Genomic DNA, 228,511 nt, shown 5'->3' with positions numbered 1-228,511 from the left:
GAGCAGATCTCCCGCAGCCTGCCCGCCGGGGTCTCCGATCCGCACAGCGTCTACGTACGCGGCACCGACGGCACCGACATCACGGCCGGTTCGCTCACCGGCATGACACGGGCGCTCGCCAAGACGGAAGGGGTCGGCGAGGTGGGCAGGCCGGTGCTCAGCAAGGACCGCACGGCGGCACGCGTCGATCTGCTCCTGAGCGTCGAGTCCGACACGCAGCACGCCCGTGACCTGGTCTCGGGCCCCATCAGGGACACCGCGGCCAAGGCCGCGCCGCCGGGCACCGAGGCGTACGTCACGGGAACGGCCGCCGTCTTCGCCGACATCTCCACGGCGGTGGAGCACGACCTGCGCCTGGTGTTCCCGGTCGCGGCCCTGCTGATCGCCGTGATCCTCTTCCTGCTGCTGCGCTCCCTGCTCGCCCCCGTCGTCCTGATGATCGCCGTGGGCCTCGGGTTCCTCGCCACCCTGGGCGCGAGCACGCTGGTCTTCCAGCACGCCCTGGACCGGCCGGGCGTCTCCTTCACGCTGCCCCTGGTCCTCTTCCTCTTCGTCGTCGCCCTCGGCACCGACTACAACATCCTGATCACCGACCGGATCAAGGAGGAGATGGCCAAGCCGGTCGGGGCGCGGCACGCGGTGGCCGAAGCGGTGCGGCACACCGCGCCCGCCGTCGCCACGGCCGGCATCGTGCTCGCCGGTTCCTTCGCCGGTCTGGCCGCGAGCCCCGTCACCCTGGAACTCGGCTTCGCCACCGGCCTCGGGATCCTCCTCTCCTCGCTCGTGCTCTCCCTCGTCCTCGTGCCCGCGCTCGCCGCGCTCCTCGGCCGCGGCCTGTGGTGGCCGCGCAGGCAGGCCCGGACGACGCGGGACGACTACGGCATGCCGTCACCCCGAGCGACGCACGCCGACCCAGCGGTGGCGCACGCCAACACCGCTGCGACGCCAGCCTCTTGAGCTGCGCGCACGACGTGATCGACGCACACCGCGGAACAAGGCGCACCCGCGAACAAGGCGCACCCGCGAACAAGGCGCACCCCCGAACAACGCACACGCGAACAACGCACACCCCTTGAGCGACAAAGGACGTACATGAAGGCAACCACCACCACCCTGACCGCCCTGGGCCTCGCGCTGGCCGCCGCCGGGGCGACGGGATGCGCGACGAACGGCGGCTCCCCGGCGGGGGAGGACGGCTCCTCCGCGGCGCGGCGGACCACCGTCGTCTCCTCCTCCTCTGCCGAGCGGGCCCCCGCGATGAAGGGACTCGACCGCTTCTACCGGCAGCACCTCGACTGGGGACCCTGCAAGGACCCGTCGCTCGCCGAGAGCGGCACGCGGTGCGCGAAGGTCACCGTCCCGCTCGACTACGCGGCCCCCCAAGGCCCCACCGTCGCGCTGACCGTCTCCCGGGTGAAGGCCACCGGGCCCGCCCGGGAGCGGCGCGGCATCATCCAGACCAACCCCGGCGGACCCGGCGGCCACGGCCTCGACATGCCCGCGCGGCTGCGCGCCCACATGACCCCGAAGGTGGCAGCCGCCTACGACGTCATCGGCATGGACACCCGTGGCCTCGGCGAGAGTTCACCGCTCGACTGCGGTCTGAACGGCCTGTCCTGGATGCGCGGCACCGGCTTCGATCGCGCCGCGTTCGACCGGGTGGCGCGCAAGGCCGTCGACGACGCGCGCAAGTGCGACGCCGCGTACGGCGAGCGGCTGCGGCACTACTCCACGCGCAACATCGCCCGGGACGTGGACGTCGTGCGCGGCGCACTGGGCGAACGCAGGACGTCCTGGTTCGGCCAGTCGTACGGCACGTATCTCGGCGCGGTCTACACGCAGATGTTCCCCGGCCGGGTGGACCGGGTCGTGCTCGACAGCGCCATCGACCCCCGCGACTACGGCATCCGGATGACCCAGGCCATGGGCCCCGCCAACGAGGACGCCCTGGACGACCTGGCCCGCTGGGCCGCGCCGCGCGACGCGACGTACCACCTGGGCCGCACCCCGACCGCCGTGCGCGCCACCGTCGAAGGGCTGGTGAGGAAGGCGGCGGAGCGCCCGATCCGGATCGGCGGCGACCGGCTCGACGAGGAGACCCTGCCGTTCGTCCTCTACTTCCTGGGCACCGACGACCGCGACAACGCCGAGTACGCCGACACGCTGCGGCTCCTCGTCGACGCGGCGGCGGGCGAGCGGGTCGAGCCGTCGAAGAGCCTCGCGGGGCTGCTCGACGCCATGTTCCGCACCGGACCCGAGGAGACCGGCACCGGCCGGGACTACGCCCTCACCCTCGCCGTCCTGTGCGCGGACAACTCGATGCCCGGCGGTGACGGCGAGTGGTACCGCGAGGCCGTCGAGAAGGCCCGCCCGACCCAGCCGGTGTTCGGCCCCTTCCACAACGCGCCCATGCCGTGCGGCTGGTGGAAGCAGAAGTCGCCCGAACCGCTCACCAGGATCGGCAACTCCCTGCCGGTGCTCCAGTTGCAGGCCACCGGCGACACCCGCACCACCTACGAGCAGGGCCTCGGCATGCACAAGGCGATGCGCGGCTCCCGGCTGGTGACGGTGCCCGTGCGGACCCACGGCGTGTACGACTACCCCAACGCCTGCGCGCGCAAGGCCGTCGACGACTACCTGCTGAGCGGTGAACTGCCGAAGAAGGACCACACCTGCGCGCGTGACGAGCGGCGGAAGTAGCCCCCGCGTCAAGGGAGTCGGACGGCGCGAGGTCAGGGTCCGAAGCGCTCCCGCAGCAGCGCGGCCTCGGCGCTGTCCTCCGGCGCGGTCATGACGACCAGCTCCACCTGCTCCGGGCCGGGCAGCAGATAGCCGGTGTACGCGAGCGTCAGCGCGCCCGCCTCGGGGTGGTTGAGCCGCTTGTGGCCGGTGTTCGGGCCGCGCACCTCGTGCTCGTTCCAGGCGTCGTGGAACAACGCGCCGCCGTGCAGGGCGAGTTCGGCCAGCAGGGGCGCGTGGTCCGGGCGCCCGGCGAGGGCGTTGCGCAGGCGGTGGACATTGCCGCGCGCCACCGTCTCCCAGTCCGCGAACAGGTCGCGGGCCGCCGGGTCGCAGAGGGCGAACCACGCGAGGTTGCGGCGGTGCGGCGGCAGCGCGCCGAAGTCGGTCACGAGCCAGGCCGCCGCCTCGTTCCAGGCGAGGACGTCCCGCATCGGTCCGACCAGATAGGCGGGCCACACCGTCAGCCCGCGCAGCAGGTCGAGCGCCGTCCGGGGGACCTCGGGCACGGCGGGCGCGGTCGGCGGCTCGGCCCTGGCGGTGAGCCGGTGCAGATGGCGGCGGCCGTCCGCGTCCAGGCGCAGGGCGGTCGCCAGCGCGTCCAGGACCTCCGGCGACGGGCGCCGCTGACGGCCCTGTTCGAGGCGCGTGTAGTACTCCGGACTGATCCCGGCCAGCGTCGCGACCTCCGCCCGGCGCAGCCCCGTCAGACGCCGCCCCGCACCGCGCGCGAGACCGACGCACTCGGGGGTGAGCCGGGCCCGCCGGGTGCGCAGGAACCGGGCCAGCTCGGTCGGCGGGGCGGTCATGAGGGGAGTCTCCGGGGTGCCGTCATGGGTCCAGTGTCCGGCGTCGCGATCACCCGGGGCCACCCCTGGGGGTGGCCCCGGCAGGGCCACCCCCGCCGGGGAGCGCCCCCAGCGGTGTCTGGTGGCGGTCCGCCGCCGGGCGGAGGCTGCCGCCCATGAGCAACTCCGCGCCTCCACCCCGCACAGCCCTCCTCCCCCTGCTGGTCCTGAGTGCCGCCGCAGGCCTGGACGCCGGCAGCGTCGCCGTCCTGAACAGCGCGCTCCCGGCGATCGGCGGGGAGTTCGGGGCGCCGCCGCAGGCCCTGTCGTGGGCCGTCAGCGGATACGCCGTCGCCTTCGCCGGGCTGCTGCTCGCCGGGGGCGCCCTCGCCGACCGGTTCCCCCGGCGCCGGGTACTGGTCGCCGGACTGCTGACGCTGGCCGCGGGGACCGTACCCGCCCTCGCCGCCGGCGACTTCTGGCTGGTCGCGGCGGGCCGCGCGGTCCAGGGCGCGGGCGCCGCGATCACCCTTCCCGCGGCCACCGCCCTGGTCGCCGACCTCCATCCCGCGGGGCCCGCCCGCTCCCGGGCCCTCGGCGTGTTCGCCTCGGCGCAGGCGGGCAGTTACGGCGCGGGACTGGTCCTCGGCGGTGTCCTCACCGGGGTGGCGGGCTGGCGTCTCGTCTTCGCGGTGCAGGGTGCCGCGGCGCTGCTCACCGCGTACGCCGCGGTGCGCAGGCTGCCGGCCGGCGCACCGGACACCGGCCGCCGCATCGACGCCGTCGGTGGCTGCGCGCTGGTGGCGACGGTCGTCCTGGTCGTCCTCGGCGTCGACCTGATGGCCCACGGGGGCGGCGGTCGGCTCGTCGCGGCCGGTGCGCTGGCCGGTGCGGGGGCGGCCGGTGCGCTGTGGTGGCGGCGGGGCGGTGACGCGCTGCTCGACCGGACGCTGCTGCGGCTCGGCGCGGTGCGGACGTCGGCGCTCACCGCGGTGGCCTTCTACTTCTGCGTCAACGGCGCGCTCTTCTTCGTACCGCTGTATCTCCAGGACGTACGGGGGATGTCGCCGGCCGGGTCCGGGCTCGCGGTGCTGCCGGTGAGCGCCGCGGTGACCGCCACGGCGCTGGTCACCGGCCGGCTCCTGGAGCGGCTCGGGGGACGGGCGGTGCTCGCCGCCGGGCTGCTGCTGACCGGTGCCGGTGTCCTGCTCTGGTGCCTGACGAGCAGTCGGAGTCCGTACTGGTGGCCGGTGCTCGCGGGGCTCGTGGTGACCGGCGTGGGACAGGGCCTCGCCTATCCCGCGCTGACCGCGCTGGGCCTGCGGGACGTGCCGCGGGACCGGCAGGGCGCGGCCGCCGCGGTGACGGCCACCGCGCTGCAGATCGGCAGCGGACTGGGCCCCGCGGTCCTCGCCGGGGTGGCGTCCGCGGGCGCGACGGCGCTTTCGGGGCAGCACCTGGCCTTCGCGGCGGCGGCGGGCGCGGTGGCCGTGGCCGGGCTGGCGGTGGCGGCCGGGCGGGGGTCCGCCGCCGGGCCGGGGCCCGGCACCGGACAGGGCGGCGCGACCGGGCCGGGACCCGAGGCCCGGCCCGGTCGCACGACCGCGACGAAGTGACGGAGACGGAGTGGCGGCGGCGGAGTGCCGGCGACGGGGTGATCGTCGCGGAGTGCCGGCGACGGAGTGACCGTCGCGGAGTGACGGAGACGGAGTGAGTGAGACGGGGTGACGGAGGCGAAGTGAGTGAGACGGAGTGACGGAGACGGGATGGCGGCGACGAAGTGACCGTGCCGAAGTGGCGGCGGTGAAGTGACCGCGACGGAGTGGCTGCTACGAAGTGGTGACGACGGGGTGAGTGCGGCGAAGTGGCGGCGGCGGAGTGACGGCACCGAAGTGACGACCTCGAAGTGGTGACGGCGGAGTGACAGCACCGAAGTGACGACGGCGGAGTGACGACGGCGAAGTGACAGCACCGAAGTGACGACCTCGAAGTGGCGACGGCGAAGTGACGGCGACGGAGTGGCGACAGCGGAGTGACGACGGCGAAGTGACGGGGACGCGGTGGCGACGACGGAGTGCCCGTGCCCAAGTGACGGCGCCAAAGTGACCACATGGAAGTGACCGCGGCGAAGTGACGACGACGCAGTGACCGTGACAAAGCGCCCGTAGCGAAGTGCCCGGCGCGAACTGCCCAGCGCGAAGTGCCCAGAGCGGAGTGCCCAGAGCGGAGTGCCCAGCGCGAAGTGGCCGCGGCACAGTGACCGTGCCGTCGCGTCACACCGCGACCGACTCCTCCATCTCCTCTTCCCGCCCCTCCTCCCGGTCCCGGTCCCGCACCGCCGCGTGCCGTCCGGCCGGAGCGGGCGCGGCGCTCCGCCGCCCGCGCTCCCAGAGGCCCGCGACGGCGACGAGCAGCAGGCCGGCGACCAGCCACGCCGTCAGCGTCCAGACGTGCTGCCCCAGGTCGTGGCCGCCGAAGTAGAGGTGGCTGCGGATGCCCTCGACGAAGCCCGCGCCGTTCCAGAACGCGTGCAGCGAGCCGAAGAAGCCGTTCTGCAGCTCGGGCCGGAAGAGCCCGCCGGACGTCGTGAAGTTGAGCATCACGAAGAGCACCATCATCGCCAGCGTCGTCCAGCGCTTGAGGAACGTGTGCAGCCCCAGGCCGATGAACAGGACACCGGCCGAGTAGAGCCAGGACATCGCCCACACGCCCCACAGCCCCTGGTGCGCCAGGTGGAAGACCGGCCCCGCGAGTGCCGCGCCGATCAGGCTGACGGCGAGGGACACGCCCACGACGAGCCCGGCACGGGCCCGCATGCGCAGCCCGGCGCCCGCCGCGCCGAGCACCGCGACCGACGCGTACGAGCCGATGCTCACGGCGACGAGCAGGAAGAACAGACCCTGGCCCGTGGGGTCGTCGGAGACGGGCGGGGCCACGTCGGTGACCTGGAGCGGTGCGCCCTGCGCGGCCGCGACCGGCGTGAAGACCTTCTCCACGGCCATCGCGCTCATGTCGGAGCCCGCGGAGGCGACGATCAGCTCGGGCGACTTCGCGTCGGGCACGTAGGCACCGGCTATGTCGAGGGACCTGAGCGCGGCGGTGGCCTCGGCCCGCGTGGCGAGGCTCCTGACGTCCAGGGCGTCGCCCGCCTCGTCCTTGACGCCCTGCGCCAGAACCTGGCTCTGCGGTCCCGAACCGACGACGGCGACCGGCAGTTCGTGCGGCTCGGGCGTGACGAACGCGCCCATGTAGGCGAGGCCCATGCCCAGGCACATCAGCAGGGGCGTGACCAGGTGGACGAGGACGTGACGCAGCACGTCGCGCGGTCGGGGCGCGGGTTGCGCGGTGGCGGACATGGGGTCTCTCCGGATCGTTCTCGACAGCTGAGGGGCCTGCGGGGACGGCGGGCCGCCGCGGCCGGTCGGCAGATGGTTGGCATATACAACTCTTTACGGTGTTGTACTCTACAACCATTCGCGGAGAGGGAGAAATCGTGACCGATCGAGGCGGGTCCCCTTCCGGGGCCCGGGACGAGTCCATCGAGACCATTCAGCGGGAGATGACCGCGTTCGCCCGGCGGGCGCGCGCCACCGCCGCCCGGATGCACCCCGAACTCTCGCTCGTCTCCTTCACGTTGCTCAGCCACCTCGAGTACCAGGGCGGCTGCCGGGCCACGGATCTGGCGGCGCACTACACGCTCGACAAGTCGACGATCAGCCGGCAGGTGGGGTCGCTGGAGAAGGCCGGGCTCGTGGAGCGGCGGCTCGACCCGACCGATCACCGGGTGCATGTACTGCACCTCACGGACCGGGGTGTCGAGGTCCTCGCGCAGGTCGGCAAGGCCCGCAAGGTCGCGTTCGAGGACCGGCTCGCCGAGTGGAGCGGCCCCGATCTGGCGCGGTTCGCCGACTACCTGCTGCGCTACAACGAGTCCGCGCGGAGCGCCACCGGGGTCGAGTAGTCCGCCGGGGGCGAGGGGTGGGCCGGAGAGGTGGGCGGCAAAGATTGCACGATACGTATCGTCTCGCTTAGAGTCGTCACATGACCGCATCCCGGCCCGCCCACGTCGCCATGTTCTCGATCGCCGCCCACGGGCACGTCAACCCGAGTCTCGAAGTGATCCGCGAGCTCGTCGCCCGCGGCCACCGCGTCACCTACGCGATCCCGCACGCCTTCGTGGAGAAGGTCGCCGAGACCGGCGCCGAGCCCCGGCCCTACACCACGACGCTGCCCTTGCCCGACGCCGACCCGGAGGCGTGGGGCACCGAACTGATCGACAACATCGAGCCGTTCCTCACCGACGCGATCCAGGTCCTGCCGGAGCTGGCCCGCGCCTATGAGGGCGACGAGCCCGACATCGTCCTGCACGACATCACCTCCTATCCGGCGCGCGTCCTCGCCCGCCGCTGGGGCGTCCCCGAGATCTCGCTCTCGCCGAACCTGGTGGCCTGGGAGGGGTACGAGGAGGAGGTCGCCGAGCCGATGTACGCGGAGCTGAAGGCGAGCGAGCGCGGCCGGGCGTACTACGACCGCTTCACCGCCTGGCTCGCGGAGAACGGCATCACCCAGCACCCCGACCCCTTCGTCGGCCGGCCGCCGCGCTCGCTGGTGCTGATCCCCAGGGCGCTCCAGCCGAACGCCGACCGGGTCGACGGGTCCGTGCACACCTTCGTCGGCGCCTGCCAGGGCGACCGCGCCGCGCAGGGCGACTGGGAGCGGCCCGCGGACGCGGAGAAGGTGCTGCTCGTCTCGCTCGGCTCGGCCTTCACCAAGCAGCCCGACTTCTACCGGGCGTGCGTCGAGGCCTTCGGCGGCCTGCCCGGCTGGCACGTGGTGCTCCAGGTCGGCAGGCACGTCACCGCGGCCGACCTCGGGGACGTGCCCGCGAACGTGGAAGTGCGGGACTGGGTACCGCAGTTGGCGGTCCTGAAGAAGGCCGACGCGTTCATCACGCACGCCGGGGCGGGCGGCAGCCAGGAGGGGCTCGCCACCGCGACGCCGATGGTGGCCGTGCCGCAGGCCACCGACCAGTTCGGCAACGCCGACATGCTCCAGGGGCTCGGCGTCGCCCGGCACCTGCCCATGGCCGAGGTCACCGCGCGGACCTTGCGCGAGGCGGTCCTCACCCTGGTCGGGGACCCCGAGGTGGCCCGCAGGCTGGGGGAGATCCAGGCCTCGATGGCGGGGGAGGGCGGCACCCGGATGGCCGCCGATCTCATCGAGGAGGAGCTGGACAGGGCGCGGGCCGACCGGGCCCGACGTAACGCTCCGTGACGCGATTCGATAACGTCCCGGTCATTCGGTAACGCTCAGGTAACGCGGCACTGTGCTGGGAGGGCCATTGACTCGTCCCGAAGGGTTGACCGTTACCCCCGGTCAAAGGTTGCACGGGGCGGATCTTGTTCCTTGGGCGAACCCCTTCCTAGCGTGAGGTGAACTTTCGCCGAACGCCAGGAAGTTGACCCCCATGCGCCGAGACATACCGCCCCTCGCAGAGGTGCGCCGCATCACCCAGAAGAAGCGCGACGCGTGGTGGACCGTGTTGCTCGTCGACCCGGTCGCCACGCCGCTCGTGCGGCTCACCGCGATGCGTACGAGAATCACGCCCAACCAGATCACCTGGGGCGCGTTCCTCCTCGGCCTCGGCTCCGCCGCGTGCTTCGCGCTCGGCGAGTGGCGCTGGCTCGCCCTGGGCGCGGTGATCTACCACCTGAGCTTCATCCTCGACTGCATGGACGGCAAGGTCGCCCGGCTCACCGGGCAGGGCTCGGTCTTCGGTGCCTGGCTGGACTTCGTCTTCGACCGCATCCGCGTCATGGTGTGCGGCGTCGCGCTGATGGGCGGCCAGTACCACCGCACCGGCGACACCCTCTACATCTGGCTCGCGCTCGCCGTCGTCGCCCTCGACACCCTGCGCTACATCAACTCGCTGGAGATCTTCAAGATCCGCCACTCCATGCGCAAGCAGATCAAGGCGCGCATGCGGGCCGCCCGGCGCGCGCAGAACGAGGCGGAGCTCGCCTTCATGGAGGACCTGCTGCGGGAGAACCCCTCGGCGGACATCGAGCAGGACCTCCAGCGGGCCACGGACGAGGCCGACCGCGCCGTGCGGTCCGCCGAGGAGGCGGGTGCCGAGGGGACGGGCGCCGAGGGGCAGGCCGGTGCCGACGGGGAGACGGCACCGGCGCGCAAGGCGCAGGTGATCGACCTGCACCAGGAGTTCCGGCGGAAGTTCCCTGCCTACCTGCGGGTCCGGTCCTTCCTGCTGCGCCACCGCATCCGCGCGCACCTGGTGAGCGGAATCGAGTTCCAGATGGGCGTCTTCATGATCGGCCCGCTCTTCGACGTGGTGATGCCCGCGACGATCGTCTCCGGTGCGCTCCTTCTGGTGTTCGAACTCGCCATCATCTACAAGCTGTTGCTCTCGACGCGGGACTTCACGCGCACGATCGACTCCTTCGAGGAGCAGAAGATCGCCACCGCGGCCTAGCCGGACCGCGGCGCCGTCCGGCGCCGCACGGCCATCGAATTCACCGGGTTCGTCCCCGAACGCCGGGCGGACGGGAGCTCATCCCGTCCGCCCGGCGTTCGCGTGCAAGCCCGCCGCTGTTACCCGGAGTTGGGGGGTCTGTGACCCGGGATGTCCCGTTCCGTCGGCGCGGGGCCGATTTGTTATTACAGAACCTTGTTGAACAAGTCACAGCTGCATGTAGGTATTGATCTGCGCGCGTCAATCCGACAGGGTTTCGTCCCAACACCCGGAGATCTTCCGGACCTCAAGGGGTGCCGCAACGAACTTGTCGCCGCGGCGGGCCCTTGGGAAGACAGCTGAATACCCCCCACACATCCCCCCACAGACACCACGAGGAGACCCCTCTTCATGGCAACTCACAAGCGTGCCCGCACGATGAAGCTCACCGCCGCGATAGCCACCGCCGCCACCGCGGTCGGTGTCACCGTCTTCGCGACCTCCTTCGCCGGTGCGGCCACCCCCGCCGAGGGCAAGGTCTACGGCCTGGACGCCAAGGGCGCCGTCGCCGGCAGCTACATCGTGATGCTCGACGAGAAGGCCAGCAAGGACGCCAAGTCCGACCTCGCCAAGGAGTACGGCGGCGAGCTCAAGCGGAACTACTCCTCCGCGATCAACGGCTTCTCCGCCAAGGGCCTGAGCGAGACCGACGCCAAGCGTCTGGCCGCCGACCCGGCCGTCGGCAAGGTCGTCCAGTCGAAGAAGTTCAGCATCGACGCCACCCAGGACAACCCGCCGTCGTGGGGCCTGGACCGCATCGACCAGGCGGACACCGCCGGTGACAAGAAGTACACCTACCCCGACGCCGCGGGTGAGGGCGCCACCGCGTACGTCATCGACACCGGTGTCCGCGTCAGCCACAAGGACTTCGGCGGCCGCGCCACCTCCGGCTTCGACGCCGTGGACAACGACGACAACGCCGACGACGGCAACGGCCACGGCACCCACGTCGCCGGCACCATCGCCGGTGACGCGCACGGCGTCGCCAAGAAGGCCAAGATCGTCGCCGTCCGCGTCCTGGACGACCAGGGCTCGGGCACCACCGAGCAGGTCGTCGCGGGCATCGACTGGGTCACCAAGAACCACGAGGGCCCCTCCGTCGCCAACATGAGCCTCGGCGGCGGCGCGGACGAGGCGCTCGACGCGGCCGTCCAGAAGGCGATCGACTCGGGCGTCACCTTCGCGGTGGCCGCCGGCAACGAGTCGACCGACGCCTCCCAGGGCTCCCCGGCCCGCGTGAAGGACGCGATCACGGTCGCCTCCTCCACCAAGGACGACGAGCAGTCGGACTTCTCCAACTACGGCGACATCGTGGACATCTACGCCCCGGGCTCGGACATCACGTCCGACTGGAACACCGGTGACGACGCCACCAACACCATCTCCGGTACGTCGATGGCGACCCCGCACGTCGTGGGCGCCGCCGCCGTCTACGTCGCCGCCCACCCGGACGCCAAGCCCGCGGACGTCGCCAAGGCGCTGACCGACGGTGCGACCCCGGACAAGATCACCAACCCGAGCGAGGGCACGCCCAACAAGCTCCTGAAGGTCGTCGAGTAACCTCGCCGCCCCCTTGAGCCGCGGTCGTCGTGCCCACCCCCACGGGGCACGGCGACCGCTTTATCGTGTACGCATGGCGATCAAGACATACGCGGCGCTGCTGCGCGGCATCAACGTCGGCGGCCACAAGAAGGTGCCGATGGCCGAGCTGCGGGCGCTCCTGGAGGGGCTCGGCCTCGGCGGCGTACGGACGTATCTGCAGAGCGGCAACGCGGTCTTCACCGCCGACCGGGGCGGGGCGGACGCGCGCGCCGCGGAGGAGTCGCTGGCCACCGAGGTGGGGGCCGCGATCGAGGAGCGGTTCGGCTTCGCCGTGGACGTGCTGGTGCGCGACGGGGCGTATCTCGCGGCGGTCGCCGAGGCGTGCCCGTTCCCCGCGGCCGACCTGGAGCCCAAGCAGCTGCACGTCACCTACTTCTCCGCGCCCGTCGACGCGGACCGCTTCGCCTCCGTCGACCAAAAGGCCTTCCTGCCCGAGGAGTTCAGGCTCGGCGACCGCGTCCTGTATCTGTACGCCCCCGACGGCCTCGGCCGCTCCAAGCTCGGCGAACAGCTGTCGAGGCCCGCCCTGAACAAGGGCGTCGTCGCCACCAGCCGCAACTGGAACACCGTCACCCAGCTCGTGGAGATGACCCGTGGCTGACCGCACCCCCGCCGTCGAGGCCGCCATCGAGGGCGAGCTGCGCCTCCTGGACCCCGAGGTGCGCGCCTCGCCCGAGCTCTTCGGCGCACTGCTGCACCCCGAGTTCACCGAGTTCGGCGCCTCCGGCACCCGCTGGGACCGTGAGTCGATCGTGCGGGTCCTCACGGCGGGCCCCGAGCCCGGCGGGCGCCCCGTCACGACCCGTGGCATGCGGGGCGTCCAGCTCGCCGACGACCTGGTGCACCTGACCTTCGACACCGACAGCAACGGCCGCCGCGTCCACCGCAGTTCGCTGTGGCGGCGCACGGACGACGGCTGGCAGCTCTGGTTCCACCAGGGGACGCCGTTCACCGAGGGCTAGCCGCGACGGGGGGAGCCGCGGCGGGGGAGCGGGCCGATTGGCCCACCAGAGAGCCGTGTCAATGGCCCATTCTCCGTGCCACTTGCCTGGATAGTGTCGAGTCATGACGAAGCCGGACACCACCCCCGCGGCCCCCGCCGCCACCGCTCCGACCCGGGTCGACTTCTACTTCGACCCCGCCTGCCCCTTCGCCTGGATCACCTCGCGCTGGATCCTGGAGGTCGAGCGCCACCGCGACCTCGACCTCCGCTTCCACGTGATGAGCCTCTTCTTCCACAACGCCGGCAACGAACTCCCCGGCTGGTACCGCGACCTGGTCGACCGCTCGCTCGCCCTGACCCGGATCGCCGCGGCCGCCGCGGACCGGCTCGGCGAGGACGTCCTGCGCGACCTCTACACCGCCTTCGGCACGCGGATCCACCAGGAGAAGAACCAGGACTTCGCGGAGGTCGCCGCGCAGGCCCTGGCCGAGCTCGGGCTGCCGGGCGACCTCGCGGCGGCGGCGCACGACACGGCGTACGACGAGGTGCTGCGCCGCAGCCACGACGCCGGCAAGGACCCGGAGGCCGACGGCTACGTCGGTACGCCGACGCTCCACGTCGACGGCACCGTCTGGTTCGGCCCCGTGCTGCGCGCGATCCCGCGCGGCGAGGAGGCCGCCCGGATCTTCGACAGCTTCCGTGTCCTCGCGGGCCACCCGGACTTCTTCGAGCTCAAGCGCGCCCGCACGGGAGGCCTCGACTTCTCCTGAGCCCCGCCCGTCGGCCGCGTCAGCCGGCGTGCGGCGGGCCGGGGAGCCGCGAGGTGAGCTGGAGCGTGATCCTGCCGTTCTCCTCGGGCACCTCGCGCGTCTGCGTGAAGCCGAGGCGCTTGAGGACGGAGAGCGAGGGGGCGTTCTCGGAGTCGACGGTCGCGTGCACCTCGGCCAGGCCCAGGGCCTCGTGCCCGTACGAGGTGAGCAGCCCGGCCAGCTCCGTGCCGAGCCCCAGGCCCCAGCTCTCCCTGGTCAGGCCGTAGACGATCTCGTGCCCGTCGAGCCAGCGCTCCGGCGACGGCTTGATCTCGGCGTGCCCGACATAGCCCCCCTCGTACCGCACGGCCCACACGGGGAACCGCTCCTCCGCGTACACGAGACTGAAGATCCGCCCGAACAGCGCCCGGTCCTCCGCGGCACTCTGCATCCCGTCCCCGAACCAGCGCCCCACGGCCTCGTCCTGGAACAGCGCGACGAAGTCCGTCTCGTCGGCGGCTGTATAGGGCGCGAGACAGAGGCGTTCGGACCGCAGTTCGGGTGTCATCCGCGTGACGGTAAGGGGGCGGGGCCCGGCAGTGCAAGCGGTTTCGGCCACCTTGCGCGTCGCCCTCTCACCCCACCGTGCGCGGCAGCCCCATCGGGTTCGGGAACGGCAGGACGTCCGAGGCCAGGATGGAGCGGGCGGCCGGTTTCAGGGTGGTCAGGAGGGTGTCCGTCTCGGCGGTGGTCAGGGGGTGCAGCAGGCGGGAGGCGAGGCGGTCCGTGTCGTCCTCGATCAGCTCGCGTTCGGTGACGCCCAGGTCCGTGATGTGCCCCGCCGTGTCCAGCAGGCCGCGTCCGCACAGCCGGTCCACCGCGGCCGCCCACTCCTCCTCGGTCCAGCCCCGGTCCTGGCGGATCCCGCCCGGGTCGACGCGGCCGGTCGCGGCGGCCAGGACGAGGGCCTCCCGGGCGTCGAGGCCGTGGTCGGCGAGCGCCGCGACATGCGCGTCGCCGCGGAACTCGCGTACACAGGTGGCCAGTTGCCACAGCCGCTCGACCGGGTCGGTGCGGTCGGCGAGGTCGCGATTGGCGGCGAAGAGGGGACGGGCGAGCGCCGGGGCGTCCGCGACCACGGCCGCCAGCGGCACGTTCGCCTCGGCCGCCAGGGCCTCGACGTCCGGGACGAGGCGGCGCAGGGCGCTCGCCGAGAGGCGGGCGCGCTCCTCGACGACACGGGCCGGCGAGGCGTACTCCCAGGCCGACGGCAGGGCGCGCGCCACCATGCCCGGCGCGAAGACACCGAGCGCCGCCGCGGCGACGCCGGGGCCGACCCGGCCCATCGGCGCGGTGCGGGCGGCGAAGTACCCCATCCAGAAGCCCTTGAGTCCCACGGCCCTGCCGAGGCCGCGGCAGCGTTCCTCGAAGTAGGTCACCGCGTGCAGGGGTTCTGTCCGCAGCCACAGCGTGCGGGATCGGCTCGGGGTCATGAACCCACAAGCTAGGCCAGTGCGGGAATCCGCGCCAGAGGCGCAACGGGGCAGGTGCCAGGGGCAAGCGCCTCGTCGAAGCGCCGTACCAGCAACTGTGCCACCTCCGGCGCGGGACCGAGGACTTCGGCCAGTATGTCGGCGTCGGCGGCGCCCCGCGCGATCCGGTCGGGCAGGAAGCCGGGCGCCAGGACGTAGGGCGCGACGGCCACCCGGCGCACCCCGGGCACGGTGCGCAGCGCGCGCACCGCGTCCTCGGTGCGCGGCAGAGATGCGGAGGCGAACGCAGGCCGCACGGCGCACCAACCGGTACGCCGCCACTCCCGCGCGATTTCAGCGATCACTGCGATCGCCTCCGGGTCCGATGATCCCGCCGAGGCCAGCACGACCCCGGTCGAGGACTTGTCGGCGGGGCCGATGCCCGCCTCGTACAACCGCTGTTCCAGCGCGTCAAGGAGCAGCGGGGAAGGGCCGAGGACCGCCGCCTGCCGGATGCGCAGGGACGGCGGCGCGGCGCGCAGCACCGCCGGGATGTCCGCCTTCGCGTGGAAGGCGCGCGTCAGGAGCAGCGGCAGCGCCACCACGTCCCGTACGCCCTCCGCCGCGAGCCTCTCCAACACCCCTGACACCGTGGGGGAGTTGAAGTCGAGAAAGCCCGTCTCCACCCGCAGCCCCGGGCGCAGCGCCCGCACCCGGCCCACCAGCGCGTGCACGGTCGCGGCGTGCCGCGGATCGCGGCTGCCGTGGGCGATGACGAGGAGCACGGGACGGGGCCCGGCGGCATGTGACGGATGGCGCATGGGAGTTCAGCTCTTCACGAGGAGACCGCGGCTGCGCAGGACGCGCCGCTCCAGCGGACTGAAGATCAGCAGGTCGATGGCGATGCCGACGATCAGGATGAGGAAGATGGCCAGGAAGACCATGGACATGGAGCTGGCGTTGCGGCCGTTCTCCAGGAGCTGGCCGAGGCCCACGCCGAGGTCGGGCGAGGACGCGATGATCTCCGCGGCCATCAGCGAGCGCCAGGAGAACGCCCAGCCCTGCTTGAGGCCCGCGAGATAGCCGGGCAGCGCCGCGGGGAGCACGATGTGCCAGGTGTGCCGCAGCCCCGTCGCGCCGAGCGTGCGGCCCGCGCGCAGGAACAGCGGCGGCACCTGGTCGACGCCCGACACCAGGCCGTTGGCGATGGAGGGCACGGCGCCGAGCAGGATCACCGCGTACATCATCGAGTTGTTCAGGCCCAGCCAGATCACGGCCGGCGGCACCCAGGCCACCGAGGGCAGCGACTGGAGTCCGGACAGGATCGGGCCGATCGCCGCCCGTACGAAGCGCACCCGCGCCACGATCAGGCCGAGCGGCGTACCGATCGCCAGCGCGAAGAGGAAGCCGAGCAGACCGCGCGAGACCGACGTCCAGATGTAGTCCAGCAGGGTGCCCTGGCGCCACGCGGCGGACACCTCGTCCCACACCGCGGACGGCGAGGGCAGCTTCGTCGGGTCGTCGACGATCTTGAAGGAGACCAGCGCCTGCCACACCAGGAGGACCAGTACCACGGCGGTGAGCGGCGGCAGCACCTTCTGGACGAGCACCTGGCGCACGGGCGTGCGGGTGGGGCCCGCGCCGGACTCCAGCGCGTCGAGCCCCGCCTCCAGGCCCGCGAGGTCCTGCCCCTCCTTGGCCTCCTCGGCCTCCTCGACCGGGGCCGTCGTCTCAGTCCTTGCCATGGCGGCGGATCTCCCCACGCAGTTGTTCGGTGATCTCGACGGACAGCTCCGCGACGGCGGTGTCCTCGATGCGGCGCGGCTGCGGGATGTCGACCCGCCACTCGTGCGCCACCCGGCCCGGCCGCGACGACAGGAGCACGACGCGCTCGGCCAGGCGCACGGCCTCGCGGACGTTGTGCGTGACGAAGAGGACGGAGACGTTGGTCTCGCGCCAGATGCGGGTCAGCTCGTCGTGCAGCACGTCGCGCGTGATCGCGTCCAGCGCCGCGAACGGCTCGTCCATCAGCAGGAGCGGGCTGTCCTGGGCGAGGGCGCGGGCCATCGCCACGCGCTGGCGCATGCCGCCGGACAGCTCGTGCACCCGCTTGCGGTGGGCGCCCTGGAGCCGGACCAGTTCGAGCAGTTCCTCGGCCCGCGTGCGCCGCTCGGCCTTGGGGACGCCGCGCAGCTTCAGGGCGAGCTCGATGTTCTTGCCCGCGGTCAGCCACGGGAAGAGCGCGTGCTCCTGGAACATCAGGGCCGGGCGGCCGTCCGTCGTGATGGTGCCGTCGGAGGGCCTGTCGAGCCCGGCGACGAGGTTGAGCAGTGTCGACTTGCCACAGCCCGAGGCTCCCAGGAGGGTGACGAACTCGCCCGGCGCGACATCGAGCGTGATGTCGTCCAGGACGAGCTGGGGCCCGGCGGGACCGCCGAAGGACTTCGAGACGTGCTCGATCCGGGCGGCGGGCGCCGCCGCGTCACGGATGTCCTCCGCGGCCTTGGCGAGGGTGGTTGCCATGGTCGTCACCTCCTGGGAACTCGGCTGGGGATCGGGCTACTTGACGCCGAGGCCGGCGTCGTCGACCGGAGACTCGCCCGCGGCCTTCAGGACCTTGTTCAGCGGACGGAGGTCGTAGATGCCCTTGAGGTCGGGCTTCTCCAGGAGGCCGGCCTTGACCGCGTGGTCCGCCTCGGCGTCGAGCGTGGCGGCCAGCGGGTCGTTGGTCGTCTGGATGGACTTCCACGCCGGGTCGAGGACCTCGGCGGGCAGCGCCTTGCCGGAGTCGGCCTTCAGCCGGGCGTTCGCGGCCGCCTTCGCCTTGTCCGGGTTCTCCTTGATCCACGCGTTGGTCTTCACCGCGCCGCGCAGCACGGCCTCGACGACCTTCGGGTGCTCCTCCAGGAAGCTCTGCTTCACGATGATGTTCGTGATCACGAACTTCTTGTCCGGCCACAGGTCGGACTCGTCGATGAGGACCTTGCCGCCCTCGGCGACCAGCTTGGACGCGGTCGGCTCGGGCACCCAGGCGCCGTCGACGGAGCCGGACTTGTAGGCGTCCGGGGTGATCTTGTTGTCGGTGCGGACCACCGACACGTCGCCCTTGCCGCTCTGGGCGTCGACCTTCCAGCCCTTCTCGGCGATCCAGTTGAGGAAGGCCACGTCCTGGGTGTTGCCGAGCTGCGGCGTCGCGATCTTCTTGCCCTTGACGTCGGCCTCGGACTTGATCTTCTTCGGGTTCACCACGAGCTTCACGCCGCCGGAGGCCGAGCCGCCGATGATGCGCAGGTTCTTGCCCTGGGACTTGGTGTAGCCGTTGATGGCGGGCGACGGGCCGATCCAGCCGATGTCGATCGAGCCCGCGTTGAGCGCCTCGATCTCCGAGGGGCCTGCGTTGAACTGGGAGTACTTCGCCTCCGTGCCGCCCAGTTCCTTCTGGAACAGGCCTTCCTGGTTGCCGACCAGGGCGGTGGCGTGGGTGAGGTTCGGGAAGTACCCGATCTTCACGCTGTCGAGGCCCTCGATCTTCTTGGCGCCCGCCGCGACCTTGGACTTGTCGTCGTTCTTGTCCGCGTCGGAGCCGTAGCCGCAGGCGCCGAGCGCCAGGGCGAAGAGGGGCAGGGCCGCGAGGGCGGCGAGTCGGGTACGTCGTGCTGGCACGGGAGGCGGTCCTCTCGTTGGCCCGGTGCGCACGCGTCAGGGCGTGGCCGGGAGGTCGGCAGGTCTTCGTCTTCGCAGGGACACACCGCCGCACACGGGTACGGAGGTGCCCCCGCGGAAGGGGCGGGCTGGGGCGCGCAGGCAGTGCGCGTACGTCATCGCGCACATCGCGCGACCCCGCCCTGTCCGCTGCCGAGGGCGCCGCTGCCGATGCGGCCGCCCTCCTTCGCGAACGTCGCGAACACGTCTACGTAGGTCATGGTCAGAAGTCCCAGCCCTCGTCGTCCGCCGCAGGTCCGCTCTCCTCGGCGGCGGTGGCGAACGCGTCGCCCGCCATGCCCGCCGCGAGCGTCGTGCCGTCCGCCGGGTCGATCAGCAGGAAGGAGCCGGTGCGGCGCGAGTCGGCGTACGCGTCGAGCGCGAGCGGCTCGGCGGTGCGGACCTTCACGCGGCCGATGTCGTTGGCGACGAGCCGGCCGGGCTCCGGGTGCTGGGAGAGGTCGTCCAGGGTGAGCCGGGACGGGATCTCCTTCACGATCGCCTTGACCGTGCGGGTGGTGTGCTTGAGCAGCACCCGCTGGCCGACGGTCAGCGCGGTGTCGGCGACGTGGCAGACGGTCGCCTCGATGTCCTGCGTGGTCGGCGGGGTGTCCCCGCTCGGCACGATCAGGTCGCCGCGCGAGATGTCGATGTCGTCCTCCAGGAGGAGCGTGACGGACTGCGGCGTCCACGCCACGTCCACCGGCTCGCCCAGGAGGTCGATCCCGGAGATCTTCGAGGTCCGTCCGGCGGGCAGCACCGTCACGGACTCGCCGACCCGGAAGGTGCCGGCCGCGATCTGGCCCGCGTAGCCGCGGTAGTCGGGGTGCTCGGCGGTCTGCGGACGGATCACGTACTGCACCGGCAGGCGCGCGTGGCAGGAGGTCAGGTCGTGGCTGACCGGGACGGTCTCCAGGTGCTCAAGGACCGTCGCGCCGCCGTACCAGTCCATGTTCGAGGACGGCTCGACGACATTGTCACCGGCGAGCGCGGAGATCGGGATCGCGGTGATCTCCGGGACGCCCAGCTCGCTCGCGTACGCGGTGAACTCCTCGGCGATCCTCGCGAAGACCTTCTCGTCGTAGGCGACGAGGTCCATCTTGTTCACGGCGAGCACGACGTGCGGCACCCGCAGCAGCGCCGCGACGGCCGCGTGGCGGCGGGTCTGCTCGATGACGCCGTTGCGGGCGTCGACCAGGACGACCGCGAGGTCGGCGGTGGAGGCGCCGGTGACCATGTTCCGGGTGTACTGCACGTGCCCCGGGGTGTCGGCGAGGATGAACCGGCGGCGGGCCGTGGCGAAGTAACGGTACGCCACGTCGATCGTGATGCCCTGCTCGCGCTCGGCCCGCAGGCCGTCGGTGAGCAGCGCCAGGTCGGGCGCCTCGGCGCCGCGGCTGGCCGAGACGCGCTCCACGGCCTCCAGCTGGTCGGTGAGGACCGACTTGGAGTCGTGCAGCAGGCGCCCCACCAGCGTGGACTTGCCGTCGTCGACGGAACCGGCGGTGGCGAACCGCAGCAGGGTGGTGGCCGACAACTGCTCGGTGGAGAGCGGCTTGACCGGCTCAGTGGTGCTGTTGCTCATGGTTAGAAGTACCCCTCGCGCTTGCGGTCTTCCATCGCGGCCTCGGAGAGCTTGTCGTCGGCCCGGGTCGCGCCGCGCTCGGTGAGGCGGGACGCGGCGATCTCGGCGATGACGGCGTCCAGCGTCGTGGCGTCCGAGTCGACGGCGCCGGTGCAGGACATGTCGCCCACCGTGCGGTAGCGGATCAGCCGCTTCTCGACCTCCTCGCCCTCCTTGGGGCCGCCCCAGTCGCCCGCGGTCAGCCACATCCCGGAGCGCCGGAAGACGTCCCGCTCGTGCGCGAAGTAGATCTCGGGCAGCTCGATCCCCTCACGGGCGATGTACTGCCACACGTCCAGCTCGGTCCAGTTGGAGAGCGGGAAGACGCGGACGTGCTCGCCGGGCGCGTGCCGGCCGTTGTAGAGCTGCCACAGCTCGGGGCGCTGGCGGCGCGGGTCCCACTGGGAGAACTCGTCGCGCAGCGAGAACACCCGCTCCTTGGCGCGCGCCTTCTCCTCGTCGCGGCGCCCGCCGCCGAAGACCGCGTCGAACTTCTCGCTCTGGATCTTCTCGGTGAGCGGCACGGTCTGCAGCGGATTGCGCGTCCCGTCGGGCCGCTCGCGCAGCTTGCCCGCGTCGATGTACTCCTGCACGGAGGCGACGTGCAGCCGCAGCCCGTGCTCGGCGACGACCCGGTCGCGGTACTCGATGACCTCGGGGAAGTTGTGCCCGGTGTCGACGTGCAGCAGGGAGAAGGGGATCGCCGCGGGGGCGAAGGCCTTCAGCGCCAGGTGCAGCATGACGATCGAGTCCTTGCCGCCGGAGAAGAGGATCACCGGCCGCTCGAACTCGCCCGCCACCTCGCGGAAGATGTGCACCGCCTCGGACTCCAGGGCGTCCAGGTGGCTGAGCGAGTACGGGCTGTCGTCGCCCTCGCTGGTGCCCTCGTCGGTCACAGTGGCGACGGTCGTCATGAGAGACCCCTCTCGGTGAGCAGCGCCTTCAGGGCCGCCGCCGATTCCTGCACGGTCTGGTCCTGCGACTCGATGCGCAGATCGGGCGACTCGGGCGCCTCGTAGGGGTCGTCGACCCCGGTGAGCCCGGAGATCTCGCCCGCCGCCTGCTTGGCGTACAGGCCCTTCACATCGCGTACGGAGCAGACCTCGACCGGCGTGGCGACGTGCACCTCGAGGTACGCGGTGCCGCCCGTCTGGTGGCGCTTGCGCACCGCCTCGCGGCTGTCCGCGAACGGCGCGATCACCGGTACGAGCGCCAGCACGCCGTTGCGGGCGAGCAGTTCGGCGACGAAGCCGATCCGCTGCACGTTGGTGTGCCGGTCCTCGCGGCTGAAGCCGAGGCCCGCCGAGAGGAACTCGCGGATCTCGTCGCCGTCGAGCACCTCGACGCGGCGGCCCTCGGCGCGCAGCAGGCCCGCCAGTTCGTACGCGATGGTGGTCTTGCCGGCGCTGGGCAGGCCGGTGAGCCAGACGGTGGCTCCGGTGGTCACGTGGTTCTCCCGGGTGTCTTCCTGTGGCGCGGGCATCAGTGGATCCCGCACTCGGTCTTGGCGTTCCCGGCCCAGCGGCCCGCCCGTGCGTCCTCGCCCGCCAGGAGGCGGCGGGTGCAGGGGGCGCAGCCCACGGAGCCGTAGCCGTCCATCAGGAGCGGGTTGGTGAGGACGCCGTGCTCGGCGACGTACGCGTCGACGTCGTCCTGCGTCCAGCGGGCGATCGGCGACACCTTGACCTTGCGCCGCTTCTCGTCCCAGCCGACGACCGGGGTGTTCGCGCGGGTCGGCGACTCGTCGCGGCGCAGCCCGGTGGCCCAGGCGCGGTATCCGGTGAGCCCGTCCTCCAGCGGCTGCACCTTGCGCAGCTTGCAGCACAGGTCGGGGTCGCGGTCGTGCAGCTTCGGGCCGTACTGCGCGTCCTGCTCGGCGACGGTCTGACGCGGCGTCAAGGTGATGACGTTGACGTCCAGTACGGCCTCGACGGCGTCGCGGGTGCCGATGGTCTCGGGGAAGTGGTAGCCCGTGTCGAGGAAGACGACGTCCACGCCGGGCATGGCCCGCGAGGCGAGGTGGGCGACGACCGCGTCCTCCATGGAGGAGGTCACGCAGAACCGCGGGCCGAACGTCTCGGCGGCCCAGCGGAGGATCTCCAGGGGCGAGGAGTCCTCCAGGTCGCGGCCCGCCCGCTCCGCGAGCGCCTTCAACTCCTCGTCCGTGCGCTGTCCTTCGTCCTGAGTGGTCGTCATATCTCTTCCCTTCCACCGTCGGTGTGCCGAACCCCCCGGGCGAGCAGCCCGAGGAACTTCAGCTGGAAGGCTCGATTGCAGGCCGCGCATTCCCAGGCGCCGTGGCCGGTCTCATTCGGGCGCAGGTCCTCGTCGCCGCAGTAGGGGCAGTGGAACGGGGCGGCACGCTCGCTCACTTGAGGTCCTCCTCGGCGGCGCGGGCCACCCAGGTGGCGAACCGCTCGCCGCCCTCGCGCTGCGCCTGGAAGCGCCGGACGACCCGCTCGACGTAGTCGGGCAGCTCGGTCGCGGTGACCTTCAGGCCGCGGACCTTGCGGCCGAAGCCGGCGTCCAGACCGAGGGCGCCGCCCAGGTGTACCTGGTAGCCCTCGACCTGGTTGCCGTCGTCGTCCAGGACCAGCTGGCCCTTGAGGCCGATGTCGGCGACCTGGATGCGGGCGCAGGCGTTGGGGCAGCCGTTGATGTTGATGGTGAGCGGCTCGTCGAACTCCGGGAGGCGGCGCTCCAGTTCGTCGATGAGCGAGGCGCCGCGCGCCTTGGTCTCGACGATGGCGAGCTTGCAGAACTCGATGCCGGTGCAGGCCATGGTGCCGCGCCGGAAGGGGGAGGGGCTGACCCGCAGGTCCAGCGACTCCAGGCCCGAGACCAGCGACTCGACCTGCGACTCGTCGACGTCGAGCACGATCATCTTCTGCTCGGCGGTGGTGCGGACGCGGCCGGAGCCGTGCGCCTCGGCGACCTCGGCGATCTTCGTGAGGGTGGCGCCGTCCACGCGGCCGACGCGGGGCGCGAAGCCGACGTAGAAGCGGCCGTCCCGCTGCTTGTGGACGCCGAGGTGGTCGCGCCAGGTGCCGGCCGGCTGCTCGGGCGCGGGACCGTCGACGAGCCTGCGCTTGAGGTACTCGTCCTCCAGGATCTGCCGGAACTTCGCCGGGCCCCAGTCGGCGACGAGGAACTTCAGGCGGGCGCGGGTGCGCAGCCGGCGGTAGCCGTAGTCGCGGAAGATCCCGATGACGGCGCCGTACACGTCGGGCACCTCGTCGAGCGGCACCCAGGTGCCCAGGCGCACGCCCAGCTTGGGGTTGGTGGAGAGGCCGCCGCCGACCCACAGGTCGAAGCCGGGGCCGTGCTCGGGGTGGTGGACGCCGACGAACGCGACGTCGTTGATCTCGTGCGCGACGTCCAGCTGCGGCGAACCGGAGACGGCGGACTTGAACTTGCGCGGCAGGTTCGAGAAGTCGGGGTTGCCGATGAAGCGGCGCTGGATCTCCTCGATGGCGGGGGTGCCGTCGATGATCTCGTTCTCGGCGATGCCGGCGACCGGCGAGCCGAGGATGACGCGGGGCGTGTCGCCGCAGGCCTCGGTGGTGGAGAGTCCCACGGCCTCCAGGCGCCGCCAGATCTCGGGGACGTCCTCGACGCGGATCCAGTGGTACTGGATGTTCTGCCGGTCGGTGAGGTCGGCGGTGCCGCGCGCGAACTCCTGGGAGATCTCGCCGATGACGCGCAGCTGCTCGGTGGTCAGGCGCCCGCCGTCGATGCGGACCCGCAGCATGAAGTACTCGTCGTCCAGCTCCTCCGGCTCCAGGATCGCGGTCTTGCCGCCGTCGATCCCGGGCTTGCGCTGGGTGTAGAGGCCCCACCAGCGCATCCGCCCGCGCAGGTCGTTCGGGTCGATGGAGTCGAAGCCGCGCTTGGAGTAGATCGTCTCAATGCGTGTCCGCACATTGAGACCGTCGTCGTCCTTCTTGAACTGTTCGTTCCCGTTGAGCGGAGTGAAGTGCCCGGCGGCCCACTGACCTTCGCCGCGGTGACGGCTCGCCTTGCGGCGGGGCGTGGCTGGGGCGGGCTTCTCAGGCGTGGTGGGCATGGTTGTACGTCCTTCGGGGCAGCGGAAAAGCGGCTCTGACCTGCGGATATGGCACACGTCCGCGAAATGTGGGGACATGCGGGGGCGTGCGCGCGGCGCTGCGCAGGGAGGGAGGTGGGGAAGATCGTCGATCAGATGTGCGGCGGTGCTGAGTCGATCAGCAGGCCGGACACATGGCGCTGGACATGCGGCCGAGGTCGACGTGACGCCGACTCACCAAGGCAATTCCAGTGCGATCCATGCCGGAAGCGTGTCACGGGACTTTCGGCCCAGTCCAGCATTATCCAAAATGCGGACACCCTTGTCCCGTATCGTGGACAAGGGTGTCGTCGGTCACAGCGGGTCCGCGAGGGCTCCGCGGGCCCGGAACAGCGGGTCAGTCGCGGTCGGCCCCCGGCCACGGGCCCGGGTTCGGAACGTCCGCTTCCTGCTCGACCTTCGTGTCGAAGAGCGTGAAGCCGCGCCGCAGGTAGTTGTCCATGGCGTGCTCGCCGTCCTTGGAGCAGGTGTGCAGCCAGACCCGCTCGGTCGGCGCGAGACCCGGCCACCGCTCGGCCAGGTCCCAGGCGCGCGCGACGCCGTGCGAGAGGAGGTGGCCGCCGATGCGGCGCCCCCGGAAGGCGGGGAGCAGCCCGAAGTAGACGATCTCCACCACGCCCTCGGCCTGGTCGCCCCGCTCGCCGCGCGCCGCCAGCTCCACGTACCCAGCGGGCGTGCCCCTGTCGTAGGCGACCCAGGTCTCCACGCCCGGCCGGTCGAGCAGCTTCTGCCACTCGGCGTAGGTGAGGGCCAGGCGGTCCGTCCAGCGGATGTCCCCGCCGACGGACGCGTACAGGTACCGGCTGTACTCGGGGGAGGGGACCTCGGCGCGCACGATCCGTACGTCGCCGTCGGGCGCGGCGGCCGGGAGCAGATCGGTGCGGGCCGTCTGCTCCAGGGACCAGGTGGTGACAGTGATGCTCATGGGGCTCAGAGAATCACGGGCCGGGCCCCACCGCGCGGCCGGGTGCGAGGGCCTGCCCCGCAGGCGTGCGGAAACGTGTCCCCAGGGCGTGCGGAGACGTGTCCCGAAGGCGACGGGGCTCAAGGCTCCGCCACGCTCCTCGCCTCCCGCACCGTCGGTGCGTTCGAGTGGGGCAACAGGTCCACCGGGCGCTCCGGCAGCACCACCTCCACCTCGACGGCCTCCGGGAAGCGGTAGGGGCGGTGGGCGAGCAGTCCGCCCAAGTAGCGCCGCACGCGCGAGAGTTCGGCACGGACCGTCACCGTGCGCGCCGGGTCGCCGAACATCTCGTCGGCCAGGTCCGCGGCCGTGCGCCCGGTGCGGTGCGCGGAGAGGAGATAGAGCAGCTCGGCGTGGCGCGGGCTCAGCTCGTGCGTCCAGTCGCGGGCGCCGCCGAGCACCGCCAGCGTCCACCGGCGCGGACTGCTGACGTCCAGGACGAGCCGGGTCGCGGCGACCGGCTCGGGGCCGCGGCCCGGGTCCTCCAGGCGCAGCAGCCAGCCGCCCGGCAGCGGCTCCACCCGGCAGGAGCCCAGCGCGGGCAGCCAGGTGCGGCCCACGCCGAAGGACTTGGGCAGGGTCAGCCGGTCCGCCGGCGGCATGCCCGTCACCGCGGCGGTCCACCCGTGCACGTCCACCGCGAGCGCCCGCCCCTCCAGCCGGGCGAGCACCGGTGCCGCCACCGCGCGCAGCCGCTCCAGCGCCGAGACGTGCCGCTCCCGCAGCCGCGCCTCGGCGAGCTTGGCGACCGAGTCGACCAGGGCGAGCGTGGCGGGATGCATGGTCTGCAGCGGTCCGCTGACGTCGACCACGCCGAGCAGCCTGCCGTCGCGCGGATCGGTCACCGGGGCGCCCGTGCACGTCCACGGGTGATGGGTCTGCACGAAGTGCTCGGCCGAGAAGACCTGCACCGGCCTGCGCACCACCAGCGGTGTCCCTATGCCGTTCGTGCCGACGACGCTCTCGCCCCAGTCCGCGCCCGGTTCGAACCCCAGCGAGTCCGCCTTGCGCAGCACCGCGGAGCTGCCCTCGCGCCACAGCACCCGGCCGTCCGCGTCGCAGACGACCATGATGTGCTGCGCGGCGTCCGCCACCGAGACCAGGGCGTCGCGCAGGACCGGCAGTATGTCGAGCAGCGGCGAGGCGCGCCTGCGCTGCTCCAGCTCCTCCTCGTCCAGCAGCCGGGAGCGGAAGTCGTGGTCGGGATCGACCCCGCCGAGGATCATCCGCCCCCAGGAGTCGCCGATCACGGGCCGCGGCAGGACGCGCGGCCGCTGCCCGGACAGCGTCGCGTCGCGCACTCCCTTCAGGAGCCGCGCGGCGTGCGCGAGGTCCATGGCGGACATGCGCGCGAGATCGATCGTCGAGGGGGAGTTCATCACCACTGGGTCCTTTCCGGCCAGACCAGTGCGTTGGGGTACGTATTCATCGTGCCCCTTGGGTACGTCCATCGGTGCTGCTTCGAGGGAGGAATCGGCGGCCGGCCACCACGGTTTGCAACCTCGTGCAACCCTGGCGAACGGCTGTGCGGTGCCTGAATCTGGACACAACGCCGCCCGTGCGGTGTTCACGCTCCTCAAGGGGCCTGAAAGACGGGGGTGGTGCCGTGTCGGCGCAGCACCACCCCCGTGTCATCCCCGGACTCCGGGACCTTGTCGAGCGCGGGCCCTAGACCCCGGGAGCGGCCCGGTCCACCACGGCCGCCAGATCCAGGCTGTGCGGCAGCGTGCCGAAGGCCCCGCCCCAGTCCCCGCCGAGGCGCGAGGCGCAGAACGCGTCGGCCACCTGGGCCGGAGCGTGCCGCACGAGCAGCGACCCCTGGAGCACCAGCGCCATGCGCTCCACCACCCGCCGCGCCCGCCCCTCGATGCCGTCCAGGTCGGCGAGCTCGGTCAGCATCGACTTGATGGCGCCGTCCAGCCGGTGGTCGGCGCCGCGCGCCTTCCCGACCTCCTGGAGGAACGCGTTGAGGGCCATCGGCTCGCGTTGCAGCGCCCGCAGGACGTCCAGCGCCTGGACGTTGCCCGAGCCCTCCCAGATGGAGTTGAGCGGCGCCTCGCGCAGCAGCCGCGGCATGCCGGACTCCTCGACGTAGCCGTTGCCGCCCAGGCACTCCAGGGCCTCGCCGGCCAGCGGCGTGCACCGCTTGGTCACCCAGTACTTCGCGGCCGGCACCGCGAGCCGCAGGAACGCCCGCTCCTGCTCGCCCCCGTCGTCGTACGCCGCCGCCAGCCGCATCGCCAGCGTCGTGGCCGCCTCCGACTCCAGTGCCAGATCGGCCAGTACGTTGCGCATGAGCGGCTTGTCGACCAGCTTGCCGCCGAACGCCTCCCGGTACGTGGCGTGGTGCACCGCCTGCGCGACGGCCTGCCGCATCAGCGCCGCCGAGCCGAGCACGCAGTCGAGCCGGGTCGCCGCGACCATCTCGATGATGGTGCGCACCCCGCGCCCCTCCTCGCCGACCCGGCGCGCCCACGTCCCGTCGAACTCGACCTCGCTCGACGCGTTGGACCTGTTGCCCAGTTTGTCCTTGAGCCGCTGGAGGGCGAAGACGTTGCGCGAACCGTCCGCGAGGACGCGCGGCACCAGGAAGCACGTCAGCCCCGCGTCGGCCTGCGCGAGCACGAGGAAGGCGTCCGACATGGGCGCCGAGCAGAACCACTTGTGCCCGGTCAGTTCGTACGTCCCGTCCTCGGCGAGGGCCCGCGCGCGCGTCGTGTTGGCCCGCACGTCGCTGCCGCCCTGCTTCTCCGTCATGCCCATCCCGAACAGGGCGCCGGCCTTCCGGTCCGCCGGGCGCAGCCCCGCGTCGTACACGGTCGAGGTCAGGCGCGGCTCCCACTCGGCGGCCAGCTCCGGATCGGCACGCAGCGCGGGCACCGCGGCGTGCGTCATCGACACGGGACACCCGTGGCCCCCTTCGACCTGGGTCCACACCACGAACCCGGCGGCGCGCCGCACGTGCCCGCCCGGCCGCGACCAGGCGGCCGTCAGCCCCGCGGAGACCGCCTTGCCGAGCAGCCGGTGCCAGGACGGATGGAAGTCGACCTCGTCGATCCGGTGGCCATAACGGTCGTGCGTACGCAGAACGGGAGGATTCTCATTGGCCAGCACACCCCACTCCTGCGCCTGCGCGGAACCTGCCGTGCGGCCCAGCAGTGCGAGCTCCTCGCGGGCGGTGTCGAGGAGCGCGGGGTCAAGGTGCCGCGCCACGCCCTCCGCGAGAACGCGGTCGGACGTGAATACGTCATATCCCACCAGGGGCGGAGCCTGGTTGGTCACTGTGTGGGTGCTGGCTGCCATGCCGCTACGGTAAGGAGGTGCACCAGGCAAATGAAACACCCGAGCGGCCCTCCGGCCGCTGGAAACGGGCCCGCGCTCTGTACCGGAACGTCTCCAAGCGCAGGACCGCCTGGCTGCTGCTCAAGGACACCGTCAACTCATGCATGGAGTACCGCATCCTGGGGCTCGCGGCCGAGGCGGCGTTCTTCACGCTGCTGTCCGTTCCGCCGCTGCTCCTGAGCCTGATCGGGCTGCTCGCGTACGTCGACCGCTGGACGGGCGCGAACACGATCGCCAGCGTCGAGAACAACATCCTGGAGGCGTCCCGCACGGTCCTTTCCGACCGCGGTGTCAGCCAGATCGCGCAGCCGATACTGGAGGACGTGATGAAGGTCGGCCGCCCCGACGTCATCTCCATCGGCTTCCTGTTCGCCCTGTGGTCCGGCTCGCGCGCGGTCAACGTCTTCATCGACACCATCACCGTGATGTACGGCCTCGACGGCGTGCGCGGCATCGTCAAGACGCGGATCCTCGCCTTCGGCCTGTTCATCGTGGCCCTGCTGATCGGCTCGGTGGCGCTGCCGCTGATGGTGGCCGGGCCGGACGCGGTGGTGAAGCTGCTGCCGGGCTCCACGACGGTCGTCCAGATCCTCTACTGGCCGGTCGTCGTCATCCTCTCCGTGGTCTTCCTGACGACGCTCTACCACGTGTCCGTGCCGGTGCGGTCGCCGTGGGTCGAGGACATGCCGGGCGCGCTGATCGCGCTCGCCATGTGGGTGCTCGGCAGCTTCCTGCTCCGCATCTACCTCACCAGCACCGTGGAGGGCCCCACGATCTACGGCTCCCTGGCGGCGCCGGTCGCCGTGCTCCTGTGGATCGGCGTCTCGGCGTTCGCGGTCCTGGTCGGCGCGGCGGTCAACGCGGCGATCGACCGGGTCTGGCCGTCGGTCGCGACGGCGGCGGCCCGCGCCGCCAACGACCGCATCAGGGAGGCGCAGGCCGCGGAGGTCGTGGCCCGCGCGGCCGCCGCGCGCGAGGCGACGGCGGACCCGGACGACCCGGAGATGCCGTCCGAGTTCCCCGAGCGCTGGTCCCGCTTCCTGCCGCCGGACGACGTGACGTCGCGCCTGCGGACGCACGCGAAGAAGAACGGCACCGGGGCGGACACGCCCTCGGAGTAGCGGATACGCCCTCGGGGCACCTGGGACACCTTCGCGGCCGCGCCGGAATCTCCGGCGCGGCCGCGGCCGTTCCCCCGCCTCACGCCTTCCAGACACCCGCGTCGGCGCACTCGCGGGCGAAGTCCGAGAACTCCCTGGGCTCGCGGCCCAGGGCCTGGCGCACCCCGTCGGAGAGCATCGCGTTCCGTCCGTCCAGGTTCGTCTCGAACAGCTCGATCAGGAACTCCACCTCCCCGTCCGGCACCCCGAACTCCGTCAGCGCCGCCCCGTACTCCCGCGCCGACACCGGCACATAGGCGATCTCCCGCTCCGCCGCCCCGGCGATCTCCGCCACCGCCTGGCGGAACGACAGCAGCCGGGGCCCGGTGAGGTCGAGCGTGTGCCCCGCGAACCGCTCGCCACCGGTCAGCGCCGCGACGACCACGTCCGCGATGTCCCGCGTGTCGATGAACGGTTCGAGCACCTCCCCGGCGGGGAAGACCAGCTCCCCGCCCCGCAGCTCCGCCAGGAGCGGCCCCTCGCTGAGGTTCTGCGCGAACCAGCTCGCCCGCACCACCGTCCACTGGGCGCCCGAGTCCCGCACCGCCTGCTCCGTCGCGTGCGCCTGGTCCTCGCCCCGCGCGGAGAGCAGCGTGAGCCGCCGTACGTCGAGTTCGACGGCCAGCCGCGCGAACGCGCCGACCGTCTCGGCGGCGCCGGGCGCGCCGACGTCCGGGAGGTAGGCGAGGTGCGCCGCGTCGGCGCCCCGCAGGGCGTCCGCCCAGGTCGACCGGTCCGCCCAGTCGAACCGCACCGCGCCGGACCGCGAGGCCGAGCGCACCGTGAGCCCCGCCGCCTCGGCGGACTCCACGACCCTGCGGCCCACCCGGCCGGTCGCGCCCGTCACCAGGACGGTCATGTCCGTCGTGTTCGCGTCGCTCGTCGTGCTCGTCGTGCTCGTCGGGTTCATGTCGTTCGTCTTGTTCGTCTTGTTCGTCGTCATGCGTACAGTCAACTGCCCGGCGCCACAAGGAACCATCGCCCAGGAGCTCGCCCGCATAAGCGTGCGTCTACGCTTCCCGCATGGACGTACTCGCAGGTCTGCTGGAGGGCCCCCGCGCACGCGGCGCCTTCATGATCCGTGCGCTGTTCGACCCTCCCTGGTCCGTCCGCATCGCGGACGAGGCGCCGCTGTCGGTCATGGTCATGGTGCGCGGCACCGCGTGGATCGTCCCCGAGGACGGCGGACCCGCCCAGTGCATCCGCCCCGGCGACCTCGCCATCGCCCGCGGCCCCGACCACTACACCTGCGCCGGCGAACCCACCACCCCGCCCTTCGCCGAGATCCGGCCGGGCGAGCGCTGCGTGCCCCTGGACGGCGCCCCCGTGGCCCGCTACCGCGACCTGGGCGTCCGCGCCTGGGGCGAGTCGCGCGACGGCTCGGTGGAGATGCTGATCGGCACCTACCAGATGCGCGGCGAGCTCACCGGACGGCTCCTCGACGCGCTGCCGCCGCTGCTCGTGCTCCCCACCGAGGTGTGGGACTGCCCGCTGACGCCGCTGCTCGCCGACGAGATCAGCAAGGGCGAGCCGGGCCAGGACGTCGTCCTCGACCGCCTCCTCGACCTGCTCCTGATCGCCGCGCTGCGCGCCTGGTTCTCCCGCCCCGAGGCGGCGGCCCCGGCCTGGTACCGCGCGCTCGGCGACCCCGTCGTGGGCCGCGCCCTGCGGCTGCTCCAGGACGAACCGGCGCGCCCCTGGACGATCGCGGACCTCGCGGCGGAGGCGGGCCTGTCGCGGGCCGCGCTGGCCCGGCGGTTCACGGATCTCGTGGGGGAGCCCCCGATGACGTATCTGACGAACTGGCGGCTCGCGCTCGCCGCGGACCTGCTGCGCGACAGCGACCTGACGATCGGCGCGATCGCGGGCCGCGTCGGGTACGGCAGCGCGTTCGCGCTGTCCAGCGCCTTCAAGCGGGTGTACGGGGTCAGCCCGCAGGACCATCGCACGGGGGCGGCCGAGCGGGCCCCGGCGTAGCCTGGCGCACGTGGCGCACAAGAGCGGCGGCGGGCACGTCGACTACCGGGAGCGGCCGTCCCGGCTGACCGGCGCGGTCGTGTGGACCCGCGCGGCCACCGGCGCCCCCGGCGACACCCGTCCCGTGCTGCCCGACGGCTGCATGGACCTGCTGTGGAGCGAGGGCCGGCTGTTCGTCGCGGGCCCGGACACCCGTGCGCACGTCCCGGCGATCAGGGACACGGGCGGCCTCTTCGTCGGCCTGCGCTTCTACCCCGGCACCGCGCCCGCCTTCCTCGGCGTCCCCGCCCACGAGCTGCGCGACCGGCGCGTGGAGCTGGCCGACCTGTGGAGCGCGGCCGAGGCGCGCCGCCTCGCCGAGCGGGTGGACGGCGCGGGCGACCCCATGGCCGTCCTGGAGGCCGTCGCCCTGGAGCGGGCCGCCGCCGCGGGCCCGCCCGACCCGCTCCTCGCCCATGTCGTCCGGTCCCTGAACGCGGGCAGGTCGGTGGCCCGCACCGCGGCGGACGCCGGCGTCAACGCCCGGCTGCTGCACCGCCGTTCCCTGCCCGCGTTCGGGTACGGACCCAAGACGCTGGCCCGGGTGCTGCGGCTCCAGCGGGCCCTCGCGCTGGCCCGCGACGGGCTGCCGTACGCGGACACGGCCGCCGCCGCGGGCTTCGCCGACCAGGCCCATCTCGCCCGTGACGTCAAGGACCTGACGGGGCTTCCGCTGGGCGAGCTGCTCGGCAGGGAAGCCTCCGCCTAGGAGGCCGCCGACGGTGCGAAGAGGTCGACGCCGTTGCCGTCCGGGTCCCGCACGACGGCGTACCGCTGCCCCCAGGGCGCGTCGAACGGCTTGAGCTCGCTCCCGTACCCGGCGCCCACCAGGTCCTCGTACGTCGCGTCGACGCCCCCGGGCGTCGCGCAGTGGAAGGCGAGCCCGACGCGGCCCCCGCCGGAGGGCGGCGCGAAGCCGGGGTGGAAGGACCGGACGGTCTCCTCCGTGTCGAAGGCGATGCGCAGGCCGCCGGGGAGCGCGGCCTCGACGTGCGGCGCGCTCTCGGCCCCCTCGGGGAACTCCAGGCCGAGCCTGCGGTAGAAGGCGAGCGACGCGGCCAGGTCGGAGACGACGAGGCCGATCAGGTCGAAGCGTGGTGTGGGTGTGCTGGTCATGTCCGGCAGCGTAGGAGGCCCGTCCGCACCCGGTCTTGAAGGAATCGGACACCCTCGGCGCGGCTGTCCGGGCCGCCCGTTCCCCGCTACGGTGGACGGCATGGACTATCCCGGCGACATCCGGCTCGCGGCGGCCGTCGTGGCCCATCGAGGCCGCGTCCTGCTCGTGCGGCGCAGCGAGACCGAGCGGTTCCTGCCGCGGGTGTGGGGCGTGCCGTGCGGCAAGCTGGAGCCGGGCGAGAGTCCTCGCGAGGGTGTCCTGCGGGAGCTGACGGAGGAGACCGGACTGCGCGGCCAGGTGCTGCGCAAGGTCGGCGAGTCGTCCTTCCTCAGCACCTTCCAGGGCCACGAGGTGAAGAACTGGCAGGACAACTTCCTGGTCAGACCGCTCACCTTCGACGTGGCCCTGCCGCTGCCCGACCAGGAGCACCGCTGGCTCACCCCCGCCGACCTCGGCACGGTCGAGATCGACGACTACAACCGCGAGATCGTGCGCCAGGCGTTCGCCTAGCCTGCGACCAGCTCCGCGAGCGCTTCCAGCGCCGCCAGATACTCCCGTACGTCCAACGGCTTCTTCGTCACCGTCGAGCCCCCGGCCCCCGCTCCGGTGAACACGTCCGTGTAGCGCCGCCGGTCCGCCCCCGTCTCCAGGAACAGCGTGACCGTCGGCCCCCGCGAGGCGCACCACGCGCGATGCAGGACGTGCGGCGGCAGGGCGTAACCGCTGCCCGCCGCGTACCGCGCCGTCTGCGTCAGGCGCAGCCGCGCCCGCCCCGCCGGTTCCAGGCGCCAGTCGCCGTCCTCGCCCGCCAGGGACTCCCGGTACCAGGCCGCGGTGACGCCGCCGCCCGCGCCGGGGTCCACCGCCTCGTACAGCTCCATGCCGAGCGCGCCCCGCACCACGTGGGAGGCGAGCGGCGAGCGGTGGTTGTGGATGTCCTCGCGCGTGTCCGCGCCGGGGTGCCAGACGTGGGCGCGCAGCATGTGCCGCGGCCCGCCGTCGATCAGGAGCAGCTTGTCGAAGCCGAGGACGTGCCGGTAGGACAGGAGCGCGCGGCCCGAGGCGTCGCCGTACCCCTGCGCCAGCTCCCGCAGCAGGGGCAACAGCCTTTCGGGGGAGCCCAGTTCGTCGACGACCAAGCGGGCGGACCGCACCAGGTCGTCGACCGTCGGCCCGTCCAGGGCCCCTTCGAGGAGCCGCCCGGCGTCCTGGACGTGCCGACCACCCAAGGAACTTCTCCCCCCAGTTCACCGCGCACGCGCGCCGGGCCGGGGGTTCAGACACCCGGCTGATACATCCATACGGCATGTGCCCGCAGCGCCGAAAGCCCTTGGTAGGTCATCCACATCGGGTGGGCGAGTTCGTCGCCGGCCCACGTCCAGATGCCGTCGGCCTGCTGCGCCCACACCGAGGCCGCCGCGCCCGAAAGCAGCTCCTGCCAGACCTCGTCCAGGCCCTCCTCCGTCGCGGTGCGCCGGGCTCCGGGGGTGAGCAGGGCGCGTACCACCCAGGCCGCCGCGAAGTGCCGTACGGAGAGCACCTCGTGGCGCGAGGCGTCCACCGGATGCGGGCGGCGCACCGTCTCGCGGCCGCTCGCCAGGTCCGCGCAGCCGTCGTGCGCGGGCCCCGGGCAGGACAGCAGCCAGCGGATGCCGTCCTCACGGGTGGCGCGGGCGTTCGTGTCCTCGCCGAGCACGCGCGCCGCCCGGTCCAGGGCGACCACGGCCTGCGCGGTGTGCACGGGCGACGGGGCCGCGGTCCGGCCGCCGAGCGGCGCGAGCCGGGGACCCCAGCAGCGCCGGTGCCCGCGCGCCGGGTCGGTGACCGCGCCGTCGACGAGCGCGTTCCGCAGCCGCGGCAGCGCGGGCGAGTCCGGCGCGGCGCGCAGCAGCCCGCGCAGCACGGTGGTGACGACATGGGTCGTCTCCAGTCCCGCGGGCTCCAGTTCGTGGCGGAAGCGGTCGGCGCACTGCGCCGCCTCCGTCGCGAGCCGCACCGGGTCCGCGCCCGCCCGGGCCAGCGCGCCGAGCACCAGCGCCGTCACCTCCGGGCGGGGCACGGCGCCCTGGGAGCGCGCCGCCCAGCCGCCGTCGGGCAGCCGCAGCCGCCACAGCGTCTCGACGAGGTCCGTGGCCCGCAACCGCCCGTCCGGCACGCCGAGTTCGAGCACGATGTGCAGTCCGTAGGCGGTGCCGGTGGGCGTCGGCCGCTCCGGCTGGGGCAGTTCGTCCAGGGCGTGCGGCCAGCCGCTGAGCCGGCCCCGCAGCGGATCGTCGAAGACCGTCAGGCGCTCGGCGAGCGTGGCGTACGCGGCGCTCGACAGGCCCGGCAGCGGCCCGGGACCGGACCCGGCACCGCCGGCCTGCGGCGCCGTGCCCCGGCCGCGCGGCGCGGGGAGCCCGTCGGGGTCGTCCGCGGGCCCGCCGTCCACGGCGGCCCTGGCCCGGATCAGCGCGGCCGCCAGCCAGACGGCGAGCCCCGTCCCCAGGCCGCTGACCACGGCCAGCGCATAGCGGGCGGTGTCCCCGAACAGGCTGTCGGGCAGCAGCCCCACCAGGGCCTGGAAGACCGCGTATCCCACCGCGACCGGTCCGAAACGGGCCAGCCATGCCACGAGCCGCCCGGACGGCGGTCCGGGCGGTGCCCCGGGAGGCTCGGGCGGCCCCGCGGGCCCTGTGCCTCCACGCACGTGTGCTGTATGCATGAACTCCACTTACCCATCAGGCACGTGTGACGAAAGGGAGTGAGCGCCGTGTCCGGTACGGAATCGGCGGCGGACCTCACCGGCTGGCGCAGGTCGCCCTTCACGGCGGCCGGGCTCACCCATGATGTCCATGAGAAGGGGACAGGGCCAGGTGTCGTCCTGGTTCCCGAAGTGCCCGGACTGCACCCGGGGGTGCTGGCCCTGGGCGAGCACCTGGTGCGGCAGGGGTTCACCGTCGCGATCCCCTCGCCGTTCGGCGAACCGGGCCGCGAGATCTCCGCCGGCTACGCCCTCGGCACCCTCGCCCGGATCTGTGTCAGCGCCGAGTTCCGCGCCTTCGCCACCAACGCGCGCCGCCCCTTCGCCGATCACCTGCGCGCCCTCGCCCGGGAGCTGGCCTCGCGCACCCCGGGGCCCGGCGTGGGCGTCATCGGCATGTGCTTCACGGGCGGCTTCGCGCTGGCCGCCGCCGTGGACGACACCGTCCTCGCGGCGGTGCTCAGCCAGCCCACGCTGCCGCTCCCGGTGAGCGGCGCCCGCAAGGTCGACCCGGGCCTCTCGCGCGGCGAGTTCGACACGGTGGTGCGGCGCAGCAGGGACGACGGGCTGTGCGTGCTCGGCCTGCGCTTCAGCGAGGACAGGCTGGTCCCGCGGGACCGCTTCGAGACCCTGCGCCGCCACCTCGGGGACGCGTTCGACGTCATCGAGCTCGACTCGTCCCCGGGCAACGAGGCGGGCTTCGGCAAGGCGGCCCACTCCGTCCTCACGGAAGAGCTGCGCGAGGTGCCGGGCCACCCCGCCCACGCCGCGCGCGAGCGGGTGGTCCGCTTCCTGCGGGAGCGGCTCGCCTCCTAGCTCACCCGCCGGTGCGGGAGAAGGTGTGGCCGAACCGCCAGTGCGTGGCGGTCAGTTCGTACTGCGGGAGCACGCCGGGCCCGCAGGACTGGGAGCCGATGCCGTGCAGTGCGGTGTCGAGGGTGACCCAGACCGTGTCGCCGGGGAGCAGGTCGGTGCGGTGGGCGGCCGCGTCGAGCTGCTCGGTGGTCCAGCGGCGCGCGGTGAACGACGGGCCGTGGTCGCTGTCGATCCGCAGCCCGCCCACCTCCGCCCAGCGGACGTCCGGGCGCGCGCCGTTCTCCTGCGGGCGCACGTACGGGGTCTGGAGGGCGTCGACGTCCGCCTCCCACACGCCCGTCATCGCGGCCTGCGCGGTGTCGGGGTAGCCCTCGCCGGGGCCACCGCCGAACCACCGGACCGGTCCCGCCGCGCCGGGCAGCCCGAAGCGGATGCCGACCCGGGGCAGCGGCACCGTCCACGCGCCCTCCGGGGCCACGTCCACGCTCAGCAGGAGCCGGTCGCCGTCCGACTGCCAGCGGTACGTCACGCGCAGGCCCAGGTCGCTCGCCGCGGGCGCGACGCGGGTGCGTACGGTCAACGCCTCCTGGCCCAACTCCACGGTGTCGAGGCGGTGCTGGACGCGGTCCAGGCCGAGGCTCCGCCAGCGCGCGGCCACGGAGGGCTCGGGGCGCCACGGCATGCCGTTGTCGTTGTCGGTGGGCGCCCGCCACACGTCAAGGCGCAGGTCCTCGACCGCCAGGCCGCCGAAGGACTCCAGGGTGCCGTGGGCGTCGAAGACGGCGGGACCGAGCAGGATCCGCCCGCCCTCGCGCACCGGGGCCGTGCCGCCCGGCACCGGCAGGACCATGCCGGTCCCGACGGGCAGTTGGGCCCACGCCACCACGTGCCCGCGTGCCGCCCACGGCGTGTCCCGCGCCAGTACCGCCCGCACCGTCCACTGCGTCTCGGCGTCCCGGCCCCGCGCCGGCGCCGGCGGCAGCTTGACCTCGGCCGACTCGCCGGGTGCCACCGGCGGCACGGCCAGGGCGCCGTCGGCGACGCTCTCGCCGTCCACGTCGTACGACCACGTGAAGGCCAGGTGGGAGAGGTCCGCGAAGTCGTGCAGGTTGGTGATCCGCAGCGTGCCCGCGCGCCCGTCGCCCTCGACGCGGACCGGCTCGATCACCTTCTTGTACGCGACGAGGCCGGGGGACGGCGTCCGGTCGGGGAACAGCAGTCCGTCGCAGACGAAGTTCCCGTCGTGCGGCCGCTCGCCGAAGTCGCCGCCGTAGGCGTACCCGTACGCGGGGTGCGCGATGCCGTGGTCGATCCACTCCCAGATGAAGCCGCCCTGGAGCCGCTCGTACGTCTCGAAGAGCCGCTGGTACTCGCTGAGGCCACCGGGGCCGTTGCCCATCGCGTGGCCGTACTCGCAGAGGATGAAGGGGAGTGCGCGGCGGGACTCCGGTCCCTCGTCGGTGCCCCGGCCGATGCGCTCGACCTCGGCGTGGTCGGCGTACATGCGGGAATAGACGTCCGTGTCCTTGCACGACCTGTCGCCCTCGTAGTGGAGCGGGCGGCCGGGGTCCCGGGCGCGGATCCAGTCGGCCATGGCGGTCAGGCCGCGGCCCGTGCCGCACTCGTTGCCGAGCGACCACAGGACGACCGACGGGTGGTTCTTGTCGCGCTCGACCATGCGGGCCGCGCGGTCCAGCAGGGCGGGCGTCCAGCGGTCGTCGTCGACGGGGTTGCCGCGCCAGCCGACCGCGGTGAAGCCGTGGGTCTCCAGGTCGCACTCGTCGATCACCCACAGGCCCAGCTCGTCGCACAGGTCGAGGAAGGCGGGGTGCGGCGGATAGTGGCTGGCGCGGACGGCGTTGATGTTGTGCCGCTTCATCAGGAGCACGTCCGCGCGCATCGTCTCCGCGTCGAGCGCGCGGCCGGTCTCCGGGTGGAACTCGTGGCGGTTGACGCCCCGCAACAGGATCGGGCGGCCGTTGACCCGCAGCAGCCCGTCCTCGACGGCGACGGTGCGGAAGCCCACGCGCAGCGGGACCCGCTCGCCCGCCGTGGTCAGCACGCCGTCGTAGAGCCTCGGCGTCTCGGCGGTCCACGGCCGCACGGGCACGGTGACCTCCTCGCCGGTGGCGACGTCGACCCCCAACTCGGGTACGGTGACGCGCCCTTGGACCGCCGAGTCGACCCGCAGCGTGCCCGTGCCCGCCCGGTGGTCGTACGAGGAGTGGACGAAGAAGTCGGCCGCGCAGCCCTCGGGCCGGTGCAGCAGCGTCACGTCACGGAAGATGCCCGGCAGCCACCACTGGTCCTGGTCCTCCAGGTACGAGCCGGCCGACCACTGGTGGACGCGGACCGCGAGGACGTTGCCCTCGGGGCGCAGCAGCGGGCCGACCGCGAACTCGTGGGCGAGGCGCGAGCCCTTGAAGTCGCCGAGTTCCGTGCCGTTCAGCCAGACGCGCGCGCAGGACTCGACGCCGTCGAAGCGGAGCACGGCGGTGCCCTGCCGCGGCCAGTCGGCGGGCAGGTCGAAGACGCGCACGTGGTCGCCGGTGGGGTTCTCGGTCGGGACGCGCGGCGGGTCCACCGGGAACGGATAGAGCTGGTTGGTGTAGTGGGGCGTGCCGTGGCCCTGGAGCACCCAGTGGCCGGGGACGGCGATCTCGTCCCAGCCGGCGGTGTCGTGGCCGTCGGCGGCGAACGCGTCGTCCCGCGCGTCGGCGGTGGGGGAGAGGCGGAAGCGCCAGGGACCGTTGAGGGAGAGGGCGGCGGCGTCGGACGCCGCGTACCAGGATCGGGGCGGGAGGGAACCGGTGCCGGGGGATACGTCCTCGTGGTGGGGGAGGTCCATGTCCTCCATCAGACCGTGCCGGGGCGTCGGCTCACAATTGTTTCGGAGCGGGAGTCGTTGGACTCTTCGGGCATGGCTTGGACGCACCACGGGGTTCATGCGGATATCGCAGTGAGCGGCGGGCGGGGCGGTCGATATCGGCTGAACCGTAGCGTCCAGGGCGCGGTATCGGTAACTTCTCGCCCTGTGAATCAACGACCTCAGCCGACGGCGTCCGCCCCGCTGCCCGCCGCGCTCCCCGTCACCGACCGCACCCGCCACCGCCGTCTGCGCGAGAAGGGCAGCCTGGTCCGCGCCGACCTGGAGGCGGTGCTCGACGCGGGCTTCGTCTGCCACCTCGGCGTGGTCGTCGACGGTCACCCGATGGTCGTGCCCACCGTCTACGGCCGGGACGACACCCAACTCTTCCTGCACGGCTCCGTCGCCAGCCGCAGCCTGGCCGCCGACCCCGAGGCGCCGGTCTGCGTCACCGTCACCCACGTCGACGGACTCGTCCTCGCCCGCTCGGTCTTCGAGCACGGCGTCAGCTACCGCAGCGCGATGATCCACGGCGTCCCCCGCGTGGTGACCGACCCGGAGGAGAAACTGCGCGGCCTGCGCCTGCTCACCGAGCACGCGACGCCGGGGCAGTGGGACTACGCCCGCCGCCCCAGCCGCAAGGAACTCGCCGCGACGACCCTGCTCGCGCTCTCCCTGGCCGAGGCCTCGGTCAAGGTCTCGGCGGGACCGCCGGACGACGGCGAGGGACCGGACGCCGCACTCGGCGTCTGGGCCGGCAACCTCCCGCTGACCGCCACCTGGGGCGCGCCCGTGCCGGACCCGCTGCTGCCCCCGGACATCGCGCCGCCCCCGCACATCGCGGGGCGCGCCGGGACCCGGCAGGGGTGAGGGCCCCGGCAGCCCCGGCCGCGCGGGCCGGGCCGGTGCCCGGCCCCTTGTCCCGGTCCGGGCCATCTGCTTGACTCCGCCCGCCGAACGATCGCCGTACCACCTCCGTACGATCCGCGCACACGCCCGCCCGAACGCCACGCACGTCGCCGCCGGTGGAGGCCGCCATGGAGATCACCCGTAGACGCCTGTTGTCCGCCCTGTCGGCCGCCGGTCTCCTGGCGGTGCTTCCCGTGGGCCGCGCGGACGCGGCGACGGCCGCGGCGGACCGCGCCCGGCTGCTCGCCAACACCGTGGCCGTCTTCGCGGGCACCGAGGAGTCCAACGCCCGCCCGGAGACCGCCGCGAAGCTCGCCGCCGTCGACAAGGCGGCGCGGGCAGGGCTGAAGGCGATGGACGACGCGGGCCCGGGCGAGCTCTTCGCCGGTCTGGCGCTCGGCACCGACGAGGCCAACCTGAACACCGCCTACCGCAGGCTGTACGAGATCGCCCTCGCCACCCGCACCCCCGCGACCTCCTCCGACCTGTACGGCGACACGGCCGTGCAGCGCCGCGTGATCGACGGCCTGGTGTGGCTGCACGAGCGGTACTACGGCGACCAGTCCAAGGGCTACTACGGCAACTGGTTCCACTGGGAGATCGGGATACCCCAGCACATCAGCCGGACCCTCGTCCTGCTGCTCGACGAACTCGGCACCTACCGGCCCGAGTTGATCCGCACCTACGTCGCCTCCATGGACGCCTACCTGCGCAACGGCACCGACGGCGACGTGAACCTCGACTCGCGCTTCCACACCGGCGCCAACCTCGCCGACATCACCACCAACCGCATCCTTCAGGGCGCCGTCCTGGGCGAGGCGGGCGAGGCCCGGATCCGCAAGGCCCTCACCGACCAGCTGACGGTCTTCGTCACCATCGACCCGTACCACCTCAACCACGGTGTGACGGACGGCTATTACGCGGACGGCTCCTTCATCCAGCACGCCTCCGTCGCGTATACGGGCTCGTACGGCAAGGGCCTGCTGACCCGCGTCGTGCAGACCCTGAAGATCCTCGACGGCACCGGCTTCGCACACGGCCGGGAGCTGGTGCCGACCGTGCACGGCTGGGTGCGCGACGGATTCGCCCCGCTCATCTTCGAGGGCTGGATGATGGAGATCGTCAAGGGCCGGGCGGTGTCGCGCACGGACTCCGGCTACACGGACGTTGCGGTGGTCGTCGAGGCCGTCGTCGACCTCTCCTCGCTCGCGACGGGCGCCGACGCCACCGCGCTGAAGGGGTACGTCAAGCACATCAGGGCCACCTCGCGCGCCGCCCTCGACCCGGCCCGCTTCGTCTCCCCGGTCAGCGTCGTGCGCTACGCCGACATCGTCGCCGACCCTTCGGTGCCGGCCGCCGACCTCAACCCCGCCGCGCGCAGCGTCGCGTTCAACGCCATGGACAAGACGGTGCACCGCAGACCCGGCTACGCCTTCGCGCTGGCGCGCAGCTCGGACCGGATCAGCAAGTACGAGTACATGAGCGGCGAGAACCTCATGCCGTGGTTCCAGGGCGACGGCGCGCACTACCTCTATCTCGCGGGCCAGGACCAGACCCAGGCGTACGGCGTCGACTACTACACCACCGTCCCGCCGTACGGTCTCGCCGGCGTCACCGCGCCCGTCGAACAGCGCCGCACCGTACCGGAGTCGTACGGCAAGCCGTACTACGACAACCCCGGCCACCCGCTCAACTTCACGCCGTCGTCGGAGTCCCAGAACACGTACGTGTACTTCCCGCGCGGCACGAACCGGCATTCCGGCGGCGCCGTCCTCGGGGCGTACGGCGCGGTGGCCGCGGTGCAGTCCAGTGACGCGGCGTACCGCGACCGGGCCCTGCTGCCCGACGACTTCGTGGTGTACCGGAACGCGACGTCGACGAAGTCGTGGTTCCTGCTCGACGACGAGATCGTGGTGCTCGCCGCGGACGTCGGCGACGAGGCGGGGCGGGCCGTCACCACGACCGTCGACGCCCGCACCGCGGCCCCCGGGGACCGCACCTCGCTCACCGGCGCGCGCCGCGACGGCCGCCCCTGGACCGGCCCCGGCACCGCCGACCTGCGCTGGCTGCGCTACGCCAATGCCACGCAGGGCACCTCGGTGGGCTATGTCTTCCTCGACACCCCGAAGGTGCGGGTCACCCAGGAGCCGGTCACCCGCAGCCGCCGGGTCGTGCGCACCGCCAACCCGGACACCGCCGTGACCCGTTCGGTGCTCGGCGTCACGATCGACGGGGCCGCGGGGGCCCGGCCGGGCCGGTTCGCCTACGCGCTGGTGCCGAACGCCGGCGAGGACCAGCTGCGCGCCCACCGCCATGGGCCGCTGAAGGTCCTCGCCAACTCCCGCCGCCTGCAGGCCGTGACCCACACGGGCCTCGGCCTGACGGCGGCCAACACCTTCACCGCGGGCGCGCACGAGACGGCGGGCCTGCGCGTGGCAGGGCCCGCCTCCGTGCTCGTGCGGCGCGCCGGGGCGACCACGTCCGTCGCGGTGTCCGACCCGACCATGGACCGGGACACCGTCACGGTGCTGCTCCGCGGGCGCGCCCTGCGCACGGTCACCGCGGACCCGGAGGTCCGGGTGAGCCGAACCCCCGGCGGCACCCGTGTCGAGGTGAACACCCGCCACGCCTACGGCAGGAGCTTCACGGTCACGCTGCGGGGGTGAGCGCCGTGCGGGCAGGGCTCAGGATTCCTCGACGGTGATGGCCTGCACCGGGCACGCCCGGACCGCCTCGCCCACCATGGGGTCGCCGCCGCCGTCCGCACGGCCCGGCAGCACCTCGCTGATGCCGTCGTCGTCCTGGGTGAAGACGTTCGGCGCGGTGAGCGCGCACATGCCCGCTCCCACGCACAGGTCCTGATCGACGTGTATCGCTGTGATCGTCATGGTCAACTCTTACCAGGTGACCGGGAGTTCGAGCATCCCCTGCACGGTGTCCCCGGGTTTGAAGGGGATCTCCTGCGCGGGCACCGCCAGGCGCAGCCCCGGCAGCCGGGCGAACAGGGACGTCATGGCGATGTCCAGCTCGGCCCGCGCGAGGTTCTGGCCCAGGCACTGGTGGACGCCGAAGCCGAAGGCGAGGTGGTGGCGGTTCGCGCGGTGCCAGTCCAGCTCCTCCGGCTCCTCGTACGCCGTGCCGTCGCGGTTGATGAGGGACGTGGCGAAGATGATGCCGTCGTCGGCGCGGATGGTGCTGCCCTCGACCTCGATGTCGGCCCGTGCCACCCGCATCATCCCGTCCGCGATGGACAGGAAGCGCAGCAGTTCCTCGACGGCGGCGGGCATCAGGGGCGGTCCGCCGTCCGGTCCCGCCGCGGGGTCCGCCAGTGCGGCGCGCAGCTCGGCGAGGTGTTCGGGGTGCTGCAGGAGGGTGAACGTCCCGAGGGAGATCATGTTGGCCGTGGTCTCGTGGCCCGCGATCAGCAGGATCGTGGCCAGGCTGACCAGCTCCTTGCGGTCCACCGCGCCCGTCGCGAGCTGCTGGTGGATCAGCTCGTCGAGCAGCCCTTCGCCCGGCTCGCGCTCCTTTCGGGCGATCAACTCGTAGAAGTAGGAGTCGAGTTCGTCGCGTGCCGCCTGTGACGACTCGGCGGTGCCGCGCAGCATCCGCCGCGACTTCTCCTCGAAGAACTCGTGGTCGGCGTAGGGCACCCCGAGCAGGGCGCAGATCACCATGGAGGGGACGGGCAGCGCGAAGGCGCTCACCAGCTCGGCGGGCGGCCCCTGTTCGACCATGGCGTCCAGGAGCCGGTCGACGGTCTCCTGGATCCTCGGGCGCAGGGCCGCGATGCGCTTGACCGAGAAGCTGGGGATCAGCATCCGGCGCTGGGTGTTGTGCCGGGGGTCGTCGACGCCGATCAGGGCGACGTTCTTGTCACGGGCCCGTGCGAGCCGGTCGGTCGTGGAGGGGAAGCCGTCCTTGGCCCGGTCGGAGGAGAGCCGTGGGTCGGCGAGCAGCGTGCGGGCGGTGGTCTGCCCGGAGACCAGCCACACGGAGCGGCCGTCGAACAGCTTGACGCGGGACAGCGGCCGTTCTTCGCGCAGTGGCGCGTAGCCGGTCGGCGGGTGGTAGGGGCACGTCCGGTCCTGGGGGAAGGCGATGGGCTCCGTCGGCTGCATGGGCTCGGCCGCCTTCGTTGACTCCGTCATGGGTGTACCTCGCAAAGTGCAGTTCTTCCCTTGCCTGACCCCATTGGATGCCTAGGGCATCTAATTCGTCCACGACAAGACCGGCCAGATCGTCCACCGCGCGGATCTGTCCGGAATCACTCCCTCCACGCAACCTGCCTGCGTCTATGGCCCCTTGACCGCGTGTGGTAGCACTGCGGTCATGAAGGACAGGCCCGCACCGCGCTCCGGCTACCACCACGGCTCGCTCCCCGAGACGCTCGTCGCCGTGGCCCTGGAACTGCTCGACGAGGGCGGCCAGGGCGGGGTGACCGTGCGCGAGGTCGCGCGCCGCGCGGGGGTGTCGCCGGGGGCGCCCTTCCGTCACTTCGCCGACCGGCAGGCGCTCCTCGCGGCCGTCGCGGAGCGGATTCTGGCCGACTACGAGCAGTGGCAACTGGCCACCGTCGAGCGGGCGGAGGGCTCCGCGATGCGCGCCTTCGGGCTGGGCTTCGTGCGGTACGCGATCCGCCATCCGCACCGCTTCGATCTGGTCAGGCCCTGGGTGTTCGGCCCGCGCAGACCGCCCGGTCTGGACGCGCGCCTGGCCGCCATCGAGGAGGCCTTCACCGGGCTCATCGTCGCCGACCAGCGCGCGGGCGAGCTGCGGGCGGGGGATCCCGCCGTCGTCGGGCTCGCCGGCCAGGCGCTGGTCTACGGCCTCTCCCAGATGATCGTCGACGGATATCTGCCCCCGGAGCGGGCCGAGCGCCTGGCGGAGCAGGTCCTCGACACCTTCGGCATCGGGGTCGTCAACTCCGCCCGCCACCAGGGGCATTGACCCGCACCCGACCCCTTGACCCCCTGAATGGCGCACTGATGTAATCGCCGATTACATCAGCCGGGCGCGCCGCGGGAACGCCGACGCGTCACCACACGGGGGGCCGCATGTTCGCCAGACCGACACGGGGTTACACCACGGCGGCCGCGGAGGGGGACGTCGCCGTCCTGCTCATCGGCATGCGCGTCAACCACTTCTGGGCGGCCCACCACTGGGGCCCCGTGATGTTCGCGATGCTCCGCATGCTCCGTGACCTGCGCAAGGACCCGGGGCGCGGCCTGCTCGGCCACGTCCTGCTGACCGCGTCGCCGCGCACGTACTACGTGGTCCAGTACTGGGAGTCCAAGGAGCGGCTCTACGCCTATGCCCAGGCGCCCGACGCCTTCCACCACAAGGTCTGGGGCATCGCCAACCGCAAGGTGCGCGCCGGGAGGACCCGCGGCCACGTCGGCCTATGGCACGAGACGTACATCGCCCCCGAGGGCTCGTACGAGTCGATCTACTTCGACATGCCGCCCTTCGGGCTCGCGGGCGCCACCGGCGTCCTGCCCGTCGAGCGCCGGGGCCGCCGCGCCGCGGACCGCCTCGCCCACCGCTCCACCACGCCGACGGGGGCCTGAGCCGCGGGCCGTGCGAGGATCCGGGAGAACCCCGCGCGGTCACTGTGGAGGATGACGATGTTCGCGATACCCCTGGGCGACGGAGCCGAGCTCGGCCCGCTGGAGCCCTGGCAGGCCGAGGAGTTCCTCGCCCACATGGACCGCGGACGCGACTACATCGGCCGGTTCGTCGGCCTCCCCGACCTCACCGCCGACCTCGACGCCGCCCGCGCCTGGCTCGGGGTGTACGCCCGCAAGGCCGCCGCCGACACCGGCCGGCTGTACGGCATCCGGCTCGACGGCCGTCTCGTCGGCGGCGTCCTCCTGCGGGTCTTCGACACGGAGAGCGGAACCTGCGAGGCGGGCTGCTGGCTGGAACCGTCGGCCGCCGGGCGCGGCCTGGTCACCCGCGCCGTGCGCGTCGTCCTCGACTGGGCCGTCGAGGAGCGCGGCATGCACCGCGTGGAGTGGCTGGTGGCCTCGGAGAACACGCCCAGCATCAACGTGGCCGTGCGGCTCGGCATGAGCCGCGAGGGCGTCCGGCGCGAGGAGGACCCCTACCGGGGCGTGCGCCAGGACACCGAGGTCTGGGCGGTCCTCGCCCCCGAATGGCGTGCCGCCCGTGCGAAGGAGGCGGGCCGATGACGGACGGCACCGCGGGCGGCCCGGGCGACGAGGCCTACGCGAACCCGCGGCTCGCCGCGCTCTACGACCCACTCGACCCCGACCGGAGCGATCTCGACGCGTATCTCGCCATGGCGGAGGAGTTCGGCGCGCGCAGCGTGCTGGACATCGGCTGCGGGACCGGGGTGTTCGCGCTGCTGCTCGCCGGGCGCGGCATCGACGTCGTCGGCGTCGACCCGGCGCGGGCGTCCGTGGACGTGGCCCGCGCGAAGCCCGGCGGCGAACGGGTGCGCTGGCTGTGCGGCGACGCGACGGCGCTGCCGCCGCTGCGGGTCGACCTCGCGACCATGACGGCCAACGTCGCCCAGGCCGTCGCGGACCCAAAGGCGTGGCACGGCACCCTGCGGGGCGCCCGCGCGGCGCTGCGGCCGGGCGGGCGCCTGGTCTTCGAGACCCGGGACCCCGCGCGGCGCGCCTGGCACGAGTGGAACCGCGCCGCCACGCACGGCGTCACGGAGGTGCCCGGCGTCGGCGCGGTCGAGAGCTGGTGCGAGGTGACCGGGGTCGAGGGACCCCTGGTGTCGTTCCGCTGGACCTATGTCTTCGCCGCCGACGGCCAGGTGCTGACCTCGGACTCCACGCTCCGCTTCCGCGAGCGCGCGGAGGTCGAGGCCGACCTGGTCGCGCACGGGTACGTGGTGGAGGACGTCCGCGACGCGCCCGACCGGCCGGGCCGGGAGTTCGTGTTCGTGGCACGGCGCCCGCACCGGCCGGGGGCCTGAGGCAGGGCCACCCGCCCCCGGCGGCGCGTGGGGCGACCCTGCCTTCCCTCAGTCCGTGAGCCGCTCCAGGATGCGGTCCATGCCGCTGTTCCAGTTCTCCTCCAGCGCCGCGGCCGCCGCCTCCAGGTCTCCGCGCTGAAGACACAGCGCGATGCGCTCGTGCTCCTCGGCCGAGCGCTCCAGGACGTCCTGGTCGCCGAGCGCGACCCGTTCGTACCGGTGCATCGTGACCTTCAGGGACGTGATCAGCTGCATCAGGCGGCCGTTGGCGCAGCCCGACAGGAGCAGGTCGTGCCAGGCGTCGTCGTAGCGCTCTATCACGTCGTGGGGGGCCTGCGGGGCGGCGAAGGCCCGTGCCTCCGCGAGCAGCCGCGGGGCGATCCCTGCGAGGTGGGCGGGGTCGCTGGAGCGCAGCGCCAGCGTCTCCAGCGTGGCGACGATCGCCGTCAGGTCGCGGAACTCCTGGGCGCTCAGCGGGGTGAAGCGGAAGCCCTTGCCGCGCTCGCTGGTGATGACGCCCTCGCGCTCCAGCGTGATCAGTGCCTCGCGCAACGGCGTGCGGCTGACGCCGAGTTCGGCCGCCAGCTGCACTTCGTTGATCGTCTGGTCCGTCGCGATCGTGCTGGTGCCGAGGCGCCTGAGCAGTTCCTCCTTCACCTGCTCACGCAGCGGTCGGTTCTCGATTGGCATGTGCGGCGGCCCTCCCCTTCGGTTGCTCGATTATCCGCTGCCCGCTGGTCAGGCGGTACCGGCGCCGTCGACGGGGATGATCGCTCCGCTGATGAACGCGGATGCGTCGGATGCCAGGAACGCCACCGTCCGGGCGATGTCGCGGGGTTGTCCGATCCGCCCGAGCGGCCGGTCGGCCGCGTCCTCGTAGAACGCCTCCGCCCGTTCGCCCAGCTGCCGGGCCTCCTCCGCCAGCATGCCGGTGGCGGTGTCGCCGGGGCACACGCAGTTGACGCGGATGTTGTCAGGACCGTGGTCGATCGCCATGGCCCGGGTCATGTTGACCACCGCGCCCTTGGACGCGCAGTACGACACCGCACGGGCACCGCCCGAAATGCCCCAGCCCGAACCGGTGTTGACGATCGAGCCGCCGCCCTGCCCCGCCATGCCGGGGATGACCAGGCGGCTCATCAGCAGGATGGAGCGTACGTTCACCGCCATCACCAGGTCCCAGTCGTCCTCGGTGATCTCGCACACCGTGGAACGGCGGATGACGCCCGCGTTGTTGAACAGGATGTCCACGCCGCCGAGCCGGTCGTGCGCGGCGGCGACCACGGCCTCGCAGTCCGCGCGCCGCGACACGTCGCACCGCACGAACGTGCCCGAGGTGTCCTTCGCCGTCCGCTCGCCGCCGTCCGTGTCGATGTCGGCGATCACGACGCGGGCGCCCAGCTCGGCGAGGACCTGGGCCGTGGCGCGGCCGATGCCGGCACCGGCGCCGGTGACGATGGCGCGCTTGCCGTCGAGAGAGATCATCGTGGGCTCCTTTGCTCCTTGGTGTGTGACGGGGGCGGCGGCAGGGGTCAGCCGGACGCCGGATAGAGGGAGACGCGCCGGTGGCCGGTGAGGACGGGCAGGTATCCGGTCAACTCGGCGTCCAGGGCGGCGTCCGTGGTGTCCAGGAGCAGCGGACGGCCGCCGAGCGCGGCCAGCTTGTGCTCCGGGCACAGCACGAGCAGCCGCGCGCGGCCACCGGCGGCGCGGAGCACGCGCGGCGAGATCTGCTGGTTGCCCCGGCCGAGCAGGAAGCCCTGCCCGCCGATGGGGGAGAGCGCGATCCAGCAGGGCCCGCGCCCGATCCGCGCAAGGAGCTCCGCCTCGGCGGCCTCGCGCGCCATGACCTCGGCGCGCCCCTCGCGCAGGGCGAGCACGTCGACCCCGGCGAGCGAGGCGTCGGCGCCCAGCGCCCGTGCCACGGCGCGGGTGGTGCTCCCGGGGCCGAGCACGAGCAGCCCCTCGCCGACGCGGGCCGCGAGCTCCGTCGCGATGCCGCCCGAGGCCTCGGCGGTGGCGGCCGTGCTGCCGGTCTTGCGCTGCTGGACCCGGGCGGGCACGTCGGGCACGGAGAGCCAGCCGAACAGCCGCGAGGCCACGCGTCCCGCGATCAGCGCGGACTCGTCGCGGTCCATGACCTCGGCGTCCCGCAGCCGCACGCCGCCCCTGCCGTCCAGCCAGGCCGCCGCGACCTCGCCCGCCGCGCGCGGCCCGACCGCGAAGACGGCCGAGTGCATCTTGACGCCGGTCGGGACGCCGAGCACGGGACAGCGGGCCCCGCCGAGGGCACCGAGCACGTCGCGGGCGGTGCCGTCGCCGCCGGCGAAGAGGAGCAGGTCGATCCCGGAGGCGACGAGCGCGCGGACGGCGGTGGTGGTGTCGGCGGGGGTGGTCGGGACGGCGGTGGCCGGGCCGGGGGCCGCCGCGTGCCCGGCGCGGGTGGCGGTCGCCGCGTCCTGGCCGGTGGCGGCGGTGGTACGGATGGCGGTCGCCGCGCCCCCCGGCGCGGGCCGCTCCACCGCCCGCCGCGCCGCGACCCCCGCCACCGGAGGCCCCACGACCTCCACCGCGAGCCCCGCCGCCCGTACCGCGTCCGCCCCCATCGGCCCCGGCGCGGTCACGACCACGGGGGCGGCACCGGTGCGCAGGGCACGCAGCGCCTCCGCCGCGCGGGCGCCCGCCTGTGGCCGCGCCCCCAACTCAAGCGCCCGCAGCGCGCGTTCGGGCCCGTCCGTGCCGCCGAGGCCGACCCGGCCGCCGAGCCCGGCGACCGGGTTGACCACGAGGCCGACGCGGGGCCGCGTCACGGGGCCCCGCCGGGGACCGTGGACTCGCCGAGGATCTTCCGGCGGTAGGCCCGCCACGACACCGCCCAGGTCTTCGGGTCGTCCAGCGTCTCCGGGCGCACCCGGTGGACGGTGGAGCGGTGCGGCGCCGTGCGGACCGTCTCCGGGTCCTCGTACGCCTCGCGCGCGACCTCCGCGAGGATCGCCGCGTACTCGTCGAGGTCGGCCCGGCTGTAGGACTCGGTCGGCTCCAGGGTCATCGGCTCGGGCACCACGTACGGGTGGTGGCTGGTCCAGTAGTGGGTGCCGAAGTCGGCGGCGCGCAGGCCGATGTCCTCGGAGTGCACGCCGGTGTCCTCGTACAGCTTCTGCCAGCTGTACCGGACCTGTTCGACGCGCGGCCTGCCCTCGGCGTAGGGCACGGAGACCCCCGGTATCCGGCGGACCTTGTGGAGCAGGTAGTTGTTGTTGAGGACCGCCGTCTCGGCCGCGGCCCGCAGGCCCTCCGCGCCGAGCGACCGGATCCAGGCGTAGGCGCGCACCAGGTTCGGGACGACCCCGTGGAACGGCCGCATCTTGCCGACCGAGCGGGGCCGGTCGTGGTCCAGGAAGAGCCGCTCGCCGTCCGGTTCGACCGTGGGATACGGCAGGTACGGCGCGAGCTCCTCCGTGACCGCGCAGGCGCCCGCCGCCGGACCCCCGCACGCGTGCGGCGTCGAGAACGTCTTGTGCAGATTGAAGTGGCACAGGTCGAAGCCCGCGTCCCGGGCGCGGGTGATGCCGAGGATGCCGTTCGCGTTGGCCTGGTCGTACGCGCACAGGCCGCCCGCCGCGTGCACGATCCGCACGAACTCCTCGATGCGGGGGTTGTAGATGCCGGTGTCCTCCGGGTTGGTGATCAGCAGCGCGGCGGTGCGCGGTCCCACCGCGGCCTTGAGGGCCCCGATGTCGGGACAGCCGTCCGCGTCCGGGTGGAGCGTGATCACCTTGAACCCCGCGGTCTTGGCGCAGGCCGCGTTCGACGGGTGCGAGAAGAGCGTCGTGATGATCTCGTCGCGCTGCTCCAGCTCGCCGCGGTCCGCGAAGTAGGCGCGGATCATGGCGACGTTGGTGTAGATCGCGGCGGATCCCGCGGCGGGCTGGAGCGAGACCCGGTCCATGCCGGAGATCTCCGCGAGCAGGCGTTCCAGCTCGTGCAGGACGCGCAGCACGCCCTGGACGGTGTCCGCGTCCTGGAGCGGGTGGAGGTCGGCGACGCGCGGGTCGCGCACGAACCGGTCGTTGACCTTCGGGCTGTACTTCATCGTGCAGGTGCCCTGCCCGACGTCGATGTTCAGGTCGGCGCCCAGGTTCTCCTGCGAGAGCCTCAAGTAGTGCCGCAGGACCTGCTGCTGGGACAGCTCGGGCAGTGCGGGCGGGGTGGCGCGGCGCAGCGCCGCCGGGATCTCCGGTGCCGCGATCGACGGGTCGGGGGCGGGCACCAGGACGCCCCGCTCGCCGGGACCGCCCAGTTCGAAGACGAGCTTCTCGTCCCAGGAGGCCTGCCGGAACCGGCGCAGCGGCGGCTTCGGTGCGATCCGCGCGTCCTCGGCGGTCACCGACCCGGGCGCGTGCACGTGATGGTCCGTCACTTGACGATCTCCTCCAGGGTCGTGGCGAGCCGGTCGATGTCCGCCTTGGTGTGGACTTCCGTGACGCAGAAGGTGGCCTCGCGCGCCTCGTCGGACGCGTCGGCGCGGGCGCCGTCCGGCAGGCCGATGCCGGTCGGTACGCCGCCGAAGATGCCGTACTCCTTGAGGCGGGCGCGGACCTCGGCGGCCGTGCGGGAGCCCGAATAGCGGACGGTGAAGTCGGCGAAGTGCAGTCCGTCGCCGAACGGCACCTCCAGGCCGGGTACCTGGGCGAGGCGCCGACGGGCGTACGCGGTGAGCGCGAGGATCGTCTCCCCGATCTCGCGCATGCCCTGGGGTCCCATGAGGGCCAGGTACACCCCGGCGCCGATCCCGTGCAGCGCGGCCGCGGTGCCGACCCACTCCTTGCCCTCCTCGCGCCGCGCGAAGGAGGTCCGCTCGTACGCGACGTCGCCGAATCCGTACTCGCCCTCGACCTCGGTCGGCACCAGGCCGAACAGCCGGGACGGGAACTCGGCGACGAGGTGCGGCTCGTCGCGGGTGGCGATGAACCCGGCGTTGCCGCCGCCGAAGCTCTGGTGGATGCCGAGGGGCTGGATGTCCCCGCACGCGATGTCCGCGCCGTACGCGGACGGGGGAGCGAGCGCGCCGAGGGTGAGCGGATTGCAGCCGACCACGTACAACGCGCCTGCGGAGTGGGCGAGTTCGGCGAGTCCGGGAAGGTGCTCGTCGACGAGGCCGAGCGCCGAGGGGGACTCGGCGTAGAGGGCCGCCGCGTCGCCCGCGGCCAGCGCCTCGCGCACCGCGGCGAGGTCCGCGCCGCCGGTCTCCCGGTCCACGGGGACGACCGTCACCTCGTGGTCGGGGCGCACGTAGTCCCGTATCCGCGAGAGCTTGTCCGCGTCGAGCGCCGTCGCCACGACGAGACGGCGGCGGCCGGTGATCCTGCCCGCCATGCGCAGCGCGGTGCCGGCGGCCTGGAACCCGTCGTACACGGGGACGTTGACGACGTCCACGTCCAGCAGCTCGGCCATCATCGACTGGTACTCCCACAGGGCCTGGAAGCGCCCGTGGTCCTCGTACGGCTCGCCCGCGTACGCGGTGAGGAACTCGGAGCGGTCCACGACCTCGTCGACCACCGCGGGGACGTGGTGCCGGTAGCAGCCCGAGCCGAGGAAGCTCAGGGCCTGGTGGGTGCCGGTGTTGCGGGAGAGCAACTCGTCCATGTGGCGGACGAGTTCGGCCTCCGAGCGGAGCGGGGCCGGCAGGTCCAGGGGGCGGTGGAGGCGTATCGCCTCGGGGATGTCGGCGTAGAACTCCTCGACGCTCGACGCGCCGATCTCGTCGAGCATCGCCTGTCGGACGGCGGGCACCGCGTTCGGGATGTACGGGTGGGTCATGCCGCACCTTTCGCGTGCGCTGGAAGCGGGGAGCTGACGGCAGGGGGCTGAAAGCAGGAGGGCTGAAGGCAGAAGGCGGGAGGGAGGGGCGGCGGGGAGGCGGCGCGGGGCCGAGGAGTTCGAGCGACTTGTGCGCAGGGCTCTTGACGGCGGGTCCTGTCATTCAGTGTTCTGAATACAGAATTAGGCATTCAGTCCTCAGGAGGCAAGAGTGTCAACAAGACCACCCCGGCGGCGCGTTGTGGCCGCGGGACTCGCCGCCTCGGCATCCGCGCTGCTCGGCTCCTGCGCCATGGGCGGCGCGGGCGGGGCCGGCGGCGCCCCGCGCGAACTGGGCGGCGACGACGAGGACGGCCCCGGCGGGAAACGGGCCGCGCGGCTCACCGGCAAGATCACCGTCTGGTCCTGGGACGTGGCCGCCACCGCGATGAAACGGCTCCGGCGCCCCTTCGAGCGGCGCCACCCGGGCGTCACCGTCGACGTGGTCGACATCGGCTACGACAACGCCTACGACAAGATCACCGTGGGCCTGCGCGGCGGCACCGGACTCCCCGACGTCCTCACCGTCGAGGGCAGCTACCTGCCCCGCTACACCGCCAACTTCCCCACCGGGTTCTACGACGTGTCCCCGCTCGGCGCCCGCTACGGCGGCGACTTCGACCGCGCCGCCTGGCGCACCGTCACCGGCGGCCCCGGCCGCGAGAAGGTCTTCGGACTGCCGTGGGACATCGGTCCCTGCGCCCTGTACCACCGCACCGACCAGCTGCGCGCCGCCGGAGTGGACGCCGGCTCCCTGCGCACGTGGGGCGATTACGTCCGCGCCGGCGTCCGCATCAAGAAGGCCACCGGGCGCAAGCTGCTCGTCCACGACCCGACCGGCGCCGGGATCTTCCCCATGCTGCTCCAGCAGCAGGGCCAGTCGGCCTTCCTCGGCGGCCGCATCGCCCTGGAGACCCCGGCCGCCGTCCGGGCCCTGACCCTGCTGAAGCGCCTGGCCGACGCCGGACTCGTCGCCTACGAGAAGAACTGGGACGGCCTGGTCACCGCAACCAAGGAGGGCAAGGTCGCCACCGCCCCCAACGCCGCCTGGTGGACGGGCACCCTCACCGGTGAGATGCCGGAGCTGAGGGACAGGTTCGGCGTGGTGCCGCTGCCCGGCTTCACGGCCGACGGGGTGCGCACCTCGAACATCGGCGGCTCCACCCTCTGCATCCCGGCACAGGCCGAGAACCCGGACGCCGCCTGGGAGTTCATGCGCTTCCTGCTCACCAGCAAGCGCAACCAGGCCGCGATGCTCCGCCGCGAGGGGCTGTTCCCCGCCTATCTGCCCGCGCTCGACGACCCGTATCTGCACGAGCGGCAGGAGTACTTCGGCGGCCGGCGCGTCAACGCCGTGTTCGCCCGCCTCGCGCGGCACATCCCGCCCGTCGAGTACACCAAGGACGACGCCAAGCAGAAGGACGTCGTCATCTCCGCCGTCAACGGCGTGATGCTGCGCGGCGAGGACCCGCGCGCCGCCCTAGCCTCGGCCGCCGAGCGGCTCGCCGAGGCGACCGGCCGGAAGCGGGTGGCGTGAGCCGTGGTCGCCCTGGACTCCGCGAAGACCCCCGTCACGCCCGCCCGCGGGACCGGCACCGCACCCCGCCCCCGCCGCCGCCCCCGGCTGTCCGGCTGGCTGTTCGCCGGCCCCGCCGCCGCCCTGTTCGCCCTCTTCTTCGCCTATCCGCTCGGCGCGAGCCTGCTCCAGTCGTTCACCACCGAGGACGCCGGATCCGTGCGCTGGGTCGGCCTCGACCAGTACCGTCGGCTCCTGCACGACCCGGCGTTCGCCCAGTCGCTGCTCAACACCGGACTCGTCCTGCTCGTGCAGGTCCCGCTGATGATCGCCCTCGCGCTGGTCCTCGCCGCCCTCCTCAACCAGTCGTGGCTGCGCTTCCGCGGCACCTGGCGTGCCGTGCACTTCCTGCCCGCGGTCACCACGCTCGTCGCGTACGCCGTGGTCTTCCAGGTCCTGCTCAAGACCGACAACGGCCTGGTCAACCAGGCCCTCGGCGCCCTCGGCATGAGCCCGATCGACTGGCTCAACGACCCGACCTGGGCGCGCGTCTCCCTCATCCTGACCCTCACCTGGCGCTGGACCGGCTACAACGCCGTCATCCTGCTCGCCGGACTCCAGGCCATCGGCAGGGACCAGTACGAGGCCGCCGCCCTCGACGGCGCCTCCACCTTCACCACGTACACGCGCGTGATCCTGCCGCAGCTGCGGCCCGTCGTCCTGTTCTGCGTCGTCACCTCCACCATCGGCACCCTCCAGCTCTTCGACGAGAACTACGTCCTGACCCGGGGCGGCCCCGACGACGCCACCCTCACCCCCGTCGTCCACCTCTACCGCGTCGGCTTCCAGCAGTTCGACTTCGGCTACGCCGCCGCCATCGCCTGGGTGGTCGTCGCGCTCATCGCCGCGATCTCCGCGCTCCAGTACGTCGCCTTCGGAAGGGAGCGCCGCCGATGAGCAGCACCCCGGCCGCCACCACGGGCACCGGGCGGCCGGCCGCCGTCCCGCGGCCCCCGGGCAACGCCGTCGTCCGCGGCGCCGGACGGCTCGCCGCCCGCACCGTGCTCGCGCTGGGCGCCGTCGCCGGTCTCGTGCCGTTCCTGTGGATGGCGGTCGCCGCCACCCACTCCTCCGCCGACCTGTTCCGCTCGCCGCCGCCGTTCCTGCCCGGCGGACGGCTCCTGGACAACCTCGCCCGGCTCCAGGACACCATCGGCTTCGGCCGGGTCCTGCTCAACAGCTTCGGCATCGCCGTCGTGCAGACCGCGCTCAGCTCCCTCGTCTCCGCGATGTGCGGCTACGCCCTGGCCAAGCACCGCTTCCGGGGCCGGGGCCTGGTGCTCGCCGCCGTGCTCGCGACGATGATGATCCCCTTCCAGGTGCTGCTCGTCCCGCTCTTCCAGATGATGGCGAGCATCGGCTGGATCGACTCCTACCAGGCCGTGATCCTGCCGTTCCTGGCCAACTCCTTCGGCATCCTCCTGATGCGCCAGGGCTTCGTCGGCTTCCCCGACGAGCTCATCGAGTCGGCCCGCATCGACGGCTGCGGCGAGCTGCGCATCTTCTACCGCGTCGTGCTGCCGTGCGTGCGCCCGCAGCTCGGCGCGCTGGTGATCTTCACGTTCATGGCGGCCTGGAACAGCTTCATCTGGCCGCTGCTCATGCTCAACAGCGAGGACAAATACACCGTGCCCGTCGCCCTGAACACCCTCACCGGACTCTCCCGCGTCGACTACTCCGGCCTGATGCTCGGCTCCCTGCTCGCGACGCTCCCGCTGCTCGCGCTGTTCCTGCTGTTCCAGCGGCAGTTCGTGGCGGGCCTGCTCGGCGGGGCGGTGAAAGAATGAGCGACGGTGAAGGAACATTCGAACTCACGCGCGTGCCCGGCCTGTTGTACGGCGGTGACTACAACCCCGAGCAGTGGCCCGAGGAGACCTGGGCCGAGGACGCCGCCCTGATGCGGGAGGCCGGGGTCACCATGGTCACCGTCGGCGTCTTCTCCTGGGCCCGGCTCCAACCGGGCCCCGAGATCTGGGACTTCGACTGGCTCGACCGGCTCCTGGACCTGCTGCACGCCCACGGCATCGCCGTCGACCTCGCCACCGCGACCGCGTCCCCGCCCGCCTGGCTGGTGCGCGCCCACCCCGAGATCCTGCCCGTCACCGCCGACGGCGTCCGCCTCGAATTCGGCTCGCGCCAGCACTACTGCCCCTCGTCCCCGCACTACCGGCAGGCCGCCCTGCGCCTGACCCGCGCACTCGCCGAGCGCTACACGGACCACCCCGCGCTCGCCCTGTGGCACATCCACAACGAATACGGCGACCACGTCACCGCCTGCTACTGTCCCCGCTCGGCGACGCACTTCCGCGCCTGGCTGCGCGAGCGGTACGGCACCGTCGACGCCCTCAACCACGCCTGGGGGACGGCCTTCTGGTCCCAGCGCTACGGCACGTACGACGAGATAGAACCCCCGCGCACCGCCCCGGGGCCCGTCAACCCGACCCAGCTGCTCGACTGGCGCCGCTTCTGCTCCGACGCCCTGCTCGCCCTGCACCGCGCCGAGCGCGACGTCCTCGCCGAGGTGAGCCCCGGCACCCCCGCCACCACCAACTTCATGTCGATGCTCAAGGACCTCGACTACTGGCGCTGGGCCGAGCACGAGGACCTCGTCTCCGACGACGCCTACCCCGACCCCGCCGACCCGCGCGCCCACGTCACCGCCTCCCTGAACTACGACCTGATGCGCTCGCTCAAGCAGGGCAGACCCTGGCTCCTGATGGAACAGGCCCCCTCCGCGGTCAGCTGGCGGCCCGTCAACGTCCCCAAGAAGCCGGGCCTCCAGCGTCTGTGGTCGCTCCAGGCAGTGGCGCGGGGCGCCGACGGGATCATGTACTTCCAGTGGCGCGCCTCACGGGCCGGCGCCGAGAAGTACCACAGCGCCCTGCTCCCGCACCGCGGCACCGCCTCGCGCGGCTGGCGCGAGACCGTCCGCTTCGGCGCCGAACTGGGCAGGATCGCCGAGGTCGCGGGCAGCCGCGTCACCGCGTCCGTGGCCGTCGTCCTGGACTGGGAGTCCTGGTGGGCCCTGGAGTCCGACGACCACCCCTCCGCCCGCATGCGCTGGCCCGACCTGCTGCGCCCCTGGTACGCGGCGCTGCACGCGCGCGGCATCACCGTCGACTTCGTGCCGCCCCACGCCGACCCGACCGGCCGCCGCGTCGTCCTCGCGCCCTGCCTGCACCTGCTGCGCACCGAGGACGCACGGCGGCTCGCCGCGTACGTGCGCGACGGCGGTCACCTGGTCGTCGGGCCGTTCAGCGGTGTCGTCGACGAGCACGACCACATCCACGACGGGGGAGCGCCGGGCCCGCTGCGGGACGTGCTCGGCCTGTCCGTGGACGAGTTCTGGCCGGTGCCCGACGGCCAGGAGGTGCCCCTCGCCTCCGGCGGCCGGGCCGAGGTGTGGTCCGAGTGGATCGAACCGCACGGCGCCGAGACCCTCGACACGTATGCCGAAGGCCCGCTCGCCGGGCGGCCCGCGGTCACCCGCCACGCGTACGGCGCGGGCGTCGCCCGGTACGTCGGCTGCCATCTGCCCGGCCACCTCGCGGACGTCCTCGGCCCGGCGCTCGCGGAGGCGGGCGTCACGCCGTGCGCGCGGGTCCCCGACGGCGTCGAGGCCACCGTCCGCACCGGCCCCGACGCCTCCTATCTGTTCCTCCTCAACCACACGGACCGCCCCGTCGACGTCACGGCCGACGGCACGGACCTGCTCACCGGAGACCCGGTGCGCGGATCCGTGCGGCTCGCGCCGCTGGGCGCGGCCGTGGTCCGCACCCCCGACCCCCAGGGAGAAAGCCCCTCGTGACCAGACCCCGCACCCCCGCGCCGACGTCACCCCGCGCCGCGCTCCTCGCGGCCCTGCTGCTCGCGGGCAGCGCGGCCCTCGCGGCCCCACCCGCGGGCGCCACCGCGCGACCCGACCGCACGACCCCCTCCACCGCGTACGCCGACGTCCTCGACCTGCACGGCACACCGACCGCCGCCCTGCCCGGCGACGCCGACGGCAACAACCCCGTCAACGTCTTCGCCGACCGGGGCGCCTGGCACGCGTACGCCCTGCCCGAGCCCGGCGACCGCGCCGCGTACGGCGGATTCAGCGGCCCCCTCTACATCGCCCAGGAATATCCCTGGTGGCTGAGCGGGTCCTTCACCCGCATCCGGCTCACCGAGCACGGCCGCCCCCTCGACCTCGCCGCGGGCGGCGCGCCCCGCACGGCTTCCCTGCCCGGCCGGCTCGTCCAGTCCTACGACCTCGGCCGCGGCCTGCGCCTCACGCTGACGCTGCGGTTCGCGACCGACCGCAGCGCCTTCGTGCGCGCCGAGGTCCGCAACACCGGCGGGACCCGGCGCACCCTGGGCGCCGACTGGACGGGCAGCCTGCTGCGGCCCGAGAAGGCGCCGATGCGGGACGCGCCCTCACTGGCCGCGACCGCCACAGGTGTCGGTGTCGACTTCGCGAAGGTCCGCGAGACCTGGGACTACCTCACGGACGGCACCGAGCACTTCGAGGTCACCCACGCCGACCCCGTCCGCACCACGGTCGACGGCGACTCCTACCGCACCGCGACCACGGCGCCCGTCTCCCTCGCGCCCGGCGCCACGCACCGCTTCGACTGGACCGAGTCGTACACCTTCACCGCCGCCGAGCGCGCCCGCGAGACCCGGCGGGTCCGCGACGTCCTGGCCCGCCCGCACGCGTACGCCACGAAGGCCGACGCCCGCTGGCGCGGCTACGTCGCCGGCGTGACGCGCGGCGTGCCCGCCGACCGCCGCCGCACCGCCGTGAAGTCCCTGGCGACCTTGGTCACCAACTGGCGTTCGGCCGCCGGGCAGTTGAAGCACGACGGCATCACGCCGTCCATCTCGTACAAATGGTTCACCGGCGGGCTGTGGTCCTGGGACACCTGGAAGCAGGCCGTGGGCACCGCGCGCTTCGACCCGGCGCTCGCGCAGTCGCAGATCCGCGCCATGTTCGACTGGCAGATCACCGCGGACTCCCGGACCCGCCCGCAGGACGCGGGCATGATCCCCGACGCCGTCTTCTACAACGACCCCGCCCGCGACGGCGGCAACTGGAACGAGCGCAACTCCAAGCCGCCGCTGGCCGGTTGGTCCGTGTGGGAGGTGTACCGCCAGAGCGGCGACCGGGACTTCCTGCGCGAGATGTACCCGAAGCTCGCCGCCTACCAGGCCTGGTGGTACCGCAACCGCGACCACGACCGCGACGGCCTCGCCGAGTACGGCGCCACCGTCGACCCCGCCAACGACTCCGCCGAGGAGCGCCGCCTGGCCGCCGCCTGGGAGAGCGGCATGGACAACGCGCCCCGCTTCGACGCGGACCTCGGCACCTCCGTCGTCGCCAACCGCGCCGCCGACGGCACCCTGCTCGGCTACTCCCTCACCCAGGAGTCCGTCGACCTCAACGCCTATCTCGCCCAGGACCAGGGCTACTTGGCGCGCATCGCGAAGGCCCTCGGCAAGCACGCCGACGCCGCGCGCTGGCAGCGCAGGGCGGACGCCACCCATGCCGCCGTCCGCGCGACGATGTACGACGCCGGTGACGGCTGGTTCCACGACACCGACCTCGCCACCGGCGCCCGGCTCACGGCCCGGGGCCGCGGCATCGAGGGCGCGGTGCCGCTGTGGACGGGCACCGCGTCCCGGGAACAGGCGCGCGCGGTACGGGCGAAGCTCGTCGACCCGGCCGAGTTCGCGACGACGGTGCCGTTCCCGACCGTCGCCAGGTCCTCGCCGTACTTCGCTGCGACGCGGTACTGGCGCGGCCCGGTCTGGCTCGACCAGGCCCACTTCGCCCTCGGCGGGCTGCGCCGCTACGGCTACGACCACGACGCGGACGCCCTCACCGACCGGCTGCTCGCCCACGCGTCGGGCCTCAAGGGAAGGGCCCCGGTCATGGAGAACTACAACCCCCTGACCGGAGCCCCTCTCAACGCACCGAACTTCAGCTGGTCGGCGGCGCTCCTGCTGCCGCTGCTCGGCCGGCCGTGAGGCGGCCGCCGCCCGGCCTACGCGTCGCAGTTCCCCGCGGCGCACCTGTCGAGCCACGCGTCGAAGTCCGCGTCGTAGCGGTTTCCGATGGTGCTGGTCAGGAAGGTGCGGGCGGCGTCCCAGTCACCGACGCGGTAGTGGCCGAGCAGCGTGGCCACGTCCTGCGGGTGGGACTGGAGGAGGTAGCGCACCGCCAGGTAGCCCCACGGGTAGGTGCGGGTGGTGTTGGTGTTCTCGTAGGTGGTGTCGAAGAGCGTGCTGAGCCTGTACGTCTTCTTGCCCGCCTCGGAGATCGCGTTGTCGTACGTGACGCCCCGGTACGAGTAGGAGATGTACTCGGCGAAGCCCTCCACCCACATCACGGTCGGCGTCTTCATGTTCTCCGCGAAGTCGCCGTACATGTTGAAGCGGCCGTCGAGGTAGTGGGTGTACTCGTGGTTCAGGTTCCAGATCTGGAAGGAACCGTCCTGCTTGGGCTGCTCGTAGGCGATGAAGCGCGGCAGGTTGCCCTCCTGCGCGGGGTTGCCCTCCAGGTACATGCCGCCGTTGTTGGTGTCGATGCCGAAGATCACGCCGGCGTACGTCTGGTAGTCGTCGCTGGAGTTGAAGGCGACCACTTCGAGCTGGGTGTTCTTGTCGTCCTTGACGGGGCCGTTGTCCTTGGCCACGCCGTGGAAGAAGGCGTCCTGCTTGGCCAGGCTGTCGCAGGAGGACGCCAGTTCCTCGGCGGTCATCTGCTGCGCGGCGATCTTCAGGCTGTCGCTGCACGTGTGCTTGACGGTGAGCACGGCGTCGCGCACGCGGTTCGCCAGGTCGCAGGTGCCGTACTCGGCGCAGTTCGCCTTGTCGTAGGCGTCCGTCATCTCGGCCACGCCGACCCAGAGGCGGGCGGTGCGGCCGGTCATCTGGCTGCGGCCGAGGAGCTCCTTGGCCAGCGGGGCGACCGCCGGCTTGAGGTCCGCGTGCTGGAGGAAGCGGCCGAGCTCGCGCCCGGCGTTGTAGACGAGGTAGGACCGGTCGGTGCCGAGCAGGTCGTCGTGCTTGACGGCGAAGTCGCGCAGGATCGTGAGGTTGCTCTGGTCCGCCTTGACCGCGGTCAGGAACGCCGGGACCTGGTGGCCGCGGAAGTAGACCGTGAAGGTGCTGTTGACGGCCGCGACCATGCCCCAGAACTCGTCGTACGAGGCGTCGTAGTCGGTCAGCAGACGCTTGGTGACGCTCAGGTAGCGGTCGTTCTCCTGGGCGCTGTCGATCAGGATGACGGCCTCGTTGAGGATGTTGCCGTTGGCGTCGGTGACGTCGAAGGCGTGGGACGAGGCGTAGAAGGCGTCGAGGCCGCCTTGGATCGCGCTCTTCAGCGCGGGGCCGTACTCGCCGACCTGGTCCTCGTTGCCCCACTGCACGTAGTACCCGGCGCGCAGGTAGAGGACGACCTGTTCCGCCGAGGTGGTGTTGTCACCCGGGTAGGTGGCGGCGGTGTCGCGCAGCGCGTTCGCCACGGTGACCATCTGCTCCTCGCGGAAGAGGTCCCTGGCGTCCGTGCCGGTCACGGAGAACAGCGTGTTGACGCAGGTGGTCTCCGACTTCTTGATCTGCTCGACCAGGGCGGCCCCGGTCTTGGAGGTGAAGTCGGAGACCCGGCACTCCGCGGCGCCGCCCTTGGCCGCGCGCTTCCTCTCGGGCTCGGCCCGCAGCGGCGGCCGGTCCGACACGTCCTTGTCGGGCCGGGCCTGCCGGTCGGCCTCGGCGTTGGCCGCAGTGGGGGTGGCCGGCTGCGGAGCGGGGCGTGAATTCGCCTTGCGGGGCGCGGAGTCGGTGCCGGAGTCGGCCGCGGCGGCCGGTCCTCCCAGGGGCGTCAGCAGGGCGAGCCCCAGGCAGACGACCAGGGCTGTTATCAGCGAACGCGCGCGTGCGCCGAGTGTGGGGGGTCTGGAATTCAAGGTGGCCTCCTGGCCCGGTGGCGGCCGCGCATGACATGAGCACGGCCGGTATGTGACATGTACCATTGCACATGGTGGAAGGTTTGAGAAGGTGCTGTGCCGTTGGAAAAGGGGCTGTGGGGGCGGGAGTTGTCGGCCCGTCAGAAACCTTGCAGGCCACCGCAGTTGGCCGCTGCGACACCGGGCGTCCGGTGCCTCACCCGTCGGTGCCGGGGTGTCCGGTCAGCGAGGAGTCCTTGGCGCGGAACCGCACCAGAGGAGCCGTCGGATCCACGGATCGCTTCGAGCGGCCGGGCGGGAGCAGACAGAAGGCCAGGGTGATCCCGGACGGGCGGACGGGCACGCCGGGCGGCATGTCGGTGTACGCGTCGGCGTCCTCGGGGTCCAGGACCGGGTAGAGCAGGGCGATGCCCCGGCCGTCCGCTGGGCCGGAGCGGAGCGACCGGGCCGCGTCGCGGTGGCGCGGATCGCTGATGCGGCCGAAGTGCGGCCACCTGCGCCGGGCGCGTACGAACAAGGACAGTTCCGCGGATTCGAGCACCGTCCCGGCCCGCGACCGGGGCGAGGTGAGCTGGGGGGCGAGGAACAGCCAGTCCCGGATCTCCGCCCCCGCCGTGCCCGCGTACCGCAGACGGTCGAGGTGCCGCGCGAAGGTGCCCGGGTCGCACCACTCCAGCTCGCCGAGCACCTGGAGCAGCCGGGCGTGCGGGACGACGGTGCGGTACGCGGGGAAGGAGATGCCCCGCCGGTGTCCCTCGGCGGCCACGGAGACGGTGGAAACCGGACCCTTCAGGGTCTTGAGGACCGGGCGCCAGCGCTCCGTGTTGCGGCGCTTGGCCGCGGCCTCCGCGGGGTACCCCGACGGCTCGATCCAGGAATCCGGCGCCGCGGTCTCCACGAGCTCGGCGTTGTGCATCTTGCTGCGGCTGGTCGGCCGGAGCCAGGGCAGGAACTGGGCCACCAGAGGCGGCAATTGGGCCGGTGTGACCATCGGGCGGCCGTCCACCAGGGCGGCGTAGTCGCGGAGTTGGGACCGGAACTCCTCCTCGTCACGGCACATCGCCTCGAAGGCCTCGTAGAGATCGGGTTCCTTGCCCGTGGCACCGCGGCCCCGGCTGATGTAGAGGCGCACCAGATCGGCGTAGCCCGGGCGGAAGCCGAACCAGCGGCCCATCTGCATCAGCGTGTCCGCCTGCGACGCGGCCCGGCGGTAGTAGCTGACGGTGAGTCCCTCGACGGTGAAGCCGCGCGCGAGCTTGGCGCCCCCGACGAGGACCTTCCACACCGGACGCCGCTCGAAGTCCACGCCGACCGTCTCGACGTCCCGGTCGCTGTTCACGACGATCACCGGCTCGCCGTCACCGGCGATGCGGGCGCGCGCGGCAGCGACGTACGGGACCAGCTCGTCGAACGAGGAGGGGACCGCGAGACCCGCGGCGTGCTGGGCGGACACCGGCGCGAAGTCGCGTTCGTGGAGCGCGCGCAGACGGTCGACGTGTGCGGCCCCGGGCGCCCCGGCCCCGGCCTCGGCCCAGAGCCCGAGCAGGCGTTCCCGCAGCTCCCGGTGGTCGGCGACCCGCACGGACTCGTGGACCAGCATGGTGTGGTGGCGGTAGGCGGCCCCGGCCGGATCGACGGCCGCGCGGTAGAGCTTGAGGGCGCCGCTGAGGACGAACGCGTCCAGCGCCTCGCGCAGCGAGGAGCCGTCGTCGGCCTCCTCGCACAGGGGACGGACGTGGGCCATCTCCCGGGAGTTGGCGACCGTCCGCTGTTCGGGCGGCACGTCCGAGTCGATGTCGTGGAAGTCGCGCACCCCCATGTACCCGGCCGGGCGCGGCAGCGAGAGGACGAAGTCCTTCGGGAAGACGTCCTCGGAGTCGGACGGGTCGATGAGGACGTTCGCGAACGGCGTCGCCGTGTACGCCACGTACTGCGCACGCGGCAGCATGCCGAGCAGCCGCGAGATGAGCCCGTTGATGGCGCTGCGCTCGCGCCCCTCGCGCGGCGTCCAGCCGGGCAGCGTGTTGACCGAACCGTGGTCCGACTCGTCGTCCACGATCAGCACGGGGATCTCCGCCAGCTGCGGCCCGAGCCTGCGCAGGTCGCGGACCAGGGCGTCGAGCACGGACTTGTTCTTCTTGACCACCATCAGGCGGGCCGCCGTGCGGTGCAGGTTCGACGGGTGGTGGAGCGGCAGGGCGGGGTCCCTCCTCTCGAACTCCAGGGCCGTGATCCCCTGGCGCAGGGACTGGTAGTCGCTGTCCAGGGTCGTGAGCCTGAGGACGTCGAAGGCGCCGAGGCGGGAGGGCAGCCCGCCGTGGGACAGGAACCTTCCGGCGCGCCACTCCGGGTCCGCCGCGTACTCGCAGTCCTCCTCCGGGGCGTCGCGCAGGATGTTCTCGCGCCCCACCAGCTCCATGTCGATGCGCCGTTGCGTCTGGGCGCGGAGGAGGTTGAGGGTGCCGCTGAGGACGATGACCAGCCGGTAGCCGGCGTCGACGGCCTTGGCGATCACGCCGATGATGTTGGCGGTCTTGCCCGACTGGACGTACCCGACGACCAGGCCCTTGGACTGGTACGCGGTGGCGGAGGTCGGGTCCGCGAGCCGCGCGACCACCTGGGCGGCGCTCTCGGCGACCCCGGCCACCGCGGCGGTGCTCCACCCCCTGACCCGCGTCAGGTGGCCCTCGTAGGCGGACCAGTACCAGGGGTGGCCGGGCCGGTGCGCGGGCGTGTACCAGGGGGCCTGCTCGCCGCCGATGACGATCGGGCCCTCGGAGAAGGACATCGGGACGAGCTCCGTGAGCAGCCTGCGCGTCCCGGGCTCCAGGTCGAGGCAGTCGTACACCGCGATGCGGCGCTCGAAGGTACGGGCCGGGGTGTCCGTCCAGCGGGGCCGCTCGGCGTGGTCCCACCAGGTCAGCGCCTGCCGCCACGACGCGAGGAGCGGCGCCGCCGAGCCGCCCGCCCCCAGGTGGCCGCGGAAGGCGGACTCGCTCGTGCCCCGAACGGCGGCGCCCCGCGCGGACGGACGGTCCTCGGACCAGTAGTCGAGGGCCCGCACCAGCGACCTGGGGCCGGGGGCGCGCATGGCGTCCAGGGCCAGGGCGTGCATCGTGAACACGGCGTCGTCGGGGGAGACGGCGGTCGTGGGGGCGGCCCCGGCGACGGAGGAAGCGGCCGACGGCGCTCGGGACGCGCCCAGTCGGCGCCTCAGGTCGCGGATCTCCGACTCCTGTCGCTGGACCCGCGCCGTCAGCGTCCTGACCCGGCCCTGCGAACGGTCCGCGGTCTCCCGGGCCTTGCGGCCGTGGAGGTCCCGCAGGGCGGCGGCCTGCCGCGGGGCGAGGCGGTCACCTGCCAGCTCGACGGCCTTGGTGAGGAAGGACTCGGGCGGGAACTGCTCCCCGCTGAGATAGCGGCTGACCGTCGAGGGGTGCAGGGGGTGCCGCTTGGCGTACTCCCTGAGGGACATCCCCGTGACCTCGAACGCGGCGCGCAGGCCGACGGCCAGGTCCCGGTCGAGTGCGGGCAGATCCTGGCGCAACGGCTTGAGGTGTCCGCCCGCCCAGTGTTCTGACGGCACCAGACAGTCCTATCGGTTGCGCGGCCCCCGCGTGCCTGTTGCAGGGGATTCGGCAACAGGCCCCGCTGTTGCGCCGCAAGCCGGCAACGCGTTGCCACGGGCGCACCGGAGCCCCGCACGGGACGGTCGGTGCGCGGCCATGACCGTGGCCGCGCACCGGTATGCGCACCGCGCACGTGAGGAAGGCGAAGCGAACGATGGGAGAGCGTGAGAGGAAGCCGGCGGGAGAGCTGCTGCGGGAGGCCGCCCGCCGGCTGCGCCGACCGGCCCGTCGCACCTGGCTGTTGTTCGGGCGGTACGTGCTGAGGGGCGCGGCGACCGCCCTGGGCGCCACGGTGACGGGCTGGGCCGTGTGGTGGTGGGGCGGGCGCTGAGCGCCGGTCAGGGCGCGTGGGACGGGGGCCGGAAAAAAGGGTTGGTGCGGGGACGCCCCCGTCCCGTACGCTCGGCCGCGCAAGCCGTCGAGTACGGACGCACACGAGCGGTCACGTTCGTTGCGTACGTCTCGTGCGTCGTGTGCGTTGCATACGTCGCGTACGCCGCGTACGAGAAGACGTGCACCCAAAGGTCGGTGCGCGGACAAGAGATCCAGGAGGTGGCCTTCGGTGATTGCCGTCGAGCAGGGCGCTGCCCGCACTCAGGAATTCATTGCCACCCCTGTGGCCTCCGGCTGACCCACACCTGACTCTCCGCGCGCCGAGCGCGCGCCGCCGGGGCCACCCTCCGAAGGGTTCCCCTTGTCTTTCTCGTCTCTTCCGTTCTCTTCCCGCATGGGCTCCTCGCCCCTCCCGCACGCCCTGGCCCCCTATGGCTGGGACGAGGGCTGGGCGGCGGAGTTCGCGCCCTACGCCGAGCGGGGCCTCGTCCCCGGCCGGGTCGTCCGCGTGGACCGCGGCCAGTGCGACGTCGTCACCGCCGACGGCGTGGTGCGGGCCGACACCGAGTTCGTCACCCCGCGCGACCCGCTGAAGGTCCTGTGCACCGGTGACTGGGCCGCCGTCGACCCGGACGGCGGCGATCCCCGCTACGTACAGGCGTATCTGCCGCGTCGGTCGTCGTTCGTGCGCTCCACCTCGTCCAAGCGGTCCGAGGGGCAGATCCTCGCCGCCAACGTCGACCACTCGATCATCGCGGTGTCGCTCGCCGCGGAGCTCGACCTCGGCCGGATCGAGCGGTTCCTCGCGCTCGGCTGGGAGTCGGGCGGGCAGCCGGTGGTCGTGCTCACCAAGGCCGACCTCGTGCCGGACGCCGCCACGCTCGCGCACCTCGTCGAGGACGTCGAGACCGCGGCGCCCGGCGTGCAGGTCCTGGCGGTCAGCGCGGCGGCCGGGGAGGGCGTCGACGTCCTCGCCGCCGTCGTCTCCGGCGGTACGTCGGTGCTGCTCGGCCAGTCCGGCGCGGGCAAGTCGACGCTGGCCAACGCGCTCGCGGGCGCCGACATCATGGAGGTGCAGGCCATCCGTGACGTCGACGGCAAGGGCCGGCACACCACGACGACCCGCAACCTCCTGCTGCTGCCCGGCGGCGGGGTCCTCATCGACACCCCCGGGCTGCGGGGCGTCGGCCTGTGGGACGCCGAGACCGGCGTCGGCCAGGTCTTCTCCGAGATCGAGGAGCTGGCCGAGGGATGCAGGTTCCACGACTGCGCCCACATGGCGGAGCCGGGCTGCGCGGTGCTCGCCGCCGCCGAGGACGGCACGCTGCCCGAACGCCGCCTCGACAGCTACCGCAAGCTGATCCGCGAGAACCAGCGCATCGTCGCCAAGACGGACGCCCGGCTCCGCGCGGAGATCCGGCGCGAGTGGCGGCTGAAGGGCGCGGAGGGGCGCGCGGCGATGGAGGCCAAGCGGGGGCGCGTGCGCTGATCCCGGGCAGTGAGGTGTGTGGGGAACTGCGTGAGCGGCGCTGTGGTGGCGCGCGCAGTTCCCCGCTCCCTTGACGTGGCCCGTCACCTCGGTGTCCGAATCCCGCCAGCCCGTGCGTCCGCCGCGGCCCACAATGGGTGGCGTGATCGATGAAGAGACCAGGTACGAGGCCGTGCGCAGCAGGGACGCCCGCTTCGACGGGGAGTTCTTCTTCGCCGTCGAGACGACCGGCATCTACTGCCGTCCCAGCTGCCCCGCCGTCACCCCCAAGCGCCGGAACGTCCGCTACTACGCCACCGCGGCCGCCGCCCAGACCTCCGGCTTCCGCGCCTGCCGCCGCTGCCGGCCGGACGCCGTTCCGGGCTCCGCGGAGTGGAACGTACGCGCCGACGTGGTGGGCCGCGCCATGCGCATGATCGGCGACGGCGTCGTGGACCGCGAGGGCGTCCCGGGGCTCGCCGTGCGCCTCGGCTACAGCGCCCGGCAGGTGCAGCGCCAGCTCACCGCCGAACTGGGCGCGGGACCGGTCGCCCTGGCGCGGGCCCAGCGCGCGCACACCGCGCGGGTGCTGCTCCAGACGACCGACCTGCCGATCACGGAGATCGCGTTCGCGGCCGGATTCGCCAGCGTGCGGCAGTTCAACGACACGATCAGGGCGGTGTACGCGCTCACGCCGACCGCCCTGCGCGCCGCCGCCCCCAGGCGCGGCGCGGCCCGCGCGACACCGGCCGCGGGCATCCCACTGCGCCTGGCCCACCGCGGCCCCTACCAGTCCCGTGCCGTCTTCGACCTGCTCGCGCGGGAGGCGGTCGCCGGGATCGAGGAGGTCACCGGCGAGCGCGGCGCCCGCACCTACCGGCGCACGCTCCGACTGCCGTACGGGACGGGGATCGTGGCCGTCCAGGAGACGCACCCGGCGGGGAGCCCGACGACGGGAGGCGGCTCGCACAGCGAGGCCGTGCACCGCGGCGGCTGGCTCGACGCCCGCCTGCACCTGTCCGACCTGCGCGACCTCACCACGGCCGTGCAGCGCCTGCGCCGCCTCTTCGACCTGGACGCCGATCCGTACGCGGTGGACGAGCGGCTCGGCGCCGACCCCGGGCTCGCCCCGCTCGTGGCCGCCCGGCCGGGCCTGCGCTCGCCGGGGACCGCGGATCCCGAGGAGTTCGCGGTGCGCGCGCTGGTGGGCGGGGAGGCCGCGGAACGCCTGGTGGAACGGCACGGCAAGGCGCTGGACGCCGCGTGCGGCACCCTCACCCACGTCTTTCCCGCCCCCGCCGATCTGACCGGCGAGCCCGGCCCGCTCGGCACGCTGGCCACGGCGCTCGCGGACGGCTCGCTGCGCCTGGACGCGGGCGCGGACCGCGACGACGCCGAGACGGCACTCCGATCCCTGCCCGGCATGACCCCCCGAACCGCCGCGCTCATCAGAATGCGCGCCCTGGGCGACCCGGACGTCTCCCCACCCGACGAGCCGACCCCGGTCCTCGACGCGTGGCGCCCGTGGCGCTCGTACGCGGTGTGCCATCTCCGGGCGGCGACGCCCGAGTAGCCGAAGTCCGGCGGCGCCTCGTGGGGGACACCGCAGGCGCCCACGGCTGCTACTGGAACCCCCGGATCTCGGCCGGAATGGAATGGTCGCGGCTCACTGTCGAGTCCCCGACTCCCAGCGAAACGGAGAACGTGCCCTCCGCGCGCCTGGATGCGAGGGTGCGGCCCTTTTCCACCGGGAGCGTCAAGGTGGGCTGGGCGCGCCCGCCGTCAGCGGAGAAACCTCGGGTGACGTCGACCACGCGGAATGTCTTCGGGAACTCAAGATCTACGTTCACCGACTGCTTGGCCGGCAGCGCGATGCCGACGTCCACCGAGAACTCGAGGCTCCCGTCCACGCAGCCCTCGTCCAGCGATCCCGTGGTCGTGTAGGCGTACTCGTCCGATCCCTTGGCCGTCCCCTCCACTTTCTTACGTTTCGGGTCTTCGGTCCGCGTGACGTTGATGACGTCCGTGAATCGGTACGACGCGCCTTGGTCGTGGCATCCGTTGACTCCGGTCGTGGTGACGAAGTCGACGCGCAGGCCCAGGCGGTCGATGACGTACGGACTGGCCGCGTCATTGAGGACGGCCAGGGAAGTGCGGTATCCGGATTTCGACTGGGCCACCGAAATTCCCTGGATCCGCACGTCGTACCTGGCGTCGCTGAAGCCGAGCACGTGGTGGCGTACGGGCCTCCCGGTGCCGGGAGCGAGCGGCGTGACGGCCATGGCCGCGACGACCAAGAGGCAGGCCGCTGACGAGGCGATACGCCATCGCGCCCGCACGCGAAGGGATCCGTCGCCCGCGCGCCGGGTCCAGGTCAGTGCGGCACCGCCGAGGGCGGCGCAGCCGATCGCGGTCATCAGGGCGATCGCCGACGCCGGGCGCTGCTGTGAAGCGGCGACCACCACCCCGCCGTCCATGGTGCTTGTCGTTTCTCCTAAGGCAGCCGTCTTTTTCGTGACACGAGGGGAGAGGGAGGGCTCCCGGAAAGGGAAGTTCTCTTGTCCCGGCCTCAGCCCGACTCCAAGCCCCAGCTATGGATCCGGCGTGGATGGATGCGGATGATTTCCTCGCTGAAGTGGGGGCCCAGGTCGTGTGGGCCCGTGAGGAGTTCGGCCTCGCCTCTGATCTCGATGCCCCTCACCCGCCACGGGTCCAGGCTCACGATGTCGTCGACGACCAGGGACACCTTCGGGTGGGCCAGGAGGTTGCGCCATTTCTTCGTGGTCCCGAGGTGCCATGAAGGACACCATTAAGCCCGCAGGTCGACGACCTGCGGGCCCATTTCGCGGTGCTGGCGGGGTGAACTTGCCTACCTGCCGGTCCAGTTCTGCACCCACATGCCCTCGCGCACTATCCGCTGCAACTGGTCGACGAACTCCTCGACCGCCTGCGGGTGGACGTACTTGCGCGAGGCGAGCCACATGAACTCGCCCTCCCGCTCCACGCCGATGACTGCACGGTCACCGGGAAGGCTGTCACGCAACTCCATCCGGAACTCGGCCTTCGGATGGACCTCTCCCTCTTCGCCGCCCCCGAGTGACTTGCTCTCCGAGCCTTCGCCATGCGCCTGCACGCCTTCCTCGTCCGCCATCGCGCGCGCCTCCCTGTGCCAGTGCCCGCACACGGAACCGATCAGTAGTTCGAGCGCACGAGCGAGGTAGTCCCTTTGCGCCCCCCAGGCGGATCACCGACTGTGCCACACGGGTTCGGTTGTGACCAGAGTGCTTCACTCGGTAATGGAAAGTCGTACTAATCGTCGGAATTCCGGTCACCCTGAGTCCGCCTACGGGCAAAGGTTTCGGCGATCTCGGCGAGTTGCCGGCGCTCCGTGGCGTTCATCTCCTCAATGCGCGCCGCGAGGATGCGGGTGGAGCGGTCCCGGCTCCAGACCTCCCGCTTGTCCAAGCCGAGGAACTCGGCCGCGGCGGCCTCTTGCAGGACGGCCAGTGGGAGTTGCAGCCCTTCCTTGAGTGCCTGGATCTGGTGCAGCGACGGCGTGTCGATCGGCTTGCGGTTCTCGACCTTGCTCAGCCAGCCGAACTTGACCTGCGTGCCGCTTTCCGGGTCGATCGATCGCGCCTCCAGCTCGCGGAGGCTGATCCCCAGCTCGGCGCGCCGGTCTCGAACGAGGTCACTGAAGTCGGTCCGCTGCTCAGCCATGGCGGTCATCTTGCCTCTTAGCTCCCGTGTGTGACGGCTGATGTCTACGTTACGACGTTCTCGCGTCGGAGAAATCGCAGGTCAGTCGACGCAACCATTCACGCCCGACGACACAGTGTCTACGCACGCACCCCGTGTGCGCCATCCCTGCGGGGTGTGATGACCGAATCCAAGTGGGCGTGCGTTTCCGTAGACAGCACGTCTACCTCCATGTACTGTCGCTTTTGTTCACGGAAACGCACACCACGTCTACGGAGGTGAATACGTGCGCCCCCCGCAAAACCCCATGCAGCTCGTGAGCGCTGACCTCCTGTGTCAGCTCATGCACCGCACCGGCGATGGCCGCGACGTCAGCGTCCGAGAGCTCGCACGGGCCGCCGGATGCCACCCCAGCAAGATCGGCCACCTACGGACCGGAGAGCGTGAAACTGCCGAGGAGGACGAAGCCAAGGCAATTGCCAAACGGCTTGGAGTCGACCTTCTCGTCCTGTGGAGGCACACCGGACGCGCGAACCCCGCGCCGACCGAGCCGACGCACCTCGCCGCGGTGCCGGTATGAGCAGCGGGCCCACATTCGACCGTGCAGCCATCGAGCAGAGACTCGGTGCCGCAGCCGTCGAGGCCTCGCGCCGCAACGCCGCCGCAGCTCCTCCACTTCGCCCGGAGCAAGTCCTCTTCCTGCGGGCCCTGTTCGCCTCGGCGCAGCTCGTGCAGACGTCGGCCCCAGCTGCCTGATCCATCCCTGAATGCGCCGCAGGGGCCGCCCGACTGCCAGGCCCGGCGACCCCCACGACTACGGCGCCTCAACCACAAGAAATCGAGGTCACCGATGACCACATCCTTCCAGACCCCACCGCCGCCGACCTTCGCGGAACAGCAGGACGCCCGCGAGCGGAACGACTCCGCGTACCGGTCCACCGTCACCTTCAAGGAACTGCCCGACTCCGGACACGTCGCCCACAGGGCCACGCCGACCGACGTGCAGGTGACGGCCACGGACATCGACGTCCTGGCCGAGTGGCTGTACGTCACGGGCGGCCGGGTCACAACGGTCGACCTGCCGTCGGGCCAGACGGTGTGGACGCTGCACACGTCGACATGGTCGGACTCGCCGACGTTCCCGGTGGTGCCGGTGCATGTGTCGGTGGTGCTGGCGGTGGACGAGCCGGTCATGCAGGAGATCCGTGACGCGGTCGTCCCGTGGCAGTACGTCGTGGCGATTCAGACGGACGAGCGGCTGTGGATTCGGTTCAACGACCGCGACCGCGCGGTGTCCTGCGCGGCGAGCTACGGGCTGGGGCCCGAGTACGTGCGCACGGTCCTCGGCGGTGAGGCGTGAATTCCCAACGCGTGAACGCTGCGGCGACCGTGATCCTAGGCGCGCAGATGATGGACCGGACGTCTGCGGGTATCGCGCTCGCGCTGGAGTCGGCGCAGATGCTGATGTCGCCTGAGGTGGCTGCGGAGTTGGAGCGGCTGCGGGCTCGGGTCTCAGAGCTGGAGGCGCGGATCGCGACGGCGCTCGCCCCGCACGTGCAGTACGAGGACTCCGCGCACTGCCAGGCGGACGGCGAGCCGTGGCCGTGCCTGGTCACGACGGCGCTCACCGGGCCGGACCGGGTGCAGCGGTTGGCGGACAAGCTGACGGCGTTCTTCGCGCCCACGCAGGCGCTCCGCGAGCCGGTCGAGTGCAAGGGGTGTGGTGCCCCGCCGTCGCGGTGGTGCCCGGACTGCGCGGCCTGCGAGGCGGACTGCTACAGCCACCGGTCCCGTTCCTCGTGCGCGCACTCGCGGGCTCCGTGGGGTGAGGCGTGATGCCCGAGTCCAGCGACGCGCTCGCGTACGCGTCTCTCGCCGTCGGCACCGCGGGGTTCATCCGCTTTGGCTGGTGCCTGGTCTACCTGATCTGCGATGCCGACCACCTCGCCCCCGCGTGGGTGCAGCGTGCGGCCCTCACCACGGCGAACGCGGTCGACCGGGTCCGGCTCGCAGTCGTTCAGGCGCTCCTCTCTCTCCTTCTCCGTCTCTCCACCGTGAAAGGGGCCGTCCGATGAGCGACGACCGCACGCCCGTCGACGGGCCCTTCCGCATCGGCGTGGACGCCATCCCGACCGGGGTCGGCCTCGACGTCTCCCACTACCTCACCGCCGTGATCCTCGGCATCGCGCAGGCCGCCGACGAGGACGGTGAGCAACTCCTCGACGACCTGCGGGACATCGCCGCGCTGGCGCGCTCCGCCGCGGTGCAGGGCTCGGACTCGCACGCCGCGCATGAGCGTGACGAGGAGGTGGCCCGGCTCCTCGCGGAGGTCGCGGACGACGGGGTGATCCCGGTGTACGGCGATCAGGCCGCGCGGTTGCGGGATCGGCTCGCGGTGCTGACGGCTCCGCGTCCGGTGCCCGGTCAGCGAGGTGCGGCATGAGCACCCGCGCGCAATCCCCGACCGTGACCGTCGGGCAGAAGTACTCCCGCCGCGTGCCCGATCCGGCTCGGATCGTGACCGTCACTCAGGTATGGACCGCCCACGACGGGCACGAGAACGTCGCGTACGAATGGCGGGACGACAAGCCGGGCCTGTGCGGCAGCGCCTGCCCCCTCGACGTCTTCCTCCGCGAGTACCGGCTCGACGAGCAGCGCTCGGCTGTGGGTGAGCTCGCCGCGCTCGTGCGGGCCTGCCCGGTCGAGTGGCTGGATGCCACGTACGGGGCGGATGCCGAGCCCGGTGACATCGCCGTCGGCCTGTACGAGGCCGTGCGCGCCGAGCAGGCCGGGGAGAAGAGCAGCCGCGCCGCGGCCAACGCCACTCCCGACCCGGTCCGGGAGCGTCGCCTGGAGCAGCTCCTCGACGCGGTGCGTACCTGGCGCGGGCGCTGGACCACGGTCCGCGCCCAAGACCTCTACCGCCTCACCGGCGGCCCCACCGAACGGCACGTCGCCCGGCGTGACCTCGCCGAGCTGCACCGGCGCGGCCACCTGCGCAAGCACAGTTCGGACGGCGGCCAGCACTACACCCTCGCCACCCGGAAGGACGGCCGCTCATGAAGCACGCCGACCACTACGCCGCCGAGGCCGAGCGCCTCCTGAAGGCCGTCACGACCGACACCGGCGCGATCGTCATCGACGAGGGAACCGCCGAGGTTCTCGCCGCGGCGCAGGCCCACGCGACGCTCGCCCTCGCCGCCACACAGTCCGCGCCCGCGCCCGCCGTGCTTCTGGAGACCGAGCCCGCCGTCGCCTACGTCTACCGCGCCGCGTGGAACACGAGCCCGCTCGGCACGTACACCAACGCGGAAGCCGCGCGGATGCACTGCGAGGCCGATGCGATCAACCACAACCCAGAGTTCGGCTCGGGCCGCGTCTTCGACTGGCTCGGCGACGAGTCCGAGCCCGGCGACCCGTACGAGCTCGTCGTCGCAACACAGGGCGGACGGGGTGTGGAGAAGGAGACCGAGTACACCGTTACCCGCGTCGAGGTCGCCTCCGAGTACGACGCGGAGGCCGACCAGTGAGCCGCCATATCCGCGTCGACCACGCCCGCGCCGCCGCCCGGCTCCGCAAGCAGCCCCGCACGTGGCTGCCCGTCGGCGAGTACCGCAACCGCCAGTCGGCGTCGAGCACGACCACGATGATCCGCACCGCGTCCGCCCGCTCCGGCAGCTGGTACCAGCCCGCCGGATCCTTCGAGGCCCGCCAGGTCCCCACCGACGACGGCACCCGTGTGGAGGCGCGGTTCGTCGGAACCGAAGAACTCCTCCCGCCGCCCGCACGGGAGCGCCGGAAGGACGGGCGCCGTACGGGCCCGTCGGCCTCCAAGGGCGGTGCTGCCGAATGACGACGACCGCGCAGGCCGGGGCCACTGCCCCGGCCGCCGGCCGGAAGGTCACACCGACCGGCCGCCTCCTCCTCGACCACACCGCACCCCGCGACGTCTGGCTCGACGCCCGCCGCCGCGGCATCGGCTCCAGCGACCTGCCCGCCGTCATGACCCTGTCCGGCTTCAAGACGCCGCTGCACATCTTCCACGACAAGCTCGGCCGCCTCCCGCACGACGACAAGTTCAGCGACGCCGCGCACTTCGGCGTGCTCTTCGAGGAACCGCTCGCCCGGGACTGGGCGCGCCGCAACCGCACCGTCGTCGAGCCCGTCGGGATCATCGCCAACGACGACGAACCGTGGCAGATGTGCACCCTCGACCGGCTGTGCACCGAGTGCCCTCTCGACCGGCGCGTCCGCTCGCTGTGCGCGCTGGAGGTCAAGACCCGTAACGCGTTCGTCGCGAACCTCTGGCGCCAGGGCCCGCCCGACGACGTCCTCGCGCAGGTGTTGTGGCAGATCCTCGTCACCGGCCTCGACCACATCCACGTGGTGTGCCTGATCGGCGGCCAGGACTACCGGCAGTACACCGTGCGCCGCGAGGACCACGTGAAGCTGGTCGCCTACCTCAACGCTGAGGCCGGCCGTCTGTGGCACGAGCACATCGTGCCCGGCCGCGCGCCCGCCGTTTCCGGGGAAGAGCCGCCGGACGCGCTGATCGACCTGTACGACCGGCTGCACCCCGACCGGTCCGGTGTCGTGGTCCTCGACCGGGACGGCGACGCGCACGACGCGATGTGCGCGTACATCGAGGCCGTCGCCGCCGAGCGCAACGCGAAGGCCGCGAAGAAGACCGCGAAGGCCAAGCTCTTGGCGGCTCTCGGCCCGGCGCAGGCCGCCCTGTTCCAGGACCGCCCCTTCTTCTCCATCGAGCAGTCCTCGAAGAAGACGCCAGATCTGCCGCGTCTGGCCGAGGAGTTCCCCGAGGCCTACCGGGCGTGCGTGGCCGACGTGCCGCACGACCGGATCGCCATCCCCCAGTACGTGCGTGAGGAGTTCGCCGCATGACGTCCCTGACCGAGCGAGCAGAGCAGGCCGCCCACGGCGAGCAGCCCCAGACCCCCGACGCTCCGAAGTACGCGCCCCCGGCCCCGGCCGAGCCGCTGCCCGCCTACGACTACGAAGCGTCCGAGGACTACCCAGCCCCGGCCATGGTGCCCGTGCACCTCGCGTGGCTCCGCGTCCGCAACGACGTCCGCGCCGTCGCCAAGAGCGACCGGCACATCGAGAACGGAAAGCTCAAGTACCACTTCCGTGGCATCGAGGCGGCTCTCAACGCCTTCGGTCCGGCCACCCTGCGCCACGGCATCACCGCGCTCGCCGTCGACATCACGACGTCCTACCGCGACACCAAGTCGAGCCGGGGCAACCCGATGCGGGAGTGCACGGTCGTCGTCACGTGGCAGATCCTCGGTCCCAAGGGGGACAGTCTGCCGCTGCTGAAGTCGGCCGGTGAGTCCCTGGACTCGGGCGACAAGGGCACCGCGAAGGCGCAGTCCCTCGCGCTGCGGGCCCTGCTCTTCAACACGGGCATGATCCCGACCGGGGACCCCGAGCCCGAGGGACAGCACATCGAGCGGGGCGAGGCGCCGCAGCGGTCGGCCACCGACTACCGCGACGAGATCGTCAACCCGAAGACCACGCCCGGTCGCCTGGAGCAGATCGGCTACGAGCTCAGGGCCGCGCGGATGCTGCACGTGAAGGTCGCCAACGAGAGCGGCGACGAGGAGACCCTCGACGCGCTCGGCATGCGGCACTACAACGAGCGCACCGGCGGTGGCGCATGAAGCTCCGTGGGTTGTTCCGTCCCACCGGCCGCCACCGCTACGACGAGCCCGCCCCGCTCGCCGGCCTCGACGAGATCCCGCGCGACGGACTCCTCGGGCTCCTCGACGAGGGCCAGGTCGAGCAGTTGCTCGCCGACGGCGACATCGAGGCCAACGAGCAGGCCTTCTGCGGTGTCGAGCAGCGCACCACCTTTCACGCCTTGCACACCGACGCCTCCCGCACCTGCTGGACGTGCGGCACGACCACGGCAGGTGACCAGTGAACATCCGCGCCGACGTCGCCGAGCTGCTCCACGCCGGCCTCTCCGACAGCGCCATCGCACGCGAGCTCGGCGTGGACGCCGACAAGACCGTCCGCCGCACCCGCCTGGCCCTCGGACTGCCCAAGACCCGTCCGGGCCGAAAGCCCGCTGCCTCGCCGGAAGACCTGTTCTGGCGGCGCACGCAGCCCATCGACGGCGGACACCTGATCTGGACGGGCTACCGCGCACCCCGCGCTGACGGCGGCTGTCCGCTGGTCCGCCACGGCGGCCGGATCCACTCCGCGTACCGGATCGCGTTCGGTCTCCGCTACGGCCGCGAGCCCGAAGGGCACGTCACCCCGACGTGCGACGTGGACGGCTGCGTCGCCCCGGACCACACCCAGGACCGGCAGATCCGCGAGCGCACCAAGGCCACCTTCGACGCGATCTTCGGAGGTGAGTCGTGAGCGGCTCGCGCTACGCCCCCGACACGATCAGCAGCGCCCCCACCTGGCACCAGGACGCCGCCTGCGCCCGCGTCGATCCCGAGGCCATGTACCCCGAAGGCAAGGGCGCGCAGGCGGGAGAGCTGTACGCCAAGAGCTTCTGCCAACAGTGCCCGGTCATCCGCGAGTGCCTCGAAGACGCCATGCGCCTCGAAGGCCGTGCCGGACGCGACAACCGGTGGGGCATCCGCGCCGGACTCACCGGCAGCCAGCGCGCGGGCCTCTACCGCCGCAACCCCGGCCGGTGGGCCGCTCTCCGGGCGTCGCGGTGAGCGGCCGCCAGCGCCGCCGCGCACCGCCCGCCGAGTACGTCCCTGGCGCCCTCCTCGACTGGCGCGACTCCTCGCACTGGTCCTGGACCCCCAAGCCCTGCCGCTACTGCGGCCTCGACACCCACCTCCGCGACAGCAAGCGGTCCCCGGCGCACAAGACGTGTGCCGAGGCCGCCCTCGCCCGGCAGCACGCCGAGGCGGTCGACGCCTACCACGCCGAAGGACGCCTCTCATGACCAGCACCGCCCGCGCCATCACCGATCTCACCAAGCAGGACCTCGGCCACGTCGTCGCCGTGGAGCTCGGCGTCACCCACGCCGAGGGACGCGCCGCCGTCGAGGCCGTCCTCAACGCCATCACCCGCACCGTCGCCAGCGGCCACCAGGTCGCCGTGAGCAATTTCGCGACGTTCCGGCCCGTCTGGCAGCCCGCCCGCGACGGCTGGAACTTCCAGACCGGCCAGCCCATGACCGTGCCCGGCCGCCACCGGCTCCAGATCATCGTCAGCCCGCAGTTCCAGGACGCGGTCAAGGCGCAGGACCCGGCGGCCGCGCTCATCACGAAGCGCCCCCGCCCCACCAACTGATCACCCGATCGTTCCGCAGGAAGGCACCGCACATGGACCACGCGCCCGGCACCCGCCTCACCGGCGACGCCCGCACCACCGCCCAGACCAAGGCCACGGAGTTGTACCTCGCGGGCTGCACGATCCGCTCCGTCGCCGCGCAGATCGGCCGCTCCTACGGCACGGCCCGCGCCCTCCTCCTGGAGGCCGGCGTGCAGCTGCGGCCCACGGGCGGCGACACCCGCAAGGCGGCTCGCTGATGGGCTACTACCACTCCGCCTACTTCGCGTACGGCATCCACATCCCGATGAACAGCCAGGCCGCGGCATGGGCCGAGGCCGAGCGGATGGACGAAGCGCTCGCCACGGTCAAGGACCGCTGCCCGGACGTGGGGCACCTGTCCGCGGGCGACTACGACCGCGACCGGCTGTTCCTCGTCACCAAGTGCGACGAGGTCGCCCTCGGCGAGTACGGGCGCGCGAGCACCGCCACCGCCGAGCAGCGCGCGAACTGGGATCTCCAGCTCGTCAACGCCGTACAGGCCCTCGGATACGGCGAGAACACCGAGCTGGAGCCGCCCGGCTGGCTGTGTGTCCCCGATCTGAGCTGACCACTGGCCGGGGCGGGCGAGTGCCTGCCCCGGCCGCCGGATCTTGCCGCAACGGTTCCGCAACATCACTGAAAGAAGCCCGAGTTGAGCACTGAGGAGCAGGAGACCCGCGCGAGCGGCAGCGTGCCGCACGCGTACGGCAACGCGTTGGCATGGCGCTGGTCACGCGAGATGCCGACGGCACTCCGGCGCGGTTTCCTCACGCTCCTCTACGCCATGCGCGCCATGGCCAACGCCAACGGCGAGCTTCGCTTCCACGGCGACCGCAAGCCGATCCGTATCCAGGACATCGCCAAGGCGGCTTGCGTACGCGAGAAGGACGCCCGTCGATACCTGGAAGCCGCAACCCACGCCGGAGTGGTCGGCATCCGCGGCGAGCGGCGGCGTGGGGTGGCGACGCTCTACGTGCTTCTCCTGTCCCCGGCGCCGGACTGGACTGCTGCCGAGGCCCACCTCACGGCGACCGCAAGGAAGCCCGGGAAGGCATCGGCACCCTGGGTTGACACCGACGAAAGTTCGGGCCGCGGTGGCCCGAACCAGATCGGGCCACCGCGGCCCGAACCTACCGCGGGTACGGACGACGAAGTTCGGGCCACCGCGGCCCGATGGAGTTCGGGCCACCGCGGCCCGATTGGTTCGGGCCACCGCGGCCCGAACAACCCAGGGAGTACCCAAGAGATCTCCCAAGACCGGGCTGAGGCAGTTCCCCAACCTCAGGTAGATGGGGCTACCGACCTCAAAGACGATCACCAAGACCAACCACGAGCAGACCCGCCGAACGACTTCGTCCGCTGCGCCCGCTGCCGCAAACCAATGATCGCCCGCCCCGGCCGCACCACCCACACCCACTGCCCCGAACTCCGCCTCGTCGACACCCACCACCACGAGACAGGAGAAGCCGGATGAACAACCACTGCCCCCGCTGCGGCCACCACCGCCCCACCGGAACCCGCTGCCAGCCCTGCCGCAACCGACGCCAACGAGAAGCAAACGCCCGCACCGACCCCATCGCCATAGACACCACCGTCCACAACCGCAGAGCCACCCCCGGACTCCGCCCCCACGAACAACGCGCAGCCGCACGACAGTTCACCAACCTCGGCCTCTCCGCCGCCGAGATCGCCCGCATCCTCGCCGTCACCCCCCGCACCGTCCACCGCTGGCGCGCACGAGACCGCGAAAACACCAGCGCCTGACACCCACAGCCACGCCATCACCACCGCGCGCGGCACTCGGATACAGGCCAGGCCGCGCGCACCCAACGAATCCCGACCCCAACCAAGGAGCACCGATGTACCCGACCCTGTTCACCACCCCCGGCGTCCGCCAGTTCGCCGAGGAGGTCGACGCCGAACGCCAGCGGCAGATCACCAAGTTCGGCGACCAGCACCACCCCGACGGCACCGGCGCCGAGCACTACGTCGGCCTGGCCGACGAAGCCCGCAAGGACGTCGAGAGGTTCGTAGCCCAGCACAGCGGCCCCGAGTGGTCGCTGGTCCTGCTGGAGGAGGTCTACGAGGCCCTCGCCGAGTCCGACCCGGCCAAGCTGCGCGCCGAGCTGGTTCAGGTCGCTGCGTTGTGCGCGGCGTGGGTCGCCGACATCGACAGCCGCACGCCGTCCGCCGAGCAGCCCGCGGCGTGCGCGAAGTGCCGGACCCCGTTCGACCCGGCCGACACCCGGTTCGACGGCCGCGCGCAGCGCCGCGGGACCCCGTACTGCCGCTGGTGCGTGGACCGCTGCCGCGACAACGAGATCGCCGATCACCGCTGCGTGATCTGCGCGTGAGCAGCAGGACGGCGGCCCGTGTTGGAGCCACGGGCCGCCGCACCACCCACCACACCACACGGAGAACTCCGATGCCCACCCACGAGTACGACCCCGACCCCCACAGCAACGCCGGGAACTGCCGCTGCGGCCTCCACCTCGAATCCCACCGCCACCCGCACCCGTACACGCAGGCACGCCGCAGCAACGCGTGCGTCTGCGCACAGCCGCCCGGCGCGGCGATCCACACCGACGCCGCCACAGCGACTCCGAACCCGCAGTACCCCGAGCAGCCCGCCAACAGTGCGCGCGGCACTGATGCAGCCCGCGAGGCCGTGCGTCGGGCTCGTGGTGACGATGCCCCGCCCGCGACCTCGATCTCTTGGAGCTGACCATGACCGAGAAGCCGACCGGCCCCGCCTGCGGCAACAACCCGAACTACCCGCTCACCGACGGCGACCGCCAGGCCGTCGCCGACGCCCGCGCCTACCTCGCTGCCCGCGCCGGGCAGCACACCGACCCGCCCGAGACCGACGAGCAGCGCGCCGACCGCGAGGAAACCGAACGCGACCACGCCCGCGGCGATCACACGTACTGCGGCATCACCTGCGAGAGCGAGATGCCGACGGAGCACCTGCGCAACTTCGTGATCGCCAAGGGCTATCCGGGTACGGCGGGTGCGCTCGACGAGTTGCTCCGCCGGGCCCGCGCCGAGGCCGCCGCGCCTTCTGCGCCCGCCGACCAGGCCGCCGTCCTGCGGGACTTCCTGTGGCGCCTGGAGCAGTCCTCCGGAGACGCGGCTGCCGAGAAGCTGCTCGACGACAACCCCGAGCTGCGCCGCCTGGCCGACGAGGCGCAGCAGGCAGAGCCGCGCTGCACGTGCGCGGACGCTGGCCCTGAGTTCACCCCGATCGGCCACTACGCCGATTGCCCCGCCGCGCAGCACCGCGCAGACACGGAAGCCGACCGCGGCGCCCCGGAGCCATCGTGATCGACGCTCTCGACACGTTCCTCCGCGCGCTCGGCCTGTGGGTCGTCGTGGGCGCGGCGCTCGGCACGCTCGTCGTCCTCGGCGCAGCCGCCGTCGTCGCGTGGGCCTGGAGACGCCTCACACGGCGCCCTGTGCGCCCGTCCTGGGCCCGCGGGCGCCTCCGCGCCCGAATCCTCGCCCGCACCCGCCTCCGCGCCCCCAGCGCCCGCACGGCGCCTCGCAACCGGGAGACGGTATGACGCTCACCCTCTGCCTCACCCGCGACCACCTCGACGTCATCGCCCGACTCGCCGTCGGCCACAGCCACGACCGCATCGGCCGCGCCCTCGGCATCGCCGCCGTCACCGTCCGCGCCCGGATCCGCGCCGCCGCCCGCAGCGTCGGCATCACCGACGGCGACCTCGCACCCCAACTCGTCGACTACGCCGTCCTGCACGGCTACGTCGGCGCCCGCCGCCGCGCCCCCGCTCTGCCCCCGCAACCACTGCATCCCGAGCGTCAGGCCGTCCTCGACGCGCTCGCCCGCGGTCTGTCCGCCCGCGCGACCGCCACCGAACTCGGCATCCCGCTGCGCACGGTGAACACCCACCGAGGCCGCCTCTACGAACTCCTCCAGGTCCACACCGCGGCGCACGCCGTCGCCCGCGCCCGACTCCACGGCTACCTCAACGACCCGCCTCACACCCCGGAGTTCCCATGACCAGCCCCACCGACGAACTCCGCACCGCCGCCGAGAAGCTGCGGACCCTCGCCACCGCCGCGAGCACCGACAACGACGGCACACCCACTGCCCACTGGCACACCGCTCCCCTCTGGCCCGACAACGACGACGGAACCCGCTACCTCTTCGGCGACCACCTCACCCGCGACGACGGCCGCCGCATCTCGTGGCCACTCCTGCTCCGTGGTGGCAGGCAGCTTCACCAGTCGTACATGCACGGCCAACACGCCGACTACGCCGCCGCCATGGACCCCACCGTCGGCCTCGCCCTCGCCGACTGGCTCGACACGGCAGCGGAGCACTGTCGGTTGGGCTACGTCTGCTGCGACAACGGACCCTGCGACGAGATCGCCGCGCCCGCCCTCGCCGTCGCCCGCGCGATCAACGGGAGCCAGCCATGACCCGTCAACTCACCTACGCACACGCCCTCACCGCCACAGCCGTCCTTCTCTCCGTCGCCGGCATCTGGACCGGAGCCGTCACCACCTGGTGGATGTCCGTCTTCGGCCTGTACGGCGCCGCGTTCCTCGCCTACTGCGCCCGCCGGGAGTACGCCATCCACCGCCAGCAGCGGCTCGCTCTCCTCTTCGGCAAGGAGCACGAGACCGCCAGCACGCACTGCACCCAAGGGGGCGACCCGCAATGACCGATCGCCACACCGCCGACACGATCACCGACGACGAGCTCGACGCCCTGTACGCCCGCATTGAGCAGGCCGAGCGTCGCGCCGACATCGCCGACGACGCCACCGCGCGCACGAAGGAGCTCATGGCCCGCCGCACGGAGACGCTGCGGAAGCGAGCCGAAGACGCCGAGGCCGCCATCGAGCGCGTGCGCAAGCGCGCCGAACAATGGCAAGGCCCGATGCGCCCCGGCGAACGGAACTCCGCCGCCCAACAGCTCCTCGGGCTGCTCGCCGCGCCACCCAACCCAGCAGCGACCGACCCGGCCGAGGCCCGGAAGTCCGCCCGCATGTACGCCGCCCTGTACAGCAGCGCCGAGCAGACCGTTTCCCGCGTCATCACCCTCCACGAGCAGTGGACCAAAGCCGGGCCACCGCCCCTCGGCACGAGCCTGTCCCGCTGGTGGGACGCCCGGCTCCTCGAACTCCGCGACGCCATCCAGCCGCCCATCACCTGGCCTCGGAGGACCCCCGTGGATCAGAACCAGCGCCGCGCCCGCCAGGTCGCCATGCGTAAAGGCCAGCCCCTCCCGCACGACCGCACCCCCGCCGAAGGCGGGCAGCCCACCAGCTACTTCATCCAGTCCCGCCCCGCCCCAAGCCAGCCCTGGCAGCGGCCTTCCGGCGTCAGCGCCTCCTGGCGGTCGAAGGCCACCGCGTTGGACCGGCTCGCCGACCGCCGCAGGGCGCAGCCGGGCTGGGAACACCGGCTGATGGAGCGCATCGTCACCGTCACCGAGCAGCCCGCCACGGAGGAATGACCATGCCGCTCTTCCTCCTCGGCATCGTCCTCGGCGGCATCAGCGGAGGCGTCACCTACGGCCTCACCGCCGACGGTCAACTGGCCGCGATCATCGCCGTCATCGGCGCCGTCCTCACCTGGCTCGGCATCGCCACCCTGCTCATCGCCGACGACTGACACACGACGAAGGGGCGCGCCCACGATCTCCCCAGACCAGGCACGCCCCTCAGGTGCTGATCACCGTACCGCCCCACGCACCCCGGAGCCACGATGACCACCACCGCCACCCACCTCCGCACTGTCGCCATGCACTGGTCGGACTTGCACGAGGCAGCAGGCCAGCCCGCGCAGATCGGCGCGTTCGGTCTCGGCCTCAAGGGCTACCTCGCCCGCCTCGACGAACTCGACGCCGAGCAGCTGGAGCACGCCCGCCACCAGGCCGCGCACCTCCGCTCCCTGGAACGCTCCACCGACCAGCTCGGCGAACGCCCCGCCCCGGTACGTCTCGCCGTCCTCGACACGATGCGCGCCGTCGAGGCCGCCCTCGTCGACTGCGCCGACCAGACCGCCGCCACGGTGCAGCGCTCCCCGATGGCGTACGCCCCGCGGGGATGGCCGGCCGCCGACCGGGCCCGCCGTAACGCCCTCGCGCGGGCGGACGCGCTCGACCCGCGACGCTGGCGCTACACCGGCCACCGCACCGCGCCGTACGCCGCGCTGTGGCTCCTCACGCGCATCGAGCGGAAAGGCGGTCCGTTCACCGCGCTCACCGACCCACAGCGCGCCCGCATCGGCGCCGTCGCCGCGGGCGCGGCCGAGCGGGTCGAGCGGGCCCTCGACATCGCCGCGCAACGCCGCACCCTGAAGCAGCCGCACGATTGCGGCGGTGCAATCGACATCCACGGCGGCGAAGGCCGCGCCCCGCTCGCGCACTGCACGGGGTGCGGGCAGGTCTGGAGCGAGGCAGAGGTGATCGCGGCATGAAACGGGCGCCAGAGGAGCAGCGGCAGGAGCTCTTACGCAGGTTGCACGAGGAGGACGTGAGGGCTCGATGGCGCCTGGCGGCACGGCTCACGGGCTGGGGGCTGCTCCTCGCGGCACTCATCGCGGCATGGGCCGCTTCCCGCCCGTAAGGCCGCGCGGGCTCAGCCCGTCCATCCGACGTCGCGCACCTCGACAACGCTGCCGGACACGGTGCACGTGACCCAGCTCGACGCCCCGAACGCCACGGTCGGCCCTGGCCGCGCGTCCGCGGAGTCGGCCACGGAGTCGATGAGCGCGAGTGTCTCCTCGTGCACGTCATCCGGCATCACGGTCAGCACCTCGTCGGCCGTGCGCGTGAGCTCCACCCTGTGCATAACGCCCCCTTGTGATCCACAGAGGCGCCACGGTAAGGCGAGGGATGCGAGAACGGATGTGCCTGTGGATAACCCTCAAGGTCCGGCATACGGCTCACACGCAACACCGTCACCATCACGGTCGAGATCCGAGCTATACCCCGGCTGACCCGCAAAGAGCGGAGCGGCACCCGCAGCCCGCACCTCGTCGCAGTTCTCGTAGTACACATCCTGCGGCGTGCTCGACTCGGCCGTCGCAGCCGGGGCCTGCGTCGTCTCTCCAGCGCCGTCGCCCGGTTCGCTGGCGGTCTCCGGGACCGTCGGCACCAGCACTTCCCGAGTTTCCGTCACGGTGGGTCCCGGCTCGGTGATCGTGACGGTGGGCGCGGGCTCAGGGCGCCCGGAGTCCTTGACCGTTGCCACGCTCACCAAGGCCACGAAGAGCACCCCCTCCAGACCCCATAGCCACCACGGCCCGGGCAGGCGGTGGCGCGATCTCGCCGACCGCGGCGGTCTGGCTCCGCCCTGGTTCCAGGAGTTCCCCCAACCCTGCCTATCGCCCATTGCCGCCTCCAGGGGGACCGGACGGGCCTATGCCGCTTCGTAGTGGTGCGCGCGCCCGCCCCGCCACTTCACCCACGCCGGATCATCGAGCAGCCCCTCCGCGTCCGGCAGCCCCGCCCGGCGCAGGAACTCCAGGAGATCCGCGTCATTGTGCGCGAGGCCGAGGATCTCCCCGCGCACGGCGACCCGCCGGCCACCGGAGCCCTGCGGCGGGTGAACGACTATCGGTGCACTGACCATGCCTCCAGAGTGCGTCGATCCCTTGACGGAGGTGACATGCAGATCCACGGTCCCTCGACTGGCCAAGCCCTGTCTTGCCACTCAGGCAGCGAACAGTAGACTGGACAGAAAAGCGCCCCACAATCTGTTCAATGTGTCTTGACCTGGGCAGATACAACAGAATTAGAGGACAGTCGTGCGGTCATACGAAGAGTCACACCCGTGGATCAACTTCGAGCTCAACTTGAAGAAGCTCGACCACAAGTGCTGGATGCTCGTCGGTGAAGCCGTATCCAAGCTCGATCACATCGCCGGCGTCCCGCTCCAGCCCTCGGTCGCCAGCGAACTGAACCGGATCTACCTGTCCAAAGGCGCTCACGCGACCACCCAGATCGAGGGCAACACACTCTCTGAGAAGCAGGTACGCCAGCGCGTCGACCACGAGCTGAACCTCCCCCCGTCGCAGGAGTACCTCGGCCAGGAAATCGACAACGTGATCAACGGGTACAACCTGATCGTCGACGACGTGCTGGAGCGACGCCCTCTGAGCTTGACCGTCCACCGCATCGAAGAGTTCAACCGGACCGTCCTCGAAGGCCTCGCAGACGCCGACGCCACACCAGGGATCCGCACCACCAGCGTGCTTGTCGGCTCTCACTACCGCGGTGCACCAGCAGAGGACTGCGCATACCTTCTCGACCGCCTCTGCGGATGGCTGGAAGCAATGCGGAAGACGACCCTCGGCACCGAGTACGAGAAGCCCGTAGCCGTCCTGTCCGCCATCCTCGCCCACCTATACATCGCCTGGATCCACCCCTTCGAGGATGGCAACGGCCGCACGGCACGGCTCGTTGAGTTCCAGCTCTTGGTGCGCTCCGGTGCGCCGACCGTTGCAGCGCACGTTCTTGCGGATCACTACAACAAGACGCGCAGCGCGTACTACCGGGAGCTGCGCCGCACCAGCGAGGTGACACCCCACAGCGTCAGCGGATTCATTGAGTACGCGCTGCAGGGGCTCGTCGATGGTCTGCGCCAGCAGATCGAGGAGATCCAGAGTCAGCAGCTGGGGGTGACCTGGGTGAACTTCGTTCACGACGCATTCCGCGACAAGCACACCCCTGCGTGCACACGCCAGCGCCTGCTCATCCTGAGCCTGCCCCCTGGGGAATGGACTACCAAGGCCTCGATCCGCGAACTGACCCCCCAACTCGCGCTGGCGTACGCAGACAAGCAAGACAAGGCGGTGACTCGGGATGTCAACGCGCTCGAAGCCATGGACTTGCTGGCCAAGCACAAGCGCGGCACCGTAACGACAGTCCAGCCCCGCATCGACCGCTTGCGCGCCTTCATGCCGCTGGTGGCTAACGGCTAATCCAGGCGATCACATCGCGAGCCCTCCCGCCCTACCAGGGCAGGAGGACTCGCGACCGACTATCTCCCCGCGCACGTTGACCCGCCGGCCGCCGGAGCCCTGCGGGTATCGGGCGCTCGTCATACGTCGAGCGTCACCCGCTTCGTCTCGCGGCGCATCCGAAGAAGGGTGCCGGGCAGAACCATATGCCCATATGCAGAGTCCACGGGCCGAGTCCCCGCTCGGGCGGCTCGTCTCACTCCAGCGCGCCGAGCGCCGTGTCCGGCCGACAGTAGCGGGCGCGCGTCGACGCCCCCGTGCACGGCGCGGCACGCCTGGTCCTGGCCGACGCCGCGGGATCGCTTGCCCGCCATGTGGCAGTCGACTTGCACATACACCGCATCGCGTCCGGCGAGGCCCTGCCCGATGAGCCAGTCCGGGGCGGGCGGGCGCTGCTCGCCCCGGAGCCGCTCGGCCTCGCGCTGCTTTTCGGCCTCGATCCACCCGCCGGTGCCGCGATGCTCCGCTCCTGTAAGCGTCCCAGGAAACAGAGCGAGGCGGTCTTAGTTAGAAGACATCGGGGAGAGCGTTTAGGACGCGATACACGGAGTAGAGGAGCACCAAGCCGAGCAGGCCGCCAATTATCCGCACCCACCAAGACTGTCGGGCACGCTTGTGCGCTTTCCACATACGCCAGATTCGGGCCACCGCAGACAGTCCGGACAAAGCCACGATAGCGAGGCAGATCCAATAGATGACGGGCTTGCCTTGCTCGGCACTTCTCTCAGCGCAGTATCTGGCGACAGAAAGACCCAGATACGGGGCTATATATTCGGTCGAGCTGAAACCATCCTTCGACCCTTCGACGCTTTTCTCGTCGGTCATCCGCGAGGCACCCCTTCGTGTCACAGCAATCCCAAGCGGGGTGTGCGCCCCGAGAAAGCCCACGATGGGGCGCACACGCTATCGGCCGACCTCGTCAGACGATGAGGTCGTACAGCCAGTCGATGAGATTCTCAAGCCCGATAGTGCCTCCAACAGTTAGGACGCTCTTGACGCTCTTGGGGAGCTTATTGAACGCCTTCTTGAGAGCGCCCTTACCCTTCTTGGCGGCGGCTTCGAGGGGCTTCGTCCATTTATCCGGAAGAGAGTCCCAAGCCTTCTTCAGTGCCTTCTTCTTGAGGCTGTCGATAATTCCCTTGGAGTCGGGCGAGTGCGTGTTGGACGATGCCGCGAGATCCGCCTGGGTAATCCCCGAGCCCTTCAGCAACGACTGCCCGTGAGGGGAGTTGAGGTAGGCGAGCAACGCTCGATCGGAGTTCGACTCCACCGAACTACGGACGGTTGCTGTCTGGTGATCGTGAGTTGCGGCCTCGGCGGCCGTGCCTGCCACGCCGAGCGCGAGGGCCGCTATGGCCGAGATGGCGCCGATTCGAATATGGCGACGATTCACTATGATGACCCTTTGGGTAGAACGGTGCGGGCACCCCACCTCTGACACGCGCGTTGGCCTGAGAAACCATGCGTGTCAACGTGGTTGGGGCCCGCACCCCCAGCGCTGCGCCGGGGGTGGTTAGACGTTAGCCATCGATCGATCGCATATGCCAACGGCATGTTCCAAGCCGTGGCGGAAAATCACCCCTCCCTGACCGCGTCCCCCTTCGCCATGTCGCAGGTTTCACCGAAGAGCCGCAGGTAGCCCGGCGGTTGGGGGTGGCGCGCGTCGGGTCACAGCGTGCGAACCCGGGCGCGCTCCGGCGGCGCAAATGTCCGAAAGGTCATGTCATAGCACTTGCTGTAGCAATAAAGGCCCCTAGTGGCGCACCTCGGGGCCGCGTTTCGTCGCGCACGGCTTCGGCTGCCGCCAGGGCAGCGTCTCATCGCACTCTTCGTCGAGCTGCTGCATGAGATCATCCATCGCTACGCCCCCGGGCCCGACCTCTTCAGGTCCGTGCGCTGCCCCTGCCGCGACTTCCGGTTGGCGAAGTACGGGCGCGCCTTCCGGTAGTCGACCGCGCTCGACCGGCCAACCGGCACGACCGGCGGGAAATCCGCATCCTCGCGGGCAAGCTGCGAGATCCGCTGGTGCGTGATCCGCTCGACGACGCCGTCACTGACCAGGCGTCGGGCCAACTCCCGGAACGAGACCATGTCCGGCCCCCCTTCTTCGTCGGCCATGGGGCATCATCCTCTCGACTTCATTGCCATATGGCAAGGAAGTCGCTAGCGTCGTACTCGGTAACGGGAAAACCCCTCGGCCCATGTGGCGTTGGAGCGCCGGGCCGAGGGGTGGACCCTTTCTGACTGCGACGAAAGAGCAGGTCCGCCATGGAGCGTACCCACCAGAGCCCTGCCCCGCCCCCGCCCCCCGAGGTACTGCGCCTGCGCACCCAGATGCGCGCCGCCGACTACAACCCCGACCAGCCGCACAAGGTCAGCGCGCTGGCCTGTGTGATCGGGGTCGACACCCACCGCCTCACCGCCGTCATCACCGGCCGCGCCCCGCTCAACCACCGCATCCCCCGCGAACACCTGGCCCGCGTCCTCGCCGACGCGGCCACCGGGACCATGCACCGATCGGCGGTCAGCGCATGAGCGAGCAGCAGCCCGAGCCGCCGGACCTCACCCCGCAGCCCAACCAGATCATCGCCAAGCCCGCCACCGTCGAGGCCTGCCAGGACGACTACGCAGACGCCGCCGCCGTCTGCCTCCGCATGGCCCAGCAGGACGCAGTGAGGCGGCGCGCGTAAAGCACCCCGCCCGCGCGATGGCCGCGGTCCTGTTCGTCCTGAGCAGGCCCGCGGCCTCCGTCGGCCGCCCCCTGACACCCACGACGCCTGGAAGGTCCCGATGACCACCGGCAACGGCCGCCGCCTCTCCCAGCCCATCCGCCTCGCATGGGCCCTCGTCCTCTCCATGCTCCTCGCCGCCGCAGCCTGGTCGCTCTCCGGCCAGCTCATGCGCTGGGGCATGCACCCGTGGCTCGCCTGGCCCCTCTCGGTCATGTTCGACGCGGCCGGACTCATCTGCGCCACCTACGCCCGCCGCGCCGTCGAACGCGGCACCCCCGCAGGCCTCGCCCGCCTCGCGCTCCTCGCGTTCGTCGGCGTCGCCGGACTCCTCAACTTCAACCACGGCCACGCCATCGGCGGCATTCCCGCCGCCGCCGGGTTCGCCTCCTTGTCCGCCGGCGTCGAGCTCCTCTTCGAGCTCCACCGCCGCGACGTACGCGACGAACAGCGTGCCGCCCGCGGCCTGATCGCCGAGCGGCTCCCGCACATCCCCGCCCTCGGCTGGGTCATGTACCCGGGGCGGTCGTGGAGCACCCTGCGCGCCGCCGTCGGCGTCCGTCTCGACCTCCTCGACCCCCTCCAGGCCGACGAGCAGGACAGCGGACAGGACAGGAGGGGGCGCGCGCACAGGACTGTCCGGGCGGCTGTCCGGGCCGTCCTGGACACCGTCCCGGACGCCACCCTCGACGACATCCTCGACCAGCTCGACATCCTCGGTGTCGACGCCGACGAGGACACTGTCCGTGCTGTCCTGGACAGCGAGCAGGACACGAAGGACAGCAGGTCACGCGGCAACCTCCGCCCCATCGCGCCGCCGGGACAGACGATCGCGGACACGATCCGGACAGCTGTGTCCACCGGGATGCAGGACAAGGACAAGATCACGTCCTACGTGCGGGGCGTCCACGGTGACGGCGTCTCGCGCTCGACCGTCGTCCGCACTCTCAGCCGTATCGCGCGCGAGCGGAAGGGCGCGTGATGACCGCCGTTGGCGGGCTGGTCCTCGCCCTCGTCTGCGTCTCCACCGTCGCACTCGCCCTCGGCATCACCGTGGCCACCTGGGGCGGGCGTGACCCGCACTGGCTCACCACCACGGTCCGCGTCTTCGCCGTCACCCTCGCCGGGTTCTGCCTGATCCTCGCCGCCCTCGGCCAGCTCATCGAGGCACTCCTGCCATGACCGACCGCACCGTCCTCACCGACATCGCCGACGCCTGGCACCTATGCGTCATCGCCGGACTCGCCAACCCCACCGCCGCCACCGCCACCGAGGCGGCCGCCGCGCTCGTCGCCACCGCCGCCCTCCTCCAGGGCCACCGCCGCCCGGCCGCCACCCTCACCGCCACCACCGCCGCGAGCATCGCCGCCGCGGCCCTCCTGCACTGAGGCCCCCGTGACCGACACACCCCGCCCCGTCACCCCGACCCGGATCATCCCCGCCGGTGCGCCCCTGCCCGACCGACCGCCCGAGCCCGGCGAGGTCCCGCCCTGGCGCACCCCGCCACCTCCTCCGCCCCCCGCCGCCGTACCGCCTACCCCGGCCCCCGCACCGCCACCCGCTCCCGCGCCGGGCACGATCGAAGTCCGCGTCACCTACGCGCCCATGCCGGTCGAGCCCGAGCCCTCGCGCTGGCAGTGGCTGTGGAACTGGCTGCGCCCCTGGCAGTCCCTCGCCGCCTCGGCCATCGCCCTCGCCCCGGCCTTCAACGGTAGGAGCATGGCCACCGGGTGGGCCTACGCCCTCAACGACGCCCGCACCACGCAGAGCATCACCGCCGCCTACGTCCTGGCCGCGGTCGCCATCGGCGTCGCGCTGCTCCTCGACCGCACGCGCCGGTTCCTGCCCCGCGTCCTCCTCGTCACCGCCGTCGTCGGCAGCCTCGGCGTCCTCGACTGGTGGGACCCCTTCCTCCTGCTCACCGGAGTCTCCCGATGACCGGCACCACCACCCTCACCCTCGGCGGTCTCCTCGCCGCCCTCCTCGTCCTGATCGCCAACCTGCACCCGTGGTGGACCGGCAACCGGGAAATGAAGATGCTCGCGCCCTTCGGCAAGGGCTTCTCCGCGGCGGCCTGCGCCGCCGCCTGCCCCGGCGGCCTCCTCGGCTGGGCCCACTCCCGGACCGGCACCGTCGCCAACGGCGCCGGCGAACGCACCGGTGCCGCAGCCACCGGCACCAGCTCCGCCTCCGGGATCACCAACGGGCAGCTCATCGGCCTCAGCGCCACCGGAGCCGCCATCGCCGTCGCCGTCGTCTTCCTCGTCGTCCTCGCCTACAAAGCCGCCGGGAAGCAGGACAAGAAGCGGATCCTCGGCGGGGCCTTCGTCGGCTCGGTCCTGCTGCTCACTGCAGGCGTGGCCGGCGCCCTGTCCTGGCTGCCCACCGCCCTCAACACGACCGGCGTCGCCCTGGTCGACGCGGTGCAGGGAACGGGTGTCCTGTGAGCCGCCTGGCCCGGGCCGCCGACCGCCTCGCCACCGGCTCCAGCATTCTGACCAGGCGGCTCCTCGCCGGGGCGGCCGCCTGGTGCGCGCGCGGCCGCCGTGAGGACCTGACCGGCTGGAAGGCGGTCCTCGGCATCATCGCCCGCGGCCTCCTGCTGGGCCTGGGGGCGTACTTCGCCGCCCGCATCGTGCGGGCTCTGCCGTGGCTGCTGTGGCTCCTCGGCGCCCTGTGGCTCGGCGCCGCCTGGAAGGCCTCCCGCAAACACCCCGCACCCCCGGCGGAGACGCCGCCCGCCGGACCCTCCGCCGGGGGCGACAGAGAGGCGCTGCGGACCCTCCTCCTCGACCTCATGGGCACCGGCTCCGCGGTGCACCTGCGCACCGTCCTGACCCACCTCCAACAGCACCCTCCGACAGCCGACCTGACGGCCCGCTGGACGATCGCCGATCTGCGCGCCCGTCTGGAGGCCCTGGGCATCCCCGTCCACCCCAAGGTGAAGGCCGGCCGCGGGGGCCCCACACGGGGCGTCCGACGCGAGGATCTGACCCCTTCCCCGGCCGCGTCGCAGGAGACGTCTACCGAGCCGTCTACCGCCGCCTGACCTGCATGTCTACCACCCCATCTACCGCCGTCTACCGGCCCATCTACCCGCCGTCTACCGCCTACTTGGGAGCCCCCAATGGAGAGCAAGCACGAATCCGTACGCGACTACATCGCCGCCCGCAAGCGAGGCGACGCCGACACGGCGTCCGCCATCGCCAAGCAGGTCGCCAAGAGGTTCGCGACGCGCACCACCGACGGATCCGAGGCCGCCGAGATCTACGAAGCGTCGCTGACGATCCCGCTCGGAGGCACGACATGAAGACCGTCCCCACCGAGCCCGCCGACGGCATCCACATGGCTCCCGGCAACGTTCCGGGGCGCTGAGATGGCGCGCGACCACACCCGGTGGCTCCGCATCCACGACGCCAGCCCCGTCGCCGACATCGACCCGGACGCGCCCTACGAGGTGCAGGTCAGCGACGACGGCGGACACACCTGGGAGCCCCCGCACCCGACCACCGGAGAAATCCTCCAACTGGCCATGACCGAGGTGCTGTACGCCGAGCGCACGGTCGAGATCGACGGGGGCGTCGTCACGGTACAGCAGCCCGCTCTGCTCGCCCGCTACACGCCCACCCACTAGCCCCCGGGGCGGCCGTTCGCTGCCAGGCATCCCGGCCGCCCCGGTCCCATCCCGATCACACGAGACAGGAGCACCACCATGGCACGAGACACCACCGGTCCCCAGACACAGGCACTGCGCGCGATGACCACCGACCTGCCGAGCAACCCCTCGGACTGGACCCCGGAGCAGCGCGACGCCTTCACGCAGCAGTCCGACGAGGCGATGCGCGAGCAAGCGAGCGTGAGCACGCGTCAGCTGCCCTCGGGACGCTGATCTAGGAGCACACTGAGACTGGGCCCCGCCGCGCTCACCCCCCGACACGGCGGGGCCTTCGCATGCCCACCGCGACCACGTCGCCGCCCGTGGGCAAGATTCATGAATGGCATATGAACTAACTGCCCTCAATGGGCCTATAGCGACCCTTGCATAGTTCGCAGATGCTATTTTCCAATAGACCGATCTAGCCGTGTTTGTCCAACTCGGCAGGCGCTGAAAGTGCTGGAGCGAACGTCACACCTCGAAGGGGTGAACGCAACGTCCGCTCACGGCCGTTAAGTACAAGGGGTACCCCGAGCATGCACAACAGTCCGCCCAACCACTCCATATGCGGGCGCACCTGCGCCGTGTTAATCGCGGTGCTTACCGCGGGAGCCGTCATCTTGACCTCAACGGCTGCTTACGCGTCAGACATTGAGGCACGCCGCGCGTCCAGCAGAGCGACAGCCACTCCTGAAGCGGAGCCCACGCGAAGCGTCGGCCTCTCGAACGCTGAGGTCGAGGAGCTCCTGGAGTTGCTCGCAGCCGTCCCTGATGTCGTCCTCGCCCAGGGAGGCAAGGCTACTCTCGCCCACCTGCGCGCTACCCACCCTGAACTCGGCGTCTCACCCAGGCTGAGCCTCCCGAGCGCCAAGTGCGTTGGCCTGGTAGCAGCAGCAGTCGCGGGGGCTCTGATTCCTGCTGGCAAAGTCGTCAAGCTCGCAATGATCGCCAAGAAGTACGGTGTTAAGCGAGTGGCTAACGCGCTCATCGGGGTCCGCAAAGGCATGGGGCGGAAGTACCCCGACGATTTGAAGGACGCGGCTCTCATCCTCCTTGGTGTGGATCAGATCAAGGCAGCCTGCAAGTAGAGGAGGACACCCGATGTTGGTAGCGCGCATTGTGCTGATCGGCGAGACCGTCCTCGTTGTCGCAGGGGTCGCTTGGATGCTGATCAGCGTTCGTCACCGCGTCCGCATCGCAGGAGAGCGCAGAGCTCGGCATGAACTGCTGAAGCCCACGACTGAGTTGCTCACTGCCGCCGCCCTCAGCTTGGGGGCAGGCTGGGCTATCAGGCGACACGAAGTGCCGAGCTTGGCATCTCTGGCCATCCTCGGAGTCGTCCTGCCCGCTACGGCAGGGATGGCCTTGTCGCTCCTGGTCCGCCAGGAAGAGCGACCCACACGCGGCATCCGCGGCTGGCTCGTTCTCACGGTGCCGATCATCGGCGGTGGGACCGCTGGCCTGATGCCGGGGATGTTCTAACCGCCCCCACTAGTAGCCGGGGTTGAAAGCAGTGTCTCTGAGCCCGGCAGCGCGCCCCGCCGCGCGACTCCCGTCGCGGCGGGGCTTCGCCATTCCCGCTCCCACCGGTCTCCCGCCCCGCTACGCTCCGGGCCTCACCACACACCCGGGGGACCCATGCGCCGCAACACCGCCGCCGTCTTACTCACCACCCTGCTCGCCCTGACAGGCTGCTCCGACAGCGACCCAGACGAGCCCTCCAAGACCACCACGGCTACCGTTACAGCTACCCCCTCACTGAGCAGAGCCGAGACCGCCCGCCAGTGCAGTGAGGCGGTCGCCGAGGCGGCTCCCGGGTGGGACGACTGGAACTACAGCCCCGGCGGCTGGGAGGACGACCCGCGGACCCCGAAGGTGTGCCTGGGCCTGTCGGACGACGAGTACGCGCCCCGGGGCAACCGCGAGTTCATGACCGCTCTGATCGACGGCCTGGAAATGGCGGACGATCCCCGCGCGCGACAGTAGCGACCGCGGCGGCAAAGGGTAGTTGCACGATCATCCACCATGCCCCAGACTGGGCCGCAGATCTGGCATGCCCAGAAACAACCACAGACCTCACGAAGCCCCGGCCAACACCCCCGGCCGGGGCTTCGTCGTGCCACGAGAGGAGGCCGTGGTGCCCGACTTCGTGTTCAACACCGCCCTCGGCAAGGTCCGGTACTACGCCGAACTCCCCGCCACGAACGACGCCCTCGTCCTGATCGCCCTGGAGTCCAGCGGCCTGGAGAGCGACAGCGTCCTCCGCGACAAGGACACCTTCGCCGACGTCGTGTCCGGCACCACGAACGAGCAGACCCCCGTCGGCCGCAAGACACTCGCGTCCGTAACCGTCACGGTCGACGACACCCTCGACCGCGTCGCCATCGACGCCGCCGACATCTCGTGGGTCTCACCGTCCGGCGCTGCCGTCGGCGCCCTGGTCGTCTGCTACGACCCCGACACCACCACAGGCACGGACGGCGACCTGATCCCGCTGACCAAGCACGGCTTCAGCTGGAACCCCGGTGATGGAGTCACCCTGAATCTGGCGATTTCGGACCTCTACCGGACCAGCTCCACCGGCTGATGGCCAGCTTCAGCGACGATTTCAACCGTGCCGACAGCACGGATCTCGGTTCGGGCTGGGTCGAGGTATCCGGCAACCTTTGGGCCATCATCTCTGGGCAGCTCTCCCCGGGTGCGGCAGGCGGCACGATCATCCTGCGCGCCGCCACCCCCATGGACGGCAACGACCACTACGCGCAGGTCACTATCGCCGCCACAACGGCCGCGAGTCAGGGCGTGTGGTGCCGCGGCAACTCGAACTTCACCCAGGGCTACCTCCTGCGCAACAGCGGCTCCAGCTGGGACCTGTTCGCCGTCACCGGCGGCAACTTCACGATGATCGGTACCTACGCCGTCGCTGCAGCGCCGGGCGACGTTGCCAAGGTCGAGGCGGTCGGCAGCACGATCAAGGGCTTCATCGGCGGCGTCCCGCGGATCAGCGTCACCGACACCGCAGTCCCGACCGGCACGGCCGTCGGCCTGCGCTCAGAATCGACCAGCGGTCTGCGCTACGACAACTTCAGCGCCGGCGACAACAGCACCGCCACGGAAGCCACCCTCACCACCGCCACGAGCACCGAAACCGCCCAACCGCTCACCGGCTCCAAGACCGCCCCCCTCAGCTCCGCAGGCGCCACCGAGACCGCACAGGCCCTCACCGGAACGAAGGCAGCCCTCCTCGCCCCCACGAACGCCACGGAGGCCACACAGCCCCTCGTCGGCGTGAAGACAGCCACGCTCCCCACGGCAGTCGAAGAGGCCACCGCGCGGTCCCTCATCGCCACCAAGACCACGACCCTGACGCGGGCCCAGACGGTCGAGCAAGCCATGCCCCTCGGAGGCGGCGGCTACGAGCCACCGCCCGGCCCCGGCCTCGACATCACCGTCGGATCACCTCACAGCGACTGGGCCGTCGGCGCACCTCGCACTGACTGGGAGGTCGGCGCACCATGCTGATCCGGACCGGTTCCACCGAGCACATTCGCGTACCTGTCACCGCACCTGCTGGCACAGACCTCGCAAGCCTCCCGGTTCGCATCGCCGTCGTAGCGCACCACGAGGAACCGGCTGACGAGGAATGGCACGAAGCGCACTGGACCGACGCGTGGGCCCGACTCCTCGTCGGGCCCAACAGCAGCACACAGACACTGCCCCGCGGCGCCTACCAGGTGTGGATCAACATCGACCCGCCCGGATCCGAGAATGTCGTCCGCCTGTCCGGCCCCCTTCTGGTGGCCTGAAGCCTCATCACATATGCCCCACAAGCGGCATGATGGCCCCTCCAGCACAGCATCCCTGGGGGGATTCATGAACCACCGCACCACTGCCGCGTTACTCCTCACGGCCGCCCTCTCGCTCACTGCCTGCTCGTCCAGCGGCAGCTCCGACGGCAAGCCCAAGGCCAGCGCCACGAACAAGCAGGACGGCCCCACCGCGAAGCAGGCCGCGGCCAAGCTCGCCGACGCCACGGGCGTGACGACCCTCGGAGAGCCGACGGACAACACCGGCTCGTGCTCGAACAAGGCCGCAGGCAAGGAACCGAGCCCCAACGACTGCTCGCAGCTCATCACGACACACACGGTGTCGATCTACGAGTTCCCCTCGGCCAAGGTCGCCGACCAGTGGACGGCCAGCCGAAAGAAGATCGACAAGACGTGGCGGCAAGTCGACCGCTACGCCCTCTCCTGGTCCGCACGAGACCAGGCGCTCAGCTCGAAGGAGCGCCGCACCGAGCTGGAGACGGCACTACGCAAGATCGCCAAGGCGTAACACTCACACCCCCAAGGCCCCCTCGCCCACCGGCAGGGGGCCCTCTGCATTCGGAGGCTCATCCCATGGCCGAACTCACCACAGCCCAACGCCTCGCCGCCTACCGCGACGAACTCCACGACGCCAAGTTCCCCCCATCCCAGGTCGAGACCCTCGTACGCGACGCAGCCCACCACCTCCACCACGAGGACGACGGCCCCACCGTCGCCACCGACCTGGAGGACGACAACACCCCGTGCACGGGCGTCACCCACGTACGCCTCATCCCTCACCTCGACCGCGACGCCATGGCCGAGGTGCTTCACCAGATGCAGGAGCGGGCTCTCCGGGCCTCCCCCCTCGCCCGCCCCCACCCCGGCCCCCTCCCCTTCCCCGGGTAGCCTCCGATGCCCACCGCACCACCCACCCGCTGCACCGACCCCGAGTGCCACGAGTTCGCCACGACCAAGGGCCGATGCGACGACCACCAGCGCACACCCTGGGCAGGCCGAGACGACAAGGCCAGCAGGTACGGCATCAGCTCCGGACGATGGGCCACCCTCAAGCGCAAGGTGCGCGCACGCGATCACGGATGCTGCTACCGATGCGGAGCCGACCAGGCCGACACCGGACCCGACGACGACCCGTTCGTCCTCGACCACGTCATCCCGATCAGTGAGGGTGGATCACCCACCGACCTCGACAACCTGGGACTCCTGTGCCCCACCTGCGACACGGTCAAGAGCAAGGCCGAGGCACTCCGCGGCGCCGAACGCGCCCGAGTACGCCGCACCGCCCGCCCATGACCGCCGCCCACGGCACCCGCCGGCCAACCAGCCAGCCCTGGGGACCCCGACGACCCCCGACACGCCCCACCACAACGAGCCGAGGCCCCACACGCCCGGCACAGGGCGCAGCAGCACACCAGACCCGCAGGGCCCCCACGAACGGCTGACAGGGTCCCACCGAGCCGTCCGGCCAGCCTGACGCCCCCACCACGGGGGAGGGGAGTCTCAATCGCTGGCCAAGATCGCAGAGGACCCGGCGCGGTCAACTCGGAAGACCGCGTCTCACTACGGCGACCGGGGGTATCGCCGCAGGTCAGAGCGCTGCACCTGGAGGGGTGCCGCATCGTTGCAGGTCAGAGTGTTGCCGCTGGGAGGGGGTGAGGGCATGCCGCGCACAGCGCAGCCGGCCGCGCTGCGGCTGCTTGGGGGCCGGTCGGAGGGCCGCGATTCCGGGGGCCGGGTGGTCAATAAGGGCCCGGCGTTCAAGCGGGTGCCGCCGGAGGCGCCGGAGTGGCTGAGCCAGGAGGCGGCCGCGGAGTGGGCGCGGGTCGTGCCGGGGCTGCAGCGGCTGGAGCTGTTGAAGCCGGAGGACCGGGCGGGCCTTGCGGCGTACTGCGAGGCGTGGGCGACGTTCCGCGAGGCGACGGAGACGGTGCAGCGCGAGGGCCTCACGATCGAGGCGAAGCAGGGGACGCTTGCGCATCCTGCGGTCGCCATCGCGCGCAACGCGGGCCGGGAAGTCCGGTCGTGGGCTGCGCACTTCGGCCTGACGCCCTCGACGGAGCAGGCCCTGGCGAAGGGGCCGGACGATGGCGAGGAAGACAACCCGTTCGCCTGATGAGGTGCCGCGGGCGCTCTTGGACGATGGGGAGCTGGAGCGCCTCAAGCTGTCGCCCGAGGTGGCTTGGTACCTGGTCGAGCGTGGGGTCCCGCTGCCGGACTGTCCGCCGCTGATCAAGACGCCGGAGCCGCGGGACGCTCCTGGGGCGCGGTTCGATCCGGAGCGGGTCGACAAGGTCATCCGCTCGTTCAGCCTGCTGCGGCACACCAAGGGTCAGTGGGCGGGCAGGGCGCTGAAGCCGGATCCGTGGCAGGTCGCGTACATCCTGGCGCCCACGTTCGGGTGGGTGCACTTCGACGAGGAGGCCGGCGGGTACGTCCGGATCATCGCTGAGCTGTACGTGGACGTGCCGCGCAAGAACGGCAAGTCGACGTTGTGCGGCGGTATCGCGATCTACATGACGTGCGCGGACGGCGAGCAGGGCGCCGAGGTTCTCGCCGCGGCGACGACGAAGGAGCAGGCGCGGTTCGTCTTCGATCCGGTGCGCAGGCTCGCCGAGGCGGCCCCCGCGCTGAAGGGGCACGTGAAGCCGTTGCGGGACAAGATCCTGCACGGCAAGTCGGGGTCGTACTTCCAACCGATCTCGTCCGTCGCGGACGCGCAGCACGGTGCGAACCTGCACTGCTACATCTGCGATGAGCTGCACATCCACAAGACCCCGGACATGGTCGAGACGCTGGAGTCCGGTACGGGCTCGCGCCGCCAGCCGCTCGGCGTGATCATCACGACGGCGGACTCCGGGAAGCGGGAGACGGTCTACGACAACAAGCGTCGCCGCATCGAGCAGTTGGCCTCGGGGGTGCTGACGGACCCGTCGGTGTACGGCGTGATCTGGGCTGCGGAGCGGACGGACGATCCGCACGACGAGGCGACGTGGCGCAAGGCCAACCCGGGGTTCGGGATCTCCCCGACCCGGGCGTACTTGCAGCGGGCGTCGCGGAAGGCGGAGCAGTCTCCGGCGGAGCTCGCCTCGTACCTGCGGCTGCACCTGGGCATTCGCACCCGCCAGGAGACGAAGTTCCTGCCGCTGCCCGCGTGGGACCGGAACGCGGGCCTGGTCGACGAGCAGGCGCTGGCGGATCGGGAGACGTGGGGCGGCCTCGACCTCGCGTCCACGTCGGACCTGTTGGCGTTGTGCTGGCTGTTCCCGGACGACGAGGACGGCACGGTGGATGCGCTGTGGCGGTTCTGGACGCCGGAGGCGAACGTCGAGGCGCTGGACAAGCGCACGGCGAAGGCCGCGTCCCGGTGGGTGCGGGAGGGCTGGCTCACCGTGACGCCGGGGAACGTCGCCGACTACGACTGGATCACCGAGCAGATCCGCAAGGACCGGGACTTCTTCAAGGTCCGCTCGATCGGCTACGACCCTTGGAACGCCTCGCAGTTGACGACGCAGCTCACGGCGGAGCGGGCCCCGCTGGTGAAGGTCCGGCAGGGCTACCTGTCGATGAATCCGCCGATGAAAGCCGTCCAGCGGCTGCTCCTGGCGGGTACGGCGCAGGCGCCGGCGCTGCGGCATGGCGGCAATCCGGTGGCGCGCTGGTGCGTGGACAACCTGTCGGTGGCGATGGACCCGGCGGGCAACGTGAAGCCGGACAAGGCCACGAGCGCGGAGAAGATCGACGGCGTGAGCGCGTTGGCGACGGCGATGTCGGAGCTGCTCGCGCGGCCTCGGAAGAAGAAGTCGGCCTATTCGGGCGACGAGGAAATCATGGTCGTGTGAGGGGTCAGCGCTTCCGGCACTGAGCCCTACCGCAGTCGATGATCCGCGGGTCGTAGAAATCCGCCACGAAGTCGCCGGTGGACGGGCTGGGTCGCATGCCCAGGCTGCTCTCCAATTCGCGTGTGATCTTCGGTGCTGCACGGTCATGGATGGGGCACCGGCCAGCGACTCGGTACAGCAAGTTCTTCAGCATGCCGCCACGGTAGCGGCCGGATTCGGGAGGTCGCGGTGTTCGCGTGGCGGCGTACGGCGGTCCGTAAGCGGGTCGTCGTCAACCAGAAGGAGCGGGCGCTCCGCGGGGTCCTGTGGGCGCAGCGCGGCCCGCTGTTGGTACTGCGGGACGCCGAGCTCCTGGAGGCCGGGCGCGAGCCGCAGCGGGTGGACGGCGAAGTCGTCATCGAGCGCGCGCAGGTCGAGTTCACGCAGGTACTCGCGGGCGGGGGTGGCTGATCGTGTCGTTCGTGGTCTCCTCCGGGCAGCTCGCGGTCACCGGCGCGGGGGTGACGCCGGGGTTCGCTGCGGTGCCCGTGGTGGCCGCGCCGTGGGAGTACGCCACGATCTGGCGCACTCAGCCGCAGGTGCGGACCGTGGTGGGGTTCCTGGCCCGGAACATCGCGCAGTTGGGCATCCACGTGTTCCGGCGACTGTCGGACACCGACCGGGAGCGGCTGACGGATCACCCGCTCGCGCTGCTGCTCGCGGATCCGCTGCCGCGGCTGACGTCGTTCCGGCTTGTCGAGCGCCTCGTCGCGGACGTGGCGACCTACGACAACGCGTTCGGGATCAAGCTGAAGGTGGACGGTCGGCTGCGGCTGCTGCCGGTGCCGCCCACGCTGATCCGCCCCTACGGGGGGAACTGGATCGCCCCGGAGTACTACGAGACGGCGGGCGGCCGGGACTTCGGCGTCGACGAGGTGGTGCACATCCACGGCTATCAGCCCGAGACGCTCACGTACGGGTGCTCGCCGATGGAGGCGCTGCGGGACCTGCTGCTCGAAGAGCGGGAGTCGGCGAAGCAGCGGGCAGCGATGTGGAAGACGGGCGCGCGCATGACCGGTGTCATCACGCGGCCGGCGGATGCCGAGTGGAACGCGGAGGAACGCCGCCGGTTCCGGGAGATGTGGCGGACGTTCGCACAGGGCGGTGGCGCCGAGGGCGGAACGGCGATCCTCGAAGACGGGATGGAGTACAACCCGGTCTCGATCAATCCGCAGCAGGCGCAGTACGTCGAGGCGCGGAAGCTGACGCGGGAGGAGGTCGCGGCGGCGTTCTTCATTCCGCCGCCGCTGGTGGGGATCTTGGATCATGCGACGTTCTCCAACATCCGCGAGCAGCACCAGCACCTCTACCAGGACACGCTGGGGCCGTGGCTGGTGATGCTGGAGCAGGAGATCGCCGCGCAGATCCTGCCCGACCTGCCCGGCGACAACGCCGGTGTGTACGCGGAGTTCAACATTCAGGCGAAGATGCGCGGGAGCTTCGAGGAGCAGGCTGCGGCGGCGTCGACGGCGACGGGCGGGCCGTGGATGACGCGCAACGAGATCCGCGCCCGCAACAACCTGCCCGCGGTCGAGGGCGGGGATGAGCTGATTACGCCGCTGAACGTGACGGAGGGCGGCCTCGCGAGCCCGCGCGACACCGCGCCGGAGCCGGCCGATACCGCGAAGGGACACCGGGGGCGCCGTAGGCGTAAGAGCGCGACGCGGCCTGACGGCCTCGGCGGCCTGGACGAGGAGCGGGACGCCTTCGAGGAGGCCCTCGTCGCGTTCAGCCAGAAGGCCGCGGACCGGCTGCTGACGCAGGCGGGGGCGAAGGCGGACGGTATGCCGGACCTCGTCGAGCAGTGGGCGGCCGGGTCGGAGGAGCGGCTCGCGCAGCTGACGTCGCTGCTGGCCGAGCACGGGTATCGGCTGGCGCAGGTCGGCGCGTGGGAGGTCCTCGACGAGCACAACCCGGACGCTGAGGGCTGGTCGGCCGAGGTGATGCTCGCCTGGTGCCTGGCTGCGGCCGAGGCGCACGCCGAGCTGCACGAGGAGGCCGGGCGCTCTGCGGTGGCCGAGGTGCAGGAGGCGGGCGGCGAGGGCTGGCGAGACAACCTCCGGGCGGCGGCGAGCACATGGGCGACGGCCGCCGCGGTGCGGGCGGTGACGGCGTCGACCGAGCTCCGCTCGTTCGGCGGGCACGACGCGGCGAAGGCGTCGGGGCTGGTGCGCAAGACCTGGCGCACCGGCTCGAAGCCGCGCCCCGAGCACGCCCGCATGGACGGCGAGACCGTCGCGCTCGGCGAGACCTTCTCCAACGGCTTGCGTTGGCCGGGCGACAGCACGGGCGACGCCAAGGACAACGCGAACTGCAACTGCGACCTGACCTACGCCTACGGCGAGGAGTGATCATGCGTACGAAGGACTTCGCCGCCCGCGTGAAGGCGGCCGGCCCCGACGACGGGCTCGCGCCGGGGCAGTTCACCGCCCTGGTGTCCGTGTTCAACAACGAAGACAGCATGGGCGATGTGGTCCGCGCGGGGGCGTTCACGGAGACGCTCGCGGCGTGGGCGGCCAAGGGTGACGAGATCCCGGTGATCTGGTCGCACAACTGGGGCGACCCGTTCGCCCACATCGGACGCGTCATCAAGGCGACAGAGACGCTGGCCGGGCTGGAGGTCGTCGGGCAGATCGACGACCTCGACGACAACCCGACCGCCGCGCAGGTCGCGCGGCTCCTCAAGGGTCGCCGCGTCACGCAGTTCAGCTTTGCGTACGACGTCGACGAGGAGGCGTACGTCCGTGACGACGACCACCGGTACGGCGGCTACTGGGAGCTGCGCAAGCTCAGCCTCCACGAGGTGGGTCCCTGCCTGGTGGGCGCGAACCAGGAAACAGAACTCCTCGCGGCGAAGGCCTCCGGCCTGAAGCGCGGGGTCAAGGCCGGGCGGGTCCTGTCGCAGGACAACTACGACAAGCTCACCACGGCCTACGAGGAGATCGGGCAGGTGCTCAAGAGCGCCGACCCGGAGAAGGCCCGCAAGACCAGCGAGCAGCCCGGCCGTCCGGGCGCCGCGGCCGCCGACGGCACCACGCCGTCCGCCGCCGAGGACGCCCCGCCCGCCAAGGGCCAGCCCGCACCCGACGACGACTTCGACACCCGTGTCGCGGCCGCCGTCGCCAAGGCCCTCGCTGCACGCGAGGCCAAGACCGATACCCCCAGCAGCACCGAGGACGAGACCACGCCGGACCCCCGCGAAGCCGCGTCGACTGACGCCGCCGCCAAGGCCGGTGCCGCCTCTGCCCGTCTGCGCACTGACCTTCAGCTCCTGGAGCTGGAGGCCTCGCTCACAGACTGAGGAGACGGCAGATGCCGACGATGACCCTGGCCGATCTGACGGGCCAGATGAAGCACCACCTGGAGCAGGCTCGCGCTATCTCGAAGGCCGCTGAGGATGAGGACCGGGATTTCACCCCGGAGGAGTCCGGCCAGCTGCGCGAGCACGTGGCCAAGGCCACCGAGGCCAAGGCCGAGATTGAGAAGCTGAAGGGCAACGACGAGCTCCGCAAGACGCTCGCCGACCTCGGTGACGACATCGCCCTGAACGCCAAGACCGACAGCGACGGTACGCGTCGTACGGCGTCCGGGTTCGAGCTGCCGGACCGCAAGAGCATCGGCGAGGCCTTCGTCGACTCCCCGGAATACAAGGCCCTGGTCGAGCAGGCGCCCAACGGGACCTTCGGGCAGAAGCAGCGCGTGCAGTCCGGCATGGCCGGGTTCAAGTCGCTGGTGACCGGGGCCTCGGACACCAGCGCTGGCGCGTGGGTGGTCAACGACCAGCTCGGCACGCAGGTCGGACTCGACGCGTTCCAGCGACCTCTGCGGCTGCGGGACGTCGTGACGCCGGGTACCACCATGTCCGACACGGTCGAGTATGTGCGCGTCACGTCGGTGACGAACAACGCCGCCCCGGTCGCCGAAGCGACGTCCTCGGCGGCGCCGACCGCGCCGGGTGGTGCGGGCGCGCTGGTCAACAACGCGGGCGGCGGCTACAAGCCGGAGTCCGCGCTCGCCGCGGCGAAGGTGACGACGCCGGTCAAGACGATCGCGCACTGGATCCCGATCACGAAGCGGGCCCTGTCCGACGCCGCGCAGGTGCGGACCCTGATCGATGCGTTCCTCCGGTACGGCCTGGAGGAGGAGCTTGAAGACCAGATGATCTCCGGGGATGGCACGGGCGAAAACTTCGAGGGCCTCGGGAACGTGTCCGGGGTGCAGGCGCAGGCCTGGGACACCAACGTCCTGACGACACTGCGCAAGGCCAAGACGAAGGTGCGCCTGGTCGGCCGCAGCATCGCCAACGCCTACCTCCTCAACCCTGCCGATGTTGAGGCGATCGACCTGCTGCAGGACAACGAGGGCCGCTTCTACTTCGGCGGGCCGACGGGCGTCGGCTCCGCGCAGACTCTGTGGAACCTGCCGGTCATCGAGACCGAGGCCGTCCCTGCGGGCACCGGCTATGTCGGGGACTTCCGCAAGAGCATCCTGTGGGACCGCGAGCAGGCCACCATCCAGATGACCGACAGCCACCTGGATTTCTTCATCCGCAACCTGGTCGCGATCCTCGCCGAGATGCGCGCCGCGTTCGGTGTCGTGCAGCCGAACGCGTTCGTCGAGGTCGACCTCACCGCCTGAGAGGAGGCATCCCCATGGCGTATCTGAACCCCGGCGCGGGCGCGGTCCGCGAAGGCAAGCAGGCCGCAGCATCGGCGAACGCCGCCGCGATGACGACCACCGCGGCCGCCGGCGCCAACCCGACGAAGGCGGAGTTCGACAAGGTCGTCACCGACCTCGGCGTACTGCGCACGGCACACAACGACCTGCTGACCAAGCTGCGGGCCGCTGGGCTCCTGGCGCCCTGATGCTGTTCACGCGGCAGACGGCCGGAGGGCGGTGTCCGTGCGGCGCGGAGCATGCGGCGTGCGGCCCGCCCTCCGGCGCGGTCCCGGTCGATGAGCGAATGGAGGTGGCCGTCGTGGGCGGCCCGCTGAAGAAGTACCGCGTGATCACGGCGTCCGGCGCCGAGAGCGTGGTCAAGTACAACGCCGCTGATGCCGAGCGGCTCGGTCTGACCGACGCCGACCTCGCGCCGGAGCGGGCGGCGGTGACGGACGTGCAGCTGCCGGACGACGCACCGCAGACGAAGGCGCGGGGCGGGGCGCGCAACAAGGCGCGGACCGCAGCGAAGAACAAGGCGGCCGACGGTGGCGGGGCCTGAGCCGCTGCTCCTGGCCGAGCCCGCCGCGCTCGACGCCTACCTCGGGGTGGGCGTGGACAATCCGCAGCTGCTGGCCGCGCTGTACGCCGCCTCGTCGCGGTTCCGCGGGCATGTGCGGCATCCGGTCACCCGGGTCACCGGGGACGTGGAGCAGCACGACGGGGACGGCACGAACGTGCTGCACCTGCGCGCGGCGCCCATCATCGCGGTGACGCTGGTGGAGGTCGACGGGACCGCGGTCACCGACTACAAGGTGCTGCGCCGCTCCGGCGTCCTGAAGCGCACGGTGGGCTGCTGGCCGGTGGACGCGGAGATCGACGTCACCTATGACCACGGGCTCGCCCTGGTCCCGGCCGATATCGCCGAGGTCGTCGTCGACCAGGCCCGCGTCATCTACCGCGTGGACCCGGCGATCCAGCAGGTGAGCACGGGCAGCGACAGCGTGACGTTCGCGGCGACGGCCGCGGTGGGCGTGACGTCGCAGTGGTCGGAGGCGGTGGCCGCCTACCGGCTGAACCACGGTGATGGCTCGTGATCGCCAATCCGCTGTACCGGGACACGGTCACCGTGATCCGCATGGTGCAGGGCGAGGACGACCGCGGCAACGAGACGTGGACCCCGACTCCGGTCGACGTCCCGGGCTGCAATGTTCAGCCCATGTCCAGTACCGAGGTGATCGAGGGCAAGGCGCAGGTGATCACGCGGTGGCGGCTGGCCGGTCCCGCGGACCTCGGCCTGAAGGCGTCGGACCGTGTGGAGTTCGACGGCCGGACGTTCGAGGTCGACGGCGACCCGGGCGTGCACCGGAGCTTCGGCGGGGTCCTCGACCACACCGAGGCGATCCTCATGGAGGTGAAGGGCTGATGGCCCGTTCAGGACGCTTCGAGCCGGACCCGCGCGGGATCGGCGAGGTGATGCGCTCGCAGCAGGTACGGCGCGCGCTGCGCCAGGTCGCCGACGCCATCGAACCGCGCGCACAGGCGCTGGCGCGCGCGGAGGTGTCCGACGAGTTCGCGGAGGCGATCTACGTGGAGGAGGACATCCGGCCCCGTGGCCGGCCGACCGCCCGTGTCATCGCCGACCGTGAGGACGCCGAGAGCGTCGAGTTCGGCGACACCAACCAGGACCGCCGTCGGATCTTGGGTCGGGCGGCGCAGGTCGGGCCGATCCTTCAGGACGGCGGGTGATGCCTGGTGCCCGACATCGAGTACGCGGCCACGCTGTGGCTGCGCGCCCGGCATCCGGGGGTGCGGGTCGTCAACGAACTGCCGTCCACCCTGGAGCAGGGGCTGCCGCTGCTGCTCGTCGCCGTCGTGCCCGGCGGCGGCGATGACGGCGTGTCCGGGACGGCGGTCCTGGACGTGCAGTCATTCGCCGCAACCCGCACCCTGATGTGGCAACTGGCCGACGCCGTGCACGAGTCGATGCTCGCGATGCGCGGCCAGCACGCCGGGGGCCTGGCCGTCGACGACGTCGAGACCAGCCTGCTGCCCGGCTACGTGACCTACAACAATCCGGCCGTCCGCAGGGCGGTCGCCTCCTACCGGCTCACCCGCCGCGCGCCGGTCCGCGCCTGACCGCGCACCCATCCACCGCCCCGCCCACACCTGTTGGCGGGGCTCTCTCATGGAAGGAGTGGGCGCCATGGCGGCGGCCAACTTCGACACGATGGCGTCTCTGCGGACCAGCTTGATCCGCAAGGCGCTCACGTACGCAATCTTCGCGGCGGACGCCGACGCGCCCGCCCTCACGACCCCGTTCGACATCGACGGCGTGCTGCAGGAACTGCCCGCCGGATACCTGCCGGTGGGCTACACCGACGGCGACGGGGTCACCTTCTCCGGCGACCTGTCCATGTCGGACGTGGAGTCCGGACAGTCCGCGTCCCCGACCCGCTCGGACGTCGAGACCGACACACAGACCGCGGAGTGGACACCGCAGGAGACCAACGCAGCCGCAGTGTGCCTGTACGAGAACCTGCCGCTGGACCACTTCCCGACGATCGGGTCGGCGGCGTGGACCTGGTCGCGCCCGGCGACCCCTCCGACGCTGTACCGGCGCCTCGTCTTCATCGCCCGGGACCTCAACAAGACCACCGGCAACCCGCTCTACATCGTCAAGCACATGCCCAGCGCCCTGCGCTCGGACCGCGATGACGAGCAGTGGACGCGCACCGAGGCGATCACCAGGAAGGTGACGTTCCAGGGGTACATCGACGAGCTGGTCGGTACGGACGCGACGACGTGGATCGACGGGCCCGGCTGGCGGGACCTGGAGCCGCTGTCCAACGAGGTGCAGTCGGTGGCGATCACGGGCGGGCCGACGGGCGGTACGTACACGCTGACCTATTCCGGCCAGACCACGGCGGCGATCCCGTACAACGCCACGGCCGCGCAGGTGCGGACCGCTCTGCAGGCCCTGTCCAACATCGGGTCGGGCAACGTGGCGTGTGCCGGTGGCCCGCACCCGGGCAGCGCGATCACCGTCACGTTCCAGGGCGCGCTTGCGGGCACGGACGTGGCGCAGATGACCGCCAACAGCGCGAGCCTCACCGGCGGCACCACCCCGGCCGTCGCGGTCACCACGACCACGCCCGGCGGGGCGTGATCCCAACAACGGGCGCGGGGCGGCGGCTTGGGGTGAGCCCTGCCGCTCCGCGCCTCAGGCTCACCCCCGGCTCCCCAGAACAGGAACACGATTATGAGCAAGCCCAACAAGAAGCGGTACGTCCTGGAGACCGTCAAGGCGCAGTACGCCGAGGCCGTCGGCGGCGAGGAGATCGAGTTCGAGGGCCCCAGCGGCGAGGTCTACACGATGCCGCACCCGCTGTTCGCGCCCTCGGAGTGGTCCAAGGCGGTCGACGACGCGGAGACCGACGAGGAACTCGCGAAGGCCATCCTCGGCGAGGAGCAGTACGCCAAGTACGTAGACGCCGGCGGGCGGCCCGGTGACGTCGCCTTCATCCGCATGGCGGCGATGGAGGACATGAAGGGGGACCTCAAGGGCGGGCGCCCTACACGGTCCTCGACGTCCTCGGCCAGCACCCCGAAGCGGTAGAGGCAGACCTCCACCGGTACCCCGGCTTCGGCCGGGACGGGCCGCTTGCCGCCTATTTCCGTGGCGAGATCACGCTGCGCAAGCTGCGGGTGCTGGTGGAGGGTCTGCCACCGGACGGGGCGCTCGGCCGGGCGGTCACGGGCAGCGTGTGGGGTCTGTCGGACCACCGTGACGCCGACATGGTCGACGAGCTCGGGCGGATCTTCACGGTGCTCTACAACGCGCACCGGGCGGAGGGGGCACCCGTGTTGCCGTGGCCGGAGCTGGTGCCGCGGCCGGGCGACCCGACGCCGCAGCAGAGGGCCAAGGCGAAGGCGCGGGAGGCCCGCGCGGCGCGCGAGGGCTACGAGGACATCGTCTCCCAGGTGGCGCCGGGCCGGATCTGAGATCGACAACTGAAGAGGGGCGGCGGTCATGGCGCGTGCCGGTGCGGTGTGGGTGGACGTCCTGCCCAACATGTCCCGCTTCAGCAGGGAGTTGGGCAGGCAGGTCTCCGACCCGGTCGTCGCCGCGTCCCGCCAGGCGGGCGCCGACGGCGGCGAGGCCGCTGCATCCGGCATGGCCGACGCGCTGAAGACGAAGGCCGCAGCGGTCGGCGTCGCCGCCGGAGCCGCCCTCACCGCCGGACTGATGACCGGCCTGGAGACGGAGAAGGCCACCGGCAAGCTGAAAGCGCAGCTCGGTCTTAGCGCGAAGGACGCACAGAAGGCGGGCAAGGCCGCCGGACAGCTGTACGCGGGCGCGGTCACCGAGACCATCGAGGACGGCGCCGCCGCCGTTCGGGCCGTGATGTCTGCGGGCATCGCTCCCGAGAAGGCGACCACGAAGCAGCTGACGGCGATCGCCACCAAGGTCAGCGACCTCGCCTCGACGTTCGAGCTCGACCTGGGCCAGACCGCGAACGCGGTCGGCCAGATGATGAAGACCGGGCTGGCGAAGAACGGCACCGAGGCCATCGACGTCATGTTCCGTGGCCTGCAGAAGATGGGGCCGCGGGCGGACGACATCGCCGACACGTTCAACGAGTACTCGACGATCTTCCGGTCGATGGGGCTCGACGCGAAGACCGCCGTTGGCCTCATGACGCAGGGCCTGAAAGCGGGCGCCCGCGATACCGACGTCATCGCGGACACCATCAAGGAGTTCACGATCGAAGCGGTCGCCGGCGGCGACCGGGTGAAGACCGGCTTCAAATCCCTCGGTCTGGACGCCGACGGCATGGTCTCCAAGTTCGCCAAGGGCGGGCCCACCGCGGCGAAGGCGTTCGACACGGTCCTCGACAAGCTGCGCGGCATTGAGGACCCGGCCAAGCAGAACGCGGTCGCGATCGAGCTGTTCGGCACCAAGGCCGAGGACATGGGTAAGGCGCTCTTCGCTCTCGACCCGTCCAAGGCGGCCGCTGATCTGGGCAAGGTCGGGGGTGCGGCGAAAAGGGCTGGGGACGACCTGCGCGACAACACTGCCGTGCAGTTCGAGCAGTTCAAGCGGCGGGCCCTGCTTGGCCTGTCGGACGTCGTGATGACGGATGTGCTGCCCGCGATGAAGGCCATGGCGCCGGTGGTGGCCACCATGCTCGCCCCGCTGAGGGCTGCGTGGTCCTATCTGCAGGCGGACCCGGCGCGGATGCAGGCAGCGACAGCGGCTGTGCTGGGGCTCGCCGCGGCGTACGGGACGTTCCGCACGGTGAGCGCGGTTTCGAAGGGCCTGGACAACGCCCGCGATATGTGGCCGAGCATTCGGGACAACGCCGGTCGGGCTGCTCAGCGCATCAAGTTCGCGGCGTTCGCGGTGAAGTACTACACGGTGATCGGCGCGCAGTCGGCCGCTCAGGCGGTGCGTACGGGCGCGGCGTGGGCGGCGGGCGCGGCGCGCTCGTCGGGGGCGTGGGTGGCTGCGCGGGCCCGCGCGGCGGGGTCGTTCCTGGCGACGCAGGCCTCGGCCGTGGCGGCGGCGACGCGGACCGCGGTGACGTGGACGGTGGCGGCGATCCGCTCCGGCATGGGGTGGGCCGCGGCACGGGCCCGCGCGGTCGGCTCGTTCGCGGCGACCGCCGCGTCGGCGAGCGTGAACGCGGCCCGTACGGCGGGTGCGTGGGTGGCCGCGCAGGCGCGGTCGCTGGCGGCAACGGTGCGGGCGACGGCCGCTCTGGTCGCGCAGCGCACCGCGATGGTCGCGGGTGCGGTTGCGACGAGGGCGATGGCAGCCGGTCAGTGGCTGCTGAACGCGGCGCTCCGGGCGAACCCGATCGGCCTGGTGATCACCGCCCTGGTGGCGTTGGGTGCCGGGCTGGTCATCGCCTACAAGAAGAGCGCGACGTTCCGGTCCGTGGTGCAGGGCGCGATGCGCGGGGCGATGACCGCGGTACGCGCGCTCGGGACGGCCGGGCTGTGGCTGTGGCGCTCGGCGCTGCTGCCCGCATTCCGCGGGGCGCAGGCTGCGGGCCGGGCGCTGCGCACGGGCCTGACGGCGAGCACGTCGGGGGCCCGTACGGCGTTCCGCGCTCTGGGCACGGCGGGCACGTGGCTGTGGCGTACCGCGCTGCAGCCCGCGTTCCGCGGGATCGGCGCGTCGGCGAAGTGGCTGTACAACAGCGGCATCCGCCCGCCGGTGGAGGCCTCCAAGCGGGCAGCCCGTGCGATGGCGACGGCGTTCACCACGGCGAAGACCGCCATCGGCCGCGCCTTCTCCAAGATCAAGGACTTGGCGAAAGCGCCCGTCGCGTTCGTGGTCAACACGATCTACAACAACGGAATCCGGGCCATCTGGGGGAAGGTTGCGGGCCTGGTCGGGCTGAAGGGCCTGCCGGAGGTCAAGGGCTTCTCGTCGGGCGGCTTCACCGGCCCGGGGGGCGTGCACCAGCCCGCGGGTGTGGTGCACGCCGGGGAGTTCGTCACCCGGCAGTCCGCCACCCGGAGCATCGAGCGCAAGCATCCGGGCGCGCTGGACTACATGAACCGCACCGGCCGTCTGCCCGGGTTCTGGGACGGCGGCTGGGTCGGTGACGCGGTGGGCGGGATCGGCGACGGCGCCAAGTGGGTCGGCGGGAAGGTCGTGTCCGGGGCGAAGGCGGTCAAGGATTTCGCCGTCGATACCGCGGACCTGCTGAGCGATCCCAAGAAGATCTGGGAGAAGCTCGCGGCGCCGATCCTCGGCAAGCTCAAGAGCTTGACGCAGAACCCGTTCGCGCGAGGCGTCGCGAAGATCCCGATCAAGATGGCGACCGGGCTGAAGGACAAGGTCGTCGAGGCGGCCAAGAGCATGTTCGACTTCGGCGGGGGCGGCGGGGACGTCGGCGGGTCCGGCGTGAAGCGCTGGTCCAAAGTCGTGTTGACCGCGCTGAAGATGGTGGGCCAACCGGCCTCGCTGCTGCCCATCGTGCTCCGGCGGATGAACCAGGAGTCGGGCGGCAACCCCAAGGCGATCAACAACTGGGACATCAACGCCAAGCGGGGCGACCCCTCGCGCGGCCTCATGCAGACGATCATGTCCACGTTTCTGGCGTACGCCGGGAAGCTCAAGGGCCGGGGGATCTACGACCCGCTCGCCAACGTGTACGCCTCGATGCGCTATGCGCTCGACGTGTACGGGTCGCTGGCCAAGGCGTACAACCGGCCCGGCGGCTACGCGGGCGGCGGACGGCCGCGGGCGGGTGAGACGTTCTGGGTCGGCGAGCGCGGCCCGGAGCTGATGCAGCTCGGGGCCGGAGCGGGCAGTGCGCGGGTGTGGGACAACCGCACCTCGCTGCGCATGGCCGCAGGCGTCGGCGCCCGCGGCTTCGCATCCGGTACCTCGGGTGCCACGCGGGCCCGCGGGCAGCTGCCCGGGGATTTGAAGGCGTGGACGAAGGCCCTCACCGGCAGCGCGTCGCAGATCAAGTCGGCGGCCAAGGCGCTTTCCACCGACCTGAAGGCGGCTGGTGGCGCGGGCAAGCGGCTGGCGAAGTCGACGGACGCGACGGCGAAGAAGTTGGGCGGGCTGGCGGCGAAGCGGGATGCAGTCCGCAAGAAGATCGCGGCGGCCAACTCGTATATCGGCGAGCAGAAGTCCGCGGCGTCGGACTACACGGCGATCTCGCAGCTCGGCGAGTCGTCGTCCGTGATGGACGTGATCAGCGGGCTGAAGACGAGGCAGGACACCACCGCGAACTTCCAGCGGTCGATCGCGGCCCTGAAGAAGAAGGGACTGAACAGCACCTACCTGAAGCAGCTGATCGGCATGGGCCCGGAGTCCGGGCTCGCCGGGGTCCTGGCCGGGGCGGGCGCGGGGCAGATCTCCGCGCTGAACTCGCTGGCCAAGTCCGGGGCCAAGCTCAGTGATTCCTACGGGCGGTCTATGGGCGACTACCTGTACGACGCCGGGTCGAAGGCCGGGAAGGGCATCCTCGCCGGGCTGAAGGCGCAGGAGAAGGAACTCCAGGCCCAGATGAACAAGTTGGGCGCCGGGATGGTCAAGGCCATCAAGCGCTCACTGAAGATCAAGTCCCCGTCGCGCAGAACGCGGGACGAGGTCGGCGTGCAGGTCGGTGCCGGGCTCGTCGCGGGCATGGCCGACACCCTGCCCGCGGTGCAGGCCGAGGCCGACCGTATGGCCGCCGCGGCGGTCCCGGCGCGGTCGGTGGTCCCGGTGTCCGCGTCGCTCAACGCAGCCGGGCAGGGCAGCACGGGCGGCCTCGACGGCCGGCCGCTGTACCTCGTCGTCGAGGACGGCACCGTCCTGCGGGCCTACGTGGATGACCGGGTGGACGGGGCGCTCACGCAGGTACGGGCCCGCGGCCGCGCGGGCGTGAAGCACTGACCGAGAGAGGGGGCACACGGTGCCGATGATCGTGCTGCCGGGGGCGCCCCCGGTCACCGTCCCGGACCGCGTCACCTCGCCGGACGGCTGGCTCGCCGCGATCGTGGACGAGCCGTGGGCGGGCGTGGTGCTGTCCGTCGACTACACCGCGGGCACCAGCCCCCTCTCCACGGCCGCGGACGTGCGCCGGGTGCGGATCCTGCGCACGGGCCCGGACGGCGTGCCGGTCGCGGTACGCGGCGCCGCCCCGGGGTGGGCCGTGGAGGGCATCGGGACGGCCTACGACCACGAGGCACCGCTGGGAGTGCCGGTGATGTACTCCGCGCAGCCCGAGTACGCGAACGGCACCCTCGGCCCGGTCTCCTCCCTCGCGGTGGAGGTCCCGGCGCCGGCAGCAGGCGCGGTCCGCGATCTGTGGCTGAAGTCGGTGGATGAGCCGGGCCTGTCGGTTCTGGTGCACATCACCAGCTGGGGGGCGCGCGAGGCGACGGCCCGGCAGGACATCGCGGCAGGGGCCGGGTCGCCGTTCTCGATGGTCGGGTTCGACGTGCACACGGCGCCCGCGGTGCAAGTGGTGGTGGACGTGCCGCCGGAGCAGATCGAGCAGGTGCGCAGGCTGATGGATGCCGGGGCGCTGCTCGCGCAGACCCGGCCGGGCTACCAGCAGCCCGACGCGTTCTTTGTGCCGGGTGACTGGTCGGAGGACGCCACCGGCAAGTTGGGCTCGACGGGCGGGTACGCGGTCGCCTTCACGGTGCAGCCCATCGAGCGGCCGGACCCGGAGGGCCAGCCGATGCGGGTGCCGGGCTGGTCCTGGACCACTGTCGCTGGGGCATTCACGTCGTGGACGGCGGTCGCCTCCAGCTACACGTCGTGGGCGGCCCTGTCGACGAACGGGCGGACCTGACATGCAGGCGTTGCCGCCCGCCCTTGTGCGGGCCCTGACGAGCGCGGTGCGGCGCCGTGCGGTCGCGGAGTGGTCCAACGACGGCGGGACGACGTGGGAGCCGCTGACCGTGGGCGCAGCGGACGTGAAGCCGGACCGGACGGCCGAGTGCCGGTGGTCGGCGACCGTGGAGCTCCTCGACCCGCCGGTCGGCCGGACCGGCATCAACACCGTGGCCACCCAGATCCGCCTGTTCGAGGAGCTGACGACGTCGCGGGCGGACCCCTACCGGGTGCCCGCGGGCCGGTACGTCGTGGACACCACGAAAACGATCCTGCGCGGCCGGGGCCTGTCGGTCGAGCTGCTCGGTGTGGAGGACATCGTGCGCGGCGCGGCCCTGCCGGTGGCCCGCACGGTCGACACGGACACGGCCGAGGCGATCGCACGCACCCTGATCGCGGAGGCCGCACCGTGGGCAGCGGTCGCCTGGCGCGACGGCGTGAAAGCCGACACCAAGGTCCCCTCATTCGTGATCGACGAGGACCGGTGGCAGGGACTATCCGGCGGCGCCGATCAGGCCGGGGTGTCCACGGGCATCGCGCCCGCCCTCGGCGCCGAGGTGTTCGCCGACGCGCGCGGGGTGTTCACCTTCGCGCCGGTGCCCACCCTCGCCGACCCGCCCGTATGGACCCTGCCGTTCGGGCAGGGCCTGGTCGAGCCCGAGGCCGCGCAGTCCTCCGAAGGCCTGGTCAACGTCTGGGTCGTCTCCGGTGAAGAGGCCACCTCGGACAGCGGGACGGCCGCCGCGCCGGTGGGCCCCATCTACGTGTGGGACGACGACCCCATGAGCCTGACCTACGCGGGCCCCGACCCCGTGCGCGACCCGCTCGCCCCGCAGCGCGAAGGCCTGGTGTGGGTGCGGCCGCGTGTCGAGCGCTACACCTCCCCGCTCATCACGTCCGAGGAGCAGGCCTACACCGCCGGCCGGGCCAAGCTCGCCGACTCCCTGCGCGTGCAGAGCTCGTTGACGTTCACCGCGTATGCGCATCCCGGGATCGAGCCGGGCGACGTCGTGCGCGTCGAGGTGACACCGGGCGTGTGGGAGACCCACTTGTTCGACGCGTGCCCGCGCACGCTGGGGGCGGCGTCGATGTCGTGTCAGACCCGTACCTCAACTCGGAGGATCTGATGGGCGTGCGCGAAGACCTCGGCGCCGACCTGGTGACCGGGCCGACGGCCCGGCCCACGACCGTGCTGTGCCGGGTCGTTGACGTCACCGACGAGGGCGGCGTGAACATCATGTACAACGGGGCGCTGCTCCTCGACGTGGCCTGCTCGACCGCGTACCGCGGGCGCCAGGCGGGCGACTTGGTGCACGTGCGGCCCGGGGTGAAGCCGCTGGTGCTGTACGCCGTGGGTGACGATCCGGGTGCGGCCACCGACGCCTCGGTGCGGGACATCGCCCGTGAGATCGCCGTGGACGAGGACGCGATCACGGCGGCGACGTGGGGCACGGCCGGGCCGTCCGGGACGGGCTGGCAGACGGTGGCGACGACGCATGTGCGCAAGGACCCGGACGGCAAGCTGCAGGTGTATTTCCAGCTCGGCAGCCAGTCGGATACGTCGCCCTCGGCGCCGAGCCGGGGCCCGAAGTCGAAGGTGATCTCTCCGACCGACTCGGGGAGTTGGCGGGGCGGGCGGCCGGATGAGTACGCGTCGGCGCCGACGCAGGGCGACTGGACGGGCCGGGGCAACCGCAGGGGCGCGTGGTTCTACGGGTCGGCGATCCAGACCGCGTGCGCGGGCCGCACCGTCTCCGCGATGAAGGTCAGCTTCAGCCGGAAGCGGGGCTCCGGCGTCAACGGGAAGATCCCGATGAACCTCTACCTGCACAACCACAGTTCGCCGCCGTCGGGGCAGCTCAACCTCGGCGCGGGCCCGGAGGACGGACTCCTGCGCCTGTCGGTGGGTGCGAAGGGCACCGCGAGCCTGCCCGCCTCGTGGCGTACCGCGCTGGCGTCGGGGAGCGCGAAGGGCCTGGCCATCTACGCGTCCGGCCGCAGCGAGTACGGATCGTTCACCGGCGGCAAGATCACCATTTCGTTCTCGGCCTGAGAGGGGGCGCCCGCGTGGCGACCATCGGATACGCAGACCTCCCCGTCCCCGGCGGCGGCGACAGCCCGGACGGCGCCGCGGCCATCGCCGCTCTCGCCGAGGTCCTCGACCCGCACCTGGTGCAGCACGTCGCCAACCTCGCGGAGCGGAACTCGACGATGGCCGACGCCCCCACGGGCATGCTGGTCATCGCGGCCGACGGCACCGCGTGGGCCAAGACCGCCAGCGGGTGGGCCACTTTGTACGAGCCGCTGCAGGCGTGGCAGTCCACCATCACTCTGAAGACGGGTTTCGAGGAGGGCGCCGTCGACCTCGGCGTGCGGGTCACCGACCAGGGCATGCATGTGTGGCTCAAGGGCCGGATCCAGCGCACCGACGGGCAGCTGATCTTCGATGCGAACGCGGTCAACCTCGGCGCCGTCCCCAGCGGTCTGATCCCGGCCGAGCTGCGCACCCTCGACGGAACCTGCTCGATGGCCGGGGCCACCACCGACGCCACCGGCCGCCTGGAAATCCTCAACACCGGCGCGAGCAGCGCCTACGGCGTCGCCGGGGACATCCTCTGGTGGTACCAGGGCACCGACGGCACTTCGTGGGTGGACCTCTCCGGCGACTACTGGCTCGACTGAGGAGGCGACGGAATGGCGCTGTACACCTACGGCGGGACCCCGGCCGACGTCCTCACCGACACCGCGGGCAACGTGGTCCCCGACTACCCGCTGATCGTGCGGGCGGCGGGGACCGGCGAGCAGATCACCGCGCTGCTGGAGACGGACGGCACCACGCCGATCGCACAGCTGCGCACCAACTCCGGTGTGAGCACGGCACCGGGCCGCGTCCGCCCCTTCAAGATCGACGGCGTGACCGCGATCGAGTACGAGTACAACGCGCCCGGCGGCGGCGTGCTGCGCTGGTACCAGGCCGCCCGCGAGGCCGCCTCCGGCGCACTCGACCAGATCGAGAGCAAGCTCGACAAGGCCGGCGGAACGCTGACCGGCAAGGCCCAGTGGGGCATGGTCAACGCCACCGACGTCATCATCGGCGGCTTCAAGACCGGCGACGCCTTCGACCGCTTCCGGCTGACCGCCGACGGCGCGATGCAGTGGGGCCCGGGCAACGCCGCCCGCGACACCTTCCTGTCCCGCTCGGCGGCCAGCGTGCTGGAGACACCGGGCACCTTCGCACCGGGACAGATCAGCCTCGCCGGAATGAAGGTCTTCAACCCGCGCGTGACGTACGGCGCGCTCGGCAACGGCACCGCCGACGACGCGCCCGCCATCCAACTCGCCCTGAACGCGGCCCTCGCCGCGGGCGGCGGCATCGTGCTGGTGCCGCCCGGCACGTACCGGCTGGCGACGCTGCCGCTGCGGATCTACCGCAAGACGTGGCTGCTGGCCATGCCGGGCGCGGTGTTCCAGCGCGGCGCGAACGGCACGATGCTCCTGAACGGCGACGCAGCCCAGTCCTACGGCGGGTACACCGGGCACGGCGACATCATCATCGAGGGCGGTGTGTGGGACTGCCGCGGCACCGTCTACACCACCTCGGCGATGTGCATGTCCATCGGGCACGCGGAGAACGTCACGATCCGCGACCTGACCATCAAGGACGTGTGCGGCTACCACGGGATCGAAATCAACGCGGTGAAGCACACGGAGATCCGCAACGTGCGCGGCCTCGGCTACCTCGACCCCGGCGGCCGCGACTTCAGCGAGTTCATCCAGCCCGACCTGGCCAAGGGCTCGGCGTACTTCGGGGGGTTCGGTCCGTACGACGACACCCCGGTCGTCGACCTCCTCATCGACAACTGCTCGACCGGGCCGTCCGGCACCGCGGGCACGACGGCGTGGCCGCGCGGGGTCGGCTCGCACAGCGCGAGCCCCTCCAAGCCCCACCGGGACATCCGCATCGTCAACTCCCGCTTCGAGGGGTGCGCGCAGTACGCGATCGGCGGCTACACCTGGGAGGGTGTCACGATCGAGGCCTGCCAGATCCGCGGCTGCGGCGCCGGGATCCGGATGCGCACCCTCGACTCCGGCACGGCCTCGCACCGCACTCCGGCCGGCGGGGGTTCGCCGACGATCGCCGGGTCTCAGCCGTTGCGGTCGATCACGGTCACGGGGTGCGAGATCACCGGGACGACGGGGTACGACGACTGCATCCTCGTGATGGGCGAGTCCACCGGCACCGTCGTCAACGCGACGATCACCGGGAACATCCTCGACGGGAACAGCGCGGGCGCGCAGAACGGGATCCGCCTGGAGTACGTCGACGACTACACCCTCAGCGGCAACACGGTGCGGGACACGGCCGGGACCGGGATCAGCCAGGAGCAGGCCACCGGCGGCACTGTGACCGGCAACCGGGTGCGCGGCACGACCGCCTCCGGGATCGCGTGCACGACGTGCACGGAGGTCGAGATCGCCGGGAACAATCTGCGCGAGCTCGGCGTCAACGGCATCCACGTCCTCGGCGGCAGTGACGTGACGATCGTGAAGAACTACATCAAGGGCGCCTCCCGGGCGGCGGCCGGATCGTGGGGCATCCGCTGCTCGACGTCGGCGGACGGGCCGCTGATCTCCGGCAACAAGATCCGCAAGTACGGGTCCGGCAACGAGGTCGCCGCGGGCATCGGCATCACCAACACCTGCACAGGCGTACGCCGGTACGGCAACGACCTCGGCGACACCGGCCTCGACGACGCCTCGACGCCGGAGACGTCGCCGTTCGACAGCGTGGGCGCGGTCGACGAGGCGTGGCGGCCGGCCGGGCGATGGGAGACCACCTCGCGGCTGCGGTGCGGCGGGGACACGCAGCCCACCTCAGGGTGGCTGTACCTGGTGCCGATCTGGCTGCCGAAGGGCGCCGTGGTCTCCAACATCACGTTCGTGTCCGGCAGCACCGCGGGCGCCACGCTCACCAACCAGTGGTTCACCCTGCACAACAGCGCACGGGTGGCGCTGGCCCGCACTGCGGACGCCACCACCGCGGCGTGGGCGGCGAACACCGCGAAGACTCTTGCGGTTGCGCAGACGACGGCCGGGGCGGCGTCGAGTTACACGACGACGTATTCGGGCTGGCACTACCTCGGCGTGATGGTCGCGGCGACGACTCCGCCGTCCCTGCTCGGCGAGGGCCGCCTGCTGTCGCAGGCCAGCACCTCGCCGGGACTCGGCGCGACGAACAGCGGGCAGACGACGCCGCCGACCGTCACCGCCGGGGCGTTCACCGCGGCGGCGTTCTCGTCCGGGGCGATCCTCGCCTACGGCTACACCACCTAGACCACCCCCGAACCCACCCCGCCCCGCCCCGCGCCGACTGGCCGGGGCTTCTCTGCATGCCCGGAGGCCTCGTTGAAGCTCGTCACCAGATCCCAGTGGGGCGCCCGCGCCTACCGCACCCCGGGCGGCGCCACCCCCTATGGCCGCGCCCGTCGCGGCGTGAAGCTCCATTACCTCGGCACCGCCTACAGCGACCGCACCCATGACCGGTGCGACGACTACGTGCGCCAGCTGCAGGCGCAGCACATGGACGGCAACGGCTGGTCCGACATCGGCTATTCGTTCGTGGTCTGCACGCACGGCTCGGTCTACGAGGGTCGCGGCCTGAAGCGCCGCAACAGCGCGAACGGCAACACCTCGCTGAACGAGCAGGACTACGCGGTGTGCCTGCTGGTCGGCTCGTCCGGCCTGAAGACGCCGACCGATGCGCAGCTGGAGGGCGCCCGGGACGCGATCGACTACTGCCGCGCCGAGGGCCCGGCCGGGACGTGGCTCGGCGGACACCGCGACGGCTACGCGACTTCGTGCCCCGGCGACACGGTGTACGCCTGGGCCAAGGAGGGCGCCCCGCGGCCCGGCGGCGGGAGCCCGGCTCCGGCGCCCGAGTTCGAGCCGTTCCCGGGCGCCGGCTTCTTCATGAGCGGCAGCAAGCCCGCCCTCGGCAAGAAGTCCGCGGTCTTCACCGCGATGGGCAAGCGCCTCGTCGCCGTCGGCTGCGGCCGGTACAAGGTCGGCCCCGGCCCGGTCCTCGGCCAGGCCGACGTCGATTCCTACGAGGCCTACCAGCGGTCCCTGGGCTACACGGGCGCCGACGCCAAGTGGCCGCCCGGCCCCGCCTCATGGGCCAAGCTCCGCGTCCCCAACGTCTGAGAGGAACGATCCTCCGTGGCACAGGCCCGACTGTTCACCCTCGAACGGGACACCGACGTCAGCGGTGTCTCCGGGACCGGCACCGTCGCTGACGGCGTCGTGTGGCCGGACGGCACCGTTTCCATCCGCTGGCGCGGCGAGCGCCCAAGCACCGTGTTCTGGGACTCGCTGGAGCACGCCGAGCACGTCCACGGCCACCAGGGCGCGACGCGCTTCGTGTGGGCCGACACCCCCCAGGAAGAAGGCACCTGATGAAGATCTTCGGAAGAGAGCCCGTGTACATCCTTGCCGTCATCGCGATCGGCCTGAAGCTCGCCGCGGCGTACGGCCTCGACGTCAACGAGGACCAGCAGGCCCTCATCAACGCCGTGCTGGCGTGCGCGGTCGCGGTCGCTTCCGCGGTCGTGCTGAAGACCGGCGCGGTCGGCGCCGCCATCCTCCAGCTGGCGAGCGCGCTGCTCGCGCTGTTCCTCGGCTTCGGGCTGGAGCTGTCGGCGGAGGAGCAGGCGGGCTGGATGTCGCTCGTGGCCGCGGTGCTGGCGCTGTTCGAGCACCGCGAGGTGACGGCGCCGGTGCCGCCGCTGTCGGCGGAGCAGAAGAGCCCGCTCGCGAGAGCCTGACGGAGAGGGTGAGCGGTGGCTGACGAGCCGACTCTCGGCGAGGTGGTCCGCAGGTTCGAGGACCGTCTCGCCGACGTGCGCGACGATATCCAGCAGCTCGGCCACCGCATCGACACCAAGGTCTCCCAGGAGGTGTACGACCTGCGGCACGAGGCGTTGGCCGCGCGCGTGACAACGCTGGAGACGCTGCGGGAGAAGGACGCGGAGCGGATCGTGGCGACGCGGCGTTGGCTGATCGGCGCGGTGGTGGTGCCGCTGGTCGGGATCCTCCTGCCGGTCATCATCCTCCTGACGCAGGGGGCGGGGTCATGACGCGCGGGCAGATCCGGGCCCAAGAGCGGCGCTGGCGCCGCGGCGATGTCCTCGCGATCGTCGGGGCGATCGTGCTCGGTGTGGCCGTGGCGTGGATCGTGCTGAGCGTGCAGGCGGTCACGGACGATCTGCGTACGGCGAATCAGGCCCGGGATGCGCTCGCGCGGCAGGTGCAGGGGCTCGGGGAGAAGCCCGTCGCGGGACCTCCGGGCTCGCGTGGGGGTCCGGGCCGGAGCGTGACCGGGCCGCGCGGGCCCACCGGTCCGGCGGGCGAGCCGGGTGACACGGGCCCGTCCGGGAAGCCCGGCCGCGCGGGCGATGACGGCAAGGCGGGTGCAGCAGGACAGGACGGCGCTGACGGTGCCGCTGGCGAGCAGGGCCCGACCGGGGCCGCTGGCACCGACGGTGTGGCCGGACCGCCAGGTCCGCAGGGCGAGCCGGGCCCGGCCGGGCCTGAGGGCCCCGCGGGCAAGGACGGCGCGGCTGGGCAGGACGGCCGCGACGGGCAGACGTGCCCCGACGGCTACAGCCTCCAGGCGCCGGCCGACGATCCGGATGCGCTCGTGTGCCGCCGTGATGGTGCCCCGCCGCCGGATCCGGGGCCGAGCCCGCAGGCGGCCGCCCTCGACCCGACCCGCCGCCAGTACGTCTGAGATGTGCCCCCTTCGGCCTTCGGGCGGGAGGGGGCCTTTCGTCATGCCCCGATCGTGTCGAGGACCCGTTCGGTGTCGGCGAGCCCGTCGAGCACGACCTCGGCCCCTGCCTCTTCAAGCTGGGCCCGAGGCGTCTTGCCGGTGGCGACGGCCAGCACCCGCACCCCGGCATCGCGCCCGCCGGCCACATCGGCAGGGGTGTCCCCGAGGAACACGGCGTCCGTAGCGGGGACGTCGGATCGGGCCAGTGCCGCGCGCAGTAGCTCGGCCCGCTCCTCGCCGTCCTCCCCGTACGCGCCGTCGTCCAGGCGGAGGTACGTGTCGAGGCCGAACACGGCGAGCTTGACCTCGGCCGCGCCTCGGATGTTGCCGGTCACCACCGACTGCCGGACCCCGCGCGCGTCGAGCGCTGCCAGGGCCGTCGCGGCGCCGGGCAGCGCGTGCCCGCGCTCGCGTACCTCGGCCGCCCGCCGCACGTGGACAGTGCTGAGCGCGTCAGCGAACCGGGTGAACAGGTCGTCACTGAAAGGGATGTCGTGCAGCCGCGCCGTCTCGCGCAGGATCACGCGCTCCGTCGACCCGGTCACGGACGCCTGCTCGCGCAGCGGAACGCCCGTCGCCTCTTGGAACGCGGCGGCCCACAGCTCACCGCCGAGCCCGCGCATCGCCATCAGTGTGTGGTCGATGTCCCAGAGCACCAGCTTCGCCACGGTGCCCCCTCTCTCGGTGGATTCCCGTGTCCCCGCCTTGCGGGCACCCTACGCTCAGGAGCAGTGAGCCGAGGAGTGGGCAGATGGTTGCGGCAGACCTCCCCATCGGGGACCGAATCAGGCACTACCGCGGCGGGCGCCGCCAGGACGCCGTTGCTGGGTTGGTCGGTATCTCACCGGACTATCTGTCTCAGATCGAGCGAGGGCTGAAAGTGCCGTCGCTGCCGATCCTGTACGCGCTCGCGCAGGAACTCGGCGTTCCTACCGCTGCCCTGCTTTCTGATCAGCCGCCGCCCGAAGAGGAGAAGATCGAGCGCCCGGAGGCTGCCGTCGGCCGGGCACTCCTCGGGTACGGACCCGCGCGGACATACACCCCCGTGCCCGCGGGCGTGCTGAGAGACCGGGTCGAGGCGGCGTGGCACAGCTGGCAGAGCAGCGCCGAACGGTTCACCGCGGCGGCCGGCACGCTTCCCGACCTGGTGGCTGACGTGGAGCACACCCTTCGCGTCGCGCGCGCTGGTAGTGATGCCGCGGAACGGCGTGCGGTGCTGCGTGCCGCTGCTGACTTGTACTTCCTGCTCCGCTCATACCTGCGCCGCACTGGCCGTGTCGACCTCGCCACCCTTGCGGCCGACCGTGCGATGCGTGCCGCCGAGGACGCTGACGATCCGCTGCGTATCGCCGCTGCGCAGTGGAACTTTGGGCACGTGCTCCTTGCTGCTGACCAGCCTGCCGAAGCGGAGGAACTCGTGCTGAGGGCGGCCGAGCAGGTGGCCACTGCGCACATGCCGGAAGTGGAGCGGCAAGCGATGGGGGGCGCTCTCCAACTGGTGGCCGTGCTGGCGGCCTCCCGACGGCGCAGGTGGTGGGAGGCGCGCGAGCGGCTGGTAGAGCATGCGGCGCCCGCGGCCTGTGCGGTGCCGGATGACAGCAACGTGGCCTGGACTGTGTTCGGGCCGACGAACCTGGCGCTGCACGCCCTGTCCATCGAGATGGAAGCGGGCGAGACCGGCGAGGCGCTGCATACGGCGGACGCCGTTGATACGAGCCCGCTGGTGTCGCTGGAGCGCGAGTTCACGTTCGGTTTGGAGGTGGCGGCCTGCCATAGCCAACGCCGGGATGACGCTGCCGTCTTGCTGTCGCTGTTGGGTCTTGAAGCCATCGCTCCGGAGGACTTGGCCAGGACTCCGCTCGCGCGGCAGCTGGTGTTGACGGTGATCCGTCGGGCGAGGGCGATGCATGCGCGGCAGGCCGAGCAGCTAGCTGTGCGGATGGGCCTCGTCTAACTGGCGAGCCTGTGGCTCACCCGAACTGTCAGCTCGGGTTGTCTCGTTCAGGACTCCATACGGTCACCGGTGTGAGGCACACCACTATGACCGCGAGGGCGTCCCGATGACATTTCCCAGAGGCATTCCGGGAGGCTTCCCGGCGTCCGTTCCGGCGATCGACGACTGGCTCGCGCGGGCGCAGAAAGAGGCCCATCGGGCGCACCAGGAGTGGCGAGAGCAGGGCATCACGCTCCTGCCCCTCGGTACCCGGTTTAACTCCGTGTGCCTCACCGATCGGCTCGTCCACGCCGCCGTCGGGGCCAGCGACCTGGGGACCGTCACCGCGACGCTCGCCCACCTCCTCGACGGACCGGTCATCCACAACCGACCGAAGGACGAGTACCACGCCCTCACCGAGCCCTTCCCGACCTCGCGGTGGACGTGCCCCGAGGCACCGATGCTCGGCACCGGCCACTACCTGAGCGTGCCGGCCTCCGACCTGCGCGGCCCGACCGGCCTGTACTGGGCTGTGCCGCCCCGCATCGTCGGCGACCTGTGCGCCGTGCAGGCCGTCGCCTCCCTGATCACCATCGCCCGCCGCGCACCCCAGGAGAGGCGGCTGTGAGCGCGCCCGCGGCGACCGTCGAGGTGCAGCGGGCCGACGAGGCGTACCGGCTCCTCCTCGCGCACACCGAGGGGTGCGGCCGCTGCCGGGCGGGCGAGGAATGCGACGACGAGCGGCGCCTCTCACGCGCCTGGCGCGCCCTACGCTCCGCCGTGCACCACGCTCCCGATGGTGAGGGCTCATGAGCGAAGCGCCTTCCTCGCCCGACTGTGGCCTGTGCCACCGCCCCATCCGCGACGGCGAGCCAACGGAAGAGCTGACGACGTACGTCGGCGGTGAGGCCCGCCCTGGGTGCGCCCACGCGATCCCGTGCCCAGACGTGCTGCTCGTCTGGTGCCCGCCGTGCCTTCGCGCTGTCCTGACCGGGGAACCGGGGCCGCATGGCTGCCATCTGAGGACGTCGCTGGGCATCGACGGGGCCCGGGTCGTGGTTGTCCCGGAGGCGGAGTGCCTGTGCCCCTGTCCGGGCTCGGAGGAGGCCGAGATGGTCCCGGAGAGTGCGGCGTTGAAGGCGGCGCGTACCGAGGCCCGCGAGGGGGCCTGTGATGCGCGGTGACAGAGCTGCGGTTGATCGGCCGCGGTCGCCTACGGTGCGTCGGGCGGCGATAGCGTGCAGACTCGATAAAAATAGAGCAGATGTTCGAGCGACTTGGCCTAGTCGACCTTGCCAGTGGCAATTGGGCAACCTAAGGATGAGTCGTCCACAGACCGGCCCCCCTCCGATCTGCCCCCCAGGCGCTCGGAGGGGCGGCCACGGCCGCCCCTGGCTCCGCAACCGCGAGTCGGGGCGGCCGCCTCACTTCCACTCGACCTGGACGGTCTCAGAATCGAAGTAGCTGCCACTCGGCAGGCGTCCCCGCCGAGCCGGATGCACGGTCACCGTCAACAGGTAGTCGATCGCGGACCGCTTCCGCGAAAGGTCGAACTCCGGACTGTTCCAAACCGCCACAGGATCCTCGGCACCGATCAGCTCGGCCGCCGGATTCCGTGTGACCGCATCCTTCATCTTGGCCTCGGCAGCCTGCAACCGAGCACGTGCCGGACCTGCCGCGGCACGCCACTCCTGCATGTCCATCTCACTGTTACCGAGCGCCGTAGCCAACTCGTCCAGCAGACGCCGGGCCGCCCGCATCTCCCGTTGCAAGGCCCGCACGTCCACGGGATCCTCTCGGCGCACCATCAGTGCCGCCTGGTCCTCTTTCACCAGGCGGTCCATCAGATTCAGCATGACAAAGTTGTCGAGGGCTGGAAGGTCCCGGGTTACGCAATCCTTCACCCGGCACCGATACACGGGCCGTGTGCCGCCGCCGTACCGCTTCGGCTTCGAGGACGCCTTCAGCGTGGCTCCGCACACGCCGCACCGGTAGATGTTCGATCCCAAGTGCTTGCGCGCGTTAGTCGACGACAGCCTCCGGGACGGGTCCTCCAGCACTGCAACAGCGCTGCGCCACGTCGCCTCATCCGTCAGCCCCATCCAGTCAGCCCGCCCCGCGATCTCCCCCCGGTGTTTCATCAGAGCTGCGTTACGCGGCCTCAGGATGATCGACCGGACGTTCAGCTTGAACGGCTCCCGCTCGGTGCTGCTCATGCTGGTGCGCATGCCCTGGTTCAGCAAAGACGCCTCCATCGAGCCGAGCGACGCCCCAGCGAGAAGGCCCTCGATGCATCGGACCACGGCATCGGCCTCCGACCCTGCGAGGAACGTGGCCTCGGTGGCGCAGTCGTCGCATACATAGGTCACGCGCAGTGTGTCCGTGGCGTCGCACGCCTTGCAGCTCAGCTTCGAGGTGAACTGGTTCACGGCCTTGCAGTCGTCACAGTGCCGACGCTTGGTGAAGCCGTCGGGGCCTGTGCGCCCGCAGTCGGGGCAGAGCAGCGTTCGGGGCGTGCTCCCGTCCGGCTCGTACCCGAAGGGGCGGGGGCCGCCGCAGTACTCGCCGCGCTCTACTTTCTGGTCACGAGCCCGCTTGGACCGCTCGATCATCCGCTCTACTTCGTACCGCGCTTGCACGCCGAGTTGCCGGGCGATCATGCGGCCGGTGGCCGTGGACAAGTCGAGCTGCCCGGCCTTCACGGTGCGGGTGTCGATCCCGCTTGGGCCGCATACGTCGATGTACTCCTCCAGCTCGGTGGGGGAGCGGTGGAGCCTGTCGGTGTGCCAGGCAAGGACACAGTCCGCGTCTCCGTTGCGAAGGGCGTTGAGCATGGCGAGGTAGTCGGGCCTCGGCTTGCCGGAGTAAGCGGAGAGGTCGTTGTCCTCAAATGGTGCATGCACAATGCGGTACTGGACTTGTGGAGTCGAGAGCTGCTCCGCGAGTTCAAGGCAGTCTTCGATTTGCCGCTCAGTGGCGAGGTGAGCGCCTTCTCGATCCTCGCTGATGCGGGCGTAGATGAAGCAGCGGATCAGGCGCCGGACCCCGAATTGGCCCGGCTCGTGTGCGCTCACCACGCGGCCGGCCTGCGCTGGCGGAGGGTGTTTCTCCTGGGGTGCAACTCGTCAACGAACGCTGTGATGTTGGCGGCGCTTCGGGCTTCTGTGGCGTCGAGGACCGGGCCGCTGCCCGGGGTGAGACCTGGCATGCCGATATGGTGGCACTTTAGAGGTGTCCTTCGCAGGCGTTCGGGGTTCCCAGGGCATTTCCGCCCACCAGGATCGTGCCGTCGGGCTGCGGGAAGAAGCCGACGGGGTTCGCCTGCGGCTGGCCCTTCGGGTCGACCGTCGCCATGCGTCCCAGGCGCTGGGCGGCCAGGTACGCGCGCTCGGCCTCGCTGAATTCCGTCATGCCGCGAGCTTCGCACGCGTACCTCGCGGCGCGCGGGGTCAACGGAGATCGGCGAGGAGGCCGTCGAGCGCCTCGCGCAGGGCCTCGGCGTTGGACGGCGTGAACCAACTGGTCCGGATGCGTTCGTTGTTGCCGCGCGGCGTCTCGTGATCGGCGGCCAGCTGATCGAGGGAGCGGGACCCGTCGCCCAGTGCCCGGCCCACGCCCTGGAAGAGTCCGCGGACGTAGCGGTCGGCGACGTCCGCGGCGATGCCCTGCTCCGCGGCCCACGAGGTGAGCGTCGCGAGGTACCAGTAGTGCGCGGTCAGTGTCCCCGTCAGTGCGGAGAAGACGTCGAAGTCCGCCTCGTCCGCGACGGGTTGCGCCCCGCCCAGCCCTTCGAAGAGCGCGTCCACCACCGGGTGGGACGGATACGTCACCGTGACCGAGCGGCGTTCGCGTACGGAGGGCAGCGGGATGGCCCGCACCAACTCCGCCTCCGTGGCCAGCAGTTCACGCAGGTCGTCGTTCGGCACGCCCGACATCACGTTCACCACGACCCTGTCGCCGGGCACCCGCAGCCCGGCCAGCGCCTCGTGCCGGTCCCGTCCTCGTACCGCGACGACGACCACCTCGGAGCGGTCCACCACGTCCTGGTTGTCGGCGCAGACCCGCACCCGGTCGTACCGTTCGGCCAGCTCCGCGCTCGTGCGGGCGCCCCGCGGGGAGAGGAACACCTCCGGCGGCCCGCCGTCTCCGTCCCCGTCTCCCTCGCACAGACCCGTCACCATGGCCCGGCCGATCTCGCCCACCCCGATGATGCCGATGCGCTTCGGGTGCGCCGTGGTCTCCCTCTTCGTGGCGTCCGTCCTCATCGCGCTTCTCCCTGGCGCCTCCACAGCAGCGCGATCGCCACGAGTGCTGCCAGGCCGGGCGCCATCCCTGCCCAGCCCAGCGCCGGCGGCAGGCCGGTGTCGCCCGAGGTGTCCTCGGTGAGCAGGCCGGTCAGCCCGATGGCCGCGCCGAGGGCGAACAGCGTGGTGGCCGCGGGGCGGGCCCACCTCTTGCCCGCCCTGACGGCCCACGCGCTCCAGAGCCAGGCGGCGGCGCCGAGCGCGCCGATGACGGTCAGCAGGGCCACATATGTGGTCACGGCCGCGTCGACGCGCGCCTCCGTGTAGGCGGGGTAGCCGGCCCGGACGTGGTCGGCCAGCAGGTGGGTCGTGGTGCGGTCGACGTACGGGAGGGCCGTCGCGGCGACCGTGAGCCCGAGGCCCGCGTACATCGCCGCGAGCGCCCCTCGCCCATGCCGTGCCGTTCTCGTCGCCGGTGCCGTCCGGGGTGTGTGCGACTTCGTCATTGCGGTGTTCTCCCTTCGTCTCGTCCTCAGGCGCCGAGCGCGGCCCGGAGGAACTCCTGTATCTCCGTACGCGCGGCCTCGGCCTGCGGTGCGAGGCCCGGCAGGCTGAGGAACGCGTGGCCCGCGCCCGCGTACTCGGTGAGCCGGGTGGGCGTGCCCGCCGCCTCCAGCCGCTCGGCGTAGCGGCGGCCGTGGTCGGCCAGCGGGTCGAGGGTGGGCACGACCACGAGCGTCGGGGGCAGTCCGCCGAGGTCGTCGGCGTGCAGGGGCGAGAGCGGGCGCGGGTCCGTGCCCGTCGGCACGGCGAGCCGCCGGAACAGGTCCAGCTGCGACACGGCGAGGGTCGGGGTGCGGTCGTACGCGGCGATCGAGTCGTGTTCGAGCATCGCCTCCGTCACGTCGACGGCCGGGTTGACCAGCACCTGCGCCCGCAGCCGCAGGTCGGTGTCCCGGGCCCGGAGCGCCGCCAGCGTGTTGATCAGGGCACCGCAGCTCTCGCCGAAGACGGCGGTCCGCGCCGGGTCGACGCCCCACCGCTCGGCGTTCCGCACCACGTGCCGGAGCACGTCCCAGCCGTCGTCGGCGGCCGCCGCCAGGGGAGTGTCGGGGGACAGGAGGCGGTGCTCGACGGAGACGACGAGCGCCGGCAGCCGGGCGGCGAGGTGGCTGGTGACCCAGTCGCTCTGCACGGCCGTGCCCACGTACCCGCCGCCGTGCGTGTGCAGGACGAGCGGCAGGGCCGCCTCGTCCGGGCCCCGGCCGTCGTCCCTTCCGGCCGGGCGGTGCACCCGGACCCGGACCTCGCGGTCCGGCAGCGTCACCGTCTCCCAGGTGATCGTGGCGCCGGGGTCCGGCGTGCCGGTGAGCGCCCGTGCCGCGTCGGACGCCCGGAAGCGGTTCTCGGCCGCGCTGTAGGCGGCCAGTTCCTCGGGTGTGACCGTCGGCCAGTCCGGCTCCGGCGGGCGCCCCGCGGGGGTGGCGGCAGTCGACGTGGCGGTGATCTCGTTCATGTTGTCCCTCTTGTCCGTGTTCAGGGCAGGTGTGACCAGGGAGTTTCCGTGCGGAGGATTACGCGACCTGAAGTATCGATACCCAAGGTAGCGGAAAAGGGTATCGTGTGGGTATGGCTTCGAGTACTTCCAGCGGCGGATCCGTCAGAGGGCCCGGCCGACCGCGCTCCGGCATCCACGAAACGGTCTTCGCCGCGACACTCGGCACGGTCCACGAGCTCGGGTACGCGCGCGCCACCGTCGAGCGCATCGCCGCCGCGGCCGGTGTCGCCAAGTCGACGGTCTACCGGCGCTGGCCGACGAAGGGGGCGCTGATCGTCGACTGCCTCCTGGACGCGTTCGGCCCGGCGCCGCTGGAGGGCGCGAACCGAGCCGAGATCATCTCCTCGACCATCCGCTGGATCGCGAGGACGATCGGGGAGCCCGGGGTGGGCGACGCGTTCGCCGGTGTGTTCAGTGACGCCGTCAGCGATCCCGCCCTGCGCGTGATCCTCTCCGAGCGGCTGCAGGACCCTTACCGGATCGCGCTCCAGGACGCGCTCGACGAGCCGGAGCAGCGGGTCCTCTTCCTCATCGACGTCGTCGTCGGAGTGCTGCTCCACCGGATGGGCATGACGGGGGAGCCGATGGCCGACTCGGACGTCGACGCGCTGGTCGAGATGGTCCTGCCGCAGTTCGCGGAAGGTCCGGCCCCGGGGAAGTGAGTCGGTGAGGCGCCGGAAGCCCTCGGCGCCTCACCCCCAGAGCACCGCCCCCAGCCACGCCCCCACGATCAGCAGGCACGCGAACAGTTCGGTCAGGACGCTCGTTCCGCCCATCCGCATGGCCGTCCGGGTCGCCGCGGCCGCCTCGCCGTGGCCGCCGAGCCGCAGCCGCTCACCGGCGTAGATGCCGCCGATGAAGCCGGGGATCGCGCCGAGCACCGGCACCACGCAGAAGCCGAGCAGCGCCCCGGCCCCGGCGAAGACCGCCATCCGGCGCGTCGCCCCGCTCTCCCGCAGGCGGCGGGGCGGCAGCTGCCAGCGCACGGCCTGGGCCGCGAGCAGGACGACGGTCGCGCCGACCAGGACGCCCCAGGCGAGGCCGTTCGGGTCCTGAAGCGCCCACCACAGCACCGCGGCCCACACCAGCCACGGTCCCGGCACCCCGGGCACCAGCACTCCGCACAGGCCGAGCAGCATCACCACACCGACCAGCAGGAGTTCCCACGCTCCCATCTGCCCAGGGTGCAGGAGATCCGGCGAAACCGCAGGTCAGGTTAGTCCTGGGGGAGGCGCGGGGGCGGGCGCGAGCCGGACGTGCCCCGGGCTACCGGCGCGACACCCAGTCCCTCTCGTACGCGTGCCAGCCCAGCTGAAGCCGCGTCGTCACGCCCGCCAGCTCCATCAGCCGCTTCACCCGGCGCTGCACCGTGCGCAGGCCCAGGTCGAGCTGCTTGGCGACGCTCGCGTCCGTGAGACCGGCGAGCAGCAGCGACAGGATCTCCAGGTCCGTGCCGTCCGGACCCTCCGTGCCGTCCTCGGCGACCGTGCCGTCCTCGCCGAGCCGCAGCGGCAGCGCGTCCCGCCACACCGCCTCGAACAGCCCCGCGAGCGACTCCAGGAGCCCGCTGGCGTGCACGACCAGCGCGGCGGGCTCCGCCGTCCGCGAGGTGAGCGGGACCATCGCGAGCGTGCCGTCGGCGATCACCAGCTTGGTCGGGACGCGGTCGACCACGCGCACCTGCTCGTCGCGGCCGATCGCGGTCGCCAGCTCGACGAGGCCCGTCGGCAGGTCGAGGACCGTGCGCTCGACCACCACGCGGTAGCTCACGCCCCGCCCCGTGGCCTGCTCCTCCGCGCTGTTCTCCATGCCGGTGACCGCGATGGGGCTGCCGGTCACCAGCGCGCACACCTCGGCGCTCGCGCCCAGCTGGAGCTGGAGGAAGCGCTGGGAGACGGCGGCCGCCCCGGTGACCACCTCGACCAGGTCGTGGACCGTGGGCTCGGCGGCCTGCGCGCGGTACTCCTCGGCGAGCAGGGTCGCCGCGAGCTCCGCCTTCTCCAGCTCGTGCCGCTGCTGGGTCAGGAGCGCGCCGAGCGCGACGCCGGGCGGCGCCGCCACCCAGCGGCCCGCCCGGCCGGAGGCCTGCGCGGCGAGCCCGTGCCGCTCCAGGCGGCGCAGCGTCCGCTCGGTCTCCGGCTCGCCGAGGGTCAGCCTGCGCGCGAGATCGGGCACGTCGGCGGCGCCCACCGACACCAGCGCCCGGTACGCCGACTCGTGCGTCTCGTCCAGACCTATCGCTGCCAGCATGCGGCGACGTCCCTCCCCAAGGCTCCGTACCTGCGGCGCCGTGGCGGGAAACAGCCACGGCGTAAACCCGCCCCGGGACATCATCCCCGCACCCCCCGGCCCAATGACAAGGTGACGCCACCGCAGCACCAACCGCGGTCGCTTTTGCGGCCTTCGGGCCGGATCGGCCTGCGGTTCTTCATGCCCATCGACCCCTGGGGAGAGCGATGCGTCCGATAGCGCGCACGGCTGTGGGGGCGGCGTCCGCCGTCGTCCTCGCCGTCACCGCGGCCGTCCCGTCCACGGCCGCGCCACACGCGGACACCGCCGGCGCGAGGCCACTGACGGGCAGCGCCCCGCAGCGGGCGGGCGGCTCCGTCGTCACCCTCGTCACCGGCGACCGGATCCTGGTGACGCACGACGGCAAGGGCCGGGCCGGCGCCGCCGCGCTGCCCGCGAAGGACGGCAGCACGCCCCTGATCCAGACCCGGCAGTCCGGCGACGACCTGTACGTCTACCCCGAGGGCGCCGTGCACGCGATCGCCAAGGGACGCGTCGACGAGGAGCTCTTCAACGTCACCGGGCTCGTCCGCCAGGGCTACGACGACGCGCACGCGAAGCGGCTGCCGCTGATCGCCGTGTACGACAGGACCGTCGACGTCGCCCGAGCGGTGCCCGCCACCCCGCGCGGCGCCGAGCGCGGCCCCGTCCTCGCATCCGTCGACGGCGTCGTCCTCAAGGCCGACAAGAAGAAGGCCACCGCCTTCTGGGCGGAGATCGGCGCCGAGAAGTCCCGTGCCGCCTCCGGCCTCAAGAAGCTCTGGCTCGACGCCAAGGTCGAGGCCACCCTCGACCGGTCGACCAAGCAGGTGCACGCCCCCGAGGCCTGGGCCGCCGGCTACGACGGCAAGGGCACCAAGGTCGCCGTCCTGGACACCGGCGCCGACGCCGAACACCCCGACCTGAAGGGCCGCATCGGCGCCACCGAGAACTTCACGGACTCCCCGGACAACGAGGACCGCCAGGGCCACGGCACCCACACCACCTCCACCGTCGGCGGCTCCGGCGCGGCGAGCGGCGGCAAGAAGAAGGGCGTCGCGCCCGGCGCCGAGCTGTTGCACGGCAAGGTCCTCAATGACAGCGGATCCGGCGCCACGTCGTGGATCATCGCGGGCATGGAGTGGGCCGTCGCCCAGAAGGCCGACGTCGTCTCGATGAGCCTCGGCAACCCGGCACGGACCGACTGCACGGACCCGATGAGCACCGCGACCGAGGAACTCGCGCAGTCCGCCGAGAACACCCTCTTCGTCATCGCGGCGGGCAACACGGGCCCCACCTTCAACTCCGTCTCCTCGCCAGGATGCGCGCCGAGCGTGCTCACCGTCGGCGCCGTCGACCGCGACGACACCACCGCGAGCTTCTCCAGCCGCGGCCCCGCGTACGGCTCGCACACCCTCAAGCCGGAGATCGCCGCGCCCGGCGTCGACATCTCCGCCGCCGCGGCGGGCGGGCGGGGAATGTACGCGTACCAGTCCATGAGCGGTACGTCGATGGCGACCCCGCACGTCGCGGGCGCCGCCGCCCTGGTCAGGCAGCGCCACCCCGACTGGAGCGCACGGCGGATCAAGGCGGCCCTCGTGTCGTCCGCGGACAGCGCGATCCCCGGCGACGCCCGCGAGACCGGCGGCGGGCGGCTCGACGCCAAGGCCGCGATCGACCAGAAGGTGCTCGGCTCGCCCGCCGTGCAGGGCGGCTCCTTCGGCTGGCCGCAGGACTCCTCGGACCGCACCACCGTCGACGTGCCCTACACCAACACCACCGACGAACCGGTGAAGTTGAGGCTGTCGCTGCAGGGCGTCACCGGCAACGACGGGTCCGCCGTGCGCTCCGGCGTCGCGAGGCTCGGCGCGCGCTCCGTGACCGTCCCGGCCGGCGCCACCGTCACGGTTCCCCTGAAGCTCACCCCGGACGCGGACCTGAGCCGTGCCCAGTACGGCGACGTCACCGGCCGCGTGCTGGCCACGGCCGACGGCGGCACCCGTGTCTCCACCCCCTTCTCCCTCTACGTGCAGCCGGAGACCGTCAGCCTCCGCGTGAAGCTGATCGACCGTGCGGGCAAGCCCGCTGACGGACCGTCATCGCTCGACCTGATCGGCACCGACACCGCGAGCGGCGAGCGCCGCTTCAACGAGGGCGCGAACGACCAGACGTACCAGGTCCGCCCCGGCTCCTACTTCCTGACGGGGTTCGTCGCGACCCCGGACGCGGACGGCGACCGGAAGCTCACCGACTCCCTCACCCACATCGCCCGCCCCCAGGTCGAGGTGAAGAAGGACACGACGATCACCCTCGACGCCCGCAGGGCCCACCGCCTCGCGGTCCGGACGGACAAGGCGTCCGAAGTGCGTGGCGCCACCCTCGCGTTCGCCCGCACCTGGGGCAAGGACAACTGGCTGCACGCGGGCACCGCGGCCGGTCCCCGCACCGTCCGCGGCTACTACCAGTCCGTCGAGGGCAAGGCCGCCGACGGCACCTTCGAGTCGGGCAGCTACTGGCGCGCCGCGGCGCCCCAGATCTCCGAACTCGCCGTCGCGGGCGGCAAGAAGCTGCACCCCGTGACGGCCTCCACCGGCTCCGCCAACCTCGACGGCACCGGCAGGGCCGCCCTCGTCGACGCGGGCTCCGGCGCGCCGGACGAGCTCGCGGCGGCCGGGGTCAAGGGAAAGATCGCGCTGGTCCGGGTCCCCGACAGCGGCAGCGCCGTCACCGTTGCGGCCGACGCGAAGAAGGCGGGCGCCCTCGCCGTCCTCGCCCACCGCGAGGCCCCGGGCCGCTGGTACCCCTCGGCGGGCTTCACCGGATCCCCGCTGCCGGTCCTCGGCGTGCCCACGGACGAGGCGGCGTACCTGCTGTCCCGACTCGCCTCCAAGGAGGTCGAGTTGACGTGGAAGGCCACGGCGAAGAGCCCCTACGTCTACAACCTGGCGTTCCCCGAGACCGGGCAGATCCGCGACGACCGCACCTACCGCGTGCGGGACGAGGACCTCGCCGCGAACGAGGCGACGTACCGCGCGATGGGCACCCCCACGGACTACGTGGACCTGCCGTCCGCCGTACGTCCCACGGGACTCGAGGTCCACTTCGGCGACATCGAGTCCGCCCCCGCCCCCGGAAGGCGCACCGAGTACTACTCCGCCGGCACGACCGGCTGGGGCCACCAGGTCTCCAGCAGCTTCCCGTACGGCGAGTTCATGATCGACCCCGTGCGCACCTACAAGAAGGGCGAGCGGCGCACCGAGACCTGGTACGACGGCGTTCTCACGCCCGGTGCGCCGCGCGACGCGGAGGGGAAGCAGGCGCTCGCCGGTGAGCGGCAGGGCAACCTGATCGGGGTGGCCCCCGGCTTCTGGGCGGACGCGCGGCACGCGGGAATCCAGGGGAGCTTCGGTGACATCGGCTCCGTGGAGCTCAAGCGCGACGGCGTGAGCCTCGGGCAGTCGGGCTGGCCGTCCGGGGTGTTCACGGTCCCGGCCGAGGACTCCGCGTACGAACTGACGCTCTCCACCGCGAAGATCGGCTCCCAGGTCTGGAAGCGCTCCACGGACACGGAGACGACCTGGTCCTTCCGCTCGCACCTCGACGAGGGCGCGTACTCGCAGGGCATCCCGATGCTGTTCCCGACGTACCGCATCCCGGAGGACGGCCTCAAGACCCTCGCCGCGAAGGACGGACAGCGGATTGAACTCGGTGCCACGGGACACTCGGGCTACGAGCCGGGCGCGCTGACCGAGGTGACGCTGTCGTACTCCTACGACGACGGCGCGACCTGGACGGCGGCGGACACCGCCGAGAAGGGCGGGAAGTGGAGCGCGACCGTGGACCACGCGGGCGCCTCCGGCAAGCAGGTCCGGCTGAAGGCCGAGATGACGGACGCCCGCGGCAACTCCGTCACACAGACCGTGGCTCGCGCCTACGACGTGCGCTAGCCACACCGGTACCGCCGGGCGGGTCCTCCTGTGGGGGGTGGGGCCGCCCGGCGGCCCCCTGCCGTCCCCAGGACGGCCGGAATTTCCGGATGCACCGTTTTCGTACGCCCTCAGCGGTGGAAAATAGTGGCATGAGCCAGCAGGGGGAGAGGCACACCGGTCGCGACGACGACTGGTGGGGCCAGCTGTACGACGACTCCACGCAGGACACGGGCCCGACGCCCGCACCCGACACCCTCGACGACAGGTTCGCCTCGGCGGCGGACGCGGTGAAGGAAGGGTTCCCCACGCAGCGGGACCCGTCCCAGGAGCCTCCTCCGTCCCAGGCCCCCGAGGGCGGGGAGTTTGCGGGTGCGGACACCGGGGCCCCAGGGGCCGCCGTGCCGGAGGAGGACGCCGGGCCGCCGACCCTTGCGATGGGGACGACCGCGAAGCCCGCGCCCGGCCGCCGCCCCGAACCCCCGCCGCCGGTCCCGCCGGCCCCGCCCGCCTTCACCGCCCCCGCCCCCTGGCAGCCCCCCGCCGGATCCGGCGGGCCGGTGACCTTCCCGGTGGGGCCCACCACGGAGGCGTTCGGGTACGCGACGGCGTCGACCGAAGAGCCCCGCCCGGCCGAGCCCGCGGGGAGCGAGCCCGCCCCGAGCGAGCCCGTGGAATCCGCTCCGGGCAAGGAGCCGCACGCCGCCCCCGACCCGCACGGCACCCCTGAACCGCACGGCGCCCCGGAGCCGCGCGAGGCCGCCCCCGACCAGGAGCCAGGACCGCCCGCCGCCCGCGCCTACGTGGGGGACGGGCCGCCCACCTACGAGGCCGAGCCGACCGTCCTGCCCGCCGCCGACCCCGACGACCTCGGCGACCTCGTCGCCGACACCGTGCTCGACGGCGCGCGGTACGGCTCCTGCACCGTGCGCGCCGCCTCCGTGCGCGGCGACTCCGCCCGGTACCGGGGCGAGCCCCGCAGGGACTCCCTGCTCACCGCCCGCTTCGGCACCGGCGAGGACGCCCTGGTGCTCGTCGCCATGGCCACCGGCGCCCGCGCCACCCCGGGCGCCCACCGCGCGGCGGCCGAGGCCTGCGACTGGATCGGCCGGGCCGTGGGCCGCAGCCACCGGCGCCTGGCCGAGGACATCAGGGCCGCGCGCCGCGGCGACCTGAAGTCGGGCCTGCACCGCCTCACCGACCGCAGCCTCGGCAAGCTCCGCGCCCGCGCCGCCGACCTCGGCCTGGAGCCCGAGGAGTACGCGGCGTCCCTGCGCTGCCTCCTCCTGCCCGCCGACCCGCAATGCCGTACGCGCGTCTTCTTCGGCGTCGGCGGGGGCGGCCTGTTCCGGCTCCGCGACGGACAGTGGCAGGACATCGAGCCCCGCGTCGCCGACGCCACCGGCGACGCCGTGGTCGGCTTCGGCTCCCTGCCCGCCGAGGGCGGGGACGGCGACCGGCTGACGATGGACCTCGGCATCACCACACCCCCGAGCCCTTACGAACCCGCCCCCGAGCCGCCCCGCGACCCCTTCCGCTTCCGTGCCTCGGTCGCCCGCCCGGGTGACACGCTCGTCCTGTGCAGCGGCGGCCTCGCCGAACCGCTGCGCGGCGAGCCCGCGCTCGCCGAACACCTCACCCAGCGGTGGGAGAAGACCGGTCCGCCGGGCCTCGCCGCCTTCCTTGCGGACATCCAGGTACGGGTGAAGGGCTACGCGGACGACCGCACGGCCGCCGCCGTCTGGGAGGCATGACCGGCGCACCTGTGCACTCATGGACCCAGAGGCAGTCCACTCACGGGTCCTAAGGGGTGCGTACCGCATGGCCAAGCAGAACGTCGCCGAGCAGTTCGTCGACATCCTCGTCCGCGCGGGCGTGAAACGTTTGTACGGAGTCGTGGGCGACAGCCTCAACCCCGTCGTGGACGCCATCCGCCGCACCCGGGAGATCGACTGGATCCAGGTCAGGCACGAGGAGACCGCCGCCTTCGCGGCCGGCGCCGAGGCCCAGGTCACCGGCAGTCTCGCCGCCTGCGCGGGCTCCTGCGGCCCCGGCAACCTCCACCTGATCAACGGCCTGTACGACGCGCACCGCTCCATGGCCCCGGTCCTCGCCCTGGCCTCCCACATCCCGTCCTCCGAGATCGGCCTCGGCTACTTCCAGGAGACACACCCCGACCAGCTGTTCCGCGAGTGCAGCCACTACAGCGAGCTGATCTCCACCCCGAAGCAGATGCCCCGGCTGCTCCAGACCGCCATCCAGCACGCCGTGGGGCAGTCCGGCGTCAGCGTCGTCTCGCTGCCCGGCGACGTCGCCTCCGAGCCCGCGCCGGAGAAGGCCGCCGAGACCGCCCTCGTCACCTCGCGCCCCTCCGTGCGCCCCGGCGACGCCGAGATCGAGAAGCTCGCCGCGATGATCGACGAGGCCGACCGGGTCACCCTGTTCTGCGGCAGCGGCACGGCCGGCGCGCACGCCGAGGTGATGGAGTTCGCCGAGAAGGTCAAGTCCCCGGTCGGCCACGCGCTGCGCGGCAAGGAGTGGATCCAGTACGACAACCCGTACGACGTGGGCATGAGCGGCCTGCTCGGCTACGGCGCCGCGTACGAGGCCACCCACGAGTGCGACCTGCTGATCCTGCTCGGCACGGACTTCCCGTACAACGCGTTCCTGCCCGACGACGTGAAGATCGCCCAGGTCGACGTGCGCCCGGAGAACCTCGGCCGCCGCTCGAAGCTGGACCTCGCGGTCTGGGGCGACGTCCGCGAGACGCTGCGCTGTCTGACCCCGCGCGTCTCGCCGAAGACGAACCGCAAGTTCCTCGACAAGATGCTGAAGAAGCACGCGGACGCGCTCGAAGGCGTCATCAAGGCGTACACGCGCAAGGTCGAGAAGCACATCCCCATCCACCCCGAGTACGTCGCCTCGGTCCTCGACGACCTCGCCGCCGACGACGCGGTGTTCACCGTGGACACGGGCATGTGCAACGTCTGGGCGGCCCGCTACCTCACCCCCAACGGCAGGCGCCGCATCATCGGCTCCTTCAGCCACGGCTCGATGGCGAACGCCCTGCCGCAGGCGATCGGCGCCCAGTTCGTCGACCGCGGGCGCCAGGTCGTCTCCCTGTCGGGCGACGGCGGCTTCTCGATGCTGATGGGCGACTTCCTGACGCTGGTCCAGCACGACCTGCCGGTCAAGGTCGTCCTGTTCAACAACTCCTCCCTGGGCATGGTGGAGCTGGAGATGCTGGTCGCCGGTCTGCCCTCCTACGGCACGACGAACCACAACCCCGACTTCGCCGCCGTCGCCCGTGCCTGCGGGGCCTACGGCGTCCGCGTGGAGAAACCCAAGCAGCTCGCGGGCGCTCTGAAGGACGCCTTCGCGCACAAGGGCCCGGCCCTCGTCGACGTCGTCACCGACCCGAACGCCCTGTCCATCCCGCCCAGGATCAGCTCGGAGATGGTGACCGGCTTCGCGCTCTCCGCCAGCAAGATCGTCCTGGACGGCGGGGTGGGCCGGATGGTGCAGATGGCCCGGTCGAACCTGCGGAACGTGCCGAGACCCTGACCGCGCCGCGGACCCCGTGCCGGTGCCCGGCCCCCGCGCCATGGGGGCCGGGCACCGGCACGCTCACGCCGGCCGCAGCCGCAGCGTCACGATCTGGAACGGCCGCAGCTCCAGCGCGAGACCCGCCTCGCCCGTGTCGGCCTCGTGCAACGGCCGCTCCAGCAGGTCGGTCACCTCGGCCCGCGCCACCGGGAACGACGTGCGCAAGGTGGCGGCGGCGCGCCCGCCCCGCGATTCGTAGAGCCGCACCACGACATCGCCGCCGCGGTCGTCGGCGAGCTTCACCGATTCGACGGTCACCGCCGGATGGTCGACGCGCACCAGCGGTGCGAGCACGGGCGCGTCGGCCACCCGCAGCGGCAGGTTGAGCGCGAGCCCCTCGGCGACCGCGTCACCGGTGGACGCGCCGGGCAGCAGCGCGTACGTGAAGCAGTGCGTGCCCTGGTCCGTCTCCGGGTCCGGGCTGTGCGGGGCGCGCAGCAGGGTGAGGCGCACGGTGGTGCCGAGCGCCTCGCCGTGCTCGGTGCGCGTCACGTCGTGGCCGTACGTCGCGTCGTTCAGGAGCGCGACGCCGTACCCCTCCTCGGCGACCCGCAGCCAGCGGTGCGCGCAGATCTCGTAACGGGCCGCGTCCCAGCCGGTGTTGGCGTGCGTGGGCCGGTGCACATGGCCGAACTGGATCTCGGCGGCGGACCGTTCGGCGTGCACGTCCAGCGGGAAGGCGGCCTTGAGTACCTTCTCCGACTCCCGCCAGTCGACGTCCGTGACGATGTCCACGCGCCCGCTGCCCGCCGCGAGCCGGATCTCCTGGGTGATCCGCGACGCGCCGAAGGCCCGCACCACCCGCACCGCGACCCGCAGCGGTCCGTCCTCCACGAGCGCGACGGACTCGGCGTCCGTGAGGTCGGTGTGCCGGCGCCGGTAGTGCCGGTCGAGGTCCCAGGCGTCGTAGTGCGTGGGGTGGTCGGGGTGCAGCTGGAGGAGGTTGCCGGGGGCGGCGAGCACCTCGCGTCCGGCGGCCAGGTCCCGTACGGAGGTGAGGAGTCCGGCCGCGTCGACGGTGACGCTCAGGTGCTCGTTGGACAGCACGATCGCGTCGCCGGTCGTGTGCGCGACGGCTCCCGCGGTGGGCTCCCGGGCGGCGTCCAGGCTCTGGGTGCCGAGCGCGGGGACACGCACGTGCGCCAAGGTGCCGTCGCCGGTGTCGACGACCTCCTCGCGCGCGTACGGCGAGGCGTTCAGGACGGCGGGGCCGCCCGCGCCGAGGGAGCGCGCCGCCGCGGCCGTCAGCTCGTCGAGTTCGGCGAGGACCCGTTCGTACGTCTCACGGGCCTCCCGGTGCACCCAGGCGATCGACGAGCCCGGCAGGATGTCGTGGAACTGGTGGAGCAGCACCGTCTTCCACAGCCGGTCCAGGGTGTCGTACGGATAGACGTACGCGGGATCGCGCACGGCCGCCGCCGTGCACCACAACTCCGCCTCCCGCAGCGCGTGTTCGCTGCGCCGGTTGCCGCGCTTGGTCGCCGCCTGCGTGGTGTACGTGGCCCGGTGCAGCTCCAGGTACAGCTCGCCCGACCAGACCGGGGCCTGGGCGCCGTACTCCTCCTCGGCCGCCGCGAAGAACGCCGAAGGCCGCTCGATCTCCACGCGCGGCGAGCCCTCCAGGGAGCGCAGGCGCCGCGCCCGCTCCATCATCTCGCGGGTGGGGCCGCCCCCGCCGTCGCCCCAGCCGAACGGCACCAGGGAACGGGTGGCGCGGCCCTTGTCGGCGAAGTTCCGCTCGGCGTGCGCGAGTTCGGTGCCGTGGAACTGCGAGTTGTAGGTGTCCACCGGAGGGAAGTGCGTGAAGACCCGGGTGCCGTCGATGCCCTCCCACCAGAAGGTGTGGTGCGGCATCTTGTTGGACTGGTTCCAGCTCAGCTTCTGCGTGAGGAACCAGCGCACGCCCGCGAGCTTCGCCAACTGCGGGAAGGCGGCGGTGTATCCGAAGGAGTCCGGCAGCCAGATCTCCTCCGTCTCCACGCCGAACTCCTCGCGGAAGAAGCGCCTGCCGTGCGTGATCTGCCGCGCCAGCGCCTCACCGCCGGGCATGTTGGCGTCCGACTCGACCCACATCGAGCCCACCGGCGCCCAGTTCCCGTCCGCCACGGCCTTCTTGATGCGCTCCCAGATGTGCGGCTGGTGCTCCTTGACCCAGGCGTACTGCTGGGCCTGCGAACAGGCGAAGACCAGCTCCGGGTACTCCTGTGCGAGAGCCGTCACATTGGCAAAGGTCCGCGACGCCTTGCGGACCGTCTCGCGCAGCGGCCACAGCCACGCCGAGTCGATGTGGGCGTGACCGGCGGCCGACACCCGGTGCGCGCTGGCGTGGGCAGGCCTCGCGAGCACGTCGGCGAGCTCCGCGCGCGCCGCGGCCGCCGTGCCGGAGACGTCGTGGAGATCGAGCGCGTCGAGCATGTCCTCAAGGGCCCGCAGGATCTCGTGGCGACGCGGACGTTCGGCGTCCAGTTCGCCCATCAGCTCGGAGAGGACCTCGATGTCCAAGGTCAACTGCCATACGTCCTCGTCCAGTACGGCGAGGTCGGCAGACGCGAATCGGTAGATCGGGGTATTGCCTGCGGTCAGGACGTCGCCGAGGGGAGTCGGCATGAAGTCGTGCAGAACGGCGGGATTCGCCGCCGCCTCCAGGAGTAGGTGCACCTCCTCACCGCCGCTCGCGGGGGAGGCCACGGGAATATGCCGATTGCGCGGGTGAATCCCCTTGAGGGGGACACCCGTCGCGTCGTACACCAGACCCTCCGCCTGGAAGCCGGGCCCGTCCCCGGAGAAGCCGGGGTCGACGACCACTTCGACGCGCCGCCCGCGCCACTCCTCGGGCACTTCTCCTTGAATCCGGAACCAACTGGTGGACCAGGGATTTCCCCACTCCATGCCGGTCTCGAAGGGTTCGTACGCGGCTTCGAGGGCGGTTGCCACGGGCACCGGTTCGCCCGGCGCGTGCCACACGGAGAGGGCGAGCGGCACCCGCCGCGCGTACTGGGCGGGGCGGATGAACTGGCGCAGCGCCCGCTCCAGGCGGCCTTCCACCAGCAGTCTGTCGTCGTGCACTCGGGCTCCTCGGAACGCTCGGCGGCGGGGTCCACCGCTTCCCTTCCCCGCAATCGCTCCGGCGCATCCCCGTCGGTGGTTGACGATTCGACAGGCGTGCGCTCCGTGGCCGGGGGCATGCATTCCGTGAAGTTGTTCGAACGGGGAGGCAGGGACATATCGCTCTGTGGGCGGGGGTCATGACGAGGCAGTCACGTGGGGGCGGTCCCGGGGGGATCGGGGCGTCTTCATCGAAGACAAGGACCGAGACGACGACCGAACAGACGACGGCCGGACCCGACGGGGTCCAGCTCAGGCGCCGGCTGGGGAGATCGGATCTACGTGCGGTGTCCGAGGTCCGCAAGGCGCTGAGGGAACTGCTGCGGCACTGGGGAAAGCCCGGCAGATCCGACATCGCCGAACTCCTCACCAGCGAACTGGTCACGAACGCACTGGTGCACACCGACCGCGACGCGATCGTCACCGCGACCGTGGGCCCGCGCGGCCTGCGCGTCGAGGTCAGGGACTTCGTGGGGCGCCGCCCCAAGCCACGCGTACCGAACGCCGACGACGGCACGCACGGCAGGGGCCTGGTGCTCGTGCAGTCGCTCGCCGACGCGTGGGGCGTGCGGGCGCACGGGGTGGGGAAGGTGGTGTGGTTCGAACTGAACGGCGGCGGCATGGCGTGATGCCCGCCGCCGCCGGACCCACGGCGTCCTGTCGCCGCACGGGGTGGGCCGGTCCTGGTGGCGCGGTCGGCCTCAGCCGAACTGCTGCTCCAGGTCCTTCAGCTTCTGCTCCAGCGAATCGAGCCGGGGCAGGGTCATGGTGTCGTCCTCCGCCGTCAGGTCGACGGTGACGGGGGCGGCACCCTCAGGGCCGCCCTTGACGGCCTGGAGGGAGGGTCGGGAGCGTACCGGCAGCTGTTCCTGCGCCGCTATGGCAGGGTCCGCGCCGACCTGCGCGGACCCGGCGGCCGGAGCGACGGCCTGTACGTCCACCTGACGGCCGCCGCCGCGGCCCTGCCAGTTGCGGTGACCTCTGCTGAGCGCCTTGAGCTGTGCGCGCTCCAGCTTCTCCTGGTCGCGCCTGCGCAGCCGTGTGCGCTCCTTCTCGCGGCGGTCCTCGCGCACCTCCTCGACGGCCTCGTCCAGGGTGCGCACGCCCTCCAGGAGCATCAGCGACCAGGCGCCGAAGGTCTCACGGGGCGCCCGCAGCCACCGCACGATGCGGATCTGCGGCAGCGGCCGCGGCACCAGGCCCTGCTCGCGCAGGGCCGCGCGGCGGGTCTGCTTCAGTGCGCGGTCGAAGAGGACGGCCGCCGACAGCGACATCCCGGCGAAGAAGTGCGGGGCGCCGGCGTGGCCCAACCCCCTTGGCGCGTGCACCCAGTTGAACCAGGCTGCCGCACCCGCGAACGTCCACACGAGCAGGCGCGAGCCGAGGGCCGCGTCACCGTGGCTCGCCTCGCGCACCGCGAGGACGGAACAGAACATCGCCGCCCCGTCGAGGCCGAACGGCACCAGGTACTCCCAGCCCCCGGAGAGGCTGAGGTTCTGCTGCCCGAAGCCGACCAGGCCGTGGAACGAGAGCGCGGCTGCGACGGCCGCGCAGCAGAACAGCAGCACGTAGGAGGCGGTGCCGTAGACGGCTTCCTTGCGTCTGCGGCGCTCCTCGCTGCGCTCCCACGAGTCGTCGTTCGCGGCCGATTTCTCCTGGCTCCGCTTGCCGCGTGCGAGCACCGCCACCGCCACCAGTATGCCCAGGAGCAGGACGCCGCCGGGAAGCAGCCAGTCCAGCGATATGTCGGTCAGTCTCATCTGGGGTCCCTTGCATCGCGGTAGGGCGTTTCGGGCGCCATAGTGGCCCAATCCCGATGGCCCTCAGGGGGTTTCGGGGCAAGAGAACGCCAAGGGGGTGCAAGGGGGCACGCGGAGCGCACTTTTCGTCGAACTCCAGCCGGGGGAGCAGGAGTTGAGTTCGATTAAACTTGCGCGAAAGAGTGGTTCAGGACGAAGCGGTTGCGCTCAGTCGCGCGATGCGTTCCGCGTCACAGGTGCGTGGGCAGGTGACGCAGGTGTCCTCGGGGCGCAGCGTGTAGAACATGCAGCAGCTCGCCCGGTCGCGGGTCGGCAGGCTCTCGCCGTTCGGCCCCGTCAGTTCCCGGAAGCCCGCCGTGCCCACGTACGGCTTGGTGGCGCCGGGCAGGAGCAGTTCCAGCTCCGTCATCGCGCGCCGCTCCTCGCCGAGGAGGTGCGCGATGTACCAGAGGCCCTCGACGATCTCGTCGGTGGCGACGCTCCACAGGGCGCGCGAGCGGCGCCGCATCCGGGGGCCGAAGCCGTCGAGCAGCGGACCGAGGTGCTCGGCGACCGCCGCCCGCACCTCCGCGCGCAGCGCCTCCTCGTCCGGCACGACGCGGGCGCCGGGCAGCTCCGCGGCCGGGTCGCCGGGCAGGCAGGCGAAGCCCTCGGTGCGGACGGCCATGCGGCCCAGCGTGCGCTGGAAGGAGACGTTCGCCACCGGGTAGCGCGGCACGCGGCGGCGCAGGAACCACGGGACGGTGATCAGCAGCGTGGCCGGCCAGGCGTAGCGGTGCAGGCCGAAACCGGCCACCACATCGGGCCGGGCCTGGGTGCCGTAGTCCTTGAGGACCTGGGCGTTGTCCCAGGCCAGGAACGCGTCGAGGTCGGCCCCGCCCTCCGCGAGCCGGGCGGCGGTGACCCAGCCGGCGCCCTGGGGGGCCTGTTCCCCGTGACCGAGCTCGGTGACGCACAGCCCGGGGAACACCTCGGTGAGGCGGGCATAGGAGTCCGCGACGGCGCTGGGGGCGCCCTGGGCGGGCGCGGCCAAGGTGGGGACGGACATGCGGGGGACCACCGAATCGCGATCGATTGCAGGTTAGCCTTACCTTACCCGACGTGATCGAGGTTTCAACTGCGGTCCTGTCCGCCTATGGTGCCTCTCGTACCTTTCAGTGCGGGCAGAGGCAGGGCGGGCGGACGCGGGTGAACGTCGTGGAGCAGACCGTGGGCGGTGGGGCGGACCCCTTCGCCGGGGCGCCGCGCGTCCGCGTGCCGGAGCAGGCGGGCGCCCCGGGCCGCGGCTCCGCACAGGCCGGGGCCCGGGAGGCCGCGGGCGCCGAGGCCCGCGGCGAGCGCCCGGACGGCACATCGCCAGCCCCACGCCCGGACGGCACACCGCCCGCCCCGCGCCGCGCGGTGCGGCGCACCTCCGTGCGCGGACAGATCCTCGACGCGCTGCGGGCCGCCCTCGTCGGCGGCGAGCTCACCCCCGGCGAGGTGTACTCGGCGCCGGTCCTCGCCGAGCGCTTCGGCGTCTCCCCGACGCCCGTGCGCGAGGCCATGCAGCAACTGGCCGCCGAGGGCGCCGTGGAGGTCGTCCCCAACCGGGGCTTCCGGGTCACCGAGCGCAGCGCGCGCGAACTGGCGGAGCTGGCCGAGGTGCGGGCGCTGATCGAGGTGCCGGTGATGCTGGGTCTTGCCCGTTCGGTGGCCGCGGAGCGGTGGGCCGAGCTGCGGCCGCTGGCCGAGGCGACCGCGGTGGCCGCCGCGGGCGGCGACCTCGCGCGCTACGCCGAGTCGGACCGTGCCTTCCACGGCGCCGTGCTCGCCCTCTCGGGCAACCAGCAGCTGGTGCAGGTCGCGGACGATCTGCACCGGCGCTCGCAGTGGCCCCTGGTGAGCGGCCCCGTCTCGGGCCGCCGGGCCGATCTCGTGGCGGACGCGGCCGAGCACATGGCCCTGCTCGACGCCCTCGCCGCACAGGACCTGAACGTCGTGTCCTCCCTGGTCAGGGAGCACTTCGCGGGGGCCGCGGGCTGACGGACCCCGCGCTCCCGCTCAGACGGCGGGCGCCGCCGGCGGGGTCAGGTGCTGGGCCAGCCAGGACGGCACGCCCCCCAGCAGCCGGAAGAGCCGGGTGGCCTCGGCCCGCAGCCGGGTGGCCTCCGGCTCCGGCTCGGCGTCCGCGAGCGCGGCGAGGGCCGGGGCGGTGCCCACCAGGTAGCCGAGCTCCTCGCGCAGCCGCAGGGATTCCGCGAAGCCGTGCCGCGCCTCCGCCAACTCCCCGTCGCGCAGGGCCAGTCCGGCCAGATGGCGCCAGGTGAAGGAGAGCAGCAGGGGGTCGGAGTGGGCCGTCGCGCCCGCGTGCGCCCTGCGGTAGGCCGCCTTCGCGGACTGCGGCGAGTCGGCGATGTGCTCCGCGATCAGCCCGCGGCGGAAGTCGAGGAGGGGGCGTCCGGGGGCGTTGGGGGCGAGCAGCGCGGCCGCCCTGCCGAGCGCCGTACGCGCCTCGTCGGCCCGGTCGCGTACCCCCAACACCGTTGACGCGTACGCCAGTTGGCCCCGCTCGCAGGCGGCGGCGCCGCGGTCGTCGTCGTTCTCCGCGATCGCCTCGGCGGTGCGCAGTCCGTCCTCGGCCTCGCTCCAGCCGTCCCCCGTGAACAGGCACCGCTCGACGAGGAGCGCCGTGCGCTGGAGTGCCGCGGCCGCCCCGGCGCGCGAGGCGAGCAGCGCCGCCGCGTCGGTCCAGCAGCCGCGCGAGCGCAGCCGCCATACCGCGGTCTGGAGTGGATCGTGCTCTGCAGTCGTTCCGGTACCAGACATGGCGGTATGCGCCACGTTGCCCTCCCCGAGCACACCATTGAGCTGTTGAGTCGTGGGCGAATCTCAGCATGGATCCCGGCGTCCGGCCAAGAGGCTGGGTGAAAGAATTCACAAAGGGCGGGCAAGGAACGGGGTGGGCGGCGGACGGGTCCCGGCCCGTCCGCCCGGGGCATTCCCTCAGCTCATGCGCAGGGCGAGGAAGAAATCGAGCTTGTCCTCCAGGCGCGAGAGGTCACGGCTCGTCAACTGCTCGATGCGGCCCACCCGATAGCGCAGCGTGTTGACGTGCAGGTGCAGCCGCGCGGCGCAGCGCGTCCACGAACCGTCGCAGTCCAGGAACGCCTCCAGGGTCGGGATGAGCTCGGCACGGTGGCGCTGGTCGTACTCCCGCAGCGGGTCGAGGAGCCGCGCGGTGAACGCCCGGCGCACGTCGTCCGGCACGAACGGCAGCAGGAGCACGTGCGAGGCCAGCTCCTGGTGCCCGGCCGCGCAGACCCGGCCGGGGCGGGCGGCGGCGACCCGGCGGGCGTGCCGGGCCTCCTCCAGGGCGCCGCGCAGGCCCTCCGCCGAGTGCACGGACGCGCTGACGCCGAGCGTGAGGCGGCCGTCGTCGGCGAGGCCCGCCGACAGCGGTTCGCGCACGGAGGAGAGGAGGGAATCGGCCAGCAGGCCCGTCTCCGAGCCGTCGTGTTCGTTCGAGACGGCGGGCAGCGGCACGAGCGCGATCGCCTCGTCACCCGTATGGGCCACCGCGATGCGGTCGGAGGGCTCGGGCCCCGCCGACAGCGGGTCGACGAGGATCTCCTCCAGGAGCGACTGGGCGACCGGGCCGCCCTCGATGGCGCCGCCGTCCCACTCCACGCGGGCCACCACGACCTGCCAGTGCGGGGCCGCGCCCAGGCCCGGCAGCAGCACCGGCGCCGCCACGCGCAGCCGCGCGGCGATCTCCGCCGGGGCCGCGCCCGTCTGGACCAGTTCGAGGACCTCCTGGGCCAGGCGCCTGCGGACCGTGCGGGCCGCGTCGCGCCGGTCGCGCTCCACGGCGATCAGCTGCGTCACGCCCTGCAGCAGGTCGAGCCGCTCCTCGGGCCAGTCGCCCGCGTCGGCCTCCACGGCGAGCACCCAGTCGGAGAGCACCGTCTCGCGCACGTCGCGCGAGGCGCCGCCCGCGCCGCGTCCCGCGCCGTCCACGGCCGGCAGGTGCCCCCTGGTCCGAACGGGGAACAGCGAGTACGTCACGCCGTCCACCGTCACCCGGTGCGGCCCGCGCCGCCCCGTCCGGGTCGCCGCCAGGTGCTCCCCGGCGAGCCGCGCGCACAGCGGGCCCGGCAGGACGGCACCGGCCGCGGCCGACCCGGCGATCACGCGCCCGGCGGGCGAGAGCACCCAGGCGCGCAGGTCCAGGTCGCTCCCGAGCAGGTCGAGGACGACGTCGGGGCCGCCGCCCGCCGGGCCCGAGGTCATCAGGCGGCGGTGCCGGTCGACGACGGCGGCCAGGTCTCCGGCGCGCTCGCCGGAGACCTGGCGCACGACGTGCTCGGTGATCGTCGCGAACGCGACGGATTCGTTGACGGCGAAGAGCGGCAGGCGGTGCCGGGCGCAGGCCTCGACGATGTCGTCGGGGATGTCGCCGAGCTCGGCCTCGCCGGCCGCCAGGGCCGCCACTCCGGCGCTCGCGAGGATGCGGACGAAGGGCTCGGTGTCCGAGGCGTCGTGGCGCCAGGCCAGGCCCGTGAGGACCAGCTCGCCGCCCGCCAGATAGCGGCTCGGGTCCCGCAGGTCCGTGGTCATCACACCGCGCACGGTGCGATCCAGCTCGTCCTCGCCGCCGAGCAGCCGCAGGCCCAGCGCGTCGGTGTCAAGGAGTGCGCGCAGCCGCATGGTGTCGTCGCCGCCGATCTGTCTCGAATGTGGTGTACAAGCAGGTGGGCCCTGTAGAGCCGGGGCCCTGTGCCCTGGGGCGTCCGAGGTTTCCCGGGGGAATCCGCGAGGTTGCTGGGGCCCGTTCTTCATACGAATCTACAAGACGCACGGCTTGGCCAGCCAACTCCTTCATGGTTTCGGTGACTGACCCCATGGGACGACCGGGCGGTGTACTTGCCCCACTCCGCGTTAACAGCACATGAACGAGCAGTCGAGGGACCAACGGCCCGAGTGGCCGGAACGGAATCCCCCAGTCCCTCGAAGCGAACGACCCCGATACGAAGAAGAGAGCCTCATGGACTTCCTTCGCCCCGCCAGCTGGGAGGAGGCGCTCGCCGCGAAGGCCGAGCACCCCACGGCTGTGCCGATTGCGGGTGGCACCGACGTGATGGTCGAGATCAACTTCGACCACCGTCGTCCCGAGTACCTGCTTGACCTCAACCGCATCGTCGAGCTGCGCGAGTGGGAGGTGGGCGAGGAGACGGTCCAGCTGGGCGCATCCGTCCCGTACACGCAGATCATGGAGGAGCTCCGCACCGAGCTCCCCGGCCTCGCGCTCGCCTCGCACACGGTCGCCTCCCCGCAGATCCGCAACCGCGGCGGCGTGGGCGGCAACCTCGGCACGGCGTCCCCGGCCGGCGACGCCCACCCGGCGCTGCTCGCCGCCGACTGCGAGGTCGAGGTCGAGTCGGTGCGCGGCTCGCGCCTGATCCCGATCGACGCGTTCTACACCGGCGTGAAGCGCAACGCGCTCGCCCCGGACGAGCTGATCAAGTCCGTCCACATCAAGAAGGCGGACGGCCCGCAGCAGTACTCCAAGGTCGGCACCCGCAACGCCATGGTCATCGCCGTGTGCGCCTTCGGCATCGCGCTGCACCCCGAGACCCGCACCGTGCGGACCGGCATCGGCTCCGCCGCCCCCACCCCGATCCGGGCCAAGGCGGCCGAGGAGTTCCTGAACGCGGCGCTCGACGAGGGCGGCTTCTGGGACAGCAAGAAGATCATCACCCCCTCGATCGCCAAGCAGTTCGCGGAGCTCGCCTCCGGGGCCGCCAACCCGATCGACGACGTGCGCGGCACGGCGAGCTACCGCCGTCACGCCGTCGGGATCATGGCCCGCCGCACGCTCGGCTGGACCTGGGAGTCGTACCGCGGCAAGGGCCGCAGCACGGAGGGAGTCGCGTAATGCGTGTCAACTTCACGGTCAACGGCCGTCAGCAGGAAGCCGACGACGTCTGGGAGGGCGAGTCCCTGCTCTACGTGCTGCGTGAGCGCATGGGTCTGCCCGGCTCCAAGAACGCCTGCGAGCAGGGCGAGTGCGGCTCCTGCACCGTGCGGCTCGACGGGGTCCCGGTGTGTTCGTGTCTGGTCGCCGCGGGACAGGTGGAGGGCCGTGAGGTCACCACCGTCGAGGGCCTCGCCGACTACGCCAAGCACCGCGACGACGCCCACCCCGGCGCAGGCTGCGCCTCCGGCGCCTGTGGCACCTCGCTCCAGGACGCCCAGCAGTGGCAGGCCAAGCCCACCGACTCGCAGACCGGCGAGGGCTCCGAACTCTCCCCGATCCAGCAGGCGTTCATCGACGCCGGCGCCGTGCAGTGCGGCTTCTGCACCCCCGGCCTGCTCGTCGCGGCCGACGAGATGCTGGAGCGCAACCCGCAGCCGACCGACGCCGACATCCGCGAGGCGCTCTCCGGCAACCTCTGCCGCTGCACCGGTTACGAGAAGATCCTGGACGCGGTCCGCCTCGCCGCCGCGCGCCAGGATCGTCAGGGACTTCAGGAAGGCGTGGTCTGATCATGGGATCCACCCGTACGACCGGCGCACCCACGAAGATCACCCAGGGTTCGCAGACCAAGGGCGGCATCGGCGAGTCGACGCTGCGGCCCGACGGCACCCTGAAGGTCACCGGCGAGTTCGCGTACTCCTCGGACATGTGGCACGAGGACATGCTGTGGGGCCAGACGCTGCGCTCCACCGTGGCGCACGCCGAGATCGTGTCGATCGACACCAGCCAGGCCCTCGCGATGGACGGCGTCTACGCCGTGCTGACCTACGACGACCTGCCCGCCGAGATGAAGCACTACGGCCTGGAGCTCCAGGACACCCCGGTGCTCGCCCACGGCAAGGTCCGTCACCACGGTGAGCCGGTCGCCCTCGTGGCCGCCGACCACCCGGAGACCGCCCGCCGCGCCGCCGCGAAGATCGTGATCGAGTACAAGGAGCTGCCCCTCATCACCGATGAGGCCTCGGCGACCGCTCCCGACGCCGTCCTCGTCCACGAGGGCCGCACCGACGAGTACATCGAGCACGTCCCGCACGCCAACATCGTGCACCGTCAGCCGATCATCCGCGGCAACGCGGACGAGGCGGCCAAGAAGGCGGACTTCGTCGTCAAGGGCGAGTACACCTTCGGCATGCAGGACCAGGCCTTCCTCGGCCCGGAGTCCGGCCTCGCCGTGCCCTCCGAGGACGGTGGCGTCGAGCTGTACGTTGCCACCCAGTGGCTGCACTCGGACCTGGAGCAGATCGCCCCCGTCCTCGGCCTGCCCGAGGAGAAGGTCCGCATGACGCTCTCCGGCGTCGGCGGTGCCTTCGGCGGCCGCGAGGACATCTCGATGCAGATCCACGCCTGCCTCCTGGCGCTGCGCACCGGCAAGCCGGTCAAGATCGTCTACAACCGCTTCGAGTCCTTCTTCGGGCACGTGCACCGCCACCCGGCGAAGCTCTACTACGAGCACGGCGCCACCAAGGACGGCAAGCTCACGCACATGAAGTGCAAGATCGTCCTGGACGGCGGCGCCTACGCGTCGGCCTCCCCGGCGGTCGTGGGCAACGCCTCGTCCCTGTCGGTCGGCCCGTACGTGATCGACGACGTCGAGATCGAGGCCATCGCCCTCTACTCCAACAACCCGCCGTGCGGCGCGATGCGCGGCTTCGGCGCCGTCCAGGCCTGCTTCGCCTACGAGGCCCAGATGGACAAGCTCGCCGACGAGGTGGGCATGGACCGGGTCGAGTTCCGCAGGCTCAACGCCATGGAGCAGGGCACGATCATGCCGACCGGCCAGCCGGTCGACTCGCCGGCCCCGGTCGCCGAACTGCTGCGCCGCATCAAGGCCCGCCCGCTGCCGCCCGAGCGCCAGTGGGAGTCCAGCGAGGGCGCCGACGTGCGCCAGCTGCCCGGCGGCCTGTCCAACACCTCGCACGGCGAGGGCGTCGTGCGCGGCGTCGGCTACGCGGTCGGCATCAAGAACGTCGGCTTCTCCGAGGGCTTCGACGACTACTCCACCGCCAAGGTGCGCATGGAGGTCATCAACGGCCAGCCCGTCGCGACCGTGCACACGGCCATGGCCGAGGTCGGCCAGGGCGGTGTGACGGTGCACGCGCAGATCGCGCGGACCGAGCTGGGCGTCACGCAGGTGACGATCCACCCCGCCGACACCCAGGTGGGCAGCGCCGGTTCGACGTCCGCGTCGCGCCAGACGTACGTCACCGGCGGCGCCGTCAAGAACTCCTGCGAGCTCGTGCGCGAGAAGGTCCTGGAGATCGGCCGCCGCAAGTTCGGCTCGTACCACCCCGCGTGGGCCACCGCCGAACTGCTCCTGGAGGGCGGCAAGGTCGTCACCGACGGCGGCGAGGTCCTCGGCGACCTGGTCGACGTCCTGGAGGGCGAGACCGTCGAGATCGAGGCCGAGTGGCGCCACCGCCCCACCGTGGCCTTCGACAAGCGCACCGGACAGGGCAACGGCCACGTCCAGTACTCCTTCGCCGCGCACCGCGCGGTGGTCGAGGTCGACACCGAGCTGGGCCTGGTCAAGGTCATCGAGCTCGCCGTCGCCCAGGACGTCGGCAAGGCGCTCAACCCGCTCTCCGTCGTCGGCCAGATCCAGGGTGGCACCACCCAGGGCCTGGGCGTCGCGGTGATGGAGGAGATCATCGTCGACCCGAAGACCGCGAAGGTCAGGAACCCCTCCTTCACGGACTACCTGATCCCCACCATCCTCGACACGCCGACCATCCCCGTCGACGTGCTCGAACTCGCCGACGACCACGCGCCGTACGGGCTGCGCGGCATCGGCGAGGCCCCGACCCTGTCGTCGACGCCGGCGGTCCTCGCGGCCATCCGGAACGCGACGGGTCTGGAGCTCAACAAGACGCCGGTGCGCCCGGAGCACATCACCGGTACGTGATCCCCGCCGAGGGATCGATCCCCCGCTCGGGGATCCGCAGGTTCTCCGAGCGGTGTGTGCCTCCCAGGAACGTCACACTTCCCTTCGCCCACACCGCTCGGAGCCCAACTCCCCCTCCCGAAGAGGGAGATGTCGTTCGTCTCGGGCCGTCCCCCGGGTCGTGCAGCCAACGCACCATCCCAAATCCCGCAACTCCGCGGGTGCCCCTGTGAACCTTGGGAGTAGGCACCATGACCCAGTCTCCAACGGAGCTGAAGACCACGGCGGAGGACGCGGGCGACGGCTCCCGCGTGCCGGCCGGAAGGTCTTGGCTCGACCGGTACTTCCACATATCCCTGCGGGGATCCACGGTCGCGCGTGAGGTGCGCGGCGGCGTCACCACCTTCATGGCGATGGCGTACATCCTCCTGCTCAACCCCCTGATCCTGTCCGGCAAGGACGCGGCGGGGGACACCATGGCCACCAAGGCCGTGATCACCGCGACGGCGTTCGCCGCGGCGTTCACCACGCTCCTGATGGGCTTCGTCGGCAAGGTGCCGCTGGCCCTGGCCGCCGGACTCTCCGTGTCCGGTGTGATCTCCTCGCAGGTCGCACCCGAGATGACCTGGCCGCAGGCCATGGGCATGTGTGTGATGTACGGCGTGGTGATCATGCTGCTCGTGGTCACCGGGCTGCGCGAGATGATCATGAACGCGATCCCGCTCGCCCTCAAGCACGGCATCACCATGGGCATCGGCCTGTTCATCGCCATCATCGGCCTGGTCAAGGGCGGCTTCGTCCACCAGGGCAAGGCGACCCCACTCACCCTCGGCCCCGCGGGTGAACTCCAGGGCTGGCCCGTACTCATCTTCGCGGGCACCCTGCTCCTGATCTTCATGCTGCAGGCGCGCAACATCCCCGGCGCGATCCTGATCGGCATCATCACCGGCACCGTCGTCGCCGTCGTCCTCAACGCCCTGGACGTCGTCGACCCCAAGCAGTGGGCCAACGGCACGCCCGCCCTGCACGGCAGCGCGGTCTCCGCACCCGACTTCTCGCTCTTCGGCGACGTCGAGTTCGGCGGCTGGGGCGAGGTCGGCGCGATGACCGTCGGCATGATCGTCTTCACCCTCGTGCTCGCCGGCTTCTTCGACGCGATGGCCACCATCATCGGCGTCGGCACCGAGGCCAACCTGGCCGACGAGAAGGGCCGCATGCCCGGCCTGTCCAAGGCGCTGTTCATCGACGGCGCCGGCGGCGCCATCGGCGGTGTCGCGGGCGGCTCCGGCCAGACGGTGTTCGTCGAGTCCGCGACCGGCGTCGGCGAGGGGGCCCGCACGGGTCTCGCCTCGGTCGTCACCGGCCTGTTCTTCGCCGCCTGCCTCTTCTTCACCCCGCTCACCGCGATCGTGCCGCAGGAGGTCGCGTCCGCCGCGCTCGTCGTCATCGGCGCCATGATGATGATGAACGCCCGGCACGTCGACTGGGCCGACCGCGCCACCGCCATCCCGGTCTTCCTGACCGTGGTGCTCATGCCCTTCACGTACACCATCACCACCGGTGTCGCGGCGGGCGTCATCTCCTGGGTCGCCATCAAGATCGCGCAGGGCAAGGCCCGCGAGATCGGCGCCTTCATGTGGGGCCTGACGGTGATCTTCATCGTCTACTTCGCCCTCAACCCCATCGAAGGATGGCTGGGCGTCCACTGACGCCCCGCCCTCCGCACATCCCGAGACCTAGCAGGAGGCCGTAATGCTGGACATCGCCGACGAGTTGCACCGGTGGGTCGAGCAGGGACGTGACTTCGCCGTCGCCACCGTGGTGGCCGTCGGCGGCAGCGCGCCCCGCCAGCCGGGCGCCGCGCTCGCCGTCGACAGCGAGGGCACGGCGATCGGATCGGTCTCCGGCGGATGTGTGGAGGGCGCCGTCTACGAACTGTGCCGGCAGGCCCTGGAGGACGGCGAGAGCGTCCTCGAACAGTTCGGCTACAGCGACGACGACGCCTTCGCCGTGGGCCTGACCTGCGGCGGCGTCATCGACATCCTCGTCACCCCGGTCCGTGCCGACGCAGTGACCAGGACCGTCCTCGCGGCCGCTCTCGCCGCCGCCTCCTCGGGGGAGGCGGCGGCGGTCGCCCGCATCACCGCAGGACCCGCGGAGCTGGTCGGCCGCGCCCTTCTCGTCCGCCCCTCGGGCGCGTACGAGGGAGGGCTCGGCGGACACCCGGAGCTGGACCGCACGGCGGCGGGGGAGGCCCGCGCGATGCTGGACGCCGGGCGGACCGGCGTCGTCGAGATCGGCGAGGACGGCTCGCGCTGCGGTCAGCCGCTGTCCCTGCTCGTCGAGTCGAGCGTCCCGCCGCCCCGCATGATCGTGTTCGGCGCGATCGACTTCGCCTCGGCGCTGGTGCGGATGGGCAAGTTCCTCGGCTACCACGTGACCGTGTGCGACGCGCGGCCCGTGTTCGCGACACCGACCCGCTTCCCCGACGCGGACGACATCGTCGTCGAGTGGCCCCACGAGTACCTGGAGCGCACGGAGGTCGACGCCCGCACCGTGCTGTGCGTGCTGACCCACGACGCCAAGTTCGACGTGCCGCTGCTGCGCCTCGCGCTGCGGCTGCCCGTCGCCTACGTCGGCGCGATGGGCTCGCGCCGCACCCACATCGAGCGCAACGAACGGCTGCGCGACGTCGGCGTCACCGAGCTTGAGCTGGCGCGGCTGCGCTCGCCCATCGGCCTCGACCTCGGCGCGCGTACGCCCGAGGAGACCGCCCTGTCGATCGCCTCGGAGATCGTCGCCAACCGGCGCGGCGGCAGCGGGGTCTCCCTCACCGGCGCGCACACGCCCATCCACCACGACCCCCACCGCGGTCCGGCGGGCCGGATCGGTTCCGTGGCCTGACCGTCGTCCGCGTACGCGGGACCGGTCCCGTCCGCCACCAGGAGGGCGGGCTCTTTCCTCAGGCGGCCGGACCCGCTGCCGGTGGGGCGTCCGCGACGAGGCGGTCCGCCGCCGTCCCGAACATGCGCCGGGACACGGCCGCAAGGACCCCGTCGCACAGACGGGGCAGCCCCCACACCCGCAGGTCCTCGCGCCAGACGAGGTGACAGCCGGTCCGGCCGGGGAAGACCTCGATCTCCGCCCAGCCCGTGACGACCTTCCCCCGCTTCTCCAGACGGCACCGCCCCGGCGCGGTGCCGTCTGGCGGGCACCACTCGACGACCTCCATCACGTCGTCGAAGCCGAGCGGTCCCAGCGCGCTCCGGGCGACGAAGACCGTGCCCGCGCGGGTGGGCGCAGGCGTGCGGACGGTGACGCGGGTGAGGGGGACGGCGTCACCGTGCCGCTCCCACGCGGTCAGGCGGCGCCACGCCTCGGCGGCGGGCAGGGGGATGTCTCGGGTGATCTGGAAGAGGGCCACCCCCCGAGCCTGCCAGGCCGGCGGCGGATCTCCGGCCACCGGCGGCGGATCGTCGGCTAGCGGTAGACCTTGCCCGGCTCGGCCTTGCCCGGCGCGAGCAGCTGCGGCACGGTCACGAAGACGTAGCCGCGCTTCTTCAGCTCGTCGATGACGCCGGGCACGGCGGGCACGGTGCCCTTGTAGATGTCGTGCAGCAGGATGATGCCGTCCCGCTTGGTCTGGTCGATGACCCGCTGCTGGATCAGCTTGGAGTCATCGGTCGTGTAGTCCTTGGCCGTGACGGTCCACAGGATCTCCGCGAGGCCGAGCTCCTTGGAGAGCTTGTTGACGTCGTCGTTCGTGCGGCCCTGCGGCGGGCGCATCAGCGTCGGCTTCTTGCCGATGAGCTTCTCGATCGCCTCGTTGGGGCGCTCCAGCTCCTTGCGCGCCTCCTTGGCGTCGATCTTCGTGAGGATCTTGTGCGACCAGGTGTGGCTGGCGACCTCGTGGCCCTCGGCGTCCATCTGCTTCACGAGCTCGGGATACTTCTCGATGTGGTTCTTGCCGAGCGTGAAGAAGGTCGCGGGGACCTCCTTCTCCTTGAGGATCTTGAGCAGCCTGGGCGTGTTCTCGCTGGGGCCCGCGTCGAAGGTCAGGGCCACGCACTTGGCCTTGCGGCAGTCCACGGTGCCGAACTTCGCCTGGTCGGCACCCTTCGCCTCCGCGGCGTCCTTGCGGACGGTGCTGGGCGAGGTGGTGTCGAGCTTGGTGCACCCGGAGAGCGCGAGGGTCAGGGCCGCCCCCGCCGCGAGGGCGGAGGCGGCACGACGCAACCTCTTGGTCGAACGCGTCGTCTTCATCGGGGCAGGCATGTTCACGGCTGGCATACGAGCACTATACATAGGGCGTATACAGCCCGTTCATAGTGGTCGCATAAAGACCGTCCGTGCAGGTCAGGCGGTACCCGATCCGCTGCCGGCCGCCGGTGCCCGACGGAATCAGACCGGGATCACCCTGATCGAGGGGTGGATCGCCGTGTTCAGGTAGAGCCGCTCCTTCTTGCCGTCCTGCTCCAGCTCCAGGACGAGCCGGTACCGGTACAGACCCGGCTTCGCGGTGCTCATGACCGTGCCCGCCCAGTAGTAGTAGACGGGCGTGAACTTGTCCCGGACGCGGTCCGGCATCCCGTAGATCTTCAGCTCGTTGAAGATCCGCCGCTCCGCCACGTCTTCCTCGTCACCCACCTCGGTGTCGAGGAAGACGATGTTGTTGATCTTCGGCATGGGCGGCCAGGTGCCGTCCAGGCGCTTCTCCATGTCGATGGGGCGCACGATCCAGTTGAGGACCTGCCCCTGCTTGCAGACGGTCTCCAGCGAGGACGTGCCCTGCCCCTTGCCGCCGATGCTGTTGTCCATCATGTACATCGAGTCGCTCAGCGAGCCCGTCTCCGTCGCCCGCTCCATGTTGACGAGCGTCACGATGTTGAGCTGGACCGAGTTGAGCTGACCGGGATTCTGCTTCTCGCGCGTGCCGCTCTGCGTGCTGGTGCTCACCATTGCTCCTTCGCGTACGCCGACATGACTGCCCGGCCCCTAGCCGACGATGGCCGACGAGAGGGTGGTGGTGATCGGTTCGTCCCTCGTGCCCAGCTTGAACTTGATCTGGTACGTGATCGGGCCCGCGTCGGCCTTCTTGACCGTCCCGGTCCAGTACGCGACGTCGGTACCGGGGTACACCTTGCGCTCCGGCTCGCAGATCTCGCTGTCGATGATGATGCCGTCGATGGCGACGAACGCCTCGCACTCCAGCGCCAGACAGTTCCACAGCAGTTGGTCGCCGCGCTTGGCGAAGGTCTGCAGTTCCTCGGTGCCGAACCCGGTGGAGCCGCCCGACTTGTTCGAGTCGTACATGTACAGGTGCCCGCGCAGGTTGCCGGCCGCCAGGGCGCCCACGGCGTCCACGACCGCGGTGATGGAGATCGGCCGCTTCACGGCGGTTTCCCGCCTCGGCTTGGTGGTCATCTGTTCCTCCTCGTCCGGTGGGGGTCAGGCGCCGCTGCCGGGCCGCGGGGCCGGCGGGATGGGCAGCGGGCCGACGCCCGCCTTGGTGAAGGCGTTGCGCCGGGGCTCCGAGGTGATCCTCAGGGACGAGGAACAGGTCAGGTCGACCGGCTCCCAGCGGTGTTCGCCGTTCGTCTGCGCCAGCTTGTGCAGCTGGATGCGCATCGTGTACGAGTACGTCCCCGGCCGGGACGTGTCGACCGACGCCGACCAGTACCAGCCGTCGGTCACCATGTCCGGAGAGCCGTACTCCGCCGGATACATGATCTTCGCGTCGACCGCCTCGCCGTAGATGTCGGTGATCACGGGCGCCGGATAGCTGTACGCGTTCGTGGTCTCCTCGGTGACGACCCGTCCGGTGACGTCCACGATCTTCTGGCCGGACAGCCGGCCCCGGGTGCGCCGGGTGGTCTTGAGCCGGGTGCCCACGTTCTTGCGGATGCGGTTGAGCTCGGCGGCCGCGTCGGCGCTCGGCACCGAGGACTTGTCCGCCAGGTCCTGGAGTTCGTTGAGGGCCTGCTCGTCGCTCTGCCTGGCCCGTTCGACCTCGTAGCCGCGGGGCACGGTCGGCGGGATGGAACCCAGGCTGTACGGCAGCCAGTTGAGCACCTGCTCGCTGGCCTGTGACCCGTCCCGCCAGTACGAGCCGTGGATCGCCGTGACCAGGTCGCTGGTCCCCTGGTTCTCGGAGCCGTGCAGCTTCATGTTGTCGAACAGGTAGGTGTTGCCGTCGAGCGTGTTGGACTCCAGCGCGGTGCCGACGTCCACGAGCACGATGATCGCCAACTGTTGGGGCATGATTCCGCCTTCGTCGTCGTTCCCGTCCTGGCCGGTGCCGTGATCGGGTCGGCCGCTACTGGCACATGAGCGCGGGGGAGTCGATGTGCATGATGCTGTTGGAGCCGTCGTACATCTGGACCTCCAGGCGGTACTGGTAGGGCACGCCCCGGGCCATCCAGTGCGGCACCACGCCGGTCCACACGTCCAGGTCGAGCTTCGCGCTCGCCGGGTCGCCGTGGGCCGCGGTCGCGAGGCCGCCCGACGGAGCCGCGCCCTGCGCGGGCGCGCCGGGCGTGCCGTACGCGGCCTGGGAGGCGGAGCCGTACGGGGACTGCGGCGAAGTCCCCTGCGCGCCCAGCGGGGGGCCGCCGTACGTGCTCTGCGCGGGCGTGCCGTACGAGGCGGCACCCGGGGCGCCGTACGGGGCCGCGCCGGGCGTGCCGTACGAGGCCGCACCCGGGGCGCCGTACGAGGCCGCACCCGGCGCACCCGCGCCGAGCTGCCCGTTCCCCGGTGTGAACGAGATGTTCTTGATCTCGACCGGGGTCTGCAGGTCCACGGCGAGCGCGGTCCACGAGACGACCTGGCCGGGCCTGACCACGGTGACGAGGTTCGGCGTGCCCTGGTGGGCGCTGTTGAACGCGCCGTCGTCCACCATGCAGAGGTTGCCCTCGAGCAGCGACTTGATCGACAGCGCGCCGATGACGTCCACGACGGCGATGATGTTCACTTGCGACTTCGGTCCACTCACGGTGATTCCACTCCTGTCTGCGCACCTGGTGGTTGCGCGCGGTGCCCCGCGCCTAGCCGCGGTCCCGCACCAGCGGGACCTTTCCGACAGCGGTCCGCTCGATCTCGGCGGACAGCCTGGGCACGAACTTGAGCTGCAGGGTGTACCCGGTCTTCTCGATCGACGCGGCGTTCGCCTCCCCGTGGTTGAACAGCGAAAGGGCGCGCGGCAGGGCGTTCACGAACACCTGCTGGAGGCCGTAGGGGCCGAGCACCGAGTCCGCCCGGTAGCTCAGGCCGAGCACGTCGTCCACCGCCGCGTACAGCGTGATCGTCCGGCTCTCGCGGTGGTTGACGAACTGGATCTCGTGCGCCACCGCGTCGAGGTCCACCACCTCGGCGGCCTTCAGCTCGTCGCGCAGCGAGGCGTAGGCGCGCGCGGCCGAGTACTGGCTGTCGTTGAGGTGCAGGACGTCACCGGTGCGGCCCGCGAACTCGAACTGCCGGGTCTTCAGGCCCGGTCCGTCCGTGCGGGGGCGGTGGATCATCCGGTCGCCCAGCTTCAGGCGCAGCAGCGGCGTCTCGTGCGCGTGCAGACGGGTGACGACGAGTTCGCCCTCCTCGCCCTCGGGGACCTGGCGCCCCTCCTCGTCGACGATCTCGATGAAGTGCAGGCCGGGCACCGCGGCGAGCTGCGGCGAGTCGGCGTCCAGCTGAAGGCCGATCGTCTCCGCCTGGGTCGCGGCGAAGTAGCTGAGGATCGACAGGTTCGGGTACAGCGCCTGGAGCTCCACGCGCTTGCGCTGGGGCAGCACACCGCTGCCGTACAGGGCGACGCGGAAGCTGTCGCGGTACTCCTGGCGCATGCCCGCGCCGAGTTCGGCGAGGATCGCGATGCCCGCGGAGATGCCCATCAGCGCCTTGGGCCCCCGATACGAGAACATGTGCTCAAGGACCGGGGCGGTGACGGGACCCGCGCCGACGTAGTTCACGCCCGGCACGTGCTGGAGCACGCCGCCGACCATCGTGCCGCTGCTCCACATCTGGTAGTCCGCCAGCGTGGTGAACAGCCACTTGGGGTCGGCGCCCGCGAGGTGTCTCGCCAGCTGGTAGGAGCCCATGAAGCGGCCCGCGATCTCGTACGTGTCCTTCAGCTCCCGCAGGGAGTAGACGACTTCGAGCGGCTGGCCGCCGCTGGTGCCGCCGCTCGCCACGATCTCGAACTCGCCGCGGGTGAGGGGCACGACCATGCCGGGCCGGGTGTCCATGAAGAAGTCGCGCTGGACGTCCTTGTCGGACAGCGGGATGCGCTGCCACTCCTCGTACGTCCTGGGGGCGCCCGTGATCCCGGCGTCGCGCAGCCGCTCGTGCCAGAGCGGGTTGAGCAGCACGGTGTTCACCATCTGCTGGAGGCGGCGCAGCACGAGCGCGTCCTGGACCTCGTGCGATATCTCGCTGTACAGGGTCTGGCAGACCCGCTCGCACTCGCGCATCTTGCTCGCGAACGAGGGAAGTACGGCGACGGCCTCGACGGACTCGGGGCGCAGCTCCCAGTCCGGGATGAGCCATTCGGCCAGTTCGCGCGCGCCGCCGGGAGCCGGCGCGGGCGGCGGAACATACGTTGCCTGTGGAGCGTGAGATGTACTCAACATCCGTCCCCTCTATGCTTTTTCTGTTCCCTCATCGCTGCTGAGCAGGTCCTGCCCGGTCCTTCTGATTTCGGAGAGCAGCATCCTGAAGTGCTCGCCGGTGATCTGGTGGTTCATCATGACCACGCGCAGCGCCGCGACGCCCTCGACGTTCACCTTCGAGATGAAGAAATTTCCCTCGAACTTCACGCGATTCCTGATGGCGATCTGCAGGCGGTGCACGTCTTTCTTGTCGAGTCGCTGCCCGGTCCTTGTCACGAGATCGGCCGGGTGGTAGCGGAAGCACAGGATGTTGGCTTCCGGGCGGTGCAGCGTCTCGAAATCCGGATCGGCCCGCACGACGTCGTGGGCCTCCCGCGTCAATTGGCAGAGATACTCGATCTTCTCCGCGAAAAGGGCCCTTCCGTAAATGGCCCACAGCGCCCACAACGTCATGATCATGGGGCGTTTCGTGCACTCGAAGTTCTTTCCGCCGCTGTCGAAGGCGGTATAGATGTCCTGTTCCTCGTCGAAGACGTAGCTGGCCTTCTGCCGGAATGCCGAGAGCGCCGTTTCCCCGTTCCGGTAGAAGAGCATCGTGCAGGGCCCGGGGACGAACATCATCTTGTGCGCGTCCCAGGTGAGGGAGTCCGCCTTCTCGATGCCGCGCAGCTTCTCGCGCAGCGTGTCCGAGACGAGCAGGCTCGCCCCGTGCGCGCCGTCGATGTGCAGCCAGACGTCCTTCTCGCGGGCCACCTCGGCGAGTTCGTCGATCGGGTCGAAGGCGCCCACCGAGGTGCTGCCCGCCGAGGCGACCATGCAGAACACCTTGAGGTTCTGCCGCTCGGCGGCCTCCAGGGTGGCGCGCACCTCGGCCGTGGAGATCTGCCCCTGCCGGTTGAGGGGCAGCCGCACGAGCTGCGCGTCGCCGATGCCGAGCACGCCGGCCGCGCGGGCCACGCTGTAGTGGACGTCCGCGCCGACCGCGATGGCGGGCCGCGGCTGGCCGCGCACCGCGGAACCCCCCTGTGACCAGTAGCCGGGCAGCTTCTCGTTCCTGGCCGCGAGCAGTGCGGTCAGGTTCGCGAGGGAGCCGCCCGAGGTGGTCACCATGGTGAACCGCTCGGGGTCCCAGCCGATGAACCGGTTCAGCTCGTCGGCCATGATCCGCTCCACGACGTTGGGCAACTGGCCCGCCTCGTAGAACGACGCCGGCTGGTTGACCATGGAGCTCACGAAGTCGATGACGCCGGCGAGCGGTACGACGCCGGAGAACTGCCGGCCCATGTAGCCGGGGGAGTGCACCTGGATCCCGGTCCTGATGTACAGGTCGATGATCCCCGCGAGGCGCTCCTCGTCGAAGGCGGCGACACTCTCGTGCTGGCTCGTCATGAGGGCCTTCGCGGCCTCGGACAGCTTCGCGGGATCGATCAGCTCCAGGCCCCGGATCGAGATGTCCGACAGATGTTTCTCCAGCTTCGCGAGAGCGGTTTCTGAATTCTCCCGGAAATGCTGTGGATCAAACGCGTCGAGCAGTAATCCACTCCTTTCGGATCCGGGATCACTGGATCGAGACTCCGTCACTAGGGTCCCCCCTCGGAAAGCCCCCGTGTAAACCGTCATGACTGAACAGGGCGCACGTCATCCGGGCCGGGCCGGTTGCTTTCGCGCGCCGAATCGAGGCACGCCGTCCGGCTGGTCGAGCCCGACGGCACCCCTTTACCGGCGGCGCGCGTTCAGCGTCGGCCGCACGGATTCCCCCTCGAAGGCCTCTGTATGGCTGTCATCCCCCCGGCATGGTCAGTGCCCTTCCCCCTCGGCGACAACCGTAGGCGGTGCCGATTCAGCGAGAAATCGAAAGCCCTGGTTCTGTCCGAAAAAGAGCGCGGACCATCTGATGGTTCGTCACTCAACACGAGTCACACGGGTATACGGGGGTATCGAGGGCTTCAGACGCCCTCCGTCACTTTCGGACACCATGCCGTCGGCATGTGCGCGGCGGAATGGGAGAGAAGGCAGGACGCGGGCCGTGCTCGCGGTGGCGCAAGGACTTTCCTGCCATTCTCACCCTCCGGTTTCCGGGTACCGTGCCAAGATCTGCGGGAGGCCGTGAGAGGGGCGGGTTATTCCCTTCCTCTCGCGGCGATCCGGCCACCCCTGACCGCCGGTAACGGGTCGGTGGCGGGCGCGGGTGTCGAACGGTCGCTGTCCTGATGTGCCGTACGGCGACCGTCGTGAGGTCCGTACGGCGGCCGACGTGACCTCCCGTACGACGGCCGCCGTCCCGCCCGTGGACCGCGGCGCTAGTCGCCCGACGGGATCAGGAAGAGGTGGATCGACTGGTCCTTGGCGCGGTACCGGTCGTTCGCCGCGCCCTTCTTCGCGCGGTCCGAGACCACCACGACGTGGTCGGACGACACCCAGGACACGCCCTCCGGATTGCCGTACGCGGTACGGCCCTTGCCGCCCGTGGGCAGGCGGTACACCGTGCCCTCGTCCACCTGCCACTTCTTGGCGGACAGCCGGCCCACCCAGAGCGCCGACGACGCCTGCGACAGCACGGCGATCCTGCCGTCGCGCACGGACACGCTGCTGTAGTCCTCGAACGGGAGCGACCGGGGCAGCCGGACCGTCCCCACGTGGTCCCACCGGCCGGTGCCCCGCCGGAAGACCTGGATGCGGCCCCCGCCGGGCCGCTGCCCCTCCTTGCCGCCGGCGCAGCGGTTGCCCTCGCACAGCCCGAGCAGATGGCCGACGCCGCCCCGCTCGACCCATTCGATGCCTTCCATGCCCTTGTTGGCGTCGGTCAGCTCGAAGTCCAGCAGGGCGGAGCCGCGCAGCCGCATCCGGCCGTCGTACTCCTGGACGCGGGCCCGGAAGGCCGACTTGACCGGGACGGACTCGGTGAGCGTGTAGTAGCGGTCCTGGACCGGGTCGTGGGCGAGGTCCTCGTACCCCTCGACCTCGGCGGCCTTCCCGCCCTTCGCGGCGCCCTTCGCACGGGCCCTGGCGGCCGGGCCCTTGGGCCGCAGGACACCGTTCTCCGGCGCCTTGGGGGACAGCTCGCTGCTGATCCGGATGAAGGACGTGAGGTTGTCGCACACCACCAGGAAGGCACCGTCGCGGTAGAGCACCCCGCTCGCCTCCAGGCGGGTGCCCGCGCCGTCGCCGATCAGGTCCTGGATCTTGGCCTCCTTGACGAGCCGCAGCTCGGGGTCGGCGGCTCCGGACGCCTTCTGCTTCTTCGCCGCGGCGGTCCTCTTGCCCGCGGTCGCCTTCTTGCCCGTGTTCTGCTTCTTCGCTGCGGTCATGACGGCAGGACCTCCATCGCGCCGGGGAAGACGGCGCCCGACGCGCCGTTGGGATAGGTCTTGCGCAGCTCGGCGAGCTGCGCGCGGGCGCTGTCGTAGCGCATCCGCGTGTAGTGGTAGACGCCGTACGTGAACTGGGCGCCGCGGCTCAGCTCCCACTGGCGGTACGCCGCCCGGTACACCTCGTCGTTGGTGAACTGCCGCCCGGTGAAGGGCTGTCCGTTCGGTGTGGCCGATTCGGCATATGCGGCGGCGGAGACGACGCGCTGCCACAGCCCGTCGGTGCTGCCGGAGCCCTCGGCGCCCATCAGCGCGGCGACCCGGTCCGGCCCGAACCCGGTGTCGAGCAGGTACTCCAGGTGGTCCAGGTAGTACTGGCAGAAGTCGTGGTGCCGCAGCAGGTTCGTGAACAGCGGAAGCCGCGACGTCTCGTGCGGCGCGTGCGTGATGCGGCAGTAGTTGCGGCTCATCGCGGGCCAGTCGAGCAGGTCCGTGTACTGCCACGGGGTGGCGAAGAAGTCGATGCCCGAGCTGTTGTCGTAGTCCCAGGGGACGAGCGTGAAGTACGGGCGCGCCATGAACCCCTTGGGGTCGCCGAGCCGCCCCGCGTTGTACAGGTAGTAGTTCGACGGCGTGGCGAAGTAGTTGTCCCAGCTGCCCAGGAGCACGTTGGCGCCCGCCCAGCGCAGGAAGGCCCGCGCGTTCAGGATGTCCTCGACCGAGGCGCGGAACGCGTCGGTCGTGAACCGGCTCTCGTCGCCCGGGAGTTCGACGCCGTTGACCGTGCGCACGAGCGCGGCGAGGTCGTCGTAGGTGTTCGCGGCCGGGTCGTCCTCGTTCGTCTTGAGGCGGTACGTCCGGTCGTCGTCGCGGCTGCCCGCGGTGAAGTACATGCGGCCGCCGTCCGAGCCGTCCGCGGCGGCCCGGTGCTCCAGCGTCGCGCAGCCGACGTCGCCGCAGTACGCCTTGTAGAGGTTGCCCTCGGAGTTCTTGCCGAAGTGGTCCTTGAGGAACTTCTTGTCGACCTGCTCGATGACCGAGAACAGGCCCATGTAGCGGTCGTTGAGGAAGAACGTCGCGTACGTGTGCTGCGAGGCCGGGATGCCCGCGCGTTCGAGGAGCTGCCAGGCGACGGCCTCCCGCATCTGCGAGGGGTCGTTGTACATCGCCTTGAGGTTGAGGCGCTCCATGCCGTGCAGCCGGTCCTCGCTCGCGCCGATCTCCAGGTCGGCCTTCCACGACCGCTTGGGCGCGTGGGCCGTCATGTTGCCGCTGTTGACGAGCGAGAACGCGGGCGTCGACAGGAGCAGTTCGTCGGGCGTGGCGCTCTCGGCGACCGTGAACCGCGCCCCGGGCGGGGCCTGGATCACCTCGTCGGCGGTGAACACGCCGGGCGGCCAGCCGGTGACCTTGACCTGATACAGGTCGTGGGCGAAGAACTCCGCCTTGTCCCGCGCGGCCGCGAGCAGCGCCTCGACGGTGCGTCCCGTCGCCGTGGGCGCGTCCGCCGCGTCGCGCAGCACGAGCCTGCCGTCCCCGGCGGCGTCCCCCTGCTCGTCGAGCAGCAGGTCGTACAGCGCGCCGAACTCGGCCTTCGTGCGCAGCGCGGCATCGGTGGGGCCCGCCAGCGCGTTGGCCTGCTCGGCGAGGCGCCGGCCCGTGCCGCGCGGCAGATCGGCCGCCACCAGGGAGCGGTTCTTGAAGGCGTCCCTGAACGCCGCTTTGTCGATGGTCCTGTCCACGGATCCCCCAGGGGATGCAGAAGGTTCCGGAACGTGTCGGTGGGCGTCGGTGGGCGCCGGACGTCCCGGAAGCTGAACTCCCTTCTCTACGCCCGGTCCCACATGACCGCCAGCGGGTGAATTGGCCGCTTGGGAGCGGGGGTTCGGGATTCGGGGCGCGGGCGGGGGAGCGGGCGGCGGGGCGGCGGCCGAGCGGCGACCGGGCGGGGCGCGTGGCGGCGGCCGCCCCGGTGTGCCCGGGACGACCGCCGCCGTTTCCCCCGTTCCCCCGTTTCCCCCGTGGTCCGTTGCCCCTCAGGGCTTCGCCGCGTCGGACGCGGCGCATCGGTACAGCGTCGGCGAGGCGGCCTTCTCGCCGGCGCCGTAGTCGGCGGGGTCGACCTCGGCGCAGGCCGACGTCACCCAGGCGCTGATCCGTGACGTCCTGACCCCCTGCTCGGTGACCAGCGCGAAGCGGAGGTCACCGGCGGCGACGAGGTCGCGGTACGCGGCCAGGGAGACGGACTCGGACCCCGGCGGGCCGGTGAGCAGGACCGGGGACAGACCCTTGGCGTGGACGTACGGTCCCGCGTCCGCCAGCGTCTGCGCGGACAAGGAGTACTTGGCGCCCCCGGCGTGCTTCTTGACGTGGGCGAGGACCTTCCGCTGGACGGCGGTCATCGAGGTGCCGCCGCTCCCGCCCCCGCCGACCACGTTCCCGTCCGTGAGGCCGACCTGGTCGTCCGGGAGGCCCGCGGGCGGCGGACCCGCGGACGCGTCGAAGGCCGATCCGCCGTGCCGCTCGTCCAGGACCGACAGCGACCACGCCGTCGGCGCGGCGAACATCGCGACGCATCCGGCGACCAGTCCGGCGACCCCGACGCGCCGTGCGGCGGCGCGGCGGCCCGGCCGCAGGCCGAGGACGACGACCGCGCCGAGCGCGGCAGCGCCGACCACGGGAATCAGCCAGGGCGCGAACCCGGTGTAGTCCGCGGCGAGATGGACCGTCCAGCCGACCTCGACCGCGATGACGGCGGGCAGGACCCACACCCGGCGGCCCGTCGCGGCGCGGTGGGCGCGCCACAGGGCGACGGTGCCCGCGGCGGAGAGCGCGGCGAGCGGGGGCGCGAGAGGGGCCACGTAGGCGGTGTGGGTGATGCTGACGGCGCTGAGCACGGCGGCCGTCGTGGCCAGCCAGACGCCCCACATCAGATACCCGGTGCGGGCCCGGTCGGTGCGGGGGCCCGCACGGTGCCGTACGAGGCCGAGGACCAGGGAGGCCAGGGCGAGGGGGTACAGCCAGCCGATCTGCGGCGTGAACCGTTCGTTGCGCAGGAGCTTGAGCCAGCTCAGCGCGCCGGTGTCGGGCTCGACGGCCGTGGCCTGCCGCGCGGCGCCGGGCCCGCTCCCGCCCGGCCCGCTCCCGCCTGGCCCGCCCCCGCCCGGCCCGCTCCCGCCTTGGGGCGCCGCGTGACCGGCCGCGTCCGGAGCCGCACCGTCCGACCCGCCGGGAGACCCGCCGGACGTACCGCCGCCGTTCGACGGCTCCCGTCCGGCGCCCCCCTTCTCCGTGCCCCTGTTCCCGGCACCTCCCTTCTCCCGGTCGTCCCCTGGCTGCCCCGGCCCGCGGCTCGCGGGCGGGGCCGTCGGCGCGTCGCCCGCGCCGTTCTGGGGTCCGTCTCCGCCGCCGGAGACGGGAGCGGCGCCGTCGACGAGTCCGGCGTGCAGGCGGTTGAAGCCGTTGTAGCCGAACACCATGGCGAAGGCGCTGTTGTCGGTCGAACCCTCCACGTAGGGTCGGTGGTCCGCCGGGGTGAAGGTCACCAGGGCCACCCACGACAGGGACACGGCGAAGAGCACCGCGCCCGCCGCGGCGAGGTGGCCGAGGCGCCGGCGGAGCCGGGCCGGCGCCCCGACGAGATAGCCCACGCACAGCGCGGGGACGACGAGCCAGGCCTCCATCATCTTCGTCTGGAAGCCGAGGCCGACCCACAGGGCGCTCAGCAGCAGCGGCCGCAGCCGGGCCCCGTCGACCGCCTTCTGGTACTGGTCGGCGGCGAGCACGAGGCACATGGTCAGCGAGCCGTCCATCATCGCGTGGCCGAACATCGAGGCCGCGACGGGCGTGACCGTCAGGAGTCCCGCGGCGAGCAGCCCGGCCGCGGGCCCCTGCCAGCGCCGCACCACCCGGTACAGCACCAGGACCGCGACGACGCCCATGACGCACTGCGGCAGGGTCAGCGCCCAGTCGTGGAAGCCGAGGACCCGCGCGGACAGGGCCTGCGGCCACAGGAAGCCGCCGATCTTGTCCAGGGTGACGGTGGCCTCCGGGTCGACGGTGGTGAACAGGAACGACTTCCAGCTCTCCGACATGCTGCGGGCGGCCACGGAGTAGTACGGGGCGTATCCGCTGCTGGTGATGTTCCACGCGTAGAGCAGGGCGGCGAGTGCGGCGATGCCGAGGAGCGAAGGACGGGCCCAGCGCGGCTGGTCCGAGGGGGAGCGCCAGAACTCCCCGCGGCGCCGCGGCGGACGCACGTCCGGGGACCCGGCCGTGCCGGAGGCGCTGGACGTGCTGGTCAGAGACGTCATGATCGCGGCAGGCTCCTCGGTGTCGAAGGCCCCGGACGTGGTTCCGGGGACGGGGGCCGCCCGGAGGCCGGCCCCTCCCTGCTTCTACCGGCGCGCGGTTGTCCGGCGCCGGGAGCCGGGCGCCGGACAACAACGTCCGGACAACGAGGCCGGGGCGACGGGCCGCCCGCGACGGATCCCGCGGACAACGGATCCCGCGGACGACGGCCCCCGCGGACAACGGACCCCTGGCACGAGAGAGGCAGCGCCCGCCGCGTCACCCCACGCAGGCGCGCCGGGGCGCCTGCCCGTACGGATCGTGCAGATAGCGGTCGCGCTCCTGCGCGCTGAGGTCCCTCCGCAGGGACCGGCAGATCCGGCTGACCGCCTCGTCCGCGCCGAGGAGCACGCTCCACAGCCGCACCGCCCCGTCCACGCCGCCGCTGGCGACGGTCCGCCCGTCCGGGCTGAACGCCACCGACCGCACGGGGCCCGACTGTCCCGGAAGCACGGCCTGCTGCAACCCGGTGACCGCGTCCCACAGCCGCACCGCGCCGTCCACGCCGCCGCCGGCCACCGTCCGGCCGTCCGGGCTGAAGGCCACCGCCCGCGCGCTGCGCCGGATCCCGGCCAGCGTCACCCGGGTCCGCCCCGTGTCCGTGTCCCACAGCCGTACCCTGCCGTCGTCGCCACCGCCGGCGACGGCGCCTCCGTCCGGGGCGAACGCCAGCGTGCGGACGGGGGATCCGCCGTCCCCGCGGATGGCCCGGACCGTGCCGGTGGCGGTGTTCCACAGCCGTACGACACCCGCGCCGTCCCCGCTCGCCACCGTCCGCCCGTCGGGGCCGAACGCGACCGCGCGCACCCCTTTCCGATGTCCCCTCAGTGTGTCGTCCGGCTTTCCGGTGGTGGTGTTCCACAGGCGTACGGTCCCGTCGTCGCCCCCGGCCGCGAGGGTGTGCCCGTCGGGGCTGAACGCCACCGACCGAACGCGCCCTTGATGATCCGTCAGAACAGCGCGCTGTTTGCCGGTGGCCGTGTTCCACAGGCGTACGGTCCCGTCGTCGCCCCCGCCCGCGACGGTGCCCCCGTCCGGGCTGTACGCGACCGCGTTCACGTCCCCTTCGCTGTCGTCGAGCGTGCTGCGCGTCCTGCCGGTCGTCGTGTCCCGCAGGCGTACGGTCCCGTCGTCGCCCCCGGCCGCCACGGTGCGCCCGTCGGGGCTGTACGCGACCGCGTTCACGGCCTCCCTGCGCCCGGCCGCCGTGACGCGCGCCTTGCCGGTGGCCACCGCCCACAGCCGTACGGAGCCGTCGCGCCCGCCGCTCGCGACCGTGCCGCCGTCCCGGCTGAACACCGCCGACCGGACGGCGCCGTCGTGTCCGCTCAGCACGGCCCGCCGCGCCCCGCTCGCCGCGTCCCACAGCCGCATCGTCCCGTCCCCGCCGCCGCTGAGCACGGTGTGGCCGTCGGGGCTGAACCCCACCGACTCGACGTCGCGCCGGTGTTCGGTCAGCGCGCTGCGCTCCTTGCCCGTGTCCGGGCTCCACAGGCGTACGGTCCCGTCGCGCCCGCCGCTGGCGACCGTGTGCCCGTCCGGGGCGAACGCCACCGCGTTCACGACCCCCTTGTGCTCCTTGAAGGTGGTGCTCGCCGTGCCGGTGGCCGTGTTCCACAGCCGTACGGTCCCGTCCTCGCCCGCACCGGCGACGGTCCGCCCGTCGGGGCTGAACGCCACTGCCTGTACACGCCCTTGATGCCCTGTCAGTGTGTCCCGTCGCTTGCCGGTGGTGGTGTCCCACAGGCGTACGGTCCCGTCGCCCCCGCCACTCGCGACGGTCCTCCCGTCGGGGCTGAACGCCACTGCCTGCACTGCTCCTTGATGCCCTGTCAGTGTGTCCCGCCGTTTCCCGGTGGTGGTGTCCCACAGGCGTACGGTCCCGTCGCTCCCGCCGCTGGCGACCGTCCGCCCGTCCGGGCCGAACGCCACCGAACGCACCGTCCCTTCGTGCCCCTTGAGAACCGCACGCTGCTTCCCGGTGGCCGTGGTCCACAGCCGTACGGTCCCGTCGTGCCCGGCGCTCGCGACCGTGCGGCCGTCCGGGGCGATCGCCACCGACTCCACCTCGCCGTCGTGGCCGGTGAGCCGCTGCTGGAGCGGGCGCGAGGCCGCCGCCAGGAGGCTGGTCGTGGCCTCGGCGGTGGGGCGGATCCGATAGGCGTACACGGCGAGCAGCGAGGCCAGTTCGGACTCGTCGGTGAGGAGGATGGCCGCCTGCGCGGCGAGCTGCCGGGACAGGGCGTCGCGCTGTTCGGCCACGGCGGTGCGCCGGCGGCCCTCGCTCGTCCGGTACTGGTCCCAGGCGATCAGGCCCGCGGCGAGCGCGACGACCAGCAGCACGGACAGGGTGACGGTGAGCCGGCGCAGGCGCCGCGTCGTGCGGACCGCCGCGCGCCGCTCGTGGTCCCGGGCGGCGGTGCTCGCGGCCAGGAAGTCCCGTTCCTGCGCGGTCAGGGTGCCGTCCGCGGCGGTGGCGAAGTACTCATCGGCCGTCGCGAGCCGGGCGCCGCGGTACAGCGCCCCAGGGTCGCGGTGCTCCCGGTCCCAGGCCGTGGCCGCCTCGCCCAGCCGCTGGTGCAGGAGCAGCCCCGTCCGGTCCTCGTCGATCCAGTGCCGCAGCCTCGGCCAGGCGTGCAGCAGTGCCTCGTGGGTGAGTTCGACGGTGTCGGTGTCCAGGGTGATCAGGCGGGCGCCGGCCAGCGCGTCGAGCACCGTCCGGACGGCGGCCCGGTCCTCGCTCAGGGAGTCCAGGGCGGTGCGGGCGGGCCGTCTCCGGGTGGCGTCGGTGCCCTCGCCGATCACGACGAGCCGCAGCAGCACGGCGCGGGCCAGCCGCCGCTGCACCTCGGAGAGGTCCGCGTACACGGCCTCGGCGGTCTGGGCCAGCGCGTGCCGGATGCCGCCCGCCGCCTCGTACCCGGACAGGGTGAGGGAGCTGCCGCGGCGCCGGTGCCAGGTCTCGCGCAACGCGTGCGAGACGAGCGGCAGCACCGTGGTCCTGCCGGTGGCGTCGGCGATCACCCGGGCCAGGAGGGCGCCCTCCACGGTGCAGTCGGCGCGGGCCGCGGGCCTGCTGATCGCCCGGCGCAGCTCGTCGGTGGTCATCGGCCCGACGAGCACCTGGGCGTCGCGCAGCGCCTCGACGAGCTCGGGATGCTGCGCGCAGCGCGCGTAGAAGTCGGCCCGCACGCCGAGGACCACGCGGGTGCGACTGTTGGCGGCCCGGGCCGCCGTGAGCAGCGCGGCGATGAACCGGCCGCGCTCCCGGGCGTCCCGGCAGAGCGTGAAGACCTCCTCGAACTGGTCGACCACCAGGAGGAGTTCGGCGTCTTCCGGCTGCCCGGCCAGCGCCTTGAGCACGGTCAGGTGCAGCGCCCGCGGGTCCGCCGCCAGCTCCTGGCGCAGGGCGGTCGCGGAGGAGCCGCTGACGGCGGCGAGGCGCGCGGCGCACTCCTCCAGGGGATGCGCGCCGGGCGCGAGCAGGACGGTGGTCCACCCGGCGCCGGACCCCTCCCGGACGCGCGGCAGCAGACCGGCCCGCAGCAGCGACGACTTGCCCGATCCCGAGGCGCCGAACACGCCGAGGAACCGCCGCGCCCCGACCCGTTCGACCAGGTCGTCGGTGAGCTGCTCCCGGCCGAAGAACCAGGCGGCGTCCTCCGGCTGGAACGAGGCGAGCCCCACGTAGGGTCCGTGCCGCGCGCGCTCCCCGGCGTCGGGTTCCACCCCGGCGGCGGTCTCGCGCGCGGCCGTCTCGGCCGCGGCGAGCTGCGCGCCGAGCGCCCGCCACCGCGCCTCCCAGATGGCGGTGTCCCCGCCGCAGGCCCGTACGTAGGCGAGGGTGACCGGCAGGCTCGGCAGCCGGCGTCCGCCGGCCGCGTCGGCGAGCGTGGTCGACGAGTAGTGGGCGTCGCGCGCAAGGCGCCGGTAGGGCGGGCTGCCCGCCTTCTCCCGCAACCGCCTCAGGTCGGCCGCGAACGCGGTCAGCACGCCACCGTCGTCCTCCAGCGGACGCTCACCCCGCGGCACAACCATCACCCCCCGGCCCACCGATGGTCCCGGAGCCATTGTCCAGCGGATCACCGGGACCTCGTCCGTCCGGATCCGGACAACAGGCTTCCGCCAAGGGGGTGTTGGGAAAAGGCTTCCGTCAAGGGGGTGTTGGGCAAAAGGCTTCCGCCAAGGGGCGTTGGGCGCCGCCGGGCGTCGTGCTCGGACCGTCTCCCGTGTCGTGTCCTTCGGGCCGCCGCCCGTGGCCCTCAGGCCGCCGTGCCCAGCCTGATCCGCCGTATCCCGCTGATGTAGCGCGCCCCGCAGTGGTCGGTGGGCACCACCAACTGGCAGCCCAGTCGGTCCAGTTCCCGCCCGTCGAGCTCCGTGGCGAGCAGGACGCGCGCGTTGCCGAAGTCCTCGTCGATCTCGGCCCAGGACAGCACCGTCGCGTGCCCGTCCTCGCCGGTGACCTCCAGGAGGAAGCGGGAGCGGTCCTTGCGGCGGGCCGGGTCGAAGCCGGGCCCCGCCGCCACGATCACCTCGCGCAGCAGCGGCCCCCGGAAGGTGTGGCGCCGGGGCCCGCTGGTCGCACAGTCGAAGGTCACCTCGGCCTCCTGCGCGGGCCAGCGCCGACGCAGATCGGCGACGCTGAGCCGCACCGGCCGGTCGACCGCGCCCACCACCACGAGCCGGATCATCCCCATCTCCATCCCCTCGCCGTCCCCCTCGCGCCGCATGTGTCGTACCCGGGAATGCCCCTCGAAACCCCGATGCGGGATGGGGAATGTGAGCCGGATACGGGTGACCGGGTGGCAGATGCCGCCTCAGCCGGTGCCGTCCCCGCGCGCCCGCTCGTCGAGCGCGAGCCAGACGCGGTCGCGGGTCAGCGGCAGTTCGGTGAAGCGGTGGCCCGTCGCGTCCCGCAGCGCGTTGGCGAACGCCGGGGCGACCGGGTTGAACGGGCTCTCGCTCATCGACTTCGCGCCCAGCGGGCCGATCGCGTCCCGCGTCTCCATGAAGTGGACCTCGGTGCGCGGCACATCGGCGTACTGCGGCAGCCGGTAGCGGCGGAAGGCGGCCGTGGTCACCTCGCCGCGCTCGTCGACGCGTACGTTCTCGAAGAGCGTGGCCCCGAGCGCCTGGGCCACGCCGCCCTCGACCTGGCCGCGGCACTGCATCGGATTCATGACCTTGCCCGCGTCGGCGGCGTGCACGCTGCGCAGGATCCGGGTCTCGCCGGTGTCCGGGTCGACGGCGACCTTGAACCACTGGGCGTTGAAGGCCACCGAGCGCGGACTGCCGCCCCAGTGCCCGTCCGCCGTCAACTCGCCCTCGGCGCCCCGCGCGTGAGCCGCCTCGTACAGCTCCTTCAGGGGCACGACGCGGCCCGCGCAGTCGAACTCCTCGGCGCCGAGCACGCACTGGTGCCGGGGCACCCCGGTGTGCCGGGCGGCCAGCGTCGTCAGGCGCTCGGCCAGCGAGGTCGCCGCGAGCAGCACCGCCTTGCCGGCGACGACCGTGCCGGCGGAGCCGAAGGCGCCGGTGTCGTGGCGCACGACGTCGGTGTCGGACTGGCGGACCGTCAGCCGGTCCGGCGTCGTGTGCAGGGCGCCCGCGGTGATCTGCTTGTGCACGGTCGTGGTGCCGTTGCCGAACTCGGCGGTGCCGACCGCGATGTCGTACGTGCCGTCGGCGAGCAGGGAGACCGTCGCGTCGGCGTAGTGCCCGCCCGGCGGCCCGGTCGCGATCATCGCGAGGGCCGTGCCCTGCCCGACCCGCCAGCCCTCGGGCGCCTCGCTCGTGTCGTCCGCGATGGCCCGCCGGACGACGGACAGGCACTGGTCGAGACCGTACGAGGCGATGAAGAGGTCCTCCTCCTCGCCGGTCGGGCCGACCATCGGCTCGCCCGCGCCGATGATGTTGCGCTCGCGCAGGACCAGCGGATCCAGGCCGAGGCGCCGGGCCAGCTCGTCCATGGCCGACTCGACGGCGAAGGTGACCTGCCCGAGGCCGTAGCCGCGGAAGGCGCCCGCCGGCACGCAGTTGGTGTAGACGGAGTAGGCGTCGACCTTCTTGTGCGGGGCGCGGTAGACGGCGAAGGACTCGCCGACGCTGTGGAACATCACCGCCGGGCCGTGGTTGCCGTACGCGCCCGTATTGGACACCACTCGCATCCGCAGCGCGGTCAGCGTGCCGTCCGCCCGCGCCCCGACCTTGACGGTGATCGTGAACGGATGCCGGGTGGTCGCCCCGTAGAACTGCTCGGCCCGGGTGTACTCCAGCTTCACCGGCCGCCGCAGCCGCAGCGCCGCCAGTGTCACGACGTCCTCGGTGAGCATCTCCTGCTTGCCGCCGAAACCGCCGCCCACCCGGCCCGCGACCACCCGCACCTCGTCCTCGGGCAGCCCGAACAGGGCGCAGAGCGCGCGCCGGGTCAGGAACGGCGTCTGGGTGGAGGAGCGCACGGTCAGCCGCTCGCCGTCGCCCTCCTCCTTCGGCTCGAAATAGGCCACGCAGCCGTGGGTCTCCAGGCTCGCGTGCTGCACGCGCTGGGTGCGGAACGTCTCCTCGTACACGACGTCGGCCTCGGCGAACCCCGCCTCGACGTCGCCGAGTTCGCCGTGCACCTCGCCCGCCACGTTGTCCTCGGCCCGCGCGATGCGCGCGTCGGCCCCCTTGTCGCCGTGCAGGGCGGGCGCGCCGGGCGCCATCGCGGCCTCCGGGTCGGTGACGTACGGGAGTTGCTCGTACGTCACCCGGATGCGCCGGCAGCCCTCCTCGGCGGCCTGCTCGCTGTCGGCGACCACGGCGGCGACGCGCTGGCCGACGTACCGCACGACGTCGTCCAGGACCCGGGTGTCGTCGGGGTCCTCGGTCGGGTGCTCGTGCCGCGCCGACGAGTACAGCACGTCGGGCGCGTCCTCGTGGGTGAACACGGCCTGCACGCCGGGGACCTGGAGGGCCTCGCCCGTGTCGACGGCGACGATCCGGGCGTGCGGGTACGGGGAGCGCAGCAGCTTCATGTGCAGCAGCCCGGGGACGTCGACGTCGAAGGTGTAGCGGGCGGTGCCGGTCACCACCTGCGGCCCGGCCGGTGCGCCGAGGCTCGCCCCGACGGACCGGCCCGCGCAGGGGCGTTCGGTGTGCCGCACGCCGCGCACCGCGTCCTCGATCGCGCGGTAGCCCGTGCAGCGGCACAGGTTGCCCTTGAACGCCCGCGGCAGGTCGGCCAGCTTGCCGTCGTCGTGCTCGGTGCCGCGCTCGGCCTCAAGGGCGGCCGTGGTCATCAGGAATCCGGCGGTGCAGAAGCCGCACTGGAACCCCTGGGCATCGAGGAACCGCTGCTGCACCGGGTGGAGTTCGCCCTCGGGGGAGGCGAGGCCCTCGACGGTCGTGACGCTGCGGCCCGCGGCCCGCACGGCCGGATAGAGGCAGCTGTGCACCGGCGCGCCGTCGACATGGACCGTGCAGGCCCCGCAGTCCCCGGCGTCGCACCCCTTCTTCACGCCGAACCAGCCGCGTTCGCGCAGGTAGGTGCGCAGGCACTGGCCCGCGCGGGGCTCGGCGGTGGAGCGCTGCCGGTTGATCTCGATCTCGTACGTCATCGGGGGTCCCCCTCCTCGGGGTCGGCGGCGGGCCGGTGCTCCAGCTCCGCCAGCTCCCTGCGGATCTCCTCGGCAAGCCGGAAGGCCATGTGCCGCCGCCAGGCAGGCAGGCCGTGGATGTCGTCGAACCACGCGTCGTCCGGCACCGTGCGCGCCAGCGCGGCCCGCAGTTCGGCGGCCCGGGGCGGCAGCGGGAACCACAGGCGGAACGGCCGTACCGTCGCCGCTGTGACGGTCAGGGCGAAGGAGCCGTCGGCCGGGTCGACCGCGCCGATGACCAGGGCCCCGGAGCGGCCGAGGCCGTACAGCGACACCTGGCGGAACGCCGTCCGCAGGGCCAGGGCGCGCGCGGGCAGCGTGACCGAGCGCAGCAACTCGCCCTCGGCGAGCACCTTGCGGCCCGCCCCGGTCACGAAGTCGGCGACGTCGACGCGGCGGGTCGAGCCGTCCTGCGCGACGAGCAGGCACCGGCCCTCCAGGGCGGCGGTGAGCGAGATCATCGGGCCCGCGGGCAGCGCGTTGCAGAGATTGCCGCCCACGGTGGCCATGTTCCAGATCTTGAACGAGGCGAGGAAGGCGCGGCAGCACTGCTCGAAGAGCGGGGCCGCGGGCGCGTCCATCCGCCGCGCCCTGCGCGAGAGTTCGGCGATGGTGCAGGTCGCGGCGATCTCCAGGGAGCCGTCGGGCAGCCGCTGGAGGGGCGTCCAGCCCATGCGGCCGAGGTCGACGAGCCGCCGCAGGTGCGGCTGCGGCTCGGAGAAGAGGTAGGTGCCCCCGCCCAGCCACCCGTCGCCGGGCCGCCAGGGCACCCGCTCGCGGGCGTCCCGCACCTCGATGACCGTATTGAGATCCATGGCGTCAGCCACCTCCGACCGCTGGACGACCGCTGGACGCGACCCGGGACGGCCGGGCACTTTCGGCCGATGTCGCGTGCTGCGGCAGTCAGTGAAGCAACGCGGCACCGGCCCGCACGACTGGGCCACACCACGGAAAACACCGGCCGGCCGGGCCTCGCCCTGGAGCATCGACCAAGAGGGATACCGGCCAGATCGCCTGGCACATACGATGCTGTGTCTCGCATTCACCTGGTGAACGTGAGATGTCGCGTCCGCAGCGCGGCAGGCACACCCGCACCAAGGAGCCACCACCCATGCACGTCGAAGACCTCCTCCGGCTGACCTCCCTCGACCTGAATCTGCTGTGGGGCGACGGCGCCCCGCTGGCCCGGGAGATCAGCGGCGTCACCGCGACCGACCTGGAGGACCCGACGCGCTTCGTGCGGGACGGCGAGGTCGTGCTCAGCGGCCTCGTCTGGTGGCGCCCCGAGGACGGGCGGGCGAAGGTCGACCGGTTCGTCGCGGCCCTCGCCACCGCGGGCGCCGCCGCCCTCCTCGCGGGCGAGGAGACCCACGGCACCGTCCCCGACTCCCTCGTGGACGCCTGCCGCGCGCACGGCATCGCGCTGGCCTCGGTGCCCTCGCACACCGACTTCCGCGCCATCATCGACGCGGTCTACCTGCGCCAGTGGGGCGACCTGAGCCGGCGCCCCTCGGGCCACCACGCGCTGCCCGAGAACGTCCGCGTCGAACTGAGCCGCCTCCTGGAGGCGGACGCGGACGTCGCCACGCTGCTCGACCGCGCGCTGGCCCACCTCGGTGCCCCGGCCTGCCATCTGCTCACCGCCACCGGCCGGACCGTCGCCCGCACGCCCGCCGCGCCGGACCTCTCCCCGACGCGGGCCCTGCGGCAGCTGACCCGGCCGTCCGGCATCGGCCTGCGCATCGAGACGGACGCGACCGCGTACGACAGCTGGCACCTGTACCTGCACGACCCCGACGAGGCGCCGCCGCGCCTGCTGCACGAGATAGCCGACGTGCTGGCCCGGCACCGGGAGCGCCGCCTGCGCGCGGAGGCCGATGCCGCCCGGCACGCGACGGCGCTCCTCGCCCTCCTCGAAGGCACCGCTCCCGCGCCGGACGGCGCCGCGCTCCGGGCCGCGCTGCGCGCCTGCGGCCTCCCCGAGGACGGCGCGTACCAGGTGATCGCCGCCGCCGTGGGCCCGCGGGGCGCGAGCGGTCCCGCGGCGGCGCACGGGGGTGCGGTGCCGGCCGCGCTCGCCGAGGCGGTACGGCACCTCGGCGCACCCGCGCCGGGGGACGCGGCGCGGGACGTACGGGACGTATGGCCGGGCCACCCGCCCTTCGCCGTCGGACACCTCGCGGACGGCACGGCCGCCGCCGTGGTCCACCTGGCGCAGGACACGTATCCGCAGGGCCTCGAACTCCACGACATCTGGCCCCTGTTGACCGCCCGCACGCCCCGCAGCCCCCTGCACGGCGGACTCGGCGCCCCGGTGGACGCGCCGGAACAGCTCGCCCGCAGCTTGGCCCAGGCCCGCTACGCCCTCACGGCCGCCCGGACCGCCACGCCCCGGCACGGCCGGCTGACCCGCACCGACGGGATGACCACGCTCGGCACCCTGCTCGCCGGGGTCCCCGACGCCGTGCGCACCGTGTTCACCGCGCAGGCCCTCGGCCCGCTCGCCGACCGGGGCGACGCCTCACAGCGCGTGCTCCTGCACACCCTGGAGACCTATCTCGCGCACAACGGCTCCTGGGCCCGCACCGCCGAGGCCCTGCACCTGCACGTGAACACCGTGCACTACCGCATCCAGCGCATCGAGGCCCTCACCGGCCGCGACCTGTCGCGCCTCGACCACAAGCTCGACCTGTACGCCGCCCTGTGCTGCCGTGCACCGGAGGACGAGGCCGTCACGGGCTCCTGAACCGCGGCCGGTCGACGTGGACGGCCGTCGACTTCACCCGGGCGGTGGCCGTCACGCCGACCTCGATGCCCAGTTCCTCGACGGCCTCGCGGCTCACCACGGACACCACCCGGTGCGGACCCGACTGGATCTCCACCTGGACCAGCACGTCGTCGCCGCGCACCGAGGTGACGATCCCCGTGAAGGAGTTGCGCACCGAGGTCAGCACCTCGTCCGGCACCGGGTGCGCCCCCTCGGCCCGCTCCTTCGCGAACGCCGCGAGGCTCACGCCGTCGATCCGCCGGTTCCCGGGGCCGTCCCGCTCCATGCGCAGCCGGCCGCCGTCGCCCCAGCGGCGCACGGTCTCCGGACTCACGCCGAGCAGCCGCGCCGCCTCGCCGATGCTGAATGTGGGCACGGGGGCACCCTAGCCGGGCGGGTGCCTCAGCCCGCGGCGCGGTCGCCCCGGACGGCCGCCGCCATCCTGCGCACGGCCTCGGTGAGGATCTCGGGGGAGGTGGCGAGGTTCAGGCGGACGAAGCCCTCCCCGCCGGGCCCGAAGCTCGTCCCCGCGTTCACGGCGACCCGCCCGCGATCGAGGAACACGGCCGCGGGGTCGTCGCCCAGGCCGAGCCCGCGGCAGTCCAGCCAGGCGAGGTAGGTGGCCTCGGCCGGGCGGTGGCGCACGGCCGGCAGCCGCGCGCGCAGCAGCGCGTCCAGCAGCCGCCGGTTCTCGTCGAGCCCGGCGAGCAGCGCGTCCAGCCACGCGCCGCCCTCCCGCAGGGCCGCGGTGTGCGCGATGATCCCGAGGTGGCTGGGGCCGTGGCCGACCTCCTCGGGCAGGCGGGCCAGGTCGTCGGCGGCCGCGGGCCCCGCGACGGCCAGCGCCGCCTTGAGACCGGCCAGGTTCCACGCCTTGGACGCGGACAGGAGCGACAGGCCGTCCTCGCCGCCCGGCACGCTCAGGTACGGGACGAAACGGGTGCCCGCGGCCATGAGCGGCGCGTGGATCTCGTCCACGACGACCCGCACGCCGTACCGCCGCGCCAGCCGCGCCACCTCGGCCAGTTCGGCGGCGGAGTGCACCGTGCCGGTCGGGTTGTGCGGGCTGCACAGCAGGTACGCGGGCCGTCCGCCGCTCGCCGCGGCCTCGCGGAACGCGGCCTCCAGCGCGTCGAACCCGAGCCGCCCCGCCGCGTCGAGCGGTGCCTCGACGACCGGCCGTCCCGCGTTGCGTACGAACTGGTAAAAGGGCGGATACACCGGACAGTTGACCACGACGGGGTCGCCGGGCCCCGAGACCAGCTTGAGCATCTCGACGATGCCGAGCATCACGTCGGGTACGACGGCGGTCCGCTCGACGGCGAGCCCGTCCCAGTCCCAGCGCCGCGCGGCGAACCCCGCGAACGCCTCCGCGTACCCGCTGCCCGCCGGATAGCCGGTGTCCCCGCGCTCCAGGGCCTCGCGGACCGCCCGCGCCACCGGCTCGGCGACCGGCACGTCCATCTCGGCCACCCACAGCGGCAGGACGTCCGCCGGATAGGTCCGCCACTTCATGCTCGTACGCTCCCGCAGCCGCTCCAGGGAGAGCTGCCGCAGCGGATTGGCGACGCGGGACACGGTGAGGTGGTTCGTCGACTGGTCCATGGGGCGAGCGTAGGCACGGGGCGGGCGCGAGGGTACGGTGCGCCCGCGCCGCCGGGGCGGACCGGTGGGGCGTGGCACGGCCGAGTCCGGGGTAGCGCTTCCCTGCACAGGTTCACAGACCATACTGTTCAAGCCAGAAGTACCGACAGGACGACCACACATCTCCCATGGAACGACCACAGCCGACCCACCCACAGAACGCCTCATGACCAAGACCAGCACCGCAACGGCCACCGTCCCCGCCACCGCGTGGCTGGGCCGCGGGCGCCACTTCGGGGGCGAGCCCGAGCAGGACGTCAGGCGCAACCTGATCGCCTTGAAGGCGGCCGGGGTGCTCGACGACTTCCTGGACCTCGACCCCGTCGAGGCGGCCCGCGCCACCGTCCTGCACCCGCGCGACGAGTCCGCCGACCCCGGCCCGTCCGCCCGCCGGCTCTTCGAGGCCCGCTGGCGCGTGGCCGACGACGTCACGGTGCGCGCGCAGCTGACCCTGTACGACGCCGAGGGCCGCCGCAGGAGCGGGGACGGCGTCACCTGGGTCCTCGCGGCGGAGGCGGAGCACGCCTGGGACCCGCACTGGCCCTCGCCCGCCACCATGTTCTGGCCCGACAGCGACCAGGTCGCCTGGGACCACGACATAGTCCCGGACGTGCGCCTGCGGTCGGCGAACCACCTGCCGAAGGACGACGACGAACTGCGCCGCCGGCTGCGGGACTGCACGCGGCAGAGCTGGTACGTCCACGTGGTCGTGCACGAGGCGATGACCCCGGACGCGAAGGGACAGCGGCCCGTCTCGGCGTTCCTGCCGCCCAGCCTGCGGCACCAGGTCGTCGAGCACCGCGGCACCCCCGAGCAGGCGCAGATCGCCGACTTCGCGATGAAGCGGGAGCTGGGCGTGCGGATGCCGCGCGGCGGCGCGGTGATCCTGCCGAAGACGCCGGGCGTGGCGGGCTATGAGGCGGAGGACTTCACGGTCCGCAGTGTCTTCCTCGACGGCTCGGAACCGGCCGAACTCCTCGACAGGATCAAGCAGTTCGCGGCGCTGCCGCGGCCGCTCACGCCGGAGGCCGAGCAGGCCCTGACGCGGCTGCGCCAGGGCTGGCACCTGCTCACCCCGGACGAGGAGCTGACCCACGCCCAGTCCATGGTCACCCGGTACGCCGAGGCGCTCGACGCCATGACGAAGTCCCGTGACCTGTACCAGGAGGCCGCCGAGGCGGCGCAGGCCGCGCTGAAGGACCTGGCGGGCAGCGACGCCCTGCCGGGCCCCGCGGCCGACCCCTCCGCCAAGCCGGACGCCTCGCCGCTGAGCGCCCTCACGAAGGCGTTCGGGCGCTTCAGGGAGCCGAAGAAGTAGCCGCCCGGCGGGACTTCGGCGGCCCCCTCCGGCGGCCGACGCCCGCCGCCGTCCGCGCCGCCGCGAAGCGGTCCCGACCCCTCGCCGACCGGCCGGAACGCCCCCGCCCGCGCCCGGGTGCCTGTTGCCCTGCCACCCGGGTGCCCGAGTAGGGTCGGGGCCTGCGCGGCGTCCCGGCCCCACCCGGGAGCGCGGCAGTACGGCACGTCCGTACGCCCGTGGTCGCGCGGAACCGCACGACCGCAGTACCGCAGTACCGCGGGCCCCGGCCCGTACCCCCCACAGACAAAGAGCCGTGCTCGCGCGGCCGCAGATCAGGAGCAACAGTGCAGGGCACCCCCCACATAGCCGGCACACCGCACGACGGGCGATCGTCGCCCATACCCCCTGCCCACCGGGGGCGGCCACACCCCGTGGCCGTCCCGCGCGCGGCCCCGGCGCCACCGCGCGCCCAGGACGCCGAACCCGAACTCCCCGTCTTCGTCGACGAGTCGGGCTGGCGCAGGCGCGCCCTGCAGGGCGCCGCGCTGGTCGTGGGCGGTGTCTGCCTCGGCTACCTGGCCTTCGTCGGGACCCTGGCGAGCGGGCTTCTCCAGCCCGTCGGCACGCAGCCGCCCCGGGTGGACGGGCCCTCGGCGCAGGACGACGACGGCAGGCAGGCACACCGCTCCGGCGGAGCCGTCCGCGCCGAGGCCCGTCAGGCGGCGGCCAGGGAGCGCGCGGAACGCGACAAGCACCGTCGGCCGCCCGCCGGCAGATCCGCCCCGCCGGCCGGAGGCCCCCGGAGGTGAGGCGGCGCTCGGCCGTCCGCCGTCCGCCGCGCGGGCACTGGCTCGTGCTCGCGCTGATCCTCCTGGTCGTCACCGTCGCCCTCCTCTTCGAGGGGTGGACGACCCACCAGATCGACGCCGCGCGCACCAAACCGCCGTGCACCCGCCCGATCCCGCGCGAGGCCGACGACGGGAAACCGCTGCTGCGGTTCGGCCCGAAGGGCGTCGCCACCGCGGGCATGCCGCCGGGGACCGTCGCGCTCACCTTCGACGGCGGACCCGACCCGGTGTGGACGCCGCGCCTGCTCGACCTGCTGCGCAGGCACCACGCGCGGGCGACCTTCTTCGTCTACGGCAAGGACGCGGCCCGCCACCCGAAGCTGCTGCGACGGATCCTGTACGAGGGCCACGAGATCGGCTCGTACACCTACAGCGGCGGCGACCTCGGCGTCGCCTCGCCGCTGCGCGCCCGCCTCGAACTGTCGCTCACCCAGAGCGCCCTCGCGGGCGCGGGCGGCATCAACACCACCCTGCTGCGCCTGCCGCACACCACGGCGGCGGACACGCTCTGCGGCCCCCAGTGGCCCGCCGCGCGCCGCGCGGCCGAGCAGGGATACCTCGTGGTCGCATCGGACCACAAGGACCGCAAGCCGTGGCGCGGTCTGGTGTCGCAGCACAGCCAGACCGACCTCGGCTACCACGAGGCCGAGGACCTGCTGCGGGACCACAGGGTGAAACGGTTCACCACCGTCAGCGGCGGCCTGGACCGGCCCTCCTTCGTCGACGAGGTGCCGGTCGCCCAGGAGATCAAGGGGGAGGGGCTCATCTGGTCGCAGAAGCTCGGGCGGGCCTTCCTCACCGTGATGGTGTGGACGCTGACCCTCGCGGGCGTCCTCGGCGTCCTGCGGATGCTCCTGTTCGCGCTGTTCGCCCGGCTCCACGTGCGCAGGCTCCACCGGTACCGGCCCGGCGCGCCGCGGCTGCGCGAGGTGCGGGACCCGGTGACGGTGCTCGTGCCCGCGTACAACGAGGAGGCGGGCATCGCCTCCACGGTGTACTCGCTGCTGGCCTCCACGCACGAACACCTCCAGATCATCGTGATCGACGACGGCTCGACCGACACCACCGCCGACATCGCCGAAGGCATCGACGACCCGCGGGTCACGGTCATCCGCCAGCCCAACGGCGGCAAGCCCAGCGCCCTCAACACCGGCCTGGCGCACGCCCGGTACGACATCGTCGTGATGGTCGACGCGGACACCATCTTCGAGCCCGAGGCGCTCGCCCGGCTGATCCAGCCGCTCGCCCACCCCGCGGTCGGTGCGGTCAGCGGCAACACCAAGGTCGGCAACCGCCGCCACCTGCTCGGCAAGTGGCAGCACCTGGAGTACGTCCTCGGCTTCAACCTCGACCGCCGGATGTTCGAGGTCCTGGAGTGCATGCCCACGGTGCCGGGGGCGATCGGCGCCTTCCGCAGGGACGCCCTGATGGGCATCGGCGGCGTCAGCGACGAGACCCTGGCCGAGGACACCGACCTCACGATGGCGCTGTGGCGGGCCGGCTGGCGCGTCGTGTACGAGGAGTCGGCGGTCGCCTGGACCGAAGTGCCGACCAGCGTGCGGCAGTTGTGGCGCCAGCGCTACCGCTGGTGCTACGGCACGCTCCAGTCGATGTGGAAGCACCGGCACGCCGTGGCGGAGGTCGGCCCCGCCGGGCGCTTCGGCCGGCGGGTGCTGCTCTACGTCACGCTGTTCCAGATCGTGCTGCCGCTGTGCGCGCCGGTCGTGGACATGTTCGCCCTGTTCGGGGCGGTGTTCCGGGACCCGGTGGAGGCCGCCCTCGTCTGGTTCGGTTTCCTCTCCGCGCAGGTGGTCACCGCCGCGTACGCGCTGCGGCTCGACCGCGAGCGGCTGCGCGTGCTCTGGGCGCTGCCGCTCCAGCAGTTCGTCTACCGGCAGTTGATGTACCTGGTGGTCATCCACTCCGTGACCACGGCGCTGCTCGGCTCGCGCATGAAGTGGCACAGCATGAAGCGCACCGGCACCGCCGATCCGTATCTGCTCGACGCGCCGCCCGCGGAGCCGCTCGGCACGGGGAACCGGAGAGCGGCCGCGCGAGTCGGACCCGGTACCTGACCAAGGGAGTTGACCATGACAGACCCGCTTGACCAGCGGGCCGGAGACACCATGCCCACGGGGGAGTACCAGGGACACGAGGGGAACGCCCACGCCCGCACCCACGCGGGAAGGCCCCCCGCGCCCTGGGAGCCGGTCCGCGTGACGGGCCCGCTGTGGCGTCCGGATCCGCACGCCGACCCGGATCCGGACGCCCCCTCGGACGACGCCGCCGCCCGCGAGCGCTTCGCCGACCGCCCCAGCTCCCGCTACGGACCCCGGCGCGCCCATGCCCGCCGGCCGAAGAAGCGCAGACGGCTGCGGCGGGCGGTGCTCGTCGTGCTGGCCGCCGTGGCGGTCGCGGCGGGCGGTACGTACGGCTGGGCCGAGACCCGGCTCAACCGCGACGTCGACCTCGGCGCGTACGGGGACCGCCCGCCGCCCGGCGAGGGCACCAACTACCTGATCGTGGGCTCGGACAGCCGCGACGGCCTCTCCGAGGGCGACGTGCGGGATCTGCACGCCGGCGGGGGCGGCGGCCGGCGCACCGACTCGATGATGCTGCTGCACACCGGCGCCCACGGCACCAGCATGGTGAGCCTGCCGCGCGACTCGTGGGTGACGGTCCCCGGCCGCCTCGACACGAACACGGGCAAGACCAAGCGCCCCGAGGGGGACAAGCTCAACGCCTCCTTCTCCTACGGCGGCCCGGAGCTGCTCGTCCACACCATCGAGCGGAACACCGGGCTGCGCATCGACCACTACGCGGAGATCGGCTTCGCCGGGTTCGTGGACATCGTCGATGCCATCGGCGGCGTACGGATGTGTCTGGACCGCGACATCAAGGACAAGAAGTCGGGCGCCGACCTGCGCAAGGGCTGCCAGACCCTGGACGGCGACCAGGCCCTGGCGTTCGTCCGCCAGCGCCACCAGGAGCGGGAGGGCGACCTGGGCCGGTCGCGGAACCAGCAGAAGTTCCTGTCGGCCCTCGCCCAGCAGGCCGCCCGGCCCGGCACGCTCTTCGACCCGATGGAGATCGGCCCGGCCGCGCAGGCCGGTCTCGACACGCTCATCGTCGACGAGGACATGAGCCTGCGCGACCTCGGCGAGATGTTCCGCGCCGTGCAGGGCGTCGCGGGCGGAAAGGGCAGGCAGATCAACGTGCCCGTGTCCGGCTTCGGCGTCCCCACCCCCAAGGGCAACGTCCTCACCTGGGACCGCGAGAGGTCGTCCCGCCTCTTCGCCGACCTGCGGCACGACCGGCCTGTGACGGAGACGGGGGAGCGGAAGCGGAGGTCATGACACCGCGAGGCGCGGCGCCGGTACGGGCTTCGGTTCCCACGCCCTGGTGGTGCGTACGTAGCCGTGGATCACCGAGAGCATCGCCACGACGACCAGCGGGCCGGACAGCCACGGGCGCGCGGCCATCTCCATCGGCAGGTACCGGTACGACAGCAGCAGCGCGGTGAAGACCACCGTGCCGTGGGCGACCAGGCCAAGGCCCGCGCGGTCCCAGCCGCGGTCGTACGTGCGCAGCGCCGCCTCGACGGTGAGCGTGAAGACCACGCCGGCGACGAGGTCCACGCCGTAGTGGTAGCCGAAGCCCAGGGTCGCGCAGAGCGTGGCGGTCAGCCAGAACGTTCCCGCGTAGCGCAGCAGGCGTGGGCCCCTGCGGGAGTGGATGAAGATCGCGGTGGCCCACGCCGTGTGCAGGCTGGGCATGCAGTTGCGCGGGGTGATCCCGTCGTACGGCACCGGGTGCGGGGCGCCGATCGGCAGCGGTGTGTGCGGCCACAGGTCGGCCACCGCCCACTCCAGGCCGCCGGTGCCGGAGGTGCCGGGACCGTAGGCGAAGATCGGCCCGACCACCGGGAAGACCATGTAGAAGGCGGGCCCGATGAGGCCGATGACCAGGAACGTGCGGACGAGGTGGTGGCGGGGGAAGCGCCGCTCGGCCGCCACGTTGCGCAGCTGGTAGAGGGCGACGACGATCGCGGCCACCGCGAGCTGGGCGTAGACGAGGTCCAGCACGTACGTGCTGACCGGACCGCTCGCCCTGAGGAGCCGGCCCGCCAGCCACGAGGGGTTGCCCAGCGCGTGATCGGCGATCGCCACGTACGGGTCGAGGACGGTCGGCCGGGTCTTCGACGTGATGAGCAGCCAGGTGTCACCGGTCTTGCGGCCGGCCACCAGGAGCAGGCCGAGCCCCACGCCCTTCAGGAGCAGCACGCGCTCCTTGCCCGTGCGGCGCGTGAGCGCGAAGGCCGCGCAGCCCAGCATCGCCCACAGCGCGCCGTTGCCGAAGAAGTGGTCCTCGGGCACCTCGGCGTCCAGCGCCCACCGCGCCAGGACGAAGACGAGGTCGATGCCGACGGCGGCACCCGCCGCGATGAACCGCTGGCGCCAGGTGAGCACCACCATCATCAGCGCGAGACCGCCGTACAGCGGCCCCGGCTTGGGCGGGAGGATCACCTCGCGCGCCTGGTTGGTGATCGGCCCCGGTACGCCGCCGTAGTGCCGCGCGGCGATCTCCAGCGCGACGAGGAAACCGAGGGCCACGGCGCCCGCCGCGGCCCAGAGGAGCACGCGTGGCCGGCGCCAGGCGGGGGGCGTGGTACCGGTGGACGCGGTGCCGGGGGGCGTGGTGCTGGGGTCTGTCCGCGGAGAGGGCCGCGAAGGTGCAGGTATCAAGTGTCCGGCCGATGTGTGAGGTGCTGGTGCGCTCGTCGAGAGACCCGATCATCCCATCGGTGCGAGACGGGCGGCCGACCGGCCGGGGGAGACGGCGTCGGCCGGTGCCCCGAGGGTGCCGCCCGCCGTCGCGGTGGTGACGCCGGAAAGCCGACCGCCCGGCGCAGAGCGGGGCATAGTACTCCGCCGGTCGGTGGCCGAAGATGCCCCCTGTGGAGCCGGTGGATCCGTGCCGCGTGTTTGCATGTGTTCATGATCATCAACGCACAGGGGACATCCGAGCCGCGGACCTACGTGGACCACATCCTGGAGCACTGGCACAAGGACGAGGACACCGAGGCACTCGTCCAGGGCGAGCTGCGGCTGACCCGGGGAGAGGCGCGGCGCAGGCTGTTCCGGCTCGGGCACGCGCTGCGCCGGCAGGGGCTCGCACCCGGCGACGGAGTGGGGCTGTTCCTGGCCAACCGTGTGGACTCCGTCCTGGTGCAGCTCGCGGTCCACCTCATCGGCTGCCGCGTCGTCTTCCTGCCGCCCGAGCCGGGGCCCGGCGAACTCGCCGCGCTGGTCGAGCAGTCCCGGGCGCGCGTCGTGGTCACCGACCCGCTCTTCGCGGAGCGGGCCGCCGACGCGGCGGGACGCAGCGTCCACGCGCCCGTGCTCCTCGGCCTCGGCCCCTGCGAGCAGCCGTGCGCCGACCTGCTGGCCCTGGCGGACGAGTGCCCCGAGGAGCGCCCCGGCGGCGTGCCCGCCCCGGCGGCGGACGAGGCCGTCACCGTCCTCTACACCGGCGGCACCCTGGGCCGCCCCAAGCTCGCCGCGCACAGCCACCGGCTCTACGACGCGCTGGTGGAACTGGTGGAGGACGACCCGGAGGACTCCCGCCACGGCTTCTTCCCGGCCATGGCCCCGGGCACGGACCGGGTGCTCGTCGCCACGCTCCTCACGCACGGCAGCGGCCATCTCACCTCGATCCAGACGCTGGTCACGGGCTCCGCCCTCGTCGTGCTCCCCGAGTTCGAGGCGGGCGCGGCGCTCGCGGTGCTGCGCGAGGAGCGGATCACCGCCACCATGTTCGTACCGCCCATGCTGTACGCGCTGCTCGACCACCCGGAGTGCGTGCCGGGCGCGCTCCCCGCGCTGCGGCGGATCGTCGTCGGCGGCGCGGCGACGTCGCCCAGCAGGCTCCAGCAGACGGTCGAGGTCTTCGGGCCCGTGCTCAGTCAGGGCTACGGACAGTCGGAGGCGCTCGGCATCACCGGGTTCGGCGCGGAGGACCTCGCCACGGAGGCGGCCCGGCGGCCCGAGCTCTGGCGCAGCTGCGGGCGCTCGATAGCCGACGTCGACATAGAGATACGGGCCGAGGACAGCACGGCGGCGCTCGACGTCCGGCAGGTCGGCGAGGTGTGCGTGCGGGGCGAGACCGTGATGCTCGGCTACTACGAGGACCCCGAGCGCACCGCGGCGGCGCTCCACGAGGGCTGGCTGCGCACCGGGGACATGGGCTACCTCGACGACGAGGGGTACCTGTACCTCGTCGACCGGGCCAAGGACATCATCGTCACCGGCAGCACCAGCGACAACGTGTACTCCCGTGTCCTGGAGGACTTCCTGCTCACCCTGCCCGGCGTGCGCAACGCGGCGGCGCTGGGCGTGCCGGACGAGAACTACGGCGAGGCCGTCCAGATCTTCCTGGCGACGGCCGAGGACGCCGAGGTCGACCCGGAGGCGGTCGGCGCGGCGGTGACCGCCGAGCTGGGCGACCTGTACACGCCCCGCCGGACGGTCCTGCTGGACCGGCTGCCGACGACGAACGTCGGCAAGGTGGACAAGAAGGCGCTGCGCGCGGCGTGGACGGGCGGAGCGGCGGCGGGTACGCCGTAGGCGACCCGGCCGCCACGGAGGTGGCTCGCCGGGTGCCCGCTACCGGGGCACCTTCGTCGGCGCCGCGGTGCCCGCTTCCTTGACGAGGCGGTCACCCGGCGCCAGCGACTCCCACAGGGCCTTCTCGACACGGGCCTTCATGGACGCGCCGTCCTTCAGGCGCACCTCGACGTAGTGGTAGAGGTTGGAACCGTCGGTGGCCCTGCGGGTCTTGTCGACGACGGTGCCGTCCCAGGCGTCCTCTTCACGTACTTTGCGCGACTTGAACATCTCGCCAGGGTAGTCCGTCGTCCCGCGCCGCCGGGGGCGGGACGCGGTGGGGCGTCAGGGTTTGCGGGCCACCAGCGCCGCGTTCGCGCCCGCCGCGTCCAGGGGGAGGACGGCCATCGGCCCGACGGCGGGGTGCCGTGCGGTGTACTCCGCCGCGACTGCTCACCGTGACACTGCACGGCCGTCCGGCACCTCTACGAAACGCATGTGTGGGTGTGCGACCGCTTCCGCGGGGCAGTTGAGCCGAGCCTGCCGAGGGCGCAGGCCGCGCAGGCCGGTGAACGGGCCGAGAGCGGGGTCTTCGCCCGGGGCCGTTTCGCGCCGTAGTCGTGACCGGAAGGCCGGTTCCATCCCGGCAAGAGGGGACATGGGGCAGAATTGTGGTGGGTCCTTCGTGAGCGTCCGCTCACGGTTCGGACCCGCACCGCATGCTCGCCCAGACTCCCCCGGGTGAGGACCCATGGACCGCCCTCTGTCTCAGCATGGAACCGGCGCCGACGGTGGCGGCGAGCCGCTGGGTCGTCAGCTCATGCGGCTCTCCGAGCTCGTCCGCTACGCCCAGGACGCCATCGAGCTCGCCGCCGAGGACGCCGACGTCTTCATGACGCTGTACGCCGTCCTGATGCACGGTGCCGAATCCCGCACCACCACCGACCCGGCCCTGGGCGAGATGGCCGAGAAGGCCATCGCCCAGACGGCGATCGAGGCCCCACGGGAGCAGCTGGAGACCGCGGGGCGGCTCCTCGTGGCCGTCTGGTCCGCCAGCCGCGTACCCGGCGCGGAGGCCAAGGAGTGGGACGTCAACGCGCCCGAACTGGCGCTCAGATGCCTCCGCGTCGCCGTCGCACCGGCCCGCCCGCTTTCGCCACCAGGCTGATCCGCGCGCCTCAGCTACGCGCGTACGCCGCTGGAGTGCGCGTACGCGCCCCCATGCGGATACGTACGCCTACTGCGCCAGCTGACCGGCGGCCCGGGCCACGTGCCGCAGCTCTTCCCGGACCTCGGGCGTCCACGCCATGGGCCGGGCGTGGTGCGTGGAGATCATGCCCGTCAGCTCCTGCGCGGCGTTGACGACGGGCAGCGACGCGACGGCGCGGACGCCCGCGTCCTGGAGGACGTCCAGCGCCGTCGTCCCCACGAACAGGGGTGACGCACGGACGTCCTCGACGAAGATGGGGGACTGCCGCTGCGCCGCCAGGCCGCAGCTGCTCCCGTGACCGATGGCCTCCCGGCCGCTCCCGGTGGCCTCCCCGCCGTTCCCGCCGCCGACCTCCACATGGCGGAAGAAGGACAAGAACGGCTGACGGAAGCCGCGTTGCACCGCGATGTGCAGGCCTGTCGACGCGGTGTCGAGGATCTGGGCGTTGCCCATCGGGGCCCCGGTCGCCCGCAGTGCCGTGGCCAGCGCCTCGCGCAGCACCCTCTCATTGCGCCCCTGGGCGGCGGCAGCGGACGGCGTGCCGTCGCCGTCCTTGAGGCGCAGGGCCCGCAGGCCGCCCCGCAGATGAAGCGCCCGCAGCCTGGGATCGCTGGCTCCCCACACCTCCATCTCCCCGCCCGCGGAGCGCACTTGCTCCGCCATCGCCTCGACCAGCTCCACCCCGGCGAACCCGAGGAACGAGACGCGGCTGAAGTCGAGCACCAGGCAGTAGCCGTGGTCCGACAGGGGGGAAAGCTGTCTGCGCAGCGCCACGACGGCGCTGTGGTGCAGCTTTCCCGCCACGTGGACGATCGTCCGCTCGGGCCGTGAACTGACGGACACCTCGACGCCGGACACCGACCAAGACTGGGCCATGGCCCCACCCCTGTCCCGAATGCGCTAGACACGGAACCTCCAGCCTACCGAGTTCCCGCACCACGAGCGGCGGTCTCGGCGGACAGCGCCCTGACCAGGGCGAGGGCGCGTGCGTCGGGGCAGCGCGACAGCAAGGCCTCGGCGGCGGCGACCCGGATCCGCCTCAACTGTCCGCGGTCCTCGGCCAGTTCGGCGCACAGGTCGCCCGCGCGGGCGAACGGGAGCCGCCCCAGCGTCCCGATGAGCCGTCGACGCCGCGCGAGGCCGAGCCGGGTGTCCCCGGCGAGCAGGGCGTACTGGTCGGCTCCGCGCGGATCCCCGAGGGAGACCAGCAGGATGGCCATCCAGGTGCGGTGCGTGGCGCCGAGCGTGGGCTTCGCGCAGAGGTCCGCGCACAGGTCGGCGGCGCGCGGATCGCCCAGCCGCGCCAGGGCCCGGAGCGCCGTCACCCGGGCGGCGTCGTCCACTGCGGCGTCCTGCCCCAGGCCGGCGCACAGATCCGCGCCGCGCGGATCCCACCCGATCAGCGCACGCGCCGGTCTGACGCGCACGGCTCCGGCGAGGGAGGTGTCCGACGCGAGGCGCACGCACAGCTCGATGCCCCGCGCGCCGCCCTCCCGCGGCAGGGCACGGGCCGCCCACATCGCGTCCCGGTCGTCGAGCCGGGGGCGCGTGACGAGGTCCGCGCAGATCCCGATGGCGTCGAAGTGCCCCACGCCGAGCACGACGTCGACGATCTCGTTGCCCTTCTCGAAGCGGTCGAAGGGGTCGGCCTCCTCGAAGCGGGGGGGAGGGACCGACCCCCAGCAGTTCGTACGCGGTGCTCACGACCGCGTTCACGACCTCCTCGGGCACCACGGCACCGAACCGTACGAGCTGGACGATGAACTGGCAGGCGGGCAGCGGACCTTTGTCGGCGTCGAGCAGACGGCACAGCCGCCCGCCGATCCGCTGCGTCGCCTCGTGGTCGCCGGCTTCCGAGGCGGCATCCAGGAGAAAGGCGATGTAGGAGAGGTACTGCCACGGAATACGGATGACCGTGAAGTCGCGCCGCATACGGAGGCTCGCGATGTCCAGGTATGACGGCCCGTGCCCGTAGGTCGCGGCGGCGAAGACGCGATCGAGCGCGGCCTCCAGCGAACGGGCGTCGGTCATGGCGTGCTGCGAGGCCAGGAACTCCAGCAGCGTCTGGTGCCAGAATTCCAGCCGCCCGGCACCGGCCGTCAGCAGGCCGCTGCCGCGCAGCGCGGCCTCCAGGAACGTACGCCACTCCCGCGGGGGGACCGCACGCGGACGCGCCGCCGCGGGCAGCGCCTCCAGGACCTCGATCGCGGACAGCCGGTTGTCGCCGTGCAGGACGTCGGCGACGTGGGCGATCAGGGCGGGCAGATGGTCCAGGGTGCGTTCGACGGCTGCCAGGGCGCCGGTGCCGCGCCCCTGGAGGGCGGCGCGGCTCTGGGCCCGGACCCGCACGAGACCGGCCGGGTCGCGACCGCTGTCGAGGAGCTCGATGTAGCTGCGGTAGACCCCGCCCCGGCTGCCCGGCAGCGTCCCGTCCGGCCCGGCCGCGTAGAGGCGGCACAGCATGGTGGCCATGAGCGGACTGCCCGCCAGCTCCGCCAGGTTCGCCTCTTCCAGGGCGGCCCGGAAGCGCTCGGCGGCTCCCGGAGGATCCGGTACGCCCAGGTAGCGGAACCACGCCTGGGCGAGCCGGCGCACGTCGTGCTCCTCGAACGGCTTCAGGACGTAGTGCAGCCGGAAGCTCTCCAGTTCCTGGTCGGGCAGCGGGCGCGTGGCGACGACGAACCGGTACGGGACCGCGTCTCCGCGTTCACCGAGCGCCGCGAGATTCCCGAGAAGGCTCCGCCGGAGCCGGACGTCGGCGATCTCGTCGAGGCCGTCGACCAGCACCATCCAGCGGGCGCCGGGTGCGGGGCCGCTGCTGAACAACTCCGGGGAGAGCGTCTCCAGGAGCCCGAAGGGCGCCAGCTCCGCGGTCGCGGCGGCGGCGAGGGCCTCCGCGAACGGCAGGCCGGCGAGTGCTGCGGCGGGGACGAGTACGGGGACGTTGAGGGGGGTGAGTCGAGTGGGGGCACTGGCCTCACCCGCCGCAACGGTCTCACTGCCCGCGCCCGTCTTACTGCTCTCACTGCCCGCACTGCCCGCACTGCCTGCACTGCTCGCCCCGGTCTCTGCAGCCTCCGGCGGCCTCCCTGCCGCCCCTGTCCCTCCTGTCGCTTCTGTCCCCCCTGTCCCACCATGCCGCCGGGCCTCGATGCCCAGGGCCAGGCAGCGGCGCAGCAGGCTGGACTTGCCGCCGCCGGCCCCGGCCACCACGACGCACGGCTCCGCGCCGGTGAACACCTCGTCGGCGGAGACCTCTTCGAGGAGCCGCTCGGGGAGCCGCTCCCGGGTTCCCTTGCTCCCCGCTTCCCCGCCGTCCTCCGGGTGCTCGATCAGACGCTTCCTGACACACCGGCGGAGATAGACGTCCGCGAGCGGCGGGGTGCGGCCGAACGACACGTCGTCGTAGGGGTGCGTGCCGGCGTAGCGCTCGGCCGCGGCCAGATAGCGGTCCAGCCGGCCTTCGGCCGCGTACGACGTGGCACGCCGCTCCTGTTCACCGACGCTCGCCAGGGCGTCGGGCGCCAGCCGACAGCCCAGGAGGTCCTCCAGCCGCCCGAGTTCGTCCGCCGACAGCCTCTCGGCCCAGCGGTCCACCCGACAGGCGCCGAGGCGGCCGGACCCGTCGCCGAGGTGATGGCGGGAGACGACGCCGACGATCCGGCCGTCGCTGAACACCGCGGCGCCGGACATGCCTTCCCAGGGCGAGCCGGAGCGTGTGCCGGCCTCCGCGGGGGAGGGGCGGGGGACGCGCAGGTCCAGCGTCCCCTCGCGGCGGTTGGCCAGCACCGAGCACGTGGCGTGGACGTGCTCGCAGTCCCGGAAGCGCGAACCGTCGCTCCTCACGCGCGACTTGAAGCGGGGGAAGCCCGCGGCACTGCACCGCAGCAGTACGTCTTCCTCGGGGACCCGGGCGAAGCGCGCCGTGCCGATGTGCGACGCCTCTTGCGCCGGTACGCCGAGCACGGCGACGTCAACGCCCGCGTGCAACCACCGCACTTGAGCCTCGACGCTGTATTCGCCGGGCCGGTCGGCCTCGAACCGCACGCGTGCGCGGAGGGCGCCCGCGACGACGTGCGCGGCGGTCAGGACGGTGCCGGGTCCGACCAGGTAGCCCGACCCGTGGCGTCGACCGGCGTCGTGCGTCACGAGGATCTCGGCCACCCGGCCGACCCGCAGGCCCGACGCGTCCTTCGCTTGTTCCACCCGAGCCGCCGTATAGCTAGGCTTTACCCGATCAACTGCCGTGCTGCGCAAGCCACTTGGTAGAGAGTACGGCGGACCCCGCGCGCCAAGGAGACACACGGTGGAACTCGCCGAAATGATTCGCGCCCTGCGCGCGGAACTCAACGAAGCCTTGGCCGACGGCGCGGATCACCCGGTCCGGTTCGAACTCGGCCCGGTCGAGATCGAGGCGACCGTGGCGGCGGAGCGTACGGCGGGCGGGCAGGGAAAGATCCGGTTCTGGGTACTGGAAGGCGGGGCGGACACCGCACGCTCGTCCTCGCGGACCCAGCGGATCACCCTGACCCTGCAGCCCAGGCTCCGTACGAGTGACGGGACTTTCACGACCGCGTACATCGCGGGCGAGGAGGCGGACGGGGAGCGCTAGGCGCCCCGCCCCCGAGAGCACCCCGCCCTTCGTGGTCAAGTTCCCCCGAGTCACGGGTCTGTTGCAACGGACGGCGACCTCGAACAAGTGCCCGGAGGCGGTGGGAACCGCCGTCACGACTGGTCGGGGGAGTGTCGTGGTGCCCGTCGCGCACGGCCACGTGTGTAACGGGAATGTATTAGCGGGTGGTGGGGCGGAACGGCCGGCGGGACCGGGCGGGTCCTGGTGTGCAGAATCGCTCGCTCGTACCGGCGCCGAACACCGGCCCGGGGCGAGTGGCCGACCCCTCCCACCGATCTTGAGGAAGAAAACGATGCGCGTTCGCAAGCTCACCTTCGCCGCCCTTGTCGTTGCCGCGGGTCTCTCGCTGACGGCCTGCAACGGCGATGACGGTTCGGCGCAGAGCGACGGCTCGTCCTCCTCGTCCTCCTCCTCGTCCTCGGGCGGTTCGGAGCAGGGTGGCGGCAAGGACTCGGCCGGGCAGGAGCCCGCACCCGCGGGCAAGGACTCCGCCGGCTCCGGGGCCGGTACGAACGCCAAGGCGGACAAGTGCCGGACCGACGCCCTGGACATCACGGCGCAGGACGCGACCATCGACGGTGACGACGAGGGCACGGTCGCGGTCACGTTCAAGAACGGCGGCGGCAAGGACTGCGCCCTGAGCGGGTACGCGGGCATCGACCTGAAGACGAGCGAGGGCGACCTGTCCGCCACGCGCACGGGCCAGTCCAGCCCGATGGTCCTCAAGGACGGCGAGTCGGTGTCCTTCGGCGTGACCTACCCGAAGAACGACTCGGGCGGCTCCGGCGTCAGCGTCACCGGCCTGGTCGTGACCCCGCCCGGCGAGACCAAGTCGTTCTCCCTGGAGTGGCCGGGCGCCTCCACCCTGCCCGTCACCGAGGACGGCGGCTCCCCGGTCAAGGTCGGCCCGATGGGCAGCGCGGGCCAGGGCGGAGCGAGCTGACCCGTCGTACGCCACCGGGCCGTAGCCGCCCGGCCGTCGTGCCACCGGGCCCGACCAGCGGTTCAGCCGACTGGTCGGGCCCGGCGTGCTGAGGCGCCGCGCGCGCCCGAAAAGCAGTGGAGCGTCGCAGCAGTCCGCCATTACCGTGCTGCCGATCGAGTCGCCCAGGCAAGGACGTGCCGTTGTACACCGTGTGAGACCCCCCAAGCGCTGATTCGTCGCGCGTCGCGCCCTGCGCGCCGCGCTGCTTCTTGCTGCGGACTTCTCACGGGAAACCGGTGTACTTCTGTGCTCGACATCTGGGTGGTCATGCCCACCCGCCTGCCCGCCGTGCTCCGACGCTGCCACGCGTGCGCGTCCGGACGCTTCCGGGCCAACGGCAAATTCCGCGTCAACGCGCACCACAAACTGCTCGACGCCTGGCTCCTCGTGCTCTGCGTCTCGTGCGGGGACACGGCGAAGCTCACGGTCTTCGAGCGGACGAACGTCCGCTCCGTACTGCCCGAGCTGCTGGAGCGGATGCACGACAACGACCTCGCTCTGGCAGCCGAGTTGCTCCAGGACCCGGTCGTGCAGCGCCGTAATCGCATCGCCCTCGACTGGACGGGCGCCTGGAGTCTGGACACGGGCGGTTCGGGCCATCTGGACCGCGAGGTGATCGACGTGTCCGTCACCTTCGCGGCGCGGATACCGGTCCGGCCGGTGCGCCTCATCGCGGACGGCTGCGGTCTGCCCAGGGCCGAGGTCGAGCGACTGATCGCGCGGGAGCACCTCATCTCGGCGGTCCGGCTGGGCGGCAGGGTCTCCAGCGACTTCGCCTTCCTGCTCAAGCGCCGGGCGTAGCCCGCGTGACGGCCGGGGCGCGGACACCGCCCGCGCCCCGGCCGTCACGGTGTCCGCACCCTGTGCCCGCCCCTACGGTCTCGTACTAGTCGCGCCGCGCCTTCAGCAGGTAGGCGGTGCCCAGCCGGCGGCGGACGCCTCGGCTCACCGTCTTCTCGGGGTGGTCGCGCCACGTCCGGCTCCACCGGCGGACCAGCCGGTCCAGCGGCGGGACCAGGGGCGTCACGTCGTAGTGGACCGCATCCTCCGGTGTCAGTCCGGTCCTGCGCATCATCCGGCGGAGCCGGGCCGGCCGGATCGCCCGGATGCCGGACACGTCCGCGGCGTGCCGCGGTGCGCCGAACAGTCGCTCCACGCGGCCCAGTGCACGCAGGAGCGGCCAGTAGACGAACCATTCGACCAGGCGGTACGGGCTGAGCGGGTTGAGCATCGTCACCACGACGAGCCCGCCCGGCCGCACCACGCGGGCGATCTCGCGCAGTCCGGCGTCCGCGTCGGAGTACTCCAGGACGCCCATCGCGACGACGACGTCGAAGTGTCCGTCGGGAAAGGGCATGTCCTCGACCCGCGCCACGGTCAGTTCGGCGTCGCCGGATTCCTTCGCCCGAACGGCGGCCGCGTCGACCATGGCCGGGGACAGGTCGCATCCGGTGATCTGGAAGTCCCCGGGGCGGGTGTCGAGAAGATGCCGCACCAGCATGCCGGGCCCGCATCCCACGTCCAGCAGACGTCCGCGCGGGCCCGCGCGCAGCGCCTCGTCGATCACGTGCAGCCGGGAACGGTAGTACCGCGCCGCCGGCCGCCAGCCCTCGTACGAGGCGGCATAGCGGTCCGCGTCGTCGGGGGTCAGGTACTGCGCGGCCACCGCGGCCTCGCGCGCCGGACGCCGGGTGCCGTTCTTCGGCCCTGCCGCTCTGGAAAGAGCCATTGCCAGTCCTCTTCGACTTCAGCTTCGGGATTGCGCCGGATGCGGCGATCTGACGCCCCGATAGGCGAAGGGCTGCCGCTGGCCTGCAAGGATTCGAGCTTCGGGTTCGTTTCCGGTGCGAGGGCCAGGCACCTTGGCCGTGCTGCGTGAGCGCACGTCGTGAGACCGCCGGCCGCTCGTGACGGCCGCGAGAGAAGGGGCGGCGGCACCCCGCTCCGCCCGAGGATCACTCGCGCCGGGGCCGCCGCTCAGCCACGCCTACACCAACAGCAGGGCCGCCCGGCCGCAAGCCCTCAAACAGGACAACAGGCTCGACGGATTCCCCAGGACTCTTCGCGCGAGCGAATCCGGTCGGCTGGGGACGCGGCGACTATGGCATTCAGCCCACCGGCGATCTGGCCCGCGCGGGTGAGGCGTGGATACGTGACTGCGCGGGCGGGGCCGGCGGGAGCGGGAACTTCGGTACGTGGTTGTGGGGCGGCACGGTTCAGCACATGACGTACGTCGTCCGTAGCTTCGGATTCAGCCATCGGACGTGACGTCGCGACGGCGGAATCTCTCAGTCCGGGTGCCCGACTTGGCTGAATCGCGGATTTCGTCAGGGGTGCAACGGCCGCTCCGCAGGTGGGTATTGGCGTCACTCACTGTGTGCGTCCGCCGGGAGATGAGGTGGGCGGCCTGGTCGGCGGGAGGCCCGCCATGGAGGCCTATGTCGGGATCGATGTGCGCCGTCGGCGGCCGTGGATCACCCCGCCGGGCGAAGGATCGCGGCTCGGCCCCGCTGGGTCAAGGCCCCTGACCTGCCAGGAGATGCCACCCCCGCGTCCGTTGCTCGGCTTGCCGCCGTCGATGCCGCGTCTCGCGGACGCGTCCGCGCGGCCGGTCGGGGAACGCCTCGACCGGCCGCGCGGGCACGCCGACGGCGGAACAGCGCATATACCAGGCCGACTGGCGGGAAATCACCTGGTGCTGAACGCCACTTGGTGCGGTACGCGTCCCGGGGGCCGGTAGTGCTGCGCGGTCCCGAGCCCCCGAGGGGCCCTGCCCTCCGCTCTCGGCCGACCGCGATCAGCCGATCGGGACTCCGCTCGACCCACCCCTCTCGGCATCGGAACGACAGTGACTGATCAGCCCGTTGGCCGAAACTCGGCGTTCCAAATGTCCTGTTGTGGCGTCAGAAACGTGACAGGCGCGGCGAGGTGGCGGGGGTGTGATGGCGGGGTGGTCGTCCGCCAGTCGGTGAGACGGGCCCGCTTGCACGTGTGTGACATACCTCACCGAGCCGGGTCCGCAGAGTCGGAATGCGTCAGGGACGCAACCCAGCGTGATGGTTGCCGGGGGTGGAAAACCGGTGGGCGCCGTTTCGACTTCGCCCGTGCGGTTACTCTCCGTGGCGCGCCCGCCGAGGAGGTCCAAGTGATGGAGCGGGTACCCCGATTCCTGCCAACTCAAAAATGTTGACAGTCAGTCCGGGGTCCGGCTTAGGCTGCCGATGGCCAAGATGATCTAGTGGCTGGCAAACGGGGAAGATCGCAGCGCGTTCGATGGTGGCGCATGTAGCGATAATTCAGTCTTCAACGGCGAACGGGGGCCGTAGATGGGTGCGTCGGGTTCTGCCTTTTTGCAGAGCAGTGGCATTGCCGTGATCGGGCTCTCGTGTCGTTTTCCTCAGGCTTCCGGTCCAACGGAGTTCTGGCAGCTTCTGAGGGACGGCGTCGACGTGATTTCGGAGGCGCCGCCGGAGCGCTGGGGAAGTGCCGAGCTCTTCGACGCAGATCCGTCCGCCCCCGGTAAATCCGTCTCCCGCTGGGGCGGTTTCCTCGACCGTGTCGACACATTCGACCCGCGCTTCTTCGGTATTTCCCCGCGTGAAGCCGCGGCGATGGACCCTCAGCAGCGCCTCATGCTGGAACTCAGCTGGGAAGCGCTGGAAAACAGCGGCATCGCACCATCGGCACTTCGGGAAAGCCGCACCGGCGTCTTCGTCGGCGCCATCTGGGACGACTACGCGGCACTGGCCAGGGGGCGCGGACTGGACGGCGTCGGTCCGCATTCGCTGACCGGCCAGGCCCGCAGCCTCATCGCGAACCGCGTCTCGTACGCCCTTGGCCTGCGCGGACCCAGCCTCGTGGTGGACACGGGACAGTCCTCGTCGCTCGTGGCGGTCCACCAGGCGGTGCAGGCCCTGCGCTCCGGGGAGTGCTCCCTCGCCCTGGCGGGTGGCGTCAATCTCATGCTCTCCGGAGCGACCACGGTCGAAACGTCTAAGTTCGGCGGACTGTCGCCCGACGGGCGATGCCGGACGTTCGACGCCGATGCGAATGGGTTCGTGCGCGGTGAAGGCGGTGGCCTCGTCGCCTTGAAGAGGCTCCCCGACGCGCTGGCCGACAACGACGACATTCTGTGCGTCATCCAGGGCAGCGCGATCAATAACGATGGCGGTGGTGACGGCCTTACCGCGCCTCGCGGAGAGGCCCAGGAAGACGTCCTGCGGGCGGCGTACGAACAAGCGGGGATCGCTCCCGAAAGCGTGCAGTACGTCGAGCTCCACGGAACCGGAACTCGCGTCGGTGACCCCATTGAGGCAGCCGCCCTGGGAGCGGTCCTGGGCACCGCCGGCCAGGACCGTAGCGGTTCCGCGCTACGGGTCGGTTCGGTGAAGACAAATGTGGGGCATCTGGAGGCCGCCGCTGGAATCGCCGGGCTTTTGAAGGCCGTCCTGGCAATGCGTTTCCGCGAGATTCCGCCGAGTCTTCATTTCCGCTCGGTAAACCCTGCGATTCCACTGGATGAATTGAATCTGCGGGTTCAGACGGACCTTGAGCAGTGGCCGACGCGCGCGGACGAACCGATGGTGGCGGGTGTCTCCTCGTTCGGCATGGGCGGCACCAACTGCCATGTGGTCCTGGAGCAGGCGCCGTCCACGGAACGGCGGAACCCCGCCGAGCAGGCCGATCCGGTGCGGATGCCCGTGGTCCCGTGGGTGTTGTCGGGTCGTGGTGTGGAGGCTTTGGGGGCTCAGGCCGGGCGGTTGCTCTCGCGTGTTGAGGGTGTTGCGGGGTTGTCGCCGGTGGATGTGGGTTGGTCGTTGGCTTCGGGGCGGGCGGTGTTCGAGCACCGTGCTGTGGTGGTTGGTGAGGGTGTTGAGGGGTTGGTCGCGGGTGCTCGGGCGTTGGCGGGTGGTGGGCTTGCTGCTGGTGTGGTGACGGGGCCTGTGGGTGGTGTGGTTCCTGGTTCGCTGGCGGTTGTGTTCTCGGGTCAGGGAAGTCAGCGGGTGGGTATGGGGCGTGAGTTGTATGCCGCGTATCCCGTGTTCGCGCAGGCCTTCGATGAGGCGTGTGGGGTGCTGGACCGTGAGCTGGCCGGGCATGTGTCGCGGTCGGTCCGTGAGGTGGTCTTCGACGACAGCGCTGACGGTGCCGTTGATGGTCTGCTGGATCGGACGGTGTTCACGCAGGCGGGCCTGTTCGCGGTCGAGGTGGCGCTGTTCCGTCTGGCGGAGTCGTTCGGTGTGCGCCCCGACTTCGTGGCGGGTCATTCGATCGGTGAGATCGTGGCCGCGCATGTGGCGGGCGTGTTCTCGCTGGAGGACGCGGCTCGTCTGGTGGCGGCTCGGGGCCGGTTGATGCAGGCGCTGCCCGAGGGCGGCGCGATGGTGGCGGTGCAGGCCTCCGAGGAGGAAGTGCGTCCGCTGTTGGCCGAGTTCGTGGGCCGGGTGGACATCGCGGCGGTGAACGGGCCGACGTCCGTGGTGGTCTCGGGCGAGGAGGATGCGGCGCTGGCGGTGGCGGACCGGCTGCGCGAGCTGGGCCGGAAGACGAAGCGGTTGGTGGTTTCGCATGCGTTCCATTCGCCGTGCATGGAGCCGATGCTGGACGAGTTCCGGGCCATCACCGGATCCCTCACGTTCGCCGCGCCGCAGATTCCCGTCGTCTCGAACCTGACCGGCGCGGTCGCCTCGGCTGCGGAGTTGGGTTCGGCGGAGTACTGGGTCCGGCACGTCCGCGAGGCGGTGCGCTTCGCGGACGGCGTGGCGTCGCTGACCGGGCAGGGTGTGTCGGTGTTCGTCGAGCTGGGCCCCGATGGTGTGTTGAGTGCGATGGGTGCGGAGACGGCTCCGGAGTCGGCGTTCGTTCCGGTGCTGCGCAACGGCCGCCCCGAGGCGGAGACGTTCGTGTCGGGTCTGGCGCGTGCCTGGGTGCACGGCGCGGCTGTGGACTGGTCGACGATGTTCGACGGTACGGGCGCGGCCCGCGTCGAGTTGCCCACGTATGCCTTCCAGCGCCAGCGCTACTGGCTGGGTGAGGTGCCCCAGGCGACGGAGGACACGGCGGCCCTCGCCGCCTCGCCGCTCGGCAGGCGACTCACCGACGCGGCCGACGGCGAACGGCGCCGGGAGCTGCTCGACCTGGTGCGCGCACAGGTGGCGATCGTCCTGGAGTACGGGTCGGTCGACGACGTGGACGTGGCGCGTACGTTCAAGGACCTGGGCTTCGGCTCGCTGACCGCCGTGGAGCTGCGGAACCGGCTCAACAGCACCACCGGGCTGCGCCTGCCGTCCTCGCTGCTGTTCGACTATCCGACGCCCACCGCTCTGGTCGCCCACATCGAGGCCGAGTTGACGGGTGGCGGCCCGCAGGAGGACATCGAAGCGGCCGTGCTGCCCGCCGCCGACGGAGAGCCGATCGCGATCGTCGGGATGGGGTGCCGGCTGCCCGGCGGAGTGACCACGCCCGAACAGCTGTGGGACCTCGTCGCCTCCGGTGGTGACGCGATCTCCGCCTTCCCCGTGGACCGCGGATGGGACCTGGACGCGCTGTACGACGAGGACCCGCAGCGCTCGGGCACCTCGTACGTGCGCGACGGCGGGTTCCTGTACGAGGCGGCGGAGTTCGACCCGGCGTTCTTCGGGATATCGCCGCGCGAGGCGCTGGCGATGGATCCCCAGCAGCGGCTTCTCCTGGAGGTCTCCTGGGAGGCGCTGGAGCGGGCCGGTGTCGACCCGGCCACGGTGCGGGGCAGCCGGACGGGTGTCTTCGCGGGGGCCATGGCCCAGGACTACGGCGCGCTGCTGCACGAGGTCACGGACGGGCTGGACGGCTACCTGCTCACCGGCAAGTCCACCAGTGTGATCTCGGGACGGCTGTCCTACTTCCTCGGTCTGGAGGGACCGGCCGTCACGGTGGACACCGCGTGCTCGTCGTCGCTGGTGGCCCTGCACCAGGCGGCTCAGGCGCTGCGCGGCGGTGAGTGCTCGCTGGCGCTGGCCGGTGGTGTGACCGTGATGCCGACTCCCGGCATGTTCGTGGAGTTCAGCAGGCAGCGCGGGCTGGCGGCGGACGGCCGCTCGAAGGCGTTCTCGGACGCGGCGGACGGCACGTCGTGGGCCGAGGGCGCGGGCATGCTGGTGCTGGAGCGGCTGTCGGACGCGCGCCGCAACGGGCACCCGGTACTGGCCGTGATCCAGGGGTCCGCCGTCAACCAGGACGGAGCCAGCAACGGTCTGACCGCCCCCAACGGGCCTTCTCAGCAGCGTGTCATCCGCCAGGCGCTCGCCAACGCGCGTCTCACGTCCGCGGACGTGGACGCGGTGGAGGCGCACGGCACGGGTACGACCCTTGGCGACCCGATCGAGGCGCAGGCGCTGCTGGCGACGTACGGTCAGGGGCGGCCGGATGACCGTCCGCTGCTGCTCGGTTCGCTGAAGTCCAACATCGGGCACGCCCAGGCCGCCGCCGGTGTGGCCGGTGTGATCAAGATGGTGCAGGCGCTGCGCCACGGCGTACTTCCGCGCACGCTGCACGTCGACGAGCCGACGCACCATGTGGACTGGTCCGCCGGTGCGGTGGAGCTGCTGACCGAGCAGCGGGACTGGCCGCAGGCCGAGGGCCGTCCGCGCCGCGCGGGCGTCTCCTCCTTCGGGATCAGCGGCACCAACGCGCACCTCATCCTCGAAGGCGCACCCGAGTCCCTCGCACCGGAGTCCCTCGCCTCCGCGGCCTCTCCCCGGCCGTCCGCGACCTCGCCCGAGCCGTCCGCCGTGCCGTGGGTGCTGTCGGGACGCGGCCAGGAAGCGCTGCGCGGCCAGGCCGCGCGCCTGCTGGCCCACCTCGAAGGCGATGAGGACCCCTCGGCTGCGGACGCGGACCCGGCGGCCCCGAACGCGGAAGCCTCCTCACTGGACGTGGGCTGGTCCCTGGCGTCCGGGCGTGCGCGGTTCGCCGACCGCGCCGTGGTCGTCGGCGCGGACCGGGAGCGGCTCAGGGCCGGGCTCGCCGCGCTCGCCCGCGGTCACGAGGCGCCCGGTCTGGTCGCCGGCCCCGCCGACGGCACGGCCGACACCGACCGCGTCATCTTCGTCTTCCCGGGCCAGGGCTCGCAGTGGGCCGGCATGGCCGTGGAACTCCTGGACTCCTCGCCGGTGTTCGCCGAGCGGCTGCGCGCCTGCGGCACGGCGCTCGCCGAGTTCGTCGACTGGGACGTGGAGGCCGTGCTGCGGCAGGCCCCCGACGCTCCTTCGCTGGAGCGCGTCGACGTCGTCCAGCCCGCGCTGTTCGCCGTGATGGTGTCGCTGGCCGAGCTGTGGCGCTCGTACGGAGTGGAACCCGCCGGAGTGGTGGGCCACTCGCAAGGCGAGATCGCGGCAGCCTGCGTCGTGGGGGCGCTGTCCCTGCGCGACGCCGCCCGTGTCGTGGCCCTGCGCAGCCAGGCCATCGCCGCGGAGCTGGCGGGACTCGGCGGCATGGTCTCGCTGTCCCTGACCGCCGAAGAGGCCGCCGAGCGGATCGCGGCCTGGGACGGGCGACTGTCCCTCGCCACGGTCAACGGCCCCTCCTCCGTCGTGGTGGCGGGCGAGACCGGGGCCCTGGACGAACTCCTGGCCCGCTGCGCGGCCGAGGGCGTTCGCGCCCGCCGGATCGCCGTGGACTACGCCTCGCACTCCGCCGACGTCGAGCGCATCGAGGACCGGCTGGCGGAGGTCCTCGCGGACATCGCTCCCCGCTCCTCGTCGGTGCCGTTCCACTCCACGGTCACCGCGGGGCTGCTGGACACCGCGGAGCTGGACGCCGGTTACTGGTACCGCAACCTGCGGCAGACCGTACGGTTCGAGGAGACCGTCGGCGCGCTCCTGGAGGACGGCGACGCCGTCCTGGTCGAGGTCTCGGCGCACCCGGTGCTGGCGGTCGGCGTTCAGGAGACGATGGAGGCCCGCGGCGCACAGCAGTCCGCGGTCGTCGGTTCGCTGCGGCGCGACGAAGGCGGCCTCGACCGCTTCCTCACCTCGCTCGCCGAGGCATGGACCCACGGCGCCCGGGTCGACTGGGCGCGCGCCTTCGACGGCACCGGCGCCTCGCGCGTCGAACTGCCGACGTACGCCTTCCAGCGGCAGCGCTACTGGCTGGAGACGGCCCCGGGCGCCCGGCCGGCCGACGCCTCGAAGGCGGCCGCCGGGAGCGGCACCGACGAGCTGGAGGCGCGCTTCTGGGCCGCCGTCGAGGCCGAGGACCTCGACTCGCTCGCCGGCGCGCTCGGCCTGCCCGCCCTTCCGGAGGACCAGCCTCTCGGTGCCGTACTCCCCGCGCTGTCGGCGTGGCGGCGGGACGGCCAGCAGCGCAGCACGGTGGACGGCTGGCGCTACGACGTCGCCTGGAAGCCCTTGGACCGCGTCCCCAACCCGGTGCTGTCCGGCACCTGGCTGGTCGTCGTGCCCGCCCGCGGGGCCGACGACCCGTGGGTCGAGGCCGCCGCCGGGACGCCCGCCGCCCATGGCGCCGACGTCATCCGTCTTCCCGTCGAGCAGGACGCCGGCCGGCAGACGCTGACCGGCCTGATCACCGAGTCCGTCGCCGCGGGCACCACGCTCACCGGCGTGCTGTCCCTGCTGGCCGTGGACGAGGCGGAGCACGCCGCGTACGACGGTGTGACCGCCGGCCTCGCCGGCACGCTGGCGCTGGTCCAGGCCCTGGGCGCCGCCGGCGTCGAGGCACCGCTGTGGTGCGCCACCCGCGGAGCGGTGGCGGTCGGCCGCGGCGAGCGCCCGGCCGGGACCCGGCAGTCCCAGATCTGGGGCCTCGGGCGGGTCGCCGCGCTGGAACACCCCGACCGCTGGGGCGGCCTGATCGACCTGCCCGAGGCGCTCGACCGCCGCGAGCGCGAGCGGCTGGCCGCCGTGCTGGCCGGCGTCGGCGCCGAGGACCAGCTGGCCGTACGGCCGACCGGCGTCTTCGCACGGCGCCTCGTCCGCGCCTCGCGGCCCGCCACGACCGCCGGTGGTGGTTGGGTGCCGCGTGGCACGGTGCTGGTCACCGGTGGTACGGGGGCGTTGGGTGGTCATGTGGCGCGTTGGCTGGCGGGGTCGGGTGCCGAGCGTCTGGTGCTGACGAGCCGTCGTGGCCTGGAGGCTCCGGGTGCGGTCGAGCTGGCCGCGGAGTTGCGCGAGCTGGGTGCCGAAGTGATGGTGGCGTCCTGTGACGTGGCCGACCGCGGCGAACTGGCGCGTCTGATCGGGTCGTTGACGGAGACGGACGGGAAGCCGCCGCTGACCGCGGTCGTCCACACCGCGGGCGTGCTCGCCGACGGCGTCATCGAGACCCTGGAGCCCGAACGGCTCGCCCACGTGCTGCGCGCCAAGGTCACGGCGGCCCGGCACCTGGACGAGCTGACGGCCGAACTCGGCCTCGAACTCGACGCCTTCGTGCTCTTCTCCTCCGTCATCGGCGTGTGGGGCAACGGAGGCCAGGCCGCCTACGCGGCCGCCAACGCCTCCCTCGACGCGCTCGCCCACGACCGGTACGCCCGCGGGCTGCCCGCGCTGTCGCTCGCCTGGGGCACCTGGAGCGGCGGCGGCATGGCGGACGAGGAGACCGGCGAGCGGATGCGCCGCCGCGGCCTGACCGCCATGGAGCCCGGACCGGCCGTCGCGGCACTCGCCCAGGCGGTGGGCAGGGACGAGCCGTTCCTCGCCGTCGCCGACGTCGACTGGTCGCGGTTCGCCGCCCAGTTCGCCGCGACCCGGGCCAGCCGCCTCTTCGACACACTGCCCGAGGCCGCCCCCGAGTCCCCCTCCACCGGTGCCGCCGCGACCGACGCGGCCGACTCCGGCCCCGCCCTGGCACAGCGGCTCGCCGGCCTCGCGCCCGGCGAGCAGGAGCACCTGCTCGTGGAGCTCGTCCGCACCCATGCGGCCGCGGTCCTCGGCCACACCGGGACGGACGCGGTGGCGATCGGCCGCGCGTTCAAGGAGCTCGGCTTCGACTCCATGCGCGTCATGGAACTGCGCAACCGGCTGAACGCGGCCACCGGACTGCGGCTGGCCACCGGCGCGGTCTTCGACCATCCCACGGTCACGCTGATGGCCCGCCACCTGCGCACCGCACTCGTGGGACCGGACGAGCCCGCCGACGCGGGAACCCCCGACCAGACGTCCGCAAGCACAGCCGCAACCACCGGCGTGGCAGGCGACGACGAGCCCATCGCCATCGTTGCCATGGGATGCCGTCTGCCCGGCGGCGTCCGCACCCCCGAGGAGCTGTGGCAGCTCCTCACCGAAGGACGCGACGCCGTCGGCGGATTCCCCACCGACCGCGGCTGGGACCTGGCGGGCCTGTACGACGCCGACCCGGACACCCCCGGCAAGAGCTACGCACGCGAGGGCGGCTTCCTCCACGACGCGGCCGAGTTCGACGCCGACTTCTTCGGGATATCGCCGCGCGAGGCGCTGGCGATGGACCCGCAGCAGCGGCTGCTCCTGGAGACGAGCTGGGAGGCACTGGAGCGGGCCGGCCTCGACCCGTCCGCGCTCAGAGGCAGCATGACCGGCGTCTTCGCCGGCATGACGTACCAGGACTACGGGGCCCGGCTGCACGAGGCGCCCGAAGCCGTGGAGGGCTACCTCCTCACCGGAAAGTCGTCCAGCGTCATCTCCGGGCGCATCTCCTACACCTTGGGGCTCCAGGGACCCGCGATCACGGTGGACACCGCGTGCTCGTCGTCGCTGGTGGCCCTCCACCTGGCGGCTCAGGCGCTGCGCGGCGGCGAGTGCTCGCTGGCGCTGGCCGGTGGCGTGACCGTGATGCCGACCCCCGGCATGTTCCTGGAGTTCAGCCGCCAGCGCGGGCTGGCGGCGGACGGCCGCTCGAAGGCGTTCTCGGACGCGGCGGACGGCACGTCCTGGGCCGAGGGCGCGGGCATGCTGGTACTGGAGCGGCTGTCGGACGCGCGGCGCAACGGCCACCCGGTGCTGGCGGTGCTGCGCGGCAGCGCGGTGAACCAGGACGGCGCCAGCAACGGCCTGACCGCCCCCAACGGACTCTCGCAGCAGCGCGTCATCAGCGCGGCGCTCGCCAACGCGCGCCTCACGTCGGCCGACGTGGACGCGGTGGAGGCGCACGGTACGGGTACGACCCTTGGCGACCCGATCGAGGCCGAGGCGCTGTTGGCGACGTACGGTCAGGGGCGGTCGGAGGACCGTCCGCTGTGGCTGGGTTCGCTGAAGTCCAACGTCGGCCACACACAGGCCGCGGCCGGTGCGGCCGGCGTGATGAAGATGATCCTGTCGATGCGGCACGGCGTGCTGCCCCAGACCCTGCACGTCGGCGAACCGTCGTCGAAGGTGGACTGGTCGGCGGGTGCGGTGGAACTGCTCACCGAGCAGCGGGACTGGCCGGAGACCGAGGGCCGTCCGCGCCGCGCGGGCATCTCCTCGTTCGGCGTCAGCGGCACCAACGCGCACCTGATCCTGGAGCAGGCACCGCCCGTGGAAGAGCCGAAGCCCGCCGAGCAGGCGGAGCCGACGCGGATGCCGGTGGTGCCGTGGGTGGTCTCGGCGCGCGGTGCGGAGGCGCTGCGCGGCCAGGCGGAGCGGCTGCTCTCCCACATCGGGGACGACGCCGTGGCCTCCTCCCCGGTGGACGTGGGGTGGTCGCTGGTCTCCGAGCGGGCGGTGTTCGAGCACCGAGCCGTGGTCGTGGGCGAGGGCATCAATGAACTCACCGACGGGATAAGGGGGTTGGCCTCCGGGGAGTCGGCGGTGAACCTCGCCACGGGATACGTTTCGGGTGCCGGTCGTACTGCGGTGGTGTTCTCGGGTCAGGGCAGTCAGCGGGTGGGTATGGGGCGTGAGTTGTATGCCTTGTATCCGGTGTTCGCGCGGGCCTTTGATGAGGCGTGTGGGGTGCTGGACCGTGAGCTGGCCGGGCATGTGTCGCGGTCGGTGCGGGAGGTCGTCTTCGGCGACAGCGCTGACGGTGCCGTTGATGGTCTGCTGGATCGGACGGTGTTCACGCAGGCCGGGTTGTTCGCGGTCGAGGTGGCGTTGTTCCGTCTGGCGGAGTCGTTCGGTGTGCGTCCGGACTTCGTGGCGGGTCATTCGATCGGTGAGATCGTGGCTGCGCATGTGGCGGGTGTGTTCTCGCTGGAGGACGCGGCTCGTCTGGTGGCGGCTCGGGGCCGGTTGATGCAGGCGCTGCCCGAGGGCGGCGCGATGGTGGCGGTGCAGGCTTCCGAGGAGGAAGTGCGTCCGCTGTTGGCCGAGTTCGTGGGCCGGGTGGACATCGCGGCGGTGAACGGGCCGACGTCCGTGGTGGTGTCCGGTGATGAGAATGCGGCGCTGGCGGTGGCGGAGCGGCTGCGCGAGCTGGGCCGGAAGACGAAGCGGTTGGTGGTTTCGCATGCGTTCCACTCGCCGTGCATGGAGCCGATGCTGGACGAGTTCCGGGCCATCGCCGGATCCCTCACGTTCGCCGCTCCGCAGATTCCCGTCGTCTCGAATCTGACCGGCGCGGTCGCATCGGCTGCGGAGTTGGGTTCGGCGGAGTACTGGGTGCGTCATGTCCGTGAGGCGGTGCGATTCGCGGATGGTGTGGCGTCGCTGGCCGGGCAGGGTGTGTCGGTGTTCGTCGAGCTGGGCCCCGATGGCGTGTTGAGTGCGATGGGTGCGGAGACGGCTCCGGAGTCGGCGTTCGTTCCGGTGCTGCGCAACGGTCGTCCCGAGGCTGCCTCGTTCGTGTCGGGTCTGGCGCGTGCCTGGGTGCAGGGCGCGGGTGTGGACTGGTCGGCGTTCTTCGACGGTACGGGCGCGGCCCGCGTCGAGTTGCCGACGTATGCCTTCCAGCGCCAGCGCTTCTGGCTGGAAACCTCGACCGGTGCGAGCGGCGCGACCGCGGCTTCCGGGCTCGGACTGGCGTCGATGGAGCATCCGCTGCTCGGCGCGGCCGTGGAGCTGCCGGAGTCCGGCGAGGTCGTCATCAGCGGCCGGCTCTCCTTGCGGACGCACGCCTGGCTCGCGGACCACGCGGTCGAGGGCGCCGTCCTGCTGCCCGGCACCGCCTTCGTCGAGCTGGCCGTCCGCGCCGGTGACGAGGTCGGCTGCGACACCGTGGAGGAGCTGACGATCCAGGCGCCGCTGATCCTGCCCGAAGAGGGCGGCGTACAGCTGCGGTTGACCGTCGCCGCGCCCGACGACGCCGGCCGCCGCGCCCTGATCGTGTACTCCCGGCCGGATGACACCGGCTACGAGGAGGAGTGGACCCGGCACGCCACCGGCGTGCTGGCCCCCTTCGCCGACGGGAACGCCGCGCGGAGCGACGCACCCGATCTCACGGTGTGGCCGCCGGCCGGTGCGGTTCCGGTGTCGACCGACGATCTCTACGCGGACTTCGCCGCCAGCGGCTACGAGTACGGCCCGGTCTTCCGGGGCGTACGCGCGGCCTGGCGACGTGGCGAAGAGGTGTTCGTGGAAGCGGCGTTGCCCGAGGACCAGTGGTCGGAGGCGGCGAGGTCCGCCCTGCATCCGGCGCTGCTGGACGCCGCCCTGCACGGGCTGCGACTCGGCGACTTCTACCCCGACCGCACCATCGTCCGGCTGCCCTTCGCCTGGAGCGGTGTGTCCCTCCAGAGGGCGGGCGCGTCGCTGGTACGCGTGGCGCTGAGCCCCGCGGGCACCGATGCCGTGTCCGTGGTGGTCGCGGACGGCGCGGGCCAGCGGGTCGCCGGGATCGACTCCCTCGTCCTGCGCCCGGTCGCCCCTGGTGCGCTCGGTGCGGCGGTGCGAGGGTCGCGGAGCGGGGACGCGCTGTTCCGCGTCGAGTGGCAGCAGCCGCGCCTCCCCGCCGCCCCGCACGGCACCTTCGCCGCCTCCGGCGGCTGGGCCGTGGTCGGTCCTGACGAGTTCAAGCTGAGTGTCCTGCCGGACGCCTCGGCCGGCACGGACAGCGCGACGGCCGTCCTCCACGTGGACACGTATGCCGCACCGGCCGCGCTCGACGAGGCCGTCGACACCGGCACCCCGGTGCCGGACACGGTGCTCGTCGCCTGCACCTCCGGGCACGGTGCCGACGCCGTGGCGGCGGGGCCGGAGCAGTCCGCCGCGGAGGTGCGGACGGCCATCGAGCACGCGCTCGCCGTCGTCCGCTGGTGGCTGGCCGACGACCGGTTCGCCGCGTCCAGGCTGGTCCTGCTCACCCGGGGCGCGGTCGAGGCCCGGCCGGGGGAGCGCCCCGACCTGGCGAACGCGCCGCTGTGGGGCCTGATCCGGTCGGCGCAGGCCGAGCACCCGGACCGCTTCACGCTGGTCGACCTGGACGACGATGAAGCCTCTCGTACGGCGCTGCCGCGCGCGCTGGAGTCCGGCGAGCCCCAACTCGCCGTACGTGAGGGTGAGTTGCTGGTTCCGCGGCTGGCCAGGGTGTCCGAGGCAGGCGAAGCCGCCCAGGCCGGTCCCGACGGGCCCGCCCGCGGCTTCGACCCCGACGGCACGGTGCTGGTCACCGGCGCCACCGGCACGCTCGGCGCCCTGCTCGCCCGGCACCTGGTCGCCGAGCGCGGTGTGCGGCATCTGCTGCTCACCAGCCGCCGCGGACCCGCCGCCGAGGGCGCCGCCGAACTGCGCGCCGAACTCGTCGGGCTCGGGGCCGAGGTGACCGTCGCGGCCTGCGACACCTCCGACCGCCGGGCGCTCGCCGGGCTCCTCGCCGAGATTCCGGCGGACCGCCCGCTGACCGCGGTCGTGCACGCGGCCGGGGTCCTGGACGACGGCGTCATCACGACGATCAGCCCCGAGCAGGTCGAACGGGTGCTGAGCCCCAAGGTCGACGCCGCCCTGCATCTCCACGAACTGACGCGGGAGTTGGACCTGTCCGCGTTCATCCTCTTCTCCGGAGCGGCGGGCACGCTCGGCACGGCAGGTCAGGGGGTCTACGGGGCGGCCAACGTCTTCCTGGAGGCGCTCGCCCGGCACCGTCGTGCGCTGGGCCTTCCGGCACAGGCGCTCGCCTGGGGCCTGTGGGCCGAGCGGAGCGGCATGACCGAGCGGCTCGGCGAGGGCGCCGTACAGCGCCTGGCCCGGATGGGCATCGCCGCCATGGCGACCGAGCGCGGTCTGGAGCTCTTCGACGCGGCCGACGCCGTGGCCGAGCCGGTGCTGCTGCCGATGCGGCTGGACATGGTCGCTCTGCGCGCCCGTGCGGCGGGCACCGACGGGATCCCGCCGGTGCTCCGGGGGCTGGTGCCGGCCACCGCGGCACGCAGGCCTGCGGTGGCGACCGCGGGCGGCGGCGCGCAGGAAGCCGAGAGCGGCGCCGAGGCGCTCCGGCGCCGCCTGGCGGCGCTCGGCGCGGAGGAGCGGGAGGAGGCTCTCCTCGATCTGGTGCGGACGCACGCGGCCACGGCACTCGGCCATGCCACGCCCTCGGGGATCGAGGCCGGGCGCCCCTTCCGGGACCTGGGCTTCGACTCCCTGACCGCCGTCGAACTGCGCAACCTGCTCAACGCGGCCACCGGGCTGCGGCTGCCGGCCACCTTGATCTTCGACTACCCCACACCGGGGGCCCTCGCGGACCAGCTGCTGACGGAGCTCGTGCCGGCGGACGGCACGCCGGCCGAGGCGGGTCTGCGGGAGCTGGACGCGCTGGAGTCCCTGCTGGCCGGTGTGACCGAGGACGACCCGTTCCGGGGACGTCTCCAGACACGGCTTCAGGAACTGCTGACCGGGATCGGGGGCACGGGCGCGGCCGACGGAGGCGGCCAGAACTCCGTCACCGACGTGCTCGAATCCGCCAGCGACGACGATCTCTTCAGCTTCATCGACGAGCAGTTCTGACATCAGCGGACACCGGGCCGCCTCTGACGCCACGTCAGAGGACGACCCGGACGGGCCCGCCACCCGCTGCCAGGCGTGAAATCTTCGCATCGTGAGAGGGAAAGTTCAGTGGGGAACGAGGAAAAGCTTCGCGCCTATCTGAAGCGGGTCACGGGGGATCTGCACCAGGCCCGTGAACGCCTTCAGCAGCTCGAGGAGAGCAGCTCCGAGCCGATCGCCATCGTCGGCATGAGCTGCCGTTACCCCGGTGGCGTGGCGTCCCCCGCCGAGCTGTGGGACCTGGTCGCCGCCGGCGGCGACGCGGTCTCCGGCTTTCCCGTCAACCGTGGTTGGGAGATCGAGGACCTCTACGACCCGGACCCCGAGCGCAAGGGCAAGAGCTACACGCGCGAGGGCGGCTTCCTGCACGACGCGGATCAGTTCGACCCCGACTTCTTCGGCATCAGCCCGCGCGAGGCCCTCACCATCGACCCGCAGCAGCGGCTGCTCCTGGAGACGAGCTGGGAGGCGCTGGAAGGTGCCGGGATCGACCCGGAGACCGTACGCGGCAGCCGTACCGGTGTGTTCGCCGGAGTCATGTACGACGACTACGGAGCGGCGCGGATCTACGGCGGCACCCGTGACGAGTTCGAGGGCTACCTGATCAACGGCAGTGCCTCCAGCATCGCGTCGGGGCGCGTGGCCTACACGCTGGGCCTGGAGGGCCCGGCGGTCACCATCGACACCGCGTGCTCGTCGTCGCTGGTCGCCCTGCACCTCGCGGTCCAGGCCCTGCGTTCCGGGGAGTGCTCGCTGGCTCTCGCGGGCGGCGTCACCGTGTTGTCCACGCCGTCGGTCTTCGTGGAGTTCAGCCGCATGCGCGGCCTTTCCGCCGACGGCCGTTGCAAGGCGTTCTCCGACGCCGCGGACGGCACGGGCTGGGGCGAGGGCGTCGGCATGCTGCTCCTGGAGAAGCTGTCGGACGCGCGTCGCAACGGTCACCCGGTGCTGGCGGTGGTACGTGGCAGCGCCGTGAACCAGGACGGCGCGAGCAACGGTCTGACCGCGCCCAACGGCCCCTCGCAGCAGCGTGTGATCCGCGCGGCGCTGGCGAATGCGGGTGTTTCCGCCGCTGACGTGGATGTGGTGGAGGCGCACGGTACGGGTACGACGCTGGGTGACCCGATCGAGGCGCAGGCACTGCTCTCCACCTACGGCCGGGAACGGTCGGAGGACCGCCCGCTGTGGCTCGGCTCGCTGAAGTCCAACATCGGTCACACGCAGGCTGCCGCGGGTGTGGGCGGCGTGATGAAGATGGTGCTGGCGATGCGGAACGGGGTGCTGCCCCGGACCCTGCATGTCGACGAACCGTCGTCGAAGGTGGACTGGTCGGCCGGTTCGGTCGAGCTGCTGACGGAGTCGCGTGAGTGGACGGAGGCCGAGGGGCGTCCGCGTCGTGCGGGTGTCTCGTCCTTCGGTGTGAGTGGCACCAACGCACATGTGATCGTGGAGCAGGCGCCGGAGCCGGAGGCGCCGGACGAGGCTGCGGAGGTGGCCGCTCCGGTGGAGCCGGTGGCGGTGCCGTGGCTGCTTTCTGGGCGTGGTGCCGAGGCCCTGCGCGACCAGGCGGCGCGACTGTTGTCCCGCGTGGAGTCGGATGACGAGATCTCCCCGGTGGATGTGGGTTGGTCGTTGGCGGCGGGTCGCGCGGAGTTCGAGGACCGTGCGGTGGTGGTTGCCGCCGACCGGACCGGTCTGGTGTCCGGGCTCGGCGCGCTGGCGCGAGGCGAAGAGGCCCCCGGCCTGGTTGTCGGCCCGCAGCAGGGGGCCGACTCCTCCGCAGGTGGCCGTGTGGTGTTCGTGTTCCCGGGTCAGGGTGCGCAGTGGGCGGGCATGGGTGTGGAGTTGCTGGATGCCTCCCCGGTGTTCGCCGAGCGGCTTGGCGAGTGTGCGGCGGCTCTGTCGGAGTTCGTGGACTGGTCGCTGGTCGACGTGCTGCGCGGCACGCCGGGTGCGCCGTCCCTGGAACGTGTCGACGTGGTCCAGCCCGCTTCGTGGGCGGTGATGGTCTCCTTGGCCGAGGTGTGGCGCTCGCTGGGCGTGGAGCCGTCGGCCGTGGTCGGGCACTCGCAGGGCGAGATCGCTGCCGCGTGTGTCGCGGGTGGTCTGTCGCTGCGCGATGGCGCCCGGGTGGTCGCCCTGCGCTCGCAGGCCATCGCGAAGGACCTTGCGGGCCTGGGCGGGATGATGTCGGTGGCGTTGCCGCTGGCGGATGTGGAGTCCCGGCTTCAGGAGTGGGTCGGCTGTCTGGAGATCGCCGCCGTCAACGGCCCGTCCTCCACCGTGGTGGCCGGTGAGCCCGGCGCCCTGGACGAACTCCTCGCCGCCTGCGAGGCCGAGGGCGTGCGTGCGCGCAAGGTCCCGGTGGATTACGCCTCGCACACCTCCCACGTGGAGCTGATCGAGGACGAACTCGCGCGCGTCCTGGCGGACATCAGTCCTCAGGCGGCCCGGGTGCCGTTCTATTCGTCGGTGATCGGTCAGCCGCTGGAGACCACCGGCTTGGACGCGGGCTACTGGTACCGCAATCTGCGTCAGACGGTCCGCTTCGAAGAGACCGTCAGCGCGCTGGTGGCCACCAAGGGCGCGGTCTTCGTCGAGGTTTCCGCCCATCCGGTCCTGGTGGCCGCGGTGCAGGACACGGTGGAGGCGCGCGGCGCGGAGCAGACCGTGGCCGTCGGCTCGCTCCGCCGTGACGAGGGCGGCCTGGACCGCTTCCTGACCTCGGTGGCCGAGGCGTGGACGCACGGCGTACGGGTCGACTGGACGCGCGCGTTCGCCGGAACCGGCGCGTCCCGCGTCGAGCTGCCCACGTACGCCTTCCAGCGCAGCCGCTACTGGCTCGACGTCAGCCCCACCGCGGGCGGTGACATGGGCTCGGTCGGTCTGCTGCCCGCCGCGCACCCTCTGTTGGGCGCCGCGATGGACCTCCCGGACTCCGACGGGGTCGTCTTCACCGGTCGGTTGTCGCTGCGTACGCATGCCTGGCTGGCGGATCACGCGGTGGCGGGAACCGTCCTGCTGCCCGGCACCGCCTTCGTGGAGCTGGCCGTCCGTGCTGGTGACGAGGTCGGTTGCGACACGGTGGAGGAGTTGACGCTCCAGGCGCCGCTGGTCCTGCCCGAAGAGGGCGGCGTACAGCTGCGGTTGAGCGTCGCCTCGCCCGACGACTCCGGCCGCCGCGCGCTGACCCTCCACTCCCGTCCGGAGACCGGTCTGCCGCACGAGTCGTGGACCTGCCATGCCACGGGCATCCTGGCGGACGGCGCGGCACAGCCCGCGGGCGCGGAGCCGTCGGGAGCCGAGGAACTGGCCGTATGGCCCCCGGCCGGGGCGGTCCCGGTGGACACGGAGGGCCTGTACGAGACGCTGGCCGCCGCGGGACACGGATACGGACCGGTGTTCCAGGGGCTGCGGGCCGCGTGGCGGCGCGGTGACGCGATCTTCGCCGAGGTGGCCCTGCCGGAGGACGAGCAGGGCGAGGCGGCGGGCTTCGGGCTGCACCCGGCGCTCCTGGACGCGGCGCTGCACGGCATGCGTGCGGGTGACTTCTTCGCGGACGACCAGGCGCGGTTGCCGTTCGCCTGGCGTGGCGTGACCCTGCGGGCCGCGGGTGCGGCGGCGCTGCGCGTGCGGCTGGCCCCGGCCGGCCCGGACGCGGTGTCCGTGCTGGCGGCGGATGCCGCCGGTGGGCTCGTCGCCTCCGTCGACTCCCTCGTCGTCCGCCCCGTCGACCCCGAGCGGATCGCCGCCGCGCCCGGCGGGCCCGACGCCCTGTTCCGGGTCCGGTGGGCGGCCGTCCCGGCCGGGGAGGCGGGCGCGACTCCCGCGCGCCTGACGGCGATCGGCACCGATGAGGACCTGGCGGCCCTGGCCGAGCTGGGCCTCGGCGGTGTACGCGACGACGCGGACCTCGTCACGTACGCGGACCTCACCGCGCTCACCGAGGCGGTGGCCTCCGGCGCGGCGGAGGTGCCCGACGCGGTGCTCGTACCGTGGCCCGCGGCTGCCGGGACCCGTACGGCGGGCGCCGTCGAGCCGGTCGCCGTGCCCGACCTCGCGCACACCGCGCTCAGCGGCGCCCTCGCGCTCGCCCAGGAATGGCTGGCCGACGAACGCCTCGCCGCGTCCCGGCTGGTGCTGGTCACACGCGGCGCGGTGCTGACCGCGCCGGACGGCGCCGCGCCGGACCAGGCGTCGGCCGCCGTATGGGGCCTGCTGCGTACGGCGCAGACGGAGAACCCCGGACGGTTCGTACTGCTCGACACCGACGGCTCCGAGCTGTCGGGCGACGGGCCGGCGGGCCTGCTCGCCACGGACGAACCCCAGCTCGCCGTGCGGGCCGGTGCGGCGTACGCGCCGCGGCTCGTGCCCGCGACCGCGGGCACCACGGGTGACGCGCCCGCATGGAGCGGCGCCGGAAACGGCACGGTGCTGATCACGGGCGCGACCGGGACGCTGGGCGGCCTGGTGGCGCGGCATCTCGTGGTGGAGCACGGCGTGCGTCACCTGGAGCTGGTCAGCCGTCGCGGCCAGCAGGCCGACGGCGCGGCCGAGTTGGTCGCGGAGCTGGCCGAACTGGGCGCCTCGGCGCGTGTGGTGGCCTGTGACGTGGCGGACCGCGAGGCCCTGGCGGCGCTGCTGGCGGACCTTCCCGCCGAGCAGCCGCTGACCGCCGTGGTGCACGCGGCCGGCGTCCTCGACGACGGGCTCGTCGCCGGGCTGACCCCCGATCGGCTGGCCCGCGTACTGCGTCCCAAGGCGGACGCGGCCTGGAACCTGCACGAGCTGACCCGCGACCTGGACCTGTCCGCGTTCGTGCTCTTCTCCTCCGGCGCAGGCGTGCTCGGCAGCGCCGGGCAGGGCAACTACGCCGCTGCCAACGCCTTCCTGGACGCGCTGGCGCAGCACCGCAGGACGCTGGGGCTGCCCGCCGTCTCGCTCGGCTGGGGCTTCTGGGAGCAGCGCTCGGCCATGACCGGGGAGATCGGCGAGGCGGACCTCGCCCGCATGGCCCGCTCGGGCCTGGTGCCGCTCTCCTCCGACGAGGGCCTGGCGCTCTTCGACGCCGCGCTGTCGACCTCGGTGGACGAGCCCGTGCTGCTGCCCATGCGGCTCGACCTCGGCGCGCTGCGGGGAGCCGACGCCCCCACCCCGGCGCTGCTCCGCGAGCTGGTCCGCGGCCCGGTGCGGCGGGCCCGCGCGGCGGCCGGCGGCCCGGCCGGGTCCACGGGGCTCGCCCAGCGGCTCGCCTGGCTCTCCGAAAGCGAGCGGCTCCGCACCCTCGCGGAGCTCGTCCGCGGCCATGTCGCGACGGTGCTCGGCCACGGCTCGTCCGGCGCGGTCGAAGACGGCCGCGCGTTCAAGGAGCTGGGGTTCGACTCGCTGACCTCGGTGGAGCTGCGGAACCGGCTGAACGCGGCCACCGGCCTCCGGCTGCCCGCGACGCTGGTCTTCGACCACCCGACGCCCGCCGCACTCGCCCGCCACCTGCTCGCCGAACTGCTGGGCGCGGGCACCGGAACCGCCGATGCCGCCCCCGCGCCGACGGGCGTCGCGATCACCGACGATCCCGTCGTCGTCACCGCGATGAGCTGCCGCTTCCCGGGTGGCGTACGGAACGCCGAGGAGCTGTGGGACCTCGTCGCCTCCGGCACCGACGCGATCTCGCCGTTCCCGGTGGACCGTGGCTGGGGCGAGGACCTGTACGACCCGGACCCGGAGCGGCAGGGCAAGAGTTACGTACGTGAGGGCGGCTTCCTGCACGACGCGGCGGAGTTCGACCCGGCGTTCTTCGGGATATCGCCGCGCGAGGCGCTGGCGATGGACCCGCAGCAGCGGCTGCTCCTGGAGACGAGCTGGGAGGCGCTGGAGCGGGCCGGGATCGACCCGGAGACCGTACGCGGCAGCCGCACCGGAGTGTTCGCCGGAGTCATGTACAACGACTACGGCTCGCGGCTGCGGACCGCTCCCGAGGGCTTCGAGGGCTACTTGGGCAGCGGCAGTGCCGGAAGCGTCGCGTCGGGGCGCGTGGCCTACACGCTGGGTCTGGAGGGCCCGGCGGTGACGGTGGACACCGCGTGCTCGTCGTCGCTGGTCGCCCTGCACCTCGCGGTCCAGGCCCTGCGCAACGGTGAGTGCTCGCTCGCCCTCGCGGGCGGCGTCACCGTGATGTCCACGCCGTCGGTCTTCGTGGAGTTCAGCCGCCAGCGCGGCCTGGCCGCCGACGGCCGCAGCAAGTCCTTCTCCGACGCCGCGGACGGCGCCGCGTGGGCCGAGGGCGTCGGCATGCTGCTGTTGGAGCGGCTGTCGGACGCGCGTCGCAACGGTCACCCGGTGCTGGCGGTGGTGCGTGGCTCGGCGGTGAACCAGGACGGTGCGAGCAACGGTCTGACTGCGCCGAACGGTCCCTCGCAGCAGCGGGTGATCAGGGCTGCTCTCGCCAGTGCCGGCCTCGCGCCCACCGATGTCGACGCGGTGGAGGCGCACGGTACGGGTACGACGCTGGGTGACCCGATCGAGGCGCAGGCACTGTTGGCGACGTACGGCCAGGGGCGGTCGGAGGACCGTCCGCTGTGGCTGGGTTCGCTGAAGTCGAACATCGGGCACGCCCAGGCTGCGGCCGGTGTGGCGGGTGTGATGAAGATGGTGCTGGCGATGCGGAACGGGGTGCTGCCCCGGACGCTGCACGTGGATGAGCCGTCGTCGAAGGTGGACTGGTCGGCGGGTGCCGTGGAGCTGCTGACGGAGTCGCGTGAGTGGGAGTCGGAGGAGGGGCGTCCGCGTCGTGCGGGTGTGTCGTCCTTCGGTGTGAGTGGCACGAACGCACACGTGATCCTGGAGCAGGCGCCGGAGGCGTCGGAGGCCGTTGAGCCTGCCGAGGTGACCGCTCCGGTGGAGCCGGTGGCGGTGCCGTGGCTGCTTTCTGGGCGTGGTGCGGACGCGCTGCGTGGTCAGGCGGCGCGACTGCTGTCCCGCGTGGAGTCGGATTCCAACATGCCGCTGGTGGATGTGGGTTGGTCGTTGGCGGCTGGGCGTGCGGAGTTCGAGGACCGTGCGGTGGTGGTTGCCGCCGATCGGGCCGGTCTGGTGTCCGGGCTCGGCGCGCTGGCGCGAGGCGAAGAGGCGCCGGGTGTGATCGCGGGTGTGTCCGCGGGTGTGGGCGACCGGGTGACGTTTGTGTTCCCGGGTCAGGGTGCGCAGTGGGCGGGCATGGGTGTGGAGTTGCTGGATGCTTCCCCGGTGTTCGCCGAGCGTGTGCGTGAGTGTGCGGCGGCTCTGGCGGAGTTCGTGGACTGGTCGTTGGTCGACGTGCTGCGTGGGGTGGAAGGCGCGCCGTCGCTGGATCGTGTCGACGTGGTTCAGCCCGCTTCGTGGGCGGTGATGGTGTCGCTGGCGGAGGTGTGGCGTTCGCTGGGCGTGGAGCCCTCGGCCGTGGTCGGGCACTCGCAGGGTGAGATCGCCGCCGCATGTGTGGCGGGTGGTCTGTCGTTGCGCGATGGTGCGCGGGTGGTGGCCCTGCGCTCGCAGGCCATTGCGAAGGATCTGGCGGGCCGGGGCGGGATGATGTCGGTGGCGTTGCCGCTGGCCGATGTCGAGTCCCGCCTGGAGCGCTGGGCTGACCGTCTGGAGATCGCCGCGGTCAACGGTCCGTCGTCCACGGTGGTGGCCGGTGAGCCGGACGCCCTGGACGAGCTGCTCGCCGCGTGCGAGGCCGAGGGCGTGCGGGCGCGCAAGGTCCCGGTGGACTACGCCTCGCACACCTCCCACGTGGAGCGCATCGAGGACGAACTCGCCGAGGTGCTCGCTGACATCCGTCCCGAGCCGGTGCGGGTGCCGTTCTTCTCCTCGGTGGAGGGGGAGTGGCTGGGCGACGGCCTGGTGGATGCGGGCTACTGGTACCGCAACCTGCGTCAGACGGTCCGTTTCGAGGAAGCGGTCGGCGCGCTGGCCGGTGAGGGCTTCGGGGCCTTCATCGAGGTGAGCGCGCATCCGGTCCTGGTGGCCGCGGTGCAGGACACGGTGGAGCAGCGTGGCGCGGAGCAGGCCGTGGCGGTCGGTTCACTGCGGCGCGACGAAGGCGGTCTGGACCGTTTCCTGACCTCGGTGGCCGAGGCGTGGACGCATGGTGTGCGGGTCGACTGGGCGGAGGTGTTCGCCGGAACCGGCGCGTCCCGCGTCGAGCTGCCGACGTACGCCTTCCAGCGCAGCCGCTACTGGCTGGAGAACACGGAAGAGACCGAAGCGGCTCCCGTCGACCAGGTCGACGCCGAGTTCTGGGACGCGGTCGAGAGCGCGGACCTGGAGTCGCTGACCTCGGCGCTCGACATCTCCGCCGACCAGCCCTTCAGCGCGGTGCTGCCCGCCCTCACGACCTGGCGGCGGAAGCGGCGCGAGGAGTCGCGGCTGGACGCCTGGCAGTACCGCATCGGATGGCACCCGGTGTCCGCGGACTCCGCGGCCGTACTGTCCGGGACCTGGCTCCTGGCGGTGCCGTTCGCCCTCTCCGGCGACCCGCTGACCGCGGCGGCCGAGGCCGCGCTGACGGCCAGGGGAGCGCAGGTCGTCCGCGTCACCGTGGACGGCGACCCGGACCTCGGGTCCGGCGCCGGTGCCGACCGCAAGCAGTGGGTGCGGGCGCTGTCCGAGCAGAGCGAGGACGGGTCCGCGATCGGTGGTGTGCTGTCCCTGCTCGCGATGGATGCGGCGCCCCACCCCGCGTACGAAGGTGTCTCCGCCGGACTGGTCGGCACCCTGGCCCTCGTGCAGGCCCTCGGCGAGGCGGCGATCGACGCCCGGCTGTGGTGCGCTACGCGCGGCGCCGTCGCGGCGGCCGACGGCGAGCTGCTCGCCGATCCGGTGCAGGCGCAGGTCTGGGGTCTGGGCCGGGTGGTCGCGCTGGAGCACCCCGAGCGCTGGGGCGGCCTGATCGACCTCCCGGAGACCGTGGACCGTCGGGCGCAGGACCGGTTGGGCGCCGTGCTGGCCGGTACGGGCGGAGAGGACCAGGTGGCCGTACGGCCCAGCGGGGTCTTCGGGCGGCGGCTGCTGCGTATCGATGCCGCTCCGGGCACCAATGCCGCTTCGGCCACCAATGCCGCTTCGGTCACCGATGGCGCTCCGGCCGCCGAGGGCGGACTCGCGCTCGACGGCACCTCCGCGCCCGGCGTCAACTCCGCTGCCCCCGGTGGTGGTTGGGTGCCGTGTGGCACGGTGCTGGTCACCGGTGGTACGGGGGCGTTGGGTGGTCATGTGGCGCGTTGGCTGGCGGGGTCGGGTGCCGAGCGTCTGGTGCTGACGAGCCGTCGTGGCCTGGAGGCTCCGGGTGCGGTCGAGCTGGCCGCGGAGCTGCGTGAGCTGGGTGCCGAAGTGACGGTGGCGGCTTGTGACGTGGCCGACCGCGGTGAACTGGCCCGGCTGATCGGGTCGTTGACGGAGACGGACGGACAGCCGCCGCTGACCGCGGTGATGCACGCGGCCGGCGTGCTGGACGACGGCGTGGTGGACGCGCTGACGCCCGAGCGGTTCCCTGACGTGCTCGGCCCGAAGGCCGGCGCCGCGGCCCACCTCGACGAGCTGACCCGCGACCTCGACCTGTCCGCTTTCGTGATGTTCTCGTCGATGGCCGGCACGGTCGGCGGCGCGGGACAGGGCAACTACGCCGCGGCCAACGCGTTCCTGGACGCGCTCGTCCAGCGCCGCCGCGCGCTCGGCCTCCCGGGCACCTCGGTGGCCTGGGGCGCCTGGGCGGACGGCGGCCTGGCGACCGAGGGAGTCGGCGAGGAGCGGTTGCAGCGCGGTGGCATCGTGCCGATGGCGCCCGAGGACGCGGTGGCGCTGCTCGGCCGGGCGCTGGACCGCGACGAGGGCTGTGTCGCCGTCGCGGACGTGGACTGGACGCGCTTCGCGCCACGTCTGGCCACGGGCCGTCCGGCACCCCTGATCGAGGCGATCACGGAGGCCCGCGGGGCCCTGGAGCCGGCCGACGGCCGGTCCGGCACGGACCAGGGCGTGGCGGCCGGTGTGCCGCTCCGGGAGGAGCTGGCCGGGCTCGGTGCCGCGGAACAGCGGCGCAGGCTGCTGGAGTTGGTGCGGCAGCAGGTCGCCGCGGTCCTCGCCCACGCCACCACGGAGACGGTCACCGCCGACCGTCCCTTCAAGGAACTGGGCTTCGACTCGCTGACCGCCGTCGAACTCCGCAAGCGTCTGAACAACGCGACCGGGCTGCGGCTCGCCGCCACGCTCGCGTTCGACTATCCGACGCCCCAGGCCCTCGCCGACCACCTGCGCTCCGAGCTGGGCCAGGACGGCGAAGGACCCAAGCGCTTCGATGCCCTGCTGGGCGACCTGGACAGACTGGAATCGGACATCGCCGGCGTGCTCGGCGAAGAGGCGGCGCGCGGGGAGATCGCGCTCCGGTTGAAGACACTGCTGCGACTGTGCAGCGAACCGGACGAGTCCCCCGCCGAGGCCGACGCCGGCGAGAAGTTCGACTCGGCCTCCGACGACGAGGTCTTCGACTTCATCAGCAACGAGCTCGGCATCTCCTGAGCCGTTCACCGGGCGCGGCAAGCCGCGCCCGGTGCCGGACGACGGCTCGAACTTCTCGAACTCAACGAACTTCTTGAAACCCTGGAGTGGTACCGCGTGACGAACAGCGGCGAGGACAAGCTTCGCTATTTCCTGAAGCGAGTGACGGGCGAGCTTCACGAGGCGCGGCAACGACTGCAGGAAGTCGAGTCGGGAGAGCACGAGCCGGTCGCCATCGTCGGCATGAGCTGCCGCTACCCCGGCGGGGTCGACTCGCCGGAGGCGTTGTGGGAGCTCCTGGCCGAAGGCCGTGACGCCTTCTCGGAGTTCCCCGCCGACCGCGGCTGGGACGTCGAGGCACTGTACGACCCGGAGCTGAGCCGGCCCGGCACCTCATACGTCCGCGAGGGCGGATTCCTGGACCGGGTCGGCGAATTCGACCCGGCGTTCTTCGGGATATCCCCGCGTGAGGCGCTGGCCCTCGACCCGCAGCAGCGGCTGCTCCTCGAGACCTCCTGGGAGGCGATCGAGCGCGCGGGCATCGACCCGACGTCCCTGAAGGGCAGCCGCACCGGCGTCTTCGCGGGCACCAACGGCCAGGACTACGCGGCGCTGCTGCGCCGGTCCCCCAAGCAGTCGGAGGGCTACCTGGCCACGGGCATCGCCGCCAGCGTGGTGTCCGGCCGCCTCTCCTACACCTTCGGCCTCGAAGGCCCCGCGGTCACCGTCGACACGGCGTGCTCGTCGTCGCTGGTGACCCTGCACCTCGCGGCCCAGGCGCTGCGCAACGGCGAGTGCTCGCTGGCCCTGGCCGGCGGCGTCACCGTGATGGCCACTCCGGAGACGTTCGTGGAGTTCAGCCGCCAAGGGGCGCTGTCCCGCACCGGGCGCTGCCGCCCCTTCGCGGCCGCCGCGGACGGCACGGCCTGGGGCGAGGGCGTCGGCATGCTGCTCCTGGAGCGGCTGTCGGACGCGCGTCGCAACGGTCACCCGGTGCTGGCCGTGGTGCGCGGCTCGGCGGTGAACCAGGACGGTGCGAGCAACGGCCTCACCGCGCCCAACGGCCCCTCGCAGCAGCGCGTCATCCGTGCTGCCCTGGCGAGCGCCGGTCTGTCGTCGTCCCAGGTGGACGCGGTGGAGGCGCACGGCACGGGTACGACGCTCGGTGACCCGATCGAGGCTCAGGCGCTGTTGGCCACGTACGGTCAGGGGCGGCCGGAGGACCGTCCGCTGTGGCTCGGCTCCCTGAAGGCCAACATCGGCCACACCGCGGCCGCCGCCGGCGTCGCGGGCGTCATCAAGATGGTCCAGGCGATGCGGCACGGCACCCTGCCCCGGTCGCTGTACGTGGACGAGCCCACCCCGCAGGTCGACTGGACGGCGGGCGCGGTCGAGGTGCTGACCGAGCAGCGGCAGTGGCCCGAGGTCGAGGGCCGTCCGCGCCGCGCGGGCGTGTCGTCCTTCGGCGTCAGCGGCACCAACGCGCACGTCATCCTGGAGCAGGCGCCGGAACCGGCCGGGGGCGAGGACGCCGGGGCGGAGCCCGGCAAGGGCGCCGCGTCCGCGGTCCAGCCGCACCTGGTGCCGTGGGTGGTCTCGGGCCGTGGCGCGGAGGCGCTGCGGGGCCAGGCGGCGCAGTTGCTGTCCGGTGTGTCGAGTGCGCCGGGTGTCGCGGGGCTGTCCCCGGTGGATGTGGGCTGGTCGCTGGCTTCGGGCCGGACCGGCTTCGAGAACCGCGCCGTGGTGGTGGCGGGCGACCGGGACGGTCTGCTCTCCGGCCTGGGCGCGCTGGCAGCGGGCGAGGACGCGTCGGGTCTGGTGACCGGCCCGGCGGAGGGTGCGGCCACCGGCGGTCCTCTGGCGGTGGTGTTCTCGGGTCAGGGCAGTCAGCGGGTGGGTATGGGGCGTGAGTTGTATGCCGCGTATCCCGTTTTCGCGCAGGCCTTTGATGAGGCGTGTGCGGTGTTGGACCGTGAGCTGGCCGGGCATGTGTCGCGGTCGGTCCGGGAGGTTGTCTT

The 228,511-nt window shown here is 72.2% G+C and carries 205 protein-coding genes and 3 pseudogenes (2 of these 208 cut by a window edge); 132 read left to right on the top strand and 76 right to left on the bottom strand.

What is annotated here, in order from left to right; genetic code table 11:
- Nucleotides 1-957: the final stretch of an MMPL family transporter gene (locus AB0L89_RS11475; RefSeq protein ID WP_365138073.1), read on the top strand. The gene continues 1,263 nt to the left of window position 1, outside the view; the window shows 957 of its 2,220 coding nt (coding positions 1,264-2,220); its start codon lies off the left edge, out of view; the stop codon is at nt 955-957.
- 135 nt (nt 958-1,092) lie between these two features.
- Nucleotides 1,093-2,700 (top strand): alpha/beta hydrolase, encoded by a 1,608-nt coding sequence (locus tag AB0L89_RS11470; RefSeq protein WP_365138070.1) that lies wholly within the window; start codon nt 1,093-1,095, stop codon nt 2,698-2,700.
- 32 nt (nt 2,701-2,732) lie between these two features.
- Here the strand turns inward: AB0L89_RS11470 and AB0L89_RS11465 are convergent, their stop codons facing one another.
- Nucleotides 2,733-3,548 carry a helix-turn-helix transcriptional regulator gene (locus tag AB0L89_RS11465; RefSeq protein ID WP_365138067.1) on the bottom strand — a complete coding sequence of 272 codons (816 nt, stop codon included), beginning with the start codon at nt 3,546-3,548 and terminating at the stop codon, nt 2,733-2,735.
- A 155-nt stretch (nt 3,549-3,703) separates the two neighbouring features.
- Between AB0L89_RS11465 and AB0L89_RS11460 the strand changes: the two genes are divergently transcribed.
- Entirely contained in the window at nt 3,704-5,143 is a 1,440-nt protein-coding gene (locus AB0L89_RS11460; RefSeq protein WP_365138064.1) for an MFS transporter, read from the top strand.
- 657 nt (nt 5,144-5,800) lie between these two features.
- Here AB0L89_RS11460 and AB0L89_RS11455 read toward each other — a convergent pair.
- Complete coding sequence (locus AB0L89_RS11455) at nt 5,801-6,883, bottom strand: hypothetical protein (RefSeq protein WP_365138061.1); 1,083 nt, start codon at nt 6,881-6,883, stop codon at nt 5,801-5,803.
- A gap of 203 nt (nt 6,884-7,086) precedes the next feature.
- Between AB0L89_RS11455 and AB0L89_RS11450 the strand changes: the two genes are divergently transcribed.
- The 7 genes from AB0L89_RS11450 to AB0L89_RS11420 all read left to right on the top strand — a co-directional run bounded on the left by AB0L89_RS11450 (nt 7,087) and on the right by AB0L89_RS11420 (nt 13,371).
- Nucleotides 7,087-7,488 (top strand): MarR family winged helix-turn-helix transcriptional regulator, encoded by a 402-nt coding sequence (locus AB0L89_RS11450; protein ID WP_365138566.1) that lies wholly within the window; start codon nt 7,087-7,089, stop codon nt 7,486-7,488.
- An 80-nt stretch (nt 7,489-7,568) separates the two neighbouring features.
- The gene (gene mgt, locus AB0L89_RS11445) at nt 7,569-8,801 is read left to right on the top strand and encodes a macrolide-inactivating glycosyltransferase (protein ID WP_365138058.1); all 1,233 of its coding nucleotides are present in this window, start codon (nt 7,569-7,571) and stop codon (nt 8,799-8,801) included.
- A gap of 193 nt (nt 8,802-8,994) precedes the next feature.
- A complete protein-coding gene (locus tag AB0L89_RS11440; protein ID WP_365138055.1) occupies nt 8,995-10,017 on the top strand; it encodes a CDP-alcohol phosphatidyltransferase family protein in 1,023 nt (340 codons plus the stop codon).
- A 390-nt stretch (nt 10,018-10,407) separates the two neighbouring features.
- Entirely contained in the window at nt 10,408-11,616 is a 1,209-nt protein-coding gene (locus AB0L89_RS11435; protein WP_365138052.1) for a S8 family serine peptidase, read from the top strand.
- Nucleotides 11,617-11,689: 73 nt separating this feature from the next.
- Nucleotides 11,690-12,259: a DUF1697 domain-containing protein gene (locus AB0L89_RS11430; RefSeq protein ID WP_365138049.1), complete on the top strand. Its 570-nt coding sequence runs from the start codon at nt 11,690-11,692 to the stop codon at nt 12,257-12,259.
- Nucleotides 12,252-12,620 carry a nuclear transport factor 2 family protein gene (locus AB0L89_RS11425; protein ID WP_365138046.1) on the top strand — a complete coding sequence of 123 codons (369 nt, stop codon included), beginning with the start codon at nt 12,252-12,254 and terminating at the stop codon, nt 12,618-12,620. The genes AB0L89_RS11430 and AB0L89_RS11425 overlap by 8 nt, the downstream gene beginning before the upstream one ends.
- A gap of 103 nt (nt 12,621-12,723) precedes the next feature.
- Nucleotides 12,724-13,371, top strand: a complete 648-nt coding sequence (locus AB0L89_RS11420) for a DsbA family protein (protein WP_365138043.1) — start codon at nt 12,724-12,726, stop codon at nt 13,369-13,371.
- 19 nt (nt 13,372-13,390) lie between these two features.
- Here AB0L89_RS11420 and AB0L89_RS11415 read toward each other — a convergent pair whose 3' ends face one another.
- The 16 genes from AB0L89_RS11415 to AB0L89_RS11340 all read right to left on the bottom strand — a co-directional run bounded on the left by AB0L89_RS11415 (nt 13,391) and on the right by AB0L89_RS11340 (nt 28,520).
- On the bottom strand, nt 13,391-13,918 hold the full coding sequence (locus AB0L89_RS11415; protein WP_365138040.1) for a GNAT family N-acetyltransferase: 528 nt from the start codon (nt 13,916-13,918) through the stop codon (nt 13,391-13,393).
- Nucleotides 13,919-13,985: 67 nt separating this feature from the next.
- Nucleotides 13,986-14,843, bottom strand: a complete 858-nt coding sequence (locus AB0L89_RS11410; RefSeq protein ID WP_365138037.1) for a hypothetical protein — start codon at nt 14,841-14,843, stop codon at nt 13,986-13,988.
- Nucleotides 14,844-14,854: 11 nt separating this feature from the next.
- Nucleotides 14,855-15,643 (bottom strand): sirohydrochlorin chelatase, encoded by a 789-nt coding sequence (locus tag AB0L89_RS11405; RefSeq protein ID WP_365138034.1) that lies wholly within the window; start codon nt 15,641-15,643, stop codon nt 14,855-14,857.
- 6 nt (nt 15,644-15,649) lie between these two features.
- Nucleotides 15,650-16,567, bottom strand: a complete 918-nt coding sequence (locus AB0L89_RS11400) for an ABC transporter permease (RefSeq protein ID WP_365138031.1) — start codon at nt 16,565-16,567, stop codon at nt 15,650-15,652.
- Nucleotides 16,554-17,345 (bottom strand): ABC transporter ATP-binding protein, encoded by a 792-nt coding sequence (locus AB0L89_RS11395; protein ID WP_365138028.1) that lies wholly within the window; start codon nt 17,343-17,345, stop codon nt 16,554-16,556. The genes AB0L89_RS11400 and AB0L89_RS11395 overlap by 14 nt, the downstream gene beginning before the upstream one ends.
- Before the next feature lie 36 nt (nt 17,346-17,381).
- Entirely contained in the window at nt 17,382-18,485 is a 1,104-nt protein-coding gene (locus tag AB0L89_RS11390) for an aliphatic sulfonate ABC transporter substrate-binding protein (protein WP_365138025.1), read from the bottom strand.
- A 262-nt stretch (nt 18,486-18,747) separates the two neighbouring features.
- The gene (locus tag AB0L89_RS11385) at nt 18,748-20,109 is read right to left on the bottom strand and encodes a GTP-binding protein (RefSeq protein ID WP_365138022.1); all 1,362 of its coding nucleotides are present in this window, start codon (nt 20,107-20,109) and stop codon (nt 18,748-18,750) included.
- A gap of 2 nt (nt 20,110-20,111) precedes the next feature.
- Nucleotides 20,112-21,062 (bottom strand): sulfate adenylyltransferase subunit CysD, encoded by a 951-nt coding sequence (gene cysD, locus AB0L89_RS11380; protein WP_365138019.1) that lies wholly within the window; start codon nt 21,060-21,062, stop codon nt 20,112-20,114.
- Complete coding sequence (gene cysC / locus AB0L89_RS11375) at nt 21,059-21,631, bottom strand: adenylyl-sulfate kinase (protein ID WP_365138016.1); 573 nt, start codon at nt 21,629-21,631, stop codon at nt 21,059-21,061. Before cysC ends, cysD begins: the two co-directional genes overlap by 4 nt.
- Nucleotides 21,631-22,344 carry a phosphoadenylyl-sulfate reductase gene (locus AB0L89_RS11370; RefSeq protein WP_365138013.1) on the bottom strand — a complete coding sequence of 238 codons (714 nt, stop codon included), beginning with the start codon at nt 22,342-22,344 and terminating at the stop codon, nt 21,631-21,633. Before AB0L89_RS11370 ends, cysC begins: the two co-directional genes overlap by 1 nt.
- Nucleotides 22,341-22,520, bottom strand: coding sequence for a hypothetical protein (locus tag AB0L89_RS11365; RefSeq protein ID WP_365138010.1), 180 nt, complete (start codon nt 22,518-22,520; stop codon nt 22,341-22,343). Before AB0L89_RS11365 ends, AB0L89_RS11370 begins: the two co-directional genes overlap by 4 nt.
- Complete coding sequence (locus tag AB0L89_RS11360; protein WP_365138007.1) at nt 22,517-24,214, bottom strand: nitrite/sulfite reductase; 1,698 nt, start codon at nt 24,212-24,214, stop codon at nt 22,517-22,519. Before AB0L89_RS11360 ends, AB0L89_RS11365 begins: the two co-directional genes overlap by 4 nt.
- Before the next feature lie 157 nt (nt 24,215-24,371).
- Nucleotides 24,372-24,455: a putative leader peptide gene (locus AB0L89_RS11355; protein ID WP_320591900.1), complete on the bottom strand. Its 84-nt coding sequence runs from the start codon at nt 24,453-24,455 to the stop codon at nt 24,372-24,374.
- 135 nt (nt 24,456-24,590) lie between these two features.
- Nucleotides 24,591-25,178 (bottom strand): GNAT family N-acetyltransferase, encoded by a 588-nt coding sequence (locus AB0L89_RS11350; protein ID WP_365138004.1) that lies wholly within the window; start codon nt 25,176-25,178, stop codon nt 24,591-24,593.
- A 119-nt stretch (nt 25,179-25,297) separates the two neighbouring features.
- A complete protein-coding gene (locus tag AB0L89_RS11345; protein ID WP_365138001.1) occupies nt 25,298-26,596 on the bottom strand; it encodes a GAF domain-containing protein in 1,299 nt (432 codons plus the stop codon).
- Nucleotides 26,597-26,885: 289 nt separating this feature from the next.
- Nucleotides 26,886-28,520, bottom strand: a complete 1,635-nt coding sequence (locus AB0L89_RS11340) for an acyl-CoA dehydrogenase family protein (protein ID WP_365137997.1) — start codon at nt 28,518-28,520, stop codon at nt 26,886-26,888.
- Between the two features lie 17 nt (nt 28,521-28,537).
- On the opposite strand from AB0L89_RS11340, the gene AB0L89_RS11335 reads away from it, so the two are divergent.
- Complete coding sequence (locus tag AB0L89_RS11335) at nt 28,538-29,680, top strand: YihY/virulence factor BrkB family protein (RefSeq protein ID WP_365137994.1); 1,143 nt, start codon at nt 28,538-28,540, stop codon at nt 29,678-29,680.
- A gap of 79 nt (nt 29,681-29,759) precedes the next feature.
- On the opposite strand, the gene AB0L89_RS11330 is transcribed toward AB0L89_RS11335, so the two are convergent.
- Nucleotides 29,760-30,629, bottom strand: coding sequence for an NAD(P)H-binding protein (locus AB0L89_RS11330; protein ID WP_365138563.1), 870 nt, complete (start codon nt 30,627-30,629; stop codon nt 29,760-29,762).
- A gap of 113 nt (nt 30,630-30,742) precedes the next feature.
- Here AB0L89_RS11330 and AB0L89_RS11325 point away from each other — a divergent pair, with 113 nt between their 5' ends.
- Both AB0L89_RS11325 and AB0L89_RS11320 read left to right on the top strand, forming a co-directional pair.
- Complete coding sequence (locus AB0L89_RS11325) at nt 30,743-31,696, top strand: AraC family transcriptional regulator (protein ID WP_365137991.1); 954 nt, start codon at nt 30,743-30,745, stop codon at nt 31,694-31,696.
- A gap of 10 nt (nt 31,697-31,706) precedes the next feature.
- A complete protein-coding gene (locus AB0L89_RS11320; RefSeq protein ID WP_365137988.1) occupies nt 31,707-32,444 on the top strand; it encodes a DUF6597 domain-containing transcriptional factor in 738 nt (245 codons plus the stop codon).
- On the opposite strand, the gene AB0L89_RS11315 is transcribed toward AB0L89_RS11320, so the two are convergent.
- Nucleotides 32,441-32,851 carry a VOC family protein gene (locus AB0L89_RS11315; RefSeq protein WP_365137985.1) on the bottom strand — a complete coding sequence of 137 codons (411 nt, stop codon included), beginning with the start codon at nt 32,849-32,851 and terminating at the stop codon, nt 32,441-32,443. The genes AB0L89_RS11320 and AB0L89_RS11315 overlap by 4 nt on opposite strands.
- Nucleotides 32,852-32,951: 100 nt before the next feature.
- Between AB0L89_RS11315 and AB0L89_RS11310 the strand changes: the two genes are divergently transcribed.
- On the top strand, nt 32,952-33,362 hold the full coding sequence (locus AB0L89_RS11310; protein WP_365137982.1) for an NUDIX hydrolase: 411 nt from the start codon (nt 32,952-32,954) through the stop codon (nt 33,360-33,362).
- Here AB0L89_RS11310 and AB0L89_RS11305 read toward each other — a convergent pair.
- Together AB0L89_RS11305 and AB0L89_RS11300 are read right to left on the bottom strand one after the other, a co-directional pair.
- On the bottom strand, nt 33,359-34,081 hold the full coding sequence (locus AB0L89_RS11305) for a hypothetical protein (protein WP_365137979.1): 723 nt from the start codon (nt 34,079-34,081) through the stop codon (nt 33,359-33,361). The two genes, AB0L89_RS11310 and AB0L89_RS11305, sit on opposite strands and share 4 nt — an antisense overlap.
- A 47-nt stretch (nt 34,082-34,128) precedes the next feature.
- Nucleotides 34,129-35,541, bottom strand: coding sequence for a hypothetical protein (locus tag AB0L89_RS11300; protein ID WP_365137976.1), 1,413 nt, complete (start codon nt 35,539-35,541; stop codon nt 34,129-34,131).
- A gap of 63 nt (nt 35,542-35,604) precedes the next feature.
- Here AB0L89_RS11300 and AB0L89_RS11295 point away from each other — a divergent pair, with 63 nt between their 5' ends.
- On the top strand, nt 35,605-36,411 hold the full coding sequence (locus tag AB0L89_RS11295; RefSeq protein WP_365137973.1) for a dienelactone hydrolase family protein: 807 nt from the start codon (nt 35,605-35,607) through the stop codon (nt 36,409-36,411).
- Between the two features lies 1 nt (nt 36,412).
- Here the strand turns inward: AB0L89_RS11295 and AB0L89_RS11290 are convergent, their stop codons facing one another.
- Entirely contained in the window at nt 36,413-39,259 is a 2,847-nt protein-coding gene (locus AB0L89_RS11290; protein WP_365137970.1) for a glycoside hydrolase family 2 TIM barrel-domain containing protein, read from the bottom strand.
- A 186-nt stretch (nt 39,260-39,445) separates the two neighbouring features.
- Here AB0L89_RS11290 and AB0L89_RS11285 point away from each other — a divergent pair, with 186 nt between their 5' ends.
- Both AB0L89_RS11285 and AB0L89_RS11280 read left to right on the top strand, forming a co-directional pair.
- Nucleotides 39,446-40,147: a pyridoxamine 5'-phosphate oxidase family protein gene (locus AB0L89_RS11285; protein WP_365137967.1), complete on the top strand. Its 702-nt coding sequence runs from the start codon at nt 39,446-39,448 to the stop codon at nt 40,145-40,147.
- 167 nt (nt 40,148-40,314) lie between these two features.
- Nucleotides 40,315-42,852, top strand: coding sequence for a polysaccharide lyase family 8 super-sandwich domain-containing protein (locus AB0L89_RS11280; protein WP_365137964.1), 2,538 nt, complete (start codon nt 40,315-40,317; stop codon nt 42,850-42,852).
- Between the two features lie 18 nt (nt 42,853-42,870).
- Here AB0L89_RS11280 and AB0L89_RS11275 read toward each other — a convergent pair whose 3' ends face one another.
- On the bottom strand, nt 42,871-43,074 hold the full coding sequence (locus AB0L89_RS11275) for a ferredoxin (RefSeq protein WP_365137961.1): 204 nt from the start codon (nt 43,072-43,074) through the stop codon (nt 42,871-42,873).
- Between the two features lie 9 nt (nt 43,075-43,083).
- The gene (locus AB0L89_RS11270) at nt 43,084-44,337 is read right to left on the bottom strand and encodes a cytochrome P450 (protein ID WP_365137958.1); all 1,254 of its coding nucleotides are present in this window, start codon (nt 44,335-44,337) and stop codon (nt 43,084-43,086) included.
- A gap of 181 nt (nt 44,338-44,518) precedes the next feature.
- Between AB0L89_RS11270 and AB0L89_RS11265 the strand changes: the two genes are divergently transcribed.
- The 4 genes from AB0L89_RS11265 (at nt 44,519) to AB0L89_RS11250 (ending at nt 47,141) form a co-directional block, all read left to right on the top strand.
- Nucleotides 44,519-45,136, top strand: coding sequence for a TetR/AcrR family transcriptional regulator (locus tag AB0L89_RS11265; protein WP_365137955.1), 618 nt, complete (start codon nt 44,519-44,521; stop codon nt 45,134-45,136).
- A gap of 107 nt (nt 45,137-45,243) precedes the next feature.
- On the top strand, nt 45,244-45,756 hold the full coding sequence (locus AB0L89_RS11260) for a DUF4188 domain-containing protein (protein ID WP_365137952.1): 513 nt from the start codon (nt 45,244-45,246) through the stop codon (nt 45,754-45,756).
- A gap of 57 nt (nt 45,757-45,813) precedes the next feature.
- Nucleotides 45,814-46,380, top strand: coding sequence for a GNAT family protein (locus AB0L89_RS11255; RefSeq protein ID WP_365137949.1), 567 nt, complete (start codon nt 45,814-45,816; stop codon nt 46,378-46,380).
- Nucleotides 46,377-47,141 (top strand): class I SAM-dependent methyltransferase, encoded by a 765-nt coding sequence (locus AB0L89_RS11250; protein ID WP_365137946.1) that lies wholly within the window; start codon nt 46,377-46,379, stop codon nt 47,139-47,141. The genes AB0L89_RS11255 and AB0L89_RS11250 overlap by 4 nt, the downstream gene beginning before the upstream one ends.
- Nucleotides 47,142-47,189: 48 nt before the next feature.
- Here AB0L89_RS11250 and AB0L89_RS11245 read toward each other — a convergent pair whose 3' ends face one another.
- Genes AB0L89_RS11245 through gcvPA form a run of 5 tightly spaced genes read right to left on the bottom strand, consistent with a single transcriptional unit; the run spans nt 47,190 to nt 52,961 of the window.
- A complete protein-coding gene (locus tag AB0L89_RS11245) occupies nt 47,190-47,831 on the bottom strand; it encodes a GntR family transcriptional regulator (RefSeq protein ID WP_365137943.1) in 642 nt (213 codons plus the stop codon).
- Nucleotides 47,832-47,879: 48 nt separating this feature from the next.
- Entirely contained in the window at nt 47,880-48,626 is a 747-nt protein-coding gene (locus AB0L89_RS11240) for an SDR family oxidoreductase (protein ID WP_365137940.1), read from the bottom strand.
- A 47-nt stretch (nt 48,627-48,673) separates the two neighbouring features.
- Nucleotides 48,674-49,951, bottom strand: a complete 1,278-nt coding sequence (locus tag AB0L89_RS11235) for an NAD(+)/NADH kinase (protein ID WP_365137937.1) — start codon at nt 49,949-49,951, stop codon at nt 48,674-48,676.
- A complete protein-coding gene (gene gcvPB, locus AB0L89_RS11230) occupies nt 49,948-51,561 on the bottom strand; it encodes an aminomethyl-transferring glycine dehydrogenase subunit GcvPB (protein WP_365137934.1) in 1,614 nt (537 codons plus the stop codon). The genes AB0L89_RS11235 and gcvPB overlap by 4 nt, the downstream gene beginning before the upstream one ends.
- Nucleotides 51,558-52,961 carry an aminomethyl-transferring glycine dehydrogenase subunit GcvPA gene (gcvPA, locus tag AB0L89_RS11225; protein ID WP_365137931.1) on the bottom strand — a complete coding sequence of 468 codons (1,404 nt, stop codon included), beginning with the start codon at nt 52,959-52,961 and terminating at the stop codon, nt 51,558-51,560. Before gcvPA ends, gcvPB begins: the two co-directional genes overlap by 4 nt.
- Before the next feature lie 211 nt (nt 52,962-53,172).
- Here gcvPA and AB0L89_RS11220 point away from each other — a divergent pair, with 211 nt between their 5' ends.
- The 5 genes from AB0L89_RS11220 to AB0L89_RS11200 are packed head-to-tail and all read left to right on the top strand — an operon-like array spanning nt 53,173 to nt 60,588.
- Nucleotides 53,173-54,537, top strand: coding sequence for a sugar ABC transporter substrate-binding protein (locus AB0L89_RS11220; RefSeq protein ID WP_365137928.1), 1,365 nt, complete (start codon nt 53,173-53,175; stop codon nt 54,535-54,537).
- A gap of 3 nt (nt 54,538-54,540) precedes the next feature.
- On the top strand, nt 54,541-55,473 hold the full coding sequence (locus tag AB0L89_RS11215; RefSeq protein WP_365137925.1) for a sugar ABC transporter permease: 933 nt from the start codon (nt 54,541-54,543) through the stop codon (nt 55,471-55,473).
- Complete coding sequence (locus AB0L89_RS11210) at nt 55,470-56,363, top strand: carbohydrate ABC transporter permease (protein ID WP_365137922.1); 894 nt, start codon at nt 55,470-55,472, stop codon at nt 56,361-56,363. Before AB0L89_RS11215 ends, AB0L89_RS11210 begins: the two co-directional genes overlap by 4 nt.
- Nucleotides 56,360-58,384 (top strand): beta-galactosidase, encoded by a 2,025-nt coding sequence (locus AB0L89_RS11205; protein ID WP_365137919.1) that lies wholly within the window; start codon nt 56,360-56,362, stop codon nt 58,382-58,384. The genes AB0L89_RS11210 and AB0L89_RS11205 overlap by 4 nt, the downstream gene beginning before the upstream one ends.
- Nucleotides 58,381-60,588 carry a trehalase family glycosidase gene (locus tag AB0L89_RS11200; protein WP_365137916.1) on the top strand — a complete coding sequence of 736 codons (2,208 nt, stop codon included), beginning with the start codon at nt 58,381-58,383 and terminating at the stop codon, nt 60,586-60,588. Before AB0L89_RS11205 ends, AB0L89_RS11200 begins: the two co-directional genes overlap by 4 nt.
- Nucleotides 60,589-60,605: 17 nt before the next feature.
- Here the strand turns inward: AB0L89_RS11200 and AB0L89_RS11195 are convergent, their stop codons facing one another.
- Together AB0L89_RS11195 and AB0L89_RS11190 are read right to left on the bottom strand one after the other, a co-directional pair.
- Nucleotides 60,606-62,528: a collagenase gene (locus tag AB0L89_RS11195; RefSeq protein ID WP_365137913.1), complete on the bottom strand. Its 1,923-nt coding sequence runs from the start codon at nt 62,526-62,528 to the stop codon at nt 60,606-60,608.
- Nucleotides 62,529-62,724: 196 nt separating this feature from the next.
- Complete coding sequence (locus AB0L89_RS11190) at nt 62,725-66,114, bottom strand: Z1 domain-containing protein (protein WP_365137910.1); 3,390 nt, start codon at nt 66,112-66,114, stop codon at nt 62,725-62,727.
- Nucleotides 66,115-66,311: 197 nt separating this feature from the next.
- Here AB0L89_RS11190 and AB0L89_RS11185 point away from each other — a divergent pair, with 197 nt between their 5' ends.
- The 3 genes from AB0L89_RS11185 (at nt 66,312) to AB0L89_RS11175 (ending at nt 69,531) form a co-directional block, all read left to right on the top strand.
- Nucleotides 66,312-66,488 carry a hypothetical protein gene (locus AB0L89_RS11185; protein WP_365137907.1) on the top strand — a complete coding sequence of 59 codons (177 nt, stop codon included), beginning with the start codon at nt 66,312-66,314 and terminating at the stop codon, nt 66,486-66,488.
- 396 nt (nt 66,489-66,884) lie between these two features.
- Nucleotides 66,885-67,979, top strand: a complete 1,095-nt coding sequence (rsgA, locus tag AB0L89_RS11180) for a ribosome small subunit-dependent GTPase A (protein WP_365137904.1) — start codon at nt 66,885-66,887, stop codon at nt 67,977-67,979.
- 133 nt (nt 67,980-68,112) lie between these two features.
- Complete coding sequence (locus AB0L89_RS11175) at nt 68,113-69,531, top strand: AlkA N-terminal domain-containing protein (protein ID WP_365137901.1); 1,419 nt, start codon at nt 68,113-68,115, stop codon at nt 69,529-69,531.
- Between the two features lie 49 nt (nt 69,532-69,580).
- On the opposite strand, the gene AB0L89_RS11170 is transcribed toward AB0L89_RS11175, so the two are convergent.
- The 4 genes and pseudogenes from AB0L89_RS11170 to AB0L89_RS11155 form a co-directional block, all read right to left on the bottom strand.
- Nucleotides 69,581-70,435: a hypothetical protein gene (locus AB0L89_RS11170; RefSeq protein ID WP_365137898.1), complete on the bottom strand. Its 855-nt coding sequence runs from the start codon at nt 70,433-70,435 to the stop codon at nt 69,581-69,583.
- A 92-nt stretch (nt 70,436-70,527) separates the two neighbouring features.
- Nucleotides 70,528-70,749, bottom strand: a pseudogene (locus tag AB0L89_RS11165) (PPOX class F420-dependent oxidoreductase); the annotation flags it as partial.
- A gap of 78 nt (nt 70,750-70,827) precedes the next feature.
- Entirely contained in the window at nt 70,828-71,109 is a 282-nt protein-coding gene (locus tag AB0L89_RS11160; protein WP_365137895.1) for a hypothetical protein, read from the bottom strand.
- Between the two features lie 158 nt (nt 71,110-71,267).
- A complete protein-coding gene (locus AB0L89_RS11155; protein ID WP_365137892.1) occupies nt 71,268-71,678 on the bottom strand; it encodes an XRE family transcriptional regulator in 411 nt (136 codons plus the stop codon).
- A 286-nt stretch (nt 71,679-71,964) separates the two neighbouring features.
- On the opposite strand from AB0L89_RS11155, the gene AB0L89_RS11150 reads away from it, so the two are divergent.
- From AB0L89_RS11150 to AB0L89_RS11010, 29 genes are all read left to right on the top strand, one after another.
- Nucleotides 71,965-72,237 (top strand): helix-turn-helix transcriptional regulator, encoded by a 273-nt coding sequence (locus AB0L89_RS11150; RefSeq protein WP_365137889.1) that lies wholly within the window; start codon nt 71,965-71,967, stop codon nt 72,235-72,237.
- A gap of 270 nt (nt 72,238-72,507) precedes the next feature.
- A complete protein-coding gene (locus AB0L89_RS11145; protein WP_365137886.1) occupies nt 72,508-73,017 on the top strand; it encodes a hypothetical protein in 510 nt (169 codons plus the stop codon).
- A gap of 50 nt (nt 73,018-73,067) precedes the next feature.
- Nucleotides 73,068-73,493, top strand: coding sequence for a hypothetical protein (locus AB0L89_RS11140; RefSeq protein WP_365137883.1), 426 nt, complete (start codon nt 73,068-73,070; stop codon nt 73,491-73,493).
- Nucleotides 73,493-73,732 (top strand): hypothetical protein, encoded by a 240-nt coding sequence (locus tag AB0L89_RS11135; RefSeq protein ID WP_365137880.1) that lies wholly within the window; start codon nt 73,493-73,495, stop codon nt 73,730-73,732. Before AB0L89_RS11140 ends, AB0L89_RS11135 begins: the two co-directional genes overlap by 1 nt.
- Complete coding sequence (locus AB0L89_RS11130) at nt 73,729-74,100, top strand: hypothetical protein (protein WP_365137877.1); 372 nt, start codon at nt 73,729-73,731, stop codon at nt 74,098-74,100. Before AB0L89_RS11135 ends, AB0L89_RS11130 begins: the two co-directional genes overlap by 4 nt.
- Nucleotides 74,097-74,720 (top strand): hypothetical protein, encoded by a 624-nt coding sequence (locus tag AB0L89_RS11125; RefSeq protein ID WP_365137874.1) that lies wholly within the window; start codon nt 74,097-74,099, stop codon nt 74,718-74,720. Before AB0L89_RS11130 ends, AB0L89_RS11125 begins: the two co-directional genes overlap by 4 nt.
- Complete coding sequence (locus AB0L89_RS11120; RefSeq protein ID WP_365137871.1) at nt 74,717-75,187, top strand: hypothetical protein; 471 nt, start codon at nt 74,717-74,719, stop codon at nt 75,185-75,187. Before AB0L89_RS11125 ends, AB0L89_RS11120 begins: the two co-directional genes overlap by 4 nt.
- Complete coding sequence (locus AB0L89_RS11115) at nt 75,184-75,510, top strand: hypothetical protein (RefSeq protein WP_365137869.1); 327 nt, start codon at nt 75,184-75,186, stop codon at nt 75,508-75,510. Before AB0L89_RS11120 ends, AB0L89_RS11115 begins: the two co-directional genes overlap by 4 nt.
- Nucleotides 75,507-76,559 (top strand): lambda-exonuclease family protein, encoded by a 1,053-nt coding sequence (locus tag AB0L89_RS11110; protein ID WP_365137866.1) that lies wholly within the window; start codon nt 75,507-75,509, stop codon nt 76,557-76,559. The genes AB0L89_RS11115 and AB0L89_RS11110 overlap by 4 nt, the downstream gene beginning before the upstream one ends.
- Complete coding sequence (locus AB0L89_RS11105; RefSeq protein WP_365137863.1) at nt 76,556-77,338, top strand: ERF family protein; 783 nt, start codon at nt 76,556-76,558, stop codon at nt 77,336-77,338. Before AB0L89_RS11110 ends, AB0L89_RS11105 begins: the two co-directional genes overlap by 4 nt.
- Before the next feature lie 11 nt (nt 77,339-77,349).
- On the top strand, nt 77,350-77,601 hold the full coding sequence (locus AB0L89_RS11100) for a hypothetical protein (RefSeq protein ID WP_365137860.1): 252 nt from the start codon (nt 77,350-77,352) through the stop codon (nt 77,599-77,601).
- Nucleotides 77,598-78,047: a hypothetical protein gene (locus tag AB0L89_RS11095; RefSeq protein WP_365137857.1), complete on the top strand. Its 450-nt coding sequence runs from the start codon at nt 77,598-77,600 to the stop codon at nt 78,045-78,047. The genes AB0L89_RS11100 and AB0L89_RS11095 overlap by 4 nt, the downstream gene beginning before the upstream one ends.
- On the top strand, nt 78,044-78,358 hold the full coding sequence (locus AB0L89_RS11090; protein WP_365137854.1) for a WhiB family transcriptional regulator: 315 nt from the start codon (nt 78,044-78,046) through the stop codon (nt 78,356-78,358). Before AB0L89_RS11095 ends, AB0L89_RS11090 begins: the two co-directional genes overlap by 4 nt.
- Complete coding sequence (locus tag AB0L89_RS11085) at nt 78,355-78,594, top strand: hypothetical protein (RefSeq protein WP_365137851.1); 240 nt, start codon at nt 78,355-78,357, stop codon at nt 78,592-78,594. The genes AB0L89_RS11090 and AB0L89_RS11085 overlap by 4 nt, the downstream gene beginning before the upstream one ends.
- On the top strand, nt 78,591-78,944 hold the full coding sequence (locus AB0L89_RS11080) for an HU family DNA-binding protein (RefSeq protein WP_365137848.1): 354 nt from the start codon (nt 78,591-78,593) through the stop codon (nt 78,942-78,944). The genes AB0L89_RS11085 and AB0L89_RS11080 overlap by 4 nt, the downstream gene beginning before the upstream one ends.
- A 32-nt stretch (nt 78,945-78,976) precedes the next feature.
- On the top strand, nt 78,977-79,183 hold the full coding sequence (locus tag AB0L89_RS11075) for a helix-turn-helix domain-containing protein (RefSeq protein ID WP_365137845.1): 207 nt from the start codon (nt 78,977-78,979) through the stop codon (nt 79,181-79,183).
- Nucleotides 79,183-79,533 carry a hypothetical protein gene (locus AB0L89_RS11070; RefSeq protein WP_365137842.1) on the top strand — a complete coding sequence of 117 codons (351 nt, stop codon included), beginning with the start codon at nt 79,183-79,185 and terminating at the stop codon, nt 79,531-79,533. The genes AB0L89_RS11075 and AB0L89_RS11070 overlap by 1 nt, the downstream gene beginning before the upstream one ends.
- 84 nt (nt 79,534-79,617) lie before the next feature.
- Nucleotides 79,618-80,439: a FaeA/PapI family transcriptional regulator gene (locus AB0L89_RS11065; protein WP_365137839.1), complete on the top strand. Its 822-nt coding sequence runs from the start codon at nt 79,618-79,620 to the stop codon at nt 80,437-80,439.
- Entirely contained in the window at nt 80,436-80,729 is a 294-nt protein-coding gene (locus AB0L89_RS11060; RefSeq protein WP_365137836.1) for a helix-turn-helix domain-containing protein, read from the top strand. The genes AB0L89_RS11065 and AB0L89_RS11060 overlap by 4 nt, the downstream gene beginning before the upstream one ends.
- A 95-nt stretch (nt 80,730-80,824) precedes the next feature.
- Nucleotides 80,825-81,319 carry a hypothetical protein gene (locus tag AB0L89_RS11055; protein WP_365137833.1) on the top strand — a complete coding sequence of 165 codons (495 nt, stop codon included), beginning with the start codon at nt 80,825-80,827 and terminating at the stop codon, nt 81,317-81,319.
- 71 nt (nt 81,320-81,390) lie between these two features.
- The gene (locus AB0L89_RS11050) at nt 81,391-81,690 is read left to right on the top strand and encodes a hypothetical protein (RefSeq protein WP_365137830.1); all 300 of its coding nucleotides are present in this window, start codon (nt 81,391-81,393) and stop codon (nt 81,688-81,690) included.
- Nucleotides 81,691-81,692: 2 nt separating this feature from the next.
- On the top strand, nt 81,693-82,289 hold the full coding sequence (locus AB0L89_RS11045; protein WP_365137827.1) for a hypothetical protein: 597 nt from the start codon (nt 81,693-81,695) through the stop codon (nt 82,287-82,289).
- Nucleotides 82,286-82,528 (top strand): hypothetical protein, encoded by a 243-nt coding sequence (locus AB0L89_RS11040; protein WP_365137824.1) that lies wholly within the window; start codon nt 82,286-82,288, stop codon nt 82,526-82,528. The genes AB0L89_RS11045 and AB0L89_RS11040 overlap by 4 nt, the downstream gene beginning before the upstream one ends.
- Nucleotides 82,525-82,989, top strand: a complete 465-nt coding sequence (locus AB0L89_RS11035) for a helix-turn-helix transcriptional regulator (RefSeq protein WP_365137821.1) — start codon at nt 82,525-82,527, stop codon at nt 82,987-82,989. Before AB0L89_RS11040 ends, AB0L89_RS11035 begins: the two co-directional genes overlap by 4 nt.
- Entirely contained in the window at nt 82,986-83,411 is a 426-nt protein-coding gene (locus AB0L89_RS11030; RefSeq protein ID WP_365137818.1) for a hypothetical protein, read from the top strand. Before AB0L89_RS11035 ends, AB0L89_RS11030 begins: the two co-directional genes overlap by 4 nt.
- Nucleotides 83,408-83,656, top strand: a complete 249-nt coding sequence (locus tag AB0L89_RS11025) for a hypothetical protein (RefSeq protein WP_365137815.1) — start codon at nt 83,408-83,410, stop codon at nt 83,654-83,656. The genes AB0L89_RS11030 and AB0L89_RS11025 overlap by 4 nt, the downstream gene beginning before the upstream one ends.
- Entirely contained in the window at nt 83,653-84,453 is an 801-nt protein-coding gene (locus AB0L89_RS11020) for a hypothetical protein (RefSeq protein ID WP_365137812.1), read from the top strand. Before AB0L89_RS11025 ends, AB0L89_RS11020 begins: the two co-directional genes overlap by 4 nt.
- A 2-nt stretch (nt 84,454-84,455) precedes the next feature.
- Nucleotides 84,456-84,611 (top strand): hypothetical protein, encoded by a 156-nt coding sequence (locus tag AB0L89_RS11015; protein WP_365137809.1) that lies wholly within the window; start codon nt 84,456-84,458, stop codon nt 84,609-84,611.
- A gap of 93 nt (nt 84,612-84,704) precedes the next feature.
- Nucleotides 84,705-85,418: a hypothetical protein gene (locus tag AB0L89_RS11010; RefSeq protein WP_365137806.1), complete on the top strand. Its 714-nt coding sequence runs from the start codon at nt 84,705-84,707 to the stop codon at nt 85,416-85,418.
- A 161-nt stretch (nt 85,419-85,579) separates the two neighbouring features.
- Here the strand turns inward: AB0L89_RS11010 and AB0L89_RS11005 are convergent, their stop codons facing one another.
- From AB0L89_RS11005 to AB0L89_RS10995, 3 genes are all read right to left on the bottom strand, one after another.
- Nucleotides 85,580-85,792 (bottom strand): hypothetical protein, encoded by a 213-nt coding sequence (locus AB0L89_RS11005; protein WP_365137803.1) that lies wholly within the window; start codon nt 85,790-85,792, stop codon nt 85,580-85,582.
- A gap of 75 nt (nt 85,793-85,867) precedes the next feature.
- Complete coding sequence (locus tag AB0L89_RS11000; protein ID WP_365137801.1) at nt 85,868-86,335, bottom strand: excalibur calcium-binding domain-containing protein; 468 nt, start codon at nt 86,333-86,335, stop codon at nt 85,868-85,870.
- A gap of 27 nt (nt 86,336-86,362) precedes the next feature.
- Complete coding sequence (locus AB0L89_RS10995) at nt 86,363-86,575, bottom strand: hypothetical protein (protein WP_365137798.1); 213 nt, start codon at nt 86,573-86,575, stop codon at nt 86,363-86,365.
- A 223-nt stretch (nt 86,576-86,798) separates the two neighbouring features.
- On the opposite strand from AB0L89_RS10995, the gene AB0L89_RS10990 reads away from it, so the two are divergent.
- Entirely contained in the window at nt 86,799-87,926 is a 1,128-nt protein-coding gene (locus AB0L89_RS10990; RefSeq protein WP_365137795.1) for a Fic family protein, read from the top strand.
- 958 nt (nt 87,927-88,884) lie between these two features.
- On the opposite strand, the gene AB0L89_RS10985 is transcribed toward AB0L89_RS10990, so the two are convergent.
- Nucleotides 88,885-89,358 (bottom strand): hypothetical protein, encoded by a 474-nt coding sequence (locus AB0L89_RS10985; protein ID WP_365137792.1) that lies wholly within the window; start codon nt 89,356-89,358, stop codon nt 88,885-88,887.
- A 467-nt stretch (nt 89,359-89,825) separates the two neighbouring features.
- Nucleotides 89,826-90,083 carry a hypothetical protein gene (locus AB0L89_RS10980; RefSeq protein ID WP_365137790.1) on the bottom strand — a complete coding sequence of 86 codons (258 nt, stop codon included), beginning with the start codon at nt 90,081-90,083 and terminating at the stop codon, nt 89,826-89,828.
- A 150-nt stretch (nt 90,084-90,233) separates the two neighbouring features.
- Between AB0L89_RS10980 and AB0L89_RS10975 the strand changes: the two genes are divergently transcribed.
- From AB0L89_RS10975 to AB0L89_RS10750, 46 genes are all read left to right on the top strand, one after another.
- Nucleotides 90,234-90,500, top strand: coding sequence for a hypothetical protein (locus tag AB0L89_RS10975; protein ID WP_365137787.1), 267 nt, complete (start codon nt 90,234-90,236; stop codon nt 90,498-90,500).
- On the top strand, nt 90,497-90,655 hold the full coding sequence (locus AB0L89_RS10970) for a hypothetical protein (RefSeq protein WP_365137784.1): 159 nt from the start codon (nt 90,497-90,499) through the stop codon (nt 90,653-90,655). Before AB0L89_RS10975 ends, AB0L89_RS10970 begins: the two co-directional genes overlap by 4 nt.
- Before the next feature lie 100 nt (nt 90,656-90,755).
- Nucleotides 90,756-91,676 (top strand): hypothetical protein, encoded by a 921-nt coding sequence (locus AB0L89_RS10965; protein WP_365137781.1) that lies wholly within the window; start codon nt 90,756-90,758, stop codon nt 91,674-91,676.
- On the top strand, nt 91,673-91,876 hold the full coding sequence (locus AB0L89_RS10960; RefSeq protein ID WP_365137778.1) for a hypothetical protein: 204 nt from the start codon (nt 91,673-91,675) through the stop codon (nt 91,874-91,876). Before AB0L89_RS10965 ends, AB0L89_RS10960 begins: the two co-directional genes overlap by 4 nt.
- Nucleotides 91,873-92,082, top strand: a complete 210-nt coding sequence (locus AB0L89_RS10955; protein ID WP_365137775.1) for a hypothetical protein — start codon at nt 91,873-91,875, stop codon at nt 92,080-92,082. The genes AB0L89_RS10960 and AB0L89_RS10955 overlap by 4 nt, the downstream gene beginning before the upstream one ends.
- A 7-nt stretch (nt 92,083-92,089) precedes the next feature.
- On the top strand, nt 92,090-92,632 hold the full coding sequence (locus AB0L89_RS10950; protein ID WP_365137772.1) for a hypothetical protein: 543 nt from the start codon (nt 92,090-92,092) through the stop codon (nt 92,630-92,632).
- On the top strand, nt 92,629-93,141 hold the full coding sequence (locus AB0L89_RS10945; protein ID WP_365137769.1) for a hypothetical protein: 513 nt from the start codon (nt 92,629-92,631) through the stop codon (nt 93,139-93,141). The genes AB0L89_RS10950 and AB0L89_RS10945 overlap by 4 nt, the downstream gene beginning before the upstream one ends.
- Entirely contained in the window at nt 93,138-93,743 is a 606-nt protein-coding gene (locus AB0L89_RS10940; protein WP_365137766.1) for a hypothetical protein, read from the top strand. The genes AB0L89_RS10945 and AB0L89_RS10940 overlap by 4 nt, the downstream gene beginning before the upstream one ends.
- A 78-nt stretch (nt 93,744-93,821) precedes the next feature.
- Nucleotides 93,822-94,004 carry a hypothetical protein gene (locus AB0L89_RS10935; protein WP_365137763.1) on the top strand — a complete coding sequence of 61 codons (183 nt, stop codon included), beginning with the start codon at nt 93,822-93,824 and terminating at the stop codon, nt 94,002-94,004.
- A gap of 66 nt (nt 94,005-94,070) precedes the next feature.
- Entirely contained in the window at nt 94,071-94,328 is a 258-nt protein-coding gene (locus AB0L89_RS10930) for a hypothetical protein (protein WP_365137760.1), read from the top strand.
- Between the two features lie 78 nt (nt 94,329-94,406).
- Nucleotides 94,407-94,583 carry a hypothetical protein gene (locus tag AB0L89_RS10925; RefSeq protein WP_365137757.1) on the top strand — a complete coding sequence of 59 codons (177 nt, stop codon included), beginning with the start codon at nt 94,407-94,409 and terminating at the stop codon, nt 94,581-94,583.
- A gap of 302 nt (nt 94,584-94,885) precedes the next feature.
- Nucleotides 94,886-95,437, top strand: coding sequence for a hypothetical protein (locus AB0L89_RS10920; RefSeq protein ID WP_365137754.1), 552 nt, complete (start codon nt 94,886-94,888; stop codon nt 95,435-95,437).
- A gap of 13 nt (nt 95,438-95,450) precedes the next feature.
- Nucleotides 95,451-95,831 (top strand): hypothetical protein, encoded by a 381-nt coding sequence (locus tag AB0L89_RS10915; RefSeq protein ID WP_365137751.1) that lies wholly within the window; start codon nt 95,451-95,453, stop codon nt 95,829-95,831.
- A 156-nt stretch (nt 95,832-95,987) separates the two neighbouring features.
- Nucleotides 95,988-96,335, top strand: coding sequence for a hypothetical protein (locus tag AB0L89_RS10910; protein ID WP_365137748.1), 348 nt, complete (start codon nt 95,988-95,990; stop codon nt 96,333-96,335).
- A gap of 151 nt (nt 96,336-96,486) precedes the next feature.
- On the top strand, nt 96,487-96,936 hold the full coding sequence (locus tag AB0L89_RS10905; RefSeq protein ID WP_365137745.1) for a hypothetical protein: 450 nt from the start codon (nt 96,487-96,489) through the stop codon (nt 96,934-96,936).
- A complete protein-coding gene (locus tag AB0L89_RS10900) occupies nt 96,936-97,871 on the top strand; it encodes a hypothetical protein (RefSeq protein ID WP_365137742.1) in 936 nt (311 codons plus the stop codon). Before AB0L89_RS10905 ends, AB0L89_RS10900 begins: the two co-directional genes overlap by 1 nt.
- Nucleotides 97,865-98,155, top strand: coding sequence for a hypothetical protein (locus AB0L89_RS10895; RefSeq protein ID WP_365137739.1), 291 nt, complete (start codon nt 97,865-97,867; stop codon nt 98,153-98,155). The genes AB0L89_RS10900 and AB0L89_RS10895 overlap by 7 nt, the downstream gene beginning before the upstream one ends.
- A 67-nt stretch (nt 98,156-98,222) precedes the next feature.
- Nucleotides 98,223-98,684 (top strand): hypothetical protein, encoded by a 462-nt coding sequence (locus AB0L89_RS10890; RefSeq protein ID WP_365137736.1) that lies wholly within the window; start codon nt 98,223-98,225, stop codon nt 98,682-98,684.
- A 65-nt stretch (nt 98,685-98,749) separates the two neighbouring features.
- Nucleotides 98,750-99,064, top strand: a complete 315-nt coding sequence (locus AB0L89_RS10885) for a hypothetical protein (protein WP_365137733.1) — start codon at nt 98,750-98,752, stop codon at nt 99,062-99,064.
- 6 nt (nt 99,065-99,070) lie between these two features.
- A complete protein-coding gene (locus AB0L89_RS10880) occupies nt 99,071-99,469 on the top strand; it encodes an HNH endonuclease signature motif containing protein (RefSeq protein WP_365137730.1) in 399 nt (132 codons plus the stop codon).
- 367 nt (nt 99,470-99,836) lie between these two features.
- Nucleotides 99,837-100,289: a phage terminase small subunit P27 family gene (locus AB0L89_RS10875; RefSeq protein WP_365137727.1), complete on the top strand. Its 453-nt coding sequence runs from the start codon at nt 99,837-99,839 to the stop codon at nt 100,287-100,289.
- Between the two features lie 19 nt (nt 100,290-100,308).
- Complete coding sequence (locus AB0L89_RS10870; RefSeq protein WP_365137722.1) at nt 100,309-102,015, top strand: terminase TerL endonuclease subunit; 1,707 nt, start codon at nt 100,309-100,311, stop codon at nt 102,013-102,015.
- Nucleotides 102,016-102,243: 228 nt separating this feature from the next.
- A complete protein-coding gene (locus AB0L89_RS10865) occupies nt 102,244-102,465 on the top strand; it encodes a hypothetical protein (protein WP_365137719.1) in 222 nt (73 codons plus the stop codon).
- 2 nt (nt 102,466-102,467) lie between these two features.
- On the top strand, nt 102,468-104,405 hold the full coding sequence (locus tag AB0L89_RS10860; RefSeq protein WP_365137716.1) for a phage portal protein: 1,938 nt from the start codon (nt 102,468-102,470) through the stop codon (nt 104,403-104,405).
- 2 nt (nt 104,406-104,407) lie between these two features.
- Nucleotides 104,408-105,355, top strand: coding sequence for an HK97 family phage prohead protease (locus tag AB0L89_RS10855; RefSeq protein ID WP_365137713.1), 948 nt, complete (start codon nt 104,408-104,410; stop codon nt 105,353-105,355).
- 11 nt (nt 105,356-105,366) lie between these two features.
- Nucleotides 105,367-106,692 (top strand): phage major capsid protein, encoded by a 1,326-nt coding sequence (locus AB0L89_RS10850; RefSeq protein ID WP_365137710.1) that lies wholly within the window; start codon nt 105,367-105,369, stop codon nt 106,690-106,692.
- Nucleotides 106,693-106,706: 14 nt separating this feature from the next.
- Nucleotides 106,707-106,919 (top strand): hypothetical protein, encoded by a 213-nt coding sequence (locus AB0L89_RS10845; protein ID WP_365137707.1) that lies wholly within the window; start codon nt 106,707-106,709, stop codon nt 106,917-106,919.
- 98 nt (nt 106,920-107,017) lie between these two features.
- On the top strand, nt 107,018-107,275 hold the full coding sequence (locus tag AB0L89_RS10840) for a hypothetical protein (RefSeq protein ID WP_365137704.1): 258 nt from the start codon (nt 107,018-107,020) through the stop codon (nt 107,273-107,275).
- The gene (locus tag AB0L89_RS10835) at nt 107,262-107,810 is read left to right on the top strand and encodes a mobile element protein (RefSeq protein WP_365137701.1); all 549 of its coding nucleotides are present in this window, start codon (nt 107,262-107,264) and stop codon (nt 107,808-107,810) included. Before AB0L89_RS10840 ends, AB0L89_RS10835 begins: the two co-directional genes overlap by 14 nt.
- Nucleotides 107,807-108,139, top strand: a complete 333-nt coding sequence (locus AB0L89_RS10830; RefSeq protein ID WP_365137698.1) for a hypothetical protein — start codon at nt 107,807-107,809, stop codon at nt 108,137-108,139. The genes AB0L89_RS10835 and AB0L89_RS10830 overlap by 4 nt, the downstream gene beginning before the upstream one ends.
- The gene (locus AB0L89_RS10825; protein ID WP_365137695.1) at nt 108,139-108,462 is read left to right on the top strand and encodes a hypothetical protein; all 324 of its coding nucleotides are present in this window, start codon (nt 108,139-108,141) and stop codon (nt 108,460-108,462) included. Before AB0L89_RS10830 ends, AB0L89_RS10825 begins: the two co-directional genes overlap by 1 nt.
- Nucleotides 108,463-108,468: 6 nt before the next feature.
- On the top strand, nt 108,469-108,852 hold the full coding sequence (locus tag AB0L89_RS10820) for a hypothetical protein (protein ID WP_365137692.1): 384 nt from the start codon (nt 108,469-108,471) through the stop codon (nt 108,850-108,852).
- 67 nt (nt 108,853-108,919) lie between these two features.
- Nucleotides 108,920-109,882: a hypothetical protein gene (locus tag AB0L89_RS10815; protein WP_365137689.1), complete on the top strand. Its 963-nt coding sequence runs from the start codon at nt 108,920-108,922 to the stop codon at nt 109,880-109,882.
- 93 nt (nt 109,883-109,975) lie between these two features.
- Nucleotides 109,976-110,332 carry a hypothetical protein gene (locus AB0L89_RS10810; RefSeq protein WP_365137686.1) on the top strand — a complete coding sequence of 119 codons (357 nt, stop codon included), beginning with the start codon at nt 109,976-109,978 and terminating at the stop codon, nt 110,330-110,332.
- Nucleotides 110,333-110,427: 95 nt separating this feature from the next.
- Nucleotides 110,428-110,718 (top strand): hypothetical protein, encoded by a 291-nt coding sequence (locus tag AB0L89_RS10805; RefSeq protein WP_365137683.1) that lies wholly within the window; start codon nt 110,428-110,430, stop codon nt 110,716-110,718.
- 28 nt (nt 110,719-110,746) lie between these two features.
- A complete protein-coding gene (locus tag AB0L89_RS10800; RefSeq protein WP_365137680.1) occupies nt 110,747-115,126 on the top strand; it encodes a phage tail tape measure protein in 4,380 nt (1,459 codons plus the stop codon).
- Nucleotides 115,127-115,151: 25 nt separating this feature from the next.
- Nucleotides 115,152-116,033, top strand: a complete 882-nt coding sequence (locus AB0L89_RS10795) for a hypothetical protein (RefSeq protein WP_365138560.1) — start codon at nt 115,152-115,154, stop codon at nt 116,031-116,033.
- Between the two features lies 1 nt (nt 116,034).
- Nucleotides 116,035-117,201: a phage tail protein gene (locus tag AB0L89_RS10790; RefSeq protein ID WP_365137677.1), complete on the top strand. Its 1,167-nt coding sequence runs from the start codon at nt 116,035-116,037 to the stop codon at nt 117,199-117,201.
- A complete protein-coding gene (locus tag AB0L89_RS10785) occupies nt 117,201-118,127 on the top strand; it encodes a hypothetical protein (protein ID WP_365137674.1) in 927 nt (308 codons plus the stop codon). The genes AB0L89_RS10790 and AB0L89_RS10785 overlap by 1 nt, the downstream gene beginning before the upstream one ends.
- A gap of 14 nt (nt 118,128-118,141) precedes the next feature.
- A complete protein-coding gene (locus AB0L89_RS10780; RefSeq protein WP_365137671.1) occupies nt 118,142-118,756 on the top strand; it encodes a hypothetical protein in 615 nt (204 codons plus the stop codon).
- Nucleotides 118,757-118,768: 12 nt separating this feature from the next.
- Nucleotides 118,769-121,408 carry a right-handed parallel beta-helix repeat-containing protein gene (locus tag AB0L89_RS10775; RefSeq protein WP_365137669.1) on the top strand — a complete coding sequence of 880 codons (2,640 nt, stop codon included), beginning with the start codon at nt 118,769-118,771 and terminating at the stop codon, nt 121,406-121,408.
- A 72-nt stretch (nt 121,409-121,480) separates the two neighbouring features.
- Entirely contained in the window at nt 121,481-122,278 is a 798-nt protein-coding gene (locus AB0L89_RS10770) for a peptidoglycan-binding protein (RefSeq protein ID WP_365137666.1), read from the top strand.
- A 15-nt stretch (nt 122,279-122,293) separates the two neighbouring features.
- Nucleotides 122,294-122,530 (top strand): hypothetical protein, encoded by a 237-nt coding sequence (locus AB0L89_RS10765; RefSeq protein ID WP_365137663.1) that lies wholly within the window; start codon nt 122,294-122,296, stop codon nt 122,528-122,530.
- Nucleotides 122,530-122,898, top strand: coding sequence for a hypothetical protein (locus tag AB0L89_RS10760; protein WP_365137660.1), 369 nt, complete (start codon nt 122,530-122,532; stop codon nt 122,896-122,898). Before AB0L89_RS10765 ends, AB0L89_RS10760 begins: the two co-directional genes overlap by 1 nt.
- A gap of 15 nt (nt 122,899-122,913) precedes the next feature.
- A complete protein-coding gene (locus tag AB0L89_RS10755) occupies nt 122,914-123,210 on the top strand; it encodes a hypothetical protein (protein ID WP_365137657.1) in 297 nt (98 codons plus the stop codon).
- Nucleotides 123,207-123,863, top strand: coding sequence for a collagen-like protein (locus AB0L89_RS10750; protein WP_365137654.1), 657 nt, complete (start codon nt 123,207-123,209; stop codon nt 123,861-123,863). Before AB0L89_RS10755 ends, AB0L89_RS10750 begins: the two co-directional genes overlap by 4 nt.
- Nucleotides 123,864-123,904: 41 nt before the next feature.
- On the opposite strand, the gene AB0L89_RS10745 is transcribed toward AB0L89_RS10750, so the two are convergent.
- Complete coding sequence (locus tag AB0L89_RS10745) at nt 123,905-124,573, bottom strand: HAD family hydrolase (RefSeq protein WP_365137651.1); 669 nt, start codon at nt 124,571-124,573, stop codon at nt 123,905-123,907.
- An 83-nt stretch (nt 124,574-124,656) separates the two neighbouring features.
- Between AB0L89_RS10745 and AB0L89_RS10740 the strand changes: the two genes are divergently transcribed.
- The 3 genes from AB0L89_RS10740 (at nt 124,657) to AB0L89_RS10730 (ending at nt 126,651) form a co-directional block, all read left to right on the top strand.
- A complete protein-coding gene (locus AB0L89_RS10740; protein WP_365137648.1) occupies nt 124,657-125,859 on the top strand; it encodes a helix-turn-helix transcriptional regulator in 1,203 nt (400 codons plus the stop codon).
- A 106-nt stretch (nt 125,860-125,965) separates the two neighbouring features.
- Nucleotides 125,966-126,466 carry a hypothetical protein gene (locus tag AB0L89_RS10735; protein ID WP_365137645.1) on the top strand — a complete coding sequence of 167 codons (501 nt, stop codon included), beginning with the start codon at nt 125,966-125,968 and terminating at the stop codon, nt 126,464-126,466.
- Complete coding sequence (locus tag AB0L89_RS10730) at nt 126,463-126,651, top strand: hypothetical protein (RefSeq protein WP_365137642.1); 189 nt, start codon at nt 126,463-126,465, stop codon at nt 126,649-126,651. The genes AB0L89_RS10735 and AB0L89_RS10730 overlap by 4 nt, the downstream gene beginning before the upstream one ends.
- A 611-nt stretch (nt 126,652-127,262) precedes the next feature.
- On the opposite strand, the gene AB0L89_RS10725 is transcribed toward AB0L89_RS10730, so the two are convergent.
- The 5 genes and pseudogenes from AB0L89_RS10725 to AB0L89_RS10705 all read right to left on the bottom strand — a co-directional run bounded on the left by AB0L89_RS10725 (nt 127,263) and on the right by AB0L89_RS10705 (nt 131,598).
- A complete protein-coding gene (locus AB0L89_RS10725; protein ID WP_365137639.1) occupies nt 127,263-128,915 on the bottom strand; it encodes a recombinase family protein in 1,653 nt (550 codons plus the stop codon).
- A gap of 178 nt (nt 128,916-129,093) precedes the next feature.
- Nucleotides 129,094-129,249: pseudogene (locus AB0L89_RS10720) on the bottom strand (pyridoxamine 5'-phosphate oxidase family protein); the annotation flags it as partial.
- 38 nt (nt 129,250-129,287) lie between these two features.
- Nucleotides 129,288-130,103 carry an NAD(P)-binding domain-containing protein gene (locus AB0L89_RS10715; RefSeq protein WP_365137636.1) on the bottom strand — a complete coding sequence of 272 codons (816 nt, stop codon included), beginning with the start codon at nt 130,101-130,103 and terminating at the stop codon, nt 129,288-129,290.
- Complete coding sequence (locus AB0L89_RS10710; RefSeq protein WP_365137633.1) at nt 130,100-130,588, bottom strand: hypothetical protein; 489 nt, start codon at nt 130,586-130,588, stop codon at nt 130,100-130,102. Before AB0L89_RS10710 ends, AB0L89_RS10715 begins: the two co-directional genes overlap by 4 nt.
- A gap of 26 nt (nt 130,589-130,614) precedes the next feature.
- Nucleotides 130,615-131,598 carry an alpha/beta hydrolase gene (locus AB0L89_RS10705; protein WP_365137630.1) on the bottom strand — a complete coding sequence of 328 codons (984 nt, stop codon included), beginning with the start codon at nt 131,596-131,598 and terminating at the stop codon, nt 130,615-130,617.
- Between the two features lie 113 nt (nt 131,599-131,711).
- Here AB0L89_RS10705 and AB0L89_RS10700 point away from each other — a divergent pair, with 113 nt between their 5' ends.
- Nucleotides 131,712-132,302, top strand: coding sequence for a TetR/AcrR family transcriptional regulator (locus AB0L89_RS10700; protein WP_365137627.1), 591 nt, complete (start codon nt 131,712-131,714; stop codon nt 132,300-132,302).
- Nucleotides 132,303-132,332: 30 nt separating this feature from the next.
- Here the strand turns inward: AB0L89_RS10700 and AB0L89_RS10695 are convergent, their stop codons facing one another.
- Together AB0L89_RS10695 and AB0L89_RS10690 are read right to left on the bottom strand one after the other, a co-directional pair.
- Nucleotides 132,333-132,815: a DUF456 domain-containing protein gene (locus AB0L89_RS10695; protein WP_365137624.1), complete on the bottom strand. Its 483-nt coding sequence runs from the start codon at nt 132,813-132,815 to the stop codon at nt 132,333-132,335.
- A gap of 91 nt (nt 132,816-132,906) precedes the next feature.
- Nucleotides 132,907-133,890, bottom strand: a complete 984-nt coding sequence (locus AB0L89_RS10690; protein WP_365137621.1) for a helix-turn-helix domain-containing protein — start codon at nt 133,888-133,890, stop codon at nt 132,907-132,909.
- A gap of 206 nt (nt 133,891-134,096) precedes the next feature.
- Between AB0L89_RS10690 and AB0L89_RS10685 the strand changes: the two genes are divergently transcribed.
- The 3 genes from AB0L89_RS10685 (at nt 134,097) to AB0L89_RS10675 (ending at nt 141,398) form a co-directional block, all read left to right on the top strand.
- A complete protein-coding gene (locus tag AB0L89_RS10685) occupies nt 134,097-137,855 on the top strand; it encodes a S8 family serine peptidase (RefSeq protein WP_365137618.1) in 3,759 nt (1,252 codons plus the stop codon).
- Nucleotides 137,856-137,986: 131 nt separating this feature from the next.
- Entirely contained in the window at nt 137,987-139,588 is a 1,602-nt protein-coding gene (locus AB0L89_RS10680; RefSeq protein ID WP_365137615.1) for a protein phosphatase 2C domain-containing protein, read from the top strand.
- 67 nt (nt 139,589-139,655) lie between these two features.
- On the top strand, nt 139,656-141,398 hold the full coding sequence (locus AB0L89_RS10675) for a pyruvate dehydrogenase (protein WP_365137612.1): 1,743 nt from the start codon (nt 139,656-139,658) through the stop codon (nt 141,396-141,398).
- A gap of 63 nt (nt 141,399-141,461) precedes the next feature.
- On the opposite strand, the gene AB0L89_RS10670 is transcribed toward AB0L89_RS10675, so the two are convergent.
- Nucleotides 141,462-144,506 (bottom strand): glycoside hydrolase family 38 C-terminal domain-containing protein, encoded by a 3,045-nt coding sequence (locus tag AB0L89_RS10670; RefSeq protein WP_365137609.1) that lies wholly within the window; start codon nt 144,504-144,506, stop codon nt 141,462-141,464.
- Between the two features lie 179 nt (nt 144,507-144,685).
- On the opposite strand from AB0L89_RS10670, the gene AB0L89_RS10665 reads away from it, so the two are divergent.
- Nucleotides 144,686-145,174 carry an ATP-binding protein gene (locus AB0L89_RS10665; protein ID WP_365137606.1) on the top strand — a complete coding sequence of 163 codons (489 nt, stop codon included), beginning with the start codon at nt 144,686-144,688 and terminating at the stop codon, nt 145,172-145,174.
- Nucleotides 145,175-145,246: 72 nt separating this feature from the next.
- Here the strand turns inward: AB0L89_RS10665 and AB0L89_RS10660 are convergent, their stop codons facing one another.
- On the bottom strand, nt 145,247-146,305 hold the full coding sequence (locus AB0L89_RS10660) for a DUF2637 domain-containing protein (RefSeq protein WP_365137604.1): 1,059 nt from the start codon (nt 146,303-146,305) through the stop codon (nt 145,247-145,249).
- A 187-nt stretch (nt 146,306-146,492) separates the two neighbouring features.
- Nucleotides 146,493-147,353, bottom strand: coding sequence for a (2Fe-2S)-binding protein (locus tag AB0L89_RS10655; protein ID WP_365137601.1), 861 nt, complete (start codon nt 147,351-147,353; stop codon nt 146,493-146,495).
- 149 nt (nt 147,354-147,502) lie between these two features.
- On the opposite strand from AB0L89_RS10655, the gene AB0L89_RS10650 reads away from it, so the two are divergent.
- The gene (locus AB0L89_RS10650) at nt 147,503-148,330 is read left to right on the top strand and encodes a GntR family transcriptional regulator (protein WP_365137598.1); all 828 of its coding nucleotides are present in this window, start codon (nt 147,503-147,505) and stop codon (nt 148,328-148,330) included.
- Nucleotides 148,331-148,348: 18 nt separating this feature from the next.
- Here AB0L89_RS10650 and AB0L89_RS10645 read toward each other — a convergent pair whose 3' ends face one another.
- Together AB0L89_RS10645 and AB0L89_RS10640 are read right to left on the bottom strand one after the other, a co-directional pair.
- Nucleotides 148,349-149,113, bottom strand: coding sequence for a hypothetical protein (locus AB0L89_RS10645; RefSeq protein ID WP_365137595.1), 765 nt, complete (start codon nt 149,111-149,113; stop codon nt 148,349-148,351).
- Nucleotides 149,114-149,290: 177 nt separating this feature from the next.
- Nucleotides 149,291-150,994 carry a PucR family transcriptional regulator ligand-binding domain-containing protein gene (locus AB0L89_RS10640; protein WP_365137592.1) on the bottom strand — a complete coding sequence of 568 codons (1,704 nt, stop codon included), beginning with the start codon at nt 150,992-150,994 and terminating at the stop codon, nt 149,291-149,293.
- A 337-nt stretch (nt 150,995-151,331) separates the two neighbouring features.
- Between AB0L89_RS10640 and AB0L89_RS10635 the strand changes: the two genes are divergently transcribed.
- From AB0L89_RS10635 to AB0L89_RS10615, 5 genes are all read left to right on the top strand, one after another.
- Nucleotides 151,332-152,222, top strand: a complete 891-nt coding sequence (locus AB0L89_RS10635) for an FAD binding domain-containing protein (protein WP_365137589.1) — start codon at nt 151,332-151,334, stop codon at nt 152,220-152,222.
- Complete coding sequence (locus AB0L89_RS10630; protein WP_365137586.1) at nt 152,222-152,833, top strand: (2Fe-2S)-binding protein; 612 nt, start codon at nt 152,222-152,224, stop codon at nt 152,831-152,833. Before AB0L89_RS10635 ends, AB0L89_RS10630 begins: the two co-directional genes overlap by 1 nt.
- A gap of 2 nt (nt 152,834-152,835) precedes the next feature.
- Nucleotides 152,836-155,226, top strand: coding sequence for a molybdopterin cofactor-binding domain-containing protein (locus AB0L89_RS10625; protein WP_365137583.1), 2,391 nt, complete (start codon nt 152,836-152,838; stop codon nt 155,224-155,226).
- A 230-nt stretch (nt 155,227-155,456) separates the two neighbouring features.
- On the top strand, nt 155,457-156,914 hold the full coding sequence (locus AB0L89_RS10620; protein WP_365137580.1) for an NCS2 family permease: 1,458 nt from the start codon (nt 155,457-155,459) through the stop codon (nt 156,912-156,914).
- Nucleotides 156,915-156,957: 43 nt separating this feature from the next.
- Nucleotides 156,958-158,109, top strand: a complete 1,152-nt coding sequence (locus tag AB0L89_RS10615) for an XdhC/CoxI family protein (RefSeq protein WP_365137577.1) — start codon at nt 156,958-156,960, stop codon at nt 158,107-158,109.
- Nucleotides 158,110-158,167: 58 nt separating this feature from the next.
- Here the strand turns inward: AB0L89_RS10615 and AB0L89_RS10610 are convergent, their stop codons facing one another.
- The 15 genes from AB0L89_RS10610 to AB0L89_RS10540 form a co-directional block, all read right to left on the bottom strand.
- Entirely contained in the window at nt 158,168-158,629 is a 462-nt protein-coding gene (locus tag AB0L89_RS10610; protein WP_365137574.1) for an SRPBCC family protein, read from the bottom strand.
- A 56-nt stretch (nt 158,630-158,685) separates the two neighbouring features.
- Nucleotides 158,686-159,468 (bottom strand): polysaccharide deacetylase family protein, encoded by a 783-nt coding sequence (locus AB0L89_RS10605; RefSeq protein ID WP_365138558.1) that lies wholly within the window; start codon nt 159,466-159,468, stop codon nt 158,686-158,688.
- 138 nt (nt 159,469-159,606) lie between these two features.
- Nucleotides 159,607-160,161 (bottom strand): hypothetical protein, encoded by a 555-nt coding sequence (locus tag AB0L89_RS10600; protein WP_365137571.1) that lies wholly within the window; start codon nt 160,159-160,161, stop codon nt 159,607-159,609.
- Between the two features lie 39 nt (nt 160,162-160,200).
- On the bottom strand, nt 160,201-160,629 hold the full coding sequence (locus AB0L89_RS10595) for a hypothetical protein (protein WP_365137568.1): 429 nt from the start codon (nt 160,627-160,629) through the stop codon (nt 160,201-160,203).
- A gap of 24 nt (nt 160,630-160,653) precedes the next feature.
- Nucleotides 160,654-161,466, bottom strand: a complete 813-nt coding sequence (locus AB0L89_RS10590; RefSeq protein ID WP_365137565.1) for a hypothetical protein — start codon at nt 161,464-161,466, stop codon at nt 160,654-160,656.
- Nucleotides 161,467-161,521: 55 nt separating this feature from the next.
- A complete protein-coding gene (locus AB0L89_RS10585) occupies nt 161,522-162,199 on the bottom strand; it encodes a hypothetical protein (RefSeq protein ID WP_365137563.1) in 678 nt (225 codons plus the stop codon).
- A 52-nt stretch (nt 162,200-162,251) separates the two neighbouring features.
- A complete protein-coding gene (locus tag AB0L89_RS10580; protein ID WP_365137560.1) occupies nt 162,252-163,826 on the bottom strand; it encodes a hypothetical protein in 1,575 nt (524 codons plus the stop codon).
- Nucleotides 163,827-163,838: 12 nt separating this feature from the next.
- Entirely contained in the window at nt 163,839-165,197 is a 1,359-nt protein-coding gene (locus tag AB0L89_RS10575) for an aminotransferase class V-fold PLP-dependent enzyme (protein WP_365137557.1), read from the bottom strand.
- Nucleotides 165,198-166,108: 911 nt separating this feature from the next.
- The gene (locus tag AB0L89_RS10570; RefSeq protein WP_365137554.1) at nt 166,109-167,116 is read right to left on the bottom strand and encodes a hypothetical protein; all 1,008 of its coding nucleotides are present in this window, start codon (nt 167,114-167,116) and stop codon (nt 166,109-166,111) included.
- A complete protein-coding gene (locus AB0L89_RS10565; RefSeq protein ID WP_365137551.1) occupies nt 167,113-168,858 on the bottom strand; it encodes a CotH kinase family protein in 1,746 nt (581 codons plus the stop codon). The genes AB0L89_RS10570 and AB0L89_RS10565 overlap by 4 nt, the downstream gene beginning before the upstream one ends.
- Nucleotides 168,859-169,152: 294 nt before the next feature.
- Complete coding sequence (locus AB0L89_RS10560; protein ID WP_365137548.1) at nt 169,153-171,429, bottom strand: glycosyltransferase family 39 protein; 2,277 nt, start codon at nt 171,427-171,429, stop codon at nt 169,153-169,155.
- A 256-nt stretch (nt 171,430-171,685) separates the two neighbouring features.
- Nucleotides 171,686-175,459, bottom strand: coding sequence for a WD40 repeat domain-containing protein (locus AB0L89_RS10555; protein WP_365137545.1), 3,774 nt, complete (start codon nt 175,457-175,459; stop codon nt 171,686-171,688).
- Nucleotides 175,460-175,728: 269 nt separating this feature from the next.
- Nucleotides 175,729-176,172, bottom strand: a complete 444-nt coding sequence (locus AB0L89_RS10550) for a molybdopterin-dependent oxidoreductase (RefSeq protein ID WP_365138555.1) — start codon at nt 176,170-176,172, stop codon at nt 175,729-175,731.
- Between the two features lie 114 nt (nt 176,173-176,286).
- On the bottom strand, nt 176,287-179,067 hold the full coding sequence (locus tag AB0L89_RS10545; protein ID WP_365137542.1) for a molybdopterin-dependent oxidoreductase: 2,781 nt from the start codon (nt 179,065-179,067) through the stop codon (nt 176,287-176,289).
- Entirely contained in the window at nt 179,064-179,921 is an 858-nt protein-coding gene (locus tag AB0L89_RS10540; RefSeq protein WP_365137539.1) for an FAD binding domain-containing protein, read from the bottom strand. Before AB0L89_RS10540 ends, AB0L89_RS10545 begins: the two co-directional genes overlap by 4 nt.
- A 296-nt stretch (nt 179,922-180,217) precedes the next feature.
- Here AB0L89_RS10540 and AB0L89_RS10535 point away from each other — a divergent pair, with 296 nt between their 5' ends.
- Entirely contained in the window at nt 180,218-181,852 is a 1,635-nt protein-coding gene (locus tag AB0L89_RS10535; RefSeq protein ID WP_365137536.1) for a helix-turn-helix domain-containing protein, read from the top strand.
- Here AB0L89_RS10535 and AB0L89_RS10530 read toward each other — a convergent pair.
- On the bottom strand, nt 181,839-182,249 hold the full coding sequence (locus AB0L89_RS10530; protein ID WP_365137533.1) for a helix-turn-helix transcriptional regulator: 411 nt from the start codon (nt 182,247-182,249) through the stop codon (nt 181,839-181,841). The genes AB0L89_RS10535 and AB0L89_RS10530 overlap by 14 nt on opposite strands.
- A 26-nt stretch (nt 182,250-182,275) precedes the next feature.
- Nucleotides 182,276-183,478 carry an aminotransferase class I/II-fold pyridoxal phosphate-dependent enzyme gene (locus AB0L89_RS10525; RefSeq protein WP_365137530.1) on the bottom strand — a complete coding sequence of 401 codons (1,203 nt, stop codon included), beginning with the start codon at nt 183,476-183,478 and terminating at the stop codon, nt 182,276-182,278.
- Between the two features lie 205 nt (nt 183,479-183,683).
- Here AB0L89_RS10525 and AB0L89_RS10520 point away from each other — a divergent pair, with 205 nt between their 5' ends.
- The 4 genes from AB0L89_RS10520 (at nt 183,684) to AB0L89_RS10505 (ending at nt 189,021) form a co-directional block, all read left to right on the top strand.
- Nucleotides 183,684-184,835, top strand: a complete 1,152-nt coding sequence (locus tag AB0L89_RS10520) for a hypothetical protein (RefSeq protein ID WP_365137527.1) — start codon at nt 183,684-183,686, stop codon at nt 184,833-184,835.
- 413 nt (nt 184,836-185,248) lie between these two features.
- Entirely contained in the window at nt 185,249-185,626 is a 378-nt protein-coding gene (locus tag AB0L89_RS10515) for a hypothetical protein (RefSeq protein ID WP_365137524.1), read from the top strand.
- Complete coding sequence (locus AB0L89_RS10510; protein WP_365137521.1) at nt 185,623-187,740, top strand: bifunctional polysaccharide deacetylase/glycosyltransferase family 2 protein; 2,118 nt, start codon at nt 185,623-185,625, stop codon at nt 187,738-187,740. The genes AB0L89_RS10515 and AB0L89_RS10510 overlap by 4 nt, the downstream gene beginning before the upstream one ends.
- A 9-nt stretch (nt 187,741-187,749) precedes the next feature.
- Entirely contained in the window at nt 187,750-189,021 is a 1,272-nt protein-coding gene (locus AB0L89_RS10505; protein ID WP_365137518.1) for an LCP family protein, read from the top strand.
- Here AB0L89_RS10505 and AB0L89_RS10500 read toward each other — a convergent pair.
- Nucleotides 189,016-190,305: a phosphatase PAP2 family protein gene (locus AB0L89_RS10500; protein WP_365137515.1), complete on the bottom strand. Its 1,290-nt coding sequence runs from the start codon at nt 190,303-190,305 to the stop codon at nt 189,016-189,018. The two genes, AB0L89_RS10505 and AB0L89_RS10500, sit on opposite strands and share 6 nt — an antisense overlap.
- Nucleotides 190,306-190,662: 357 nt before the next feature.
- Here AB0L89_RS10500 and AB0L89_RS10495 point away from each other — a divergent pair, with 357 nt between their 5' ends.
- On the top strand, nt 190,663-192,291 hold the full coding sequence (locus AB0L89_RS10495) for an AMP-binding protein (RefSeq protein WP_365137511.1): 1,629 nt from the start codon (nt 190,663-190,665) through the stop codon (nt 192,289-192,291).
- Between the two features lie 39 nt (nt 192,292-192,330).
- Here the strand turns inward: AB0L89_RS10495 and AB0L89_RS10490 are convergent, their stop codons facing one another.
- On the bottom strand, nt 192,331-192,561 hold the full coding sequence (locus AB0L89_RS10490) for a hypothetical protein (protein WP_365137508.1): 231 nt from the start codon (nt 192,559-192,561) through the stop codon (nt 192,331-192,333).
- A gap of 460 nt (nt 192,562-193,021) precedes the next feature.
- Between AB0L89_RS10490 and AB0L89_RS10485 the strand changes: the two genes are divergently transcribed.
- Nucleotides 193,022-193,438 (top strand): hypothetical protein, encoded by a 417-nt coding sequence (locus AB0L89_RS10485; RefSeq protein WP_365137506.1) that lies wholly within the window; start codon nt 193,022-193,024, stop codon nt 193,436-193,438.
- Nucleotides 193,439-193,507: 69 nt separating this feature from the next.
- Here AB0L89_RS10485 and AB0L89_RS10480 read toward each other — a convergent pair whose 3' ends face one another.
- Nucleotides 193,508-194,356, bottom strand: a complete 849-nt coding sequence (locus AB0L89_RS10480) for a GAF domain-containing protein (RefSeq protein ID WP_365137503.1) — start codon at nt 194,354-194,356, stop codon at nt 193,508-193,510.
- Between the two features lie 24 nt (nt 194,357-194,380).
- Entirely contained in the window at nt 194,381-197,686 is a 3,306-nt protein-coding gene (locus tag AB0L89_RS10475) for a trypsin-like peptidase domain-containing protein (protein WP_365137500.1), read from the bottom strand.
- 100 nt (nt 197,687-197,786) lie between these two features.
- On the opposite strand from AB0L89_RS10475, the gene AB0L89_RS10470 reads away from it, so the two are divergent.
- From AB0L89_RS10470 to AB0L89_RS10460, 3 genes are all read left to right on the top strand, one after another.
- On the top strand, nt 197,787-198,092 hold the full coding sequence (locus AB0L89_RS10470) for a trypco2 family protein (RefSeq protein WP_365137497.1): 306 nt from the start codon (nt 197,787-197,789) through the stop codon (nt 198,090-198,092).
- A 313-nt stretch (nt 198,093-198,405) separates the two neighbouring features.
- The gene (locus AB0L89_RS10465; RefSeq protein ID WP_365137494.1) at nt 198,406-199,056 is read left to right on the top strand and encodes a DUF4232 domain-containing protein; all 651 of its coding nucleotides are present in this window, start codon (nt 198,406-198,408) and stop codon (nt 199,054-199,056) included.
- Between the two features lie 288 nt (nt 199,057-199,344).
- The gene (locus tag AB0L89_RS10460) at nt 199,345-199,899 is read left to right on the top strand and encodes a DUF1062 domain-containing protein (protein ID WP_365137491.1); all 555 of its coding nucleotides are present in this window, start codon (nt 199,345-199,347) and stop codon (nt 199,897-199,899) included.
- An 85-nt stretch (nt 199,900-199,984) separates the two neighbouring features.
- Here the strand turns inward: AB0L89_RS10460 and AB0L89_RS10455 are convergent, their stop codons facing one another.
- On the bottom strand, nt 199,985-200,827 hold the full coding sequence (locus AB0L89_RS10455; protein WP_365137488.1) for a class I SAM-dependent methyltransferase: 843 nt from the start codon (nt 200,825-200,827) through the stop codon (nt 199,985-199,987).
- 1,642 nt (nt 200,828-202,469) lie between these two features.
- Here AB0L89_RS10455 and AB0L89_RS10450 point away from each other — a divergent pair.
- The 3 genes and pseudogenes from AB0L89_RS10450 to AB0L89_RS10440 form a co-directional block, all read left to right on the top strand.
- Complete coding sequence (locus tag AB0L89_RS10450) at nt 202,470-215,924, top strand: type I polyketide synthase (protein ID WP_365138552.1); 13,455 nt, start codon at nt 202,470-202,472, stop codon at nt 215,922-215,924.
- A 108-nt stretch (nt 215,925-216,032) separates the two neighbouring features.
- Entirely contained in the window at nt 216,033-226,514 is a 10,482-nt protein-coding gene (locus AB0L89_RS10445) for a type I polyketide synthase (RefSeq protein ID WP_365137485.1), read from the top strand.
- A gap of 141 nt (nt 226,515-226,655) precedes the next feature.
- Nucleotides 226,656-228,511: pseudogene (locus AB0L89_RS10440) on the top strand (type I polyketide synthase); its annotated part runs 14,968 nt beyond the window's last position; the annotation flags it as partial.

This window comes from Streptomyces sp. NPDC052114 (assembly GCF_040680155.1).
GTDB lineage: Bacteria > Actinomycetota > Actinomycetes > Streptomycetales > Streptomycetaceae > Streptomyces.
Note: the sequence above shows the minus strand (reverse complement) of the source record. Positions and strands in the feature narration are given on the sequence as shown.

Bases quoted from the DNA above. Each gene is read 5' to 3' on its own strand.
- AB0L89_RS11470 (WP_365138070.1), top strand. From the start codon at position 1,093: ATGAAGGCAACCACCACCACCCTGACCGCCCTGGGCCTCGCGCTGGCC.
- AB0L89_RS11465 (WP_365138067.1), bottom strand. From the start codon at position 3,548: ATGACCGCCCCGCCGACCGAGCTGGCCCGGTTCCTGCGCACCCGGCGG.
- AB0L89_RS11460 (WP_365138064.1), top strand. From the start codon at position 3,704: ATGAGCAACTCCGCGCCTCCACCCCGCACAGCCCTCCTCCCCCTGCTG.
- AB0L89_RS11455 (WP_365138061.1), bottom strand. From the start codon at position 6,883: ATGTCCGCCACCGCGCAACCCGCGCCCCGACCGCGCGACGTGCTGCGT.
- AB0L89_RS11450 (WP_365138566.1), top strand. From the start codon at position 7,087: ATGACCGCGTTCGCCCGGCGGGCGCGCGCCACCGCCGCCCGGATGCAC.
- mgt (WP_365138058.1), top strand. From the start codon at position 7,569: ATGACCGCATCCCGGCCCGCCCACGTCGCCATGTTCTCGATCGCCGCC.
- AB0L89_RS11440 (WP_365138055.1), top strand. From the start codon at position 8,995: ATGCGCCGAGACATACCGCCCCTCGCAGAGGTGCGCCGCATCACCCAG.
- AB0L89_RS11435 (WP_365138052.1), top strand. From the start codon at position 10,408: ATGGCAACTCACAAGCGTGCCCGCACGATGAAGCTCACCGCCGCGATA.
- AB0L89_RS11430 (WP_365138049.1), top strand. From the start codon at position 11,690: ATGGCGATCAAGACATACGCGGCGCTGCTGCGCGGCATCAACGTCGGC.
- AB0L89_RS11420 (WP_365138043.1), top strand. From the start codon at position 12,724: ATGACGAAGCCGGACACCACCCCCGCGGCCCCCGCCGCCACCGCTCCG.
- AB0L89_RS11415 (WP_365138040.1), bottom strand. From the start codon at position 13,918: ATGACACCCGAACTGCGGTCCGAACGCCTCTGTCTCGCGCCCTATACA.
- AB0L89_RS11410 (WP_365138037.1), bottom strand. From the start codon at position 14,843: ATGACCCCGAGCCGATCCCGCACGCTGTGGCTGCGGACAGAACCCCTG.
- AB0L89_RS11405 (WP_365138034.1), bottom strand. From the start codon at position 15,643: ATGCGCCATCCGTCACATGCCGCCGGGCCCCGTCCCGTGCTCCTCGTC.
- AB0L89_RS11400 (WP_365138031.1), bottom strand. From the start codon at position 16,567: ATGGCAAGGACTGAGACGACGGCCCCGGTCGAGGAGGCCGAGGAGGCC.
- AB0L89_RS11395 (WP_365138028.1), bottom strand. From the start codon at position 17,345: ATGGCAACCACCCTCGCCAAGGCCGCGGAGGACATCCGTGACGCGGCG.
- AB0L89_RS11385 (WP_365138022.1), bottom strand. From the start codon at position 20,109: ATGAGCAACAGCACCACTGAGCCGGTCAAGCCGCTCTCCACCGAGCAG.
- cysD (WP_365138019.1), bottom strand. From the start codon at position 21,062: ATGACGACCGTCGCCACTGTGACCGACGAGGGCACCAGCGAGGGCGAC.
- cysC (WP_365138016.1), bottom strand. From the start codon at position 21,631: ATGCCCGCGCCACAGGAAGACACCCGGGAGAACCACGTGACCACCGGA.
- AB0L89_RS11370 (WP_365138013.1), bottom strand. From the start codon at position 22,344: ATGACGACCACTCAGGACGAAGGACAGCGCACGGACGAGGAGTTGAAG.
- AB0L89_RS11360 (WP_365138007.1), bottom strand. From the start codon at position 24,214: ATGCCCACCACGCCTGAGAAGCCCGCCCCAGCCACGCCCCGCCGCAAG.
- AB0L89_RS11355 (WP_320591900.1), bottom strand. From the start codon at position 24,455: ATGGATCGCACTGGAATTGCCTTGGTGAGTCGGCGTCACGTCGACCTC.
- AB0L89_RS11350 (WP_365138004.1), bottom strand. From the start codon at position 25,178: ATGAGCATCACTGTCACCACCTGGTCCCTGGAGCAGACGGCCCGCACC.
- AB0L89_RS11345 (WP_365138001.1), bottom strand. From the start codon at position 26,596: ATGAACTCCCCCTCGACGATCGATCTCGCGCGCATGTCCGCCATGGAC.
- AB0L89_RS11340 (WP_365137997.1), bottom strand. From the start codon at position 28,520: ATGGCAGCCAGCACCCACACAGTGACCAACCAGGCTCCGCCCCTGGTG.
- AB0L89_RS11330 (WP_365138563.1), bottom strand. From the start codon at position 30,629: ATGAACCCGACGAGCACGACGAGCACGACGAGCGACGCGAACACGACG.
- AB0L89_RS11325 (WP_365137991.1), top strand. From the start codon at position 30,743: ATGGACGTACTCGCAGGTCTGCTGGAGGGCCCCCGCGCACGCGGCGCC.
- AB0L89_RS11315 (WP_365137985.1), bottom strand. From the start codon at position 32,851: ATGACCAGCACACCCACACCACGCTTCGACCTGATCGGCCTCGTCGTC.
- AB0L89_RS11310 (WP_365137982.1), top strand. From the start codon at position 32,952: ATGGACTATCCCGGCGACATCCGGCTCGCGGCGGCCGTCGTGGCCCAT.
- AB0L89_RS11290 (WP_365137970.1), bottom strand. From the start codon at position 39,259: ATGGACCTCCCCCACCACGAGGACGTATCCCCCGGCACCGGTTCCCTC.
- AB0L89_RS11280 (WP_365137964.1), top strand. From the start codon at position 40,315: ATGGAGATCACCCGTAGACGCCTGTTGTCCGCCCTGTCGGCCGCCGGT.
- AB0L89_RS11275 (WP_365137961.1), bottom strand. From the start codon at position 43,074: ATGACGATCACAGCGATACACGTCGATCAGGACCTGTGCGTGGGAGCG.
- AB0L89_RS11270 (WP_365137958.1), bottom strand. From the start codon at position 44,337: ATGACGGAGTCAACGAAGGCGGCCGAGCCCATGCAGCCGACGGAGCCC.
- AB0L89_RS11265 (WP_365137955.1), top strand. From the start codon at position 44,519: ATGAAGGACAGGCCCGCACCGCGCTCCGGCTACCACCACGGCTCGCTC.
- AB0L89_RS11260 (WP_365137952.1), top strand. From the start codon at position 45,244: ATGTTCGCCAGACCGACACGGGGTTACACCACGGCGGCCGCGGAGGGG.
- AB0L89_RS11255 (WP_365137949.1), top strand. From the start codon at position 45,814: ATGTTCGCGATACCCCTGGGCGACGGAGCCGAGCTCGGCCCGCTGGAG.
- AB0L89_RS11250 (WP_365137946.1), top strand. From the start codon at position 46,377: ATGACGGACGGCACCGCGGGCGGCCCGGGCGACGAGGCCTACGCGAAC.
- AB0L89_RS11245 (WP_365137943.1), bottom strand. From the start codon at position 47,831: ATGCCAATCGAGAACCGACCGCTGCGTGAGCAGGTGAAGGAGGAACTG.
- AB0L89_RS11240 (WP_365137940.1), bottom strand. From the start codon at position 48,626: ATGATCTCTCTCGACGGCAAGCGCGCCATCGTCACCGGCGCCGGTGCC.
- gcvPA (WP_365137931.1), bottom strand. From the start codon at position 52,961: ATGACCCACCCGTACATCCCGAACGCGGTGCCCGCCGTCCGACAGGCG.
- AB0L89_RS11210 (WP_365137922.1), top strand. From the start codon at position 55,470: ATGAGCAGCACCCCGGCCGCCACCACGGGCACCGGGCGGCCGGCCGCC.
- AB0L89_RS11205 (WP_365137919.1), top strand. From the start codon at position 56,360: ATGAGCGACGGTGAAGGAACATTCGAACTCACGCGCGTGCCCGGCCTG.
- AB0L89_RS11185 (WP_365137907.1), top strand. From the start codon at position 66,312: ATGGGAGAGCGTGAGAGGAAGCCGGCGGGAGAGCTGCTGCGGGAGGCC.
- rsgA (WP_365137904.1), top strand. From the start codon at position 66,885: ATGGGCTCCTCGCCCCTCCCGCACGCCCTGGCCCCCTATGGCTGGGAC.
- AB0L89_RS11175 (WP_365137901.1), top strand. From the start codon at position 68,113: ATGGGTGGCGTGATCGATGAAGAGACCAGGTACGAGGCCGTGCGCAGC.
- AB0L89_RS11170 (WP_365137898.1), bottom strand. From the start codon at position 70,435: ATGGACGGCGGGGTGGTGGTCGCCGCTTCACAGCAGCGCCCGGCGTCG.
- AB0L89_RS11160 (WP_365137895.1), bottom strand. From the start codon at position 71,109: ATGGCGGACGAGGAAGGCGTGCAGGCGCATGGCGAAGGCTCGGAGAGC.
- AB0L89_RS11155 (WP_365137892.1), bottom strand. From the start codon at position 71,678: ATGGCTGAGCAGCGGACCGACTTCAGTGACCTCGTTCGAGACCGGCGC.
- AB0L89_RS11150 (WP_365137889.1), top strand. From the start codon at position 71,965: ATGCAGCTCGTGAGCGCTGACCTCCTGTGTCAGCTCATGCACCGCACC.
- AB0L89_RS11145 (WP_365137886.1), top strand. From the start codon at position 72,508: ATGACCACATCCTTCCAGACCCCACCGCCGCCGACCTTCGCGGAACAG.
- AB0L89_RS11140 (WP_365137883.1), top strand. From the start codon at position 73,068: ATGGACCGGACGTCTGCGGGTATCGCGCTCGCGCTGGAGTCGGCGCAG.
- AB0L89_RS11135 (WP_365137880.1), top strand. From the start codon at position 73,493: ATGCCCGAGTCCAGCGACGCGCTCGCGTACGCGTCTCTCGCCGTCGGC.
- AB0L89_RS11130 (WP_365137877.1), top strand. From the start codon at position 73,729: ATGAGCGACGACCGCACGCCCGTCGACGGGCCCTTCCGCATCGGCGTG.
- AB0L89_RS11125 (WP_365137874.1), top strand. From the start codon at position 74,097: ATGAGCACCCGCGCGCAATCCCCGACCGTGACCGTCGGGCAGAAGTAC.
- AB0L89_RS11120 (WP_365137871.1), top strand. From the start codon at position 74,717: ATGAAGCACGCCGACCACTACGCCGCCGAGGCCGAGCGCCTCCTGAAG.
- AB0L89_RS11110 (WP_365137866.1), top strand. From the start codon at position 75,507: ATGACGACGACCGCGCAGGCCGGGGCCACTGCCCCGGCCGCCGGCCGG.
- AB0L89_RS11105 (WP_365137863.1), top strand. From the start codon at position 76,556: ATGACGTCCCTGACCGAGCGAGCAGAGCAGGCCGCCCACGGCGAGCAG.
- AB0L89_RS11080 (WP_365137848.1), top strand. From the start codon at position 78,591: ATGACCAGCACCGCCCGCGCCATCACCGATCTCACCAAGCAGGACCTC.
- AB0L89_RS11075 (WP_365137845.1), top strand. From the start codon at position 78,977: ATGGACCACGCGCCCGGCACCCGCCTCACCGGCGACGCCCGCACCACC.
- AB0L89_RS11070 (WP_365137842.1), top strand. From the start codon at position 79,183: ATGGGCTACTACCACTCCGCCTACTTCGCGTACGGCATCCACATCCCG.
- AB0L89_RS11060 (WP_365137836.1), top strand. From the start codon at position 80,436: ATGAACAACCACTGCCCCCGCTGCGGCCACCACCGCCCCACCGGAACC.
- AB0L89_RS11055 (WP_365137833.1), top strand. From the start codon at position 80,825: ATGTACCCGACCCTGTTCACCACCCCCGGCGTCCGCCAGTTCGCCGAG.
- AB0L89_RS11050 (WP_365137830.1), top strand. From the start codon at position 81,391: ATGCCCACCCACGAGTACGACCCCGACCCCCACAGCAACGCCGGGAAC.
- AB0L89_RS11045 (WP_365137827.1), top strand. From the start codon at position 81,693: ATGACCGAGAAGCCGACCGGCCCCGCCTGCGGCAACAACCCGAACTAC.
- AB0L89_RS11035 (WP_365137821.1), top strand. From the start codon at position 82,525: ATGACGCTCACCCTCTGCCTCACCCGCGACCACCTCGACGTCATCGCC.
- AB0L89_RS11030 (WP_365137818.1), top strand. From the start codon at position 82,986: ATGACCAGCCCCACCGACGAACTCCGCACCGCCGCCGAGAAGCTGCGG.
- AB0L89_RS11025 (WP_365137815.1), top strand. From the start codon at position 83,408: ATGACCCGTCAACTCACCTACGCACACGCCCTCACCGCCACAGCCGTC.
- AB0L89_RS11020 (WP_365137812.1), top strand. From the start codon at position 83,653: ATGACCGATCGCCACACCGCCGACACGATCACCGACGACGAGCTCGAC.
- AB0L89_RS11015 (WP_365137809.1), top strand. From the start codon at position 84,456: ATGCCGCTCTTCCTCCTCGGCATCGTCCTCGGCGGCATCAGCGGAGGC.
- AB0L89_RS11010 (WP_365137806.1), top strand. From the start codon at position 84,705: ATGACCACCACCGCCACCCACCTCCGCACTGTCGCCATGCACTGGTCG.
- AB0L89_RS11005 (WP_365137803.1), bottom strand. From the start codon at position 85,792: ATGCACAGGGTGGAGCTCACGCGCACGGCCGACGAGGTGCTGACCGTG.
- AB0L89_RS11000 (WP_365137801.1), bottom strand. From the start codon at position 86,335: ATGGGCGATAGGCAGGGTTGGGGGAACTCCTGGAACCAGGGCGGAGCC.
- AB0L89_RS10995 (WP_365137798.1), bottom strand. From the start codon at position 86,575: ATGGTCAGTGCACCGATAGTCGTTCACCCGCCGCAGGGCTCCGGTGGC.
- AB0L89_RS10980 (WP_365137790.1), bottom strand. From the start codon at position 90,083: ATGGCCGACGAAGAAGGGGGGCCGGACATGGTCTCGTTCCGGGAGTTG.
- AB0L89_RS10975 (WP_365137787.1), top strand. From the start codon at position 90,234: ATGGAGCGTACCCACCAGAGCCCTGCCCCGCCCCCGCCCCCCGAGGTA.
- AB0L89_RS10970 (WP_365137784.1), top strand. From the start codon at position 90,497: ATGAGCGAGCAGCAGCCCGAGCCGCCGGACCTCACCCCGCAGCCCAAC.
- AB0L89_RS10965 (WP_365137781.1), top strand. From the start codon at position 90,756: ATGACCACCGGCAACGGCCGCCGCCTCTCCCAGCCCATCCGCCTCGCA.
- AB0L89_RS10955 (WP_365137775.1), top strand. From the start codon at position 91,873: ATGACCGACCGCACCGTCCTCACCGACATCGCCGACGCCTGGCACCTA.
- AB0L89_RS10945 (WP_365137769.1), top strand. From the start codon at position 92,629: ATGACCGGCACCACCACCCTCACCCTCGGCGGTCTCCTCGCCGCCCTC.
- AB0L89_RS10935 (WP_365137763.1), top strand. From the start codon at position 93,822: ATGGAGAGCAAGCACGAATCCGTACGCGACTACATCGCCGCCCGCAAG.
- AB0L89_RS10930 (WP_365137760.1), top strand. From the start codon at position 94,071: ATGGCGCGCGACCACACCCGGTGGCTCCGCATCCACGACGCCAGCCCC.
- AB0L89_RS10925 (WP_365137757.1), top strand. From the start codon at position 94,407: ATGGCACGAGACACCACCGGTCCCCAGACACAGGCACTGCGCGCGATG.
- AB0L89_RS10920 (WP_365137754.1), top strand. From the start codon at position 94,886: ATGCACAACAGTCCGCCCAACCACTCCATATGCGGGCGCACCTGCGCC.
- AB0L89_RS10915 (WP_365137751.1), top strand. From the start codon at position 95,451: ATGTTGGTAGCGCGCATTGTGCTGATCGGCGAGACCGTCCTCGTTGTC.
- AB0L89_RS10910 (WP_365137748.1), top strand. From the start codon at position 95,988: ATGCGCCGCAACACCGCCGCCGTCTTACTCACCACCCTGCTCGCCCTG.
- AB0L89_RS10900 (WP_365137742.1), top strand. From the start codon at position 96,936: ATGGCCAGCTTCAGCGACGATTTCAACCGTGCCGACAGCACGGATCTC.
- AB0L89_RS10895 (WP_365137739.1), top strand. From the start codon at position 97,865: ATGCTGATCCGGACCGGTTCCACCGAGCACATTCGCGTACCTGTCACC.
- AB0L89_RS10890 (WP_365137736.1), top strand. From the start codon at position 98,223: ATGAACCACCGCACCACTGCCGCGTTACTCCTCACGGCCGCCCTCTCG.
- AB0L89_RS10885 (WP_365137733.1), top strand. From the start codon at position 98,750: ATGGCCGAACTCACCACAGCCCAACGCCTCGCCGCCTACCGCGACGAA.
- AB0L89_RS10880 (WP_365137730.1), top strand. From the start codon at position 99,071: ATGCCCACCGCACCACCCACCCGCTGCACCGACCCCGAGTGCCACGAG.
- AB0L89_RS10875 (WP_365137727.1), top strand. From the start codon at position 99,837: ATGCCGCGCACAGCGCAGCCGGCCGCGCTGCGGCTGCTTGGGGGCCGG.
- AB0L89_RS10855 (WP_365137713.1), top strand. From the start codon at position 104,408: ATGCGTACGAAGGACTTCGCCGCCCGCGTGAAGGCGGCCGGCCCCGAC.
- AB0L89_RS10850 (WP_365137710.1), top strand. From the start codon at position 105,367: ATGCCGACGATGACCCTGGCCGATCTGACGGGCCAGATGAAGCACCAC.
- AB0L89_RS10845 (WP_365137707.1), top strand. From the start codon at position 106,707: ATGGCGTATCTGAACCCCGGCGCGGGCGCGGTCCGCGAAGGCAAGCAG.
- AB0L89_RS10840 (WP_365137704.1), top strand. From the start codon at position 107,018: ATGGAGGTGGCCGTCGTGGGCGGCCCGCTGAAGAAGTACCGCGTGATC.
- AB0L89_RS10825 (WP_365137695.1), top strand. From the start codon at position 108,139: ATGGCCCGTTCAGGACGCTTCGAGCCGGACCCGCGCGGGATCGGCGAG.
- AB0L89_RS10815 (WP_365137689.1), top strand. From the start codon at position 108,920: ATGGCGGCGGCCAACTTCGACACGATGGCGTCTCTGCGGACCAGCTTG.
- AB0L89_RS10810 (WP_365137686.1), top strand. From the start codon at position 109,976: ATGAGCAAGCCCAACAAGAAGCGGTACGTCCTGGAGACCGTCAAGGCG.
- AB0L89_RS10800 (WP_365137680.1), top strand. From the start codon at position 110,747: ATGGCGCGTGCCGGTGCGGTGTGGGTGGACGTCCTGCCCAACATGTCC.
- AB0L89_RS10795 (WP_365138560.1), top strand. From the start codon at position 115,152: ATGATCGTGCTGCCGGGGGCGCCCCCGGTCACCGTCCCGGACCGCGTC.
- AB0L89_RS10790 (WP_365137677.1), top strand. From the start codon at position 116,035: ATGCAGGCGTTGCCGCCCGCCCTTGTGCGGGCCCTGACGAGCGCGGTG.
- AB0L89_RS10785 (WP_365137674.1), top strand. From the start codon at position 117,201: ATGGGCGTGCGCGAAGACCTCGGCGCCGACCTGGTGACCGGGCCGACG.
- AB0L89_RS10775 (WP_365137669.1), top strand. From the start codon at position 118,769: ATGGCGCTGTACACCTACGGCGGGACCCCGGCCGACGTCCTCACCGAC.
- AB0L89_RS10760 (WP_365137660.1), top strand. From the start codon at position 122,530: ATGAAGATCTTCGGAAGAGAGCCCGTGTACATCCTTGCCGTCATCGCG.
- AB0L89_RS10750 (WP_365137654.1), top strand. From the start codon at position 123,207: ATGACGCGCGGGCAGATCCGGGCCCAAGAGCGGCGCTGGCGCCGCGGC.
- AB0L89_RS10740 (WP_365137648.1), top strand. From the start codon at position 124,657: ATGGTTGCGGCAGACCTCCCCATCGGGGACCGAATCAGGCACTACCGC.
- AB0L89_RS10735 (WP_365137645.1), top strand. From the start codon at position 125,966: ATGACATTTCCCAGAGGCATTCCGGGAGGCTTCCCGGCGTCCGTTCCG.
- AB0L89_RS10715 (WP_365137636.1), bottom strand. From the start codon at position 130,103: ATGAGGACGGACGCCACGAAGAGGGAGACCACGGCGCACCCGAAGCGC.
- AB0L89_RS10710 (WP_365137633.1), bottom strand. From the start codon at position 130,588: ATGACGAAGTCGCACACACCCCGGACGGCACCGGCGACGAGAACGGCA.
- AB0L89_RS10705 (WP_365137630.1), bottom strand. From the start codon at position 131,598: ATGAACGAGATCACCGCCACGTCGACTGCCGCCACCCCCGCGGGGCGC.
- AB0L89_RS10700 (WP_365137627.1), top strand. From the start codon at position 131,712: ATGGCTTCGAGTACTTCCAGCGGCGGATCCGTCAGAGGGCCCGGCCGA.
- AB0L89_RS10695 (WP_365137624.1), bottom strand. From the start codon at position 132,815: ATGGGAGCGTGGGAACTCCTGCTGGTCGGTGTGGTGATGCTGCTCGGC.
- AB0L89_RS10690 (WP_365137621.1), bottom strand. From the start codon at position 133,890: ATGCTGGCAGCGATAGGTCTGGACGAGACGCACGAGTCGGCGTACCGG.
- AB0L89_RS10685 (WP_365137618.1), top strand. From the start codon at position 134,097: ATGCGTCCGATAGCGCGCACGGCTGTGGGGGCGGCGTCCGCCGTCGTC.
- AB0L89_RS10680 (WP_365137615.1), top strand. From the start codon at position 137,987: ATGAGCCAGCAGGGGGAGAGGCACACCGGTCGCGACGACGACTGGTGG.
- AB0L89_RS10675 (WP_365137612.1), top strand. From the start codon at position 139,656: ATGGCCAAGCAGAACGTCGCCGAGCAGTTCGTCGACATCCTCGTCCGC.
- AB0L89_RS10665 (WP_365137606.1), top strand. From the start codon at position 144,686: ATGACGAGGCAGTCACGTGGGGGCGGTCCCGGGGGGATCGGGGCGTCT.
- AB0L89_RS10660 (WP_365137604.1), bottom strand. From the start codon at position 146,305: ATGAGACTGACCGACATATCGCTGGACTGGCTGCTTCCCGGCGGCGTC.
- AB0L89_RS10655 (WP_365137601.1), bottom strand. From the start codon at position 147,353: ATGTCCGTCCCCACCTTGGCCGCGCCCGCCCAGGGCGCCCCCAGCGCC.
- AB0L89_RS10645 (WP_365137595.1), bottom strand. From the start codon at position 149,113: ATGTCTGGTACCGGAACGACTGCAGAGCACGATCCACTCCAGACCGCG.
- AB0L89_RS10640 (WP_365137592.1), bottom strand. From the start codon at position 150,994: ATGCGGCTGCGCGCACTCCTTGACACCGACGCGCTGGGCCTGCGGCTG.
- AB0L89_RS10635 (WP_365137589.1), top strand. From the start codon at position 151,332: ATGGACTTCCTTCGCCCCGCCAGCTGGGAGGAGGCGCTCGCCGCGAAG.
- AB0L89_RS10630 (WP_365137586.1), top strand. From the start codon at position 152,222: ATGCGTGTCAACTTCACGGTCAACGGCCGTCAGCAGGAAGCCGACGAC.
- AB0L89_RS10625 (WP_365137583.1), top strand. From the start codon at position 152,836: ATGGGATCCACCCGTACGACCGGCGCACCCACGAAGATCACCCAGGGT.
- AB0L89_RS10620 (WP_365137580.1), top strand. From the start codon at position 155,457: ATGACCCAGTCTCCAACGGAGCTGAAGACCACGGCGGAGGACGCGGGC.
- AB0L89_RS10615 (WP_365137577.1), top strand. From the start codon at position 156,958: ATGCTGGACATCGCCGACGAGTTGCACCGGTGGGTCGAGCAGGGACGT.
- AB0L89_RS10605 (WP_365138558.1), bottom strand. From the start codon at position 159,468: ATGAAGACGACGCGTTCGACCAAGAGGTTGCGTCGTGCCGCCTCCGCC.
- AB0L89_RS10595 (WP_365137568.1), bottom strand. From the start codon at position 160,629: ATGACCACCAAGCCGAGGCGGGAAACCGCCGTGAAGCGGCCGATCTCC.
- AB0L89_RS10590 (WP_365137565.1), bottom strand. From the start codon at position 161,466: ATGCCCCAACAGTTGGCGATCATCGTGCTCGTGGACGTCGGCACCGCG.
- AB0L89_RS10575 (WP_365137557.1), bottom strand. From the start codon at position 165,197: ATGACGAGCCAGCACGAGAGTGTCGCCGCCTTCGACGAGGAGCGCCTC.
- AB0L89_RS10570 (WP_365137554.1), bottom strand. From the start codon at position 167,116: ATGACCGCAGCGAAGAAGCAGAACACGGGCAAGAAGGCGACCGCGGGC.
- AB0L89_RS10560 (WP_365137548.1), bottom strand. From the start codon at position 171,429: ATGACGTCTCTGACCAGCACGTCCAGCGCCTCCGGCACGGCCGGGTCC.
- AB0L89_RS10550 (WP_365138555.1), bottom strand. From the start codon at position 176,172: ATGGAGATGGGGATGATCCGGCTCGTGGTGGTGGGCGCGGTCGACCGG.
- AB0L89_RS10545 (WP_365137542.1), bottom strand. From the start codon at position 179,067: ATGACGTACGAGATCGAGATCAACCGGCAGCGCTCCACCGCCGAGCCC.
- AB0L89_RS10540 (WP_365137539.1), bottom strand. From the start codon at position 179,921: ATGGATCTCAATACGGTCATCGAGGTGCGGGACGCCCGCGAGCGGGTG.
- AB0L89_RS10535 (WP_365137536.1), top strand. From the start codon at position 180,218: ATGCACGTCGAAGACCTCCTCCGGCTGACCTCCCTCGACCTGAATCTG.
- AB0L89_RS10525 (WP_365137530.1), bottom strand. From the start codon at position 183,478: ATGGACCAGTCGACGAACCACCTCACCGTGTCCCGCGTCGCCAATCCG.
- AB0L89_RS10520 (WP_365137527.1), top strand. From the start codon at position 183,684: ATGACCAAGACCAGCACCGCAACGGCCACCGTCCCCGCCACCGCGTGG.
- AB0L89_RS10495 (WP_365137511.1), top strand. From the start codon at position 190,663: ATGATCATCAACGCACAGGGGACATCCGAGCCGCGGACCTACGTGGAC.
- AB0L89_RS10490 (WP_365137508.1), bottom strand. From the start codon at position 192,561: ATGTTCAAGTCGCGCAAAGTACGTGAAGAGGACGCCTGGGACGGCACC.
- AB0L89_RS10485 (WP_365137506.1), top strand. From the start codon at position 193,022: ATGGACCGCCCTCTGTCTCAGCATGGAACCGGCGCCGACGGTGGCGGC.
- AB0L89_RS10480 (WP_365137503.1), bottom strand. From the start codon at position 194,356: ATGGCCCAGTCTTGGTCGGTGTCCGGCGTCGAGGTGTCCGTCAGTTCA.
- AB0L89_RS10465 (WP_365137494.1), top strand. From the start codon at position 198,406: ATGCGCGTTCGCAAGCTCACCTTCGCCGCCCTTGTCGTTGCCGCGGGT.
- AB0L89_RS10455 (WP_365137488.1), bottom strand. From the start codon at position 200,827: ATGGCTCTTTCCAGAGCGGCAGGGCCGAAGAACGGCACCCGGCGTCCG.